190 protein-coding genes, 1 tRNA gene, 6 rRNA genes and 22 pseudogenes (2 of these 219 running past the window's edge) are annotated in these 230,686 nt (G+C 65.7%); 59 read left to right on the forward strand and 160 right to left on the reverse strand.

Annotated elements, in window-relative coordinates; all coding sequences use genetic code 11:
• A protein-coding gene (gene hisD / locus KY499_RS04875; protein ID WP_123256342.1) for a histidinol dehydrogenase crosses the window boundary here: on the reverse strand, positions 1 to 506 show its 5' portion. 883 nt of this gene lie to the left of the window's left edge; only the first 506 of its 1,389 coding nucleotides appear in the window; the start codon lies at positions 504 to 506; the stop codon falls past the left edge of the window.
• Positions 503 to 1,072 (reverse strand): hypothetical protein, encoded by a 570-nt coding sequence (locus KY499_RS04880; RefSeq protein WP_219886353.1) that lies wholly within the window; start codon positions 1,070 to 1,072, stop codon positions 503 to 505. The genes hisD and KY499_RS04880 overlap by 4 nt, the downstream gene beginning before the upstream one ends.
• Before the next feature lie 194 nt (positions 1,073 to 1,266).
• Here KY499_RS04880 and KY499_RS04885 point away from each other — a divergent pair, with 194 nt between their 5' ends.
• The gene (locus KY499_RS04885) at positions 1,267 to 1,725 is read left to right on the forward strand and encodes a flavin reductase family protein (RefSeq protein WP_183164583.1); all 459 of its coding nucleotides are present in this window, start codon (positions 1,267 to 1,269) and stop codon (positions 1,723 to 1,725) included.
• Between the two features lie 67 nt (positions 1,726 to 1,792).
• Here the strand turns inward: KY499_RS04885 and dnaE are convergent.
• The 23 genes and pseudogenes from dnaE to dinB all read right to left on the reverse strand — a co-directional run bounded on the left by dnaE (position 1,793) and on the right by dinB (position 29,711).
• Positions 1,793 to 5,352 (reverse strand): annotated as a pseudogene (dnaE, locus tag KY499_RS04890) (DNA polymerase III subunit alpha).
• Positions 5,353 to 5,394: 42 nt separating this feature from the next.
• On the reverse strand, positions 5,395 to 6,252 hold the full coding sequence (locus tag KY499_RS04895; protein WP_375141134.1) for an RluA family pseudouridine synthase: 858 nt from the start codon (positions 6,250 to 6,252) through the stop codon (positions 5,395 to 5,397).
• 154 nt (positions 6,253 to 6,406) lie between these two features.
• Positions 6,407 to 7,000, reverse strand: coding sequence for a signal peptidase II (gene lspA, locus KY499_RS04900; RefSeq protein WP_219886354.1), 594 nt, complete (start codon positions 6,998 to 7,000; stop codon positions 6,407 to 6,409).
• Between the two features lie 155 nt (positions 7,001 to 7,155).
• Positions 7,156 to 7,858, reverse strand: a pseudogene (locus KY499_RS04905) (DivIVA domain-containing protein).
• A gap of 156 nt (positions 7,859 to 8,014) precedes the next feature.
• Positions 8,015 to 8,302 carry a YggT family protein gene (locus KY499_RS04910; protein WP_123256336.1) on the reverse strand — a complete coding sequence of 96 codons (288 nt, stop codon included), beginning with the start codon at positions 8,300 to 8,302 and terminating at the stop codon, positions 8,015 to 8,017.
• A 134-nt stretch (positions 8,303 to 8,436) separates the two neighbouring features.
• Positions 8,437 to 8,967: a cell division protein SepF gene (locus KY499_RS04915; RefSeq protein ID WP_123256335.1), complete on the reverse strand. Its 531-nt coding sequence runs from the start codon at positions 8,965 to 8,967 to the stop codon at positions 8,437 to 8,439.
• A gap of 89 nt (positions 8,968 to 9,056) precedes the next feature.
• Positions 9,057 to 9,797, reverse strand: a complete 741-nt coding sequence (locus tag KY499_RS04920; RefSeq protein ID WP_219886355.1) for a YggS family pyridoxal phosphate-dependent enzyme — start codon at positions 9,795 to 9,797, stop codon at positions 9,057 to 9,059.
• Complete coding sequence (locus KY499_RS04925; RefSeq protein WP_219886921.1) at positions 9,794 to 10,603, reverse strand: polyphenol oxidase family protein; 810 nt, start codon at positions 10,601 to 10,603, stop codon at positions 9,794 to 9,796. The genes KY499_RS04920 and KY499_RS04925 overlap by 4 nt, the downstream gene beginning before the upstream one ends.
• An 89-nt stretch (positions 10,604 to 10,692) precedes the next feature.
• Complete coding sequence (gene ftsZ / locus KY499_RS04930) at positions 10,693 to 11,904, reverse strand: cell division protein FtsZ (RefSeq protein ID WP_123256334.1); 1,212 nt, start codon at positions 11,902 to 11,904, stop codon at positions 10,693 to 10,695.
• A 273-nt stretch (positions 11,905 to 12,177) separates the two neighbouring features.
• Positions 12,178 to 13,161, reverse strand: a complete 984-nt coding sequence (locus KY499_RS04935; protein ID WP_219886356.1) for a cell division protein FtsQ/DivIB — start codon at positions 13,159 to 13,161, stop codon at positions 12,178 to 12,180.
• Complete coding sequence (gene murC / locus KY499_RS04940) at positions 13,154 to 14,554, reverse strand: UDP-N-acetylmuramate--L-alanine ligase (protein WP_219886358.1); 1,401 nt, start codon at positions 14,552 to 14,554, stop codon at positions 13,154 to 13,156. The genes KY499_RS04935 and murC overlap by 8 nt, the downstream gene beginning before the upstream one ends.
• Positions 14,551 to 15,669 carry a glycosyltransferase gene (locus KY499_RS04945; protein ID WP_123256331.1) on the reverse strand — a complete coding sequence of 373 codons (1,119 nt, stop codon included), beginning with the start codon at positions 15,667 to 15,669 and terminating at the stop codon, positions 14,551 to 14,553. Before KY499_RS04945 ends, murC begins: the two co-directional genes overlap by 4 nt.
• 6 nt (positions 15,670 to 15,675) lie before the next feature.
• Complete coding sequence (gene ftsW, locus KY499_RS04950) at positions 15,676 to 17,199, reverse strand: putative lipid II flippase FtsW (protein ID WP_219886360.1); 1,524 nt, start codon at positions 17,197 to 17,199, stop codon at positions 15,676 to 15,678.
• A 2-nt stretch (positions 17,200 to 17,201) separates the two neighbouring features.
• Positions 17,202 to 18,803: a UDP-N-acetylmuramoyl-L-alanine--D-glutamate ligase gene (murD, locus tag KY499_RS04955; protein ID WP_123256329.1), complete on the reverse strand. Its 1,602-nt coding sequence runs from the start codon at positions 18,801 to 18,803 to the stop codon at positions 17,202 to 17,204.
• Positions 18,785 to 19,891 (reverse strand): phospho-N-acetylmuramoyl-pentapeptide-transferase, encoded by a 1,107-nt coding sequence (gene mraY / locus KY499_RS04960; protein WP_123256328.1) that lies wholly within the window; start codon positions 19,889 to 19,891, stop codon positions 18,785 to 18,787. Before mraY ends, murD begins: the two co-directional genes overlap by 19 nt.
• A complete protein-coding gene (murF, locus tag KY499_RS04965; protein WP_123256327.1) occupies positions 19,888 to 21,399 on the reverse strand; it encodes a UDP-N-acetylmuramoyl-tripeptide--D-alanyl-D-alanine ligase in 1,512 nt (503 codons plus the stop codon). Before murF ends, mraY begins: the two co-directional genes overlap by 4 nt.
• Before the next feature lie 6 nt (positions 21,400 to 21,405).
• Positions 21,406 to 23,058 carry a UDP-N-acetylmuramoyl-L-alanyl-D-glutamate--2,6-diaminopimelate ligase gene (locus KY499_RS04970; RefSeq protein WP_258190969.1) on the reverse strand — a complete coding sequence of 551 codons (1,653 nt, stop codon included), beginning with the start codon at positions 23,056 to 23,058 and terminating at the stop codon, positions 21,406 to 21,408.
• 122 nt (positions 23,059 to 23,180) lie between these two features.
• Positions 23,181 to 24,983: a penicillin-binding protein 2 gene (locus tag KY499_RS04975; protein ID WP_183164578.1), complete on the reverse strand. Its 1,803-nt coding sequence runs from the start codon at positions 24,981 to 24,983 to the stop codon at positions 23,181 to 23,183.
• Between the two features lie 42 nt (positions 24,984 to 25,025).
• Positions 25,026 to 25,694, reverse strand: a complete 669-nt coding sequence (locus KY499_RS04980) for a hypothetical protein (RefSeq protein ID WP_219886362.1) — start codon at positions 25,692 to 25,694, stop codon at positions 25,026 to 25,028.
• The gene (gene rsmH, locus KY499_RS04985) at positions 25,691 to 26,689 is read right to left on the reverse strand and encodes a 16S rRNA (cytosine(1402)-N(4))-methyltransferase RsmH (protein WP_219886364.1); all 999 of its coding nucleotides are present in this window, start codon (positions 26,687 to 26,689) and stop codon (positions 25,691 to 25,693) included. Before rsmH ends, KY499_RS04980 begins: the two co-directional genes overlap by 4 nt.
• Before the next feature lie 187 nt (positions 26,690 to 26,876).
• On the reverse strand, positions 26,877 to 27,305 hold the full coding sequence (mraZ, locus tag KY499_RS04990; RefSeq protein ID WP_123256323.1) for a division/cell wall cluster transcriptional repressor MraZ: 429 nt from the start codon (positions 27,303 to 27,305) through the stop codon (positions 26,877 to 26,879).
• A 457-nt stretch (positions 27,306 to 27,762) separates the two neighbouring features.
• Positions 27,763 to 28,137 carry a DUF3040 domain-containing protein gene (locus KY499_RS04995; protein WP_123256322.1) on the reverse strand — a complete coding sequence of 125 codons (375 nt, stop codon included), beginning with the start codon at positions 28,135 to 28,137 and terminating at the stop codon, positions 27,763 to 27,765.
• 311 nt (positions 28,138 to 28,448) lie between these two features.
• A complete protein-coding gene (dinB, locus tag KY499_RS05000; RefSeq protein ID WP_375141119.1) occupies positions 28,449 to 29,711 on the reverse strand; it encodes a DNA polymerase IV in 1,263 nt (420 codons plus the stop codon).
• A gap of 275 nt (positions 29,712 to 29,986) precedes the next feature.
• Between dinB and KY499_RS18530 the strand changes: the two genes are divergently transcribed.
• Together KY499_RS18530 and KY499_RS05010 are read left to right on the forward strand one after the other, a co-directional pair.
• Positions 29,987 to 30,310, forward strand: a complete 324-nt coding sequence (locus KY499_RS18530) for a hypothetical protein (protein ID WP_308813081.1) — start codon at positions 29,987 to 29,989, stop codon at positions 30,308 to 30,310.
• On the forward strand, positions 30,307 to 31,401 hold the full coding sequence (locus KY499_RS05010) for a polyprenyl synthetase family protein (protein ID WP_123256320.1): 1,095 nt from the start codon (positions 30,307 to 30,309) through the stop codon (positions 31,399 to 31,401). Before KY499_RS18530 ends, KY499_RS05010 begins: the two co-directional genes overlap by 4 nt.
• Before the next feature lie 93 nt (positions 31,402 to 31,494).
• Here KY499_RS05010 and KY499_RS05015 read toward each other — a convergent pair whose 3' ends face one another.
• Positions 31,495 to 31,848, reverse strand: a complete 354-nt coding sequence (locus KY499_RS05015; protein WP_219886366.1) for an Rv2175c family DNA-binding protein — start codon at positions 31,846 to 31,848, stop codon at positions 31,495 to 31,497.
• 331 nt (positions 31,849 to 32,179) lie between these two features.
• Here KY499_RS05015 and KY499_RS05020 point away from each other — a divergent pair.
• A pseudogene (locus KY499_RS05020) lies at positions 32,180 to 33,536 on the forward strand (LysM peptidoglycan-binding domain-containing protein).
• A gap of 112 nt (positions 33,537 to 33,648) precedes the next feature.
• Positions 33,649 to 35,805: a Stk1 family PASTA domain-containing Ser/Thr kinase gene (gene pknB, locus KY499_RS05025; RefSeq protein WP_219886367.1), complete on the forward strand. Its 2,157-nt coding sequence runs from the start codon at positions 33,649 to 33,651 to the stop codon at positions 35,803 to 35,805.
• 87 nt (positions 35,806 to 35,892) lie between these two features.
• Here pknB and KY499_RS05030 read toward each other — a convergent pair whose 3' ends face one another.
• Together KY499_RS05030 and KY499_RS05035 are read right to left on the reverse strand one after the other, a co-directional pair.
• Positions 35,893 to 37,281, reverse strand: a complete 1,389-nt coding sequence (locus tag KY499_RS05030; protein ID WP_123256316.1) for a class II 3-deoxy-7-phosphoheptulonate synthase — start codon at positions 37,279 to 37,281, stop codon at positions 35,893 to 35,895.
• 66 nt (positions 37,282 to 37,347) lie between these two features.
• A complete protein-coding gene (locus KY499_RS05035; protein ID WP_123256315.1) occupies positions 37,348 to 38,094 on the reverse strand; it encodes a 1-acyl-sn-glycerol-3-phosphate acyltransferase in 747 nt (248 codons plus the stop codon).
• 172 nt (positions 38,095 to 38,266) lie between these two features.
• Between KY499_RS05035 and KY499_RS05040 the strand changes: the two genes are divergently transcribed.
• A complete protein-coding gene (locus KY499_RS05040; protein WP_123256314.1) occupies positions 38,267 to 39,067 on the forward strand; it encodes a carboxylesterase in 801 nt (266 codons plus the stop codon).
• Positions 39,060 to 39,716 carry a hypothetical protein gene (locus tag KY499_RS05045; RefSeq protein ID WP_123256313.1) on the forward strand — a complete coding sequence of 219 codons (657 nt, stop codon included), beginning with the start codon at positions 39,060 to 39,062 and terminating at the stop codon, positions 39,714 to 39,716. The genes KY499_RS05040 and KY499_RS05045 overlap by 8 nt, the downstream gene beginning before the upstream one ends.
• A gap of 27 nt (positions 39,717 to 39,743) precedes the next feature.
• Here the strand turns inward: KY499_RS05045 and KY499_RS05050 are convergent, their stop codons facing one another.
• On the reverse strand, positions 39,744 to 40,835 hold the full coding sequence (locus KY499_RS05050) for an ROK family glucokinase (protein WP_123256312.1): 1,092 nt from the start codon (positions 40,833 to 40,835) through the stop codon (positions 39,744 to 39,746).
• 219 nt (positions 40,836 to 41,054) lie between these two features.
• On the opposite strand from KY499_RS05050, the pseudogene KY499_RS05055 reads away from it, so the two are divergent.
• Positions 41,055 to 42,867, forward strand: a pseudogene (locus KY499_RS05055) (AMP-dependent synthetase/ligase).
• Between the two features lie 84 nt (positions 42,868 to 42,951).
• Here the strand turns inward: KY499_RS05055 and KY499_RS05060 are convergent.
• The gene (locus tag KY499_RS05060; protein ID WP_123256310.1) at positions 42,952 to 46,347 is read right to left on the reverse strand and encodes a pyruvate carboxylase; all 3,396 of its coding nucleotides are present in this window, start codon (positions 46,345 to 46,347) and stop codon (positions 42,952 to 42,954) included.
• A 320-nt stretch (positions 46,348 to 46,667) separates the two neighbouring features.
• Here KY499_RS05060 and KY499_RS05065 point away from each other — a divergent pair, with 320 nt between their 5' ends.
• Positions 46,668 to 47,507 carry a ParA family protein gene (locus KY499_RS05065; RefSeq protein WP_219886368.1) on the forward strand — a complete coding sequence of 280 codons (840 nt, stop codon included), beginning with the start codon at positions 46,668 to 46,670 and terminating at the stop codon, positions 47,505 to 47,507.
• A gap of 187 nt (positions 47,508 to 47,694) precedes the next feature.
• Here the strand turns inward: KY499_RS05065 and KY499_RS05070 are convergent, their stop codons facing one another.
• The 15 genes and pseudogenes from KY499_RS05070 to KY499_RS05140 all read right to left on the reverse strand — a co-directional run bounded on the left by KY499_RS05070 (position 47,695) and on the right by KY499_RS05140 (position 60,766).
• Complete coding sequence (locus KY499_RS05070) at positions 47,695 to 48,291, reverse strand: MerR family transcriptional regulator (RefSeq protein ID WP_123256308.1); 597 nt, start codon at positions 48,289 to 48,291, stop codon at positions 47,695 to 47,697.
• 270 nt (positions 48,292 to 48,561) lie between these two features.
• Positions 48,562 to 49,065: a bifunctional nuclease family protein gene (locus KY499_RS05075; RefSeq protein WP_123256307.1), complete on the reverse strand. Its 504-nt coding sequence runs from the start codon at positions 49,063 to 49,065 to the stop codon at positions 48,562 to 48,564.
• Entirely contained in the window at positions 49,065 to 49,781 is a 717-nt protein-coding gene (locus KY499_RS05080; protein ID WP_123256306.1) for a MerR family transcriptional regulator, read from the reverse strand. The genes KY499_RS05075 and KY499_RS05080 overlap by 1 nt, the downstream gene beginning before the upstream one ends.
• A gap of 23 nt (positions 49,782 to 49,804) precedes the next feature.
• A complete protein-coding gene (locus KY499_RS05085) occupies positions 49,805 to 50,281 on the reverse strand; it encodes an FHA domain-containing protein (RefSeq protein WP_219886369.1) in 477 nt (158 codons plus the stop codon).
• A 156-nt stretch (positions 50,282 to 50,437) separates the two neighbouring features.
• Positions 50,438 to 50,824: a glycine cleavage system protein GcvH gene (gene gcvH / locus KY499_RS05090; protein ID WP_123256305.1), complete on the reverse strand. Its 387-nt coding sequence runs from the start codon at positions 50,822 to 50,824 to the stop codon at positions 50,438 to 50,440.
• A 148-nt stretch (positions 50,825 to 50,972) separates the two neighbouring features.
• Positions 50,973 to 51,046, reverse strand: a tRNA-Pro gene (locus KY499_RS05095).
• A 149-nt stretch (positions 51,047 to 51,195) separates the two neighbouring features.
• A pseudogene (gene der, locus KY499_RS05100) lies at positions 51,196 to 52,747 on the reverse strand (ribosome biogenesis GTPase Der).
• On the reverse strand, positions 52,744 to 53,424 hold the full coding sequence (locus KY499_RS05105; protein ID WP_123256303.1) for a 1-acyl-sn-glycerol-3-phosphate acyltransferase: 681 nt from the start codon (positions 53,422 to 53,424) through the stop codon (positions 52,744 to 52,746). The pseudogene der and the gene KY499_RS05105 overlap by 4 nt, the downstream one beginning before the upstream one ends.
• A 61-nt stretch (positions 53,425 to 53,485) precedes the next feature.
• Positions 53,486 to 54,215 (reverse strand): annotated as a pseudogene (gene cmk, locus KY499_RS05110) ((d)CMP kinase).
• A complete protein-coding gene (locus KY499_RS05115; protein ID WP_123256301.1) occupies positions 54,215 to 55,324 on the reverse strand; it encodes a prephenate dehydrogenase in 1,110 nt (369 codons plus the stop codon). The pseudogene cmk and the gene KY499_RS05115 overlap by 1 nt, the downstream one beginning before the upstream one ends.
• Positions 55,325 to 55,327: 3 nt before the next feature.
• Positions 55,328 to 56,567, reverse strand: a pseudogene (locus KY499_RS05120) (pseudouridine synthase).
• A gap of 109 nt (positions 56,568 to 56,676) precedes the next feature.
• The gene (locus tag KY499_RS05125) at positions 56,677 to 57,246 is read right to left on the reverse strand and encodes an SMC-Scp complex subunit ScpB (protein ID WP_308813099.1); all 570 of its coding nucleotides are present in this window, start codon (positions 57,244 to 57,246) and stop codon (positions 56,677 to 56,679) included.
• A gap of 113 nt (positions 57,247 to 57,359) precedes the next feature.
• Entirely contained in the window at positions 57,360 to 58,235 is an 876-nt protein-coding gene (locus tag KY499_RS05130) for a ScpA family protein (protein ID WP_219886370.1), read from the reverse strand.
• Between the two features lie 8 nt (positions 58,236 to 58,243).
• Positions 58,244 to 59,143 carry a ParA family protein gene (locus KY499_RS05135; protein ID WP_123256298.1) on the reverse strand — a complete coding sequence of 300 codons (900 nt, stop codon included), beginning with the start codon at positions 59,141 to 59,143 and terminating at the stop codon, positions 58,244 to 58,246.
• Positions 59,144 to 59,398: 255 nt separating this feature from the next.
• Entirely contained in the window at positions 59,399 to 60,766 is a 1,368-nt protein-coding gene (locus KY499_RS05140) for a cation:dicarboxylate symporter family transporter (RefSeq protein WP_123256297.1), read from the reverse strand.
• 136 nt (positions 60,767 to 60,902) lie between these two features.
• On the opposite strand from KY499_RS05140, the pseudogene KY499_RS18715 reads away from it, so the two are divergent.
• Positions 60,903 to 62,619 (forward strand): annotated as a pseudogene (locus KY499_RS18715) (ATP-binding protein).
• Positions 62,616 to 63,335 carry a response regulator gene (locus KY499_RS05150; RefSeq protein WP_123256295.1) on the forward strand — a complete coding sequence of 240 codons (720 nt, stop codon included), beginning with the start codon at positions 62,616 to 62,618 and terminating at the stop codon, positions 63,333 to 63,335. Before KY499_RS18715 ends, KY499_RS05150 begins: the two are co-directional and overlap by 4 nt.
• A gap of 123 nt (positions 63,336 to 63,458) precedes the next feature.
• Here KY499_RS05150 and KY499_RS05155 read toward each other — a convergent pair whose 3' ends face one another.
• Positions 63,459 to 65,357 (reverse strand): propionyl-CoA synthetase, encoded by a 1,899-nt coding sequence (locus KY499_RS05155; RefSeq protein WP_123256294.1) that lies wholly within the window; start codon positions 65,355 to 65,357, stop codon positions 63,459 to 63,461.
• A 168-nt stretch (positions 65,358 to 65,525) separates the two neighbouring features.
• Here KY499_RS05155 and KY499_RS05160 point away from each other — a divergent pair.
• The 5 genes and pseudogenes from KY499_RS05160 (at position 65,526) to KY499_RS05180 (ending at position 70,602) form a co-directional block, all read left to right on the forward strand.
• A pseudogene (locus tag KY499_RS05160) lies at positions 65,526 to 66,184 on the forward strand (GntR family transcriptional regulator).
• Positions 66,177 to 67,697, forward strand: a complete 1,521-nt coding sequence (locus KY499_RS05165; RefSeq protein ID WP_123256292.1) for an MmgE/PrpD family protein — start codon at positions 66,177 to 66,179, stop codon at positions 67,695 to 67,697. The pseudogene KY499_RS05160 and the gene KY499_RS05165 overlap by 8 nt, the downstream one beginning before the upstream one ends.
• Entirely contained in the window at positions 67,697 to 68,599 is a 903-nt protein-coding gene (prpB, locus tag KY499_RS05170) for a methylisocitrate lyase (protein ID WP_123256291.1), read from the forward strand. Before KY499_RS05165 ends, prpB begins: the two co-directional genes overlap by 1 nt.
• A gap of 64 nt (positions 68,600 to 68,663) precedes the next feature.
• Complete coding sequence (locus KY499_RS05175; RefSeq protein WP_183164576.1) at positions 68,664 to 69,239, forward strand: adenylate kinase; 576 nt, start codon at positions 68,664 to 68,666, stop codon at positions 69,237 to 69,239.
• Positions 69,240 to 69,462: 223 nt separating this feature from the next.
• The gene (locus tag KY499_RS05180; RefSeq protein ID WP_123256289.1) at positions 69,463 to 70,602 is read left to right on the forward strand and encodes a bifunctional 2-methylcitrate synthase/citrate synthase; all 1,140 of its coding nucleotides are present in this window, start codon (positions 69,463 to 69,465) and stop codon (positions 70,600 to 70,602) included.
• Positions 70,603 to 70,679: 77 nt separating this feature from the next.
• On the opposite strand, the gene KY499_RS05185 is transcribed toward KY499_RS05180, so the two are convergent.
• The 7 genes and pseudogenes from KY499_RS05185 to KY499_RS05215 all read right to left on the reverse strand — a co-directional run bounded on the left by KY499_RS05185 (position 70,680) and on the right by KY499_RS05215 (position 75,495).
• Entirely contained in the window at positions 70,680 to 71,195 is a 516-nt protein-coding gene (locus tag KY499_RS05185) for a hypothetical protein (protein ID WP_219886371.1), read from the reverse strand.
• Between the two features lie 25 nt (positions 71,196 to 71,220).
• Positions 71,221 to 71,676 (reverse strand): hypothetical protein, encoded by a 456-nt coding sequence (locus KY499_RS05190; protein ID WP_219886372.1) that lies wholly within the window; start codon positions 71,674 to 71,676, stop codon positions 71,221 to 71,223.
• Between the two features lies 1 nt (position 71,677).
• Entirely contained in the window at positions 71,678 to 72,202 is a 525-nt protein-coding gene (locus KY499_RS05195; protein WP_123256287.1) for an RNA polymerase sigma factor, read from the reverse strand.
• 309 nt (positions 72,203 to 72,511) lie between these two features.
• A complete protein-coding gene (locus KY499_RS05200) occupies positions 72,512 to 73,573 on the reverse strand; it encodes a maleylacetate reductase (RefSeq protein ID WP_219886373.1) in 1,062 nt (353 codons plus the stop codon).
• Between the two features lie 12 nt (positions 73,574 to 73,585).
• Positions 73,586 to 73,933: a GNAT family N-acetyltransferase gene (locus tag KY499_RS05205; RefSeq protein ID WP_219886375.1), complete on the reverse strand. Its 348-nt coding sequence runs from the start codon at positions 73,931 to 73,933 to the stop codon at positions 73,586 to 73,588.
• Positions 73,934 to 73,971: 38 nt separating this feature from the next.
• A pseudogene (locus KY499_RS05210) lies at positions 73,972 to 74,986 on the reverse strand (pirin family protein).
• Positions 74,983 to 75,495 carry a carboxymuconolactone decarboxylase family protein gene (locus tag KY499_RS05215; protein WP_219886376.1) on the reverse strand — a complete coding sequence of 171 codons (513 nt, stop codon included), beginning with the start codon at positions 75,493 to 75,495 and terminating at the stop codon, positions 74,983 to 74,985. The pseudogene KY499_RS05210 and the gene KY499_RS05215 overlap by 4 nt, the downstream one beginning before the upstream one ends.
• A 362-nt stretch (positions 75,496 to 75,857) precedes the next feature.
• Between KY499_RS05215 and KY499_RS05220 the strand changes: the two genes are divergently transcribed.
• Positions 75,858 to 76,604, forward strand: coding sequence for an alpha/beta hydrolase (locus KY499_RS05220; protein ID WP_219886378.1), 747 nt, complete (start codon positions 75,858 to 75,860; stop codon positions 76,602 to 76,604).
• A gap of 75 nt (positions 76,605 to 76,679) precedes the next feature.
• On the opposite strand, the gene KY499_RS05225 is transcribed toward KY499_RS05220, so the two are convergent.
• The 13 genes and pseudogenes from KY499_RS05225 to KY499_RS05285 all read right to left on the reverse strand — a co-directional run bounded on the left by KY499_RS05225 (position 76,680) and on the right by KY499_RS05285 (position 93,323).
• On the reverse strand, positions 76,680 to 77,162 hold the full coding sequence (locus KY499_RS05225; protein ID WP_123256282.1) for an 8-oxo-dGTP diphosphatase: 483 nt from the start codon (positions 77,160 to 77,162) through the stop codon (positions 76,680 to 76,682).
• 117 nt (positions 77,163 to 77,279) lie between these two features.
• Positions 77,280 to 78,386, reverse strand: a complete 1,107-nt coding sequence (gene xerD / locus KY499_RS05230) for a site-specific tyrosine recombinase XerD (RefSeq protein ID WP_123256281.1) — start codon at positions 78,384 to 78,386, stop codon at positions 77,280 to 77,282.
• On the reverse strand, positions 78,386 to 79,048 hold the full coding sequence (locus KY499_RS05235) for an NUDIX hydrolase (RefSeq protein WP_123256280.1): 663 nt from the start codon (positions 79,046 to 79,048) through the stop codon (positions 78,386 to 78,388). Before KY499_RS05235 ends, xerD begins: the two co-directional genes overlap by 1 nt.
• A 25-nt stretch (positions 79,049 to 79,073) precedes the next feature.
• Positions 79,074 to 80,846, reverse strand: a complete 1,773-nt coding sequence (locus KY499_RS05240) for a CTP synthase (protein ID WP_258190972.1) — start codon at positions 80,844 to 80,846, stop codon at positions 79,074 to 79,076.
• A gap of 69 nt (positions 80,847 to 80,915) precedes the next feature.
• Positions 80,916 to 82,657, reverse strand: a pseudogene (gene recN, locus KY499_RS05245) (DNA repair protein RecN).
• Between the two features lie 3 nt (positions 82,658 to 82,660).
• Positions 82,661 to 83,686 carry an NAD kinase gene (locus tag KY499_RS05250; protein WP_123256278.1) on the reverse strand — a complete coding sequence of 342 codons (1,026 nt, stop codon included), beginning with the start codon at positions 83,684 to 83,686 and terminating at the stop codon, positions 82,661 to 82,663.
• Between the two features lie 22 nt (positions 83,687 to 83,708).
• Positions 83,709 to 84,521 carry a TlyA family RNA methyltransferase gene (locus tag KY499_RS05255; protein ID WP_123256277.1) on the reverse strand — a complete coding sequence of 271 codons (813 nt, stop codon included), beginning with the start codon at positions 84,519 to 84,521 and terminating at the stop codon, positions 83,709 to 83,711.
• The gene (locus KY499_RS05260; protein WP_123256276.1) at positions 84,518 to 84,802 is read right to left on the reverse strand and encodes a hypothetical protein; all 285 of its coding nucleotides are present in this window, start codon (positions 84,800 to 84,802) and stop codon (positions 84,518 to 84,520) included. The genes KY499_RS05255 and KY499_RS05260 overlap by 4 nt, the downstream gene beginning before the upstream one ends.
• 9 nt (positions 84,803 to 84,811) lie before the next feature.
• Positions 84,812 to 85,801: an HAD-IIA family hydrolase gene (locus KY499_RS05265; protein WP_123256275.1), complete on the reverse strand. Its 990-nt coding sequence runs from the start codon at positions 85,799 to 85,801 to the stop codon at positions 84,812 to 84,814.
• 4 nt (positions 85,802 to 85,805) lie between these two features.
• Positions 85,806 to 87,323: a hypothetical protein gene (locus KY499_RS05270; protein ID WP_258190973.1), complete on the reverse strand. Its 1,518-nt coding sequence runs from the start codon at positions 87,321 to 87,323 to the stop codon at positions 85,806 to 85,808.
• A gap of 436 nt (positions 87,324 to 87,759) precedes the next feature.
• Positions 87,760 to 87,876 (reverse strand): 5S ribosomal RNA (rrf, locus tag KY499_RS05275).
• Between the two features lie 242 nt (positions 87,877 to 88,118).
• A 23S ribosomal RNA gene (locus tag KY499_RS05280) occupies positions 88,119 to 91,255 on the reverse strand.
• 541 nt (positions 91,256 to 91,796) lie between these two features.
• A 16S ribosomal RNA gene (locus tag KY499_RS05285) occupies positions 91,797 to 93,323 on the reverse strand.
• Together the 16S, 23S and 5S rRNA genes form the textbook arrangement of a ribosomal RNA operon.
• Positions 93,324 to 94,106: 783 nt before the next feature.
• Between KY499_RS05285 and KY499_RS05290 the strand changes: the two genes are divergently transcribed.
• The 5 genes from KY499_RS05290 (at position 94,107) to KY499_RS05310 (ending at position 97,905) form a co-directional block, all read left to right on the forward strand.
• Positions 94,107 to 94,775: a DNA alkylation repair protein gene (locus KY499_RS05290; RefSeq protein WP_219886380.1), complete on the forward strand. Its 669-nt coding sequence runs from the start codon at positions 94,107 to 94,109 to the stop codon at positions 94,773 to 94,775.
• A gap of 83 nt (positions 94,776 to 94,858) precedes the next feature.
• Positions 94,859 to 95,431, forward strand: a complete 573-nt coding sequence (locus KY499_RS05295; protein WP_123254013.1) for a GNAT family N-acetyltransferase — start codon at positions 94,859 to 94,861, stop codon at positions 95,429 to 95,431.
• A 163-nt stretch (positions 95,432 to 95,594) separates the two neighbouring features.
• On the forward strand, positions 95,595 to 95,990 hold the full coding sequence (locus KY499_RS05300) for a hypothetical protein (RefSeq protein WP_123254012.1): 396 nt from the start codon (positions 95,595 to 95,597) through the stop codon (positions 95,988 to 95,990).
• Between the two features lie 701 nt (positions 95,991 to 96,691).
• Positions 96,692 to 97,600, forward strand: a complete 909-nt coding sequence (locus KY499_RS05305; protein WP_219886381.1) for a hypothetical protein — start codon at positions 96,692 to 96,694, stop codon at positions 97,598 to 97,600.
• A 131-nt stretch (positions 97,601 to 97,731) separates the two neighbouring features.
• The gene (locus tag KY499_RS05310; RefSeq protein WP_219886382.1) at positions 97,732 to 97,905 is read left to right on the forward strand and encodes a hypothetical protein; all 174 of its coding nucleotides are present in this window, start codon (positions 97,732 to 97,734) and stop codon (positions 97,903 to 97,905) included.
• A 50-nt stretch (positions 97,906 to 97,955) separates the two neighbouring features.
• Here the strand turns inward: KY499_RS05310 and KY499_RS18065 are convergent, their stop codons facing one another.
• Positions 97,956 to 98,099, reverse strand: coding sequence for a hypothetical protein (locus KY499_RS18065; RefSeq protein WP_258190974.1), 144 nt, complete (start codon positions 98,097 to 98,099; stop codon positions 97,956 to 97,958).
• An 832-nt stretch (positions 98,100 to 98,931) separates the two neighbouring features.
• On the opposite strand from KY499_RS18065, the gene KY499_RS18070 reads away from it, so the two are divergent.
• The 4 genes and pseudogenes from KY499_RS18070 to KY499_RS05325 all read left to right on the forward strand — a co-directional run.
• Positions 98,932 to 99,054, forward strand: a complete 123-nt coding sequence (locus tag KY499_RS18070) for a hypothetical protein (RefSeq protein ID WP_258190975.1) — start codon at positions 98,932 to 98,934, stop codon at positions 99,052 to 99,054.
• A gap of 84 nt (positions 99,055 to 99,138) precedes the next feature.
• On the forward strand, positions 99,139 to 99,567 hold the full coding sequence (locus KY499_RS18075; RefSeq protein ID WP_258190976.1) for a transposase family protein: 429 nt from the start codon (positions 99,139 to 99,141) through the stop codon (positions 99,565 to 99,567).
• Entirely contained in the window at positions 99,537 to 100,427 is an 891-nt protein-coding gene (locus tag KY499_RS05320) for an ISL3 family transposase (protein WP_258190977.1), read from the forward strand. Before KY499_RS18075 ends, KY499_RS05320 begins: the two co-directional genes overlap by 31 nt.
• 67 nt (positions 100,428 to 100,494) lie before the next feature.
• Positions 100,495 to 100,683 (forward strand): annotated as a pseudogene (locus KY499_RS05325) (recombinase family protein); the annotation flags it as partial.
• Between the two features lie 125 nt (positions 100,684 to 100,808).
• Here the strand turns inward: KY499_RS05325 and rrf (KY499_RS05330) are convergent.
• From rrf (KY499_RS05330) to KY499_RS05360, 7 genes are all read right to left on the reverse strand, one after another.
• Positions 100,809 to 100,925: ribosomal RNA gene (gene rrf, locus KY499_RS05330) — 5S ribosomal RNA — on the reverse strand.
• Between the two features lie 242 nt (positions 100,926 to 101,167).
• Positions 101,168 to 104,306 (reverse strand): 23S ribosomal RNA (locus tag KY499_RS05335).
• A gap of 541 nt (positions 104,307 to 104,847) precedes the next feature.
• A 16S ribosomal RNA gene (locus tag KY499_RS05340) occupies positions 104,848 to 106,374 on the reverse strand.
• Between the two features lie 496 nt (positions 106,375 to 106,870).
• A complete protein-coding gene (gene tyrS / locus KY499_RS05345) occupies positions 106,871 to 108,184 on the reverse strand; it encodes a tyrosine--tRNA ligase (protein WP_219886383.1) in 1,314 nt (437 codons plus the stop codon).
• A gap of 65 nt (positions 108,185 to 108,249) precedes the next feature.
• Entirely contained in the window at positions 108,250 to 110,478 is a 2,229-nt protein-coding gene (locus tag KY499_RS05350; RefSeq protein WP_123255432.1) for an AAA family ATPase, read from the reverse strand.
• A gap of 137 nt (positions 110,479 to 110,615) precedes the next feature.
• Entirely contained in the window at positions 110,616 to 111,173 is a 558-nt protein-coding gene (locus KY499_RS05355) for an adenine phosphoribosyltransferase (RefSeq protein ID WP_123255431.1), read from the reverse strand.
• Positions 111,174 to 111,196: 23 nt separating this feature from the next.
• Positions 111,197 to 111,829 carry a DNA-3-methyladenine glycosylase gene (locus tag KY499_RS05360; protein WP_258191063.1) on the reverse strand — a complete coding sequence of 211 codons (633 nt, stop codon included), beginning with the start codon at positions 111,827 to 111,829 and terminating at the stop codon, positions 111,197 to 111,199.
• Positions 111,830 to 111,979: 150 nt separating this feature from the next.
• Here KY499_RS05360 and KY499_RS05365 point away from each other — a divergent pair, with 150 nt between their 5' ends.
• Both KY499_RS05365 and KY499_RS05370 read left to right on the forward strand, forming a co-directional pair.
• Positions 111,980 to 113,584, forward strand: coding sequence for a DNA-3-methyladenine glycosylase 2 family protein (locus KY499_RS05365; RefSeq protein ID WP_219886386.1), 1,605 nt, complete (start codon positions 111,980 to 111,982; stop codon positions 113,582 to 113,584).
• The gene (locus KY499_RS05370; protein WP_123255428.1) at positions 113,581 to 114,099 is read left to right on the forward strand and encodes a methylated-DNA--[protein]-cysteine S-methyltransferase; all 519 of its coding nucleotides are present in this window, start codon (positions 113,581 to 113,583) and stop codon (positions 114,097 to 114,099) included. Before KY499_RS05365 ends, KY499_RS05370 begins: the two co-directional genes overlap by 4 nt.
• A gap of 87 nt (positions 114,100 to 114,186) precedes the next feature.
• Here the strand turns inward: KY499_RS05370 and KY499_RS05375 are convergent, their stop codons facing one another.
• The 10 genes from KY499_RS05375 to argC form a co-directional block, all read right to left on the reverse strand.
• Positions 114,187 to 114,942 carry a maleylpyruvate isomerase family mycothiol-dependent enzyme gene (locus KY499_RS05375; RefSeq protein WP_219886388.1) on the reverse strand — a complete coding sequence of 252 codons (756 nt, stop codon included), beginning with the start codon at positions 114,940 to 114,942 and terminating at the stop codon, positions 114,187 to 114,189.
• A 23-nt stretch (positions 114,943 to 114,965) separates the two neighbouring features.
• Positions 114,966 to 115,496, reverse strand: a complete 531-nt coding sequence (locus KY499_RS05380; RefSeq protein ID WP_219886390.1) for a pyridoxal 5'-phosphate synthase — start codon at positions 115,494 to 115,496, stop codon at positions 114,966 to 114,968.
• 104 nt (positions 115,497 to 115,600) lie between these two features.
• Positions 115,601 to 117,025, reverse strand: a complete 1,425-nt coding sequence (argH, locus tag KY499_RS05385) for an argininosuccinate lyase (RefSeq protein ID WP_219886392.1) — start codon at positions 117,023 to 117,025, stop codon at positions 115,601 to 115,603.
• Positions 117,022 to 118,227, reverse strand: a complete 1,206-nt coding sequence (locus KY499_RS05390) for an argininosuccinate synthase (RefSeq protein WP_123255424.1) — start codon at positions 118,225 to 118,227, stop codon at positions 117,022 to 117,024. Before KY499_RS05390 ends, argH begins: the two co-directional genes overlap by 4 nt.
• A gap of 102 nt (positions 118,228 to 118,329) precedes the next feature.
• A complete protein-coding gene (locus tag KY499_RS05395; RefSeq protein ID WP_123255423.1) occupies positions 118,330 to 118,860 on the reverse strand; it encodes an arginine repressor in 531 nt (176 codons plus the stop codon).
• Positions 118,860 to 119,846, reverse strand: a complete 987-nt coding sequence (argF, locus tag KY499_RS05400; protein ID WP_123255422.1) for an ornithine carbamoyltransferase — start codon at positions 119,844 to 119,846, stop codon at positions 118,860 to 118,862. The genes KY499_RS05395 and argF overlap by 1 nt, the downstream gene beginning before the upstream one ends.
• Entirely contained in the window at positions 119,843 to 121,117 is a 1,275-nt protein-coding gene (locus KY499_RS05405) for an acetylornithine transaminase (protein ID WP_123255421.1), read from the reverse strand. Before KY499_RS05405 ends, argF begins: the two co-directional genes overlap by 4 nt.
• Complete coding sequence (argB, locus tag KY499_RS05410; RefSeq protein ID WP_219886393.1) at positions 121,114 to 122,070, reverse strand: acetylglutamate kinase; 957 nt, start codon at positions 122,068 to 122,070, stop codon at positions 121,114 to 121,116. Before argB ends, KY499_RS05405 begins: the two co-directional genes overlap by 4 nt.
• An 11-nt stretch (positions 122,071 to 122,081) precedes the next feature.
• The gene (argJ, locus tag KY499_RS05415; protein WP_219886394.1) at positions 122,082 to 123,248 is read right to left on the reverse strand and encodes a bifunctional glutamate N-acetyltransferase/amino-acid acetyltransferase ArgJ; all 1,167 of its coding nucleotides are present in this window, start codon (positions 123,246 to 123,248) and stop codon (positions 122,082 to 122,084) included.
• Positions 123,245 to 124,276: an N-acetyl-gamma-glutamyl-phosphate reductase gene (gene argC / locus KY499_RS05420; RefSeq protein ID WP_219886396.1), complete on the reverse strand. Its 1,032-nt coding sequence runs from the start codon at positions 124,274 to 124,276 to the stop codon at positions 123,245 to 123,247. The genes argJ and argC overlap by 4 nt, the downstream gene beginning before the upstream one ends.
• Positions 124,277 to 124,443: 167 nt before the next feature.
• Here argC and KY499_RS05425 point away from each other — a divergent pair, with 167 nt between their 5' ends.
• Positions 124,444 to 125,547, forward strand: a complete 1,104-nt coding sequence (locus tag KY499_RS05425; RefSeq protein ID WP_219886398.1) for an acyl-CoA desaturase — start codon at positions 124,444 to 124,446, stop codon at positions 125,545 to 125,547.
• A 190-nt stretch (positions 125,548 to 125,737) separates the two neighbouring features.
• Positions 125,738 to 126,703, forward strand: coding sequence for a quinone oxidoreductase (locus tag KY499_RS05430; protein WP_219886400.1), 966 nt, complete (start codon positions 125,738 to 125,740; stop codon positions 126,701 to 126,703).
• A gap of 16 nt (positions 126,704 to 126,719) precedes the next feature.
• On the opposite strand, the gene KY499_RS05435 is transcribed toward KY499_RS05430, so the two are convergent.
• Entirely contained in the window at positions 126,720 to 127,112 is a 393-nt protein-coding gene (locus KY499_RS05435) for a VOC family protein (protein WP_219886401.1), read from the reverse strand.
• Positions 127,113 to 127,178: 66 nt separating this feature from the next.
• Between KY499_RS05435 and KY499_RS18080 the strand changes: the two genes are divergently transcribed.
• Positions 127,179 to 127,313 carry a hypothetical protein gene (locus KY499_RS18080; RefSeq protein WP_258190978.1) on the forward strand — a complete coding sequence of 45 codons (135 nt, stop codon included), beginning with the start codon at positions 127,179 to 127,181 and terminating at the stop codon, positions 127,311 to 127,313.
• A gap of 6 nt (positions 127,314 to 127,319) precedes the next feature.
• Here the strand turns inward: KY499_RS18080 and pheT are convergent, their stop codons facing one another.
• The 3 genes from pheT to KY499_RS05450 form a co-directional block, all read right to left on the reverse strand.
• The gene (pheT, locus tag KY499_RS05440; protein WP_219886403.1) at positions 127,320 to 129,863 is read right to left on the reverse strand and encodes a phenylalanine--tRNA ligase subunit beta; all 2,544 of its coding nucleotides are present in this window, start codon (positions 129,861 to 129,863) and stop codon (positions 127,320 to 127,322) included.
• 2 nt (positions 129,864 to 129,865) lie between these two features.
• A complete protein-coding gene (gene pheS, locus KY499_RS05445) occupies positions 129,866 to 130,927 on the reverse strand; it encodes a phenylalanine--tRNA ligase subunit alpha (RefSeq protein WP_123255413.1) in 1,062 nt (353 codons plus the stop codon).
• A 283-nt stretch (positions 130,928 to 131,210) separates the two neighbouring features.
• Entirely contained in the window at positions 131,211 to 132,302 is a 1,092-nt protein-coding gene (locus tag KY499_RS05450; RefSeq protein ID WP_375141135.1) for a pyridoxal-phosphate-dependent aminotransferase family protein, read from the reverse strand.
• Between the two features lie 180 nt (positions 132,303 to 132,482).
• Between KY499_RS05450 and KY499_RS05455 the strand changes: the two genes are divergently transcribed.
• The 3 genes from KY499_RS05455 (at position 132,483) to KY499_RS05465 (ending at position 134,839) form a co-directional block, all read left to right on the forward strand.
• The gene (locus tag KY499_RS05455) at positions 132,483 to 132,950 is read left to right on the forward strand and encodes a DUF4157 domain-containing protein (RefSeq protein ID WP_219886406.1); all 468 of its coding nucleotides are present in this window, start codon (positions 132,483 to 132,485) and stop codon (positions 132,948 to 132,950) included.
• Position 132,951: 1 nt separating this feature from the next.
• A complete protein-coding gene (locus KY499_RS05460) occupies positions 132,952 to 133,587 on the forward strand; it encodes an SIMPL domain-containing protein (protein ID WP_219886408.1) in 636 nt (211 codons plus the stop codon).
• Between the two features lie 103 nt (positions 133,588 to 133,690).
• Complete coding sequence (locus KY499_RS05465) at positions 133,691 to 134,839, forward strand: Rv2578c family radical SAM protein (protein WP_219886409.1); 1,149 nt, start codon at positions 133,691 to 133,693, stop codon at positions 134,837 to 134,839.
• A gap of 105 nt (positions 134,840 to 134,944) precedes the next feature.
• On the opposite strand, the gene KY499_RS05470 is transcribed toward KY499_RS05465, so the two are convergent.
• From KY499_RS05470 to KY499_RS05490, 5 genes are all read right to left on the reverse strand, one after another.
• Entirely contained in the window at positions 134,945 to 136,318 is a 1,374-nt protein-coding gene (locus KY499_RS05470; RefSeq protein WP_219886411.1) for an NAD(P)(+) transhydrogenase (Re/Si-specific) subunit beta, read from the reverse strand.
• The gene (locus tag KY499_RS05475; RefSeq protein ID WP_219886412.1) at positions 136,315 to 136,638 is read right to left on the reverse strand and encodes an NAD(P) transhydrogenase subunit alpha; all 324 of its coding nucleotides are present in this window, start codon (positions 136,636 to 136,638) and stop codon (positions 136,315 to 136,317) included. The genes KY499_RS05470 and KY499_RS05475 overlap by 4 nt, the downstream gene beginning before the upstream one ends.
• Positions 136,638 to 137,795: a Re/Si-specific NAD(P)(+) transhydrogenase subunit alpha gene (locus KY499_RS05480; RefSeq protein WP_219886413.1), complete on the reverse strand. Its 1,158-nt coding sequence runs from the start codon at positions 137,793 to 137,795 to the stop codon at positions 136,638 to 136,640. Before KY499_RS05480 ends, KY499_RS05475 begins: the two co-directional genes overlap by 1 nt.
• A gap of 108 nt (positions 137,796 to 137,903) precedes the next feature.
• Complete coding sequence (locus KY499_RS05485; RefSeq protein ID WP_123255406.1) at positions 137,904 to 138,230, reverse strand: hypothetical protein; 327 nt, start codon at positions 138,228 to 138,230, stop codon at positions 137,904 to 137,906.
• Positions 138,231 to 138,408: 178 nt separating this feature from the next.
• On the reverse strand, positions 138,409 to 138,870 hold the full coding sequence (locus KY499_RS05490) for a (deoxy)nucleoside triphosphate pyrophosphohydrolase (protein ID WP_123255405.1): 462 nt from the start codon (positions 138,868 to 138,870) through the stop codon (positions 138,409 to 138,411).
• Between the two features lie 173 nt (positions 138,871 to 139,043).
• On the opposite strand from KY499_RS05490, the gene KY499_RS05495 reads away from it, so the two are divergent.
• The gene (locus KY499_RS05495) at positions 139,044 to 140,267 is read left to right on the forward strand and encodes an MFS transporter (protein ID WP_219886415.1); all 1,224 of its coding nucleotides are present in this window, start codon (positions 139,044 to 139,046) and stop codon (positions 140,265 to 140,267) included.
• A 64-nt stretch (positions 140,268 to 140,331) separates the two neighbouring features.
• Positions 140,332 to 141,060 (forward strand): Pr6Pr family membrane protein, encoded by a 729-nt coding sequence (locus KY499_RS05500; protein ID WP_219886416.1) that lies wholly within the window; start codon positions 140,332 to 140,334, stop codon positions 141,058 to 141,060.
• Positions 141,061 to 141,117: 57 nt separating this feature from the next.
• Here KY499_RS05500 and KY499_RS05505 read toward each other — a convergent pair whose 3' ends face one another.
• On the reverse strand, positions 141,118 to 142,047 hold the full coding sequence (locus KY499_RS05505) for a cation diffusion facilitator family transporter (protein WP_219886417.1): 930 nt from the start codon (positions 142,045 to 142,047) through the stop codon (positions 141,118 to 141,120).
• Positions 142,048 to 142,288: 241 nt separating this feature from the next.
• Here KY499_RS05505 and KY499_RS05510 point away from each other — a divergent pair, with 241 nt between their 5' ends.
• Entirely contained in the window at positions 142,289 to 142,555 is a 267-nt protein-coding gene (locus KY499_RS05510) for a GlsB/YeaQ/YmgE family stress response membrane protein (protein ID WP_123255401.1), read from the forward strand.
• Between the two features lie 120 nt (positions 142,556 to 142,675).
• Here KY499_RS05510 and KY499_RS05515 read toward each other — a convergent pair whose 3' ends face one another.
• The 4 genes from KY499_RS05515 to infC form a co-directional block, all read right to left on the reverse strand.
• Entirely contained in the window at positions 142,676 to 143,587 is a 912-nt protein-coding gene (locus KY499_RS05515) for an RNA methyltransferase (protein ID WP_219886419.1), read from the reverse strand.
• A gap of 62 nt (positions 143,588 to 143,649) precedes the next feature.
• Positions 143,650 to 144,036, reverse strand: coding sequence for a 50S ribosomal protein L20 (gene rplT / locus KY499_RS05520; RefSeq protein WP_123255399.1), 387 nt, complete (start codon positions 144,034 to 144,036; stop codon positions 143,650 to 143,652).
• Positions 144,037 to 144,153: 117 nt separating this feature from the next.
• Complete coding sequence (rpmI, locus tag KY499_RS05525; RefSeq protein ID WP_009358635.1) at positions 144,154 to 144,348, reverse strand: 50S ribosomal protein L35; 195 nt, start codon at positions 144,346 to 144,348, stop codon at positions 144,154 to 144,156.
• Between the two features lie 115 nt (positions 144,349 to 144,463).
• Complete coding sequence (gene infC / locus KY499_RS05530) at positions 144,464 to 145,519, reverse strand: translation initiation factor IF-3 (RefSeq protein ID WP_258190979.1); 1,056 nt, start codon at positions 145,517 to 145,519, stop codon at positions 144,464 to 144,466.
• Between the two features lie 403 nt (positions 145,520 to 145,922).
• On the opposite strand from infC, the gene KY499_RS05535 reads away from it, so the two are divergent.
• Positions 145,923 to 146,309: a DUF1844 domain-containing protein gene (locus KY499_RS05535; protein WP_123255434.1), complete on the forward strand. Its 387-nt coding sequence runs from the start codon at positions 145,923 to 145,925 to the stop codon at positions 146,307 to 146,309.
• Between the two features lie 107 nt (positions 146,310 to 146,416).
• On the opposite strand, the gene KY499_RS05540 is transcribed toward KY499_RS05535, so the two are convergent.
• From KY499_RS05540 to KY499_RS05575, 8 genes are all read right to left on the reverse strand, one after another.
• Entirely contained in the window at positions 146,417 to 147,724 is a 1,308-nt protein-coding gene (locus KY499_RS05540; RefSeq protein ID WP_219886420.1) for an MFS transporter, read from the reverse strand.
• A gap of 61 nt (positions 147,725 to 147,785) precedes the next feature.
• The gene (locus tag KY499_RS05545) at positions 147,786 to 148,688 is read right to left on the reverse strand and encodes an SseB family protein (RefSeq protein ID WP_258190980.1); all 903 of its coding nucleotides are present in this window, start codon (positions 148,686 to 148,688) and stop codon (positions 147,786 to 147,788) included.
• Positions 148,689 to 148,700: 12 nt separating this feature from the next.
• Positions 148,701 to 149,447 (reverse strand): bifunctional 1-(5-phosphoribosyl)-5-((5-phosphoribosylamino)methylideneamino)imidazole-4-carboxamide isomerase/phosphoribosylanthranilate isomerase PriA, encoded by a 747-nt coding sequence (gene priA / locus KY499_RS05550; protein WP_123256238.1) that lies wholly within the window; start codon positions 149,445 to 149,447, stop codon positions 148,701 to 148,703.
• Between the two features lie 73 nt (positions 149,448 to 149,520).
• Positions 149,521 to 149,679 (reverse strand): hypothetical protein, encoded by a 159-nt coding sequence (locus KY499_RS05555; protein WP_183164575.1) that lies wholly within the window; start codon positions 149,677 to 149,679, stop codon positions 149,521 to 149,523.
• Complete coding sequence (gene hisH, locus KY499_RS05560) at positions 149,680 to 150,486, reverse strand: imidazole glycerol phosphate synthase subunit HisH (RefSeq protein ID WP_123256237.1); 807 nt, start codon at positions 150,484 to 150,486, stop codon at positions 149,680 to 149,682.
• Positions 150,483 to 151,109: an imidazoleglycerol-phosphate dehydratase HisB gene (gene hisB, locus KY499_RS05565; protein ID WP_123256236.1), complete on the reverse strand. Its 627-nt coding sequence runs from the start codon at positions 151,107 to 151,109 to the stop codon at positions 150,483 to 150,485. The genes hisH and hisB overlap by 4 nt, the downstream gene beginning before the upstream one ends.
• A 75-nt stretch (positions 151,110 to 151,184) precedes the next feature.
• Entirely contained in the window at positions 151,185 to 152,303 is a 1,119-nt protein-coding gene (locus KY499_RS05570; RefSeq protein WP_219886422.1) for a histidinol-phosphate transaminase, read from the reverse strand.
• A gap of 67 nt (positions 152,304 to 152,370) precedes the next feature.
• A complete protein-coding gene (locus tag KY499_RS05575) occupies positions 152,371 to 152,841 on the reverse strand; it encodes a LysM peptidoglycan-binding domain-containing protein (protein WP_219886424.1) in 471 nt (156 codons plus the stop codon).
• Between the two features lie 336 nt (positions 152,842 to 153,177).
• Here KY499_RS05575 and lexA point away from each other — a divergent pair, with 336 nt between their 5' ends.
• Positions 153,178 to 153,927: a transcriptional repressor LexA gene (gene lexA / locus KY499_RS05580; protein WP_123254605.1), complete on the forward strand. Its 750-nt coding sequence runs from the start codon at positions 153,178 to 153,180 to the stop codon at positions 153,925 to 153,927.
• A 71-nt stretch (positions 153,928 to 153,998) separates the two neighbouring features.
• On the opposite strand, the pseudogene KY499_RS05585 reads toward lexA, so the two are convergent.
• A pseudogene (locus KY499_RS05585) lies at positions 153,999 to 156,039 on the reverse strand (ATP-dependent DNA helicase).
• A 145-nt stretch (positions 156,040 to 156,184) separates the two neighbouring features.
• Positions 156,185 to 157,753 carry a GTPase HflX gene (hflX, locus tag KY499_RS05590; RefSeq protein ID WP_219886426.1) on the reverse strand — a complete coding sequence of 523 codons (1,569 nt, stop codon included), beginning with the start codon at positions 157,751 to 157,753 and terminating at the stop codon, positions 156,185 to 156,187.
• 170 nt (positions 157,754 to 157,923) lie between these two features.
• On the opposite strand from hflX, the pseudogene KY499_RS05595 reads away from it, so the two are divergent.
• Positions 157,924 to 158,539 (forward strand): annotated as a pseudogene (locus KY499_RS05595) (class I SAM-dependent methyltransferase).
• On the opposite strand, the gene dapF reads toward KY499_RS05595, so the two are convergent.
• The 6 genes and pseudogenes from dapF to KY499_RS05625 all read right to left on the reverse strand — a co-directional run bounded on the left by dapF (position 158,520) and on the right by KY499_RS05625 (position 164,205).
• Positions 158,520 to 159,464, reverse strand: coding sequence for a diaminopimelate epimerase (dapF, locus tag KY499_RS05600; RefSeq protein ID WP_219886428.1), 945 nt, complete (start codon positions 159,462 to 159,464; stop codon positions 158,520 to 158,522). The pseudogene KY499_RS05595 and the gene dapF sit on opposite strands and share 20 nt — an antisense overlap.
• Positions 159,465 to 159,474: 10 nt before the next feature.
• A pseudogene (miaA, locus tag KY499_RS05605) lies at positions 159,475 to 160,381 on the reverse strand (tRNA (adenosine(37)-N6)-dimethylallyltransferase MiaA).
• A 61-nt stretch (positions 160,382 to 160,442) separates the two neighbouring features.
• Positions 160,443 to 161,993 (reverse strand): tRNA (N6-isopentenyl adenosine(37)-C2)-methylthiotransferase MiaB, encoded by a 1,551-nt coding sequence (gene miaB, locus KY499_RS05610; protein ID WP_219886430.1) that lies wholly within the window; start codon positions 161,991 to 161,993, stop codon positions 160,443 to 160,445.
• A gap of 47 nt (positions 161,994 to 162,040) precedes the next feature.
• A complete protein-coding gene (locus KY499_RS05615; RefSeq protein WP_258191065.1) occupies positions 162,041 to 162,508 on the reverse strand; it encodes a regulatory protein RecX in 468 nt (155 codons plus the stop codon).
• A 181-nt stretch (positions 162,509 to 162,689) separates the two neighbouring features.
• Complete coding sequence (gene recA / locus KY499_RS05620; protein WP_123254468.1) at positions 162,690 to 163,736, reverse strand: recombinase RecA; 1,047 nt, start codon at positions 163,734 to 163,736, stop codon at positions 162,690 to 162,692.
• Between the two features lie 250 nt (positions 163,737 to 163,986).
• Positions 163,987 to 164,205: a DUF3046 domain-containing protein gene (locus tag KY499_RS05625; RefSeq protein ID WP_123254469.1), complete on the reverse strand. Its 219-nt coding sequence runs from the start codon at positions 164,203 to 164,205 to the stop codon at positions 163,987 to 163,989.
• Positions 164,206 to 164,246: 41 nt separating this feature from the next.
• Here KY499_RS05625 and KY499_RS05630 point away from each other — a divergent pair, with 41 nt between their 5' ends.
• Positions 164,247 to 164,756, forward strand: coding sequence for a MarR family winged helix-turn-helix transcriptional regulator (locus KY499_RS05630; protein WP_258190981.1), 510 nt, complete (start codon positions 164,247 to 164,249; stop codon positions 164,754 to 164,756).
• 96 nt (positions 164,757 to 164,852) lie between these two features.
• On the opposite strand, the gene KY499_RS05635 is transcribed toward KY499_RS05630, so the two are convergent.
• The 6 genes and pseudogenes from KY499_RS05635 to dapA form a co-directional block, all read right to left on the reverse strand.
• Entirely contained in the window at positions 164,853 to 165,305 is a 453-nt protein-coding gene (locus KY499_RS05635) for a helix-turn-helix domain-containing protein (protein ID WP_123254471.1), read from the reverse strand.
• Positions 165,306 to 165,435: 130 nt separating this feature from the next.
• Positions 165,436 to 165,954, reverse strand: a complete 519-nt coding sequence (locus KY499_RS05640; protein WP_123254472.1) for a CinA family protein — start codon at positions 165,952 to 165,954, stop codon at positions 165,436 to 165,438.
• A complete protein-coding gene (gene pgsA / locus KY499_RS05645) occupies positions 165,951 to 166,592 on the reverse strand; it encodes a CDP-diacylglycerol--glycerol-3-phosphate 3-phosphatidyltransferase (protein ID WP_123254473.1) in 642 nt (213 codons plus the stop codon). Before pgsA ends, KY499_RS05640 begins: the two co-directional genes overlap by 4 nt.
• Positions 166,593 to 166,601: 9 nt before the next feature.
• Positions 166,602 to 169,509, reverse strand: a pseudogene (locus tag KY499_RS05650) (DNA translocase FtsK).
• 141 nt (positions 169,510 to 169,650) lie between these two features.
• Positions 169,651 to 171,342 carry a ribonuclease J gene (locus KY499_RS05655; RefSeq protein WP_123254474.1) on the reverse strand — a complete coding sequence of 564 codons (1,692 nt, stop codon included), beginning with the start codon at positions 171,340 to 171,342 and terminating at the stop codon, positions 169,651 to 169,653.
• A 60-nt stretch (positions 171,343 to 171,402) separates the two neighbouring features.
• Positions 171,403 to 172,311: a 4-hydroxy-tetrahydrodipicolinate synthase gene (gene dapA, locus KY499_RS05660; protein WP_219886432.1), complete on the reverse strand. Its 909-nt coding sequence runs from the start codon at positions 172,309 to 172,311 to the stop codon at positions 171,403 to 171,405.
• Between the two features lie 203 nt (positions 172,312 to 172,514).
• Here dapA and KY499_RS18720 point away from each other — a divergent pair, with 203 nt between their 5' ends.
• The 3 genes from KY499_RS18720 (at position 172,515) to KY499_RS05680 (ending at position 175,417) form a co-directional block, all read left to right on the forward strand.
• Positions 172,515 to 172,883 (forward strand): pentapeptide repeat-containing protein, encoded by a 369-nt coding sequence (locus KY499_RS18720; RefSeq protein WP_375141120.1) that lies wholly within the window; start codon positions 172,515 to 172,517, stop codon positions 172,881 to 172,883.
• A gap of 259 nt (positions 172,884 to 173,142) precedes the next feature.
• Entirely contained in the window at positions 173,143 to 174,033 is an 891-nt protein-coding gene (locus tag KY499_RS05675) for a DNA/RNA non-specific endonuclease (protein ID WP_123254476.1), read from the forward strand.
• Between the two features lie 115 nt (positions 174,034 to 174,148).
• Positions 174,149 to 175,417, forward strand: coding sequence for a heparan-alpha-glucosaminide N-acetyltransferase domain-containing protein (locus tag KY499_RS05680; protein WP_123254477.1), 1,269 nt, complete (start codon positions 174,149 to 174,151; stop codon positions 175,415 to 175,417).
• A 16-nt stretch (positions 175,418 to 175,433) separates the two neighbouring features.
• Here the strand turns inward: KY499_RS05680 and KY499_RS05685 are convergent, their stop codons facing one another.
• The 9 genes from KY499_RS05685 to KY499_RS05725 form a co-directional block, all read right to left on the reverse strand.
• The gene (locus KY499_RS05685) at positions 175,434 to 175,916 is read right to left on the reverse strand and encodes a hypothetical protein (RefSeq protein WP_123254478.1); all 483 of its coding nucleotides are present in this window, start codon (positions 175,914 to 175,916) and stop codon (positions 175,434 to 175,436) included.
• 5 nt (positions 175,917 to 175,921) lie between these two features.
• A complete protein-coding gene (gene dapB, locus KY499_RS05690) occupies positions 175,922 to 176,680 on the reverse strand; it encodes a 4-hydroxy-tetrahydrodipicolinate reductase (RefSeq protein ID WP_123254479.1) in 759 nt (252 codons plus the stop codon).
• Between the two features lie 81 nt (positions 176,681 to 176,761).
• The gene (locus KY499_RS05695) at positions 176,762 to 177,229 is read right to left on the reverse strand and encodes a molybdenum cofactor biosynthesis protein MoaE (protein ID WP_123254480.1); all 468 of its coding nucleotides are present in this window, start codon (positions 177,227 to 177,229) and stop codon (positions 176,762 to 176,764) included.
• On the reverse strand, positions 177,219 to 177,725 hold the full coding sequence (locus KY499_RS05700; RefSeq protein WP_123254481.1) for a molybdenum cofactor biosynthesis protein B: 507 nt from the start codon (positions 177,723 to 177,725) through the stop codon (positions 177,219 to 177,221). The genes KY499_RS05695 and KY499_RS05700 overlap by 11 nt, the downstream gene beginning before the upstream one ends.
• Positions 177,726 to 177,727: 2 nt before the next feature.
• The gene (gene moaC, locus KY499_RS05705) at positions 177,728 to 178,264 is read right to left on the reverse strand and encodes a cyclic pyranopterin monophosphate synthase MoaC (RefSeq protein WP_123254482.1); all 537 of its coding nucleotides are present in this window, start codon (positions 178,262 to 178,264) and stop codon (positions 177,728 to 177,730) included.
• Entirely contained in the window at positions 178,252 to 179,616 is a 1,365-nt protein-coding gene (gene glp, locus KY499_RS05710; RefSeq protein WP_219886437.1) for a gephyrin-like molybdotransferase Glp, read from the reverse strand. Before glp ends, moaC begins: the two co-directional genes overlap by 13 nt.
• A gap of 26 nt (positions 179,617 to 179,642) precedes the next feature.
• Positions 179,643 to 181,400, reverse strand: a complete 1,758-nt coding sequence (locus KY499_RS05715; protein WP_219886439.1) for a molybdopterin-dependent oxidoreductase — start codon at positions 181,398 to 181,400, stop codon at positions 179,643 to 179,645.
• Positions 181,397 to 182,671: a cell wall metabolism sensor histidine kinase WalK gene (locus tag KY499_RS05720; protein ID WP_219886441.1), complete on the reverse strand. Its 1,275-nt coding sequence runs from the start codon at positions 182,669 to 182,671 to the stop codon at positions 181,397 to 181,399. The genes KY499_RS05715 and KY499_RS05720 overlap by 4 nt, the downstream gene beginning before the upstream one ends.
• Positions 182,658 to 183,437 (reverse strand): response regulator transcription factor, encoded by a 780-nt coding sequence (locus tag KY499_RS05725; RefSeq protein ID WP_123254486.1) that lies wholly within the window; start codon positions 183,435 to 183,437, stop codon positions 182,658 to 182,660. Before KY499_RS05725 ends, KY499_RS05720 begins: the two co-directional genes overlap by 14 nt.
• 133 nt (positions 183,438 to 183,570) lie before the next feature.
• On the opposite strand from KY499_RS05725, the gene moaA reads away from it, so the two are divergent.
• Together moaA and KY499_RS05735 are read left to right on the forward strand one after the other, a co-directional pair.
• A complete protein-coding gene (gene moaA, locus KY499_RS05730) occupies positions 183,571 to 184,710 on the forward strand; it encodes a GTP 3',8-cyclase MoaA (protein ID WP_219886443.1) in 1,140 nt (379 codons plus the stop codon).
• A gap of 6 nt (positions 184,711 to 184,716) precedes the next feature.
• Positions 184,717 to 184,983 carry a MoaD/ThiS family protein gene (locus KY499_RS05735; RefSeq protein WP_123254487.1) on the forward strand — a complete coding sequence of 89 codons (267 nt, stop codon included), beginning with the start codon at positions 184,717 to 184,719 and terminating at the stop codon, positions 184,981 to 184,983.
• A 121-nt stretch (positions 184,984 to 185,104) separates the two neighbouring features.
• Here KY499_RS05735 and KY499_RS05740 read toward each other — a convergent pair whose 3' ends face one another.
• Entirely contained in the window at positions 185,105 to 185,647 is a 543-nt protein-coding gene (locus tag KY499_RS05740; RefSeq protein WP_258190983.1) for a DUF1579 domain-containing protein, read from the reverse strand.
• Between the two features lie 212 nt (positions 185,648 to 185,859).
• On the opposite strand from KY499_RS05740, the gene KY499_RS05745 reads away from it, so the two are divergent.
• Positions 185,860 to 187,050, forward strand: coding sequence for an MFS transporter (locus KY499_RS05745; RefSeq protein ID WP_258190984.1), 1,191 nt, complete (start codon positions 185,860 to 185,862; stop codon positions 187,048 to 187,050).
• Between the two features lie 40 nt (positions 187,051 to 187,090).
• Here KY499_RS05745 and KY499_RS05750 read toward each other — a convergent pair whose 3' ends face one another.
• The 6 genes from KY499_RS05750 to KY499_RS05775 form a co-directional block, all read right to left on the reverse strand.
• A complete protein-coding gene (locus KY499_RS05750; RefSeq protein WP_219886445.1) occupies positions 187,091 to 188,434 on the reverse strand; it encodes a pitrilysin family protein in 1,344 nt (447 codons plus the stop codon).
• 152 nt (positions 188,435 to 188,586) lie between these two features.
• Positions 188,587 to 190,836, reverse strand: coding sequence for a polyribonucleotide nucleotidyltransferase (locus tag KY499_RS05755; RefSeq protein ID WP_123254611.1), 2,250 nt, complete (start codon positions 190,834 to 190,836; stop codon positions 188,587 to 188,589).
• A gap of 246 nt (positions 190,837 to 191,082) precedes the next feature.
• On the reverse strand, positions 191,083 to 191,352 hold the full coding sequence (gene rpsO / locus KY499_RS05760) for a 30S ribosomal protein S15 (RefSeq protein ID WP_123254490.1): 270 nt from the start codon (positions 191,350 to 191,352) through the stop codon (positions 191,083 to 191,085).
• A gap of 252 nt (positions 191,353 to 191,604) precedes the next feature.
• Positions 191,605 to 192,849, reverse strand: a complete 1,245-nt coding sequence (locus KY499_RS05765; protein WP_258190985.1) for a kynureninase — start codon at positions 192,847 to 192,849, stop codon at positions 191,605 to 191,607.
• A 23-nt stretch (positions 192,850 to 192,872) separates the two neighbouring features.
• Complete coding sequence (kynA, locus tag KY499_RS05770) at positions 192,873 to 193,727, reverse strand: tryptophan 2,3-dioxygenase (protein WP_123254491.1); 855 nt, start codon at positions 193,725 to 193,727, stop codon at positions 192,873 to 192,875.
• Between the two features lie 111 nt (positions 193,728 to 193,838).
• The gene (locus KY499_RS05775; protein ID WP_123254492.1) at positions 193,839 to 194,837 is read right to left on the reverse strand and encodes a bifunctional riboflavin kinase/FAD synthetase; all 999 of its coding nucleotides are present in this window, start codon (positions 194,835 to 194,837) and stop codon (positions 193,839 to 193,841) included.
• A 181-nt stretch (positions 194,838 to 195,018) separates the two neighbouring features.
• On the opposite strand from KY499_RS05775, the gene KY499_RS05780 reads away from it, so the two are divergent.
• A complete protein-coding gene (locus tag KY499_RS05780) occupies positions 195,019 to 195,918 on the forward strand; it encodes a glycosyltransferase family 87 protein (RefSeq protein ID WP_123254493.1) in 900 nt (299 codons plus the stop codon).
• Positions 195,919 to 196,019: 101 nt separating this feature from the next.
• Here the strand turns inward: KY499_RS05780 and KY499_RS05785 are convergent, their stop codons facing one another.
• Complete coding sequence (locus KY499_RS05785) at positions 196,020 to 197,741, reverse strand: HNH endonuclease signature motif containing protein (RefSeq protein ID WP_258190986.1); 1,722 nt, start codon at positions 197,739 to 197,741, stop codon at positions 196,020 to 196,022.
• A 365-nt stretch (positions 197,742 to 198,106) separates the two neighbouring features.
• Between KY499_RS05785 and KY499_RS05790 the strand changes: the two are divergent.
• Positions 198,107 to 198,662: pseudogene (locus KY499_RS05790) on the forward strand (NUDIX domain-containing protein).
• Between the two features lie 113 nt (positions 198,663 to 198,775).
• Positions 198,776 to 199,243, forward strand: a complete 468-nt coding sequence (locus KY499_RS05795) for a VOC family protein (protein ID WP_219886450.1) — start codon at positions 198,776 to 198,778, stop codon at positions 199,241 to 199,243.
• Positions 199,244 to 199,282: 39 nt separating this feature from the next.
• Here KY499_RS05795 and KY499_RS05800 read toward each other — a convergent pair whose 3' ends face one another.
• The 3 genes and pseudogenes from KY499_RS05800 to truB all read right to left on the reverse strand — a co-directional run bounded on the left by KY499_RS05800 (position 199,283) and on the right by truB (position 201,092).
• A complete protein-coding gene (locus KY499_RS05800; RefSeq protein ID WP_219886452.1) occupies positions 199,283 to 199,771 on the reverse strand; it encodes a hypothetical protein in 489 nt (162 codons plus the stop codon).
• A 1-nt stretch (position 199,772) separates the two neighbouring features.
• Entirely contained in the window at positions 199,773 to 200,126 is a 354-nt protein-coding gene (locus KY499_RS05805; RefSeq protein WP_123254496.1) for a hypothetical protein, read from the reverse strand.
• A 2-nt stretch (positions 200,127 to 200,128) separates the two neighbouring features.
• Positions 200,129 to 201,092 (reverse strand): annotated as a pseudogene (gene truB / locus KY499_RS05810) (tRNA pseudouridine(55) synthase TruB).
• A gap of 127 nt (positions 201,093 to 201,219) precedes the next feature.
• Here truB and KY499_RS05815 point away from each other — a divergent pair.
• Both KY499_RS05815 and KY499_RS05820 read left to right on the forward strand, forming a co-directional pair.
• Positions 201,220 to 202,377, forward strand: coding sequence for a pyridoxal phosphate-dependent aminotransferase (locus KY499_RS05815; RefSeq protein WP_183164432.1), 1,158 nt, complete (start codon positions 201,220 to 201,222; stop codon positions 202,375 to 202,377).
• Between the two features lie 265 nt (positions 202,378 to 202,642).
• Positions 202,643 to 202,840 (forward strand): hypothetical protein, encoded by a 198-nt coding sequence (locus tag KY499_RS05820; protein ID WP_123254499.1) that lies wholly within the window; start codon positions 202,643 to 202,645, stop codon positions 202,838 to 202,840.
• A 315-nt stretch (positions 202,841 to 203,155) separates the two neighbouring features.
• Here the strand turns inward: KY499_RS05820 and rbfA are convergent, their stop codons facing one another.
• From rbfA to rimP, 5 genes are all read right to left on the reverse strand, one after another.
• A complete protein-coding gene (gene rbfA, locus KY499_RS05825; RefSeq protein WP_123254500.1) occupies positions 203,156 to 203,665 on the reverse strand; it encodes a 30S ribosome-binding factor RbfA in 510 nt (169 codons plus the stop codon).
• Positions 203,666 to 203,898: 233 nt separating this feature from the next.
• Positions 203,899 to 206,793 (reverse strand): translation initiation factor IF-2, encoded by a 2,895-nt coding sequence (infB, locus tag KY499_RS05830; RefSeq protein ID WP_123254501.1) that lies wholly within the window; start codon positions 206,791 to 206,793, stop codon positions 203,899 to 203,901.
• Between the two features lie 152 nt (positions 206,794 to 206,945).
• The gene (locus tag KY499_RS05835; protein ID WP_258190987.1) at positions 206,946 to 207,209 is read right to left on the reverse strand and encodes a YlxR family protein; all 264 of its coding nucleotides are present in this window, start codon (positions 207,207 to 207,209) and stop codon (positions 206,946 to 206,948) included.
• A gap of 297 nt (positions 207,210 to 207,506) precedes the next feature.
• Positions 207,507 to 208,487: a transcription termination factor NusA gene (gene nusA, locus KY499_RS05840; protein WP_123254503.1), complete on the reverse strand. Its 981-nt coding sequence runs from the start codon at positions 208,485 to 208,487 to the stop codon at positions 207,507 to 207,509.
• Entirely contained in the window at positions 208,487 to 209,104 is a 618-nt protein-coding gene (gene rimP / locus KY499_RS05845) for a ribosome maturation factor RimP (protein WP_219886456.1), read from the reverse strand. Before rimP ends, nusA begins: the two co-directional genes overlap by 1 nt.
• Before the next feature lie 87 nt (positions 209,105 to 209,191).
• Here rimP and KY499_RS05850 point away from each other — a divergent pair, with 87 nt between their 5' ends.
• The 3 genes from KY499_RS05850 (at position 209,192) to KY499_RS05860 (ending at position 212,309) form a co-directional block, all read left to right on the forward strand.
• Positions 209,192 to 210,334 carry a ferritin-like domain-containing protein gene (locus tag KY499_RS05850; protein ID WP_123254505.1) on the forward strand — a complete coding sequence of 381 codons (1,143 nt, stop codon included), beginning with the start codon at positions 209,192 to 209,194 and terminating at the stop codon, positions 210,332 to 210,334.
• A 128-nt stretch (positions 210,335 to 210,462) separates the two neighbouring features.
• Positions 210,463 to 211,191, forward strand: a complete 729-nt coding sequence (locus tag KY499_RS05855) for a VIT family protein (RefSeq protein WP_123254506.1) — start codon at positions 210,463 to 210,465, stop codon at positions 211,189 to 211,191.
• A 35-nt stretch (positions 211,192 to 211,226) separates the two neighbouring features.
• Complete coding sequence (locus KY499_RS05860) at positions 211,227 to 212,309, forward strand: aminoglycoside phosphotransferase family protein (protein WP_375141121.1); 1,083 nt, start codon at positions 211,227 to 211,229, stop codon at positions 212,307 to 212,309.
• A 10-nt stretch (positions 212,310 to 212,319) separates the two neighbouring features.
• On the opposite strand, the pseudogene KY499_RS05865 reads toward KY499_RS05860, so the two are convergent.
• From KY499_RS05865 to KY499_RS05915, 11 genes and pseudogenes are all read right to left on the reverse strand, one after another.
• Positions 212,320 to 213,033 (reverse strand): annotated as a pseudogene (locus KY499_RS05865) (pyridoxal phosphate-dependent decarboxylase family protein); the annotation flags it as partial.
• Positions 213,034 to 213,125: 92 nt separating this feature from the next.
• Positions 213,126 to 213,923: a TSUP family transporter gene (locus KY499_RS05870; protein WP_123254508.1), complete on the reverse strand. Its 798-nt coding sequence runs from the start codon at positions 213,921 to 213,923 to the stop codon at positions 213,126 to 213,128.
• A gap of 18 nt (positions 213,924 to 213,941) precedes the next feature.
• Positions 213,942 to 215,754: pseudogene (locus tag KY499_RS05875) on the reverse strand (proline--tRNA ligase).
• A 177-nt stretch (positions 215,755 to 215,931) separates the two neighbouring features.
• Positions 215,932 to 216,819, reverse strand: a complete 888-nt coding sequence (locus KY499_RS05880; protein WP_219886929.1) for a GNAT family N-acetyltransferase — start codon at positions 216,817 to 216,819, stop codon at positions 215,932 to 215,934.
• Positions 216,782 to 217,948: a flavodoxin-dependent (E)-4-hydroxy-3-methylbut-2-enyl-diphosphate synthase gene (gene ispG, locus KY499_RS05885; RefSeq protein ID WP_123254511.1), complete on the reverse strand. Its 1,167-nt coding sequence runs from the start codon at positions 217,946 to 217,948 to the stop codon at positions 216,782 to 216,784. The genes KY499_RS05880 and ispG overlap by 38 nt, the downstream gene beginning before the upstream one ends.
• Before the next feature lie 48 nt (positions 217,949 to 217,996).
• Entirely contained in the window at positions 217,997 to 218,290 is a 294-nt protein-coding gene (locus KY499_RS05890; protein ID WP_123254512.1) for a YciI family protein, read from the reverse strand.
• A gap of 110 nt (positions 218,291 to 218,400) precedes the next feature.
• A complete protein-coding gene (locus KY499_RS05895) occupies positions 218,401 to 218,883 on the reverse strand; it encodes a hypothetical protein (protein ID WP_219886459.1) in 483 nt (160 codons plus the stop codon).
• Positions 218,880 to 219,578, reverse strand: coding sequence for a MarR family transcriptional regulator (locus KY499_RS05900; protein WP_258190988.1), 699 nt, complete (start codon positions 219,576 to 219,578; stop codon positions 218,880 to 218,882). The genes KY499_RS05895 and KY499_RS05900 overlap by 4 nt, the downstream gene beginning before the upstream one ends.
• 88 nt (positions 219,579 to 219,666) lie before the next feature.
• Positions 219,667 to 220,998 (reverse strand): RIP metalloprotease, encoded by a 1,332-nt coding sequence (locus KY499_RS05905; protein WP_123254514.1) that lies wholly within the window; start codon positions 220,996 to 220,998, stop codon positions 219,667 to 219,669.
• Positions 220,999 to 221,047: 49 nt separating this feature from the next.
• Positions 221,048 to 222,232 carry a 1-deoxy-D-xylulose-5-phosphate reductoisomerase gene (gene dxr, locus KY499_RS05910; RefSeq protein ID WP_123254515.1) on the reverse strand — a complete coding sequence of 395 codons (1,185 nt, stop codon included), beginning with the start codon at positions 222,230 to 222,232 and terminating at the stop codon, positions 221,048 to 221,050.
• A gap of 68 nt (positions 222,233 to 222,300) precedes the next feature.
• A complete protein-coding gene (locus KY499_RS05915) occupies positions 222,301 to 223,047 on the reverse strand; it encodes a sulfite exporter TauE/SafE family protein (protein ID WP_258190989.1) in 747 nt (248 codons plus the stop codon).
• A gap of 129 nt (positions 223,048 to 223,176) precedes the next feature.
• On the opposite strand from KY499_RS05915, the gene KY499_RS05920 reads away from it, so the two are divergent.
• The gene (locus KY499_RS05920) at positions 223,177 to 224,631 is read left to right on the forward strand and encodes a lipase maturation factor family protein (RefSeq protein WP_375141122.1); all 1,455 of its coding nucleotides are present in this window, start codon (positions 223,177 to 223,179) and stop codon (positions 224,629 to 224,631) included.
• Positions 224,632 to 224,713: 82 nt separating this feature from the next.
• On the opposite strand, the gene KY499_RS05925 is transcribed toward KY499_RS05920, so the two are convergent.
• Genes KY499_RS05925 through KY499_RS05935 form a run of 3 tightly spaced genes read right to left on the reverse strand, consistent with a single transcriptional unit; the run spans position 224,714 to position 227,776 of the window.
• Positions 224,714 to 226,249: a tripartite tricarboxylate transporter permease gene (locus tag KY499_RS05925; protein WP_219886463.1), complete on the reverse strand. Its 1,536-nt coding sequence runs from the start codon at positions 226,247 to 226,249 to the stop codon at positions 224,714 to 224,716.
• Positions 226,242 to 226,763, reverse strand: coding sequence for a tripartite tricarboxylate transporter TctB family protein (locus KY499_RS05930; protein ID WP_123254518.1), 522 nt, complete (start codon positions 226,761 to 226,763; stop codon positions 226,242 to 226,244). The genes KY499_RS05925 and KY499_RS05930 overlap by 8 nt, the downstream gene beginning before the upstream one ends.
• Positions 226,764 to 226,765: 2 nt before the next feature.
• On the reverse strand, positions 226,766 to 227,776 hold the full coding sequence (locus tag KY499_RS05935) for a tripartite tricarboxylate transporter substrate binding protein (protein WP_183164433.1): 1,011 nt from the start codon (positions 227,774 to 227,776) through the stop codon (positions 226,766 to 226,768).
• Between the two features lie 269 nt (positions 227,777 to 228,045).
• Between KY499_RS05935 and KY499_RS18725 the strand changes: the two are divergent.
• From KY499_RS18725 to KY499_RS18735, 3 genes and pseudogenes are all read left to right on the forward strand, one after another.
• Positions 228,046 to 228,975 (forward strand): annotated as a pseudogene (locus KY499_RS18725) (PAS domain-containing protein); the annotation flags it as partial.
• A gap of 388 nt (positions 228,976 to 229,363) precedes the next feature.
• Positions 229,364 to 229,534 carry a hypothetical protein gene (locus KY499_RS18730; RefSeq protein WP_375141136.1) on the forward strand — a complete coding sequence of 57 codons (171 nt, stop codon included), beginning with the start codon at positions 229,364 to 229,366 and terminating at the stop codon, positions 229,532 to 229,534.
• A gap of 74 nt (positions 229,535 to 229,608) precedes the next feature.
• Positions 229,609 to 230,250 (forward strand): annotated as a pseudogene (locus tag KY499_RS18735) (response regulator); the annotation flags it as partial.
• 85 nt (positions 230,251 to 230,335) lie between these two features.
• On the opposite strand, the gene KY499_RS05950 reads toward KY499_RS18735, so the two are convergent.
• Positions 230,336 to 230,686 carry the end of a CoA ester lyase gene (locus KY499_RS05950; RefSeq protein WP_219886467.1) on the reverse strand. The gene runs 483 nt beyond the window's last position, so the window shows 351 of its 834 coding nt (coding positions 484–834); its start codon lies beyond the right edge, outside the window — the gene reads right to left on this strand; its stop codon occupies positions 230,336 to 230,338.

The following is a 230,686-nucleotide window of genomic DNA, read 5'->3' on the forward strand; positions in this document are numbered from 1 at the left end:
CCGGCCGCGAGGGCCGGGACGACGTTCATAACCACCGACGACGGATAAACGGCCAGGCCTCCCGGCACATAAAGTCCCACCCTGGCCACCGGCACCCAGTTCTGGCTGACGACGGCACCGTCCCCCATCTCGACGTCGACGTTTGCCGGCCGATGGCCGTCGGCGAACCGGCGTGCCCGGCGGATCGACTCTTCCAGGGCTGCACGCACGGCAGGGTCCAGATCCGCCAGTGCGGCATGCAGCGCTTCCGCCGGAACCCGGGGGTTCGTCTGCTCCACCCCGTCGAACGCCAGCGCCAGCTCGCTGAGGGCGGCGAACCCCCTCGACCTGACGGCCGAGATAATGTCCTGGACCTTGCCCTCGGCGTCTGCCATCGTGCCTGCCTGGGCCCGCGGAACGGCAGCCCTCAGTTCGGCGAGGGACAGATGCCGGCCGCGCACGTCCACCGTGCGGAAGTTGAGGGCGGCAGGAACCGGGGGCACTGTGCTGTCAGGTGTTAAGGTCACGCATTCATTTTACGTGCCCGGGCGGGGGTCCTGAAAATCGTTTCAAGGAAGATGGAGAGGGCAATCGCCGCCGGCCAGATTGCGATGATGGCATAGGACCGCAGGGAGAAGGCAACGCTGGCGTTGGTCTCGGCGTCGACGGACTCGCCCCACCGCTGCCCTGCAAGTACACCGGTGCCCCAGGCCAGCACAGCGCCCAGAGTTCCGGCAAGCACTACGAACACGATGGCCCAGGGTCCCGGCAGTTCATCTTTGGAACCGGATACCAACGCCCCGGAAATGGACCCCGCGAGCAGGAACAGCCCGGCCAGGACCAGGTCACGCGGCAGCCAGCCGGAAATGTTCGTCCCCGACGCCAGTTCCGGGTCGCCGGTCAGCAGGTTGAATCCGGAAGGCGCCAGCAGCCACCAGATCAGCCCGACGGGGACCCCTGCCGCCGCTATCACCGTTGCCCGCCGCCAGGGCGTGACAGCACGATGTGCGGCCTGGTGGGGTTCGCTCAGGTTCCCGGCGTACTCCCCGGCGTCGGACTGGTCGACCAGGATGGGAACTTCGGGCTGTTTCATGGAACAAACGGTAACAAGGATTCGGCCGGCCGGAGTCACCACGCGTCAAGTCCAGATGACAACCAGGGTTATGGATTGTGGTCCGGGCCCGCGGGCGCAATACGCTGGCAGGTGAACAATGACACGTATGTGCAGCAGGGAGCCGAATCGCAGTGACTACAAATCATGGGACCTTTGAAGGAACGTTCAAGGAAATGTTCCGCCGGCATGCCGCGGGGGTAGCGATCATCACTGCCAATCTCGATGGTGTTCCCTTCGGTTTCACCGCGACCTCGGTGGCCTCACTCTCCGCCAAGCCGCCCCGATTCACGTTCAACATGGCCCGGACGTCCAGCTCCTGGCCCGCGATCGCGAACACCAGCTATATCGGTGTGCACATGCTCGGCATGGACAACCACGAACTGGCGGACCGGTTCGCCCGGGCCGGAAACCGCTTCGACGGGGACCACTGGGAGCTCGGTCCGCACGAGGTACCCGTACTCAAGGGCACCTCCGGCTGGCTGATCGGCAAGATCCAGATGCGGCTTTCCTTTGAAAACAACGCGGTCGTCGTCGTGGAGGTCGTTGAGGGGCAGGTCGGCGAGGACGGCACCCCGCTGCTGTACCACGCAGGCGCCTACGGCCAGCCGGTGCCGCTCGACTACGAAATCTAGCCGGCCCGTTGCCGGGTCCGGGCGGGGCAGGTCAGCCGCCGGGTCCCGGCAACGTTCTGTCCTGGAATCAGGCGTCCAGGCAGGTCGGGCCGAGCAGCACCTTGAGGTCACCGAAAAGGGACGGGCTCGGGTTGACGCGCAAGTGCACGGGAAGTCCCATGACTTCCACCCGGGTGTCGCCCTGCAGGTGCAACCGGACCTCCGAATTGCCGCGGTGGGTACGCAACACGTCGCCCAGCTCGGTCACGACGGCCTCGGTGGCCTTGTGCGTTGCCATGGTGATCACGACGGGCCCGTTCTGGCTGTCGCTGAGGTCCGGCACGGAGAGTTCCATGCAGTTCAGCGTGACGGCTCCGTCGTCGCGGCGCTGCAGACGGCCCTTGACCACCACGATCAGGTCCTCGGCGAGGACCGAGGCGATGGGACCGTAAACCTGCCCGAAGAACATCACCTCCATGGAACCGGCGAGGTCCTCGATTTCGGCCCGGGCGTAGGCGTTGCCGCTGGCCTTGGCGATGCGTCGGCTCAGCGAGGTGATCATCCCGGCGATCGTCACGATCGCACCGTCCTGCGGCCCGTCCTCGGCGATGATCGAGGTGATCGTCCGGTCGGCGTGCTGGCTCAGCAGGCCCTCCAGCCCCTGCAGCGGGTGGTCCGAGACGTAGAGGCCGAGCATGTCCCGCTCGAACGAGAGCTTGTCCTTCTTCTCCCATTCGGGAAGATCCGGGATCTCGATGCTCAGGGAGGCTTCGGATTCTGACTCCTCGAAGCCGGCGAAGAGGTCAAACTGGCCGATGGCTTCGTTGCGCTTGAGGGTGATGACGGAATCGATCGCCTCCTCATGGATCATGGCCAGGGCACGGCGCTGGTGACCCAGCGAGTCAAAAGCACCGGCCTTGATGAGGGACTCGATGGTGCGCTTGTTGCACACGACAGCCGGGACCTTCATCAGGTAGTCCTTGAAGCTCGTGTAGGCACCCTCGCTTTCGCGGGCCGCGACCATTGCCTCGACGGCATTGACGCCGACGTTGCGGATGGCCCCCATGCCGAAGCGGATGTCGTTGCCCACCGGGGTGAAATTGAGCGCCGACTCGTTGACGTCCGGGGGCAGCACGGTGATGCCCATGCGCCGGCATTCGTTCAGGTAGATGGCTGATTTGTCCTTGTCGTCACCGACCGATGTGAGCAGCGCGGCCATGTACTCGGGCGCGTAGTGCGCCTTCAGGTACGCCGTCCAGTAGGAGATGACGCCGTAGGCGGCCGAGTGCGCCTTGTTAAAGGCGTAGTCCGAGAACGGCAGCAGGATGTCCCAGAGGGTCTTGACCGCTGCCATCGAGTAGCCGTTGTCCTGCATGCCCTGGGAGAAGCCGGCGAACTGTTTGTCCAGTTCGGACTTCTTCTTCTTGCCCATGGCCCGGCGCAGAATGTCTGCCTGGCCGAGCGAGTATCCGGCCAGCTTCTGGGCGACGGCCATCACCTGCTCCTGGTACACGATCAGGCCGAACGTTCCGCCAAGGATCTCCTTGAGCGGCTCTTCCAGTTCGGGGTGGATCGGGATGACGTCCTGGATCTTGTTCTTGCGCAGGGCGTAGTCGTTGTGGGCATTGGCGCCCATGGGGCCCCGGCCGGTACAGCGCCAGGACAGCCGATATGTCTTCGAAGTTGTCAGGCTTCATCAGCTTCAGGAGCGCACGCATCGGTCCGCCGTCGAGCTGGAACACGCCGAGGGTATCGCCCCGGGCAAGCAGCTCGTAGGAGGGGGCGTCGTCCAGGGCAAGGGATTCGAGATCGAGGTCGGTGCCGCGGTTCATCTTGATGTTTTCCAGGGCGTCGGAAATGATCGTGAGGTTCCGCAGCCCCAGGAAGTCCATCTTGATCAGGCCAAGGCCCTCACACGTCGGGTAGTCGAACTGGGTGATGACCTGGCCGTCCTGGAAACGGCGCATGATCGGAATGACGTCGATGATCGGGTCCGAGGACATGATGACGCCGGCCGCGTGAACGCCCCACTGGCGCTTGAGCCCTTCGATACCGAGGGCGGTTTCGAAAACCTTGGCGGCTTCGGGGTCCGTGCTGATGAGTTGACGGAAGTCCCCCGCCTCGCCGTAGCGCTTGGACTCGGGGTTCTGGATATCAGCGAGCGGAATGTCCTTCGCCATAACGGCCGGCGGCAGGGCCTTGGTCAGCTGCTCGCCCATACTGAACGGGTAGCCCAGTACCCGGGAGGAGTCCTTGAGCGCCTGCTTGGTCTTGATGGTGCCGTAGGTGACGATCATGGCCACGCGCTCGTCGCCGTACTTGCGGGTCACGTAGTCGATCACCTCCGAGCGGCGGCGGTCATCGAAGTCGACGTCAAAGTCGGGCATGGAGACGCGGTCCGGGTTGAGGAAGCGTTCGAAGATGAGGCCGTGCAAGAGCGGGTCAAGGTCGGTGATGCGCATGGCGTAGGCCACCATGGACCCGGCGCCTGAGCCGCGGCCGGGACCCACCCGGATGCCGTTGTTCTTGGCCCAGTTGATGAAGTCGGCCACGACCAGGAAGTAGCCGGGGAACCCCATCGAGGTGATGACGCCGAGCTCGTAGTCGGCCTGGGTGCGCACCTTGTCCGGTACGCCTCCCGGGTAGCGGTAGGCAAGGCCGGTGGCCACCTCTTTGACCAGCCAGGACGTTTCATCCTCACCGGGCGGGCAAGGGAACCGGGGCATGAAGTTGGCGCCGGTGTTGAACGAGACCTCGCAGCGCTCGGCGATCAGCAGCGTGTTGTCGCACGCCTCCGGGTGGTCGCGGAACAGTTCGCGCATTTCCTGCGGGGATTTAAGGTAATAGCCGCTGCCGGAGAAGGCGAAGCGGGAGCCGCCGTTGTCGTAGCTGGGCTCCAGGAGCGTGGACCCGGACTGAATGGCGAGCAGGGCTTCGTGGGCCTTGGCGTCGTGCTCGTGTGTGTAGTGGAGGTCGTTGGTGGCGACGAGCGGGAGGTTCAGGTCTTTGGCCAGGCGCAGGAGATCGCCCGTCACCCGCCGTTCAATGTCGAGCCCGTGGTCCATGAGTTCGCAGAAGTAGTTTTCGGCGCCGAAGATGTCGCGGAACTCGGCTGCGGCCCTCGAGGGCTTCGCGGTACTGTCCCAGCCGAAGTCTCGTCTGGACTTCACCGGACGGGCAGCCGGTGGTGGCGATCAAGCCTTCCGAGTAGGTGTTCAGCAACTGCCGGTCCAGCCGGGGCCATTTGCCGAAGACCGCATCCAGGGATGCGATGGACGAGGCCCGGAACAGGTTGCGCATCCCCACGTTGTTGTAGCTGAGCAGCGTCATGTGGGTGTACGAACCGCCGCCGGAGATGTCGTCCTTGCGCTGGCTTTCCTCACCCCACCGCACGCGCGTCTTGTCACCGCGCGCGGTCCCGGGAGTGACATAGGCTTCGACGCCGATGATCGGTTTGATGCCCTGGTCCGTGGCGCGTTTCCAGAAGTCGAAGGCACCGAACAGGTAGCCGTGGTCCGTTGTGGCGAGCGCGGGCATGCCGAGCCGCTCGGTTTCGTCGAACAACTCGCCGAGGCGGGCGGCGCCGTCCAGCATGGAGTATTCGGTGTGGTTGTGGAGATGCACGAACGAGTTGTTGCTGGAAGTCACCGAATCATTCTAGTGCCGGGCGGCGCCCGCCGGGCGCCGCCCTCAGGCGTTTCCGGATTCCAGCACGTCCAGCGCGTACTGAAGATCCTGCGGGTAGCCACTGGAGACGGTGACCCGCTCCCCCGTCCGGGGATGGTCAAAGGACAGTTCCCGGGCGTGCAGCCACTGCCGGGTCAGCCCCAGGTTGGCGGCAAGCCGGGGGTCCGCGCCGTACGTGAGGTCACCGGCGCAGGGATGGCGCAGGGCTGAGAAGTGCACCCGGATCTGGTGGGTGCGCCCCGTCTCAAGGTGGACCTCGACCAGCGAGGCCTTGCCAAAAGCTTCCAGGACTTCGTAGTGCGTGATGGAATCGCGGCCGTCCTCGATCACGGCGAAGCGCCAGTCGTGTCCGGGGTGGCGCCCGATCGGAGCATCGATGGTGCCGGCCAGCGGGTCCGGCAGGCCCTGGACTACGGCGTGGTAGACCTTGTCCACGGTCCGCTCCTTGAACGCCCGCTTGAGCGCGGTGTACGCCCTTTCGGTTTTGGCGACCACCATCACGCCCGACGTTCCGACGTCGAGCCGGTGCACGATCCCGGCCCGTTCGGGAGCTCCGGACGTGGAGATCCGGTAGCCGAGCCCTGCGAGGCCGCCCACGACGGTGGGACCCACCCAGCCCGGGGACGGGTGCGCTGCGACGCCGACCGGTTTGTCAATAACCACGAACTCGTCATCGTCCAGCAGAATCAACAGATCGTCCACGATTTCCTCCACGATTTCCAGGGGGTCCCGGCGTTCCGGGACGACGACGTCGAGGACGGCACCGGCAGGCAGCTTGAGGGATTTGCTGACAGGCCGGCCGTTACAGCTGACGTTGCCTTCGGCTATCAGCACCGCGACCTGGGCCCGGGAGCTCTCCATCAGTGTCGCCAGGCCGGCGTCCACCCGGCTGCCGGCGAGGTCTTCGGGCACAACGAACCTCAACGGCACGGGGGGTTCATCGATCAGGTCATCGGACAGGCCTGCTGCCGGATTCTGTTCCATCGGCTCGTCAGGCCGGCTACCGGACAGCTTGTCACGCATCGGGGAGCTCCTCGTCCTTCGTGTGGCGCGAACCGTCCAGGCCGATGCCTCGCAGGGTCAGCACAAAAATGACCGCCACCGAAGACACAACAGCGGAATCGGCGATATTAAAGATGGCGAAATTGGGCAGTTGGATGAAGTCGACCACGTGCCCCATGGCGAATGAGGGCGCGCGGAACAACCGGTCCGTAAGGTTTCCAAGGGCTCCGCCCAGCAGCAACCCGAGCGCCAGGGCCCACCAGAGGGAACCCAGCCGGCGCAGCTGCAGCAGGATCGCGACGGCTACGGCAGCCATGATGATCGTGAAGACCCAGGTGATGTTCTCGCCAATCGAAAACGCGGCCCCCGAATTACGGATGTAATACCAGTGCAGCAGCGGCGGCAGCACTGGAATCTGCTCTCCCTCCGTCATGTTGCTGGTAACCCACAGTTTGGTCAGCTGGTCAAACACGTAAGCGAACACAGCGAGACCGGCGAACACGGAGAGCAGCACGGCCCTGCGCGGCCGCGGCGGCTGGAGAGCCGGGGGCCCCTTCAGCGGAGCTGCCCGGGGCAGGCGGGGTGGCGCCGGCAGGCTGCGGGGCATCTGGTGATGGTGCGTCTGTCATAGTGCTTTCGATCGAATAAGTGCGGGACCGGGCAGGGGCGCGGGGCATGCCGGTCAGGAAACGGCGGTTAACGCCAAAAACCGGCGGCGGAGGAATCCTCAGCCACCGGCTTTCAGAATACTTGCTTAATGCCCTAGCTGGCTTCGCCGACTTCGGGAGCGGCAACAGAGCCGCGGGCATCGAGATCGCGCAACTGGCCTTCGATGTAGGCCTTCAGGCGTGAACGGTAGTCGCGTTCGAACCCGCGAAGCTGCTCGACCTTGCGCTCCAGGACCGAGCGCTGCTGCTCGAGGGCACCCAGGATCTTGCGGGACTTTTCCTGCGCATCGTTGACGAGGCTGCTGGCTTCGATCTGCGCTTCGGCGATGATTTTGTCACGCTGCTGCTCGCCGTCGGCGACGTGCTTGTCGTGCATCTGCTGCGCCATGGCCAGCAGGCCGGCGGCGGACTCCGAAGCGGGGGTGGCAGCAGCCTGAGCCGGCTTGGCAGCCGCGGCAGGGGCGGGGGGCCGGGGCGGCAGCGGCCGCCTTTTTCTTGGCAGCCTCAGCAGCCTCAGCGGCCTTTGCGTCGGCTTCGGCCTTGGCGATCTTTTCCTTCTCGGCCTTGGTGACCTCCGGAACCTTCTCCACGACGGGAGCAGGCGCAGCGGAGCTGGCAGGCGTGCCGGCGCCGGACTCGGCGAGCTTCTTGCGGAGCTCGTCGTTTTCCTGGTTCAGGCGCCGCAGTTCGACGACGATTTCGTCCAGGAAGTCATCAACTTCATCCTGGTCGTAGCCTTCGCGAAACTTGGTCGGCTGAAAGCGCTTGTTGACAACGTCTTCTGGCGTCAAAGCCATCTGGTCACCTCGTTGGTCTAGTTAGTCAGGAGGCCTTCCGGCCGTCAGAACTACGGTACCTAAATATGGTCTGGTTCCTCTAATTCAACACCGCAGTGTCGAACCGGAGTTGTATCGCTTCGCAGTGGGCGAACCCACTGTCTGTGAATTATCTGCCTACACAAGGCTCCTGGCGATTGCCATCGCAAAGCTCACTGCCACGAAAAGCAGGAGGAAGCCCACATCCAGTGAGATCCCGCCCAGCCGCAGCGGCGGGATCAGCCTCCGGAGCACCTTGAGCGGCGGATCCGTTACTGAATAGACGGTGTGCGCGGCAACGAGGGCAACACCGCTCGGCCGCCAGCTCCGCGCGAACATCTGGACCCACTCGAATACCAGACGAACGATCAATGCAATAAAAAAAAGCAGGAGTGCGATATAGACAAGTCCGAAAATAATTCCCATGAGTTAACTCATATCTCCATGTTCATTCCGGATACCCCAGTGTCCTGACAATGTATTGCTTCCATTTCAGCACGAATATCTCAGCATTGATGCCAGGCAGATGTCCCCGCCTGGCATCAAACCCAGAATCCGGACTAACTCTGGTTGAAGAAACTCGCTTGAGTTTCGCTGACTTTTTTGTCATCGCCAATGACCTCAATATACGACGGCGAGAGCAGGAAGACCTTGTTTGTCACCCGTTCGATGCTGCCGCGCAGACCGAAGACCAGTCCCGCGGAGAAGTCAACCAGACGTTTGGCATCGGCCTCGCCCATGTCGGTGACATTCATAATCACGGGAATGCCGTCCCGGAAGCTCTCACCGATGAGCTTGGCATCGTTGTACGAGCGTGGGTGGATCGTGGTGATCTGCCGCAGCCCGGTGGTCTCTTCGCGGCTCGAGGCCGCTCGCTTGATGGGTGTCACAGGGGCACGATATTCCTCTTCAGCGGCGTAGGGCTCTTCCCTGGGAACCTCACGGACCGGCGCCGGCGAACGGCGCTCCTCGCGGTCCTGCTCCATGGAATCGTCCTCGTCTTTGTGCGATGTCTGGTGTTCGGACTCGTACTGTTCGTCGCCATCGGCGAGCCCAAGATAGATCATTGTCTTGCGCAGACCGCCACTCATGGTCGACTCCTCATCGTCTCCGGAAGCGGGCCGATCGAATGGCTGAACAGCCTTTGGAATCCCCGCCGATATGTTCCAATACGTCGAACCTACCGCAACCCCGGACGCGGACCGAGAATATCCGAGCCAATCCGCAGGTGTGTCGCCCCGAAACGAATGGCGGATTCGAGGTCCTGGCTCATGCCTGCGGATATCCCCCCGGCACCCGGATGGACTGCGGTCAGGGCCGCGGAAATGCCGGCCAGTTTTTCAAAAGCGGCTTCCGGATCTGCCCCCCGCGGGGCGACGGCCATAACACCTGAGAGGCTGAGCCCCTCCGCACCGGCAAGCTGTTCGGCCAGGGCCGGGACGTCTGCCGCATGGATACCGCCGCGGTGCTCCCCGGCGTCGTCGTCAAGGCTGACCTGGATGAAGCAGGCCAGCGGTCCGCGGCCGGTCCGTTCGTGCTCCGCGGTGGCTGCTTTCGCCAGCGCGGCGGCGAGCTGCGGGCGGTCCACCGAGTGCAGGGCGTGGGCGTACCGCACCACGGATTTGGCCTTGTTGCCCTGCAGTTGGCCGACGAAGTGCCAGCGGAGGTTCAGGCCATCGAGTTCAGCGGCCTTGCCTGCCGCCTCCTGGTCCCGGTTTTCACCGACGTCGGTCACCCCGAGCGACGCCAGCCACCGGATATCCTGCACCGGGTGGAATTTGGTCACGACGATCAGCTCCGGCGGGCTGGCCTGCCGGCCTGCGGCCTCTGTGGCCGCCTCGATCCTTCGTCGGACCGCGGCAAGGTTATCGCGAAGCCGGGCCCCAACGGTCAGCCTCCGCGGCGTCCATTTTCTGCTCAATCATGGGTGAGCCCACGGCCGGCGTCGCCTGCGCCGGAACCGGCGGCATCTGTCCACACCAGTCCGGCGAAGCGTCCCGTGCGGTGATTTCGGCGGTAAGAGAACAGTGTTTCGTCTTCAAGAGTGCATCCGCCGGTGTATTCAACGGCGACGCCCTCGGCCTCCAACTGACTGCGGACTCCGGCCGGCAGGTCAAGCCCGGGGGTGCCGTGCGAAGTGGTGCACCAGGTGGCGGGTACGCTCGCGGAAACGTCGGCACGCAGCTCTTCGGGGACCTCGTAGCAGTTGCCGCAGACCGACGGGCCAATCCAGGCACTGACTTGCACCGCGCCAAGTGTCCGCAGACGCTCCACGGCAGCCCGCACAACGCCGTTCGCCACGCCTGGCCGCCCGGCATGCACAACGCCCAGGACATGGTCCCCGGCGCCGGGCTCCCCTGCTGCGCGTTGACCGACCAGCACGACCGGGACACAGTCGGCCACGAGGACGGCCAGCGGTTCACCCGCGGACACCAGGGCGTCTGCCACCGGAGCTAGAGGATCCGGGGTTCCCGAATCCTCGCCCGCGGGCTCGACGGCGGTGGTAGGCGCGCCGGCCTCGCGCGCCACGACCGCCACCAAATTTCCGTGGACTTGGTTCATGAACCGGAAGTGCCGGCTGCCGGTTCCGCACGCCTGTTCAACACTCCGGCGGCGCTGGCGGACCGCGGCGGGATCATCACCGACGTGGAGCGCGAGGTTTCCGGCGGCGGCGTCGGTGAAAGCCACCCAGACGCCGGGCCGCACTTGAGCACGCCATGAGAACACTGAGAACACCGCCGTCTTGCTAGCCATCCGCTAAGCCGCGGAAATGGCCATGGCACTGCCTCGCGGCAGTGCCATGGTTGTGATCGGATTTATTTGAGGAAGTCAGGAACGTCCAGGTCGTCCGAGTGGCGGCCGGAGAGGTCCGGCTCCACAACGGCGGGCAGGTCGACGTCAAATCCGGCGTCGGCGGGAACGGCGGACGGGCGCTGCTGGCCCCAGCCGCCGTAGCTCGACGCACCTACCGTGGCGTGGACCGGCTGTACCTGCGCCGACGCCGGAGCCTGGGCGGGCGCCGCCGTGGCCGGCCGCTGGGGCGCGGCGGGCAGGGACTGGTCCATGGAGGGCGAGGTGGCTTTGACATCGTCGAAGCCCGCGGCGATGACCGTGACGCGTGCTTCGTCGCCGAGGGCGTCGTCGATCACTGCACCGAAGATGATGTTGGCTTCGGGGTGGGCAACTTCCTGGACGAGCCGGGCCGCTTCGTTGATCTCGAAGAGGCCGAGGTCCGAGCCGCCCTGGATCGACAGCAGGACGCCGTGGGCGCCGTCAATGGATGCTTCCAGGAGCGGGGAAGCGATGGCGAGTTCGGCGGCCTTGACGGCGCGGTCTTCACCGCGGGCCGATCCGATGCCCATCAGCGCGGATCCTGCGCCCTGCATGACGGACTTGACGTCAGCGAAGTCAAGGTTGATCAGGCCCGGGGTGGTGATCAGATCGGTGATGCCCTGGACACCGGACAACAGGACCTGGTCAGCCGACCGGAACGCGTCAAGCACCGAGACGTTGCGGTCACTGATGGACAGCAGCCGGTCGTTGGGGATGACAATGAGGGTATCGACCTCGTCGCGCAGGGCATCGATGCCGGCTTCGGCGGAACCGGCGCGCCGGCGGCCTTCGAAGGTGAAGGGACGGGTGACAACGCCGATGGTCAGCGCACCGAGTGAACGGGCGATCCGGGCCACGACGGGCGCTCCGCCGGTTCCGGTGCCGCCGCCTTCTCCGGCGGTGACGAAGACCATGTCTGCGCCGCGGATGACCTCTTCGATTTCATCAGCGTGGTCCTCTGCAGCCTGGCGGCCGACATCAGGATTCGCACCGGCTCCCAGACCGCGCGTCAGTTCCCGTCCGACGTCGAGTTTGACGTCGGCGTCGCTCATCAGCAACGCCTGGGCATCGGTGTTGATGGCGATGAACTCGACGCCACGGAGCCCGACCTCGATCATTCGGTTGACTGCGTTCACGCCGCCGCCGCCGATGCCGACGACCTTGATGACGGCCAAGTAGTTCTGCGGAGCTGCCACGTTACGTGTCCCTTGTTCGTGTCCTATTGCGAAAAACTGATGGAGTCGGGCTTGAAACCCAAACTCTAACCTTCGACTTGAAGGTTAGAGTTATGTCAAGTAACTCATGTGCTTGACGGTATTTCGTCTGGCGGGGACATTCAATAACCGGAGCCGCGTGTCGCGGTAATACCGGAGAAATCCCCGCTTTCCCCGCCGAATCCTGCCCGGCCGGCGGCAGACGCTCGTTCCGCGGTGTCCGCCGGGGCGGACCGCGGTTCGGCTGATCCGATGCTACCGGGTCACGGGGCGCCGTGGCACACTGACATCGTAAACCTGGACCGGGTTCTTCGGATCAGCCGGCACCGTCAGGAGCGCTGCGAGGACCCGGGCTTTGAGTTCCTTCTCCCCCGCGTTACCCCACACGATTTTCTGTCCGTCAGCAAGTTTAAGCTCGACGGCGTCAACTGACGCGGCCGAGGCATCCGAGAGTTTCGCGAGCACATCCGCCGGCAGCGCCCCCAGCACCGCGGTGATGGCGCTGAAGAGCTCGCTGTCGATGGGAGCGCCTGCGGCTTCACCGCCACTGTCGATCACCGGCAACGCGACGGCGGCCGGGTCGGCGGTGGTACTGAGCTGTACGCCTTCGACGTCCACCAGCTGGTAATTCCCGCCCTGTTTGACCAGTGCTACCGGAGATCGTTCGGTAATGCGGACCTGCAGCGTCGAGGGCGGGCGAGCCTGCGTATCGACGTCCTTGATGGCCACGAGGGGCTTCAACAGGGCAGCAACATCGGCGTCACTGATTTGCGGCAAGGGTTTGCCCTGCAGCGGCGCAAGCGCGGTCTGGATCTGTTCCGCGCCCAACAGTTTGTTCCCCTCCACAGAGATGGTCCGCAGGGCGAGCCACGGCGAAAAGACGGCGGCGGCAACGATCGAGGCCGTCAGCACCGTGATGACGCCGACGACGGACAGGACGACGCGTCTGCGGCGTTTTGCCTTCGGTTCCGGAAACGACAGCACGTTGTCGCGGGCGATGTCCGGCGGAGTCTTCCCAACGCTGTCCCCGACACTCTTGCGGACGCTGTCCGGGAGGGGATCGTGCCGTGTGCCCGACCGGCTATTGCGGCCGGGCGTGCCCGGATCACGGCTGGCTCCAGGTTCCACCGGGTGGTCCGCCGCCGACTTGGACGCCGAGATCGTCGCGGGCTCGTCCCCGCCGGCGGGCGGGGCAGGCCTCTGGGCCGCCCTGTAGGTCGGGCGGCGCGTGCTAGCCACCGGACGTCTCCTTGGACAGGGCCTGGACAATCATGGGCCCGTACGCCGTGACGTCACCGGCGCCGGCGGTCAGTACGATATCCCCCGGCGCCGCGACGGCCAGGACTGCCTGGATGGCTTCGGCGTCGGGGCCGGTAAGCCTGCCGCCGCTGCCGAGGTGCTCGGCGATCAGCCCGCTGGTGACCCCGGGGATGGGGTCCTCGCGGGCCGGATAGATATCCAGAACCAGCGCCGTGTCGGCTGCATTCAGGGCCTCGGCGAATTCACGGGCGAATTCACGGGTCCGGGAGAACAGATGCGGCTGGAAAAGTACATGAACCCGGTGCCCGCCGGCGACCGCCCGGGCCGCGGACAGCGCGGCCCGGACTTCGGTGGGGTGATGGGCGTAGTCGTCGTACACCCGGACGCCACGACCGCTGCCTTTGAACTCGAAGCGGCGGGAGGCCCCGCCGAAGTCGGCCAGGGCAGCGGCCGCGGCGCCGGGCTGGACGCCGAGTTCGAGTGCGACTGCGAAGGCCGCGGCGGCGTTGAGCGCGTTGTGCCGGCCCGGGACCTGAAGGTCAACGGGGAACTTGCCTGCCGGCGTCGAAATCGAGACTTTCCCGGGTCCGTCGTCCTGGAGCCTGACCTGGACGTCGCCGGAGGTGCCGTAGAGGACCACCCGCGTGTTGCCGCGCGCCAGCGTCCGGTCGGCCAGTGCCCGGGCGCCCTCATCATCAGCGCACGCAATAAGTACGCCGTCGGCGGGCAGCAACTCCGTGAAGCGGTCAAAGGAGGCGTAGACCGCCTCGGCGGTGCCGTAGTAGTCAAGGTGGTCCGGTTCGACGTTCGTCACGACGGCAATCTGCGGGCGGTAGTTCAGGAAGGAGCCATCCGACTCATCCGCTTCGGCGACAAAGATCCCGGAAGTGCCGTTTGCCGCGTTGACGCCGAGCGCCGGGACGTTGGCGCCGATTGCGAAGGACGGGTCCAGCCCGGCACCCTGCAGCAATACGGTGACCATCGACGTCGTCGTGGACTTGCCGTGCGTCCCCGCGACCGTGACCGCCGTGTCATCCGCCATGGTCGCTGCCAGCCCCTCGGAGCGGTGCAGCACGGGCAGTCCGGCGGCCCGGGCGGCCGCCAGTTCCGGATTGTCAGTGCGGATTGCCGAGCCGGCCACGACCGTCTGGGCATCCCCCAGGTTTCCGGAGTCGTAGCCCACGGCAATCCTGGCGCCCGCAGCCGCCAGATCCGCCATGACCGGCAGGTCTTTGGCGTCCGAACCGCTCACAGGGACACCCCGCGCCACCATGATGCGGGCGACGGCGGACATGCCCACCCCGCCGATGCCAATGAAATGCACACGACCGAGGGATTCAAGGGTTCGGGTGCCGTTGTTGTTGGTGGTCATCGATTTACCGCTTCCTGCTGAGCCACGTCAAGGACCAGTTCGGCCATCCGCTGGTCCGCGTTCCTGATTCCGAGCCCCTCGGCGTTGGCAGCCATCCGGGCCAGCCGGTCCCTGTCCAGGAGCAGCGGAATGATGTTCTCCCGGACCCATTCAGGGGTGAAGCCGCCGTCGTCCACGATCAGTGCGCCTCCGGCCTCGACCAGCCCGGCGGCGTTGAGGGCCTGTTCGCCGTTGCCGATCGGGAGGGGGACGAAAACGGCCGGTACTCCGACGGCAGCTGCTTCGCACACCGTCGCTGCGCCGGCACGGGCGACCAGCAGGTCCGCGGCGGCATAGACGGACTCCATGCCGTCCACGTACTCAACCTGCCGGTAGCCCGGGGCGGCCAGCGGCTGGCCGCTGGGATCATGCACGGTCTTATCGCGGCCGGTGATGTGCAGGGTCTGGACGCCGGCGGCCGTGAGGGCATCAACGGTCGCTGCGAGGGTCTTGTTGATGCTCTGGGCCCCCGAGGAACCGCCCGTGACGATCAGGACAGGTCCCAGCGGGTCAAGTCCGAGGGCGGTCCGTGCCGCGGCCTGGGCCGCGCTGCGCTGCAGACCTGAAATTTCAGGACGCATCGGCATCCCGACGTGGCGTGCTCCGCGCAGCCGCGTCCCGGCGAACGCGACAGCCACGCTGGCACCCAGAAGGGCCCCGACGCGGTTAGCCAGCCCCGGCCGGGTGTTGGCCTCATGGACCACGATCGGGATCCTGCGGCGCCGGGCGGCGAGGTACATCGGTGTGCACACGTATCCTCCGACACCAACCAGCACGTTGGCCCCGGCACTGTCCAGGACCGCACCGGCCTGCCGTACGGCACCGGCCAGCCGGCCAGGGAGCCGCAGCAGATCCAGGGTCGGCCGGCGCGGAAACGGGACACGGCTGATGGTGGCGAGCTCCAGCCCGGCCGCCGGCACGAGCCGGGTCTCCATCCCGGCGGGGGTCCCCACGGCCAGCAGCCGGATTCCGGGACGGGCCAGACGGAGGGCGCCGGCGATGGCCAGCAACGGGCTGATGTGCCCGGCGGTTCCTCCGCCGGCAAGGACTACGGACAACGGCGACTCGGTATTCATAACGGGCTAGGTACGCTTTCGTGCGGAACTGGACGATGCAGGGCTCTTGGAGACACGGGCACCGGACGGGGAGCGGGCCGGGGCGGAGTTGCTCGCTCTGGCCGGCGTCGGCGCTGTCGTCGACTGTGTGGCTGCCGTCTTGCCGGAACGCGGCGTGGGCGGCCGCTGCTTTGTGGCAGCCGCCGGAACCGCTGCGCCTGCCTTCGGGCGCCCGCTGCGCGCCGCGAAGCGCCGTGGGAGCTTGATGCCGAAAAGGCGCCTGTGCTGCATGCCGGGCGCCATCTGTGCACGCGCCAGGGATAAGACGACGCCGATCGCGCACAGCGACATCAGCAGCGCAGAGCCGCCGTAGGAGATAAACGGCAGCGGGATGCCGACCACGGGCGCCAGCCCGGTGACAACAGCCATGTTGACCGTGGCCTGACCCAGCAGCCAGACCATGATTGTGCCGGCCAGTACCCGGTGGAACATGTCTTTCTGGGCGACAACCACGCGGTAGATCGCCGTGCCGAGGATAGCGAAGAGCACCAGGACGACGAAGGTGCCGACGAGCCCGAGTTCTTCGCCAATGATGGCGAAGATGAAGTCGTTGTGCGCCTCCGGGATCCAACTGTACTTCTGCCGGCTCTGGCCGAGTCCGACGCCGAACCAGCCGCCGGAAGCAAGGCCGTACAGGCCGTTGGTGGATTGGTAGTTCACATCCGAGCCGTCGGCACAGGTCTGTCCCGTCCACGACAGGATGCGGCAGACACGGTTGGGACTAGTGATCGCGAGGATGCCGGCGCAAATGGCCAGCCCCACGCCGGAAATCAGGAACACATACAGCCGGACCCCGGCGAAGAACAGCGCCGCAGCGGTGATGATCATCACGATCATCGCGGTGCCGAGGTCGTTACCGGCCAGGATAAGTCCGATGATCACGACGGCCCCCGGAGCAACCGGGATCAGTGCGTGCTTGGACTGGCCCAGAAGATTGGACTTGCGGTGCAGCACCGTGGCCATCCACAGTGCCAGGGCCAGTTTGGAGGCCTCGGACGGCTGAAAAGTGAACGGCCCGATGTCGATCCAGTTCTGGTTTCCGAGCGCGCTGCGCCCGACCAGGAGCACGAGCATCAACAGGATGACCGCCGCTCCGTAGGCCGGCCAGGCAAACCGTTTGAGCCACACTACGTTGACCCGGGTCAGCACCATCATGGCGACCAGCCCGATGCAGGCGAACATGCCCTGTTTCAGGGCGGCCGAGTAGGGCGACTCGCCGGCGGCGATGGCTTCCACGCTGGATGCCGACAGCACCATCATGATGCCGATCGCCGTCAGGGCCAGGGTGGAACCGAGGATCAGATAATAGGTCGAGCCGTTGCTGGACTTCCCTGTTCCCTCCAGCGCCGCCCAAAACGAGCGGTACGAGCGGCGCACAACTGCTGCCGGCCGGTTATCACGGGCTGCACCCGGCTTGCCCGCGGGATTGCCCCGGCCCGCTCCGGCGGTGCCGGACCTGGCCGTCGTCGTGCGTGTGGGCGTGCTGACCACTGTTACTCCTCGCTGGTCTGAGCCTGCCCTTCCTCGAGCCCGCGGACGGCTTCGATGAAGGCATCACCACGATGAGCGTAGGAAGAGAACTGGTCCATGGAAGCAGCCGCCGGGGCCAGCAGCACCGTGTCCCCGGAAACGGCCAGCTGCGCCGCCGCGGCGACGGCCTGGGCCATCACAGCCCCGCCGGAAACCGGCGATGGCGCTGCGTCGGCGTCGGCCGTTCCGGCAGTCTGCACCGTCCCAGTGTCGCCCGTTGCCGAACCGATTACCGGGACATCCGGTGCGTGTCGCTGCAGCGCTGCCCGAAGGCCACTGGAGTCCGCACCGATCAGGACAACGGCCTTGAGCCGGTCCGTGTGTTCCCGGACCAGTTCGTCGTAGTTCACTCCCTTGGACAGCCCGCCGGCGATCCAGACGACGTTGTGGAAGGCGGACAACGACGCGGCGGCGGCGTGTGGATTGGTCGCTTTGGAGTCGTTGACCCAGAGGACACCGTTGCGACGGGCGACGGGCTGGATGCGGTGGTCTCCAGGCAGGTAGTTCTGCAGGCCCAAACGAACGGCGGACGGCGGGACGCCGTACGCGCGGACCAGGCCTGCGGCGGCGAGGGCGTTGGCAACAGTGTGCCGTGGCGCGCCGGCCCCAAAGTCGGACATGGCTGCCAGTTCGGCGGCGCTGTCCTTGCGCTCGGGGATAAACGCGCGGTCCACGAGGAGGCCTTCGACGACGCCGAGCATGCTGACGGCAGGAGTCAGTGTGGTAAATCCGACGGCCCGGCAGCCCTCGACAACGTCGGCGTCCTCGACCATGCGTTCGGTTTCGATTTGCTCCGCGTTGAAGATGCAGGCCGTCCGGGTGTTGGCGTACACCTTGGCCTTGTCTGCCAGGTAGGAGGCATACGAGCCGTGCCAGTCCACATGGTCTTCGGCGACATTGAGGCACACGCTGGCGACGGGCGAGACGGAATGGCTCCAGTGCAGCTGGAAGCTCGAGAGCTCCACGGCCAGGACGTCGTAGTCAACCGGGTCGCGCAGGGCATCCAGGATCGGGGTCCCCACATTGCCGACGGCGATGGCTTTGAGCCCGGCGGCCTGCAGCATCGATTCGGTCATGCCCACTGTGGTGGTCTTGCCGTTGGTGCCTGTGATGGTGAGCCAGTCAGCCGTCTTCCGGCCTTTCCGTTCGCGCACCCGCCAGGCGAGTTCGACGTCGCCCCACACCGGGATATGCGCCCGGACGGCGGCAGCCAACAGCGACTGGTCCGGCCTCCAGCCCGGCGAAGTGACGATCAGGTCCGGCTTCTGTCCGTCGACCTTGGGGATCGTCTCCACAGCATTTCCGCCCAGCAGGACATCGGCCGCACCGACAATCCTTAGCGTGTCAGCCTGTGCCTGCGCCTTCGGGCTGGTGGCGGCGTCCACCACCACCACCCTCGCGCCGAGTTCGATGAGGGTGTCTGCGGCGGCGAAGCCGGAAACACCGATGCCGGTCACGACCACGCGCAGCCCGGCCCAGTCCGCGTCCCAGGTCTGCAGGTCGTGGAGCCGGGGAGAGGTTGTCAGCGGCTCGGGGATCGTTCCGGTCACAGGAGGACCACCCATTCTGCGTAGAAAATTCCAAGGCCCGCAGCGACGGACAGTCCGCCCAGGATCCAGAACCGCACAACAACGGTGACTTCGGCCCAGCCCTTGAGCTCGAAATGGTGCTGCAGCGGCGCCATCTTGAAGAACCGCTTGCCCTTTGTGATCTTGAAGTAGCCCACCTGGATGATGACGGACAGGGTGATGAGGACAAACAACCCGCCGATGAAGGCCAGCAGTAGTTCGGTCCGGGAGAGGATGGCGAACCCGGCGACGGCACCGCCGATGGCCAGTGAGCCGGTATCCCCCATAAAGATCTTGGCCGGTGAGGTGTTCCACCAGAGGAAGCCAACCAGCGCGGCGCTCAGGATCGCGGCCAGCAGGGCCAGGTCCAGGGGGTCGCGGACCACATAGCAGCCGCCGGTCTGGCGGGGCGAACCGCAGGCCTGGTTGTTCTGCCAGATGCCCATAACCGTGTAGGCGCCGAAGACCATCACCGATGCCCCGGCGGCTAGACCGTCGAGACCGTCGGTGAGGTTGACCCCGTTGGTGGCCGCGGTGACAATCAGGTTGGACCACAGGACGAAGAGGATGGCGCCGACCACGGTGCCGCCGAAGGCCAGGTCCAGCCACGGTATGTCGCGGACCAGGGATATTTGGGTTGACGCGGGGGTCACACCGTCGGCGTTGGGGAAATTCAGGGCCAGGACGGCGAAGATAATGCCGACGGCAGCCTGCAGGATGAGTTTGGCCTTGGCGTCGAGTCCGAGGCTGCGCTGCTTGGAAATCTTGATGAAGTCGTCAAGGAACCCGACCAGGCCCATGCCGACCATCAGGAAGAGCAACAGCATCGCCGACACTGTCGGTCCCGGAGACTTCGGGTTCATCAGCCACATGATCAGATGCGTGAGTCCGTAGCTGGCGAGGACCGCCAGAACCACAACGGTGCCGCCCATGGTGGGGGTGCCGCGCTTGGTGTGATGCGACGTCGGGCCGTCGTCCCGGATGAATTGCCCGTAGCTCTTCCGGACCAGGAGCCGGATGAACAGCGGGGTGCCCACAAAGGCGAAGAGCAGGGCCATGCCTGCGCCCATCAGCAGTGCAATCACAGCGGCGCACTCCCTTCAGTGGCGGTTTCGGCATTCGTTGGGGGGATGTGTGGGGGTAATGCTATCCGATCACCCAGATGTCGCAGCCCGATGCCATTGGAAGACTTAAAGAGGACCAGATCGCCCGGCCGGAGTTCGGCCTGGAGGAACCCATAGGCCTCCTCGGCAGTCTCGGCGAAGGCGCATTCGTCCCCCCACGATCCTTCCTGGACGGCGGAAACGTACAGCGAGCGTGCCTCCCGCCCGACAACGAGCAGGCGGGAGATGTTAAGCCGTACCACTTGGGTTCCGACGGCGGTGTGCTCGGCAATGGAGTCCGGGCCAAGTTCCAGCATGGCGCCCAGGACCGCCCACGTGCGGCGTCCGCGTCCGAGGTCGGCGAGGGTGCGCAGGGCTGCCCGCATGGATTCTGGGTTGGCGTTGTAGGCGTCGTTAATGACGGTGACCCCGTCGGCCCGCTCGGTGCGCTCCATTCGCCACCGGCTTGCGGCGGTCTGCGCGTTGAGCGAGTCGGCGATCTGTGCGCCGGGGATGCCGGCCGCGTGGGCCGCCGCTGCAGCAGCCAGGAGATTGCCGGTGTGGTGCACACCGATCAGCCCGCTCACGATGTGGCGGCCGGTGGTTTCTCCCGGCAGAATGAGGTCGAATTCGGGGTGTCCGGCGGCGGTCAGTTCGACATTCCCGGCTTGGACCCGGGCCGGTTGGACGCCGCTAACCGGCTGGGCGGTGTACCCGAGGATCTGTGCCGCAGTCCGGGGGGCCATGGCCGCGACCCTGGCGTCGTCGAGGTTCAACACGGCGGTGCCGCCGCTCTGGAGCGCCTCGACGAGTTCGCCCTTGGCAGCGGCGATATTGTCGATCCCGCCGAATTCGCCGGCGTGGGCTGAGCCGACGAAGAGGACCACGCCAATATCCGGACGGACCATATCTGCGAGGTAGCGGATATGGCCGATCCCGGTGGCGCCCATCTCAATCACGAGGTAGCGGGTGTCATAGCCGGCCTTGAACACGGTCAGTGGGACGCCGATTTCGCCATTGTAGGAGCCCTGCGGGGCAACCGTTGTGCCGTCGGTAGCGCCATCGGCGTCCGTCCGGGCAGAGAGAATGCCGGCCAGCAGGTCCTTTGTTGTGGTCTTTCCAGCCGAGCCGGTGATTCCGATGACGGTCAGTGCCGCACCGTCAGCGGCACGGCGGGCCCGGATCCGCCGGACGGATTCCGCCGCCAGCGCTCCCATGGCCAGGACCGAGTCCTTGACGATAACGGCGGGATAGTTCACTCCGGCGGTGCCGGCGACCTCGCGTTCCACGAGGGCCAGGACGGCGCCGCGGTCGAATGCGGCCGCGACGAAGTCGTGGCCGTCGGCCTTCTCCCCCGGTTTTGCCACGTAAAGGGAACCCGCCGTTGCCTCGCGGGAGTCGGTCACGACGGAACCAGGGGTGATCCCGGGTTCCGCTGCGAGCCTGCCATCGGTTATGTCGGCGATTTCCGCCGCTGTAAGTGCAATCATCTCGGTTTAGGACTCTATCCGCTGGTCTGTGAGAACGGTGAATCCGTGTGCTGTCAATGCGTTCCGGAGCTCGACCCTGTCATCCAAGGGAAGGTTGACACCCTTGACTTCCTGCCATACTTCGTGGCCGCGGCCGGCCACGAGGATGGTGTCCTGCGGGCCTGCCATTTCCACTGCTTTCCGGATGGCTGCCTCCCGCGGGAAGACTTCCAGGACAGTGCAGTCCAGGTCTTCCGCGTCGTTTGCCCCGCGGGCCCCCGCCAGCACATCCCTGCGGATGCCTGCCGCGTCCTCGTCATGCGGATCGTCATCACTGACGATCACGATGTCGGCCAGCCTCGCCGCAATGGCTCCCATGGCGGGACGCTTGCTTTGGTCGCGCTGGCCTGTGGCGCCGAAGACCGTGATCACCCTGGAGCCGGGCTCCGGGGACCGCACGGCCTCGAGCGCCCGGGCGAGGGCGTCCGGGTTGTGGGCGAAGTCGACCACGGCTGCAGGGGCGGTGGAGATGAGCTGCATCCGGCCGGGGACCGCAACGGTGAAGGGGTCGGCGCTGTCCAGGGCGGCCTGCACGGCGGCGGCATCGTGTCCGCCGGCGAGCACCATAACGGTGGCCAGTGCGGCGTTGGCGACGTTGAAGCCTCCGGGCAGCCCCGTGTGGACGCGAAGTTCGGTCCCGTCACGGTGCCGAAGCCTGAATTCGGTGCCGAGGCCCCGGGCTGCAGGATTGAGGACGCGCCAGTCCGCGCCGTCCGCACCCGCGACAGCGGCCGCAGCGGTCCCCGGTGCAACCGTAAGGGTCGTCACGGGGATTGTTGATGAGGCCGCAAGCTCGGCTCCCCAGTCGTCGTCGACCGTCACAACAGCGGCGCGGGCGCGCCCGGGAGTGAACAACTCGGCCTTGGTGTGGAAATACTCCTCCATCGTCCCGTGCAGGTCCAGATGGTCCTGGGTGAGGTTGGTGAAGCCCGCTACGTCGAACAGCACCCCGTCAACGCGGTGGAAAGACAAAGCATGCGAGGAAACTTCCATGGAGGCGGCGTCGAGCCCGCGTTCACGCATCAGCCCCAGCAGCGCGTGCACATCCGTGGATTCGGGGGTCGTGAGAAGGCTCGGGATCGGCGCCCCGCCGGCCAGAATCTCGATCGTACCAATCAGCCCGGTTCGCTGTCCGAGCGCTTCAAGCAGGGCGTTGATGAAATAGGTCGTCGTGGTCTTGCCGTTGGTTCCGGTGACCCCGAACAGCACCGGCGCGCCGGACTGGCTCCGGTAGATGAGCGCGGCCACCGTGCCCACCAGGCTGCGCGGTTCGTCGGCAATCAGTACCGGGACCGGCACGTCGGTGGAGAGCGCCAGCAGCCGTGCGCCGGCGTCGTCCGTCAACACGGCGACGGCACCCGCGTCAACGGCCTGGCCCACGAAGTCGGCACCGTGCCGGACGGCGCCCGGCAGTGCCACGTACAGGTCCCCCGGCAGGATCGCCCGGGAGTTGAGTGAAATCCCGGTGACCCGGGTTGAGCCTGCAGCGCCGGGAACGACGACGCCGATCGCCTCGCCGATGGTATCCAGCCGCACTGCGGCTACCGTTTCAGGCCGGAAGCCAGAGGCGGACTCTTGGCCGGACGTCGCGGACACGTCGGGGGCATTGAGGTCTGACAAAGGGACTCTCCATTGTGGGGCTAGCGGATCTCGCGCTGCGGGCGGGGGCATGCTTCGGCCCGCAGGGCACTGGGGTGTGGCGCTGGATCACAGCACCGACGGGCGGCGCTGCATTTCAAATGCTACCCGGCGAACTGCGGCAGCCTGGCGGGTTCGCCCGTGGACGGCTGGACGTTGAACATCCGGAGCGTCTGGCCCATCACCGAACGGAAAACCGGTCCGTTGGAGATTCCGTAGATGCTGCCCTTGGGCCGCTGCAGGACCACTTCAACAATAAACCGAGGATCGTCCATCGGTGCCATCCCGACCATCGAGGCCGTGAAACCGCAGAAGCCCGAGGTGCCATCGTCGCAGGGCGACTGGGACGTTCCGGTCTTCGCCCCAACCCGGTAGCCGTCAACCGCGGCTTCCTTGATCTGGCCTTCGGTCACGGCGCTCTCCAGGATGTCACGGACCTGCCGGGCGGTCTCCGGGGAAACGACCCGCCGCGGTTCCTTGGGCGCCACCTTTTCTTCGGTTCCGTCGGGGTCGATGTAACCATCGATCAGCCTCGGCTGCAGCATCACTCCGTCATTGGCGATGCTTTGGTAGGCACGGACGGTCTGGAGCGTTGACTGTGAGACACCCTGGCCGAAGAGCACGGTGTATTGCTGGCGGCCGTCCCACTCATCGGCAGGCGCAAGAATCCCGGCGGACTCGGCCGGCAGACCGATGTCGGGAGCCTCTCCGATCCCGAACTTGCGCAGCCAGTCGTGGCGTTGGTCCTTGCTGAGCCGCTGGCCCACCATGACGGTTCCGGTGTTCATCGACCAGCCCAGGATTCCGGCCAGGGTCCGTTCCTCAGTGCCGTGCTCGAAGGCATCGCTGAACGTCTGACCATCGACGGTGTAAGTCGTCGGGATGGTGAACGTGTCAAGCGGACTCGATTTGCCTTCTTCGATCACGGCGGCCGCGGTAATCATCTTTTGCACCGAGCCCGGCTCATACGATGCGGTGACCGCACGGACGCCACGGTCCTTGGCGGCCACATTGCCCGGGTCATTTGGATCCGGGGCGTTGGTGTCCGCCATGGCGACGATGTTTCCGGTCTTGATATCGAGCACCACGATCACGCCCCACTCAGCGCTGAGCTTTTCCTTTTGGGTTTGGATCGCCTGCTGTGCGAAGTACTGAAGATCCGAGTTCAGCGTGAGCCTGATGTCCTTGCCGTCCACAGCGGGCGTCAACTGGTCGACGCCGACGGGGATGCGGAGTCCGTCGGCACCAATTTCAAAGAGCCGCTTGCCCGGGGTCCCTTTGAGCACGTCATCCTGGGTCTGCTCCAGTCCGGCCTGCCCGGTGGTTCCGTCGTGCAGGAATCCGACGATCCCGCCGGCGACAGCACCGTTGGGGTAAACCCGTTTGCTGATGCCCTCGGAAACAATGCCGGGAACCCGCAGTTTGGAGACACGATCCTCGACGTCGGGCAGCAGGTCCTTGGCGACGATGTAGTAGCGCTGGGTTCCCGTCAGGGCATCCTCGAGGTCGGCCCGGTCCATGCCGAGCACGGCTGCCAGCTCAGAGATCCCCTGGTCGCGGGAGACCGTGACGAGGGTGTCCTTGCCGTCGACTTGCTCGATCCGCCGGAAGGACTCTGTTTTGGTGTTGACTGTCTGGTCCACCACGACGTTGTAGCGGATGACGCTACTGGCCAGGATCGTTCCGGTTGAGTCCACGATGCTGCCGCGCTCGGCGGGCAATTCGATTGGCGTGAGGCGGTTGTTGAGTGCTGCTTCGGCCATGCCGCCGGTGTCCAGGCCCTGGACGAGGAACAGTTTTCCGCCGACAACCAGCAGGAGGGTCAGCATGAGGGCCAGGCCTACCCGCAACCGTCGTGTCGCGTCGGGCGCTTTCGGCGTCCGTGCCCTGCCGGTTTTTTGCGCCACTGTGTTTCCTTGCTGCTTGCCTTGCTGGTGGTCAGTGGACGGTTACTGTCCGGGAGTCCTCTGCGCGGGGGCCGGGACCGAACCGCCGTGGAGGTCAGTGACTGGTGCCGGGGTCGCTGCCGCGGCTGCGGCTGCGGCAGCGGGGGCCGCGGCTGCGGCAGCTGGTGCGGGATCGGCCGGGATGCGGCTGGCGATCGGTTCCCGGACCGAGGGCGGGGGAACAACCGTGATTTGTCCGGCTACTGCCGGGGCCGCGATGACCGCTCCGGGAGCCTCGCCCTTGACTGCGGGTTTGGCCTTTCCGGTGACGCTCAGCGTCGCGAGATCGATCTGGCCCATACCGACGGCGGCAACCATGCCAAGTTCGGCGGCTTTGGCGGCCAGGTTCTGCGGGGCGTCGAAGTTCTGCACCTGTTGGGTGAGGTCCTGGTTCTGCTTCGTCAGGGCTGTCTGCTGGCCGCGCAACTGCACCAGCTGGTACTGGGCTGCGGAGACGGAGATGTTGAGCACGAGCACGACCATAAGTGCCACGGCGAGGAGCCCAAAGCAGAGCACGACGAAGGGTGCGCGCCGCTTGCGGGGAACGGAGCGGACCAGGGAGAGCGGTGTGCGGGGCCGCTTGGCCGGACCGGTGCCGGGGTTGATGCCGGGCAGAGCTCGGGCAGTGGCGCCCGTGGCAACGGGGTAACTGTTGACGGCGGCGATGCTCATGCGGCTCTCCTGGCCTTGATACGTTCGACGGCGCGGAGCCTGGCGGAGGCAGCGCGGGGGTTTTCGGCGATTTCCACCGGGGTTGGCACCTCGGTGCCCTTTGTCAGGGTCTTCAATTCGGCTTTATGCTCTTCCAACTCCACCGGGAAGCCCAGCGGTGCGGAAGATTTCGAACCGGCCTGGAAGAAGCCCTTGACGATTTTGTCTTCGAGCGAGTGGTAGGACATAACAACCACGCGGCCACCCAGGGCGACCGCCTCAATAGCCGCCGGTACGGCGCGCTCGAGCACGTCCAGTTCCTCGTTGACTTCAATCCGGAGTGCCTGGAAGGTGCGCTTGGCGGGGTGCCCGCCGGACTTGGCGGCGCCGGCCGGGACGACCGAGCGGATCTGTTCGACCAGTTCACCGGTGGTAGCGAAGGGCTTCCCGGCGCGCGCCGCGACGATCCTGTTCGCGATCCTGCCGGCGAACTTCTCCTCTCCCCATTTGCGGATGATCCGCACCAGGTCGTCTTCGCTGTAGTTATTAACGACGTCGGCCGCCGTCTGGCCGCGGCTGGTGTCCATTCGCATGTCCAGCGGCGCATCGAAGGAATATGCGAAGCCGCGTTCACGTTCGTCGAGCTGCAGCGAAGAGACGCCCAGATCCATGAGGACCCCATGAACCTGGGTGAAGCCCAGGTCTGCGAGAACCTCGGGGATTTCGTCGTACACCGCGTGGATGAGGTCCGTGCGCTCCGCAAATGGCTTCAGCCGCTCCCCCGCCAGGGCAAGCGCTTCCTCGTCCCTGTCGATGCCGATGAGGTGAAGGTCGGGAAAGCGCTGCAGCAGGGCTTCCGAGTGACCGCCCATGCCGAGCGTGGCGTCGATAACGACCGGCGTTTCTCCACGGCTTCTTGCGGCCTCGAAACCGGGTGCCAACAAATTGATGCACCGGTCCTTGAGAACCGGTACATGGCGTTCGGACGTTGGCTTTGCGTGGTGAGGGTCCGTCATGCCTTCGTCCTTTCGTGATGCGGTTTGTGAAGTCCGTACTGCCTAATCGGGCCGGTCCTTGATCCAGATCCCCATCCGCCCCAGTCTGGCGTCCGCCTGGCTCCGGGGAAGTGAGTCAGGAAAACAGCCGGCTGGGCGGCTGGAGATCTCAATCAAAGAACGTCGCAGGCGATGGTGGCCCGGGTTTCTAAAGAATCCCCGGGATGGCGTCGTCTGTTTCCGAAAAAGAATCTTCCTTTTCGGCCAGGTATTCATTCCAAGCCCGCGCGTCCCAAATCTCCGCGCGGGACCCTGCTCCGATAACGGCCAGTTCCCGGCCGAGGCCGGCATACTCCCGGAGCGCCGCCGGAATGGTCACGCGCCCCTGCTTGTCAGGTACCTCGTCCGAGGCTCCAGAGAGAAAGACGCGGATATAGTCACGCGCCTGCTTGGAGGAAATTGGAGCCTCCCGCATCTGCTCGTGAATACGGCCGAATTCCGCCTCACTGAAGACGTAGATGCAACGTTCCTGGCCCCTTGTGAGAACCAGTCCGCTGGCAAGCTCCTCACGGAACTTCGCGGGGAGGATAATTCGACCTTTCTCATCCAGACGCGGCGAATGTGTGCCGAGAAACACGGCCCACCACCTGTCTTGTTGAGAAAGCTCAACGTCCCCCTGCTGCCACTACCCTCTTACGTCCTCCACATTACTCCACATCCCTCCACAGTCAACGACACGCCCGGTGCATTTCTGTTGAATTCGCGTTTCTGCCCCCGCTGCACGCCTGTAATGGTGCGGATTGGCGCCGACGGGGCCCAGTGGAGGGAATTTGTATCTCCAACAGCCCTGTCTTCAGCGCTCTCATGCAAGCCGGACCCGTAAAAGCGCGCCGGTGACCATATCCCGCCTTTTGAGCCACAGAATGACTATTTTGTACGGCTTTTCCCAGGCCATTCCCGGGCCGGAGTGGTATTCGTTGGGATTAAACGACAAAAGACCCGCCGAAGCGGGCCTTTCGAAGAGTTTCCGGCATACCGGGTGGTGCGAAGTGGAGGTCTTTGACGGTGCGGAAAACCGGCCCGTTAAGGCCGGGTCAGGACTCTCCGCGATGGCGTTCGTCCCAGCGTTCCTCCAGATTGCTCATAAAGGAACTTCTTGTCTTCCGGGGCTTCCCGGCGGCGTCTCCGGACTTCCCGCCCCCTGCGACCCCGCTGCGCATGGTGGCGAAGTACACGCCGGCGCCCATCACGACGAACCCAAGAACCCCGACGAAGATGTTCTGGAGCCACACCCCGGTCAACAGGAGCAGGATACCCGCGAGAGTACCGAGGACTCCGATCACCAGATGACGGGTGGACCAGGATCGACCCTGGTCAGAACCCATCGAGCTGGCGAACTTGGGATCGTCCTCATGCAGCTGCTTCTCAAGTTGCTCCAGCAACTTCTGTTCGTGCTCCGAGAGCGGCATCACGACCTCCTTAAGTCGGCCGACGCCCGAACGTGACGTGGCCATTGTCCTAATCACCTAACGTCCGGGGTTCGCCGGTGGTTCCCATTCGCCATCTTTGGCCGAAATAAGTTCCACCGTCCCCGGACGCAGTATTTAGGCTGGCCAAGTCGTAGTCCGAACGTCCATCCTGTCGTTCTAAACCTACGTATTAATAAGGATAGTTTGTTGCGCCCTGTTCTGAAAGACACCGCCGCTTGCATCACAGGTGGGAATGCCTCCCTCAACCTGAAAAGCCTGTCCGGAACCGCCCCCGGACATGGCGGAGCAGTTCAGCCGGAGTTGCGTCCCGGGTCGAGCAGGCGGGCCGGCAACACGGACTTCGAGCCAAATTTCCGGCTGACCAAGTCCAGTGCCTGCTCGGCGGCGCGCCAGTTGTCGTCCCGTCGGTCCAGGCTGAGCTGCAGCGGGGCGTCTTCCGCTTCCTCCAGCTGTTCGGCCCGGATTCCCACGAGCCGTACCGTCATCGGCCGGTCGCCGACGGAGTCCAGGAGCTGGAGGGCGACGGCATACAGCAACTGTGCGCTGTCGATCGGGGTGCCCACGGTCCGGCTGCGTGTGATGGTGGAGAAATCCGCGAACCGGAGCTTGAGCGCGACGGTGCGGGCGTGCATGCCCGCAGTCCGCAGTCGCTCGGCCGTGCGGTGCGAGAGGCGCAGCAGTTCACGCCGGAGGAGTTCGTCATCGGCGGTGTCCACGGCAAAGGTCTCCTCGGCGCCGATGCTCTTTTCCAGCCGGACAGGGCTGACGGGCCTGGGGTCGACCCCCCATGCCAGCCGGTAGACGTGCTCGCCCGTCGCGCCGAGCAGCTTGCGGAGCGACGGCAGCGGCGAGGCTGCGACATCGGCCACGGTCCTGATTCCCACCCGGGCCAGCACCTCGACGGTCTTCGCACCGATCCCCCAAAGCGCGCTGACAGGAAGGCTGTGCAAGTAAGGGACGGTTTCGTCCGGGCCGATCAGCAGCAGTCCGTTGGGCTTGCAGCGGGTGGAGGCGATCTTGGCCACGAACTTCGAGGCCGCGATCCCAACGGAAGCTGTGATTCCCAGTTCGCGGTGAACACGTTCGCGGATCAGCTCACCAATCTCCCGCGGCGGTCCCAGCCGGCGGACAGCACCACCGACGTCCAGGAAGGCCTCGTCGACGCTGAGTGGTTCCACGAGGTCCGTGATGGAGTTGAAGATTGCCATGATCTGGCCGGACACCTCGTAATAGAGCTTGTGCCGTGGCTCGATGATGACGGCCGCGGGGCACATGCGGGCTGCCACCACCATCGGCATGGCCGACTTGACCCCCATCGCCCTGGCCTCATAGGACGCCGAGAGCACGACGGACCTGTCCGCGGGGTAGCCCACTATCACGGGCTTTCCGAGCAGCCCGGGACGGCTTCGCAGCTCAACGGATACAAAGAAGGCATCCATATCGACGTGCAGGATGCTGGTGCGTCGAAGCTCGCGTAACTCCGCTGCGCCGGGCCGCCAGTCCGGCTGCCCGTCAGCTTGTCCATCCTGCTGTTTTTCTCCGTCCGGCCGCACAGCAACAATCCTATGCCCCGGGACTGACTAAACTGGAGGCTGAATCCGGCATCAACACCAGGAGGAACGTCTCTGTGAAGGTTTTTGGAGAGCGGAAGCGCATTGCGGTGACCGCATCGGCGGCTGGCATTATACTGGCACTTTCCGCTTGCACACCCGCCAGCTCAGGGGCTGCGGGTGAAACGTCGGCCGCTGCACTGTCCACGGCACAGTCCACAACAACCGCCCCGCCAAGCCCTTCCGCCCAGCCGGGGACATCCGCCACGGTCGGCGCTGTGGTTTCCGGGTTCCCGGAGGCTTTGCTGCCGCTGATGCCGGGGGCCAAGGTCGTCTCGAGCAGCTTTGACAAAACCACCGTCCCGGCGACGGTGGCGCTCGTCGGCAGCATCGGTGCCCCCACACCCGAGGTCCTGGCGTTTTACACGCAGGCCCTGGAGGCGCAAGGCTTTAAGGCCGTACCCGGAGACAGCGTGGGCGCCGTTCCGTCCAAGGACTTCCTGCGCGGCGACAACGAGACGGTCAACATTTCCGTTCTGGAGTCTGCCGGCACGGCGACGTTTACGATTGGCGCGAACGTCGCTGCCGAGTCCGTCAAGTGAGCCTCGCCGAACAGTGGCGCGACGAGCAGACGGCGTATGTAGCCGCCGTCGCGGGCAAGCTGACCGACTTCCTCTCCAGCCGGCAGTCCGTGATGTCGACCATTTCCCAGGACATCGATCCGCTCATGGGATCAATTTCGAACCTCGTCACCGGCGGCAAGCGGCTCCGGGCACTCATGTGCTACTGGGGCTGGCGCGGCGCCGGCGGTGATGCCGGGGCCGGCGAAGTGGTCACCGCGGGCTCGGCCCTGGAACTTTTCCAGGCCGCGGCCCTGATCCACGACGACATTATTGATCGTTCCGACATGCGCCGGGGCGGCCCCAGTGTTCACCGCCGTTTTATCGAACTGCACGAGGCACAGGGCTGGGCGCTGGACAGCGAACGGTTCGGCCACGCAGCAGCAATCCTGACCGGTGATCTCTGCCTTTCCTTCAGCGAGGAGTCATTCACGGAAATCGGCGACCGGGCTGCCTCCGGGAGCCGGGCCCGGTTGATTTTCAACCTCATGCGCGCCGAGGTAATGGCCGGCCAGTATCTGGACATTCTCGAAGAGGTTGCCGGGCCGCGCCGCGACCGCGCGGGGGCCGTCAGCAGGGCACAGTCCATCATCCGCTTCAAATCGGCCAAATACTCCACCGAGCACCCCCTGGCCCTCGGCGGCGCCCTCGCCGGTGCATCGGATGAGCTGCTGCATGGCTATTCCGCCTTTGCCTTGCCGCTCGGCGAGGCCTTCCAGTTGCGGGACGACGTCCTAGGCGTCTTCGGCGATCCGGTCACGACCGGAAAGCCTGCCGGGGACGATCTGCGCGAGGGAAAGCGGACCGTGCTGGTGGCGTTTGCCCTGGATCAGGCGCTGCCGGAGGAGTCAGCCTTCATCGATGCCAAGCTGGGAAATCCCTACCTTAACGACGCGGACGTAGCTGAAATCCGGCGAATTATTATCGACTGCGGCGCGCTGCAGGCGACGGAACTCCTGATTCAGGAGTTCGGGCAGGCGGCCTTCGAGGCCCTCGACGCACTGCCGCTTGAGGAGCTGCCCAAGACGGCCCTACGCAGGCTGGCCGAGGCCACCGTCAGCCGGGCGTCCTAATCCCGAAAAATAATCAGGCCGGGCGCTGTTGCGCCCGGCCTGATTTTTTTGGCAGCCTTCGTCGCTGCATGGGCTTGACCCGCTGGACCGGTGCTACCAGGCCAGGGACTGTGCCCGGCGGCGGATCTCCGTCTTCCGGCCTTCGCGCAGGGCATCGATCGGGCGTCCACGGAGCGACTCGTCGGGAGTAAACAGCCAATCAATCAGTTCCTCATCCGAGTACCCTGCGTCCGCAAGGACGATGATGGTCCCCTTCAGGCTCTCCACGGCATGGCCGTCCTGGATGAACGCCGCCGGTACTGACCTGATACGACGCTCGCCAACGCGCAACGCCGACAAAGCGCGTTCGTCCAGGAGCGCATGCACCTTGGTTATTGACACGCCGAGAAGCTGTGCAACATCGGGCAGGGGCAGCCATTCGCCCACAAGGCTTTCTACATTACTCACGCATAAAGATTGCCACGTTATGCCGCCCGGCGCCTAGTCGGCGTAAGTACCGTAACCACGCGGCGGCCACGATTCAGGCTGTGCTGTGCAGCCGATGGCCGCGCCTGAATGAAGCGACGCGGTAGAACAGTTCTTGTACTAACTCGAAATTCGTGAGACATTCACCTAGACCAAACTGCAACAGCACTAACTTTTGTAACACTGGTCCCAATAGTCACACACGCCCGAATTTATATAGTCACACACGCCCGAATTTGCAGCGTTGCCGCTGAGAAGAGGATCTTTCATGACGTCACGTTCGCCTAAGCCCCGTACCAGGGCCAGCCTTCCGATGCTCGCGGCGACCACGGCGGCTCTTCCTGCTGTTGTTTTGTCATCCCTGGCGATGGCGCAGCCGGCGACAGCCGAATCACGCGCCCGGGCGGTCCCGGGATCGCTGGAGGCAGCGGTGCGGGCTCAGACCCAGACCGCGACGTCGTCCTCGCTGGCTACCGCCTTCGTCCCCGCCGGCTCCGTCTCCGCGTCGATTCCCGCCGCATTCCGTGCCGCACAGCAGCCGGTTCCCGCGGTTTACACCATCGCCCGCGGTGACACCATCAGCGCAGTCGCTGCCCGCTACGGCCTGGACACTTACGCCGTCCTGAAGCTGAACAGGCTGACGGCCAGCACCATCATCTTCCCGGGCCAGCAGATCAAGCTCTCCGACTCGGCCACGGCGCCGGCTGCCCCCGCTGCCCCGGCTCCCGCGGCTAAGCCCACCGCCACCGCCAAGGTTCACACAGTGAAACCGGGTGACACCCTGAGCGCTATCGCGGCACAGCACGGCGTTAAGCTCGCCGAGGTCTTCAGCTGGAACGGACTCGGGATGAGCTCCATCATCTACCCCGGCCAGAAGGTCAAGGTCGGCAGCGTCGCGGACGCACCCGCAGCGCCTGCTCCGGTGCAGCCGCCGGCGGCACAGGCCCCCCGCGAAGACTCCGGCAACCCCGGCAGCACCGGGTCCGGCAGGTAAGGGCTCGTACACCATCAAATCCGGCGACACCCTCTCCGGTATCGCGGCCAGGAATGGCGTTAAGCTCTCGGACGTCCTTGCGGCCAACCGCCTGACCATGAGCACCATCATCTACCCGGGTCAGAAGCTCGTCATTCCCGGCGGCACGATCACGCCGTCCTCCAGCACTCCCACCCCGGTGGAAAAGCCGCTCGTACCCAGCTCATTCCTTGGCTACAACTACCCGGCGGCGGTTGTCAGCTCGGCCAACCTCAACAAGGCGCTGCTCAATGCGGCGCCCGTGCCAAGCCGCGAGCAGATGAAGGCAATCGTTGCAGATACAGCCCGCCGGATGGGAGTCGACCCTTCACTGGCTTTGGCCTTTGCCTTCCAGGAATCCGGTTTCGACCAGCGCGCTGTCTCACCGGCAAACGCAATCGGCACGATGCAGGTCATCCCGTCCTCGGGTACCTGGGCCTCAGACCTCGTGGGCCGCCAGCTGAACCTGCTGGACCCGTACGACAACGTCACGGCGGGCGTTGCGATCATCCGCCAACTGGTGCGTACAAGCAAAAACCTCGACTATGCCATTGCCGGCTATTACCAGGGCCAGTATTCGGTCAACACCATCGGCATGTACGAGGACACCAAGAGCTACGTGGCAGCGATCAACGCGCACCGGGCGACCTTCAGCTAAGTTGAAGCTTCGGACGACGGCGGCGCCGCCCCGCTGACGGCGAAATTCACACTCCGGGCCCGGATCGCATGTCGATCCGGGCCCGATTTTCTGTAGCGACTACGATATTAGGGTGCAGGAATACGCTTCGGACCCCCTCGTTGACACGCTCGTAGATGGCCGCTACCGGATTCAGTCCAAGCTGGCCCGGGGTGGTATGTCGACCGTCTATCTCGCCACGGACATGCGTTTGGAACGCGACGTGGCGCTCAAGGTGCTGCACCCCCATCTGGCCGACGATCCGCAATTCCTTGACCGGCTCGGACGCGAAGCAAAGGCAGCGGCCAGGCTGTCCCACCCGCATGTCGTCGGGGTTCTTGATCAGGGCGAGGACGGCCGCGTTGCCTATCTCGTGATGGAGTACATCAAGGGCCATACGCTGCGGGACGTTATCGACGAACGGGGCGCCCTCTCGACCAGGCTGGCCCTGGCCCTGATCGACCCCGTTGTCGAGGGTCTGGGGGCCGCGCACAGCGCCGGCCTCATCCACCGGGACATCAAGCCGGAGAACGTCCTCATTGCCGATGACGGCCGTATCAAACTGGGCGACTTTGGTCTGGCCCGCGCCGTCTCGACGTCCACAAGCACTGGGTCCCTGATCGGTACCGTCGCCTACCTTTGTCCGGAACTCGTGGTGGGGAACCTGGCCGATGCCCGGAGCGACATCTACTCGGTCGGGATCATGCTCTACGAAATGATCACCGGCCAGCAGCCCTTTGACGGCGAGACCCCGATCCGGGTCGCCTACCAGCATGTAAATTCCACAGTTCCCGCGCCGTCGATCCTCGTTCCCGGGCTGGCCTCCGAGGTGGACGAACTCGTGCAGTGGTGTACCTCCAAAGACCCGGACCGGCGTCCCGTGGACGGAAGCGCCCTGCTGCACGAACTGCGCCACATCCGGACTAACCTCAGCGATGCCGAGCTTGACCTCCAGCCACCGGCCGCCGTCGGCTCCCTGCCTGGCCTGGCCTCCGCCCCCGGGCAGGGCGCTGGCCGCCAAGGCCCGGTTACTGCGTCCACGTCGCAGATCAGCCGTGCCCCGCGGCCGACCAATCCGCCACAGGCCCACACGGAGATGCTCGGCGCCCTGGCTCATCCCACTGAGGTGCTTCGTTCCGGCCGGAGCAATCCGACCACTGTGATGTCCACGGCGCAGCAGCGGCCAGCGTACGGCCAGCTCTCCGCTCCGGACGGGACACCCTTCGGCGCAGCCGGGGAAGACGGTACCGAGGGCCCCCCGGCGGACCTCAGCAAGCGGGCCCAGCGAAAGGTGGACCGCGACGCGGAGAAGGCACGCCAACGCGCCGCGGCCACCCCCACGCGGAGCCTGCGCGAAGGAAACCCACGCCGCCGCGGGCTGCTGTGGATTCTCCTGCTCGTGATTGCGGCGTTGTTGGCCGCAGGCGCCGGCTGGTTCTTCGGCCTCGGTCCTGGCTCCCCCGGGACCATTCCGCCACTGGCCAACCGGACTGTGGCAGAAGCCCAGGACATACTACGCACCGGCGGCTTCCAATCGACCACAAAGGACGTTTTTGACGACGACGTCTCACCCGGTCTTGTCGTTGGGTCCGATCCCGCGGCAGGCGAGGTCATCCGTAAATTCCAGCCCATCTCGCTCGCCGTATCCAAGGGGCCGCAGTTGTTCCCGCTTCCTGATCTGGGAGCCAAGCCGCTTGAGGACGCCAAGACTGAACTCAACGGTGCCGAAATGGCGCTGGGACCAATTGCCGAAACCTATGACGAAGCGGTTCCAGCGGGCACCGTCATGGCTCAGGATCCGGCCAGCGGCACTGAGGTCCGGCGCGGGACACCGGTGAGCCTCACCGTCTCGAAGGGCCCGCAGCCCATCCCCGTCCCGGACGTCCGGGGCCAGGAGCAGTCCGCCGCCGTCAAGGCCCTGGAAGCCGCGGGTCTGAAGCCTGTTGTTGCCGCTGAGACCGTCCATGACCGGAAAGTCCCCCAGGGTGCCGTCATCGCGCAAGACCCCGCCACCGGCAACCTGACCCGCGGCGGGGCCGTGACCCTGACCATCTCCAAGGGCCCAAAGCTAGTGGAGGTCCCCAGTTTCGTTGGCAAGCAGGCCAAAGAGGCGGAACGGGAGCTGCGAAAGCTTGGATTCGATGTCAAAGTGGAGAACATTGCGGGCGGCTTCTTCGGCACCGTCCGCTTCCAGGACCCTGTGGATAAGGCAGTCCCGGAGGGCTCGGTTGTGACCCTCGGAGTCGTTTAGGGCGGCACTGGCCCTCCACCGCAAACAGCTCCGCCCCGGCAGGTTCGGCCGGGGCGGAGCTGTTGTTTCCCGTTATTGCGGGTCTCGTTACTTGGCGAGGGCGCCCGCGACGAGGAACGCCATTTCGAGCGACTGCATGTGGTTCAGGCGCGGATCGCAGACCGATTCGTAGCGGTCCAGGAAAGCATCCTGATCAATGGGATCTGCGCCGCCCAGGCATTCGGCCACGTCGTCGCCGGTCATCTCGACATGCAGGCCCCCGGGCACCGTACCCAGGGCATGGTGCACCTCGAAAAAGCCGCGCACCTCATCAATGACGTCGTCGAAGTTACGGGTCTTGTAGCCGTTGGGCGACGTCACGGTGTTGCCGTGCATCGGGTCAGTGACCCACAGGACCTTCGCCCCGGAAGCAGTGACCCGCTCGACGATAGCGGGCAGCTTCTCCCGGATATTGCCGGCGCCCATCCGGGTGATAAAGGTCAGGCGGCCGGGTTCACGGTTCGGGTCCAGCTTGTCGATCAGGCGCAGGGCGTCATCGCCGCTGGTGGACGGCCCCAGCTTGACGCCAATGGGGTTGCGGACCCGGGAGAGGAAGTCAACGTGGGCGTTGTCCAGTTCGCGGGTGCGTTCGCCGATCCACAGGAAGTGCCCGGAGGTGTCGTAGGGCAGGCCGCTGCGCGAATCGATCCGGGTCAGGGCCCGCTCGTAGTCGAGCAGCAGGGCCTCGTGGCTGGCATAGAATTCGACCCGCTTGAGCGCTTCGAAGTCGGCTCCGCAGGAGGACATAAATTTGATGGCCCGGTCAATGTCCCGGGCCAGCGACTCGTAGCGCGCATGCGCGGGGTTCTCGGTGAAGCCCTTGTTCCACTGGTGCACGAGGCGCAGGTCCGCGAATCCACCCTGTGTAAAGGCACGGATCAGGTTCAGCGTGGAGGCCGACGTGTGGTATGCCTTCAGCATCCTGCTCGCGTCATGTGCACGCGATTCGGGCGTGAAATCGTAGCCGTTGACGATGTCGCCGCGGTACGCCGGCAAGGTGACGCCGTCGCGTGTTTCATCGTTGGATGACCGGGGCTTGGCGAACTGGCCTGCCATCCGGCCCATCTTAATGACCGGCATCGCCGCGCCGTACGTCAGCACCACGGCCATTTGCAGGATGGTCCGCACACGTGCGCTGATCTTGTCCGCCGTCGCGGCCTCAAACGTCTCAGCGCAGTCGCCGCCTTGGAGCAGAAAAGCCTTGCCTTCGGCGGCTGCTGCCAGCCGTTCACGCAGGACGTCCACTTCGCCGGCAAAGACGAGGGGCGGCAGGATGGAGAGTTCCTTAACGGACGCCTCAAAGACGGACTTGTTCGACCATGCAGGCTGCTGCGACGCCTGGAGCTCGCGCCAGCGGTCCAGTCCTGGATAGTGGGCGGCGCCGCTCTGGGCGGTACTGGTCAGCGGGGAAACTGGTTTCTCAGATAGCTCGGTCACTCTCTAAGGATAGTTGTCCCGGCCGGGATCAGTGTCGATGCCCCGTCATCGGCGGGCCGCCCGCCGTCACACGCTCCCCGGAGCCGCCGGTCCCTCATCAGGTCCAGACGCCGTCGGCCCCTGCCCCTCGGCTTTCCCGGCCAGCCGCAGCTTAACGACGGCGGCGTATTCGTCGACGTATTCCTGGCCTGAAAGCCGCATGAGTTCGTACATAATCTCGTCAGTAACCGACCGCTGGACGTCGCGGTCATCCGCCATGCCGTAGTAGCGGCTGAAGTCCATGGGCTCGCCAAAGATCATCCCGATGCGCCGGATGTTGGGCACCCGTTTGCCAATCGGCTGGACCTTGTCCGTCCCAATCATCGCCACCGGTATCACCGGAACACGGCCCTGCAGGGCGAGCCGGGCAACGCCGACCTTGCCCCGGTAGAGCCGGGCGTCGGGGCTGCGTGTCCCCTCGGGGTAGATACCGAGGAGCGAACCGCCTGCCAGCACGTGCCCTCCGGCATCCAGCGACAACGCGGAGGCGGCCCCACCGGACCGGTCCATGGGCAACTGGTTGGTGAGCCGGAAGAAGACCGCCGTCAGCCGGCCCTTAATACCCGTTCCGGTGAAGTATTCCGACTTTGCCAGGAACACAACGGGACGCGGCACCATCAGCGGCATAAAAATGGAATCCGAGAAGGACAAATGATTGGACGCCAGAATGGCTGCACCCTGCGCGGGTACGTTGTCCAGGCCCTTGACCCAAGGCCTAAAGAGCAACTTCAACACCGGCCCAAGAACGAAGGCCTTCATGAACCAATAAAACACGGTGTCCCTCTCCGGAAGGCGCTCTGCCGGCTGCTGTCAGGTCCGGCCGGGATTTCAATGACACCCTACTCTAGTGACTTTGCGCCCAGGGATGACACGATGAGCATATGACTGAAAGTATTTGGCCGGCCCGTGCCATACCAGGCGCGGACACGGCCCCCGCGGAGGCCCGATGAGCAGCCGTCCTGACCACTCCCCCTTCAGCAGCCCTTTTACGGGCTCCGGCCCGCGGACAGGCGTCGTGGTTTCGCACGGCTTTACTGGCAGCCCGCATGGTGTCCGGGAGTGGGCCCGGTCGCTGGCCGGGGCCGGCTACGCCGTCAGGATGCCATTGCTGCCCGGCCACGGCACGAGCTGGCAGGAACTGGCACGAACACGCTGGCAGGACTGGCACGATGCCATGGACGCCGCTTACCTTGATCTCTCGGCGGAGTGTGACTACGTCGTCGTTGCGGGCCTGTCCATGGGTGGGGCGCTGGCGTTGAGAATTGCGGCCACCCGGCCCGTCGCGGGTGTAGTTATCGTCAACCCCGGGCTGGTGATCGACGATCCACGCGCACCGCTGGCAGGCGTCCTCAAGTTCGTGCTCAAAAGCACCCCGGCGATCGCCAATGACATCCTCAAAACGGGGGTCGACGAAGGCGCCTACCCGCGGACACCGGTCGCCGCGGCCCATGAGGTGAACAAGATGTTTAAGGACACGCTGCAGCTGCTGCCCAGGATCACGGCGCCCGTCCGGGTCTACCGTTCCGCCGTCGACCATGTGGTCTCCGACTCAAGCCTGGCGGCGCTGCGCCGCGGGCTGACGCAGGCTCCACTGGAGGTGGTCCGGCTGGAAAACAGCTACCACGTCGCTACCATGGACAACGACGCCCCGGAGATCTTCCGCGGCACTGCCGAATTCACCCGCGCCGTGGTGTCGGGAAAGCAGGGCGCCGCCCACTCAAGCCCGAAGGACACGGCACATGACTAAACCGGACCCCAACTCTCCGGACTCCGGCGCCCACCAGGACGACGCGGTCTGGCTGGATCTCGTCGCCCGGCTGGAGGGAACTGATCTGCAGGACGGAATCGACCCAACCGCCGGTCCGGTCCGGCAGGATACGAAGTCCGGGATCGAGGGTGCCGGGATTGAGGGGGCCGGGTCCGAGGGAGCCGGGTCCGAGGGGGCCGGGTCCGAGGGGGCCGGCGGTTCCGACGACGCCGTCAGCGCGCCCCGGGCCTTCCGGGACTTCGACCCGTTGGGACTCACGGCTCCTGCGCCGGTTGAGCCGTCCGCGCGTGAGCGGTCCTCCCCCGCCGCCGGGCCGAATGACTCCGGTGGCATCGAGGGACTGGACTCGTCCATGGGCCCCCGCGATTACGTGGCCGACGATGACGACGACGGCGACTTCGTGCCGGAAGTTCCGCCAAGCCTTGCCGGCGCCGATCCGATGATGGTGCTGGCCTGGCTCGGGGCCGTGGGCGGTCCCCTTGCGCTCGTGCTGTCCGCCATGTTCTGGCGCGCTGCCCCCGTGGTGGCGATTCTGGGAATGGTTGCCGTGTTCGCGGCCTCGGTGGTCTTCCTGATCATGAAGCTGCCCGGCGAGAAGGATGAACACGACGACGGGGCCCGCGTTTAGGTCGCTCCCGCGACCTGTCGCAGCCCCTTAGGTGTGCATCCGGCTGCTGACACGCGACAGGTCGGCCGCTCCTATCAGGCCGGCGTGCGGCCCGAGTGCCGCGAGGGCGATGTCCGCGGCCGGCCGGAAACCTCGCCCGGTCAGGTTCCTGGCGAATGCCTTCCGTGCCGGTGCCGCCAGGAGTTCGCCCGCGTCGCAGAGTCCCCCGCCGATGACGAACTTGCCAGGATCCAGGGCGGCTGCAAGATTGGCCAGCCCCAGGCCGAGCCATTCGCCCACATCTTCTATCAGCTCCCGTGACGTGGGATCCCCCGCCTTGGCCAGTTCCGTGACAATCACGCCCGTGATGTCGCCGACTTTCCCGTCGACGGCCTTCAGCAGTTCCTGGGCCACAGGAGAATTGGCCGCCGCCAGTTCGCGCGCCTCACGGCCGAGTGCGTTGCCGGAGGCGTACTGCTCCCAGCAGCCCCGGTTGCCGCATTCGCAACGGTGCCCGCCCGGCATGATGATCTGGTGGCCGAACTCGCCGGCCACTCCGAACCGCCCGCGTTCGATCCTGCCGTCCATGACCATGGCGCCACCGATGCCGGTACCCAGCGTGATGCAGACCAGACGGTTCTGGCCCTGTCCGGCGCCAAAGCGCCATTCGGCCCATGCTGCGGCATCGGCGTCGTTGGTCAGCAGGACGGGGCGGCAGAGCAGGCGCTGCAGATTCTCACGCAGGGGTTCATTGCGCCAGGCCAGATGCGGGCTGAAGAGGACTGTCCCGCCGTCGAGGTCCATCCAGCCGGCCGCTCCAATCCCGACTGACCAGATCCGGTGACCCCGGCCGAGTTCCTCGACCAGCTCAACAATGACCTGTTCGACCGCGCGGGGGTCGTTACCCGGGGTGGAACGCTTTGCCTGGCTGAGGATGCGGCCGTCCGCGTCGACAACCCCGGCCGCGACCTTGGTGCCGCCAATGTCGATGCCAATGGCCAGACCCTTGCGGCCCAGCCTCAGGTGCGGCCGCAGGTCCTGGGAAGCCGGGGCTGCCGCGCCGGGAGAGCCAATTCGGCGCCGCCAGGCGACTGTCCTGCGGGACGGGCGGGGCTGCTCACCGGGTATAGGAGTCTGCATGATGGTCCATTCTATGCACCGGGCCGGGGGCGACCACAGCTGCTTCGCCGGGGTTGGCAGGTCTGCGCCGTGGACCGTCGCCCGTGGCGCCACTGGCGCCTGACCCGATCGGACCGCTAAGTTACTCTTCAGTAGGTGTTGCAGAACACACCCGGCCCGGGTCCGCATACTAGGCTAAGCGGTACCCATTGCGGGTCTATGGAGATCAAAGGAGCTATCGTGCGAGAAATCATTGTCCCGCCCCTGGTGAACGTCCCGCCGGAATCGAACATCACGGACCTCGTCCTGCGGCAGGCTGCCAAAGCCTCCAACCCGGCGCTCTTCTCACGGCTGGACGCCGCGGGCCAGTGGCAGGACATCCGCGCCACCGACTTTGTGGCGGACGCGTCCCTGCTGGCCAAGGGGCTGATGGCCAGTGGCGTCGCCGCCGGCGACCGGGTGGGCATAATGTCCCGCACCCGCTATGAATGGGCGCTCATCGACTTTGCGATCTGGTTCGCCGGCGGCGTGTCAGTACCTATCTACGAAACGTCGTCCCCATCACAGGTCGCCTGGAACCTCGGCGACTCCGGTGCCGTAGCCGCCTTTGGCGAGTACGCCCACCATGAGAACATCATCCGGCAGGCGGCGACCTCCGAGGGCCTGACCGCGCTGCAGAATGTCTGGCAGCTGGACGGAAGCGGCCTCGACGAGGTCCGTGCGGCCGGGGGCCGGCGTCAGCGATGACGATCTGGAGGCCAGGCGCAGGCAGGCATCCCTGACGGACATCGCCACCATCATTTACACTTCAGGCACCACGGGCCGGCCGAAGGGCTGCGAGTTGACCCACGGAAACTTCGTGGAACTCTCCGAGAACGCCCTCGCCACGTCCCTTGGCCAGGTTGTCAGCGAACACGCACGCACCATCATGTTCCTGCCCCTCGCCCATGTCTTTGCACGTTTCATTTCGGTGCTGGCCGTCGCCGCCGGGGTCACCGTCGCGCACACCCCGGACATCAAGAACCTCCTGCCGGACCTCCAAAGCTACCGGCCCACGTTCATCCTCGCCGTGCCGCGGGTGTTCGAAAAGGTCTACAACTCTGCGCTGACCAAGGCCGAGGACGGCGGCAAGGGCGCCATCTTCCACCGTGCCGCGGACACAGCGATCGCGTACTCGCGTGCCCGGCAGGCCGGGAAAGTCGGACTGGGACTCCAACTCAAGCACGCCGTGTTCGACAAACTCGTCTACGGAAAGCTCCGGGCGGCGATGGGCGGCGAGGTCGCGCACGCCGTCTCCGGCGGAGGACCACTCGGGGAGCGGCTCGGCCACTTCTTCCAGGGCATTGGCATGCAGATCCTCGAAGGATACGGCCTGACCGAAACCACCGCGCCGATCACCGTGAACACGCCGCAGTCGATCAAGATCGGCACGGTCGGCGCCCCGATTCCGGGAAACGCCGTCAGGATCGCCGACGACGGCGAGATCCTCACTAAGGGCGTATGCGTTATGCGCGGCTACTACAAGCGCGATGACCTCTCCGCCGACACCTTTGCCGACGGCTGGCTCCGGACCGGGGACATCGGCCAGCTCGATGACGAAGGCTTCTTGACCATCACCGGCCGGAAGAAGGAAATCATCGTCACGGCCAGCGGCAAGAACGTCGTTCCCGCCCTGCTGGAGGACCAGATCCGGGCCGATGCCCTGGTCTCGCAGGTCCTTGTGGTCGGCGACAACCGGCCGTTCATCGGCGCTCTTGTGACGCTCGACGAGGAAGCGCTCCCGGGCTGGCTCAGCCGCCACGGATTGCCGGCGGGAACAACCGTGGCGCAGGCGGTCGATAACGCCCAGGTCAAGGCCACGGTCCAGGAGCTCATCAACCGGGCCAACCAGTCGGTGTCCCAGGCCGAAGCCATCAAGTCCTTCCGGATTGTCCCCGCTGACTTCACGGAGGCCTCGGGCCACCTCACGCCGTCGATGAAGGTCAAGCGCGGCCAGGTACTGAAGGACTTCGAGACCGTCATCGAAGAAATGTACGGCGCCGCCCGCCCGTAGATACCAACAACGCGGGGTCAGATGCGGCCCATCCGATGGCTTCGGATGGGCGGTATCTGACCCCGCGTTTCTTATTGCCCGGCGCTACTCGATGACGAGCAGCAGGTCACCACCCTGGACCTGCTCGACGGCGCCGACGGCGAGGCGCGCCACCGTGCCGGCCACCGGCGTCGTGATCGAGGCCTCCATCTTCATGGCCTCAATCGTGGCGACCGTATCGCCGGCCTGGACCGCTTCGCCGGCCTTGACTGTCAGTGTTACCGCCCCGGCGAACGGTGCGGCGACCTGGCCGGGCTGGGCCGTGTCGGCCCGCTCTGCGGCCTTGACGTTACTGACCACGGAACGGTCACGAACCACAACAGGCCGGGATTGGCCGTTGAGTGTGCACATGACGGTGCGCATGCCCTTCTCATCCGGCTCCGAAATGGCTTCGAGGGAGGCAATCAGGCGGACGCCCTTCTCGAGCTCGATCTCGTGCTCGGCGCCGTGCTGCAGACCGAAAAGGTAGTCCCGCGAATCCAGCACGGACAGGTTGCCGTAGGTATCCACACTCTTCAGGTAGTCCTTGGTGGGTCCGGCAAAGAGCAGCCGGTTCAGGGTCTGCTGGCGGGTCTTCGAGTCCGCATTGAGCGCCGCGCTGTCTTCCGCACTGAGCTCGACGTCGCGGATCTTGATAGTGCGCCCCTGCAGCGCCTTCGTCCGGAACGGCTCGGGCCAGCCCCCGGGAGGGTCGCCCAGTTCGCCGGAGAGGAACCCAATGACGGAGTCCGGGACGTCGTACTTCTGCGGGTTTTCGTTGAAGTCTGCGGGGTCGGCGTTCAGGCCGACGAGGTGCAGTGCCAGGTCGCCGACCACTTTGGAGGACGGCGTGACCTTCACGAGCCGGCCGAGGATACGGTCTGCGGCGGTGTACATGTCCTCAATCGCCTCGAACCGTTCACCGAGGCCCAGAGCGATTGCCTGCTGACGCAGGTTGGACAGCTGGCCGCCGGGGATCTCGTGCTGGTAGACACGCCCGGTGGGGCCCGGCAGGCCGGACTCGAACGGCGCATAGACGCGGCGGACGGCTTCCCAGTAAGGTTCCAGGGCGCAGACGTTGGCCAGGCTCAGCCCGGTATCGCGGGGGGTGTGGGCCAGCGCTGCCACGAGGGCGGAGGCGGACGGCTGGCTCGTGGTCCCGGCCAGGGAGGCCGAGGCGACGTCCACGGCGTCCACACCGGCGTCCACGGCCGCCAGGAGGGTCGCCAGCTGGCCGCCTGCGGTGTCGTGCGTGTGCAGGTGTACCGGGAGGTCGAACTTCTCCCGCAGCGCTGTGACGAGCCGTGCAGCCGCTGCCGGGCGAAGCAGTCCGGCCATGTCCTTGATCGCCAGGATATGCGCCCCGGCGTCGACAATCTTCTGGGCCAGCTCGAGGTAGTACTCCAGCGTGTAGAGCTTCTCGTCCGGGTTCAGCATGTCGGCGGTGTAGCAGAGCGCCACCTCGGCCACTGCCGTACCGGTGTCACGGACGGCGCGGATGGCCGGGGCCATCTGGTTGACGTCGTTGAGCGCATCGAAGATGCGGAAGATGTCGATGCCGGTGGCAGCGGCCTCGTTGACAAAGGCCACCGTGACTTCTTCCGGGTAGGGCGTGTAGCCCACGGTGTTCCTGCCACGGAGCAGCATCTGCAGGCAGACGTTCGGCAGTGCCGTGCGCAGGGCAGCGAGACGGTCCCACGGGTCCTCGCCCAGGAAACGCAGGGCGACGTCGTAGGTGGCACCGCCCCAGGCCTCGACGGAGAGCAGCTCCGGGAGCAGGCTCGAGACGGCGGGCCCGGCCGCCACCAGATCACGGGTACGGACCCGGGTGGCGAGCAGTGACTGGTGGGCGTCACGGAACGTGGTGTCGGTGACGGCGACGGCGTTCTGCTGGCGCAGTGCCGCGGCAAAGCCTTCCGGGCCCAGTTCCTGGAGCCGCTGGCGTGAGCCGGGTTTGACGTCGAGGCCGTCCGTTGCCGGCAGCTTGGTCGCCGGGTCGGTGTGCACCGTGAGTTCGCCGTTGGGCTTGTTCACGGTGACGTCCGCGAGCCAGGTCAGCAGTTTGGTGCCACGGTCCGCGGAGACCCGGGCCTTGAGCAGCGCGGGTCGTTCATCGATAAACGAGGTCGCCACGTTTCCGGCCACAAAGTCCTGATCGTCCAGGACCGCCTGCAGGAAGGAAATATTGGTGGAGACGCCGCGGATGCGGAACTCGGCGAGGGCACGGCGGGCACGGGCGACCGCCGCCGGGTAGTTGCGGCCGCGACAGGTCAGCTTCACCAGCATCGAATCGAAGTGCGGGCTGATCTCGGCACCCGAGTAAACGGTGCCGCCGTCGAGCCGGACACCGGCACCGCCTGCGGACCGGTAACCGGTGATTTTTCCGACGTCGGGCCGGAAGCCGTTGGACGGGTCTTCGGTGGTGATGCGGCACTGCAGCGCCGCGCCCTTAAGCTGGACGGACTCCTGCGACAGGCCCAGATCGGCGAGAGTCTCGCCGGCGGCGATGCGCAGCTGGGCCTGGACGAGGTCGACGTCGGTGACTTCTTCCGTGACGGTGTGCTCCACCTGGATTCGCGGGTTCATTTCGATGAACACGTGCTGGCCGGCACGCTCCCCGACGGTGTCAACCAGGAATTCCACCGTCCCGGCGTTGACGTAGTTCAGTGCCTTCGCGAACTTTACGGCGTCACGGTACAGTGCCTGCCGGATACCCTCGTCCAGGTTTGGCGCCGGCGCGATTTCAATGACTTTCTGGTGGCGGCGCTGAATGGAGCAGTCGCGCTCGAACAGGTGAATTACATTGCCCTCGGCATCGGCCAGGATCTGGACTTCGATGTGCCGCGGGCGCAGGACAGCCTGCTCAAGGAACATGGTCGGATCGCCGAACGCGGCGTCGGCCTCACGCATGGCCGCCTGCAGCGCTTCTGGCAGGGCCTCGCGGGTGTCCACGCGGCGCATGCCGCGGCCACCGCCGCCGGCAACGGCCTTGGCGAAGATCGGGAAGCCGATGACGTCGGCGGCTGCGATGAGCTCATCGAGGTCCTTGGACGGCTGGCTCGAATTCAGGACGGGGACGCCGGCCTGGCGGGCAGCTTCCAGCGCCGCGACCTTGTTCCCAGCCAGTTCCAGGACCTCAGCCGGCGGACCTACAAAGGTGATGCCGGCGGCCTGGGCCGCACGGGCGAGGCGCGGATTTTCGGAGAGGAAGCCGTAGCCGGGGTAGATGGCGTCAGCGCCTGACTCCTTCGCGACCCGTACCACCTCGTCAACATCGAGGTACGCCCGAACCGGGTGGCCTTCTTCGCCGATCAGGTAGGCCTCGTCAGCCTTTTGCCGGTGGATCGAGTTGCGGTCTTCATTGGGAAAGACGGCGACGGTTTTGGCGCCCAGTTCGTAGCTGGCGCGGAAGGCCCGGATCGCGATTTCGCCGCGGTTAGCCACCAGAATCTTGGAAAACATGCTTCTCCTGCATCGGTGCGTGTGGATAGATAAGTGGTCACAGTGTCTAAGACCTGTGTGGCAAACACAAATATTTGTGTCAACCGTCACAAGGCTATCCGTCATGGTTGTATTAATTGGTGCGGGCAAGACCCGGCGCCGATGCCGTATGCCTGTCCCACTCGTGCGTTGTGCACCCACCGTAGTGGAATGGGACCGTTTTAGTCAGGGCATCAACATATGATGATGGGTGGGTGGCGCATAGACGCCCCCGGCTCCGAAGAACGCAGGAGCCGGCTAGACCCCGTCTCGGCAACCGGCGTTAGGTATTGGTTTTTCAAGTGCAAGTAGTCAGCATCAGCAGCCTCAAAGGCGGCGTCGGCAAGACATCCGTGACCACCGGACTGGCGTCCGCGGCCCTTGCTGCGGGCATCCCGACGCTCGTCGTCGATCTTGACCCGCATGCGGATGCGAGCACGGCGCTCGGCGTCGACCCGCACGAGCAACTGGACATTGGCCGGATGCTCAAGGCACCCCGGCGGGCGCGTCTGGGCGATAACGTCGTGCCCAGCGGATGGGTGGCGCGTGCCGCCGGCAACAGCCCGGCACCGGCTATCCTCGATGTCGCCGTCGGCTCGGCCTACAGCGGTATCTACGACCGCCCGGACCTGGGCCGCCGCGATCTTCGCCGGCTCTCTGCGGTCCTGGCCGGCAGCGAACAGCACTATGACCTGGTGCTCGTGGACTGCCCGCCCTCACTGAACGGACTGACCCGGATGGCGTGGTCCGCGAGTGACAAAGTGGCGCTGGTGGCCGAGCCCGGCCTGTTTTCCGTGGCGGGCACCGAGCGCACCATGCGGGCCATTCAGCTGTTTCGCGAGGAATTCGCCCCGAATCTTGCTCCGGCCGGCATCGTGGCCAACCGGGTGCGCAGCGGATCCGCTGAGCACACATTCCGGCTCTCCGAGATGCAGTCCATGTTCGGGGAGCTCCTGCTGACACCGCATATCCCCGAGCAGGCCAATTGGCAGCAGATCCAAGGCGCCGCCCACTCCGTCCACCACTGGCCGGGCGACTCTGCCAAAAACGCCGCATCCTTGTTTGATGCCCTGCTGGCGAACCTGCTGAAATCCAACAGCGGGATCCGCTCCGGCGCCCGCCGCGACCGCAGCCTGCGCTAGACCAGCCGCCGCGGTGCGGTCACGATACCCGCCGCGGAACGGGCCGCGCGGAGGTCGCGGAGCGGGCCAGAACATCAACCGGCCGGCCGCCGGGCCGGCGGTCGGCGAGGCGCGTCGGCTGGTACGCCACAGGCCGCCACCCCGTGGGGATGGCGGCCTGTGGCGTATTCAGCTGTGTGTTTCCGGGCTAGCCGGTCTTTCGGGTAGCCCGGCGCTTGCTGAGTTCGTCGTCGGGAAAGGGATGGTCCGAGGCGTGCTCGCTCGGGAGCGCCGCGAGGCTGCCTTCAACCTCCCGCCAGACCCGGCCGACGGCAATGCCGAAGACGCCCTGGCCGCCCTGGACCAAATCAATGACTTCATCTGCCGACGTGCACTCGTAGACGCTCGCCCCGTCGCTCATCAGCGTGATCTGGGCAAGGTCTTCGACGCCGCGCTCCCTCAAGTGTTCAACGGCGCTGCGGATCTGCTGCAGGGAAACCCCGGTGTCCAGAAGGCGCTTGACGACTTTGAGGACAAGGATGTCGCGGAAGCCGTACAGCCGCTGCGAGCCGGAACCTGCTGCTCCGCGGACTGCCGGTTCCACGAGTCCGGTGCGGGCCCAGTAGTCCAGTTGCCGGTAGGTGATCCCGGCAGCCTTGCAGGCGGTGGGGCCGCGGTAGCCCGCGTCCTCGTCCAGGACAGGAAGATCCTCGGTGAACAGCAGGCCCTGGGCACCGCTGGCCGGCACGGCAATACCAGCCGCAGTGGGCTGTTTGAGCTCGCCAGCTTCGCCTTTCGGACTCACGTGGACCCTCCTTGTCGTGAGTTCCCCTGAGTGATGCGGCGGCGGCCAGGCTACTGCTTTTGCGACAGCGTACTGGAAATCATCCGTGTAATTCAGCCGGGCTGCACATTCCAGTGTGGGGTGCCCGGCTGCCGCGTGCAATGGGAACTTGTACTTTCGACGTTAGGCCTGACGGCGCCCAAGGTCAAAGACGTTCGCCCTATATCTTAAGGCGTGTCGAAAGTTTCTTCCGCTGGCGGCATCGGTGCAGCCCCGCCCCACGCGGTGCCGTCAGCCCGCGAAGTCCTCGGGCTCGACGTCGTCCAGGAACTCCCGGAACCGCCGCAGCTCACCCTCTTCGTCCACTGCAGGCCCGGTGTGGGTGTCCTCGCCCTCATCGTGTTCGGTGATCCGGACGCCGGCTTCATCCATCACGGCGTCGGCACACCAGATCCTGCATTTGGCACGCAGGGCCAGTGCCAGGGCATCCGAGGCGCGGGAGCTGACCGTGGTGCCGTTTTCGAACTGCAGCTGGCCGTAGAAAATGTTGTCCTCCACGGCGGCAATGTTCACGCTGACGATGGAATGCCCCAGGGACTCGACGACGTCGATCAGCAGGTCGTGCGTCATCGGCCGGGGCGGTACCACCCCTTGTTGCGCCAGCGCGATGGCAGATGCTTCCGGAGTACCGATCCAGATCGGTACGTGGCGTTCCCCACGGATCTCTTTGAGCAGGACAAGTGGCTGGTTGGACGGCAACTCGATCCGTACGCCGACGATCTCCACTTCAATCATTAGCTGTCCATCCTTGCGATGCGGTCGTGGACCAGCGCCTGGTGCAGGGACAGGCACAGATCACTGATTTCCCGCGCCGTCTCGGCGGCACGGGCACGGGAAGCCGCGTCCTTCCGCGATGTCAGGGTGGCCACCGCGCGTTCCACGAGGCCGAATTCGCGCTCCGCGGCGGCCTGGAAAGGCCGCAGGTGCCGGGGTTCCAGACCATGGCCCTCGAGCTGCGCACATGCACAGGCGACCTGCAGGGCGTGTTCGTCGAAGGTTCCGTTGACATGGCTCACGAGGCCATAACTCAACAACGCCTCCAGCAGCGCAACGCTGGCGCCCGACTCCGCCCGGAGCTCTTCCGCGGTGAGCCTTCGGACGCGGTTGTGCAACTCGGTGGCGAGCTCATCGGAGACGGCCCGCGGGCTGACGGACACGCCTGCGGACAGGTTTTCCGGTCGCTCACCACGGTCGATCGCGTCGAGATAGTCCTTGATGACCTTCAGCGGCAGGTACTGGTCGCGTTGAAGGGCGAGGACAAAACGCAGCCGCTCGACGTCGCTGTCCGCATACTGCCGGTAACCGGCAGCCGTCCGGCGGGGGTTGATGAGTCCCTTTTCCTCAAGGAACCGGATTTTCGACGCCGTCATGCTGGGAAAGTCGTCGCTCAGCTGAGCCAAGACTTCCCCGATGTTGAGCACCTGGGGTCCGCGCCGTTCCGCTTGTGCCATGGCCACGGGCAGCTACCCCGAAATCAGACGCTGCCTGCTGCGCGGGCAGGGCTCAGGTAGAAGGTGAGGCGGAATTTGCCAATCTGGACTTCATTGCCGGATTTCAGTTCCACTCCGTCGACCCGGTCGTGATTGACGTACGTTCCGTTGAGGCTTCCGGTGTCCACCACTTCGAAGCTGCGCGCCGTGCGGCGGAATTCAACGTGACGGCGGGATACCGTGACATCGTCCAGGAAGATGTCCGCATCCGGGTGCCGGCCTGCCGAGGTGACGTCCGAGTCCAGCAGGAACCGGGCGCCGCTGTTGGGGCCGCTGTGGGCCACAAGCAGGGCCGAGCGAAACGGCAGGGCCTCCACCGCGACCCGCTCCTCGGGAGAGAGTTGCGGGGTAAACGTTGGTTCTTCGCGAACCGGGGTGAGGTTAATCGACGTGGTCTCCGAAGCTTTCACTCCACCCGTGCCGAATCCATCACCGGTGTCGCTGTGTTCGTTCCCAAACATTGAGTCCTCCTCATTCGTTGCAGGTGTCCCCCCTGCAAACAACGCATGCTGTCCGGAAAACCTGCCGTCCCCGGTCTTCGGCCCTTCGGAAGGACGCTGGATGGCGTTCACGACGAACACCAGATCCAGCACCCCGGCCCGAATGGCCTCGTGCCTTTAGCCTACCTGCTGTTCGTACTCCGACGAACTGAGCAGGGACTCGACCGCGTCGGCCTCGGCAAGCTTGATCTCGAACAGCCACCCTTCGCCGTACGGATCAGAATTAATCAGGGCCGAACCAGCGTCCAGCGCCTCGTTCCGGGCAACCACCTCGCCGGTCACCGGTGCGTAGATATCGCTGACGCTCTTGGTGGATTCGACCTCACCAACGACATCGTTGGCCTTGACACTGGTACCCGCTTCGGGCATCTGGGCATAAACGACATCCCCGAGCGCATCCTGGGCGAAATCGGTGATACCCACGCGCACAACCCCGTCTGCATTCGGGGCAGTCACCCATTCGTGTTCCGCGGTGTAGGACAGCTCTTCGGGAATGATGCTCATGACGGGCCTTTCCTCGGGTCAATCACTTAATGTCGACGGCGGTCAATTATTCTTTCCGCCGCTGAAAGTATAGGCCGATCGGCAGGCGCCCGGGGAACAGAAAACCCCGCCATTCCGATAATCCGGAATGGCGGGGTTTTCATTAAGGTCGGGCTGACAGGATTTGAACCTGCGACCCCCTGACCCCCAGTCAGGTGCGCTACCAAGCTGCGCTACAGCCCGCTGGTCCCGCCGTTCTCCGCTTCGAAGTCATCCTGGTATTTCTCCAGCATTTCCCTCCAAGCAGTCCGGCCGAACCACCTCCAAAAGCTTACACGATTCCGGAGGGTGCCGGTGACACTTGGCAGTGCCACCGGCCCGGTGTGTCCGAATTAACGTTTCTTGCCACGCTTTTCACGCACACGCATGTTGACCTCGATCGGCGTTCCCTCAAAACCAAAGGTTTCGCGGAGTCGGCGGGTGATGAAACGGCGGTAGCCCGGGTCGAGGAATCCGGTGGTGAACAGCACGAACTTCGGCGGCCGGCTGGAGGGCCTGGGTGCCGAACAGGATGCGGGGCTGCTTGCCGCCGCGGACCGGGTGCGGGTGGGCAGCCACGAGCTCGCCCAGGAAGGCATTGAGCCGTCCGGTGGGGATTCGCCGGTCCCAGCTTTCCAGGGCGATGTCCAGGGCCGGGACAAGCCGGTCCTTGTGCCAGCCGGTCTTGGCCGAGATATTAACCCGCGGCGCCCAGGCAACGTGCGCCAGGTCCTGTTCGATCTCCCGTTCCAGGTAGCTCCGGCGTTCGTCGTCGAGCAGGTCCCACTTATTGAATGCGAGAACCAGTGCACGGCCGGATTCGATGGCCAGCTGGAGGATTCGGACATCCTGCTCGCTGAGCACTTCGTCCACCGCGAGGAGCACGACGGCGACTTCCGCCTTCTCGAGGGCGCTCTGGGTACGCAGCGAGGCGTAGAAGTCCGCGCCCTGTGCCATGTGCTGGCGGCGGCGGATACCGGCGGTGTCCACGAAGCGCCAGGTGCGGCCGCCGAGTTCGATGAACTCATCCACCGGGTCACGGGTGGTGCCGGCGGTGTTGTCCACGACAACCCGCTCCGAACCGGCCAGCTTGTTCAACAGCGAGGACTTGCCCACGTTCGGACGCCCGATCAGGGCGATGCGGCGCGGACCGCCGGAGCGCTCCAGGCCTTCGATCGTGGAGAACTCGGGAAGCGTGTCCATAACGTGGTCCAGGAGGTCCGCGACGCCCCGGCCGTGCAGGGCCGAGACCGGGTACGGCTCGCCGAAGCCGAGGCCCCAGAGAGTTGCCGAATCTGCTTCCTGCGCGAAGTCGTCCACCTTGTTGGCCACCATGATGACCGGCTTTTTGGACTTGCGGAGCATCTTCATAACGCCCTCGTCGGTGGCCGTCGCGCCCACGGCGGAGTCGACAACGAACAGTACGGCGTCGGCGAGTTCGACAGCCATTTCTGCCTGCTCGGCGACGCGGGCGTGGATGCCGCGGGCGTCGTGCTCCCAGCCACCGGTATCAACAACCGTGAAGTTCCGGCCGTTCCAGGTGGCTGAGTACATCACCCTGTCGCGGGTGACGCCGGGGGTGTCTTCCACGACTGCCTCGCGGCGGCCGAGAATACGGTTCACCAGCGTGGACTTGCCGACGTTGGGCCGGCCGATGATGGCGAGAACCGGATCGAGCTTGACGGGACCGTCGAAGTCCTCATCGTCGTAGTCACCGCTCAGGAGTGCGGCGTCCTCCTCGTCCAGCTCGTAGTCGTCGAGGCCTGCCCGGAGAGAGGCCGCACGGAGCTCCGCCTCGTCATCGTCCAGGGCGGCAAGGTTCTCGGCCACCTGGTCCGTGCCGGTGGGCGTGTATTCGTCTTCGCCGGCGCCAAATTTGCCGGAGGTTTGAGTCGTATCGCTCATTGCACTTTCCTTAGGTGGTGATCTGCCGGCGTCCCGGCTACTGCGTTATGACGTTCGTGCGGGGAATCCGCGGCGGGCAGCGGTTGCCCGGTTCGTTCGATTGAATCCTGGACATGGCGCGCCAGCGCGGCACGGATTTCGGTTCCCGCCCTGTCCATTGAAACACGCCCGGTCTCGCCGGGTCTGCGGCTGATATTGAGGGCCGCACCAAAACTGACGTGGAACCGCCGGCGCAGCCGCGGCACCACGTCGACATGCTCGGTGCCGATCCTGGTGCCGAGGATGGAGACCGGAACAACAGTGGCTCCTGTGTGGAGCGCCAGCCAGGCGACGCCGTTGTTGATCGCGGCTGCCTCGCCGCTCCCCCGGGTTCCTTCGGGCAGGATCCCGACGCACCGGCCGGCGTCGAGCAGGCTCTTCGCGGTGGCCAGTGCCCGGCGGTCACCGCTGCGGTCGACCGGGAGCTGGCCGGATGCGCTGAGCACCCGCCCCAGGAACCCGGCGAACATCTCTTTCTTGACGAGAATGTGCATGGCCCGCGGTGCGGCGCCGAACATCACCGGCCCGTCCAGGAGGCTGATGTGGTTGCCGGCGAAGATGACCGGGCCGGCCGCCGGGACGTTGGCCCGCCCGGTCACCGAGGTCCGGTACAGGACATGGTCCAGCGTCCAGCCCACGGGGCGGCTCCACAAGGTGGTCCAGCGGGCCGGCAGGACTGGAACAGCGTCCGCGCGCCCCTCAGTCACGCGCGACAGCCCGGTGGTTGATGATGCTGTCGACGATCTCGAGCGCGGCGGAGACGGTTTCTTCGAAGTCCAGGTCGGAGGAGTCCAGAGTGACGACGCCATCGGCGGCCCTTGTGAAGTTCACCACCGTGGAGTCCTTGGCATCGCGTTGCGTGACCTGGGCGGCGAGCTGCTCGGCCGTCTGGCTGCCGCCGAGCTGAATGCCGCGGCGGCGCAGCCGGGGCCTCCTCGCTGGCTGTCAGCAGCATCCGCACTTCTGCCTGCGGCACCACGACGGTGGTGATGTCCCGGCCTTCCACCACCATGCGGCGGTGGTGCTGGTCGATGAGTTCACGCTGCCGGCGGATCAGCTCAGTCCTCGCGCCGAGGGTCGTGGCGACGGAGCTGACTGCGGCCGAGATCGACGGCTTGCGGATTGCCTGGGTGACGTCGACTCCGCCAACGCGGACGAATTCCTCCAGCGGGCTGGTGCTGACCTCCAGCGGAAAGCTCTCCGACGCGGCTTCAACGGCCGACGCGTCCGAGAGGTCAATACCCGATTCCAGGCAGTACCAGGTCAGGGCCCGGTACATGGCTCCCGTGTCGAGGTAGGCCAACCGCAGCCGGCGTGCCACCTCCTTGCTGACGCTGGATTTACCTGACCCTGAGGGTCCGTCAATCGCGACGACAAGGGGCCGTCCGGGGCGGACAACGTCCACAGATTCGATCAGTTCCTGGGTCATTACTGGAGTACCCGCCATCCACGGTCGTTGAGGGCTTCTATGAGGAGGTCGTGCTTGTTGGGCAGGACGGAAAGTTCCACCATGCCGACGTTTTGTCCGGAGGAATGATCCAGCCGGAGGTCCTCCAGGTTGACGCCAATTTCGCCGATCTCCGTCAGGAGCCGTGCGATCTGTCCCGGCGTGTCATCCACCAGGACCGTCAGCCAGGAGTATGCCTGCGGCGGTCCGCCGTGCTTGCCCGGAATCCGGGACTGACCGGCGTTTCCTTCGCTGATCAGCTGGGCGAGATCAAGCCGTGCGCCGGGCGCCGTCGGATTCTCGAGGGTGCCGATCAACCGGTTGAGGTCTTCCCGGACCCCTTGCAGGATCCCGACCACCTTTGCCGCGTTCCCGCCGAGGATCTGGACCCAGAGCGTCGGATCGCTCGCAGCAATCCGGGTGACGTCGCGCAGGCCGTTTCCCGCCAGCGAGAGTGCGTGCGGCGGAGTGCCCTGCAGTCGGCTGGCCAGAAGGGAAGACATAACCTGGGGCAGGTGCGAGACGAGGGCCACGGCTTCGTCGTGTTCGTCGGCACCGAATTCGGAGACGACGGCACCAAGGTCCGTGGCCAGCGCGCGTGCAGTCCGCAGGGAGCCGGCCAGCGTTTCTTCGGCGGGGCAAAGGACCCAGGGCATGGATGTGAACAGCTCGCCGCGCGCAGCGACCGGACCGGATTTTTCGCGACCGGCCATCGGGTGCGTCCCGACGTAGCGGCCAAGGTCAGCGCCGCGGTCGCGAAGTTCGGCAAGGATGCCTGCTTTCACGCTGGCGATATCGATGACGACGGCGTCCGGGTAGTCGGCGAGTGCTTTCGCCACCACATCAGCGGTGACGTCCGGCGGTGCGGCGACGACAACGAGTTCCGGCTGCTCCCCCTCGAGGCGCGCCAACGGCAGGCCCGCGCCGATATCAACGGCGACGGCCTGGTTGGTGGGCGACGGGTCGGAGAGGTACACGGCCACTCCGCGGCCCCGTAACCCCAGCCCGATGCTGGTGCCGAGGAGCCCTGTTCCCACGACCAACACCGGACCGTTCAGGTGGCCCCGGCCCTGGGTGCGAAAGGCGGACACGGGTTACAGCCCCACAGATGCCAGCAGGTGGCCGACTTCCTGCTTGCCGAGGTTGCGGATGCTGCCCTGGCGCTGATCGCCGAGGCCGATAGGGCCGACCTTGACGCGGACGAGCCTCAGCACGGGGAAGCCCACGGCGTCGAAGAGCCGCCGGACGATCCGGTTCTTACCCGAGTGAAGGATGACCTCGATGAGCACGTGGCCCGGGGTCGAGTCGACCAGCTTGAAGGAGTCCACGGAGGCGATGCCGTCCTCCAGTTCGACGCCGGCCTTGAGCTCGGCACCGATGCCCTGCGGGAACGGCCCACGGACCTGGACCAGGTAAGTCTTGGGAACCTCATAGGACGGGTGCGTCAGCCGGTTGGCGAGTTCGCCGTCGTTGGTCAGCAGCAGCATGCCTTCGGTGGCGACATCAAGCCGGCCCACATGGAAGAGCCGTTCGCCGCGGTTGGTGCTGCGCACGAAGTCGCTGATGCACGGGCGGCCGTCCGGGTCCTCCATGGTGGAGACAACGCCCTTGGGCTTGTTGAACACCATGTAGACCATGTTCTCGTCCAGCTGGATGCGGAGACCGTCGACGTGGATGACCGCTGCCTTGGGGTCGATCCGCACGCCGAGCTCGGTGACGACCTGCCCGTCTACCTCAACGCGGCCTTCGGCGATCATTTCCTCGCAGACGCGCCGCGAGGCGACGCCGGCCGAAGCCATGACCTTCTGAAGCCGGATGCCGTCGGAGTCGTGCAGATCTGATTGCGGCACATCGCGGCGCGGCCCGCGGTTCCGGGACGGCTTGCGGACCGGACCGAGGTTCTGGCCGAAACGTTCGCTGCCGAAAGCGCGGGGGGCCGGCGGCCTTGGCGGCACCGGTGCGCGGCTTGGGCTTAAGCGCCCCGGGCGTACCGGGCTCCTTGCCGAATCCGGGCTTCCGGGCGCCGGGTTTGCGGGCGCCTGCCTTGGCTGCGCCGGTTTTGCCGGCGGGGGCGCCGGACTTCCAGCCGCCGGCGGCCGGACGGGCTGCGGGCGTACCGTCAGCTGCCAGGTCCGGATCGATGAATGCCTCTTCGCGGGGCTTGGGATGCTTAAAAGGGCGGTCGCCCTTGGTGAAGTCGCTGGAGAAGGGGCGCTGGCCCGCTCCCCCGGTGCGGTTGCCGCCGCGCGGCGCGCCGCCCTGCGCGGAATTTCGTCCGGCGCTGTTGCGTCCCGAACTGTTACGTGGTGAACCCTGGCGTCCCGCCTGTGTCATGACCCGTCCTTCGTAGTGGTGGCCGGCGTGGCATGTCTCCCGACATCACCGCCAGCCGGGCGTAATGGATCCGCCCTGGTGGATACTCGTGCGCAGACAGTTGACCTGCCTACATTCTTCCTGCGTCGTAGAACTCATCGATCCCTTCCAGCCCCGGAAGATGGGGTGAAAGTTGCGGCAACTCAGCCACCGAGCCGATTCCCATGCGCTCCAGGAAATACGACGTCGTGCGGTACAGGATGGCCCCGGATTCGGGATCATGTCCCGAATCCTCGATCAGCCCCCGCTGGGTCAGCGTCCGCACAACAGAGTCAACGTTAACTCCTCGAATTGCAGACACCCTTGCCCGTGACACGGGCTGGCGGTAAGCGATAACGGCGAGCGTTTCGAGCGCCGCCTGCGTCAGCCTGGCTGTCTGTCCTTCCAGCACGAATCCGCCGACGATATCGGCAAATTCCGCACGGGAGTAGATCCGCCAGCCTCCGGCGATCTTCCGCAATTCAAAACCCCGGGGGGCGGCACTGCTGCCGGTCGTGCTGGCAGCGTCCGCATCCGGGGCATTAACAGTATAGCCGTTATACTCCCGCTGCAGATCCGCCAGCAGGGACTCGACGACGTCGACCGTCAGGTTCAGGCCGGCTGCGAGGGCCACGGCCGTGGCGGGCTCGTCGATTACCATCAGCACGGCCTCGAGGGCCGCGCGTCCGCCGCCCGGGAGTGCCGTGACATCCGGACCGGTCGCCGGGGCCGCTCCGGGACGCTGCGCGCCACGCTCCGGTCCACCCACGTCGTTCACGTCTGCTCCTTCGGTTGGTCCGTCGGGCCATAGTCTTCGCTGAGGTTTTCGCTGCTCCAACCATCCGCATCGGCCATCCAGCGGACGGTCAAATCGCCAAGGGGCAGCAACTGCTCAAAGCCCACGGCGCGGTCCCGGAACATCTCCAGCAGGGCAAGGAACCGGGCCACCACCACGAGCGCCGATTCGGCGTCGGCGGTCAGTGCCCGGAAACTTAGCGGTGTCCCCTGCCGCAGCCGGAGACCGAGCAGTTCGGCCTGCTCCCTGACGCTGACCGGGCTGCCGCCATGGAGGTGGACCAGTGCCACCTCCATGGGGGCTGACTCCTTGGGCTTCAGGGCCGTTTCGGCCAGGGCCGCGAACTGTTGTGGGGTGTGCCGCCACAGCAGTTCGGGCAGCAGTGCGGCGAAATGTCCTTCCAAGGCAACCTGGCGGGGGTAGCGTCCGGATTCCAGGTCCAGGGTGGATCCGATCATCCCGGCAACTTGTTTGAAGGCCCGGTACTGGAGCAGCCGGGCGAACAGCAGATCCCGGGCCTCCAGCCGGGCAATGTCCTCGTCGTCCTCGACTTCGCCGGCCGGCAGGAGCCGGGCGGCTTTGAGGTCCAGCAGCGTGGCGGCGATGACCAGGAATTCGCTGGCCTCATCGAGCGCCCACTCCGCGCCCAGTTGCTGCAGGCGCCTGATGTACTTGATGAATTCATCGGTGACCGTGGCAAGGGAAACTTCGGTGATGTCCAACTGATGTTTGGAAATCAGGGCCAGCAGAAGATCGAACGGGCCCGTGAAATTGGCGAGCCGCACCTCGAATCCGGGCTTCTTGGCCTCCGCCGGCCCGGCGGACTCAACCGCTGGAATGTCTGCTCCTGTCACGGGCCTGCCTAGGGTGCGCCGCCGCGTGAAATGAGCTCCTTGGCAAGGCTGCGGTACGCATCGGCCCCGGCGTGGTTGCCGGCGTACGCGGTGATGGGCTCGGCCGCCACTGTGGCGTCAGCAAATTTGATGGACCGCTTGATGACAGTTTCAAAGACCGTGTCACCGAAAGCCTCCACGAGGCGGGCAATCACCTCGCGGCCATGCAGGGTGCGGGCGTCGTACATTGTGGCTAGCACGCCGTCGACCTGCAGCCTGGGGTTCAGGCGGTCCTGGACCTTGTCGATGGTTTCCACGAGCAGGGCCACCGCGCGCAGCGCAAAGAACTCGCAGATCAGCGGGATGATGACACCGTGGGCGGCGGTCAGGGCGTTCACGGTCAGGAGGCCGAGCGAAGGCTGGCAGTCGATCAGGACAACGTCATAATCGTCCTCGACCTTTTTCAGGGCCCGGTCCAGGACCTGTTCGCGGGCGACCTCGTTCACGAGCTGCACCTCAGCGGCGGAAAGGTCGATGTTGGCGGGCAGCAGGTCAACGCCCTCGACGCCGGTCTTCTGGATGGCGTCGCGGATGTCGACCTTGCGGTCCATCAGCACGTTGTAAACCGTGAGGTCAAGCTCGTGGGGGTTTGTGCCCAGGCCCGCCGAAAGGGCGCCCTGCGGATCGAAGTCGACAACGAGGACGCGGCGGCCGTATTCGGCCAGTGCGGCTGCAAGGTTGATGGTCGAGGTGGTCTTCCCGACTCCGCCCTTCTGGTTGACCATCGCGATGACCCGCGCGGGACCGTGCGCGGACAGCGGCGCGGGCTCGGGGAAGTCGCGTTGGGGACGTCCGGTGGGACCCATGACCGAATCTTCCAGATCGAGTCCGGTGCCTTCCAGAGTTGCTGAACCCTGTTCGCTACTCACGTATCTATCCACACTTTCGATGACGATGATGTCCTGCTGCTGGAGTGCCAGCGCCGATCCTGTTCCTCACCAAGGTTACAGCGCCCGGCACCGTATTGCGCGAACCTTGGTAACAGCCCGGCGTCAAGCCTTGACCTTCCAGTAGAAGTCCAAGGATGGCGTACCCGGAGAACACTGATGCCCGGAAGCGTCGCTCCCGGGCATCAGTGTTACAGCAGGTGGACCCGTCCGTGCGGAAAGCTCCACGCTCCGGCGTCAGGCGTTGACCGGTACCGGCTGCTTCGGTGCCACGACGGCCGGGACTTCGGTGTGGTCATCCGTGGGAGCTGCGTGACCCGCGATCATGGTCTGCTCGTTGAACGGTTCGGCGCCCGAGAGGACCCGTTCGAGCTGGCGGCCGTCGATCTCCTTGACCCAGGTTCCGATCAGGACCGTGGCAACGGCGTTGCCGGTGAAGTTCGTCAGCGCCCGCGCCTCGGACATGAACCGGTCGATGCCCACGATCATGCCGACGCCGCCCATCAGTTGCGGTGCATGTGCCTGGAGACCTGCGGCCAGGGTGGCCAGGCCGGCACCGGTGACGCCGGCAGCGCCCTTCGAGGCAATGATCATAAAGATCAGCAGGGAAATCTGGGCGCCGAGGTCCAGCGGAGTGCCCATGGCGTTGGCCACGAACAGCGACGCCATGGTCAGGTAGATGGCCGTGCCGTCGAGGTTGAAGGAGTAGCCGGTGGGGACGGTGACGCCGACGACCGGTTTGGAGATGCCGAGGTGCTCCATCTTGGCGATGAGCCGAGGCAGGGCGGCTTCGGACGAGGACGTGGAGAAGATCAGCAGGTATTCGCGGCCGAGGTACTTCATCAGCCGGAAGATGTTGACGCCGGTGACAACCTTAAGGAGACCGCCCAGGATCACCACAATGAACATGGCACAGGTGATGTAGAAGGCAATCATCAGGGTGGCCATGCTGACGATGGCCTGGACGCCGGTGGCGCCGACTACGGCGGCGATTGCGCCGAAGGCACCGACGGGCGCCACCCACATGATCATGATGAGGATCCGGAACACGAGGACCTGTGCATGGCTGATGGCCTTGAGGATCGGGGCGCCCTGAGGGCCCATTTTCTGGAGGGCGAAGCCGACCAGGATCGCCGCGAAGAGAGTCGGCAGCACGGGGATATCGGACGGGATGATGCCCAGCAGGAAGTCGACTGTGCTGTCCGTGGCAGCCTTCTTGGTCGGGTCATAGGGGGCGAGCTTGAGCCCCTCGCCCGGGTGGATCAGGTTCCCGACGACGAGACCGATGGCCAGCGCGAAGGTGGACATGATGACGAAGTAGCCCATTGCAAGACCGCCGACCTTGCCGACTGTGGCCGCCTTGGCGATCGAGCCGATGCCCAGCACAATCGTGCAGAAGATGATCGGCGCGATCATCATTTTGATGAGTTTGATGAAGCCTTCGCCCAACGGCTTCAGGGACTTGCCGGCCTCCGGGAACATTAGCCCGACCAAGGCGCCGAGGACAACGGCCACGATAACAGCGATATAGAGATAATGGGACTTGTCGAGTCCCTTGCGGCGCTTGGTGCCCTGCGCAGCCGACCCTCCTCGTTGAGAGGCCATGGTTTTCTCCTTGTGGATAGTCTGTAAGACGGGGTTCCGGTTCTGAGCCGACCGCGTCGGTCCGGTGTGATATCCATCATTGATGACACGGTGACGTGCATCACCGTTCTGTTCATATTGGTCGCAGGAGGCGCTCATGATTCACCCCTGGAGCATCGCGCGCCGGCTTTTCGTCGCACACCTGCTCTTCGTGCTGGCGCTCACCGCGCTGCTCGGCACCGCCACGTTCGTCGATGCCCGCGATCAGGCTTACGACGAGGCAGGCCAGCGGATGGCGGCTATCGCGTCCGCCGTGGCCGACAATCCCCTCGTCCTGGACGCCGCGTCCGCACCGGATCCGTCAGCCCTGCTGCAGTCATATGCCCTGAAGGTCATGGCCGACGCCGACGCGGACTTCGTCACCATCATGGCCACGGACCGGACGCGCTGGACGCATCCACGCGACGAGGAACTCGGCAGGCCCTACATAGGTTCCATCGACGAGGCACTCCAAGGCGAAAACTACACCGAGGTCACCGCGGGGACTCTCGGCCCCTCGGTCCGCACGATTGTCCCGGTGAAGGCCGACGATGGAACTGTGCGCGCCCTCGTCGCTGCAGGCGTCACGATCAATACAGTCGATGTCGCGGTCCTCGGAAGGCTGCCGGCCCTGCTCGGGATCGGGCTGGCATTGCTGGCAGGTGGTTCGGCTGCCTCGTGGCTGCTGGGCCGCTACCTGGGCCGGGTGACCCGCGGCTGGGGGCCCGAACAGCTTGCCCAGCTGTTCGCCTATTACGAATCGGTCCTTCATTCCGTCCGGGAGGGCGTGATCCTGATCGATCCCAAAGGCGCGGTGGTGATGTACAACAATCAGGCCGCCGACCTCCTGGGCCCTGGTCCGGCACAATGACGCCGGCGGATGGACGCCGGGCGGCTCCACCCCGGCAGCAGGGACCCTCAACGTCCAGCCGGCACCATCGCTGGCAGAACTTCCGCTCGATGCGAGCTTGAAGGAACTCTTTGAATCCGGTCGGACCGCGCACGACGAACTCCATCTGACGGACTCCCGGATCCTCGTGGTGAACCAGGGACCGGCACTGGGACCGGAACCCGGGCCCGGCGGGCGGCGGCCGGCGGTATTCGGCACCGTGGCGACGCTTCGCGACCGCACGGAAATTGAGTCCCTGGGCAGCGAACTCGCAACCATGCGCACACTGTCCGAAGCCCTTCGGGCACAGACCCACGAGCACGCCAACCGGCTCCACACGATCGTGTCGCTGATGGAGCTCGGTCGCGGCGCGGAGGCACTGGATTTCGCCACCCGCGATCTCGACCTCAGCCAGCGGCTGACGGACGACGTCGTAGGTTCCATCGAAGAACCGGTCCTGAGCGCGTTGATCATGGGCAAGACCGCCCAGGCCAATGAACTCGGTGTCGAACTGACCCTCAACGCGGCCGGTTCCGCCGCCCCCAGCGGGCTGGCTGTTCAGGATCTCGTCGCCATCGTGGGCAATCTCCTGGATAACGCCATCGACGCCGCGGCGGCGGCCCCCGCGCCCAAGCTCGTTGAACTGACGGTCCATGCCTCCGGCGGGGAGCTGGAAATCATGGTGGAGGACAGCGGCCCCGGGATCGACCCGGCTGCGGTGGAGGAGCTCTTCCGCTACGGCTTCAGCACCAAGGCCGCCGGTCCTGCGGGCCGTGGACTCGGGTTGGCCTTGGTCCGGCAGGCCGTGCACCGGCTCGGCGGAACCATGAGTATCACCAGCCCGTCCGGTGCCCTGTTCAGGGTCAGGCTTCCGCTGGCGCCGCCGGGCCGGACGGACCGGGCGGCCGGGGCAGGGCAGCCGGCGACGGCGGAGCTTCAGCCATGAGCGGCATCCGCGTCCTGGTCGTCGAAGACGAACCCATTGCTGCGGCCGCGCACGCCGCCTATATCGGCCGGTTGGATGGCTTCACGCTGGCCGGGTCCGCGCCGGACGGTCAGTCGGCCCTGCGGCTGATGACGGAATTCGCGGCGGCCGGCGAGCCTGTGGAGCTCGTACTCCTGGACATGAATCTCCCTGACCTTCACGGACTGGATATCGCCCGCCGGATGCGCGCCGCCGGCTTCCTCGCGGATATTATCGCCATCACCGCCGTCCGAGACCTGGCGATCGTCCGCGGTGCGGTGGCAACCGGCGTCGTCCAGTACCTGATCAAGCCGTTCACCTTCGCCACCTTCGAGGACAAGCTTTCCAAATACCGGCTCTTCCGGGACCAGCTGGCCTCGTCAGCGACAGCGGCCGCGGGCGCCGTGACGTCGCAAAGCGACGTGGACCAGGCGTTCGCGAGCCTGCGGACTCCGTCGGAACTGCCACTGCCCAAGGGGCTCTCCGCCGGCACCCTTGAGTCCGTGCAAAGTTTCCTCGCCAGCCGGACCGGTGCCGTTTCGGCCAGCGAGGTCATGGACGCGCTCGGCATGTCCCGGGTGACGGCCCGGCGCTACCTCGAATACCTCGCCGACGCCGGCATCGTGTCCCGGACAGCCCGTTACGGAGCGCCCGGCCGGCCGGAGAACGAATACCGGCTGAGCCGGCCCGCGTCGTAGGGGCGGACCGGGCCGTCCGTTTCGACGGGTTCGTGCGCACTCGACGCGCGCCGACGTCGTCCGGGCGCGGAACCGTCGAAACGGCGGGGACCGCGGAGGCAAGGGCGGCGGTTACTCCCCCGGTTACTCCCCCGCCGCGGGCCGCAACACCCCGATGAGCTGATCGATCACGCCGGCGTCTTCAATCGTGGACGGCACCACGTACTCGTCTCCGTCAGCGATCTGGCGCATGGTCTTGCGCAGGATTTTTCCCGAACGCGTCTTTGGCAGCGCCTCCACCACGGTGACGTGCTTGAAGTCCGCGACTGCCCCGATGTCCCGCCGGACCATCGCGATGAGCTCCCTACCCAGGTCCTCGCCGGTCACGTCGACCCCCGACTTGAGGACCACGTAGCCGCTGGGCCGCTGGCCTTTCAGCGGGTCCGCGAGGCCGATCACCGCGCATTCCGCGACGGCAGGGTGCTGGCCGAGCACTTGTTCCATCGCACCGGTCGATAGCCGGTGCCCTGCGACGTTGATGATGTCATCCGTCCGTCCCATCACGAACAGGTAGCCGTCCTCGTCCCGGTAGCCCGAGTCCCCGGTGGCGTAGTAGCCATCGAATGCTGCCAGGTAGGAAGAGACGTAGCGTTCGTCGTTGCCCCAGAGCGTCGTCAGGGTACCCGGCGGCAAGGGCAGGCCGAGGACGATGTTGCCTTCTGTGCCGGCGTCGACGTCCCCGCCCATGCCGTCGACGACACTCAACCTGTACCCCGGCATCGGCACGCTGGGCGATCCGGCCTTGATCGGCAGCTGGTCGAGTCCGCGGGGGTTGGCGCAGATCGCCCAGCCGGTCTCGGTCTGCCACCAGTGGTCCACTACCGGGACGCCCAGGATCCGGGAGGCCCAGTGGAACGTGTCGGTATCCAGCCGCTCGCCTGCGGCGAACAGGGTCCGCAGGCTGGAGGTGTCGTAGTCCTGGAGCAGCGCCGCTTCCGGGTCCGCTTTCCTGATGGCGCGCAGGGCGGTGGGCGCGGTGAACAGCACGTTGACCCGGTGATCCCGGATCACGCGCCAGAAGGCCCCGGCGTCGGGAGTGCCCACGGGCTTGCCTTCGTAGAGGACGGTCGTGGCGCCGGCAAGGAGCGGCCCGTACACGATGTAGGAATGCCCCACCACCCAGCCGACGTCGGACGCCGTCCACATAACGTCTCCGGGACCGATGTCGTAGATGTTGTCCATGGTCCAGTTCAGGGCCACGGCATAGCCGCCGTTGTCCCGAACCACGCCTTTCGGGGCCCCGGTGGTGCCTGAGGTGTAGAGGATGTAGAGCGGATCCGTCGCCTGCACGTCGACCGGTGCTGCGGGCGTGGCGGCGGCCATTTCCGTCTCCCAGTCGAGCCAGCCGGCATGGTCGGCGGCTTGCGCGGCAAATCCCTCCCGGGCCTTGACGAGCACGGGCGTCTCCGGTGTTCCTGCGAGCGCGAGGGCTTCCGCTACGGCAGGGAGGTATTCGATCCTGCGGGACGGCTCGATTCCGCCCGAAGCCGTGACCACTGCGGCAGGTGCAGCGTCCCGGATCCGGGCGGCGAGTTCCTTGGGCGCAAAGCCGCCGAAGACCACCGAATGCACGGCGCCGAGCCGGGCTGTGGCCAGCATCGCGATGGCGGCCTCCGGGATCATCGGCATGTAGATGACCACGCGGTCGCCCTTGCCGACGCCGTGGCTGCGCAGGACGCCTGCGAACCGCGCGACGAGGGCGGTGAGTTCGGCGTAGCTGAAGCGCTGTTGGGTTCCCAGCATGGCGGAGTCGTAGATCAGCGCGTCCTGCCCGCCGCGTCCTGCCGCGACGTGGCGGTCCAGGGCGTTATAGGAGGTGTTCATGGCCCCGTCCGGGAACCAGCCGTATAGCGGGGCGCGGCTGGCGTCAAGTGCCAGACGCGGTGGGGTGGACCATGAGATTTTGTCTGCGGCGTCGAGCCAGAAGCCGTCAGGCTCATTCAGGCTGCGTTCGTAGCTGTTCTGGTAGTTCCTGGCGACCATACCCTGGATCCTGTCCACGACGTTGTGATGGGCTCATGGTAGCTCCGGGAGATGGCCAACACAAGAGTTCCTGTATACAGAGAGCCGGATTTGTGCCGAATATTGGCGACTTGCTTCCAAAAATGCCCATGAATGTATACACTGAGGGCAATTGGCGAAGGAGGCAGGATGCGCGCCAGCGACAAGGCCTATGCGGCCCTGCGTGAAGACATCATCGAGTGGCGGCTGGCACCCGGTACGGTGCTGGCCGAAGTCGAGCAGTCCGAACGGTTGGGGATCTCGCGGACGCCGCTGCGGGAGGCGCTCAGCCGGCTGACCGCGGAGGGACTGACCACAACGGCGGGTGGCCGCGGCGTCGTCGTCACCGACATCTCCCTTGACGACATCGATGAGCTGTTCGAGCTGCGCGAAACCCTTGAAGGGAAGGCCGCTGCCCTGGCCGCCGAGCGCGGCGATCCTGCGACCTTCGAACAGCTCCGTCGCGAGCTGCTCCAGGCCCCGGAACTGATCGGCGGCAAGGAACCGGCCCTGCAGGACTATTACGGTCTGGTCGGGCGGCTGGATTCGGCGATCGATTCCGCGATCACCAATGCGTACCTCGTCCAGGCCATGCGCAGCCTGCGCGTCCACCTCGTACGCGTCCGCCGCCTGGCCGCCGACGACGCCGCACGGCTCACCGCCGCTGCGGCCGAGCACGCAGCGATCGCCGAGGCAATCGCTGCCGGCAATCCCCGGCTGGCTGAGGCCGCCACCACGCTTCACCTGCACCGCAGTCTTTCCCACGTCAAAGCCACGCAAACGCCTCACTGAAGGAGCACCATGGTTAAGGAACACCACGTCCGCGTTTACAAGAGCGAGGAAAATCTGCCCCGCGAGGACCAGCTGGCCTACAAGATCGCCAGGGTCGCCGCTGATCCGGTGGACGTCACCGCTGACGTCACCGACATGGTCATCAACCGGATCATCGACAATGCCTCCGTGGCGATCGCCTCGCTGAACCGCGCCCCGATCGTCGCGGCCCGGGCCCAGGCCCTCACCCACGGCCCCACCACCGGAGGCAAGGGCTCGATGGTGTTCGGCATCGGCGAGCGCGTCTCCCCGGAATGGGCAGCCTGGGCCAACGGCGTCGCCGTCCGCGAACTGGACTACCACGACACCTTCCTGGCCGCGGACTACTCCCACCCGGGAGACAACATCCCGCCGCTCCTCGCCGTAGCCCAGCACGTTGGCGCGACCGGCCACGACCTCATCCGCGGCATCGCCACCGGCTATGAAATCCAGGTCAACCTCGTCAAGGCCATCTGCCTGCACAAGCACAAGATTGACCACGTCGCCCACCTGGGCCCCGCCGCCGCCGCCGGCATCGGGACGCTGCTGGGCCTCGACGTCGAGACCATCTTCCAGTCCGTCGGCCAGGCGCTGCACACCACCACCGCGACCCGGCAGTCCCGCAAGGGTGAGATTTCGACCTGGAAGGCGCACGCCCCGGCGTTCGCCGGCAAGATGGCTGTGGAAGCCGCGGACCGCGCCATGCGCGGCCAGACCTCGCCCGTGCCGATCTACGAGGGCGAGGACGGCGTCATCGCCTGGATGCTGGACGGCCCGGACGCCTCCTACCAGGTGCCGCTGCCCGAAGCCGGCGAAGCCAAGCGCGCCATCCTCGACACCTATACGAAGGAACACTCCGCCGAATACCAGGCTCAGGCATGGATCGACCTGGCCCGTAAGCTCCACGGTGAACACCCTGAGGCCACGGACCCGGCCAACGTGGCTTCCGTGCTGATCAAGACCAGCCACCACACCCACTACGTGATCGGCTCCGGCGCCAACGACCCGCAAAAGTACGATCCCACGGCCAGCCGCGAGACCCTTGACCACTCGATCCCGTACATCTTCACGGTCGCCCTGCAGGACGGTTCCTGGCACCACGTCGATTCCTACTCCCCCGGGCGGGCCGGGCGGGCCGACACTGTCGCGTTGTGGCACAAGGTCACGACGGTCGAGGACCCGGAATGGACGCGACGCTACCACTCCCTCGACATTTCGGAGAAGGCCTTTGGCGGCTCGGTGGAGATCACCCTGACGGACGGCACCGTCATTACCGATTCGATCGCCGTAGCGGACGCGCACCCCCTTGGCGCCCGGCCGTTCGCCCGCGACCAATACGTGCAGAAGTTCCGCACCCTCGCCGCCGGGCTGGTCGCCGACGACGAAATCGAGCGCTTCCTGGCCGCCGCCGCACGGTTGCCCGAACTCGCCGCCGGCGAACTGGACCAGCTCAACATCCAGGCCGCCGACGGCGTGATCGACTTCGCGGCCGCACCGAAGGGCCTGTTCTGATGCTGTACTCCCATACCACCCCCGAGCAGAAACGGCTCCGGTTCCGCGAGATCCTCGCCTCCGGCACCATCGCCCAGTTCCCGGGCGCGTTCAATCCGCTTTCGGCACGGCTGATCGAGGAAAAAGGCTTCGCCGGCGTCTATATTTCCGGCGCCGTCCTGGCCAATGACCTGGGCTTGCCAGACATCGGGCTGACCACCCTGACCGAGGTGGCCACCCGCGCCGGGCAAATCGCGCGGATGACGGAACTGCCCTGCATCGTGGACGCCGACACCGGCTTCGGCGAGCCGATGAACGTCGCCCGGAGCGTGCAGGAACTCGAGAACGCAGGCCTGGCCGGCTGCCACATCGAGGACCAGTTCAATCCGAAGCGGTGCGGCCATCTGGACGGTAAGAACGTGGTGGACGTGGACACGGCCACCAAACGCATCCGTGCGGCCGCCGACGCACGCCGGGACCCGAACTTCCTGATCATGGCCCGGACCGACATCCGCGCCACGGACGGGCTCCAGGCCGCGCAGGACCGCGCCCGGGCACTCGTGGACGCCGGCGCAGACGCGATCTTCCCCGAGGCCATGAAGGACCTCAGCGAATTCCAGGCGATCCGCGACGCCGTCGACGTGCCGATCCTGGCCAACATGACCGAATTCGGCCAGAGCGCCCTGTTCACGGTGGATGAGCTGGCGGGCGCCGGTGTCAACATGGTGATCTATCCCGTCACGCTGCTCCGCAGTGCCATGGGGGCCGCAGAGCGGGTCCTCGAAGCCATCCAGGCCGACGGCACCCAGGAGGCTCAGGTTTCCAGCATGCTGACCCGCGCGAGGTTGTACGACCTCGTCGATTACGAGGCGTACAACCGCTTTGACACAGGGGTCTTCAATTTCCGCATTCCCGGCCAGTAGCTCCCGCAGGCGTCCGGCCCCAGGCCGGCACACCACCGACGAAAGGTATCTTACGATGACGAGAATGATAATTATTGGACCTCCCGGTTCCGGCAAGGGCACCCAGGCGGAACACATTTCGGAACGCCTGGGAATCGTGGCGATCTCCACCGGCGACATCTTCCGTACCAACGTCAAGGGCGGGACCCCCCTGGGGGCGGAAGCCGAAAAGTACATGGACGCCGGAAATTTCGTGCCGGACCGCATAACCAACAAGATGGTCCGTGACCGTCTGGGCGAGGACGATGTCGGGAACGGTTTCCTGCTGGACGGCTACCCGCGCAACACGGCGCAGGTCGACTACCTCGATGAGCTCCTCGCCGCGGACGAGCAGACACTGGACGTTGTCCTGCAACTCACGGGCGACAACGAGGAACTCGTGAGCCGGCTGCTCGGCCGTGCGAAGGAGACCGGCCGCAGCGACGACACGGAGGACGTCATCCGGCACCGCCTTGACCTGTACTACGACCAGACGGAGGCGGTCGTCGCGAAGTACGCCGGCCGCGGCATCCTTGCCCGGGTTGACGGGATCGGCGCCATGGACGAGGTCACGGACCGCGCCATGGAAGCGATCACGTCGGCGCAGACGGCCACGACCTAGCAATTGCCACCTGCGCGCGGCTTTTGCATGGCCCGGTACGGGCGACGGCGACCGGCCTACGGACGCGATCCCGCGGCTTCGGGTCCGTGGTGCCGGGGGGCTGCTGAGCGTACTGTGGAACCGATACAGGCCCGCAGCTCGCTCCGGGTTCCCGGTCAGTGGACCCCACAGATTTCCGGCTCCTGCCGGCACAACAGGCGACAAGGAACGAAGGAGTTTCAGCATGGCTGATGAAGGCATCAAGAAGGGTCTTGCCGGCGTCGTGGTGGATTACACCGCGGTCTCCAAGGTCAACTCGGACACCAACTCACTGCTCTACCGCGGCTACCCCGTCCAGGAGCTGGCCGCTGGCTGCAGCTTCGAGGAGGTCGCCTACCTGCTCTGGAACGGCGAACTGCCGACGCCCGGGCAGCTGGACGAATTTACCGCCAGGGAACGGGCCGGACGCGCCCTCGACCCGGTGGTCAAACAAGTCATCGACACCATCCCCACCACCGCCCACCCGATGGACGTCTGCCGCACCGCAGCCTCCGTCATGGGCGCCCGGCACCCGCTGACCGAAGACTCCTCCCGCGAGGCCAACCTGGCCAAAGCCATCGACCTGTTCGCCGCGATGCCCGCCGTGGTCGCCTACGACCAGCGCCGCCGCCACGGACAGGACCTCATCGAACCCCGCAACGACCTGGGCTACTCCGCGAACTTCCTGTGGATGGCCTTCGGCGAGGAACAGGTCCCCGAAGTCGTCGACGCCTTCAACGTCTCAATGATCCTCTACGCCGAACACTCCTTCAACGCCTCCACCTTCACCGCCCGCGTCATCACCTCCACCCTCTCGGACCTGCACTCCGCCGTTACCGGTGCGATCGGCGCACTCAAGGGCCCCCTGCACGGCGGCGCCAACGAAGCCGTCATGCACACCTTCGACGAAATCGGCATCCGCTCCGAAGAATCGCTCGAAGAAGCTGCCACCCGTGCCAAGGCCTGGATGGTAGACGCCCTCGCCCAGAAGAAGAAGGTCATGGGCTTCGGGCACCGCGTCTACAAACACGGCGACTCCCGGGTGCCCACCATGAAAGCGGCCCTGGACAAAATGATCGCCCACTACGGCAGGCCCGAACTGCTCGGACTCTACAACGGACTCGAGTCAGCGATGGAGGAGGCCAAGGCGATCAAACCCAACCTCGACTACCCCGCCGGCCCCACCTATCACCTCATGGGCTTCGACACGGCCACGTTCACCCCGCTGTTCGTCGCCAGCCGCATCACCGGCTGGACCGCGCACATCATGGAACAGCAGGAGTCGAACTCCCTGATCCGGCCCCTGAGTGAATACAACGGCGCCGACGAACGGCACCTGCCGTAACTTCCTGCCGCCAGGAGACATAGCGGCGGGCCGGCCACCCTTCGAGGTGACCGGCCCGCCGTCATGTGCGGCTGGCGCTATTTCATTGGCCACAGCTCCAGCGAGATGAGCATCCTCTTCAGGTCCAGGTAGTCCTGCGTCGTCATGTAGGCCTTCGCCTCGGCGACGGAATCGAATGCCAGCGGGGCGTTGGATCCATCGGCTTCGAGGTAATTCACGTCGCCGAAATAGGCGAACGGCACGCCAGTCGGGGCAATGATGCCATTGGTGTAGGTGCAGATGAGCGGCTCCTTCACGGAACGGTCCTCGGACAACGCAACGCTGCCGAAGACGCTGTCGCCTTCGATGATTGTGTACGTGAAGCGGGACGGCCCCCAGGGCAAACCCTTGTACTCCGAAAACTCCTTCACCTTGTTGGGCTTTTGCGGAATGTCAAGGTCCACGGAGTCGAGAATTGCAAATGGCTTCGGGTCAGCACAAGTACCCATGGCCGCGTCATATACGAGGTCAAGCTTCGCGATCAGCGCGTTGGCAGAGTTGTGCACATCAAGGGAAATGAACGGCGGCTGGTCCGAGCCGGGACCGCTGCGCACAACCGTTTGAACCGACCATCCCTCTTTAATGTCGAACGATGCCTGACCGGTGGCATCCGTATAGGACAGCCATGCCGCCGGAGCGGGCGTGGGCCCGTCGGGAACCGCCAGCGCGGCGGAGGATGCCGCTGATGGCATCGGTGTTGGTGTTGCTGTCCCTGTGGCCGGTGCCGGTGCCGTCGCCGTTACGGTGGGCTCCGCCGTTCCGGCAGGTGCGGGTGCAGAGGTCAAGGATCCCAGGTTCGTAGCCACGAGCACTCCCACCGTCACGGCCGCGGCGGCGATGCCAGCCAGGGCCTGCGCGTCGGGCACGCCTGCGGCGGCGGACTTCTTCCAGTGTGGCCACGTTGGGCGGCCGACTGTCGCTGAACGCCACCGGTTCGGTGAGCATCCGGCGCAGGGCCGATTCGCCGTCCGGCTCCTCGGATGTGTCCCGGTTCAGCGGATCCGCACCGGACATCATGTTCTTGATCGGGTCCATCTCATGCGCCCATTCTTTGCGTGGCTGATTCTGACGTGATCGATGCGGTCCCCGCGGGCAGGTGCTTCTGGAACGCCGCGCGGGCCCGGTGCAGGCGCACCTTCGCGGCGGCTTCGCTGCACTGCAAAACGCGCGCAATCTCCCGCGGTCCCAGTTCATCCCAGTAAGCCAGCTGCAGGATGTCCCGGTCCTTTTCCCTCAGCCGTGACAGCGCATCGTGGACGGCAACGCTGCCGGACTCACCGCCGAAGCGCAGCACCGCCACGGACCGCAGCTTGTCCTGCAGGGCCAGCTGCCGGTCGCGGGTCCGGTAAGCGTTTCCCACCAGGTTCCGGGCAACGGTTAACAGCCACGCCGTGTCCACAGACGTCGCGTCGTCCCACTTTTGCCAGACCACCCTGAATACGTCGGCGGCCAGTTCCTCGGCCATCTCCGGCGATTCCACCCGCCGGCGTACGAACCGGAATACCTGTGGATAGTTGTCTTTGTGAATGGCGATAAACGCCAATTCGCGCTCGGAAAGCACGTTTCCCCCTATAAGCAGTGTCCTGAGCAGCAGGCTAACTGTATTGTTTCCGGCCGGGCCGCAATGGTTACATCCCCGGTGAAAGTCTGTCGATCGACGCCATGGTTTCATGGCCGGCAGTGAGGACAACGACGACGACGTGCGTTTCGCCGGTCAGTGAAGCAGGCAACCAGTATGCCGCGTTCACCCACATGCGCCCCAGCGGAGGGGCCCGAACAGGGAACCACTACGGGCTTGAGAACCAGAGTCCGGGGAGCTTGTGACACTCAAACGCGCTGGCGGACGGGCGGGCCGGCTCAGCGGAGGTGCTCACCCCGGTGAGGTTCCGGCGTGGGCTGCAGTAAGCAGGACGGTGAGGTTTTCCTCGGTCACGGGGCGGGGGTTGGAGGCGGGAATGGCGGGAAGGATGAGCTGGACGGCTTCGTTGATGTTTTCCTTGGCCAGCCCGAGGTCTTTGAGTGCTGTGGGTGCGCCCAGTGTGTGCCGGAGCGTGTTCAGGCCTTCCAGGGCGTTCTCCGTACTGAAGGCGGCCGCGATTCTGTGGGCCGCGCCGGTGGCGGCGGGCGCGTTGAAGGCCAGGACGTGCGGGAGCACGACGGCGTGGGTTTGAGCGTGGGGCATGTTCCATCGGCCGCCCAGGACGTGGCAGATCTTGTGGTGCATGCCGGATCCCGCGGAGGCGAAGGCGACCGCGGAGAGGTACGCCCCATACAGGACCCGTTCCCTGCCGGGCAGGTCGTTCGGGTTGCTGCTGATGACTGGAAGGCCGTTGTTGAGGGCGCGGATGCCTTCCGCGGCAAGCGCCTGATTGATGGGGTCGGTCCGGGGCGCCCACATGGAGTCGATGCAGTGGGCCAGGGCGTTCAGGCCTGAGGCGACGCTCAAGTCCTTCGGCAGGGACAGCGTGAGTGCTGCATCGTAGATAACGGTTACGGGAAGCACACGGTCATCGACTCCGGTGGTTTTACGCGATGATTCGGTGAGTCCCCAGACGTTCGTCGCCTCCGAGCCTGCGTAGGTGATCGGCACTGCGATGATGGGCAAGCCGGTGGTCAGAGCGATGGCTTTGGCAAGACCGGTAGTGGAGCCGCCGCCGACGCTGACCAGCAGGTCGATGTCGTTGCGGATCGCCGTGTTCCGGGCGATCTCCGCTTTCTCGATGGGTACGTGCGGGGCGACGTCGTCATGGATCAGGGCGGCGTCGATGCCGGCGGTGATCCGCTCCGCTTCAGGCCGTTCCCTGACGGAGGCGATCACCATGACCTTCCTCGCGCCAAGACGTTCGATCTCTCCGGCAAGGTGTTCGGCCGCGTTGCCGGTGCCGAACAGCACGCGCTGGCCTAGGGTGGTGTGTTCAAAAGTCAGTCCCACGCCCACTTCACCTTACGGCTTGTAGACATGGTCGACGGCGGCGAGGTGCGCGGGCCGGATGGGTGAGGCGTGCTGCTGGTACTCCGGGTGACGGCGTATCCAGCTTTTGATGTACGGGCAGACGGGGATGATGGTCAGCCCTGCGGCGACGGTGTTATCCAGTGCGTGCTTGGCCAGCACCGAGGCAAGGCCCTTGCCGGCGTAGGCGTCGTTTACTTCGGTGTGGTAGAAAATCCGTTCCCTGTCAGCCGGGCCGCTGGCTGGCACGTACTCGGTCTTCCCGATCGCGGTGCCGCCGTCGAGGAGCTCGTAGCAGTGGCTCTCGGGTGCGTGCCTGACGGTGATGGTTTGTGGTTCCACAGGGGCTCCTTGTGATTGTTGCAGCCGCTGTTCGGTTCTTAGCCGCGGGGGCGCAGCTGGGCGTTGGGTAGGACGGGGGCGGGCAGTGGCTCCGGGGTTCCTTCCGGGAACGGGCCGAAGCGGGGGTTCGGGGCGCCGTCGGGGTAGGTCCCACCGGCGGGCGGTGCGGCCGGTTCCGCGCCGATTTCTGCCTGCCACGCTGCCCGGTAGGCGACGACTTCCTCGTGGGTGCGTCCGATGAAGTTCCACCACATGACGATCTGTTCCCGCAGCGGCTCGCCGCCCAGGATGAGTACCCGTACGGGGGTCTCTTGTGCTTCCAGGACCAGGCGGGATTGCCCGGTGGGCAGGTAGGCGAGGTGGTCCACCGGCAGGGGCGCGCCGTTCAGAACCAGGTCCCCGGCGTCGAGCAGGATGCCGTGTTCGAAGGACGGGTCCAGGTCCAGTTCCAGGATCCCGCCGGAGCTGATGGTGGCCTCGGCGGCGACCAGGGGCGGGGTGTAGGTGTCCACCGGTGAGGTGGATCCGGCCAGGGAGCCGATGAAGACTTTCAGTTCGGCGGCTCCCTGGCGGACGGGCTCAGGGGCGTAGTGCTCAAACGTGGGGGCCATGTGGCGGGTGGATTCGGGCAGCGCGAACCATAGCTGCGCTCCGTGCAGGACGGTGGTGTCGGCGGTGGAGAGTTCCTGGTGGGAGATTCCGCGGCCGGCGACCATGAGGTTGACTTCCCCTGGCTGGACGGTCGCGGTGTAGCCGGCGGAGTCCCGGTGCTCGATCCTGCCGGTGAACAACCAGCTGACGGTGGCCAGGCCGGTGTGCGGGTGCCGTGCGACCTTCATGCCGCCGGAGGAGGAGACCAGGTCCGGGCCATAATGGTCCAGGAAGCACCAGGAGCCGATGAGGCTGCGCTTTTTCTGCGGCAGGGTCCGGCGTACGGGCATGGCGCGGGGGCCCGCCCAGGGGAACTTCGCGCGGGGGCAGGATTTCCACACCTGCGGGCGGGCCGTCCTGCCCGCAGAGTATCTCCTGGGGGGCGGTTTCGAGGTTGCTCATGCCGGGCTCCCGACGGCTTCCTGGCCAGCGCCCCGGTCTCCGGCCTCCGCGGCACGGGGGCGGACAGGGTGGCCGCTGAGGATGGAGATCCGGTTGAAGGCATTCATCGTGACCGCCGCCCACTGCAGGGCCGAATATTGGCCGTCGGTCAGGACTGCGCGCGCTGCCGACATCTCGGTCTGGAGGCGCCCGTGGCCGGGTAGTTCGGTGGCTGCTTCGCCGACCGTGAGGGCGGCGCGCTCGATGGGGGTGAACACTGTGGTTTCCCGCCAGGCAGGGAGCACGGCGATCTGCTGTTCGCTGGCGCCGGCCTCACGGGCGAGGCGGACGTGCAGGTCCAGGCAGAAGGCGCAGCCGTTCAGCTGCGAGATCCGCACATTGACCAGTTCAAGAACCAATCGCGGCACACCGGCCTGCTGGGCGGCGTCGGCGACCTTGAATGCGAGTCCGTTCAAGGCTCTCCAGCTTGCCGGGTCGGACTTATCGAGAAAGAAATTACTGCCTGACATGACGCTCCTTGCAAATCAACCGGCCGGTATCGACCGCCGGCCACTTCCAACATCACCATATTTGCCCACCCAGTCTGTCCTAACCAGAACGACTTTGGACCCGGTTCCCGATGAAATCCTGCCCGGCCGGGTGCACCAAGGTACTTCACCTCCATCTATTTCCGCGAACCCGGCGGCGTACTCTACGAAATCGCCACCGACACGCCCGGCTTCGACATCGACGAGCCGCTCCTGGAACTCGGCCGCTCCCTGAAGCTGCCGCCGTGGCTCGAGCCCTCGCGCGAAGCCATCGAACATTCCGTGGCCCGCATCCAGCTGCCGGCCGAAAACAACCCGGCGATGGCCGGACGATAGGACCGCAGATGACCACCATTACCACCACCGTCACAGGCTGGCCGCACGTTTACACCCCCGGCGAGGCCGACGCACCGGTATTGCTGATGTTGCACGGCACTGGCGGCAACGAGCACGAGATCGCTTCCCTCGCCGCGGAACTCCACCCGGGCGCGGGGGTCCTCGCGCCCCGTGGGCAGGTGCAGGAACATGGAATGCTCCGCTGGTTCCGCCGCCACGGCGAAGGGGTATTTGACGTCGACGACGTCATCGCCCGCGCCGCTGACCTGGCCGGCTTCTTGACAGCAGCCCGGGAACACTACAGCCTGGCCGGGCGCCCCGTCGTGGCGGTAGGTTTCTCCAACGGCGCCAACATCGCCCTGGCCACAGCCATGCTCCAGCCCAAGGCCGTGGGCCAGGTGGTCGCGTTCTCCGGGATGTACCCCCTCGGCGACAGGGAGGACGCCGCTGACCTGGTCGGCAGCAGGTTCCTGATCCTGAACGGCGAGACCGACCCCATGGCCCCACTCACCAGCGTCAACACACTCATCACCGCTCTACGGCAACACACTCATCACCGCTCTACGGCAACACGGTGCCAACGCAGAACAAATCCTGCGCCCGGGGGGACACGGCATCGCCCAGACCGATTTGGCCGCGGCAAAAGAATGGCTGGCATGATCGACGCAACCACCCGGTTATCGGTCACATCGATACCAAGTTGGACGTCCCTGAATTTCACGGCGTCCTTGAATTTCACGGCGACCCAGGACTGACCAGGTGGGGCCGGAGGGGATTATCCGTGCCGGAACAAGCCCTGTTATACGAGTGTTTGTCCAGAACCCGTCGATTCAAGTCTCTGAATATTCCGCTGAGGCCACGGTCTCGTTGTCCTCGTTCAACGTTATGACCGCTTCCACGGTGCCCTCTGCCAAGGCCAGCGGCAACCAGTGTCCGGCGTCCTGCCACATGCGCTCCAGCGGCAAGGACGAGATATGGAACCACTCGGGGATAATTTCGTCGCTTTCGGCGGGTTCGCCGGTCCAACGGCGCGCGGTGAAAAGGCTCGTGGACATGTTCCACTCCGGCCGGGCGGGAAAGACGAATTGGATCTGCCCGGCGATCCTAAGGTCATGCTCGCGGACCACGATTCCGGCTTCCTCGTACACTTCGCGGCAGGCGGCCTCGGCCTGGGACTCCCCCGGTTCCACGTGTCCGCCGAGCCCCACGATTTTGCCGACGCCGAACCCGGTCTTCTTGGTACCGAGCAGGACCTGCGTTCCGACGGCACCGTCGCGCAGCAGGAAGCACAGGGTGACAGCGGTCCACTTCATGAATCCACCCTAGCGTCCGGCCCGTTTATCTGGCGGTGCCCGCCGCGGCCGACGTCGTAGAGGTTGCGTTAGCCGAGGGCCCGAGGGTGCGCCGCGGCCGACGTCGTAGAGGTTGCGTTAGCCGAGGGCCCGAGGGTGCGCCGCGGCGTAAATTTCGCGCAGGGTGTCGGCTGTCACGAGGGTGTAAACCTGGGTGGTGGTAACGGAGGCATGGCCCAACAGTTCCTGGACGACACGGACGTCCGCACCGCCTTGCAGCAGGTGCGTGGCGAACGAATGCCGCAGCGTGTGCGGCGAGACATCCTTGGTGATGTCGGCCTTGTCCGCGGCGGTTTTCAGGATGGTCCAGGCGCTTTGCCTGCTGATCCGGCCGCCGCGTGCGTTCAGGAAGAGTGCCGGCGTCCCTTTGCCCTTGGCGGCCAGCATCGGCCGGCCGCGGACGAGGTACGCGTCCAGCGCTCGCGCCCCAAACGATCCCAGCGGAACCAGCCGTTCCTTGGAGCCCTTGCCGAAAAGCCGGACGATGGCCGGGCCTGTGTCCGTGGCGTCCTGGGCATCCGTGCCGGCCCGGGTCCGTCCGGCGTCCTGAAGTGCCACGTCGTCGACGTCCAGGCCCATGGCCTCGCTGATCCGTGCCCCGGTGGAATACAGGAACTCCAGGAGCGCGCGGTCCCGCAGTCCGGTGGCGGTGTCCGTGCTGACGGCTTCGAGGATCCTTGTGACCTCATCGACGCTGATGGCTTTAGGCAGCCGTTTGCCGGGCATGGGCGGGTGGACGTCGCTGGCCGGGTCGGTCGGCGTGACGCCTTCGAGCGCCCAGAATTTGTGCAGCCCGCGCACCGCCACCACCGTCCGTGCCAATGAGCGGACGCCGAGGACGGAGCCGCCGTCGGACCCGTCAGCGAGGGCCCGGACAAAAGCGGTTACGTCATGGCGGGTGATCTCCTCGGGACGCTCCCGCCCGGACGATGAAACATGCCGGGCATAGCGTGCCAGGTCACGCCGGTAGGCGGAAAGGGTGTTGAGCGCAAGGCCGCGCTCCACTCCCATGTGCTGGAGGTAGTCGGTCACGCCACGGTCGATCGCCGTCTGGGGCCGGACCGGAGCCGCCGGCGCAGTAGAGTTCGCTGGCGCGGAAGACGGCGCCGGAGAGGGCGCTACGGCGTGCGTAGCCCCGGCGGGCGTGGCCGGGGCGGAGGGCGGCGCCGCCACGACGTCAGTCATCAGCGCTGGCTGGGGTGGGCAGGCCACGGCGCGTCAGCCGGACGCAACGCCTGGAAGTTATCGGTACGGGCCGCCGCGGCGGCAAGGATTCCGACGACGGCGGACGGGTTATGCAGCCGTCCGTCGAGCACTGCCGCGACCGCCTCATCAAGCGGTGTCCAGTGCAGTTCGATTTCGGCTTCCTCATCGGTGCGGACGTGGAGCTCGTGTCCGGGAACGTCGCTCAGGCCGCGGGCCAGATAGATACGGATGGCCTCACTGGAGGAACCGGGGGAATTGAAGAAGTCCGCGAGGACGTTCCAGCGGCTGGCGATGAGGTCGGCTTCCTCGGCCAGCTCCCGGGCCGCTCCCGCTACGAAGTCTTCGCCTTCGACGTCGAGCAGCCCCGCCGGGATCTCCCAGAGATCCATGCCAACGGGGTGCCGGTACTGCCGTAGAAGCAGGACGTCGCCGTCGTCGTTCATCGGGAGGATAGCGACCGCGCCGGGGTGATCGATGTAGTCCCGGACCAGCGGTTCGCCATCGTCGCTGAGCTTGAAGCTGTCGCTGACAACGTCCCAGATCCGCCCCTCGTAAACCTTATGCGAGGACAAAAGACGGCGCGGGCTCGGCTCGTCCGAAACCTGCCGTGCAGCATTGGGGGTCTCAGACATACCGGGCATCGCGCCGTCCTTTGTTTCGTCAGTCTTACTTGGAAGCTGCTGCCGGGGCCGGTTTAGCCTCCGCAACGGAAACGGACGTGTCCGTCTGCTCCATTCCTGCACCCTGCTGGTGTGCCAGGGCCGCCTTGACCAGGCCCGCGAAGAGCGGGTGGGGGCGGGTCGGGCGTGAGCTCAGCTCGGGGTGGGCCTGGGTCGCCACGTAGTACGGGTGGACTTCCCGGGGAAGTTCCACGTATTCCACGAGCTTGCCGTCCGGTGAGGTACCGGAGAAGGACAGTCCCTTCGCGGCGATCTGATCGCGGTACTTGTTGTTGACCTCGTAGCGGTGCCGGTGGCGTTCGCTGACCGTCGTGGTGCCGTACGTTTCCGCGACAACGGAACCCTTGTCCAGCTTGGCTTCGTATAGGCCCAGGCGCATGGTGCCGCCCAGGTCGCCCTTGCCGTCAACGATGTCGAGCTGCTCTTCCATCGTGGCGATGACCGGGTACTTGGAATTCGGCTCGAATTCGGACGAGGACGCACCTTCGAGGCCAACAACGTTGCGGGCGTACTCGATCACCATGCACTGCAGGCCCAGGCACAGTCCGAGGACCGGAAGCTTGGTTTCGCGGGCGAACTTCAGGGCGCCCAGCTTGCCTTCGAGGCCGCGGATACCGAAGCCGCCGGGTACACAGATGGCGTCGACGCCGTCGAGGGCCTGCATGGCCCCTTCACTGGTATCGCACTCGTCCGAGGGGACCCAGCGAATCTTGACCTTGGTGTTGTTGGCGAAGCCGCCTGCACGCAGGGCCTCGGTCACGGACAGGTAGGCGTCCGGAAGATCGATGTATTTGCCGACGAGGGCAACCTCAACCTCATGCTTGGGGTTGTGAACCGCGTCGAGAAGCTTGTCCCAGCTGGTCCAATCGACGTCCTTGAACGGCAGGTCCAGGGCGCGGACGATGTACGAGTCCAGACCCTGGGCGTGCAGAGTCTTGGGGATGTCGTAGATGCTGGGGGCATCGGCTGCGTTGACGACGGCGTCGATGTCGACGTCACACATGCGGCCGATCTTCTCGCGCATTGCATCGGGGACTTCGCGGTCCGAACGGATCACGATGGCTTCGGGCTGGATGCCGATCGAGCGCAGCGCCACCACGGAGTGCTGGGTTGGCTTGGTCTTGAGTTCCTGCGACGGTCCAATGTACGGAACGAGCGACACGTGCAGGAAGAATACATTGCCGCGGCCAATATCCTGGCGGACCTGGCGGGCGGATTCAAGGAACGGCTGCGATTCGATGTCGCCGACCGTGCCGCCAATTTCGGTGATGATGACGTCCGGGGCGTTCTTGCCTTCGGCGGGCAGCCGCATGCGCCGCTTGATTTCATCGGTGATATGCGGGATGACCTGGACGGTGTCGCCGAGGTACTCGCCGCGCCGTTCCTTGGCGATGACGGTCGAGTAGACCTGGCCGGTCGTGACGTTGGCTGAGCCTTCGAGATTTTCATCGAGGAAACGCTCATAGTGGCCGATGTCGAGGTCAGTCTCGGCGCCGTCGTCGGTGACGAAGACTTCGCCGTGCTGGAAAGGATTCATCGTGCCCGGATCCACATTCAGATAGGGATCGAGCTTCTGCATAGTTACAGACAAACCGCGTGCCCGCAGCAGGTGACCGAGGCTTGAAGCCGTCAGTCCTTTGCCGAGCGAGGACGCCACACCACCGGTGACGAAGATGTGTTTGGTCGTCTTGGACGAGCCCGGAAACCGGGAATTTACACGGGAATTTGATCGCTGCACCACGGAGTTCGAGCCTATCATCAATTCAGCCTTCCACGGGTTGTTCGGCTGCTGCCGGTTGTGTTTGTGCCCACGTCACGCGGCCCGCGATCAGCGGCGCTGCGGGAGGAGCCTGGCGTCATCGAGGAGTTCCTGGGCGTGGGCCCGGGCGGATTCGGAGTCCTCCTGGCCGGCCAGCATGCGGGCCAGTTCGCGGACACGCTCGGCCTCGTCAAGCAACTGAACGTCGCTGGAGGTGAACCCCGTTGCTGTGGCCCCGTCGCTGCCGCGCACGGAGGTTTTGGTGACCCGGATGTGCTGATCGGCGAACGCGGCCACCTGTGGCAGGTGGGTGACCACGAGCACCTGCACATGCTGGGCGAGCATGGCCAGCCTGCGCCCGATCTCCACGGCGGCACGGCCGCCGACGCCCGCGTCCACCTCATCAAAGACAAACGTCGGGACCGGGTCCACGGCTGCCAGCACAACCTCGATCGCCAGCATCACCCGCGAGAGCTCACCGCCGGAGGCGCCCTTGCCGAGCGGGCGGGCGGGGGCACCGGAGTGCGGCTGGAGCAGGAAGCTGATGTCATCGGCGCCGAAGGGCCCCAACTGCCCGCTCGGATCGACGTTGATGACCAGGGTGGCGTCCGCCATCGCCAGCGCCTTCAGTTCGGCGCTGACCCGGGCCGAGAGGTCCCTGGCGGCCTTTTTGCGGGCCTTGCTGATGGCCGTGGACTGTTTCCCCAGTGCGGCCTCGGCGCGGGCCACCTCGGCGTCGAGTGCCTCGATCCGGGTGGAATCGTCCTGGAGTTCGTCATAGCGCGCCCGGGGCCCTGCCCGGCCCAGACCAGCACCTCATCGATGCTCGGCGCGTATTTGCGGACCAAGCCGGCCAGTGCGGCCCGGCGGTCCTCGATCTCCGCGAGCCGTTCCGGGCCCTCCGTGTCCAGCGCAGCCTGGTAGCTGGCGAGCTCGGTGGCGATGTCGTTCAGCAGGAAGCCCACCTCGGCCAGGCGGGCCGCCGCGGATCCGAGTTCCTCGTCGTGCTCGGCGACATGTTCGAGGGTGCGCTTGGCGGCGTCGACCAATGCGGTGGCGTCACTGCCCTCACCAAAGTCCTCGGCGATAAGCGCCTGGTGAGCGGTGCTCGCAGCGATTCGCAGTTCCTCGACATTCGCGAGCTTCACGGCCTCGGCCTTGAGCGACTCATCCTCTGCGGGCTGGGGGTCCAGGGCGTCAATCTCGGCCAGTGCGGCCTCCAGAGACTCCGCCTCGCGCAGCCGCTCCCGCGCAGCGCTGCGGAGCGCATCCAGTGCTGCCTTGCTGGCGTTCCAATGGCCATACAGTTCCTGGTAGGCGGACATAATCCCGGCGAAGCCCTCACCCGCGAACTTATCCAGCGCTCCCCGCTGTGCGACCGGGCTCTTGAGCCGGATCTGATCGGACTGCCCGTGCACCACGACCAGGCTTTCGCCGATTTCAGCGAGCACTCCCACGGGCGCGGCACGTCCGCCGAGGTAAGCCCGGCTCCGGCCGTCGGCGCCCACGCTGCGGGCGAGCAGCAGTTCCGCGCCTCCGTCGAATTCTTCGACGTCGGCGCCGGCCTCGCGCGCCCTGAGGACGGCGGCGTGGCCGGCGTCGAGTTTCACCACGGCCTCAGCGGAAGCACTCTTGGCTCCGTTGCGCACGGCACCAGCATCCGATCGAGCGCCGAGAAGCAGCCCGACGGCGGTGACGACCATTGTCTTGCCGGCACCTGTTTCACCCGTCACCACGCTCAGCCCCGGGCCCAGCGGCAGGGTGGCGTCGGTGATGACTCCAAGGTCGCGGATTCTCAGTTCTTCAAGCATGGTTCACTTCGCAGTTGAGGGATCGATGGGGGCGCCGGATCCTGCATGCCGCGGGGCAGCGGGCGACGGCATCGCGCCCGGGGTATGGACGACGGGGATCGGCCCGGTGTGCACGGTGCCGGTCTGCGGAACGGGGCCGCGCCAGCCCTGGATCGGCAGTTCGAACTTCCGGACCAGACGTGCGGAAAACGGCGTTTGATGGGTCCTGGCCAGCCGCACCGGGGTGGCGGACTTGGTCACTTCGATCCGGGCCCCGGGTGGCAGGTCGACGGAACGCCGTCCGTCACACCACAGCACACCCCTGGCGTCGGTTCGGTTGAGGATCTCCACCGCGAGCCGGGACCGCGGCGAGACCACCAGCGGCTTGGCGAAGAGGGCGTGGGCGCTGATGGGGACGATCAGCAGGGCCTCGACTTCAGGCCACACCACGGGGCCGCCGGCGGAGAAAGCGTACGCGGTGGAGCCAGTGGGGGTCGCCAGGACGACGCCGTCGCAGCCAAACGAGGTCAGCGGACGTTCGTCGACCTCGGTGACGACCTCGAGCATCCGTTCCCGGTTGCCTTTTTCGATGGCAGCCTCGTTCAGGGCCCAGGTGTGCCAGATCTTTTGGCCCCGGACCCAGACCTGGACGTCGATGGTCATCCGTTCTTCCACCGTATAGTCACGGCGGGCGATCCAGTCGACAGTCTGTTCCAGGTCGGCACGTTCGCTCTCGGCCAGGAACCCTACGTGGCCAAGATTGACGCCCAATAGCGGCACATCGACGTCCCGGACCAGTTCCGCGGCCCGCAGGATCGTGCCGTCGCCGCCGAGCACCATGACGAGTTCGACGTCGGACAGCTTGACGTGGTCGTGAAGGACCTCCACCGGGTGGTCCAGCTGGCCGAAAAAGCTAACCATGTCCGCCAACTCGGATTTCTGCATCACCGGAATCAGGCCGGAGACCTGTAGCAGGGCACATGCCTCCCAAGCAGCCTTGAGAGATTCCTCGCGGCCTGTGTGGGCAAGGATCAGGACGCGCCTGCTCATCGGGTTCCGCCTTCTGGTGGTTCTAGTGCTGTGGCCAGATTGTTCCGAGTAACGCAGCAACCGCCGCGTCCCGCTCCTCGATCTTAGGCAGATCCGTGCGAATCCCGCGCCTTATCCACAGAAAGTACTCGACGTTTCCGTCCTGGCCGGGCAAAGGGCTCACGGCCAGTCCCTTCAAATCAAGGCCTGCGTCCATTGCGGCGGCCGCCACTTTGCCGACGGCCATGCGCCGCTCCCGTTCGGAGCTGACAACGCCGGTGCGCCCCAGCCGGTCCTTACCGATTTCAAACTGCGGCTTGACCATCAGGACCAGGTCACCGCCGCGTTCTGTGCAAACCGCGAGGGACGCCGCCACGAGCGTGAGGGAGATGAAGGACAGGTCCGCCACCGTCAGTTCGACCGGCCCGCCAATCTCGGCCGGCGTCATGTAGCGGACGTTGAGCCCCTCATGGACGGCGACCCGAGCGTCATTGCGGATTTCAGGGACGAGCTGGTCGTGACCGACGTCGACCGCCACCACATGGTTTGCTCCGCGCCGAAGAAGGACGTCGGTGAATCCGCCGGTGGAGGCACCGGCGTCGAGGCACCGCTTGCCCTGGACCTCGACGCCGGGAAAGGCGTCCAGCGCACCGGCCAGTTTGTGGCCTGCGCGGCTGACGTAAATGTCTTCTGCGGAGGCCTGGACATCCAGCACGGTACCGTCCGGAACCTGGAGTGAGGCCTTCGCCAGCACCTCGCCATCGGAGCTGACCTTGCCCTCGGCAATCAGCCGGGCGGCGTGGGTGCGGGACCTGGCCATCCCGCGGCTGACAAGAACCTGGTCAAGCCTGCTCATTGCGCGGAGTCCTTCGGTTCAGGGCTGTGAGCCGTGGCGTCCTGGCTGAGGGCGTCCCGGAGGTCATCGTGAAGCCGGGTGTAAATATCGAGGTGCCCGGACACGGCCGTTTCCGGGATCTCCGCGAGCCGCGCCAGGATTGAGCTGACGGCCAGGTCGTGGGCACCCGCGTCGAGGTCAGCAGGCGACTGCCCGGGTGAAGACTCTGGGCCCGGTTCGGACGGGAGCTCCGGCCAGTCGACCCGGGCCGGGGCGTCCGGGCCCTGGTGTGTATCCAGCATTGACACGAGCTAGTGGTCAAGCCATTCGACGGCTGGCGCCAGGGCGCTGGCCGTGTCAGGGTTGGCCGCCCACCAGGCTGCACAGGCAGCCCGCCAGGAATCCAGGTCACCGGGATCACCGCTGATGCGGACAGTCTTTCCGTCCACGGTCGCCGCGGACGCGCCGCAGCGGAACCGGCCGTCGTCGTTCTCCACGGAAGGATAAGGACGGTACAACTCCGTCAGGTCCCGGATCAGGAAGTCCGGGCGCTCGAGAGTCCGCGCGGCAAGGATGGATTCCGTCGTGTCGACGCCGGTGAGCACGGCTACCGTGGCAAACCCTGCGTTGTTTCCGCCGAGGATGTCGGTGTCGAGCCGGTCGCCGACGACGAGTGGCCGGTCCGCGGCCAGCCGTTTCGCGGCTGTGTGGAACAGGGGCGCCTCGGGTTTGCCGGCGACGAGCGGCGTTTTTCCGGTAGCGGCGGCCACCGCCGCCACGAGCGCTCCATTTCCGGGCGCGAAACCCCGGGGCTGCGGAATGGTCATGTCTGTATTGGTGGCCACCCACTGCGCACCGCCGGCGATGACAAATGACGCTTCGGCCAGGTCCTTCCAGCCAATTTCTGGATTGAAGCCCTGGACGACGGCGACGGGATCATCCTCGGCGCTACGGACCGGGACCAGCCCGACGAGATCGACTTCCTCCGCCAGCGCGCTGCTGCCGGTGATGAGCACCCGGGCTCCCGCCGGGAACATGGAGGCCAGCAACGCCGCAGCCGCCTGCGAGGAGCTGACCACCTGGTGGTCGTCCGCCGGGGCGCCCAGTTCGCGCAGGTGCTGTGCGACCTGGGCCGGCGTGCGGGACGCGTTGTTGGTGACGTAGCCGAGACCGACGCCAATCCCGGCAAGCCGGCGCAGCGACTCAACCGCACCCGGTATAGCATGCGGGCCTGCATACACGACGCCGTCAAGGTCGGCGAGCAGTGCATCGAACCGTGAGATCAGGTCTGTTTCGGCCATTTGATTAGTCCCCCATACGTTCTGTGTGGTCCTCGGGCTGAGGCTCCGCTTCGTTAATCTCGTCCAACCCGTCTGCAGGCTCCGAATCGGCACTGTCGAGTGCGTCCTCTTCCACGGAATCCTGATCAGACTCTGCGTCGTCGGACTCAAAGTGGCCGGCTTCGTCGTCGTCGGAGCTTTCATCCTCGGGGTTCGTTCCGGACTCGGCCGCGACCTCGGGCAGGCCGGCCACGGCGGCAGCGCCTGCGGCCCTCGGGGTCCGCGCTTCGGCGGCAGCTGCAGCTTCGGCCGATTGCTGGGCGACAAGGCGGCGCTGCTGCTCTTCGGCGCGGGCTTCTTCTTCCTCATCCCAGCCGAGGTCGATGATGTCAGGTTCCTCGTCAGTTCCGAGGCCGAGTGCGTTGTCGGCGACGCCGGCCTGGTGCTGCCATTTGCCAGCTTCCGCGGTGCGGCCGGCCGCGGTCAGTGCATCCGCGTAGGCGCGGAAGAGGCGCGGGCTGTAAGAAAATGCACGGTTGATGTCCAACTGCGCGATCTCCAGCTCGGAGACTGCGGCATCGAGCTGGCCGAGATCCGTGCGGGCGCCGGCTGCGACGATGGCGAGCTCGACCTTGCCCGGGGCGTCCAGGTCCTTCGCTTCTTCGGACCTGACCATCTCCAGGGCGCGGTCAGGACGGCCGAGGCCACGTTCGCAGTCCGCCATGACGGGCAGGTGCATGTTGGATCCGCTGATGCGGCGGTAGGTGCGGAACTCGCGCAGGGCTTCGCCGTAGTGACCGGCGGCGTAGGCAGTCAGGCCCACAGCCTCGCGGACGGCGGACAGCCGGCCGCCGCGGCGGCTTGCTGCCAGAGCGTGTTGGAAGGCCAGTTCGGGCTCTTCGTCGAGGAGACGGCCTGCCATGACGAGGTGGCGGGCTACCCACTCAGCACTGGCGGCTTCAAGGGTCTTGATCTGGTGTTGGGTGGCGCGGTCAAGTTCCTTGCCCGTGACGTCCTCGTCGATTTGCGGTGAGCGCTCACGGTCGGGCCGGTTGGCGCTGCGCAGGTCCCGGGCGTTGGGGACGCGGGCCGGGCGGTCTTCCGCACGGTCGCGGCCGAACTGGCGGGGACCGGAGTCGCCCCGGTCGAAGCTGCGGGCGGGACGGTCATCACGGTTGCCGAACGGCTTGCGGTTGTCGCCGCCGCTGAAGGGCTTACGGTCGCGATCGCCACCGCCAAAGCTACGGCGCTCTCCGCCGTCACGGGCCGGACGATCACCAAACGGCTTACGATCCCGGTCCCCGCCACCACTGAACGGCTTACGCTCACCATCACGGGCCGGACGATCACCATAGGACTTACGGTCCCGATCCCCGTGGGGCGGGCGGGACCCTTCCGAGCCCCGGTCCTCCCTGGCACGGAAGCCACGAGGATCGCCACCCGAATTGTTGGCCCCACGGAACCCGCCGCCGCCGGAGTTCCGTCCGCCGCCGAAGTTCCCGCGGTCTTTGCCGCCGCGGTTGTCGTCCTTGTGCTCAGCCATAGCTGGATTCCTCCTGTATTGAGCTGACCACTGGCGCAATCGCAGCCGCTCTGTTCCGTGTTTCGTTTCTTACGCAACCCGAAATCAAGCGCTTCGAAGTCCGTACATCTCCATCAATTCTAAGCGAGGGGCCAGCCGCCTGCTAACAGCGCGGACCGGACGGAGCCTCGCGGTGGCAAGACTCACACAACGTGGTTCCAGTCTTCCGGACCCAATGGTCGTCATGCCGATGTTTCCGGCGGTTCCCGCTCGTGGGCGCACAGTTGCGAGCTTGCCCTGCACACTACGACTCCCTGCCGGCCGTGGACGGCCGGTCCGTAAGTTCAAGGGTCGAATATCGGCTATCCGTGCGGTCAACCCCGTTGCGTCTGCGTGGTGGTTAAATGAGGGAGAGCCTCCAACCTGGTGGTTGGAGGCTCTCGACCTGTTAATGGTTGTCCGGCGGCGTCCTACTCTCCCACACCCTCCCGGGTGCAGTACCATCGGCGCTGTGGGTCTTAGCTTCCGGGTTCGGGATGGGACCGGGCGTTTCCCCCACGCTGTGACCGCCGTAACCTTATGTCCCGCATCCTGGCATGGCCGGGGTGGGGAAAGTTGTGGTTACAACCTGTCCACGTCCGCCCCCGTTGTGTGTGGGGGTGGTGTGGTGTTGTTATTTTGTTGTTGGTTCACCAGGCAACGAAACCCGTGGCGGGTTTGTTGGTTGGGAACCACATAGTGGACGCAAGCGTATCTTGTTTCTTTACTCTTCCCGTGGTGTGAACGTCTTTTGAATCCGTTCACGGGGAGGAGTGTGTGGTGTAAGTTATCGGCCTATTAGTACCGGTCAGCTTCACGAGTCGTTAGTCCTCGCTTCCACATCCGGCCTATCAACCCAGTGGTCTGGCTGGGGGGCCTCTCACACACAAGGTGTATGGAAATCTCATCTCGAAGCGAGCTTCCCGCTTAGATGCTTTCAGCGGTTATCCCATCCGAACGTAGCTAATCAGCGGTGCACTTGGCAGTACAACTGACACACCAGAGGTTCGTCCGTCCCGGTCCTCTCGTACTAAGGACAGCCCTTCTCAAATTTCCTGCGCGCGCAGCGGATAGGGACCGAACTGTCTCACGACGTTCTAAACCCAGCTCGCGTACCGCTTTAATGGGCGAACAGCCCAACCCTTGGGACCTACTCCAGCCCCAGGATGCGACGAGCCGACATCGAGGTGCCAAACCATGCCGTCGATATGGACTCTTGGGCAAGATCAGCCTGTTATCCCCGAGGTACCTTTTATCCGTTGAGCGACGGCCATTCCACAATGTACCGCCGGATCACTAGTCCCGACTTTCGTCCCTGCTTGAGATGTCTCTCTCACAGTCAAGCTCCCTTGTGCACTTACACTCGACACCTGATTGCCAACCAGGCTGAGGGAACCTTTGGGCGCCTCCGTTACTTTTTAGGAGGCAACCGCCCCAGTTAAACTACCCATCAGGCACTGTCCCTGACCCGGATTACGGGCCGAAGTTAGATGTCCAAAGTGACCAGAGTGGTATTTCAACGATGACTCCACCCGAACTGGCGTCCGGGTTTCAACGTCTCCCACCTATCCTACACAAGCCACTCCGAACACCAATACCAAACTATAGTAAAGGTCTCGGGGTCTTTCCGTCCTGCTGCGCGTAACGAGCATCTTTACTCGTACTGCAATTTCGCCGAGTTTATGGTTGAGACAGCGGGGAAGTCGTTACTCCATTCGTGCAGGTCGGAACTTACCCGACAAGGAATTTCGCTACCTTAGGATGGTTATAGTTACCACCGCCGTTTACTGGGGCTTAAATTCTCAGCTTCGCCTTGCGGCTAACCGGTCCTCTTAACCTTCCAGCACCGGGCAGGAGTCAGTCCGTATACATCGTCTTGCGACTTCGCACGGACCTGTGTTTTTAGTAAACAGTCGCTTCCCCCTGGTCTCTGCGGCCCCTGCACGCTCCGGACAGCTAGTGTCCATCACGATGGGGGCCCCCCTTCTCCCGAAGTTACGGGGGCATTTTGCCGAGTTCCTTAACCATAATTCTCTCGATCGCCTTAGTATTCTCTACCTGATCACCTGTGTCGGTTTGGGGTACGGGCGGCTAAAACCTCGCGTCGATGCTTTTCTTGGCAGCATAGGATCACCGAATCCCCCCTTACGGGAGTCCCATCAGATCTCAGGCATCATGAACGGCGGATTTGCCTACCGTTCGCCCTACATCCTTAGACCGGGACAACCATCGCCCGGCTCGGCTACCTTCCTGCGTCACACCTGTTAATACGCTTGCCTCCCAGGATCAGGTCCCGCGCTCCACCAAAACCCTCACACCACAAGGGCGATCGGGCAGGTTTCGGGCGGTTAGTATCCCCTGTTCAGCATGGGCGGTTTTTCGCCGGTACGGGAATATCAACCCGTTGTCCATCGACTACGCCTGTCGGCCTCGCCTTAGGTCCCGACTTACCCAGGGCAGATTAGCTTGACCCTGGAACCCTTGATCATTCGGCGGACGGGTTTCTCACCCGTCTTTCGCTACTCATGCCTGCATTCTCACTCGTGTAGGCTCCACCGCTGGTTTACACCGCGACTTCACTGCCCACACGACGCTCCCCTACCACTCCAGACGCCTGAACCAACCCCACAAGGGAGCGGCTTGGCTATTATCTGAAATCCACAACTTCGGCGGTGTACTTGAGCCCCGCTACATTGTCGGCGCGGAATCACTTGACCAGTGAGCTATTACGCACTCTTTTAAGGATGGCTGCTTCTAAGCCAACCTCCTGGTTGTCTTCGCAACTCCACATCCTTTCCCACTTAGCACACGCTTAGGGGCCTTAGTTGGTGGTCTGGGCTGTTTCCCTCTCGACTATGAAGCTTATCCCCCACAGTCTCACTGCTGCGCTCTCACTTACCGGCATTCGGAGTTTGGCTGACGTCAGTAACCTTGTAGGGCCCATTAGCCATCCAGTAGCTCTACCTCCGGTAAGAAACACGCAACGCTGCACCTAAATGCATTTCGGGGAGAACCAGCTATCACGAAGTTTGATTGGCCTTTCACCCCTACCCACAGCTCATCCCCTCCATTTTCAACTGAAGTGGGTTCGGTCCTCCACGACGTCTTACCGTCGCTTCAACCTGGCCATGGGTAGATCACTTCGCTTCGGGTCTAGATCACGCCACTGCAACGCCCTATTCAGACTCGCTTTCGCTACGGCTTCCCCACACGGGTTAACCTCGCGACGTAACACTAACTCGCAGGCTCATTCTTCAAAAGGCACGCCGTCACAGTAACTAAGACTGCTCCGACGGATTGTAAGCACACGGTTTCAGGTACTGTTTCACTCCCCTCCCGGGGTACTTTTCACCTTTCCCTCACGGTACTGGTCCGCTATCGGTCATTAGGGAGTATTTAGGCTTATCAGGTGGTCCTGACAGATTCACACGGGATTTCTCGGGCCCCGTGCTACTTGGGATACTCTCCAGGCGGTGCACAACATTTCGGTTACGGGGCTCACACCCTCTACGGCCGGCCTTTCAAGACCGTTCACCTATGTCCACACTCTCACCTTCCCAGCCCGGCAGAGCTGGAACGGAAAGTCCCACAACCCCGACCATGCAACGCCCGCCGGCTATCACACATGGAACGGTTTAGCCTGATCCGCGTTCGCTCGCCACTACTGACGGAATCACTATTGTTTTCTCTTCCTGCGGGTACTGAGATGTTTCACTTCCCCGCGTTCCCTCCACGCACCCTATGTGTTCAGATGCGGGTCACCAGATCACTCGCGCGTCTGGCGGGGTTTCCCCATTCGGACACCCTGGGATCACAGTCCGGTTATCGACTCCCCCAGGCTTATCGCAGATTCCTACGTCCTTCTTCGGCTCCTAATGCCAAGGCATCCACCGTGTGCTCTTAAAAACTTGACCACAAAAGATCAATAAAACGCTATTTTCGAGAGAACCACGAAAACCACCCCAAACACCCCGAAAGGCGCCCAGGACAGATCCAGGTTCATATTCTTGGAAATTGCTTCTTATAAAAGATGCTCGCGTCCACTATGTAGTTCTCAAACAACAACCCCGTACCACACACCCCACACACACAAACGTGCATCATCGGTGCAGCCAGGAAACCAGAAACACAAAACCCGGACCCCGCAGCCGGCCCGCCCCTCCCCCGAAGGAAAAGAACACACCCGCCACAACATCCGGTCCTGTTGTCTCAGGACCCAACAGTGTGCCAAACACGAAACCACCCATCCATGAGCCGCACCGTTCCAGGCCGGACCCTCCCCAAAGGAAGAGACCCGCCGTACTGGGTGCCGCAGACAAACACGCGGCCGCTACTTGTTGATATTCCACCCGTGAGCACCCGCCGCAGAACTAGCGTCTGCGCAACGGGCATATACTCCTGACAACCCCGCCACACCCACATACATGAGGCACGGTGATTGTAGGTGCTCCTTAGAAAGGAGGTGATCCAGCCGCACCTTCCGGTACGGCTACCTTGTTACGACTTAGTCCCAATCGCCAGTCCCACCTTCGACAGCTCCCTCCCACAAGGGGTTAGGCCACCGGCTTCGGGTGTTACCAACTTTCGTGACTTGACGGGCGGTGTGTACAAGGCCCGGGAACGTATTCACCGCAGCGTTGCTGATCTGCGATTACTAGCGACTCCGACTTCATGGGGTCGAGTTGCAGACCCCAATCCGAACTGAGACCGGCTTTTTGGGATTAGCTCCACCTCACAGTATCGCAACCCTTTGTACCGGCCATTGTAGCATGCGTGAAGCCCAAGACATAAGGGGCATGATGATTTGACGTCGTCCCCACCTTCCTCCGAGTTGACCCCGGCAGTCTCCCATGAGTCCCCGCCATTACGCGCTGGCAACATGGAACGAGGGTTGCGCTCGTTGCGGGACTTAACCCAACATCTCACGACACGAGCTGACGACAACCATGCACCACCTGTGAACCGGCCCCAAAGGGGAAGGACTGTTTCCAGCCCGGTCCGGTCCATGTCAAGCCTTGGTAAGGTTCTTCGCGTTGCATCGAATTAATCCGCATGCTCCGCCGCTTGTGCGGGCCCCCGTCAATTCCTTTGAGTTTTAGCCTTGCGGCCGTACTCCCCAGGCGGGGCACTTAATGCGTTAGCTACGGCGCGGAAAACGTGGAATGTCCCCCACACCTAGTGCCCAACGTTTACGGCATGGACTACCAGGGTATCTAATCCTGTTCGCTCCCCATGCTTTCGCTCCTCAGCGTCAGTTAATGCCCAGAGACCTGCCTTCGCCATCGGTGTTCCTCCTGATATCTGCGCATTTCACCGCTACACCAGGAATTCCAGTCTCCCCTACATCACTCTAGTCTGCCCGTACCCACCGCAGATCCGGAGTTGAGCCCCGGACTTTCACGGCAGACGCGACAAACCGCCTACGAGCTCTTTACGCCCAATAATTCCGGATAACGCTTGCGCCCTACGTATTACCGCGGCTGCTGGCACGTAGTTAGCCGGCGCTTCTTCTGCAGGTACCGTCACTTTCGCTTCTTCCCTACTGAAAGAGGTTTACAACCCGAAGGCCGTCATCCCTCACGCGGCGTCGCTGCATCAGGCTTGCGCCCATTGTGCAATATTCCCCACTGCTGCCTCCCGTAGGAGTCTGGGCCGTGTCTCAGTCCCAGTGTGGCCGGTCACCCTCTCAGGCCGGCTACCCGTCGTCGCCTTGGTGAGCCATTACCTCACCAACAAGCTGATAGGCCGCGAGTCCATCCAAAACCACAATAAAGCTTTCCACCCCCCACCATGCGATGAGGAGTCATATCCGGTATTAGACCCAGTTTCCCAGGCTTATCCCAGAGTTAAGGGCAGGTTACTCACGTGTTACTCACCCGTTCGCCACTAATCCCCCCAGCAAGCTGGAGATCATCGTTCGACTTGCATGTGTTAAGCACGCCGCCAGCGTTCATCCTGAGCCAGGATCAAACTCTCCGTTGAAGTAAAACAAAAACAGACACAACCACACGCCCCCGGGAAAACGGGAACGCCGGCTGCACAAAATTTGAAACCAGCCAAAAACACCAGACCACACCACGGGGTGGCGGATCCAGCACATTCAACCAATTCAATACAATAAATTGGTATCAACAAACTTGGCACACTATTGAGTTCTCAAACAACAGACACACCCGGCACCACCACAACCTCAACCGTGGATCGCTCCGGAGCAACCTGACAAACTTACCCGAACCCGGCACACTAAGCAAACCGGCATCACACCAATCCACCACCACACCAGGAGGATCCCCACCCGGACACCGGCACGCCACAAAGCGCACCATATTCCAGGCCATTCATCAAAAAAAGGGGGGTGGCCAACCGTCCGTGACCAGCTTTCCAGCAGGCCCCCGACCCGGCGACTCGAACAACTCTACCCACCCACACCCCCCAACGCAAATCGGCGTCTCCCCCACAGGCAAACCGTGCCATACCGGGCTAAAACGCCCCTCAGACCAGTGTCACTGAGTCTCACCGCCGCCGTCGGACTCTGTGGCGTCTCTCTCACCGCTGGTCCGGATCCGCCGGCCGACCATGAGTGGCTAACGGTCGACCAACGGCGCCAAAGTCCACTTATCGTTCAGCTGGGTGTATCTGAACCACCGGCCGGAGGTCTCTTCGGGAGCGGGCTCGGATGAGATTGACTTTCTCTCCCTAGACGCCGCCTGCGACCGTAGAGTGAATCGCACAATCGAGGAGTGATGGGAAGCAGGGGTGTCTGTGATGACGGTTGACGCGGTGATGGCCGAGCTGGCCGAACTTGAGGAGCCGAAGATCCGGGAGGCGAACGAGAAGCGCGGTGATGACCACGGCGTGAACCTGTCCAAGCTGCGCGCGGTCGCGAAGCGGCTGAAGACCCAGCAGGACCTGGCTTTAGAGTTGTGGGCCACCGGCGACACCGCAGCGCGGCTGCTCGCGCTATTGACCTGCCGGCCCCGGGACTTCGAACGCGACGAGCTGGACGCGATGCTGCGGCAGGCCCGCGCCCCCAAAGTGCATGACTGGCTGGTGAACTACGTGGTTAAGAAGAGCCCGCACGCCGAACACCTGCGCGTGGACTGGACCGTTGACCCGGACCAGGTGGTTGCCAGCGCAGGCTGGGCACTGACCACCGAACGGGTCGCGAAGAAACCCGAGGGACTCGACCTGTCAGGGCTGTTGGACACAATTGAGGCGGAGATGAAGGACGCTCCGGACCGTCTGCAGTGGGCGATGAACCACACCTTGGCCCAGATCGGGATCGAGCATGCAGAGCACCGCGCCCGTGCCATCGACATCGGCGAACGGCTGGCGGTACTCAAGGATTACCCGACCCCACCAAACTGCACGTCCCCGTTCGCTCCGCTCTGGATTAACGCGATGGTTCACCGCAAGAACGACCGCAAGGATTAATGGCACGGTGGCCTGGCCTGCTCGGCGGCTCCGACGCCCGCAACGCTATTGCCTGGGCCGTGCACCGGTGGCAGTGTGACGATATGGCAATCGAAGTCCGTCCTGCAACGTCTTTTGAAAACGTGAGGGTATTGGTTGGACCGAAGCGGGCTGATGCGAATGCGTGCTGGTGTCTGAGTTACCGCATCCCGTCCAAGCAGAACCTCGCGCTGCACGGTCCCGAGCGCGGTGCGCTTGTGAAGGACCTGGTCGGTCAGGATCCTCCGCCGGGAGTGCTCGCGTACGACGGCGATGAGGTGGTTGGGTGGGCTGGCGTGCATCCGCGCGCCGACACCAGCTTCGCTCAAAGCCGCAAGATTCCGCATGTGGACGACGTCGATGTGTGGTCGGTTTGGTGCATCAAGGTCCGGCCTGGGCATCGGGGCAAAGGGATCTCTCATCATCTGCTGGCCGGTGCCGTGCAGTTCGCCTTCGATCACGGGGCACCGGCGATCGAAGGCTACCCGGTTGATAACCACGGCGAGAAGGTCGACGTCACCATGGCCTACGTGGGTACCCGCGCGCTGTTCGAACGGGGAGGGTTCACCCAAGCCGCCGTGACGGACTCGGTGATCAACGGATTCCCGCGGCTACTCATGCGGCGCGAGCTGCGCTGATTCCCAACCGCGAAAAACCGCCAAACGAAGTTAACAGTCACAACTGCTGCGGGCGGCTTCCGGGCCGGCCCGGCTACTTATTTTGTAAGGAAGCCGTCCAAGGTTTGAACTTGAGTGAAAGTGGTCCCCCTGCGCTTGGGCAGCACAAGCATAAAATCAGACCATGCCAGAGCCCGCAGAATTTCTTGGCCCCGTCCTGGAGCTGATGAGCTGGGTGGCCTTCGTCCCCGGCATTCCGCTACTCATCGTCGGCTGGGCCATCACCAAACGCCGATGCCCGTGGACCACCGCCACAGCCGAGGTTTACGAAGCCGGGGGGTTCAAAGGGTTCCGCTGGTCAGATGACGCGAACACACCACACCTTTCCCTGCACACCGCCGAACAAACCCGCGGATTGGAAACCGGCGATGAAATCCTCCTCTACTACGACATCTGCCATCCTGCCCGGTGGAGCATCCGCAAACCCCGGAACGACAACCCCGTCCTGGCCGTCGGCTGGATCCTAACCGCCGTCGGCATCCTGTGCACCCTGGCTGGCTTCGTCCTCATGATGTTTTGACGCCAGACCGGAAGGACACGACACTTCACCGCATTGCGCGCCGTCCCGGAGGAGAAAACCCGGGAGCCGGCAAGCGCTGTCCTGCCCTGTTCCATCCGGGCCGACGGTCACTGCGCACAGCGGCGCGCCGTGCCGCTGTGCCATCTCTGCAGCCACGGCAAGAAGGTTGGCGCCTCCGGGCCGGCCTCTACGGCCGCGATGTCCTGGCCAAAAAATCTGCCTCTGCCGGCAGCCGGAACAGAGTCCGCGGCCGGTCGGTATTGACTCCACAGATCGCACTCGCGTAGGCGCGGATGGGACCCAAGGCGGGAACTCGCCCATGTTTGAGAACCTCGTGGGCGCTGTGAAGGTTGAACGGGTTGGTCCCGGACGGCCCCGCCCCCGCCCGGACCGGGGCTGCCGCCGGCAAAGCCCGCTCCTCCAAGGGAATCCGGAGCAGCCTGCGCGGGCGTGGCATTGAATGCGTCATGCCCGAAAAGGACCACCAGAAGACGAACCGGAAACCCAGGTGATCCTCCGGCGGACGGCCCGTCACCTACAACAAGTACGCGTGCAAGCGACACGCTCGAGAGAACTCTGCAGCCAACCTCAGCCGCGGTGCCGGGCGTGCCAGGTCACGGCGAAGTGCGGCGCGCCGGCTATGGCCAGGGCCAGCCGCCGGGAGCACAATGGTTTTCATCGTTCCCTGGTGGTGATTCATAATGGCTGTGGCAGTCGTGGTTGGGTGCACCGTTCTCTTGCTGGGCGGGGTCTCCGTGGTAGTTCTGTGGGGAAGCCAACGCATCCGGGAGCCGCTTGACGAGACCTCATTGGATGTTCAACTTGAAATCGTCCACACCCGGGCTGAACGCACGGAGGCCCGCACAGAAGCTAAGCTGCGGGCGTTCCGCCGGTACTTCTGGTGGGCTGACGTTGTATCGTTTTCAGCACTGGTTTCCGCAGTGCTGGCCGCATGGCCGGGAGGGCGACTTGCCATGCGTGTTTTGGCGCTCACGTCGCCGGATGCGGCCCAGGGCCGGCTCACTGAAGCCGATTTCATCGTCGGCTTCCCAACAATTGAGGGGTCTTTGGCTCTGCTGCTATTCGCAGGACTTCCGGCTGGTTACTGCGCCGCTTTGTTGTATGTTGTTCTGCGCCGCTGGCTGCCGCCTGGGCGCTGGGCCGGGCCGTTGCTCGGCGTTCTCATCCTTGTGTGGCTGGGTGCGCTGGTGGATCCCTTGCGTGCGGACAACATCGATTTCGATATCGTGGAACCCGGTTGGCTGGCGGTCGCATTGTTTGGCGGGCTTGCGGTCCTGCATGGTGCAGTGGTTGCTGCAGCGGCAGGCTGGTGGAGCGAGCGGGTGCCACTGTGGGGCGGTAAGTCGTTCAAGAACTACCTCCCGCTGTTTCTTGGTTGCGTCGCCTTTCCCCCGGCCGGTCTTGCCGTCGGCATCGGCGCCATCCTGCTCCTCATTTGGATGAGCGTCATTCCGGTCTCCCGTCTGCGTTCGAACCGCCAAAGCCGCGTGCCGGCATGGGTTGGGGCAGGAGCGGTTGTTCTGGCGTCGGCCGCAGCACTTCCTGTATTTGTCGGCGCTGTGATCTCCATAACCTCGCGCGCCGGCTGAACGCCTGTTGTCCAGTGGATGCTGTGTTCGAGGGGTCCAGCGGCCCGGGGTCGCTGGTCCACGGACGCAGCCCTCTTCCGGCCGTGGAGAATGGACGAAACCTGAGGTGCCTGATCCGTATTGTGGCGAGGATGATGAGCACAAGTGGTGGCGCCGTCCTGGTGGAAGCCAACAGAACACCCTTCCACGTTGACCCGGCCGGCCACGGAACGCAAGTGCTGATTCTCCCCGGCACTGGAGGCGAAGCCCGGCAATACTTTAAACCGGCCCAGCTGCCGGCCCGCGCCCGCGCAGTCATCGCCTAGGACCACCGAAACAACGCGGGCCTGGCCATGGCGCGCGTGCGCCGGAAATATCACGTGCCGAAAGGCCTGTACTTAATCTGCCCGGCTTTCGCCATGGCCTCCATCGATTCCTCGACGGTCAAAAGCACTGTCGTTTCGAACGAGCTCAGTGCACCGCCTCCACTGATTGCCAGTGCGACCCCGGCCATGGACACGTTGTCCGGAGCTTCCCATAAGTTATAGCCGTCGTGGGCGCCAAAGGCGTACCAAAGCCATGAAGCTTCCCGCCGACCGATTAGATGTACGCCTGGGCGGGCTTTCCGCGGTCCTCGGGGTCGCTGAGCAGCCTTGCCCAGGTCTCCCGTGGTAGCTTAACTCGGACAGATTGAGCGGCATCATCTGTTCCTTTCGTTCGCTGTCGGAAGTGCTGATTCACCGAGACCTGCAGTCTGCTGCCAGGTCAGCAGTGCATCCCGGCTAATTTAAGCAGCTGAAATTTTGGCAGCGGTGCGCTGCTCTACGAATGTCCCTTAGCCCAGGAACGGGATCGATTCTGAGCTGAGTACAGCGCGAGCCGGTGTCGTGCAGACGACTTCGGATAATCCGTGCAAGCTACTTCGAGAACTGACATGCCCTATTTTCACGGAATCGTGACAGGTCGTCCTCGGCCTGAATATGTCAGCCTGGCGCGAGACTGCGACTGCCATCGCCGCCGGCCTGGGCAAGGAGCCGGTGGAATGGCTCGACGAAGCCGAAGCCGTCGAGCACCCCTAGCGCCCTCGGCGGTAGGGTCATCAGGCGTGGCCGCTACGACCGGGCGCGGAACAACCTCCAAAAATCCGCCGGCTACGACGTCGCCTGGGCGCTTGCGTGAGGACGGGGTCAGCAGCCCTCGATTCTGGCGGGATCGCCGGGGCTTATGACCCCATGCCGAAAAAACCCGTGATTCCGCGGAAGGCAACCGCTCGCGTGCGCGCAGTTACTCCGGGGAGTCTGGAAGTGCCCGGAGCAATCGAGCGGTTCTGAGCGGTCAACGCGGCGATTGCCATGCCCGAGGACCAAGTCGTTGACCTCGTCGAGGGGCTGCCGACCTGGGATCTGCCGGATGACTTCGCAATCACGGCCTCGCCGGAGTGGTTTTCGGGCTCTTCGTGGTTCGTGGGGAATTGATTCCGTGTCGTAGCTAAAGAAGGGGCCCGTGGCCCTGCTGGGATGAGTGTGTCTAAGCATTCAACCGGAACAGGACCACGAGCCTTGACTGAGCCTATCGTTGTGGCGTCCGACGCTGCCACCAGCATCTTCAACCTGCCCGACTACCGAGTCATCTCCGCGACCGTTCTGGACGACGGCAGGCGCCGGGTCATTGTCGAAACGGATCAGCCACCGGGCTGCCCCAGCTGCGGTGTCGTGGCGACGCGGCGGAAGGAACGACGCTTCCAGCGGATCCGGGACATCCCCGTAGCCGGCGCCGTCCAGGTCCTCTGGTCCAAGTACCGCTGGCACTGCGAGGAGCCGGCCTGTCCGCGGCTGTCGTTCTTCGAATCCACCGCCCAGGTCCCGCGCCGTGCCCGGTCCACGGCCCGGCTCCGGGACCAGGTTGTTGATGCGGTCATCAATTCCGGCCGGGCCGTGGACCGGGCACGGCGTTCGCGGTGTCCTGGTGGTTGGTCCGCGCCGCATTGACCGAGGCTTGCTTGCTCACGCTGCCCGAGGTGGATGAGCTCAGTCCGCGGATGCTGGGTATCGACGAGCACAGGTTCCGGTCCGTGCGGTTCTTCCGTGACTCTGAGTCCAGTTCGTGGATCCGGCACGAGCCGTGGATGACGACGATCGTTGATCTGGACACAGGGCAGGTCCTGGGCGTGGTCGATGGCAGGGACCACAAGGGCGTCGGCGACTGGCTCTTCGCCCGCCCGCTGGAGTGGCGTCTGGGGGTCCAGGTCGTCGCGATCGACCCCTCTGCCGCGTTCCGCAAAGCGTTGAGGATGTGGCTCCCGCGCACCGCTGTCGCGGTTGACCATTTCCATCTGGTCTCCCTCGGCAACCAGGCCATGACAGAGGCCCGGCAGAACCTGTCCCAGCAGGTCAAGGGACGCCGCGGCCGCGGCGTGGACAAGGCCTGGGCCCACCGGATGCTGCTCCTGCGGGCTGGCGACGCGCTCTCCAAGACGGCGGCCCACCGGCTGGCTGAGGTCTTCGCCGCCGACGACCCGACCGGCAAGCTCCAAGCCGTGTGGAAGGTCAAGGAGCAGCTCAGGGCGCTGTTGCGCACCGACTCCCTGGCCGACGCCGCGGCCGCAAAAGAGGAACTCAACATGCGGGTTCAGGAGGCCGGACGGCCCGAAACAGACAAGCTTTACCGCACCGTCTGCCGGTGGTGGAACGAGATCGAGGTCCTCATCGTCACCGGCGCCACCACGGGCAAGGTCGAGGCCAACAACACCAGCATCAAGCACATCAAACGCACCGCACGCGGCTACCGAAACGCCGGAAACTACAAATCGGTTATTCTCATGAGAAGTGCCGTCAGGACGGCGGCATGACACTCATCCGGGAATCCATTTCCCCAAGAACCTTGAAGAGCCCGAAATCCTCTGCATAAATTGCTGTCTGCACCGTCATTTACGCCACGCATCGGAGCCGCCATGGACGAAGCCGATCGGCTACGCACGGGTTTCGACGCGGCAGCAATCCGCCGAGCGGCAACATGCGGACCTTCTGGCCGCCGGCCTCCGACGCGACGACTTCTACGTTGATCACGGCGTGTCTGGGGCCCGAGCCTGGGAGGTTTCGAGGCCGCCGGAGATGGTGGTCAGGGTTGAATATCGGCTATCCGTGCGGTCAACCCCGTTGCGTCTGCGTGGTGGTTAAATGAGGGAGAGCCTCCAACCTGGTGGTTGGAGGCTCTCGACCTGTTAATGGTTGTCCGGCGGCGTCCTACTCTCCCACACCCTCCCGGGTGCAGTACCATCGGCGCTGTGGGTCTTAGCTTCCGGGTTCGGGATGGGACCGGGCGTTTCCCCCACGCTGTGACCGCCGTAACCTTATGTCCCGCATCCTGGCATGGCCGGGGTGGGGAAAGTTGTGGTTACAACCTGTCCACGTCCGCCCCCGTTGTGTGTGGGGGTGGTGTGGTGTTGTTATTTTGTTGTTGGTTCACCAGGCAACGAAACCCGTGGCGGGTTTGTTGGTTGGGAACCACATAGTGGACGCAAGCGTATCTTGTTTCTTTACTCTTCCCGTGGTGTGAACGTCTTTTGAATCCGTTCACGGGGAGGAGTGTGTGGTGTAAGTTATCGGCCTATTAGTACCGGTCAGCTTCACGAGTCGTTAGTCCTCGCTTCCACATCCGGCCTATCAACCCAGTGGTCTGGCTGGGGGGCCTCTCACACACAAGGTGTATGGAAATCTCATCTCGAAGCGAGCTTCCCGCTTAGATGCTTTCAGCGGTTATCCCATCCGAACGTAGCTAATCAGCGGTGCACTTGGCAGTACAACTGACACACCAGAGGTTCGTCCGTCCCGGTCCTCTCGTACTAAGGACAGCCCTTCTCAAATTTCCTGCGCGCGCAGCGGATAGGGACCGAACTGTCTCACGACGTTCTAAACCCAGCTCGCGTACCGCTTTAATGGGCGAACAGCCCAACCCTTGGGACCTACTCCAGCCCCAGGATGCGACGAGCCGACATCGAGGTGCCAAACCATGCCGTCGATATGGACTCTTGGGCAAGATCAGCCTGTTATCCCCGAGGTACCTTTTATCCGTTGAGCGACGGCCATTCCACAATGTACCGCCGGATCACTAGTCCCGACTTTCGTCCCTGCTTGAGATGTCTCTCTCACAGTCAAGCTCCCTTGTGCACTTACACTCGACACCTGATTGCCAACCAGGCTGAGGGAACCTTTGGGCGCCTCCGTTACTTTTTAGGAGGCAACCGCCCCAGTTAAACTACCCATCAGGCACTGTCCCTGACCCGGATTACGGGCCGAAGTTAGATGTCCAAAGTGACCAGAGTGGTATTTCAACGATGACTCCACCCGAACTGGCGTCCGGGTTTCAACGTCTCCCACCTATCCTACACAAGCCACTCCGAACACCAATACCAAACTATAGTAAAGGTCTCGGGGTCTTTCCGTCCTGCTGCGCGTAACGAGCATCTTTACTCGTACTGCAATTTCGCCGAGTTTATGGTTGAGACAGCGGGGAAGTCGTTACTCCATTCGTGCAGGTCGGAACTTACCCGACAAGGAATTTCGCTACCTTAGGATGGTTATAGTTACCACCGCCGTTTACTGGGGCTTAAATTCTCAGCTTCGCCTTGCGGCTAACCGGTCCTCTTAACCTTCCAGCACCGGGCAGGAGTCAGTCCGTATACATCGTCTTGCGACTTCGCACGGACCTGTGTTTTTAGTAAACAGTCGCTTCCCCCTGGTCTCTGCGGCCCCTGCACGCTCCGGACAGCTAGTGTCCATCACGATGGGGGGCCCCCCCTTCTCCCGAAGTTACGGGGGCATTTTGCCGAGTTCCTTAACCATAATTCTCTCGATCGCCTTAGTATTCTCTACCTGATCACCTGTGTCGGTTTGGGGTACGGGCGGCTAAAACCTCGCGTCGATGCTTTTCTTGGCAGCATAGGATCACCGAATCCCCCCTTACGGGAGTCCCATCAGATCTCAGGCATCATGAACGGCGGATTTGCCTACCGTTCGCCCTACATCCTTAGACCGGGACAACCATCGCCCGGCTCGGCTACCTTCCTGCGTCACACCTGTTAATACGCTTGCCTCCCAGGATCAGGTCCCGCGCTCCACCAAAACCCTCACACCACAAGGGCGATCGGGCAGGTTTCGGGCGGTTAGTATCCCCTGTTCAGCATGGGCGGTTTTTCGCCGGTACGGGAATATCAACCCGTTGTCCATCGACTACGCCTGTCGGCCTCGCCTTAGGTCCCGACTTACCCAGGGCAGATTAGCTTGACCCTGGAACCCTTGATCATTCGGCGGACGGGTTTCTCACCCGTCTTTCGCTACTCATGCCTGCATTCTCACTCGTGTAGGCTCCACCGCTGGTTTACACCGCGACTTCACTGCCCACACGACGCTCCCCTACCACTCCAGACGCCTGAACCAACCCCACAAGGGAGCGGCTTGGCTATTATCTGAAATCCACAACTTCGGCGGTGTACTTGAGCCCCGCTACATTGTCGGCGCGGAATCACTTGACCAGTGAGCTATTACGCACTCTTTTAAGGATGGCTGCTTCTAAGCCAACCTCCTGGTTGTCTTCGCAACTCCACATCCTTTCCCACTTAGCACACGCTTAGGGGCCTTAGTTGGTGGTCTGGGCTGTTTCCCTCTCGACTATGAAGCTTATCCCCCACAGTCTCACTGCTGCGCTCTCACTTACCGGCATTCGGAGTTTGGCTGACGTCAGTAACCTTGTAGGGCCCATTAGCCATCCAGTAGCTCTACCTCCGGTAAGAAACACGCAACGCTGCACCTAAATGCATTTCGGGGAGAACCAGCTATCACGAAGTTTGATTGGCCTTTCACCCCTACCCACAGCTCATCCCCTCCATTTTCAACTGAAGTGGGTTCGGTCCTCCACGACGTCTTACCGTCGCTTCAACCTGGCCATGGGTAGATCACTTCGCTTCGGGTCTAGATCACGCCACTGCAACGCCCTATTCAGACTCGCTTTCGCTACGGCTTCCCCACACGGGTTAACCTCGCGACGTAACACTAACTCGCAGGCTCATTCTTCAAAAGGCACGCCGTCACAGTAACTAAGACTGCTCCGACGGATTGTAAGCACACGGTTTCAGGTACTGTTTCACTCCCCTCCCGGGGTACTTTTCACCTTTCCCTCACGGTACTGGTCCGCTATCGGTCATTAGGGAGTATTTAGGCTTATCAGGTGGTCCTGACAGATTCACACGGGATTTCTCGGGCCCCGTGCTACTTGGGATACTCTCCAGGCGGTGCACAACATTTCGGTTACGGGGCTCACACCCTCTACGGCCGGCCTTTCAAGACCGTTCACCTATGTCCACACTCTCACCTTCCCAGCCCGGCAGAGCTGGAACGGAAAGTCCCACAACCCCGACCATGCAACGCCCGCCGGCTATCACACATGGAACGGTTTAGCCTGATCCGCGTTCGCTCGCCACTACTGACGGAATCACTATTGTTTTCTCTTCCTGCGGGTACTGAGATGTTTCACTTCCCCGCGTTCCCTCCACGCACCCTATGTGTTCAGATGCGGGTCACCAGATCACTCGCGCGTCTGGCGGGGTTTCCCCATTCGGACACCCTGGGATCACAGTCCGGTTATCGACTCCCCCAGGCTTATCGCAGATTCCTACGTCCTTCTTCGGCTCCTAATGCCAAGGCATCCACCGTGTGCTCTTAAAAACTTGACCACAAAAGATCAATAAAACGCTATTTTCGAGAGAACCACGAAAACCACCCCAAACACCCCGAAAGGCGCCCGGGACAGATCCAGGTTCATATTCTTGGAAATTGCTTCTTATAAAAGATGCTCGCGTCCACTATGTAGTTCTCAAACAACAACCCCGTACCACACACCCCACACACACAAACGTGCATCATCGGTGCAGCCAGGAAACCAGAAACAGAAGTCCCGGACCCCGCAGCCGGCCCGCCCCTCCCCCGAAGGAAAAGAACACACCCGCCACAACATCCGGTCCTGTTGTCTCAGGACCCAACAGTGTGCCAAACACGAAACCACCCATCCATGAGCCGCACCGTTCCAGGCCGGACCCTCCCCAAAGGAAGAGACCCGCCGTACTGGGTGCCGCAGACAAACACGCGGCCGCTACTTGTTGATATTCCACCCGTGAGCACCCGCCGCAGAACTAGCGTCTGCGCAACGGGCATATACTCCTGACAACCCCGCCACACCCACATACATGAGGCACGGTGATTGTAGGTGCTCCTTAGAAAGGAGGTGATCCAGCCGCACCTTCCGGTACGGCTACCTTGTTACGACTTAGTCCCAATCGCCAGTCCCACCTTCGACAGCTCCCTCCCACAAGGGGTTAGGCCACCGGCTTCGGGTGTTACCAACTTTCGTGACTTGACGGGCGGTGTGTACAAGGCCCGGGAACGTATTCACCGCAGCGTTGCTGATCTGCGATTACTAGCGACTCCGACTTCATGGGGTCGAGTTGCAGACCCCAATCCGAACTGAGACCGGCTTTTTGGGATTAGCTCCACCTCACAGTATCGCAACCCTTTGTACCGGCCATTGTAGCATGCGTGAAGCCCAAGACATAAGGGGCATGATGATTTGACGTCGTCCCCACCTTCCTCCGAGTTGACCCCGGCAGTCTCCCATGAGTCCCCGCCATTACGCGCTGGCAACATGGAACGAGGGTTGCGCTCGTTGCGGGACTTAACCCAACATCTCACGACACGAGCTGACGACAACCATGCACCACCTGTGAACCGGCCCCAAAGGGGAAGGACTGTTTCCAGCCCGGTCCGGTCCATGTCAAGCCTTGGTAAGGTTCTTCGCGTTGCATCGAATTAATCCGCATGCTCCGCCGCTTGTGCGGGCCCCCGTCAATTCCTTTGAGTTTTAGCCTTGCGGCCGTACTCCCCAGGCGGGGCACTTAATGCGTTAGCTACGGCGCGGAAAACGTGGAATGTCCCCCACACCTAGTGCCCAACGTTTACGGCATGGACTACCAGGGTATCTAATCCTGTTCGCTCCCCATGCTTTCGCTCCTCAGCGTCAGTTAATGCCCAGAGACCTGCCTTCGCCATCGGTGTTCCTCCTGATATCTGCGCATTTCACCGCTACACCAGGAATTCCAGTCTCCCCTACATCACTCTAGTCTGCCCGTACCCACCGCAGATCCGGAGTTGAGCCCCGGACTTTCACGGCAGACGCGACAAACCGCCTACGAGCTCTTTACGCCCAATAATTCCGGATAACGCTTGCGCCCTACGTATTACCGCGGCTGCTGGCACGTAGTTAGCCGGCGCTTCTTCTGCAGGTACCGTCACTTTCGCTTCTTCCCTACTGAAAGAGGTTTACAACCCGAAGGCCGTCATCCCTCACGCGGCGTCGCTGCATCAGGCTTGCGCCCATTGTGCAATATTCCCCACTGCTGCCTCCCGTAGGAGTCTGGGCCGTGTCTCAGTCCCAGTGTGGCCGGTCACCCTCTCAGGCCGGCTACCCGTCGTCGCCTTGGTGAGCCATTACCTCACCAACAAGCTGATAGGCCGCGAGTCCATCCAAAACCACAATAAAGCTTTCCACCCCCCACCATGCGATGAGGAGTCATATCCGGTATTAGACCCAGTTTCCCAGGCTTATCCCAGAGTTAAGGGCAGGTTACTCACGTGTTACTCACCCGTTCGCCACTAATCCCCCCAGCAAGCTGGAGATCATCGTTCGACTTGCATGTGTTAAGCACGCCGCCAGCGTTCATCCTGAGCCAGGATCAAACTCTCCGTTGAAGTAAAACAAAAACAGACACAACCACACGCCCCCGGGAAAACGGGAACGCCGGCTGCACAAAATTTGAAACCAGCCAAAAACACCAGACCACACCACGGGGTGGCGGATCCAGCACATTCAACCAATTCAATACAATAAATTGGTATCAACAAACTTGGCACACTATTGAGTTCTCAAACAACAGACACATTCGAATACTTGCGAAACAATTCATTTTGTTTCGTTTTCTTCGCTGCGATGTTTCGATCTTATTTCATTCATTTCCACTTTGCAAATCCAAGATATTCATCCGGAATTCACTCGGCGGGGCAAATTTATCCAGCAAAATAGTAAGGCTAATTATTATTTAAGCGCCGAGCGCTAAAACTTTTGCCTTATGTTTTGTTGGGGTTAGTCACCACTCAGTGGTGGCGACTCAGAAAAGACTACACGCTCCTCCCCTGCCGCGCAAACGGCATGGGAAGGAGCGTGCGGGCGACGTCCGGAACGGCCTGGTCAGGAAGCCGAAACCTCCACGGTGGCCAGGTTCTTTTTGCCGCGGCGGAGCAGCAGGTACCGTCCGTGCAGGAGCTGTCCGGACTCAATGACAGCATCGGGATCGGAGACTTTGACGTTGTTGACGTAGGCTCCGCCTTCACCCACAGTCCGGCGGGCAGCGGACTTGCTCTCGGACAGGCCGGAGGCAACAAGGAGGTCAATGATTCCGAGCCCGCTGGCATCGACGGTGGCGGACGGCAGTTCGGACGTGGCCGCCTTCAGCGTGGACTCGTCCAGTTCGGTGAGGTCGCCGTTACCGAATAAGGCGGCCGACGCCGCGATGACCTTTTCCGTTGCATCCACACCGTGGACAAGCGAGGTCACATCATAGGCCAGCTTGCGCTGGCCCTCCCGCGCAAACGGCCGTTCAGCCACGGAGAGCTCCAGCGCCTCGATCTCGGCCCTGCCCAGGAACGTGAAGACCTTCAGCCGGGCGGCGACGTCGGCGTCGGCAGTGTTGAGCCAGAACTGGTAGAACGCGTACGGGCTGCACATCTCCGGGTCCAGCCAGATGGCGTTGCCTTCGCTCTTGCCGAACTTGGTTCCGTCGGAGTTGGTGATGAGCGGCGTGCCCAGGGCGTGGACGTGCTTGCCCTCAACCTTGCGGATGAGCTCCGTGCCGCTCGTCAGGTTGCCCCACTGGTCCGAGCCGCCGGTCTGCAGAGCGCAGCCGTAGTCGCGGAAGAGCTGGAGGTAGTCCATGCCCTGCAGGATCTGGTAACTGAACTCCGTGTAGCTGATTCCCTCGTCAGAGCCGAGCCGTGAGGCCACGGCGTCCTTGCGCAGCATGGTGCCGACGCGGTAGTGCTTACCGATCTCACGCAGGAAGTCGATGGCGCTGAGCGGTGCGGTCCAGTCCAGGTTGTTAACCATCCGGGCGGCATTCGCGCCGTCGAAGCTGAGGAACCGGCGGACCTGCGCCTGCAGGTAGCCCACCCACTCGGTGACGGTGTCCTTGGTGTTGAGCGTGCGCTCCGCAGTCGGGCGGGGATCACCGATCAGTCCGGTCGAACCACCAACCAGTCCGAGCGGGTTGTGGCCGGCGAGCTGGATCCTGCGCATCAACAGCAACTGCACGAGGTTGCCCAGGTGCAGGCTCGGCGCCGTCGGATCGAAACCGCAGTAATACGTGATCGGATCGCCGGCGAGCAGCTTTTCCAGCTCCGCCTCATCCGTGGAGACGTGAACAAGTCCACGCCATTTCAACTCCTGCCAGACGTTGGCGAAGCTGGGGTCATTCTGTTGGATATCAAGATCAATTAGCTGGGACACGGAATCTAAGTTAGCAGGATCGGCTCGCCGGCAGCGCCCGTGACGCTGCCGGCGGACGTTCCGGTTCAGTCCTCGATGCCGGCCGGCACCCCGGCGGCAGCGATGAGCCGCAGCCGCTGGGTGGGCCTGGTCATGGCAACATACAGGTCCCCGACCCGGCCGTGCTCATGGTTGAGCATCGCCGTCGGCTCCAGGACCACAACGCCGTCGAACTCCAGACCCTTGGCTTCCCGCGGGCTGATCACCACGATGTCCTGGGCGTAGCTGCCGGCGCCGGTGCCGACGCGGCGGCCGTAGACCTCGCGCAACGCCTTGCCGGCCGCAGGCAGCAACGGGCCGTCGGCAATGACGGCAAGCAGTCCGCCTTCAATGGCGGCGAGCTCTTCGGGCAGCACTTCGACGAGCCGGCTCACGATCTGATCCGCGTCGACCCGGTCGATGACCGGGTCCCATCGGCCTTCGCGAACAGCCTTGGGCGCCGAGACAACCAGGCCGGCGGCAGTGGCCATCCGGGCCGCAGCTTCAGCGATCTGGGACGGCGTGCGGTAGTTGACCGTTAGCTCCTCAAGCTGCCAGCGGTCACCAAACATCGGAGCAAGGGCACTCTGCCAGGAGTTGGCGCCGGCAACTGAGCTGGTCTGGGCGATGTCGCCCACGATCGTAAAGGATTTCAGCGGGCAGCGGCGGACCAGCAGCCGCCACTGCATCGGCGAGAGCTCCTGTGCCTCGTCCACCACGATGTGGCCGAAGGCCCAGCTGCGGTCGGTGGTGGCGCGTTCAGCGGCGGTGAGACGGGTCTCGCGCTCTTGGTTCTGGTCCATCAGTTCCTCGGCCGTGATGAGGACATCAACGCCCGCAGTCTCCATATTGACCAGGGTCTGTTTGGCATTGGCCAGGTCGCGGGCGCGATCGGATTCCTGTTGTGCCAGCCCCCGTCCGGCTGCGGCGTCCAGTTCGCCGAGGAGTTCGGCTGCTTCGTCCAGCAGCGGAACATCGGACTCGGTCCAGGGTGCGCCGGCGGGCCGGAGCAGAAGTGCACGCTCTGCCGGGGTCAGGTTCGGTGTGCAGGCCTCCAGGATCGCTGGCTTGCTCAACAGTTCGTCGATGAGCTTTTCGGGAGTCATCGGCATCCAGCACAGGTTCAGTGCAATCCGGACATCGCGGGCAGACCGGACGTCCTCTGCGAGATACGAGCGGTCCGCGTTGTTGCCGATGTTTCCAGCTTCGACCAGTTCGGTCATCTGTTCGGTCAGTTCGCGCAGCAGCATCTTGACAAAGGAGACGCGCGCCTCGTTGTGCGGTTTGCCGGTCGCGCGGGCCCTGTCCCGCGCACGGCGGACCTGCCGGGGTGTCAGGACGAGCTTGCGTCCGTCGACCTCGAGGATGCGGTCGGCCGGCGGGGTGCGCTGCCGGTTGGCGACGGCGTTGGCCACGACGTCGGCCATGTCCAGGCGCCCCTTGACGGCCGCGACGTCGGATTCCGGCTCGGCGACTGTGGTAATCCCGGGCATCAACCGGCCCACGCTGGCCATAACAACGCCTGTTTCGCCCAGCGAGGGCAGAACACGTTCGATGTAGTTCATAAACGACGACGAGGGACCGACGAGCAACACGCCGGCGGTCTTGAGCCGTTCCCGGTGCGTGTAGAGCAGGTAGGCGGCCCGGTGCAGGGCAACGGCGGTCTTGCCGGTGCCCGGTCCGCCCTGGACGACGAGCGCCCCGGAGATCGACGAGCGGATGATCCGGTCCTGCTCGGACTGGATGGTGCCGACGATATCGGACATCCGGCCGGTCCGCTTGGAATTAAGCGCGGCCAGCAGCGCGCCTTCACCCTGCAGGGAGTCATTGTCCGCGAGCATGCCGGCGTCGAGGACGTCGTCTTCGATCGCTTTGACGGTCCGTCCCTGCAGAATCAGGTGGCGGCGGCGCCGGACGCCCTGCCGGTCGAAGGCGGTGGCCTGGTAGAAGTGGCCGGCTTCCGGTGCCCGCCAGTCCACCATGAGGCGTTGGAGGTCCTCGGTGGTCAGGCCGATGCGGCCGATGTACTGCTCCTCGCCTGAGTCCAGGTCGAGACGGCCGAACACGAGGCGGTCGTCGACAGCGTCGAGCTGGGCGAGGCGGTCCTCGTAGAGTGCAGCGAAGGCGTCACGTTCTGAGACATTCTGCATGGTGCCCACGGCGCCGGCACGTCGCACCTGCGCCAACTGGGCGCGCTTCTCTGCCCGCAACTCATCGAGCCGGGCGTACAACCCCGCAACATAGTCGCGTTCATGGGCCAAATCAGCGTCGTGCATCGAGCGTTCCCCTATCGAAAAAGACGGACCAACCATTCTACAACCATTTCGGTTGACCCGTCTGAAACACCTCATCGCGGCATTTGTCGGGAAATTCTACCGATATGGCCGGGATCGTCCAGCCCGCCCGTGATCAGCTACAGGTGCAGCAGCGAGTGGATCTGTTGTCCGGGCAGTGCCCCGCGGCCGTTCAGGGCATCGATTTCCAGGACAACGCCCACCCCGGCGACGTGGACGCCGCAGCGTTCGAACAGCCTGACGGTGGCGCCGAGTGTGCCGCCGGTGGCGAGCACATCGTCGAGGATCAGGACCCGGCTCCCGGGTGCGAGGTCCGTGGTGTGAAGTTCCAGGGTGGCGGTTCCGTATTCCAGTGTGTAATCCTCAGCGACCACCTCGCGCGGGAGCTTGCCGGCCTTCCTGACGGTAATGACGCCGGTTCCGGCGGCATAGGCCGCGGCGGACGCGAGCAGGAAGCCGCGGGCTTCGACGCCGGCGACGGCGTCGAAGTGGCCTTTGAACGGTTCAATCAGGGCATCGACGACGGCCTTCAGCGCGGCGGCGTCGGCAAAGACGGGAGTCAAGTCCTTGAAGCTGACCCCCGGTTTGGGATAGTCCGGGATAGTGGCGCAGAGGCTGCTGATCCGCTCTCCCACCGGCGCTGCTGGTCTGGTCGGGTCCGACTCGTTGTGATTCACCCATCCACCCTACTTGGTGGCGGCTATGGCCGACGGTTTTTCGCAGCCCGGTAACGGGACACCGTCGGATCGCCGGTGAGCCAGAACCGCCACGGAAACTCGTCGGTACCGCCGGCCCCGGCGACCCCCACCCGGGGACCGGAGCTGATGCGGGCCCCGGCGCTTCCCTCCGCGGCCGGCGGCAGTACCAGCCGGAAGGGCGCGCTGAGGGCGTCCCGGCCGCTGTCCGCCGTGGTCAGGCCCAGCGCGGTTGCCAGTCGCGCTGGTCCGCTCGCGAGGTCCTGCTCCGATTTCGACGTCGGCCGCCGGGCCCGTGCCAGGTCCTGCCCCGCCAGTACCTCGCCGGCCCGCAGCAGCAGCGCAGACGCGACTCCCTCGGGCCCGCAGACGATGTTGGCGCAGAAGTGCATTCCGTAGGTGAAGTAGACGTAGAGGTGTCCGGCGGGTCCGAACATGGGCGCGTTCCTGGCCGTCGGGCCGCGGAACGTGTGTGATCCGGGGTCAGGATGCAGGGAGTTACGTGGCCCGAGGTAGGCCTCAACTTCGGTGATGCGCACCGACACAGCGCCTTCGCGTCCCTCGTGCGTCAGGACGGCCCCCAGGAACAGGGGCGCAAGGTGCCGGGCATCCGTGGACAGCACCTCACGCAGGTCCATGCTGCCCGTTCGGCTCCCGCCACGGTCCGGCGGCGGTAACGGAAGAGGCAGGGAGCTCATGATCAGACTCTACAAGTCCGCCACAGCAGGCTGCACGGCCGTGTCCGATTCCCGCTAGCAGGCAGTCCCGGGACCTGACAGGATGGGATCATGGACTTTTGGCAACGCTACCGGGCAATTGATGCCCGGGACACCCGTTTCGACGGGCAGTTCTACACTGCCGTCCGGACAACGGGAATTTACTGCCGGCCGTCGTGTCCGGCCCGGACGCCGAAAGCGGGCAATGTCACGTTCTACGAAACCTCCGCCGCAGCCCACGATGCCGGGTACCGCGCCTGCAAACGCTGCCTGCCCGAAGCAGTGCCGGGAACGCCTGCCTGGAACCTCCGGTCCGACATTGCGGGACGGGCCATGCGCCTGATAGGCGACGGCGTGATCAACCGCGACGGTGTAGAAGGACTGGCGTCGCGGCTCGGCTATTCGTCCCGGCAGCTCAACCGGATCCTCACGCACGAATTGGGTGCCGGTCCGCTCTCCCTCGCGCGGGCCAGCCGCGCCCAAACGGCCCGCACCCTGCTGGTGTCAACCGAAATGCCGATAGCCGACGTGGCTTTTGCCGCCGGTTTCAGCAGCGTGCGCCAGTTCAACGGCACGATCGGCGATGTGTTCGCCATGACGCCTTCGGCCCTTCGCGCCACGGCGCGGCACCGCCGGGCGCCGGCTGCCTCCACGGCGCTGACACTGAACCTCCCCTACCGCGAGCCGTTCGATCCGGGGGTGTTCGACTTCCTCGCCGTCCGGGCCATCCCGGGAATCGAGGAAGGATCGTCGCGGTCCTATGCCCGGACGCTGCGGCTCGCCCACGGCGATGCCCGGTTCCGGGTTGACTACGACGCCGACGCGGACGGGCGGCCGCTTGTCCTGACCATCGGCGCCGTCGACCTGCGCGACCTCGCCTCCCTGCTCAGCCGGGTCAGGCGATTGCTGGACCTCGACGCCGATCCGGTCGCCATAGACGGGTCCCTTGCCACAGATCCGCGGCTCGCGGCGCGCGTTGCACGCACGCCCGGCATGCGGATGCCCGGGGCAGTCGATCCGCAGGAGCTCCTCATCAGGGCCATGATTGGGCAGCAAATTACCGTGGCAGCCGCCCGCACGGCGCTCACGCAACTTTCGGCGTGCGGCAGCGACTGCCTGGTGCCTGCCGACGGGCTGCATCGGCTGTTTCCCAGCGCCGGGCAGATTGCCGGAGCCGGCTTCGGACTGCTCCGCGGCCCGCAGCGCCGGATCGACTCCATCCGCGGCGCCGCAACGGCCATGGCGGCCGGCGAACTTGATTTCGGCTACGGCGATGACCTCCCTGGATTAGCCGCGAAGCTCCAGCCCCTGGCCGGCATTGGGCCGTGGACGGTCGGTTACGTCGCGATGCGGGTCATCGGCGCCCCGGATGTTTTTCTCGCCAACGACGCGGCCGTCCGCAACGGCATCCGCGCCCTGCACACGTCCGTCCCCGGACCGGCTGCCAACGAGCCGGCAACCCTTCAACAGGGGACCCAACAGCTGCAACCCGGCGGGCATCGCGACGGGCCGCTGTCGCCCGATTTCCGCGAGGTCAGCCCCTGGCGGTCCTACGCCACCATGCACCTCTGGGCCGCCGCAGCCGCCGCGCACGCCGCAGACCGGAAACGGCCCGCGGCGGCCGCCCCGGCGCCGCCCCTCACTCCACCGTCAAATCGAACGAAAGCGATCCTGTGAAAGCCCAGCTGCTGACCCTGTCCACCCCGGACGGTCCCTTCACCATCATTGCCTGCGAAGGCGCCGTGCTGGCTTCAGGCTGGACCGCCATCCCCGGCGAGCTGACCGGCCAGATTCATACCGATCTGCTGCCCGACGGCTACGAGGACGTCGCAGGCCTCGGCGCCATCTCCGCGGCTGTTGACGCGTTCTACGCGGGCGACCCAAATCCCGCCATGGACGTCGCGGTGCAGCAGAAGTCCGGCCCGTTCCGCAGTCATGCCTGGGAGATGCTGCGGACCGTGGCACCGGGACGGCCGGTGACATACACGGAGTACGCACAGTTGTCCGGCAACCCCAAAGCCGTCCGGGCTGCGGCCAGCGCCTGCGCTTTCAACGCCGCTGCCCTGTTTGTGCCCTGCCACCGGGTCATCCGGACCGATGGCAGCCTGGGCGGCTTCCGCTGGGGCCTGGCCATCAAGGAACGCCTCCTGGACCGCGAACACCAGCAGGCGTTGACCCTGGCCGGCCGCTGAGGCCAGCGCAGGCAGCGACCCGGGCCGGCGGCGTCGACACCGCCTGCGGCACCCATGCAAGCGCAGGCACCGACCAGGCCGGACGGTTCAGCGGGCGGGGGCCACCGCGGCCGGCCACGGCTCCAAATGAGGAAGGTCGACGCCGTCGGCTGCGGCGGTGGCACGCAGGCTGCCGAGCGTGGGGGTCCTGCCGGCAAGCCAGGCCGCGATGTCCGTCAACATGCCGCCGACCGCGGTGGATTGTGCACCGCTGCCAATGGTCACCGGCGGCAGGGCGAGCGGCTGCAGGATGAACCGCTGGCCCTCCGGCACCCGGGCGGACAGGAAGTCGAAGAGGTGTTCGCAGAAAGGCCGGTTCCAGGTTTCGGGGCCGCGGCCCATGCCAAGGTCGCTGGCGTGAATGACGAGTTCGCGCCAGATGGCCAGGCCTCCGTCGAACGCGACTCCCCCGCGGAAGCTGATGGGCTGCTGCCAGCCGGCCGGACCCGACCGGCCGGTCCCCTTGAGGGAATCAAAAGCACCCAGGACCCGAGCCAGAGCGGCCGAGACGTCCGCGCGGTGTTCCGCGGCGCTGTGGCCAGCGGCCATCTCGATGGCCTGGCTGCGGCCCTCGTAGCCGCCGTCGTAGAGCTCAATCGTCTCGCCGCGGGCTGCATACTCCAGCTGCCGGGCCATGGCGTTGGAGATGCCGGCGATGTGGGCGAGAACGTGGCCCCGGCTCCAGCCTGGCAGTTCCGATGGGGCTTTGATGTCCGGGTCAGCGAGAGTGGCGGTCATTCCGGCCACGATGTCGGCGGCGCGGTGCAGTTCTTCGAGGAGTTTTTCGGGTGTCATGACGGTCATGCCGCCTATCCTAGCCACGGAAGCTAGCGGAGGTTCTCAGGAACGACGCGGTGGCGGATGTGGCGGCGGTCGTGGCTGGCCTGCCAGAATTCGATTTCGCGGGGCCGCACCGCGTAGAGCTGCCAGTCGGGGTTGTCGCTGCCGTCCGCGCCGGGCCGGCTGTGCCAGTCGGCGGCCGAGGCCTCGGCGGACAGTTCCACCACGTCGCCGGTGACGCGCACCTGCCGGCCCTGCGGTGGCCAGTAGAAGTTCAGTGCCGCGTGCGGGTTGGCCTGCAGCTCCAGGCCCTTGCGTGAGGTGCGCGAGGTCGCGAAGTGCCAGCCGTCGTCGTCGATATCTTTGAGGATCAGCATCCGGGACGAGGGCCAGCCTTCGTCGTCAACGGTGGCCAGGCTGAACGCGTTCGGGGCCGCGACCCCGGCTTCGAGTGCCGCGTCGAGCCATTGCCGGAACAGTTCGGCCGGATCTGCGGGGGCGGCCGCCGGGTCGAACTCCGGCAGGTGCTCAGGGAAATCGGGCAGGGCGCGCAGCCGCTCACGGAAGGATTCGCTCATCTGCCCACCTTAAACGCCGCGAGGCGACACTTCGAGGCAATGATCAGGGAATATGTCCTGGGAACATTGCAACGAAGTGTCACCCCGCGTGTGGGCGGACGGAACTACACCGCGTAGGCCCGGACGCCGGCCAGCTCGGATTCGAGCGCCAGCAGCTGGCGTTCGACGGCGGCCGGCGCGGTGCCGCCCTGGGAGTTGCGGCTGTTCAGCGACCCTTCGGTGCTGAGGACCGTGCGGACCTCCGGCGTCAGGTGCGCCGAGATTGCGGCGTATTCCTCATCCGTGAGATCCCAGAGCTCAACGCCGCGGCTTTCGGCCTGCTTGACCGCGGCACCGGAGAGCTCGTGCGCCTCGCGGAACGGAACGCCCTGCCGGACGAGCCATTCGGCGATGTCGGTGGCCAAAGCGAAGCCTTGCGGCGCCAGCGATTCCATCCGTTCGGTGTTGAACTTCAGGGTGGCGATCATGCCCGAGACGGCCGGAAGCAACAGCTCCAGCGTGTCGGCGGCGTCGAACACCGGTTCCTTGTCTTCCTGCAGGTCGCGGTTGTACGCGAGCGGCAGACCCTTGAGCGTGGCCAACAGCCCGGTCAGGTTGCCGATCAGGCGCCCTGCCTTGCCGCGGGCCAGTTCGGCAACATCGGGGTTCTTCTTCTGCGGCATGATCGAGGACCCGGTCGAGTAGGAGTCATGCAGCGTAACGAAGGAGAACTCCTTGGTCGCCCAGAGAATGACCTCCTCTGAGACGCGCGAGAGGTCCACGCCGATCATGGCCGTGACCCAGGCAAACTCGGCGAAGACATCGCGGGAGGCAGTGCCGTCAATCGAGTTGTGCGTCGCGGAGAAGAAGCCGAGGTCCGCGGCGACGGCCTCCGGATCCAGGCCCAGCGAGGAACCGGCGAGGGCGCCGGATCCGTAGGGCGAGACGCCGGCGCGCTTGTCCCAGTCCTGCAGCCGCTGCACATCGCGCAACAGCGCCCAGGCGTGGGCGAGGAGGTGGTGGCTGAGCAGGACAGGCTGGGCGTGCTGCAGGTGGGTCCGCCCGGGCATGGCCGCACCGGGGTGGGTTTTGGCCTGTTCCACCAGGGCATCGATCGTTGCCAGGACGCCGCGGGCGATGATTCGGGCGTGGTCCCGCAGGAACATCCGGCCCAGGGTGGCGACCTGGTCGTTGCGCGACCGGCCGGCCCGGAGCTTGCCGCCGAGCTGCGTTCCGGCGCGCTCGATCAGTCCGCGTTCCAGCGAGCCGTGGACGTCCTCATCGGATTCCGAGGGCAGGTACGCGCCGGAGGCCACGTCCTCGTCGAGCCGGGTCAGGGCGGCGAGCATGCCTTCGAGCTCGACGTCGTCCAGCAGTCCGGCCTTGTGCAGCACCCGGGCGTGCGCCTTGGAGCCGGCGATGTCGTAGCGGGCCAGCCGCCAGTCAAAGTGCGTGGACTTGCTCAGCGCCGCCAGGGCATCCGCGGGGCCGCCGGCGAACCGGCCGCCCCACAGCGTGCCCTCGTTCGTCCCCGAGCGCTCCTGGGTCACTGTCCTGCGACCCGGATATCGCGGCCGGAGGCCACCTTGGCGGACATGCCCCACAGCTCGATGAAGCCCCTGGCCATGGACTGGTCGAAGGTGTCGCCGGTGTCGTAGGTGGCGAGGTCGAAGTCGTAGAGCGAGGTCTCCGAGCGGCGTCCGTTAACGATCGCCTGGCCGCCGTGCAGGACCATCCGGATGTCGCCGGTGACGTAGCGCTGGGTCTCTTCGATGAAGGCGTCGAGGGAACGCTTGAGCGGGGAGAACCACTGGCCGTCGTAGACCAGCTCGGACCAGCGCTGGCCGACGGTGGCCTTGAAGCGGGCCTGCTCGCGTTCGAGCGTGATGTCTTCGAGGTGCTTGTGGGCCGTGATCAGCGCCATGGCGCCGGGGGCCTCGTAAATTTCCCGGGACTTGATGCCGACGAGGCGGTCCTCGACGACGTCGATCCGGCCGACGCCCTGGGCGCCGGCGCGGCGGTTGAGTTCCTTGATCGCCTGCAGCGGGGTGACCCGGACGCCGTCGATCGCGACCGGCACACCGGCTTCGAAGGAGATAGTGACCTCATCGGGCGCCGGGGGGAATTCAGGGGTGGCGGTGTAGTCGTAAATGTCCTTGGTGGGGGCGTTCCAGATGTCCTCGAGGTAGCCGGTTTCGACGGCGCGGCCCCAGACGTTCTGGTCGATCGAGTAGGGGTTCTTCTTCGTGGTTTCGATCGGCAGTCCCTTTTCCTCGGCGAAGGCAATGGCCTTGTCACGGGTCAGTGCCAGGTCGCGGACCGGTGCGATGCACTTCAGGTCCGGCCCGAGGGTCTGGATGCCGACCTCGAAGCGGACCTGGTCGTTGCCCTTGCCGGTGCAGCCGTGCGCGACTGTGGTGGCGCCGAATTCGCGGGCGGCCTTGACCAGGTGCTTGACGATCACCGGGCGGGAGATCGCGGACACCAGCGGGTAGTGGCCCTGGTAGAGGGCGTTGGCCTTCAGCGTCGGCACGCAGTATTCGTTGGCGAACTCGTCGCTTGCGTCGGCCACGTAGGCCTCAACGGCACCGCAGCCGAGGGCGCGCTGGCGGATGGTCTCCAGCGATTCGCCACCCTGTCCGACGTCAACAGCCACGGCGATGACCTCGGCACCGGTGGCTTCACCGATCCAGCCGATGGCTACGGAAGTATCGAGGCCACCGGAGTAGGCCAGAACAATACGCTCAGTCACGTCACATGCTCCTTCAGTTGTTTCTTGGGTTCTTCGTTCATTCGATCGGCCGCCAACGAATGTGACAGCCGGGTCTGGCAGGGTGTCAGCTCTGCCATCAGCTTATTGGCCGGTTTCCTCGGCGAACTGCAGGAAGCGTGCGGCGAGGTCCGCGCCGCCCAAGGGGTCCCGGGTCACCAGCAGGACGGTATCGTCGCCGGCGATGGTGCCCAGGATGGACGGCATCACGGAATGGTCGATCGCAAGGGCCAGGAAGTTCGCTGCCCCGGGGGGCGTACGCAGCACCACCAGGTTGGCCGAAGCCTCGGCCGTGACGAGCAGTTCCCCGCACAGCCGCGCAAGCCGTGCATCGAGGATTTCCTGGGTGACGCCGCTCCTGGCCGCACGTTCCCCGCCCTCCCCCGGGACGGCGTACACGAGCACGCCGTCCTTGCCGCGGACCCGGACCGCGCCGAGTTCCACCAGGTCCCGGGACAGCGTGGCCTGGGTGACCTGGACGCCGTCGTCGGCGAGCAGCGCCGCGAGTTCTGCCTGGGAGCGGACAGACTCGCCCGTCAGGATTGCGGCGATCCGCGCCTGCCGGGCCGTCTTGGTGGCCGGGCTCGCGCCCTGGGCCGCCGGCTGGACGGACATTATCCGAGCCCGTCCACCGGTACCAGCCCATCAACAACGGCCAGCCCCGACATGTGCATCAGCCAGGCCATCAATGCTTTCTGGGCGTGCAGGCGGTTTTCCGCCTCATCCCAGACCACGGACTGAGGGCCGTCGATGACGGCGGCGGCGATTTCGTAGCCACGGTAGGCCGGGAGGCAGTGCAGGACGACGGCGTCCGGCGCCGCGAGCTGCATTGCCGCTTCGTCGACGGAATAGCTCCGGAACAGCTGAAGCCGGGCTTCCTTTTCGTCTTCCTGGCCCATCGACACCCAGGTGTCGGTGGCGACGACGTCGGCACCCGTGAGTGCCGCTGCGGCGTCGACCGTAACGAGCACCGAGCCACCGGTCTCGGCGGCGCGCTCCTCGGCCGCAGCGATGATCTCCGGCGAGGGAAGGTATCCCTCCGGACCGCCGATGCGTACGTGCATGCCCGCGGTGACGCCTGCCAGCAGGTACGAGTTGGCCATGTTGTTCGCCGCGTCGCCGAGGTAGGTCAGGGTCAGGCCCTGCAGCCGGCCCTTGTGCTCCCTGATCGTGAGCAGGTCGGCAAGCAGCTGGCACGGGTGGTAGTCATCGCACAGGGCGTTGATCACCGGGACGCGCGAGTTCCCGGCCATTTCGACCAGGCCGGCGTGCGCACCCGTCCGCCACACAATGGTGGAAACCATGCGCTCAAGGACCTTGGCGGTGTCCTGGACCGACTCCTTGTGCCCGATCTGCGCTTCGCCCGGGTTGATGATGAGGGCGTTCCCGCCCATGTCCGCGACGCCCGCGGCGAAGGAGACCCGGGTCCGGGTGGAGGTTTTGTCGAAGATGATGGCGACCGTTTTGCGGCCGTTTCCGTCCGCTGCGAAGGGCTGCACGCTGTAGGGTGCGGCCTTCATGCGAACGGCGAGGTCCAGGACTTCGGCCTGCTCTGCCGCAGTCAGGTCCGTGTCCTTGAGGAAGTGGCGGGTGGCTGTCACTGGGCGTCCTTTGCGGTCTGGAGCAACGCGGGCAGCGCTGCGAGGAACTGGTCGGCCTGTTCCGTACTGAGGATCAGGGGCGGCGCCAGGCGGATGGTGCGCGGGCCGGGGCTGTTAACGATGAAACCGGCATCAAGGCCCGCCTGCACCACGGCAGGCGCGACGTCCGCATCGAGGTCGAAGCCGATCAGCAGGCCTTCGCCACGGACCTCGGTGACGCCGTGGATGCCGGCGAGTCCGGCGCGCAGGTGCTCCCCCACCGCCCGGACGCGGGCCAGGACGTGCTGGTTTTCCAGGACGTGCAAGGTCGCGAGGGCCGCCGCGGTTGCGACCGGGTTGCCGCCGAATGTGGTGCCGTGCTGGCCCGCGGTCAGCAGCCCCGAGGCCACCGGCCCGAAGGTCACCAGAGCTCCTATCGGGAATCCGCCGCCGAGGCCCTTGGCGAGGGTGATGGCGTCGGGGACGATCCCTGTGTCCCCGCTGGCGAGCCATTTGCCGGTGCGGCCGATGCCGGTCTGGACCTCATCCAGGATCAGCAGGGCGCCGGCGGCGGTCGTGGCCTCGCGGGCGGCCTGAAGGTAGCCGGCCGGCAGCGGCCGGACGCCGGCCTCGCCCTGGATCGGCTCCAGGAAGACGGCCGCGGTTGTGTCGTCCACGGCCGCGCGGAGCGCCTCGATGTCGCCGAAGGGGATGTGCACGACGCCGGCGGGCAGCGGCGCGAACGGGGCACGGTAGGCCTCTTTCGCGGTGAGCGCGAGGGCGCCCATCGTCCGGCCGTGGAAGGCGCCTTCGAGGGCGATGATCTTGGTCCGCGGTGTCGCCGCCGAACCTGCGTTCCGGCGCGCCAGCTTGAAGGCGGCCTCAATGGCCTCGGCGCCGGAGTTGGCGAAGAAGACCCGGGAACCGGCCGGGGCGTGGCTTATTTCGAGCAGCTTCTCGGCCAGGGCGATCTGGGTGGGGCTGGTGAAGAAGTTGGACACGTGCCCGAGGGTGGCGAGCTGGCTCGAGATCACTGACGTGACAAACGGGTGGGCGTGGCCGAGGGCGTTAACGGCGATCCCGCCGAGCAGGTCCAGGTATTCCTTGCCGTCGGCGTCCCAGACGAGGCAGCCGGAGCCGCGGACCAGGACGCGCTGAGGGGCGCCGAAAACGCCCAGCACCGAGGACGAGTAACGGGCCAGCCAGTCCGCCCCGGTGATGTGGCCCCGGGTGTCGGTCAGTTCCTGAACCGGTGATTTGTCCGTGACTGTGTTCTCTGAGCTGTGTTTCATGCGTTAACTTCCTCGTCCGGAACAACCTGCGTGCCGATGCCCGCCGTCGTAAAAGTTTCCAGCAGCATCGAGTGCGGCAGCCGGCCGTCTACAATATGCGCGCGCTCCACCCCGCCGTCGACGGCTTTGAGGCAGGCTTCCATTTTGGGGATCATCCCTGATTCCAGGCCCGGCAGGAGCTCCCGCAGCTCGGACGCGGTCAGCGAGGAGATGAGCGAGGAGCGGTCCGGCCAGTTGGCGTACAGGCCCTCAACGTCAGTGAGGATAACCAGTTTCGAGGCGCCGAGGGCTTCGGCGAGGGCCGCGGCGGCGGTGTCGGCGTTGACGTTCAGGACCTGGCCCGTGGTCTGGAGGCTGCCACCGGCTGCGGACCGGCCGTCGTCGGCGACTTCCGGCGCCACGGTCGAGATGACCGGGATCCGGCCGGCTGAGATGATGTCTAGGATGCCCTCGGGGTTCACCCCGGTAACTTCGCCGACCAGGCCAAGGTCCACTGCTTCGCCATCGATCACCGTGCCGGTGCGGACCGCCTGCAGCAGGCCGCCGTCCTCGCCGGACATACCAACGGCGTAGGGCCCGTGCGAGTTGATCAGGCCGACGAGTTCGCGGCCCACCTGGCCGGTCAGGACCATACGCACGATCTCCATGGCTTCGGGGGTAGTGACCCGCAGGCCGCCCTTGAATTCGGAGTCGATGCCGAGCCGGCTGAGCATGGCGTTGATCTGCGGGCCGCCGCCGTGCACCACCACGGGGTGGATTCCGACGTGGTGCAGGAAGACGACATCCTCCGCGAAGGCGCGGCGCAGCTCGTCGTTGACCATGGCGTTACCGCCGTACTTGATCACCATGGTGGTCCCGGCGAAGCGCTGGATCCAGGGCAACGCCTCGATCAGCGTGCCGGCTTTGGCCTGGGCATCGGACATGGACGTGGTCTCGCGGGTTTGGGTGTTCAAGGTCTTCGTCCCTAGCTGGAGTAGGCGCTGTTTTCTTGCACGTAGTCGTGTGTCAGGTCGTTGGTCCAGATCGTGGCCTCGGCGTTGCCCGCCTGCAGGTCGATCTCGACGAGCACTTCGCGCGGTTCCAGGTCCACCAGGCTTCGGTCATCGCCGATGCTGCCGTTCCGGCAGATCTGGATGCCGTTCATGGTGACATTGAGCGCATCCGCTTCGAAAGCCGCGTCTGTAGTTCCAACGGCGGACAGCACGCGGCCCCAGTTCGGGTCCTTGCCGAAGATGGCCGCCTTGAAGAGGTTGGAGCGGGCGACGGCACGGCTGACGATCTCCGCGTCCCTCTCGCTGGCAGCATTAAAGGTCCGAATGGCGATGTCGTGGCTGGCGCCCTCGGCGTCGCCGATCAGCTGGCGGGCGAGGTCGGCACAGACCTGGGTCAGGCCGGCGCCGAACTCCCCGGCGGACGGCACCACTCCGGAGGCTCCGGAGGCCAGCAGCACCACGGTGTCGTTGGTGGACATGCAGCCGTCGGAGTCGGCGCGGTCAAACGTGACGCGGGTGGCGTCGCGCAATACGACGTCGAGCATTTCCGGCCGGACATCCGCGTCCGTCGTGATGACCACGAGCATCGTGGCAAGCCCGGGGGCGAGCATGCCGGCCCCCTTGGCCATGCCGCCGATGATGAACGGATTGCCTTCGGCGTCCGCGCCGGTGAACAGGGACTGTTTGGAGACCGAGTCGGTGGTCATGATCGCGACGGCGGCCGCGGCGCCGCCGTCGTCGCTGAGCCCTGCTGCGGCGGCGCCGATGCCGGCCACAATCTTGTCCATCGGCAACTGCTCGCCGATCAGGCCAGTGGAGCAGACGAAAATGTCGGTGGCGGAGACGCCGAGTGCCGCGGCGGTTTTTTCGGCGGTGGTGTGGGTGTTCTGGAAACCCTGCGGGCCGGTGCAGGCGTTGGCACCGCCGGAGTTGAGGATCACGGCGTCCACGAGGCCGTCCTTGACCACTTCGCGGGACCAGTGCACCGGCGCTGCGGCCACGCGGTTCGAGGTGAAGACGGCCGCAGCGGCCCTGGCCGGCCCGTCGTTCACGACGAGGGCCAGGTCCGGCTTGCCGGAGGCCTTGAGGCCTGCCGTGACGCCGGCGGCACGGAATCCTTTGGGTGCTGTAATGCTCACGGTGCTACTCCCTGGACGTTGAGGCCGGCAGTCTCCGCCAGGCCGAGGGCAATATTCATGGACTGGATGGCCCCGCCGGCGGTCCCTTTCGCAAGGTTGTCGATGGCGCAGCAGACAATGACGCGGCCGGCGTGCTGGTCGAGGGCCAGTTGCATCACGGCGTGGTTGGAGCCCTGCACGGACTTGGTCGCAGGCCACTGTCCCTCGGGCAGGAGGTGGACAAAAGGCTCCTCCTCGTATGCTTCGCTCCAGGCGCGGCGCAGTTCCGCGGCGGTGACGCCCGGCCGGACCTTTGCCGTCGCCGTGGTGAGGATGCCGCGGCTCATCGGGGCCAGCGTGGGGGTGAAGGACACGGTGACCGGTCCGTTCAGGGCCTTGGAGAGCCCCTGTTCGATTTCCGGGATGTGCCGGTGTCCGCCGCCCACCCCGTACGGGCTCATGGAGCCCATGACTTCGGCCCCGATCAGGTTGACCTTGGCGGCCTTACCGGCCCCGGACATGCCTGAAGCGGAGACGATGACGACGTCGTCTCCTTCGAGCAGGTGGTTACTGAAGCCGGGGGTGAGGGCGAGCAGGGCCGACGTCGGGTAGCAGCCCGGTACGGCGATCCTGGTGGCGCCGCGCAGCGCATCGCGCTGTCCGGGTAGTTCCGGCAGCCCGTACGGCCAGGTCCCGGCGTGGGCCGAACCGTAGAACTTTTCCCACGCGGCCGGATCCTCCAGCCGGTGGTCGGCGCCGGCGTCGATCACAACGGTCCCGGCGGGCAGTTGCGCCGCGATCTCCGCGGACGCGCCGTGCGGCAGGGCCAGGAACACGACGTCGTGCCCGGTGAGGTTCTCCACCGTGGTGTCTTCGAGGATGCGGTCGGCCAGAGCATGGAGATGCGGCTGCAATTCCCCTAGTCTGGAACCGGCGTTGCTGTGCGCCGTAATAGCACCGATGGTGACGTCCGGATGTCCGGCGAGGAACCGCAGGATCTCGCCGCCGGCATAACCGCTCGCGCCGGAGACGGCAACAGAAATAGTCATGGCAACGACTATACAGCAAGAGTATGCATAGGTGCCGATATTTATGCATACTTTTGCGTGTGTCCGTGTTTAGATCGGCGCGTATGCTTGACGAAGGGCGATCAACACCGTGCAGCTGCGAATGTCAGGTGCAATGTTGCCCTTTACAGTTACGGGGCACGCGCTTAATGACCACCTCCTTCGCGGCCTCAGCCGCTACGACCGTGCGCCCGCCATCGCGGGTCCGTCAACCCAACACCGTCGTCCTGAGCTACTCGGAGCTCCTCAAAAGCGTCAAGGCTGCCGGGCTCCTCGAACGCCGGGTCGGATTTTACGTCACGGTATTTTCGGTTCTGGTTCTCCTGATGACCGCCACCTGGTTCGGTTTCGCACTGATCGGCGACAGCTGGTTCCAGCTCCTGATCGCCGCCGCCCTAGGCATCCTGTGCACCCAGCTCAGCTTCCTGGCCCACGAGGCCGGCCACCGGCAGATCTTTGCCTCCCGGCGCGCCAACGATTGGGCTGCCCGGCTACTGGCCACGTCGGTCGCCGGCATCAGCTACTCCTGGTGGGAGCAGAAGCACGGCGCGCACCACAACCACCCGAACGTCATCTCCAAGGACCCGGACATTGCCACCGGTGCCATCGCCTTCCACCCCGAAGCCGCGGCGACCCGGCAGGGACGATTCTCTTTCCTGACCCGCAAGCAGGGCTGGCTCTTCTTCCCGTTGCTGTTCCTTGTTGGCCTGGGCCTGCAGATCGACTCGATCAAGTTCATCGTCCGCAGCGCCAAAGTCACACACCGCTGGGTTGAAATCCCAATCCTCGCGGCCCGGCTCAGTGTCCTCCCGGTGTTGGCCTTCACGTTCCTTCCGCTGGGCATGGCGTTCGCTTTCATCGGCGTCCAGCTCGGCGTCTTTGGCTTTTATATGGGCGCCTCGTTCGCGCCGAACCATAAAGGCATGCCCGTGCTGCCGGCGGACAGCCGGGTGGATTTCTTCAGCCGCCAGGTGCTGACGTCCCGCAATATCTCCGGCGGCCGCTTTATGGACATCCTTCTCGGCGGCCTCAACCGCCAGGCCGAGCACCATCTCTTCCCCGACATGGCCCGCCCGCAGCTCGACAAGGCAGCCGTGATCGTTCGCGAGTTCTGCGCCAAGCACCAGGTTCCCTATACGGAGACCACGCTGCTGCAGTCCTACGGCATCATCGTCCGCTACCTCAACGATGTCGGGCTGGCCGCCGGGCGCCACTTCGAATGCCCCATGGCCACGGTCACCCGCCGCTACTGAACGGCGCTCCGCTGCCCGGGACCCGGTCCTCCCGCCCAGGTCAGCAGCTGCCCGTCCCGACACGGCTCTCCGCTCGCGGCCGTTACGTCGTCGTGGCCGGCGCCGGTATCCCTAGGATGGGTGCAGGATCAGGGCCCGGACGTCCGGCTCTGGCATTCAGCAAGGAATATTCTGCCAGGCAAGGAGAGACATGATGCATGCAATAGTCGCCCGCGAGGCCGGGGGCCCCGGGGTCCTCAATCTGGCCGAGATGGAGCGCCCGGTTCCGGGTCCCGGCCAGCTGCTGGTCAAAGTTGCCGCGGCGGGCGTGAACTTCATCGACACGTACAAGCGCAGCGGCGTCTACAAAGTCCAGTACCCGTTCACGCCCGGCTCCGAAGCCGCCGGAACCGTGATGGAACTGGGGCAAGGCGTCACCGGTTTCTCCCCCGGCGACCGCGTGGCCACCGCCGAGGGCATCAACTGCTACGCCGGCTATGCCCTCGTCGATGGGGATAAAGCGCTGCCCGTCCCGCACGGCCTCGATGACTTCACCGCCGCAGCCCTGCCGCTGCAGGGCGTCACGGCGCACTACCTGATCAACTCCACCTTCAAGGTCGAGCCGGACCACACTGTGCTGCTGCACGCCGGCGCGGGCGGCGTGGGACTCCTGATGATCCAGCTGCTCAAGGCCAGGGGCGCGCACGTCATCACTACCGTCTCGACTGATGAGAAGGAACAGTTGGCCCGCGACGCCGGCGCCGACCACGTGCTGCGCTACGACGGCTTTGCTGACAAGGTCCGGGACCTCACCAGCGGGACGGGCGTCGACGTGGTCTATGACGGCGTCGGCAAGGACACCTTCGACGGCTCACTCGCTTCCCTGCGCGTCCGGGGCATGCTCGTGCTGTTCGGCGGTGCCTCCGGCCCGGTTCCGCCGTTCGACCCGCAGCGCCTCAATGCCGGCGGCTCACTGTTCCTGACCCGTCCGTCAATGGGCCACTACCTGCGCGATGGGCAGGAACGCCGCTGGCGCTCCGACGAGATCTTCGCCGCTGCCGCCGACGGCAGCCTCACGGTCCGCATCGGGGCACGGTACCCGCTCGCCGAAGCGGCCCAGGCCCACGACGACCTTGAACAGCGCCGCACCACCGGCAAGGTCCTCCTGGTCCCATGACCCGGCTGCGCCGGGCCTACTTGGGCAGGAAGAACTCCAGCGCAATGCCGTCCGGGTCCTTGAAGCTCAGCGCGTGTCCGTAGGACGCCTCCACAATCCCGCTGTGCGCCACTCCGATCCCGTCGAGGTGCGCGGCCCACTCGGCCAGTTCCGTACCGCTGGCCACCGCGAATCCAACGTGGTCCAGCCCGGGGTTCTGTTCATTGAAGCGTGTGTCACCGGGCGCCTCCCGGTGCTCGGTGAGGCCCAGAGACATCCCACCGCCGAGATCGAACTTGTGGCGGACGAACGGCCCATCGTTCATGGTCCCGGTGGGTCGCGCGTCCCACAGCCGGGAGTAGAAGGCGACGCTGGCTTCAGCGTTGCTGACGGTGAGGGCGAGATGGTCTATCGCGGGCAAAGCGGGCATGACTGCTCCAGTGTGAGGGCGCCGGGCGCTGCCGGGCTGTGGGGTTCTTTGGTTATGCCCCACTGTATGCGGGCGGATTCCTGCTCCGCGGTCACAATCGGCGCCGGACGCCATACTCTGCTGCGCGACGTCGGGTCCCGGGACGCAGAAATCCCCGCAGCGCTGACGCTGCGGGGATTTCTGCTCATCTCAGGCGGCTGAGCGCGGTCAGCGCTGGACTGCCCCGAACCGCTCGTGGGCAACCGCCACGGCGCTCTCCCGGGCCGCGGATGCCTCGTCGGCCGTCAGCGTGCGGTCATCGGCACGGAAACGCAGGCTGAATGCCAGCGACTTTTTGCCGTCCTCGATGCCTTTGCCTTCGTAGACGTCGAACAGGGCGACATCCTCGAGCAGTTCACCGGCCCCCTCCCGCAGCGCCGACAGGACTTCGTCCGAGGGAATCTCCCGGGGCACCACGAGGGCGACGTCCTGGCTGGCCACCGGGAAGGTGGAGATGTGCCGGGCGACGATCACATCGGCCGCGGCCTCGAAGAGGGCATCCGCGTTCAGTTCGAACGCAACCGAGCGGGCAGGCATGTCCTGTGCCGCGAGCAGCTTCGGATGCAGTTCACCGGCGTAGCCCACCACCTCGCCGGAGCGCAGCGTCAGCTGCGCGGCCCGGCCCGGGTGGAACGCCTGGTGCTGGCCCTGGTTGACGAGGATTTCGACGCCAAGGACGTCACCGGCGAGCCGGGCGAAGTCCAGTGCGTCAGCCCAGTCCCAGGCCCTCGGCGCATGCGCCGGGGCGGCCGGTGAATCATGGCCGGTCAGGACCGCAGCGAGGTGCAGCGGCTGGTTCGGAACGCCGTCGTACAGTCCGTCCAGCACCTCTGCATCAGGCTTGACGCCGAGCGGCGGAATGGTGGCCGTCCCGAGCGTTTCGCCCGGGAGGAAGACGAGTCCGGCTTCGAACAGGGCCAGGTCGCGGAAGCCTCGCGAGTGGTTGCGCTTGGCCACCTCGATCAGGCCCGGCAGGACGGAGGTCCGCAGGAAGCCGTGTTCCTCGCTGATCGGGTTGGCAAGCTTGAGGGCTTTCCGTTCGGCGCCTTCGGTGGCCACCCCGAAGATGTCGTTGGCGGCCTTGGTAGCGAACGGGTAGGCCAGGACCTCGGTCAGGCCGGCATCCGCCATTGCCTGGATCAGGCGGCGGCGCTGCTGCTGGATGCGGCTCAGGCCGCGGCCCGGGGGCGCCACCGGCAGGGTCGCGGGGATCTTGTCGTAGCCGACCAGCCGGGCGATTTCCTCGGAGAGGTCTTCCTTGGTTTCCAGGTCGTGGCGCCAGCTCGGGGCCGTGACTAGATAACCGGCGTCGTTCTTTTCGACGTCGGCGCCCAGGTCCTCGAGCGAGGTGACGATCTGCTCCTCGGTGAAGTCGATCCCGATCCGTTCCGCGGCGAACCCGGCCGGAAGGTCGATGGTCACGGCCGCCGGTGCGGTCCCGACGTCGGTCCCCTCGGCAGCGGCGGTACCGCCGGCCAGCTCGACTAGCAGGTCGACGGCGCGCTGCGCGGCAATCCCGGCAACGTGCCAGTCCACTCCCCTCTCGAAGCGCTTGGAGGCCTCGGACGGCAGCTTGTGGCGGCGTCGGGAGCGGGCAATCGAGACTTCCTCGAAGTGCGCGGCCTCGATCAGGACCGTCGACGTCGCATCGCTGACTTCGGTGGAGGCGCCGCCCATCACACCGGCGACGCCGATCGGGCCGGACGCGTCCGTGATCAGGAGGTCTTCGGCGTCGAGCGCGCGGTCTTTGCCGTCCAGGGTGCGCAGCTTCTCGCCGGCAACGGCACGCCGGACGACGATGTCGCCGGAGAGCTTGTCCTGGTCGTAGAAGTGCAGCGGCTGCCCGAGCTCCAGCATGACGTAGTTGGAGATGTCCACGGGCAGCGAGATCGACCGGATGCCGGCGAGCCGCAGGCGGGAGGACATCCACGGCGGGGTGGGCCGGGCGGCATCCACGCCATGCACGGTGCGGGCCACGAACCGGTCGCATCCGGGCTTGCCGTAGATCGGTGCGTCGTCGTTGATTTTGACGCCGTAACCGCCGGAGAGCGCGGCGGGCGCCTGGACCTTGGAGGCCGGATCGGTGAACGTCGTGCCGGTCGCGTGGGCATATTCACGGGCGACGCCGCGGATCGAGAAGCAGTAGCTGCGGTCCGGGGTCACGTTAATTTCCGCGGCCTGGTCGTAGAGACCGAGCAGTTCCATGGCATCGGTGCCGAGTTCCGGGTCGAGGCCGATCCGGGAGAGCACGAGGATGCCGTCGTGGTCCTCGCCGATGCCCAGTTCACGGACGGAGGCGATCATGCCGGCGGACAGGTGACCGTAAGTCTTGCGCGCGGAAATGCGGAAGTCGCCGGGCAGCACGGCACCGGGAAGGGTGACTACCACTTTGTCGCCTTCAACGAAGTTGTGGGCGCCGCAAATGATGCCCTGCACACCGGAGGGGTCGATACCGTCGCCGGTGAGGCTCTGGGTCTGGCTTTCGGGGACAACCCGGACCTGGCACCAGTTGATGGTCTTGCCGTTGGATTGGGGTTCCTTCACGATGCTCAGCACCTGGCCGACCACGATCGGGCCTTGAATGGAGTCCGTGGGGCGGTGGACTTCTTCTTCTTCGAGGCCGACCTTAACCAGTTCGGCCATGACGTCTTCGGCCGATGCTCCGGCCGGTACCTGAGCTGATTCACGCAGCCAGGAAAGGGGGATACGCATTCTTAGATCTCCATCCCGAAGTGCTCGCTGAAACGTACATCGCCTTCGATCATGTCCCGCATGTCGCCGACTTCGTTGCGGAACATCAGCGTGCGCTCGATGCCCATGCCGAAGGCAAAACCTGAATAGACGTCCGGATCGATGCCGGCGGCGCGGAGAACGTTGGGGTTGATCATGCCGCAGCCACCCCACTCGATCCAGCGCGGGCCGCCCTTCGCGCCCGGGTGCCAGATATCCAGCTCGGCGGACGGCTCGGTGAACGGGAAGTAGTTCGGGCGCAGGCGGATCTGGGCGTCGTCGCCGAACATCTGCCGGGCGAAGTGCTCCAGGGTGCCGCGGAGGTCGGCCATGGACAGGTGCTTGTCGATGGCCAGGCCCTCGAACTGGTGGAACACCGGGGTGTGCGTGGCGTCGAGCTCGTCGGTGCGGAACACCTTGCCGGGGCACAACACGTAGATGGGCAGTTCACGCTCCAGCATGGAGCGGACCTGCACCGGGGAGGTGTGGGTGCGCATCAGCAGGTGCGCTTCGGGCGGCTCCACAAAGAACGTGTCCTGCATGTCGCGGGCGGGGTGGTCCGGCTTGAAGTTCAGTGCGTCGAAGTTGAACCACTCGGACTCGACCTCGGGCCCTTCGGCGATTTCCCAGCCCATGCCGACGAAGATGTCCGCGACCCGGTCCTGCAGGGTGGACAGCGGGTGGCGCGCGCCGGCTTTGCGGCGGCGGGGACCTGCTGTGACATCCACGGTCTCTTCGAGGAGGATCCGGGCGTCGTTCTCGGCTTCAAGCTCGGCGGTGCGGTCGGCGAGCGCCTTGTTGACGCGTCCGCGGGAGGAGCCCATGAGTTTTCCGGCGGCGGCCTTCTGGTCCTTCGGCAACCCGCCGATCTCACGGTTGGCGAGGCTCAGCGCGGACTTTTCGCCGGTATGCGCAAGACGCACAGCCTTGAGTTCTTCGAGCGTGGCAGCGTCGGCAATGGCGACGACGGCCTGGTCTACGGCGGCGGTGATGGCGGCTTCATCCAGAGGATTCGGGATGGCAGCGCCCGGCAAAGTGTCAGTCATCTACTGTTCTTAGCTCCGAGTCGGGTCACGCCAACAGCACCGGCACAGCACGGGGCATGCGATCGGGCAGTTGACATAGGGCTGGGCCCGCCGAAATCCCTCCGGCGGACGCTCCCATCCAGTCTAGTAGAAGGCGTACCCCTGCCCGAACGTGACGGCTGCCTGTTTCAGGCGCCCAGTAGGCGGCGTTCGTGGGCAAGGACAATCAGTTGACTGAGCACACCAGGCATCCCCGCTGGTTGCGCGATGGGTGCGGGAGCGTGCAAAAGATGGGGAACCGCATTCAGGCCTTCGCTATGGCCTCTTCAAGCGCCCCGAGCACCAGGGTTACGGTTGACTTGTCCGCATTTGGGCCCATCGTGCCGATCCGCCAGAGTGTTGACGCGAACTTTCCCACCCCGGCCCCGATCTCAATACTGAAGTTTTCCAAAAGGTAACGGCGGACGGCAGCCGAATCAACGCCGTCGGGCACGTTGACAGTGGTGAGGCTCGGCAACCGGTGCCCTTCCGCGGCGAAGAGCGTCAGCCCCAGCTCCTGCAGCCCGGCCTGCAGTGCCGCACCGGTAGCCCGGTGGCGCGCCCAAACGGTCTCGAGACCCTCGTTCAGGATCCGGTCCAGGCCGGCCTCGAGCCCCGCAATCATGGTGACCGGAGCGGTGTGGTGATATGTCCTGCCGCTGCCGCTCGCCGCCCCTGCGTATCCGCCGAGCAGGCCGATGTCCAGGTACCACGAGCGTGGATCTTTGACCCGCCGCTCGAACGCACGATCGGAAACGGTGAACGGGGACAGCCCGGGCGGCACACCCAGGCACTTTTGTGTTCCGGCATAGCCGACGTCGATCCCCCAGTCGTCGGCGAGCAGCTCCAGCCCGCCGATGGACGTCACGGCGTCGACAATGAACAGGGCGTCGCCCTTCATCCGCCCCAACGGGGCAACATCGGACAGCACGCCCGTGGAGGTCTCGGCGTGCACCGCCGCGATCACCTTCGGGTGCGGGTGGGCTTCCAGGACACGTTCGACGTCGACCGGCTGGCCCCACGGGTGATCCACCCTCACCACCTCTGCACCGCAGCGGCGGGCCACTTCACACATGCGATCACCGAAGAGCCCGTTGACCGCGATCACGGCAACGTCACCCTCCTCCACCGTGTTCACGAACGCCGCCTCCATTCCCCCGGACCCGGTGGCGCTCAGCGGCAGGGTCCTTGCGTTGGCTGTCCCCCACACCTTCCGGAGGCCTTCGCAGGTGTTGTCCAGCCGCTCGAGGAACACCGGATCCAGGTGCCCGATCACAGGGTGCGCCAACGCCGCGGTCACTTCCGGATAGCAGTTGCCCGGCCCGGGGCCGAAGAGGTGACGGGACGTCAGGTTCATGGCCATGCATCTCCTTCAACGCGTTGAGGTCATTCTCCCCTGCGGCGTGCCCGCAAGCCATCGGTTCGCCGGACAAAGAGTCCGAGTCCGGCCCGGGCGCTGCCGGCGCCCGCGGGCCCCAAACGGGGCCGAGGCGGAGCGTGCCGATGCCGCTTCAGGCTCACCCGCTAGCATGGCCTCATGACGCCCGGGGAACAACTGCGGCAGATCGCCAACGCCGTGAATGGATCAACCCTGCTGGGGTTGCTGCTGGCCGGTGCCGCCCGTACCTCTGTGAGCGCCGGGCCGGCCGGGCTGCTGGTCGCGTGCGACTACCGGTGGCGGCTCCCCGTGGCCCGGGCGTTTACCGTGGGCAATGTGGTGCTGTTCCGTGCCGGCCGGGCAGAGGCCCTGGCTGATCGGGTGCTGCTGGGCCACGAAGCCCGGCACTGCACGCAATATGCCTGGTGCCTCGGCGTACCCTTCCTGCCGTTGTTTTTCGTGGCCGCCGCCTGGTCACTGTGGCGGACCGGCAACCCGGGGACCGGCAACGTCTTTGAACGGCACGCCGGCCTGCGGGCGGGCGGATACCCGGAGCCGGGCATACGACCCAGTGATCCGGATCCCCGCCCCGAGGACCCGTTTGCCCCCGACCACTACGAGGTGTGACATGACTGAGAACCCCCGGACCATCTCCGTCAGCGGCTCCGGCAGCGCCGAAGCCGCGCCGGATCTGCTGACCCTCACTTTTGGCGTCGAGTCCCGGCGCGACAATGTGGCGGCCGCGTACGGCGACGCCGGTAAGGCCGCCACGGCTGTCACCGCCGCGCTCCGGGACCGCGGCGTCGCGGACCGGGACATCACCACTTCCGGCCTCAATGTCCGCGCCGAAGTCACCTGGCAGGAGGGGCAGGGCCAGACCGTCTCCGGCTATCTCGCCTCCAGCACCCTCTGCGTCCGGATCCGTGCGCTGGCGGCGTCCTCGGACATCATTGCGGCGGCCGTTGCAGCCGGCGGCGACGACGTCCGGCTCCAGGGGCTGGTACTGGGTTTCGCAGACTCTTCCTCCGTCGAGGCCCGCGCCCGCGAGGCTGCCTGGAACGACGCCCTCAACACGGCACAGCATTACGCCGCCCTGGCCGGGACCAGCCTGGGAAAAGTCATCTCCGTGACCCAGCAGTCCGGTGTCCAGCCGCCCGTCCCGATGGCGGCCATGCAGCGGGCCGCCGCCACGGAGTCGCTCAGCGTCGAGGCCGGGCAGTCCAGCATGAGCGCCGCGATTGGCGTGGTCTGGGAACTCGCCTGATCCGCCGAGTAATATGCTGCGGGTGGCAGTCGGGCGCCCATCGTTCCCGCCCGCAGCGTGCGACGGCCTTGACTTATCATCGAACATATCTTCGAATAGAGGCATGAGATGGGACGCACAGGCACTGACCGAATCCGGCGGTGCTGCCGGGGACAATGAATCGCCGGCAGTCCCGTCCGCAGCCGCCTTAATCCCGCTGGCCGGACTGGTGCGGTCCGTTACGACGCCCGAGTTTGCCGGGATCACCTTCCATGAGGTCACCGCCAAATCGGTGCTCAACAAGGTGGTCGCCGGTTCACACATGCCGTTTGAATGGACCATCAACCCCTACCGCGGCTGCAGCCACGCCTGCGTGTACTGCTTCGCCCGCAAGAGCCACACATATCTGGACTTCGACGCCGGGCTGGATTTTGACAGCCAGGTGGTCGTCAAAATCAACGCCGCCGAGGTCCTGGCCAGGGAACTGGCGAAGCCGTCCTGGACGCGGCAGCACGTGGCCCTCGGCACCAACACCGACCCCTATCAGCGGGCCGAGGGCCGGTACGGGCTCATGCCCGGCATCATTAGAGCCCTGGCTGATTCCGGCACTCCCCTGTCCATCCTGACCAAGGGCACCCTGCTGGCCCGGGATATCCCGTTACTAAAAAGTGCCGCCGCCCAGGTTCCCGTCGGTGTGGGCATTTCGCTGGCCATGACCAACGAGGAACTCTCCGAAGCCGTGGAACCGGGTACCCCCGGCCCGCGGGCTCGCCTGAAACTGGTCACCCGGCTGCGCGAAGCCGGCCTCCCGTGTGGGGTCATGGCCATGCCCATCCTGCCGTGGCTCTCAGACAGCGACGACGCCCTCGACTCACTCTTCGGTTCCCTTGCAGCGGCCGGCGCTACCGGGGTCACCGCGGGCGCGCTGTATCTGAAGCCCGGCACCCGCGAGTGGTTTATGCAATGGATTGCCCGGCACCATCCGCAGTTGGTTGGCAAGTACCGGTGCCTCTACGGCAGCGGCTCCTACGCGTCAAAGGAATACCGAACCTGGCTCGCCGGACGCGTCCGTTACTTTAAGTCCAAGCACGGTTTTGCGGACACGTCAGGTTTCAGCCACCGGGACCCCAATGACTGCCTCACCGACGATCCGAGGAAGGAGGAAGCACAATATCCGGCCGGCAGCATCCCGGCGCCAGGCGGCGGTCGCAGCGGCGGCACCACGATATCAGGCGGCAGTGCCGCCGCAGCTGACCAGCCGGTGCTCTTCTGACCAGACCGGTGGGACCGGGTTCTGACCGAACCGGTGAGACCGAGGGGACCGCTTTGACCGGGCATTCCCCCGCCGTGCGCTGGCTGCCAGTTGTGGCGTGCCGGATCACAGTGCTTTGACGGCGCCCAGCACCTTCGAGAGTGAGTCTTTGGCATCACCGAAGAGGAGTGTGGTTTTCGGGTCATGCAGGAGCTCGTTCTCGATTCCGGCGAACCCCGGGCGCATCGAACGCTTCAGGAACACCACTTGTTGGGCCTGCACCACGTCCAGGATCGGCATCCCGTAAATCGGGGACCCCGGCGAAGTCTTGGCCGCCGGGTTAACGACATCGTTGGCGCCAACCACCAGCACGATGTCTGTGTTCGCAAATTCCGGGTTGACTTCGGCAAGTTCCCGAAGCGCCTCGTACGGCACGCTGGCCTCCGCCAGCAGCACGTTCATGTGGCCCGGCATCCGACCGGCCACCGGATGGATCGCGAACACCACGTCAATCCCCCGGGCCCCCAGGACCGTCGCCAGCTCAGCCACCGTGTGCTGGCCCTGTGCCACGGCCAGGCCATACCCGGGAACAATAACGACACGTTGCGCGTAGCCGAGCTGAACGGCGATGTCCTCCGGCGAGGCGGACCGTACCGGCCGCTCGCTCAGGGTGGTGGATCCCGCCGTCGAGCCGCCACGGAATGCTTCGAACATAATGCCCGCAACCCCGCGGCCCATAGCCGAGGCCATGACCTTCGTCAGGATGGTTCCGCTCGCACCCACCAGCGTGCCGGCGACGAGCAGCAATACGTTGCCGAGCACCACCCCGGAGGCTGCAACGGCGAGGCCGGTAAAGGCATTGAGCAAGGAAATGACGATGGGCACGTCGGCCCCGCCCACCGGGAGGACCAGCAGCAACCCGGCCGCGAGCCCCATCACGAGCAGGGCGAGCGCCCAGCCGACGGAGCCGGTCAGGATAATCACTGCGCAGGATGTGACGGCGCCGAGCACCACGGCAGCCATGGCCAAGGGCATGCCCGGAAACAGCAGCGGCCGGGTGCTGATCAGCTCCTGCAGTTTCGCGACAGTTACTGCGGAACCGGCGAAGGACACGGCGCCGACCAGCATGGTGAACACCACGGCCAGCCGGACCCACGGGTCCGCGTTGTGGCTGAGTTCCAGAATGGCCACGAGCGAGGCCGCCCCGCCGCCGACGCCGTTGAAGAGCGCGACCAATTGCGGCATCTGGGTCATTTGCACGCGCCGGGCCACCGGAACGGCCGCGGCACAACCGGCGACGATGGCTGCCACGATCAGCACCACGTTCTCCAGCCGGACGGACAGGAACACCGTCAGAACGGCGACGGCAGCGCCCGCGGCGCCGATCGCATTGCCGCGGCGGGCCGTCTTCGGCGAGCTGAGTCCCTTGAGAGCAAGGATGAAGCAGACGGCTGCGGCGAGGTAGAGCAGGCCGGTTAATTCGGGGGCGAGGAGGTTCATGGCTGCTCCCCCTTGGCCGCGTCCCCGGCGGGCGGTCTCGCCGGTTTCCGTCCGCCGAACATCTCCAGCATCCGGTCGGTGACCACAAACCCGCCCACCAGGTTTGCCGTGGCCAGGACCACCGCCAGCAGTGCGATGGCCAGTAACCATGGATCGCCGGCTTGCCCGGCCACGATGATGGCCCCGACCAGAATGATGCCGTGGATGGCATTGGCGCCGGACATCAGGGGCGTGTGCAGCTTGCTCGTGACTTTCGAGACGACCTCAAAACCGACGAAAACGGCCAGGACCACCACGGTCAGCAGCGTGCTGGGCTCCATCAGGCTTCTCCCTCCATGACCTCGGCGGCCAGCGCTGCCGCCGTCGCGGGGTGCCGCACGGTCCCGTCGCAGGTCAGGCAGGCTCCGGAAATCACTTCGTCATCGAAGTCCGGTGTGGCGCGGCCGTCAGCGGTCATCAGGGCAAGCAGGTTGCTGACGTTCCGGGCGTACAGGCGGGACGCGTCGGAGGGCATCGCGGACGCCGCATCCTTCATCCCCACGAGTGTGACGAACCCGCCCACGACCGGCAGTTGGACGTCCTGGCCGGCAATGATCCCTTCGACGTTGCCGCCTGATTCGGCAGCAAGGTCGACGACGACGGATCCGGCCCGCATTCCAGCCACCATGTCTGTGGTGACCAGCAGCGGTGCGGCCCGGCCCGGGATGGCCGCGGTGGTGATCAGGACGTCCGTTGCGGCGACATGGGGGGCAAGCAGCCCGCGCTGGCGCTGGGCCCTGTCCTCGCCGAGTTCCCGGGCGTACCCGCCCGGTCCTTCCGCGGCGGCGTCGAGGTCCAGGTTGATGAAGGTACCTCCCATCGAAGCGACCTCATCCGCGGAGGCCGCACGGATGTCGTTGGCGGAGACCCGCGCGCCCAGCCGCTTCGCAGTGCCGATCGCCTGCAGCCCGGCCACGCCCGCTCCTAGGACCAGTACCCGGGCCGGCGGAATTGTCCCTGCGGCGGTCATGTACAGCGGGAAGAACCGCGGATAGCGCACAGCGGCTTCCAGCACCGCGCGGTAGCCGGAGACCAGGGACTGAGAACTGAGCGCGTCCATGGACTGCGCGCGGGAGATGCGCGGAATAAGCTCCATAGCGAAGGAGGTGACTCCGGCTTCGGCCAGGGCGCGGACCGTTGGCAGTTCGGAACCGGGAGACGCGAAGCCAATAGTGATGGTGCCTGGCCGGAGCGAGGCGGCGGCGTCTGGAGTGAACGGGCGGACGTGCAGGAGGACATCAACGGATTCGAGTACGAGCTCCGCAGTGATCGCGGCGCCGGCTTCCTTGAAGGCCTCGTCCGGGTATCCTGCCTGGGCCCCGGCACCCCGTTCCACGAAGATCTCCAGGCCGAGGGCGGCCAGCTCGTGCACCGTTTCCGGCGTGGCTGCAACCCGGCGTTCGCCGTCACACTGTTCCCGTCCGACACCGACCCGCACTGGCCACTCCTCTCGACTGGCTTCAGAGTAGACACACGCCGCCGGATTTGGCGAGGGCCAGCCCTGCCAGGGAAAGCGTCGGGACCGGCCGCCGCGACAGGCCCGGGCTCAGCCCGGAGACATGTTGACGGTTTCGAGAATCTCGATGTCGCCGATTTGCAGGTGCGGGTGGTCGGCGAAGAGAGCCGCGGCGGCATCGGCGTCCGCGGCCTCAACGAACGAATAGCCGGTCACTTTGGCGCCGGGGGCCTGAACTCCAGCAGAGCCGACGTGGCGGGCGTTGTGTACGGGTGCACCGAAGTCCAGCAGCGCGGAGCCCGTTTTTTCTCCCCAGGCCATCCATTCCTGCATTTCGGTCGCGCCGCCGTCGGATGACTGCTGCATTTGCTCTTCGAGACTGGCGTCGGATGTGTACAGGACAAGGAATTTGCTCATGACTGATCCTTTCGATGTGCCGGGCCGCCTGGCGCACAGCTCCTTGCGGAGCCGCCAGCGCGGGCCTTAGCGGCGGGTCCGGCCCGGTGCTGCGACGCTACGCCGATCGGGCACACGGGCGCAAGGGCACCTCTGACACCGCGAGTGTCAACCAATCAGCGCGCCGGCACCGCGAGTGTCACCGAATCAGGGCGCCGGTTCCTCCGTGTTCACGCGCCGGCACGGCTGCCAGCAGTGCCTCGACGATGGGAAGGTCCGCCGGGATCCACGGCAGGTCCAGCACTTCATGCCGGTTCCCGAGATCGACCCAGCGCAACTCGTCGTGGTCTTGCAGCGGGCAAGGCTCACCGCCGACGAGTTCAGCAAACCAGACGCGCATCGCCGCACGCTCATTCAGTGGCCAGCCGTCCGCCGACTCGCTTTCCAGCTCGGCCCCCAGCCTCACCCGGACGCCGAGTTCCTCCAGAAGTTCGCGGTGCAGTGCCTGCTCGGCCGACTCTCCCACTTCGATTTTTCCGCCCGGGAATTCCCACATCCCGGCAAATTGCGGCGGGGCCGTCCGCCGGGCCGCCAGGAGGCGGGAAGGCGTGGCCAGCGAGTCCAGTACGGCGCCGCCTACGACGCGAATCAGTTCAGTCACGTCCCCAGTTTAGGGCCGTCATGCCGGCCGCGGTCTGGTAGTGGAGAATGGGTAGTAGCCGCCGCCCTGACTATCAGCGGAATACCAAGCGCGCTCCCTGAGTTCTATAAATCGTACTTATCATGCCTAAGCCTCCCGGGACCTGCCGGGAAAACCCCGGAAAAGCAGATTTAATGACAACCACCACGCATGCCCTGGCGACCTCCCGGTCCGGGACCCGCCATCTCGCCCTCGCCATACTTGCCCTCGCCATGGGCGGATTCGGCATCGGCACCGTGGAGTTCACCATGATGGGACTGCTCAAGGAGGTCGAGCAGGGTCTCAATATTGGTACCCCCGAGGCCGGTCACCTGATTTCGGCATACGCCCTCGGCGTCGTTATCGGCGCACCGGTCCTCGCCGCCGTGGGCGCCCGGCTCCCGCGCAAGTACCTGGCCCTGGGTCTTATGCTCTTTTTCAGCATCGCGAACTTTGCCTCCTTCATGGCCCCGGACTACGGCACCATGCTGGTCTCAAGGTTCGCCGCCGGGCTGCCGCACGGTGCATTCTTCGGTGTCGCCGCTGTCATCGCCGCCTCCCTCGTGGCTCCGACGAAACGTGGCTGGGCCATCTCAATGGTTATGGCCGGCCTGACCGTATCCAACGTCGTCGGTGTCCCCTTTGCCACGTGGCTGGGACAGAACTACGGCTGGCGGCTGCTGTTCCTGCTGGTCGGCGTCATCGGCGTGGTCACGCTCGCTATGCTCTGGAAGTTTGTTCCGTTCCAGAAACCGCATGCCGATGCCAGCTTCCGGCGTGAGCTGGGGGCCCTCAAACGCCTGCAGGTTTGGCTCGCCATCCTGATCGGGATCGTGGGCTTCGGCGGTTTCTTCGCCACGTACACCTACATTGCGTACACCATGACCGACGTCGCCGGGATTCCCGCAGTCTGGCTGCCGCTGGTGGTCGCGCTCTACGGCGTGGGCATGGTGGTCGGAAACATCGTTGGCGGCCGGATCGCCGACAAATCCGTGATGGGCACGATTTACTGGATTCTCCCCGGCATCGCCGTGGCCCTAGTGGTTTACGCCGTTGCCGTGCACTGGCCGTGGTCCGCCTATGTCATGGTGTTTGTGGTCGGCGCCGCGGGCGCCATGCTTGTTCCGGCGCTGCAGACCCGGCTGCTGGACGCGTCGCCGGACGCGCCGTCGCTGGCCTCCTCACTGAACCATGCCGCCCTGAACGTCGCCAACGCGCTCGGCGCCTTCCTTGGCGGCCTCGTGATTGCGTGGGGCTGGGGCTACGTGGCCCCTGCCCTCGTGGGCGCCGTCCTGGCACTGTTGGGGCTCGGCGTCGCCCTGATCAGCGGGGCCGTGGAACGCAAGCGGCCGCTGGCAGCCCAGGGCCCGGCAGCCTAGGGCCCCGGGCGGCGTGCTTGGCTGCCGGGCTGGGCACAGTCCGCGCCTCTGCCAGACTGGGCACATGAGCGACGTATCGACGCTGTTCCCTTCGATTGGGCGCAACCCCGACCGCAACAAGTCCCTGCACCCGGACCGCACCTGGATCCGGGTCCTCCGGTTCGGGGTCGGGGCCTTCGTGCTCGCAGCCCTGATCCAGAAGACGTTCGACGCGACGCTTCCCGGCAGCGACGTGGACATCGGCCAGCTGTATTCGCAATTCACGGTCCAGTCGAACCTCGCCCTGGGGCTCGTGCTCGTTACCTCCGCCCTCTTGCGGCGGAGGCAACTCCCGCAGTGGTGGGATCACCTGTTCGGTGCGGTCGTCGTCTATCTGGTGATGACGGGTACCATCTACGCAGTCCTGGTGGCGCCGCCGGGCGAACCGTGGTGGAGCTGGGACCTGTACTGGCCCCAGCTCGCACACCACCGACTGGCGCCGGTCTTCGTCGCGCTGGATTGGCTCCTCGTGACGAGGACGGTGCGCGGCACCTGGCGGCGGCCCCTGGCGTGGCTTGGCTATCCTGCCGCATTCCTGGTCTTCTCATGGGTGCGCGGCGCGCTGGACGGCTGGTACGTCTATGACTTCCTGGACCCCACGCTCGCCGGCGGCTGGCCGGCCGCACTGACGACGACGGCGCAGGTGCTCGCCGCGTCCCTCGTCATGGCACTGCTGGTGCACCTTACCGGCAACGGGCGCGCCGCTCTGGCAGCGGGGCGCCCGCAGGGTGAGCACCGGAGCACGCCGGACTAAAGAAACGAGCGAACGGAACGGGCGGACCGGCACCGGACCATGGATCAGTGCCGCGGATCAGGGGGTGCTGGTGTTATTGACCCGCTGAACATCCGGTTCGAGGTAAATCACGCGGGCGATCGGCACGGCGTCGCGGATCCGCTTCTCGGCGTCGTCGATCCCCCGGGCGATATCCTGGCCCGAGTCAGACTTGTCGATGCTGATCTTTGCTGCCACGAGCAGTTCCTCGGGCCCCAAGTGCAGGGTCTTGAGGTGGATGATGGAGCAACCGCCGTCTTCGAGAGCCGCACGAATTTTGGCGACGTCGTCCTTATTGGCTGACTCACCCAGCAGCAGCGACTTGGTCTCAACCGCGAGTACTGCGGCAATCGCAACCAGCAGCAGGCCGATCATGGCGGTACCCAGGGCATCCCAGATCCCGTCACCGGTGATCAATGTGAGGCTCACGCCGAAGAGTGCGAAGACGAGTCCTACGAGCGCCCCGAAGTCCTCGAGCAGGATGACCGGCAGTTCCGGCTGTTTAGCGGTGCGGATAAATTTGACCCAGCCCTGCTTCCCGCGAACGTGGTTGGATTCGATGATGGCCGTCCGCAAGGAGAAGCCCTCAGCGATGATGGCGCCGACGAGGACGGCGATTGGAACCCACCAGAAGCCACCCTCAATGGGGTGCGGGTCTTGGAGCTTGCCCCAGGCCTCATAGAGGGCGAACAGGCCGCCGACACTGAACAGGACAATCGAGACGATAAAGGCGTAGATATAGCGTTCACGTCCGTAGCCGAAGGGATGTTCCGGACTGGCCGCCTTTTTGGCACGCTTGCCGCCGACCAGCAGCAGGATCTGGTTACTTGAGTCCGCAACCGAGTGGATGGCTTCGGCCAACATCGAGGAGGACAGCGTCAGGGCATAGGCCACGAACTTCAGGACAGCGATGGTCAGGTTGGCGGTCAACGCCGCAACAATCGCCTTGGTACCGCCATTAGCAGCCACGGGTGCTTCTCCTTGCGGGTTCTTTTTCTGGGTTCGTTAGACAGGCCACGGTTACGAACGTTCCGACAGCGGCCGCAAGGAATACCGTACCTGCTACTTGCTCCCCGCCGCACCGCAGTTACCCCGCAGCGATGTCCGTAACGATTCGGACAGCACGACTGACAGGGAAACCTGCGCGTGTTAGCTTGAACGCATCTGCGGGATACACCATCTGGATGCAGACTCATATGTAGGAGGAGACATGGGCTTTCTTGGCTGGATCATTCTCGGACTCATAGTAGGTGCAATCGTTAAGGCCATCATGCCCGGCAAAGTCGGCGGCGGCTGGGTAACCAGTCTTGTCCTCGGCGTTGTCGGCGCCATCGTCGGCGGCTGGATCGGCGACCTGCTGTTCGGCGGCGGCAAGATGGAATTCTGGAACCTCGGTTCTTGGGTCCTCGCCATCGTTGGCGGCCTGGTTGTCGCCGGCGCCTATGGCGCCATCAAGGGACGCAACAAGACGACGTGATGACCCCGGCCGCTGCACACCGGCGAGTGGCCGGACGGCAGTAACGGAACGACGGCGGGGCCCACCAAAAGGTGGGCCCCGCCGTCGTTCCTGTGTAGCCTTGACCGCCGCGTTTGCCCGCTAGCCCTGAATTACCGGGGACGTCTGCTGCGCCCTGGCGCTGGCGTACAGGCAAACCGTGGCAGCGGTGCCCAGGTTGAGGCTCTCCGCCTGACCGTACACCGGCACTGCCACCCGGTGGTCCGCCACCGCAAGCTCGTCCTCGGAGAGCCCCTGGGCTTCGTTGCCGAACAGCCAGGCCGTGGAGCTTTCCAGCGCATAATCCGAGGCATCAACGGATCCGGAGAGCCTGCGCCCGGCGCTTTGGTCCTGCAGCGCGTCCAGCTTCAACTCGCCATAGCCGTCGGCGGCAAGAATTCCGATTCCGCGTTCCTTGCAGCGGGCTGCAATTACCGCAACGTCGACGCCGAGAACGATCGGCAGGTGGAAGAGCGATCCCGCCGTCGATCGGACTGACTTGGGATTGTAGATGTCCACGCTGGAACCGGTGAGGATGACGGCGTCGGCGCCGGCGGCGTCAGCCGCACGCAGTACCGTCCCGGCGTTGCCGGGGTCGCGGACCTGGCACAGTACGGCGACCAGCCGGGGACCGGCGTCGAGGATCTCGTCGAGGCCAACGTCCAGGAAGCCGCAGACGGCCACGATGCCCTGCGGAGTGACAGTGTCCCCGATGGCGGCCAGCACTTCATCTGTCGCGAGGAAGGCATTAGTGCCTTCGGCCAGCTTCTCCAGCTCGGGGTGGCGGTCCAGGCAGGCTTCGCTGGCGTAAACCTCGTAGACGACACCGGGCTCCCCCGCTGCAACTCGCCTTTGGTGCAGGATCAGGGCTTCCCGTACGGCCTGAGGACCTTCAGCGAGGAACTCCCGCCGCTTTAAACGGGCCGGGCGCCCGGCAAGTTGTGCCACCTTCCTGACCCGATCTGCTCGAGGGTTGGAAAGTAGAATATCTTGCGGGCGCCCGGTTTCGTTCATATAAGAACCTTAGTTGCTCTAGCGGCAGGTTCGTGAACTACCCAGTCGGGTGACTGCTCAGCCTAGGCCTTGGCGGCCGGAGCGGAAGTATCAGCCGGCAGGGAATCCTTGGCGATCTGGACCAGCGCGGCGAAAGCGTTGGCGTCAGAGACAGCCAGCTCAGCCAGCATACGGCGGTCAACCTCGACCTCAGCGGCCTTGAGGCCCTGGATCAGACGGTTGTAGGTGAGGCCGTTTGCGCGGGAGGCAGCGTTGATACGCTGGATCCACAGGCGGCGGAAGTCACCCTTCTTCTTCTTGCGGTCACCGTAGCTGTACACGAATGAGTGCAGCAGCTGCTCTTTGGCCTTGCGGTACAGACGTGAACGCTGTCCACGGTAGCCCTTTGCGCGTTCAAGGATAACCCGGCGCTTCTTGTGGGCGTTGACCGCCCTCTTCACACGTGCCACGTGCGTACTCCTTCAAAAATCTGATCCCAAGCGTCTACTGCCGGAAGTCCGGCTGGCCTGAGAAGCCTTGTGGTAGATGACCGGTGCCAGGTGGCAACCAGTCAGAAAACTTGGAACTTAGATGCCGAGCATCTTCCGGATAACTTTGGCGTCGCCCTTGAAGACGATCTTGTCACCGGCGAGGCGGCGGGTCAGCCTGGAGGACTTGTGCTCCAGGTAGTGACGGCGGTTGGCCTGCTGGCGGCGCAGCTTGCCGCTGCCGGTCAGCTTGAAGCGCTTCTTAGCACCGCTGTGGGTCTTCATCTTCGGCATGGGGACCGATCTCCTTACGTATCCGCAGACAGGGTCTGCAGTCTTTCGTGCAGCCGCCCCTGCGGGCGGCATGCTGGTTTCTTGCTGCCGGACATTGCTGTCCGGCAGCCGTGAACTAGTTGGACTTCTTGCTGGCCGGCTTCGGAGCGGCCGGCCGTGCTGCAGGCTTCGGTGCCGCGGGACGCGGGATGGGCTTCGGCGCGGCGACCGGCTTCGGCGCTGCCACCGGAGCGGCCTGCTTCGGTTCGGGCGCTGCCACTGGAGCGGCCTGCTTCGGTTCGGGCGCCTTGACCGGTACGGTCTTGGCAGCCGCGGGAGCCTTGGCAACCGCGGGAGCCTTGGCAACCGGCGGCTTCACTGCTGCCTTCGGGGCAACCTGCTTCGGAGCTTCCTGAACGGGAGCTGCTTCGGCGACTGTTTCCTCGACCTTGGTCTCCGCGACCGGGGTCTGAGCGGTTTCAGCCGCTTCGACGCTGGTCTCTTCGACGGCGGGAGCCTCGGCAACTGCGGCCTCGGCTTCCGGAGCCTCGGCAACGGGAGCCTCTGTCCGGGTGACGAAACCTTCCGGAAGGAGGTCCGAGAGCGACTGCGTCAGCGGGGCACTGCCACTGGAAACGTCGACCCTGCCCGACGCCTTGGCTTCATTCTCCGCCTTGGCGTCGGCACGCTGCGTGGCGCGGCGCGCTTCGGCCTTAGCTTCGGCCTTGTTCTTCAGGGGACCCACCACCATGACCATGTTGCGGCCATCGATCCGCGGGCTGGACTCCACGATGCCAACTTCGGCGACGTCGTCGGCGAAGCGCTGCAGCAGGCGGATGCCCATCTCCGGACGTTGCTGCTCACGGCCACGGAACTGGATCATGGCCTTGACCTTGTCTCCGGCGCCGAGGAAGCGGAGCGCGTGGCCGCGCTTGGTCTCGTAGTCGTGAGTGTCAATCTTCAGGCGGAAGCGGATTTCCTTCAGGACCGTGTTTGTCTGGTTCTTCCGGGCTTCGCGTGCCTTGACTGCGGCTTCGTACTTGTACTTGCCAAAGTCCATCAGCTTGCACACCGGAGGCTTGGCCTGCGGCGCAACTTCAACGAGATCAAGATCGGACTCGGCAGCCAAACGCAGGGCATCCTCAATGCGGACGATTCCTACCTGTTCGCCGGCAGGACCGACCAGCCGCACCTCGGGGACGCGGATACGCTCATTGATTCTTGGCTCGCTAATGTTAAGGCTCCTGTGTTCGTGAGGGATTCTCCACCGGCAAAAAGAGAAGGCCCCCAATTGCCGGAGCAATCGAAGGCCTCGAAGATCGGTAATGCCTGCCTCAGGGAGGCGGCATGCATTACTGCGGCTGATGCCCCAGGAAATGCCCGACCAGATACCCGGCAACCTTATTCGTCCCGGAGGATGATTCGCGGCTGACGCGGGTGGGAGAGAACTCCGCTTGCAAACTGATGTCCCAATCCTACAGAAGAAATCCTGCCCGGCGCACGTGCCAACAAGCGCTGTGCACTTGGACGCCGGCACCGGAGGGTTTCCGCAGTAAAATAACGACATTCAGTCGGTCTGTGACAAGCTTACCAGCATGAGCACTCCAGACAGCAACTCCCACGTTTTTGAGTCCGCAGCCGTCCCGGCTGACGTCTCACAGCAGATCCGCGACATCTCCGAGGTCCCCGCGATCGAGGTCATTACCACCGCCGCCGTGCACCTGATGAGCGCCGCCGCCGTGAAGCTTGGCCTTGCAGCCGAGGACAACGCAGAGGAACTCAAAGACCTGGATGAAGCGCGCAAGCTCATCACCTCCCTGGCCGGACTGGTCACCGCAGCGGCGCCGGAGATCGGCTCCCAGCACGCCGGACCGTTGCGCGACGGCCTGCGCTCCCTCCAGCTGGCTTTCCGCGAGGAATCCATCATTCCCGACGCGCCGGGCAAGGGCCCTGGCGAGAAATACACCGGTCCGGTCAACTAGGCACCGACTGACGCAATCCAACGACGCCGGCGGGCGGACCGAAAGGGTCCGCCCGCCGGCGTCGGCGTAAACCCGGGCGTTTAACCCGGGCGCTTAAGTTGCGGCCACTAACCAGCGGCGGCGGCGATGCGCCTCCTGCGCAGCCGCTGCAGCACCAGCGCGACGAGGCACAGGACGACGCCGGCGACGCCCACGGCCACGAACCCCGTAGATGGCCCAACGCCGTCGATGAACACTCCGGCCAGTGGCGCGCCCAGTGCGACACCGGCGGTCAGGGCCGAGCCGTACCAGCCCATCGCTTCGCCGCGGCGGCTCTCGTCAACGAGTTCCGCCACCTTTTCCGAGGCGGAGGACAGGACGGGCGCGCACAGCAGCCCGGGCAGGAGCGAGAGCAGGCTCAACGTCCACGTGTCTGTAGCAAACGCCATCGGAATCGTCAGCGCAGCCATGCCCATCAGCAGCAGGATGGGCGAGACCGTCCGGTGCATGGCGCCGTAGACGATGCCGCCCAGCACCGAAGCCGCACACCAGAAGAAGAATACGATGCCGATTTCGGCCTGGTCTCCCCCGGTCTCGAGGGCTGCGACGATTCCCACGTCCGTGCCGCTGAGGACCATGCCGGCGCCGGCAGCTGCCGCGAACACCGCGGCCACGCCGGCCGTGAACCAACTGAAGTTGTGAATGACCTTGTGCCGGAGTCCCAGGCGGCGCCCGGTCGATGCCGCGAGCGGGACGAGTTCTGCGGCGGCTTCCTGCACCTGCGCCGGAGCCGAGGCGACCACAGAGACTTCCGCACTGTCCTGCTGGTCCGTCTCGAACCGGGCATCGGGCGCCGCGCTGCGGGTCGGCGGATTGAACCACATGAGGAAAAGCCCGGACAGCGAGACGGAGATGCCGACCAGCGTCAGGCCGAGCACGGAATGACCGGAGGTCGCGACGACGGCGCCGGCGGCGGGACCGACCATAAAGACCAGTTCGGTGGAAATCGCATCGAGGGCAAAGGCTGTGCGGCGCTGTTCTCCGGAAGCCATAACACCCAGGGACTGCCGGACCACACTGAAAATGGGAAGGCTCAGCAGTCCGCCGATGAAAACGAGCGGCAGCAGCAGCTCGTAGGACATGTGCGGCACGATCGACCAGATGACGGCTTCCGCAATGACGGAGGGGATCAGCGCTTTACGCAGCCCCACCGTGTCCACACGCCGGCCCCGCCATGGTGCACCGACGGCAATACCGATGGTCATGACTGCCGCCGCCGCTCCGGCGGCGGCGTAACCCTGACCGAGGACCAGGACAATGTGCAGAGTCAGCATGACCCCGGCTGCGGCGTGCGGAATGCGCGCGACCATGCCAATCAACAGGAGCCGGCGGATCGGCCGCACTGCCAGCAGCTCCCGGTACAGCGTGAAGTTCACAGGCTACGTCCTTCGGGTAATGCCTCCGGCAGGACCGGGGATTGCCCGCAACCGCTGTCGGCTATGGTTCTGCGCGTTGCAGTTTGACTTCGATTGAGTCAATCCGCTCAGCAAATAATTCGTTCCGGGCCCAGATGTCGTTGAGTCCTGCCATGACCACCTGCACACCGGCGGCGTCGAGGCCGTCTTCCAGGTACAGCAGTACCCGTAGTTCGGGGCCGGACCCGCCCCCGGAGAGCCGCAGTCCGCCGGCCGCGGTCGAGGTAACTCCACCGCCTGGATGAATTTCAACACGCCGGACCTCCGGAAAGCCAGTCACGGATTCCCCGAGCGCGCCCGCCAGTTCCGGATCATCATACGACGGCACCCACGGGTGCTGCCTGGCCAGGGCCCAGACTGCCGGCCTGCGCACCACAAAGGTGATGTCCGAGCCCGGATCCAGCACCAGCAACTCCGCGCTTTCGGCGACGGCGGACAGTGCGGCGCGGGCCGCGTAGACAGCAACGGGCCGGGCCTCGGGATGCCAGGCCTGAAGCGCAGCCGTGGAGGTGAACACCGGCATGGCCGTCCGGCCGTCAGGCGCCTTGAGAGTCACGAGGGCCATGTCGGCTTGTTTGTCCGAGTGCAGCCCGGCGGCGCCTTCGGCTTCTTCGGCGAGCTGGGCGATGATCGGCACAAACACCCGCGCGTTCGACAACGAGGCCACCACGGCGGCTTCGTTGCCGGTCCCCGCCGCCAGGGCGGCCAGGGCCGCAAGATAGCCGACGTCGGCGCTGCCGTCGTCGTCCTCGAAGTTGTGGATGGCGGCATCCTCGCCGGCGAGGCTACGCCCGGCCCACGGCTGGCCGGCCGAGTCACGGGCGCCCCCCGCACCGGCCAGTGCCGCGGCAATATGTCCGGGCAAATGGCGGCTGGCGCCGTCCATGCCTGCGACCTCGGTGCTGCCAGCGGGCTGCTGCTCCATGGCTGTCGCTTCCTAGCGGCGGCCGGCGACGTCGAGGGCCTCGGGCAGCGTGAAGTTGCCGTTGTAGAGGGCCTTACCCACGATGGCACCTTCGACCCCGAGCGGCACGAGGGAGCGCAGGACCTTGAGGTCTTCGAGGCTGGAGATACCACCGGAGGCCACAACGGGCTTGCCGGTCTTCTCGACCATCTGCCGCAACAGCTCCACGTTGGGTCCTTGCAGCGTGCCGTCCTTGGTCACGTCGGTGACGACGTAACGCGCGCAGCCGGCGTCCTCGAGCCGTCCCAGCACTTCCCAGAGATCTCCGCCTTCTTTGGTCCAGCCGCGGCCTGCGAGCGTGGTGCCGCGGACGTCAAGGCCGACGGCGATCCGGTCACCGAAGCGGTCGATCACCCGGCTGGTCCACTCGGGGTTCTCCAGCGCCGCCGTGCCCAGATTAACGCGGGCGACACCGAGGTCCAGGGCCTTTTCGAGCGACTCATCATCGCGCAGGCCGCCGGAGAGTTCCACCTTGATATCCAACCGGCCCACCACTTCGCGCAGCAGCTCGGCGTTGGAACCGCGGCCGAAGGCCGCGTCGAGGTCGACCAGGTGGACCCACTCCGCTCCCTGTTCCTGCCAGTTGAGCGCCGCTTCCAGCGGCGTGCCGTAGCTCGTCTCACTGCCTGCTTCGCCCTGCACAAGGCGGACGGCCTGGCCGTTCACAACGTCGACGGCGGGCAGCAGCTCCAGCACGGGGAGCGGGGTTGCAATGGTCATCAGGAGGTTCCTCAGCTTCGGTAGTGCGACGAGTGATCGGGGGGTGTGGCGGATCTCTGGGCCGCAGGCGGCGTCAGGAGGTGGGCAGTGTGAGCAGGTACGCGGCCAGCAGCGACATGCCTGCCAGGACATAGAAGAGTATCTGAATCCAGAGCGGGCTCTTCTGTTGCCGGAAGGACAGAGCCCCGCCGATCAAAAGGCCGGCGAGGCCCATCAGCACTATGGACCACATCTAGGCGGGCTGTTCCGGGTTTGCAGCTGCCTCGGTGCCCGATTCGGCAGCCGTGGCGCCGGATTCGGCGGCCGTGTTCCCGGCGGGAGCCGCCGTGCGGGGCCGCAGGCTCTCCACCCAGTTGCGCAGCAGGCGCGCGCCGGCGTCGCCGGACTTTTCCGGATGGAACTGTGTGGCGCACAGCGGGCCGTTTTCCACGGCCGCGATGAACGGTGCTCCGTGCTCGGACCACGTGACCAGCGGTGCCGCCATGCGCGGCTGGATGACGTCAAAGTCCCATTGCTGCACCCCGTACGAGTGGACAAAGTAGAAGCGCTCGTTCTCCACGCCTGCGAACAGCGTGGAGCCTTCCGGTGCCGCCACCGTGTTCCAGCCCATGTGCGGCACGACGTCGGCCGGCAGCAACTCGACCTTGCCGGGCCACTCCCCCATGCCTTCCGCTTCGGTGCCGTGTTCGACGCCTGCCTCGAAGAGGACCTGGAGGCCCACGCAGATTCCCAGTACGGGCCGTCCGCCGGCGACGCGGCGTCCGATCATACGGACAGCGTCAACTGCCTTGAGTTCCCGCATCACGGTTTCGAAGGCACCGACGCCGGGAACCAGCAGACCGTCGGCGTTAAGGACGTCCTCGGGCCTGGAGCTAAGGATGACCTCGGCGCCTGCGCGTTCGAGTGCCCTGACGGCCGAGCGGACGTTACCGGAGCCGTAGTCGAGCACCGTAACGGTGGGCTTGCCCCCCGGGGACGCAGATTTCGAACCGGCCGCGGGGTCGATGATGGCACCGTCGCGGAGGATCGGGCCCGTCACAGGGCACCCTTGGTGGACGGGATTCCCTCGACGCGCGGATCCGGCTCGACAGCGGCGCGCAGCGCACGGGCGAAGGCCTTGAACTGGGCTTCCACGATGTGGTGCGGGTCCCGCCCGGCGGTGACGTTCATGTGCAGGCAGATTCCGGCGTGCAGGGTGATGGCTTCGAAGACGTGCCGGGTCAGGGAACCCGTGAAGTGGCCGCCGATCAAGTGGTATTCCTGGCCAGCAGGTTCTCCCGCGTGGACCAGGTAGGGACGTCCGGAGACGTCCACAACGGCGTGCGCGAGAGCCTCGTCCAGGGGAACGGTGGCCTCGCCGAAGCGGCGGATGCCGGCCTTGTTTCCGAGGGCGGTCTTCAGGACCTCGCCGAACGTGATGGCGACGTCCTCCACGGTGTGGTGGACGTCGATGTGGGTGTCGCCGGTGGCCTTGACGGTCATATCGATCAGTGAGTGCTTGCAGAGCGCGGTCAGCATGTGGTCGTAGAACGGAACCGAGGTGCTGATGTCCGAGATCCCCGTACCGTCAAGGTTGATCTCGACCAGGACGGAGGACTCGCTCGTGGAGCGTTCCATGCGTGCGGTCCGGGCCGCGACAGCGGTTGTTCCGGTGATACTCATGTCAATGTGTCCTTTGGCTTTGGCTGAAGGCGTGGTGCCGGGCAGTCGTACGGGGCCTCTTGCTCCGGGTTAAGTCTAGGCGGGCAGAGTGGCCTGGCTGGTCAGGATGTGTTCGAGCGCCGCAAGGAAGGCTGTGGTTTCCGTCTCAGTGCCGGCGGTCACCCGCAGGTGGCCTGGGATGCCGACGTCGCGGATCAGCACGCCGGCCTCCAGCAGTCCCTGCCAGACCTGATGGGGATTCTCGAGACCGCCGAAGAAGACGTAATTCGAGTCGGACGCTGCGGGTTTCAGGCCCATCCGCTGTAGCTCGGCGACAATCCGGTCCCGCTGGCGCTTGATGTCCTCGACGTCGGCCATCAAGGCCTCGCGGTGGCGCAGGGCGGCCAGGGCGGTCGCCTGCGTGACAGCGGAGAGGTGGTAGGGCAGCCGGACCAGGCGAAGGGCGTCAGTGACTTCGGGTGCGGCCGCCATGTAGCCCAGCCGTGCGCCGGCGAGAGCAAACGCCTTGCTCATCGTCCGCGACACGATCAGCCGCTCACGGCCGGGCAGGAGCGTCAGTGCGCTGGGCGTACCGTCGTGGGAAAATTCGTGGTAAGCCTCGTCAACGATCACGATGGTCTGGCTTGCCTCACCGGCTGCATACACCGCCTCGACCACATCGAGGCCAAGCCCTGTTCCGGTGGGATTGTTCGGGGAGCAGAGGAACACAACGCTCGGCTGCAGCTCACGGACCTGGCGTGCCGCCGAGTCGGCGCTAAGGCCGAAGTCATCTGCCCGTGCGCCGGCAATGTACGCCGTGTCCGTACCGGCGGCCAGCAACGGGTACATGGAGTACGTCGGAGGGAAGCCGAGCGCAGTCCGGCCCGGGCCACCGAAGGCCTGGAGGATCTGCTGGAGGACCTCGTTGGAGCCATTGGCGGCCCAGACGTTGTTGGCGTCCAGTCCGTGACCAAGATATTCGGCCAGCCCCTCGCGCAGTTCGGTGAACTCCCGGTCCGGATACCGGTTCAACCCCGTGGCCGCGGCGGAGACGGCTTCCGTGATGGCGGCACGGACGTCGGCCGGAACACCGTGCGTGTTTTCGTTCACGTTGAGCAGGATGGGGACGTCCAGCTGGGGCGCCCCATACGGGCGCAGACCACGCAGATTAGTCCGGAGGGGCAGTCGGTTGAGTCGCTCTAGCTGGTCAGTCACTGCACCAGTTTAAGTGACACCGCGACGGCCCTGAAACTGTGACGCCGCGGCGCCGGTGTTCCCGTCTCTAGCTGGTCGGCACGAAGAGCTGCTGGCCCGGCATAACCCTTGCGGCTTCCAGGTTGTTGAGCTGGACAATATCGGCAATCACGTCGCGGGGGTCCCGTTCCGGCGACACCGCACCGGCGATGGCCCACAGCGATTCACCCGCCTGGACGGTCACGGTAACGGTGGGGGTCACGGAGAGTTCGGACACCGATTCCGCAGCCTTGGCCGGGGCGTTGAAGAAGCCACCGAGGGAGAGGAGAAGCGCTGCCAGCAGGACCAGCGGCATGCCGAACACTACGAAACGCCCACGCCTGGTCAGCCGCAGCGGGGCCAGCCTGTCAGAGGGCGCGTCCGGCACCAGCCACAGGTGGCCCCCGGCCGAGTTATGGCGGCCCGCGACCACGCGGCCCGACTTGCCGCCGTCGCCGTGACCACTGCGGCCGCTGTAACTGTGGTCCTGCGTGTCTTGAAAAGCGCTTGTAACTGACATGAACTGAGTCCTCCTGAACAAAACTGTGCCGCCCGGCGTACTCCGCTTACCTGCCGCCACTCGGCCTGATTTCGAACATAAAGTCGAATTCGAGGCCATGGTTGCGCCTCTGATATTCGAACACATCTTCGAACTTTGCTGATTCATTTCTAGCACTTACTAACGAACGTTGTCGAGACTCGCTAGAACAAATGTTTGAAAATGCTGTGTGGCTGGCCTAGGTTTGAGGGACAGAACAACCACTTCTGCAGTTGATCAGCAGGGTCTGACATTTCAGGCCGGACGTTCCCGGCAACTGCGACGACAGCCGGGTGGAATGGAAAGGCGTTGGCGAACATGGCAGCACAAGCCACCGGCGGCAGGGCCACCCCACGGAGCCCCAAGCCCGCCCGGGCACCCAAGAGCCTGACCGTCCGGCAGAAGAAGATCCTGGAGACCATCCAGCGCTCTGTCACGGACAACGGTTACCCGCCGTCCATGCGCGAGATCGGCGACACCGTCGGGCTCGCCAGCCTCTCCAGCGTCACCCACCAGCTTTCGCAGCTGGAAAAGCTCGGCTACCTGCGCCGCGATCCCAAGCGCCCCCGGGCGATGGAAGTTCTGATGCCGCTGACGCTGGATGAGGGAAAGGCGGCAATTCCCGGGGTGGAAAAATCGGGCGGTCTGCGCGCCGTCGGCGGAATGTCCGTCTCGGAACTGGCCAGCGCCACGGACACGGCCATGGTTCCCTTCGTGGGGCGGATCGCCGCCGGTGGACCTATCCTGGCCGAGCAGGTGGTCGAGGATGTGATGCCGCTCCCCCGCCAATTGGTAGGCCACGGCGAATTGTTTATGCTCCGGGTCGCCGGGGATTCCATGATTGACGCCGCGATCTGCGACGGTGACTGGGTTGTGGTCCGCCGGCAGAAGGATGCCCTGAACGGAGACATCGTGGCTGCGCTGCTCGACGACGAGGCAACGGTCAAGACGTTCCGCCAGCGCGACGGTCACACCTGGCTGCTCCCGCAAAACACCCAGTACGAGCCGATCCTCGGCGATCACGCAGTCCTGATGGGCAAAGTCGTCTCGGTCCTGCGCTCTCTCTAACCCGGGCGCCCGTAGGGACACAAACAGGGACGCAGCCCGGCCGGGCGACACCTGCCCCGCGCGCCACCGGCCTAAGCCTTGGCCGGCTCCTTGGCGAGGCGCTCAAGCGCTGCCCGGGCCACCGACGGGTCGGTCGTCGGCCAGAACGGCGGCAGGGCCGCGCGGAGGAACCCGCCGTAGCGTTCCGTCGACAGCCGCGAATCCAGAACCGCCACCACTCCCCTGTCGGACGTGGATCGGATCAACCGGCCCGCCCCCTGGGCGAGGCGGATGGCCGCATGGGTCGCCGAGACCGCCATAAAGCCGTTGCCGCCGGCCTGTGCCACCGCCCGGGACCGTGCCGTCATCAGCGGGTCATCGGGCCGTGGGAATGGTATCCGGTCGACCACCACGAGTCGGCACGAAAGGCCTGGAACGTCGACCCCCTGCCACAGCGACATTGTCCCGAACAGGCAGGTGTCCGGTTCGTCGGCAAACTGCCGCACCAGCGCCGTCATGGACGAATCCCCCTGGCACAAAATGCTGTGATCCAGCCGCGGCCGCAGGGCCTCGGCGGCTTCCTCGGCCGCCCGGCGGGACGAGAAGAGGCACAGCGCCCCGCCACCGGAGGCGCGGATCAGCTTCTCGAGCTCATCCAGTGCCTCCGGGGACGTCCCGCGGCCGGGCTTGGGCAGGTGCCGGGCGACGTAAAGGATGCCTTGTTTCGGATAATCGAACGGCGACCCGACATCGACGCCGGTCCAGCTCGGGGCCCCACTGCCGACCAGGGCCCAGGCCGCCTGCTGCCGGTTCGAACGCGGCACCGATCGCCAGGGTGGCCGAGGTCAGGATAACGGTGTGGCCCGCGAACAGGCCCTCCCGCAGCCGCCCGGCGACGCTGAGCGGAGCCACGTTGATCAGCGCTGGGGAGTGTTCGTCCGGCTGGGTGTAACCCTGTTGCGGATCAAAGGTGCTGTTCCGGGAGAACCAGACCACCTCGCGGTTCTCCCGGGCGGCCAGCAGCCGTTCGCAAAGTTCAAGGATGACCATCAGCCGCGAGCGTGCCAGCTGCCGGCCGCCGTCGGCCGTAGTACCACTTTCCGCCTTGGAATCCGACAATGCCGCCCTGCAGGCATCACGCAACTGGTCCACACAGTCCAGCTGCTCGCCGTTGAGCCCATTGGGCATCAGGCCGCTGGGAACGTCGGCAACGGCCAGCTCGAGGTTGGCGGCGGCGTTGTTCAGCGCGTCCACGGTGATCCCGGTATGCTTCCGGGCGCCGGAGGCGGCAGCGTGGACCATGGCCACCGACAGCTGGCCCGAGACGGCGCCGGTGACACGGTCCTGCAGTTCGTGGGCCTCGTCGACCACCACAACGTCGTATTCGGGCAACACCGCGAGTCCCTCGAAGGCGCTGACGGCGAGCATGGCGTGATTGGTCACTACGACGTCGGCGTCGGCGGCGTTTTGCCGGGCCAGTTCACTGAAGCATTCGGCTGCGAGCGGGCACTTCTGCGCCCCGAGGCATTCCATCGACGTGACCGAAACCTGGCGCCAGGCCCGGTCCGTCACCCCGGGCATCAATTCGTCGCGGTCACCCATGGCAGTGTCTTCGGCCCATTCGCGAAGCCGGACAACTTCCTTGCCCAGCTGGGAGGCAGCGCCGCCCATGGCCGCCGCAAAATGCGGCACACTGGTGTCCTCGCCGAGCGAAAACAACTGCCCTTCGGACGGTTCCTCGGACGGGAACCCGCCCTCGAGCTTGTGCCGGCAGACATAGTTGGACCGGCCCTTCACGAGGGCCACCTTGACCGGGCGTTCGAGCGCAGGAGTGATGGACTTCAGCAGCCGCGGCAGGTCGCGGCCGACAATCTGGGTCTGCAGCGCCAGAGTGGCGGTCGAGACGAGCGTTGGCTTGTTGCTGACCAGCGAGTGCGCGATCAGCGGAATGAGGTACGCCAACGATTTACCAGTACCGGTTCCCGCCTGGACGAGCAGATGGTCACCGGTCTCGATGGCACGCGCCACCTGCCGGACCATCTCGTGCTGGCCGCTGCGGCTTTGGCCGCCCATGCCGGCCACGGCCCGGTCGAGCAGTTCGATGACGCGTTGTTCGCTGGCCGTTCCGGAAATGCCGGCCGGTTCCGGCGCTGCCTCACCGTCAACTGCCTCCCCGTCGGCGGGTTCGCCGGCCGCGGGTTCGCCCACAGCCGGCTCGTCCGCCGCAGGTACACCTGCCAGCCCGGCCACAGGTTCACCTGCCGCCGAAGGACCCGTTTCAGTCATTAGTGACGAACGACGCGAGTTCGGCTGCGAGGCCTTCACGCACCAAAACAACGGCACGGGTGCCGGTCTCCTCATGCTCGAGGCTGACGATCTCGGCGTCGGTCTCGTGGAGTTTACTGATCAAGTCTCCGCGTTCGTAGGGGATGAGCAGTTCGAGCTTTACCCCGGGCCGCGGGATGCCGTCGCTGATGGCCTGGAGCAGTGCCGGGATACCTTCGCCCGTGCGTGCCGAGACCACAACGTGGCGCGGTTCGCGCTGCTTGAGTCGTTCCAGCACGAAGGGATCGGCGGCGTCGGCCTTGTTCAACACGATGATTTCGGGGACCTTGCGTGCGTCCACTTCGCTGAACACGGCGCGGACCGCGGCAATCTGCCCCTCAGGATCGGGGTGCGAAGCGTCCACGACGTGCAAAATCAGGTCTGAGTCTGCGACCTCCTCCAGGGTGGAGCGGAAGGCCTCCACGAGCTGGGTGGGCAGGGAGCGGACAAAACCGACCGTGTCGGCCAGCGTGTAGCCCAGGCCGTCCGCGGTCTCGGCTTTCCGGACCGTCGGGTCCAGGGTGGCGAACAGTGCGTTCTCCACCAGGACGCCGGCGTCGGTCAGACGGTTCAGGAGCGAGGACTTGCCGGCGTTGGTGTACCCGGCAATCGCCACGGACGGTACGGCGTTGCGGCGTCGGTTAGCCCGCTTCGTCTCACGGGCAGGCTTCATGGCGGCGATCTCGCGGCGCAGCTTGGTCATCCGCGTACGGATCCGGCGGCGGTCCAGTTCGATCTTCGTTTCACCGGGACCGCGCGAACCCATACCGGCGCCGGCACCGCCCACCTGGCCACCGGCCTGGCGGGACATCGACTCGCCCCAGCCGCGCAGTCGCGGGAGCAGGTACTCGAGCTGTGCCAGTTCCACCTGGGCCTTGCCCTCACGGCTCTTGGCGTGCTGGGCGAAGATGTCCAGGATCAGGGCTGTCCGGTCAATGACTTTGACCTTGACGATGTCTTCCAGGCTGCGGCGCTGGGACGGTGCGAGTTCGGCGTCGACGATGACGGTGTCCGCGCCCGTGGACATCACGATGGCCTTGAGTTCCTGTGCCTTGCCGGATCCGAGGTAGGTGCCGGGATCGGGTTTGGAACGGCGCTGGACAAGGCCGTCGAGAACTTCGGAGCCGGCCGTTTCGGCGAGGGCCGCGAGTTCACGCAGCGAGTTTTCGGCGTCGGCAAGGGTGCCTTCGCTCCACAGCCCGGCCAGGACAACGCGCTCCAGGCGCAACTGGCGGTACTCGACTTCGGTGACGTCTTCGAGTTCGGTGGACAGGCCCGCGGTACGCCGCAGGGCGTGACGTTCGGCAAGATCCTGCTGGTCGCCGTCGTAGTCGCTGCGTTCCCCGTCAGTCCGGGAAATGGCCTGGGCCTTGCCGAACACCGCTTTTGGTTCGTCCGCGCCGGGGGCTGCGTTCCGGACGGGGGTGTCCTTGGACAGGATCCGGTCGATCACTGCCTGGATTTCCGCAGGACCCATGTCCTGGTCGGCTGAGTCGGGTCCGGTGTTGGGCTGACTGGTCATGGTCTCCTTATAAGATTCGGCTCTTCCAGAATAGTGCCGATTGCACTCGTGCGCTGCGGTATTCGCGCTGGGCGGACTACCCCGGGACATTAGGTGCGCCCGGTGGGCCGCTGATTCTTCCGGACGGCCGGTTTCGCATCCGGACGGGCGGGCCACTAATCTGGCCAGTTATGGAGTCTGCACACTATTTCAGCGCCCAGCCCGCCGGGGCCGTTCACCCGCAAGCCACTGACCGCGGAGCTTGCCGGTGAAACCCGCCTGCTGCAGACATCCTCAGCGATCTTCAGCCCGGACGGGATCGACAAAGGCACAGCGGTCCTGCTGGCCGAGGTCCCCGCGCCCGCGCCGCAGGGAAACCTGCTGGACATTGGTTGCGGCTGGGGCCCAATAGCCTTAACCCTCGCCCTGCGCGCGCCGCAAGCCCGGGTCTACGCCGTGGACGTCAACGAGCGCTGCGTCACCCTGACCAACGAGAACGCCGCGCTGTTGGGTCTGGACAACGTCTCGGCGTGCACGCCGGACGCCGTCGACCCGGACGTGAAGTTCGACACCATCTGGTCCAACCCTCCGATCCGGATCGGCAAGGATGAGCTCCATGCGCTGCTGCGCCGGTGGCTGCCGCGGCTGGCGCCGGGCGGTTCGGCCTGGTTGGTGGTGCAGAAGAACCTCGGCGCGGATTCACTGCAGCGCTGGCTGGCCGGGGAACTGGACAGCACTTTCACGGTAACCCGGGAAAGTACGTCAAAGTCCTTCCGGATCCTGCTGGTCAGGAAAGCGTCCCGCTAGCGACGATCACAGCCGGGCCGCTGAGTTCAACGTGCTCGTGGCCACCGGCGCCCGGGAAGAATTTCACCCCAACGACGCCACCGGGCACGTGGACATTCCAGGCGTCCGGGGCACCCTCGCCGGCCCAATGGCGGATTGCGACGGCGGCAGCGCAGGCACCGGTGCCGCAGGACTGGGTTTCGCCCACGCCACGCTCGTGCACTCGCATGGTGATGGACCCGATCCCGTCGTGGACCAGGGGTTCGGATGGTACGACGAACTCCACGTTGGTGCCGTGCGGGGGCGTCGGATCAACGTGGGGAGGGGTAAACAGCGCAGTAGCCTCAAGTTCGGCGAGTTCGGCCAGCGCTACGACGGTGTGCGGATTGCCCATGCTGACCGAGAGCGCAGGCCTTGCCACCTCAAGGCCTGCGGCGCTGACAAGCGAATCCATCGCACGGGCCGTGGCCTCGCCGGGGAAGATGAACTCCCAGGGGCCCATGTCGACGGCGTAGCCGGCCGCCGTGCGGACGATCGTTTTAGCTCCGCCGCGCGTTCCGATCGTGAGCGATCCCCCGGCCGGCAAATCAACGAGTCCTTCGGCGATCAGGAAGTGCACAAATACCCGGACCCCATTGCCGCACATCTCAGACAGGGACCCATCACCGTTGCGGTAGTCCATAAACCATTTGGCCCCGGGATGGTCCATCAGCAGCTCCTGGCCTTCGGGCAGGAGCATGGACGGGACGGCGCGGATCAGGCCGTCCCCGCCGATGCCGCGATGCCGGTCGCACAAGGCCGCTACCTGCTCCGCGGTGACCGTCAGTGCACCGTTCGGGTCCGCGATCAGCACGAAGTCGTTGCCTGTCCCGTGGCCCTTGGAGAAGCTAAGTCCGCTCAGTCCGGCGGAGTTACGGTCAGCGGCCGCGGCCAGGTTTTCTTCCATGCACCCAAGATTACCGTTTCGGCGGCACACTCCGGCATAACGCGGCGGACCTGGCTACCAGTTCCGGATCTTCCCAATCGATCCAGGTGACGCGGGGATCTGCACGGAACCAGGTGAGTTGGCGCCGGGCGAATTGACGGGTGGCGACGATGGTTGCCTCGGCGGCCTGATCGACGTCGCTGTCCCCGTCGATGACGCCCAGGAACTGGGCGTAGCCGAGCGCGCGGGGTGCCGTCCGTCCGCTCCGGAGCCCGGCAGCGTCGAGCCGGCGGACTTCCGCCAGCAGGCCGTTGTCCACCATGGCGTGGACGCGTCGGGCCAGTCGGGGCCCGGAGGACGTCGCGGTCCACCTGCAGTCCGATCTGGATGGCCGGCGCGATGTACTCGCGGGTGGGCATAAAGGAGCTGAAGGGCCGGCCCGTCAATTCAAAAACTTCCAGGGCGCGGATGAGCCGGCGGGCGTCGGAGAGCCTGCCGGCGGAGACGGCGTCGACGCTCTCCAGCCGCTGCCGCAGCACAATGGGTCCGGCCGTTTCCATGTCCGCTTCGAGCCGGCGGCGGATCTCCGGATCCGTGCCGGGGAACTCCAGGATATCGAGGGCGGCGCGCACGTAGAGCCCGGAGCCGCCGGCGAGAATCGCTCGTCTACCGCGTCCGTGGATGTCGGCGATGAGAGCCCGGGCCTGTCGCTGGAAGTCCGAAACACTGGCTTCCTCGGTCACATCGAGGATGTCCAGCAGGTGGTGCGGAACTCCCCTGCGCTCGGCGAGGGAGATCTTGGCGGTGCCGATGTCCATGCCGCGATAAAACTGCATTGCATCAGCGTTGATGACCTCACCGTCAAGCTCCAGCGCGAGCGATACCGCGAGATCAGATTTGCCGGAGCCGGTCGGTCCGACGACGGCGATCACCGGCAGGGCCGTCCCGTCCGCCGGCGCGTTGTGCGGTCTGTGTTGTCCGGCAGGTTCGCCCACTGGACTAGCGGCCGCGCAGCGGGAGCGCTGGCATGCCGAGGGAAACACCGGCTTTGCCCGTTCCGGACGCCGGCGCGGGGGCCCCGCACGAATCGGCCAGGGACCGATCCCACGCGTCGCCGGCCCGGGAGCGCCGGATGCTGTACTCCGCTGCCGACGCCGGGTCCGAGACCAGGTGGAAGGCCGCGGCGGCGGTGATGGTGACGGTCACGAGGTCACCGGGGCGCGGTGTTTCGGCGCCGTCGGGGACAGAGAAGTGCACGAGCCGCTGGTCTTGGGTGCGGCCGGAGAGACGGTGGGTTTCCTCCGCCTTGCGTCCGGAGTGCGCGGTGACCATAACCTCGACCTGCCGGCCCAGCTGGCGGGCATTCTCTTCCGCCGCTATCCGGTCCTGCAGGGCGGTGAGCCGTTCGAAGCGTTCCTGGACGACGGCCTTCGGCAGCTGCCCGGGGAGCTCGGCTGCGGGCGTGCCCGGCCGCTTGGAGTACTGGAACGTGAAAGCGGTGGCGAACCGGGACTTCTCCACCACATCCAGGGTGGCCTGGAAGTCTTCCTCGGTTTCGCCGGGAAAGCCGACGATGATGTCAGTGGAGATCGCCGCGTGCGGGATCCGCTCCCGGACTTTGTCCAGAATGCCCAGGAACTTCGTGGAGCGATAGGAGCGTTTCATGTCCTTGAGAACCTTGTCCGAGCCGGACTGGAGGGGCATGTGCAGCTGCGGCATCACGTTGTGGGTTTCGGCCATGGCATCGATCACGTCGTCCGTGAAGGCCGCCGGGTGCGGGCTCGTGAAACGCACGCGTTCCAGGCCCTCGATCCCGCCGCAGGCCCGCAACAGCTTGGAGAAGGCCTGCCGGTCGCCGAACTCGACCCCGTAGGAGTTCACGTTCTGTCCCAACAGCGTCACTTCGATGGCGCCGTCGTCGACGAGGGCCTGGATTTCAGCAAGGATGTCTCCGGGCCGGCGGTCCTTTTCCTTCCCGCGCAGAGCGGGCACGATGCAGAAAGTGCAGGTGTTATTGCATCCGACCGAGATTGATACCCAGCCGGAGTAGACCGAGTCACGCTTGGTCGGCAGCGTCGACGGGAACACATCCAGGGATTCGAGGATCTCCAGCTGGGCCTCGTCGTTGTGGCGCGCCCGGTCCAGGAGCGCTGGCAGGGCACCGACATTGTGGGTACCGAAGACGGCATCCACCCAGGGCGCCTTCTTCAGGATCGTTTCCCGGTCCTTTTGGGCGAGGCAACCGCCGACGGCGATCTGCATCCCCGGGTTCGCGGCCTTGACCGGCGCCAGGATGCCGAGGTTGCCGTAGAGCTTGTTGTCAGCGTTTTCCCGCACGGCGCAGGTATTAAACACCACAACATCCGCCAGCTCACCGGCGGAGGGCACGTAGCCGGCGGCCTCAAGCATCCCGGCCATGCGTTCGGAATCATGCACGTTCATCTGGCAGCCGAAGGTACGCACCTGATAGGTGCGCGGCTGCGGAGTGTCGGCGGCCGGGTCAGTAGCGGCGGAAGTGGCTTCGGCTGGGGAGGGGATGGTCAAACTCACCTGTTAAGGGTACCGGGTCCAGCCGGTACCCGTCCCGGTCCGCAGCTTCAGTCGCCGGTATCAGCGACAGCGGCCTCGAGGACCTCGCTGACAATCCGGAACGCCTGTGAGGGCTGGTATCCCTTGCGGGCCAGCATTGACGCGAGCCTGCGCGTGATTTTGTCCCGTTCGGCCCGGTCCTCGCCGCCTGTGAAGCCCCGGAGCTTGCGCCGGACAAGTTCCCGGGCAGCGTTCTCCTCGTCCTCGTCACTGACTTGTTCCAGGGCCACCGCTGCCGTGTCCGGGGAGATTCCTTTGTCGGCCAGTTCACGCCGCAGGGCGCCCCTGGCCAGTTTTCGGGTCTGGGACCTGCTGCGCACCCACATGTCGGCGAACTCGGCATCGTCGATCAGGCGCACTTCTTCGAAGCGGTCCAGCACGGCCTCGGCCACGTCCTCCGGGACGTTGCGCTCGGCAAGCTTGCGGGAGAGCTGGAGTCGGCTTTTCGGAGACGTCGTCAGTTGCCGCAGGACGATTGCCCGGGCGACAGCTGCAGGATCGGCGTCCCGGTCTTCCCCCGGCGGTCCCTGCTGTGAGGGACGTGGCCGCCGTCCAGGGCCCGCGGCGCTGTCGTCCGGCCCGTCGGCGGCATCGCCTGGCGTGCCGTCCACACCGGGCTTCCGCGGACGGAAGCCCTGCCCCCTGCGTGCCCTGCCGCTAGCCGTCAACGGCCTTCAGCTTCGGTGATGCTTCAGTCTCCGCCGGCTTCACGCCGACGCCGAGCTTCTCCTTGATCAGCCGTTCCAGTTCGGAAGCCAGCTCGGGGTTGTCCCGGAGGAAGCGGCGGGAGTTCTCCATGCCCTGACCCAGCTGGTCGCCGTCGTAGGTAAACCAGGAGCCGGACTTCTTGATGAAGCCGTGCTCGACGCCCATGTCAATGATGCCGCCCTCGCGGGAGATGCCCTGGCCATAGATGATGTCGAATTCCGCGATCTTGAACGGCGGCGCCATCTTGTTCTTGACGATCTTGGCCTTGGTCCGGTTGCCGACGGAGTCCGCGCCCTCCTTGAGGGTCTGGATCCGGCGGACATCGATGCGGATCGAGGCGTAGAACTTCAGCGCTTTACCACCGGTGGTGGTTTCCGGCGAGCCAAAGAAGACACCGATCTTCTCGCGCAGCTGGTTGATGAAGATGGCGGTGGTTTTGGTCTGGCTCAGGCGCCCGGTGATCTTACGCAGGGCCTGGCTCATCAGGCGGGCCTGCAGGCCAACGTGGCTGTCGCCCATGTCACCCTCGATTTCGGCGCGGGGAACGAGCGCGGCGACGGAGTCGATGACGATCACGTCGAGGGATCCGGAGCCGATCAGCATGTCCATGATTTCCAGGGCCTGCTCGCCGGTATCCGGCTGGGATACCAGGAGGGCGTCTGTGTCCACGCCGAGCTTGGCGGCGTACTCGGGGTCCAGGGCGTGCTCGGCGTCGATGAAAGCGGCAATCCCGCCCAGGCGCTGGGCGTTGGCCACCGCGTGCAGGGCCACCGTGGTTTTACCTGAGGATTCGGGGCCGTAAATTTCAACGACGCGGCCGCGCGGCAGGCCGCCAATTCCAAGTGCCACGTCCAGCGCAATGGAGCCGGTGGGGATGACCTCGATGGGTGCACGGACCTCGTCGCCCAGGCGCATGACTGAGCCCTTGCCGAACTGCTTATCAATCTGGGCAAGCGCTGCGTCGAGCGCCTTTTGACGATCCGGGGCTGCGGCCATGGTTCACACCTCTAATGTTGTCTCGCTGTGGAGCGGCCGTTGCGGCCGTTTATCTGTCATTACTGACGCTAGTAGCACCCACCGACAATGTTGTCGGCCAAAGTCGCGTATGTGGAAAGTGCCCTGAAAAAAGCATAGTCCCATCCGAACAGATATTCGAACAATGGGCGGCGTGTCAGGTGCCGTGGTGCATCCGGCTACCCTCGGGGCATTTTCCTCGGCGGCCTCTCAGTGCGGTTTCGCGGCGGCCTCAGCGCGGTTTAACGTCCCGGCCCAGCCGGCGTTCGGTCGGGACGTCCTGGACGTCACAGACGGCCAGCCAGACCTGCCGCGGGGGCACTCCGGCGCCCAGGGCCTGCTCCGCGGTGCGCCCGCCGGCTCCTGACAATACCAGTGAGCGGCTGAGCACACGGGAGTATCCGGCTCCGAATTCGTCGTCCATAAGCCGCCAAAAGTCACTGATTCGCACCAATAAATCCTCTCACGGGCGGGGACCCTAGAATGGTTGCCATGAGCAACCCCACCGAGGATACCGGAACCTTTGACAGTGCCGCGGATCCCACAGACGTTGCACTGTCCGCCGTCGAACACCAAATGAGCCTGCTGTGGCGGCGTGCCCGGTCGATTTCATACCAACTGTCCCGCCAGGTGCATCCGGACATGGAACCGGCCGCATACGGCCTGCTCACGGTGATCCGCCGGCAGGGACCTATCCGTCTGACCGACCTGGCTTCCTCCATCGGCGTCGGCAAGCCCTCAGTGAGCCGGCAGATCGCCTTCCTTGAAAGCATCGGCCTGGTCTCGAAGGAAGCGGACCCGCTGGATGGCCGGGCACAATCGATCCGCCTGACGTCCGAGGGCGAGGACCGGATGCACGAAGTGCAGGACGCCCGCCGGGAAGTCTTCCGCCAACGGCTCGGCTCATGGCCCGTGGAGGAGCTGCAGACCCTGGTGGAGTACATCGGCAAGCTGAATGCCACCTACGAGGGCGACGGCTTCCCGCCTGACGAACCCCGGTAGCACGGCTGCCGGCGCACGCAGGTAAGGCCCGCGGCATAAAGCCGGGGCCTTTCCTCACACCACTGTTCTTGGGGGCCGATGACCCGCCGGGAAGCGTTAGCGCGCCCCGGAGAGCAGTCCCTTGGCCAGTTCGACTGTCAGGTCTGCGTTGAGTTCACGGTCCATATCCCGGCCATAGCGCTGGGAAAATTCCTGCGGAACGGTGTCCGGGACCGCCACGCCCTCGGCGACGGCGACGCGTTCGCTCACTTCGCGCAGCATGCTCGAGAGCGGAACATCGAGGGCCGAGCAGATCGAGGAGAGCAACTCCGAAGAGGCCTCCTTCTGGCCGCGCTCCACTTCGCTCAGGTAACCCAGTGATACGCGGGCGCTGTGCGAGACTTCGCGGAGGGTACGGCCTTGGCGTTGGCGGACATCACGCAGGACATCGCCGATTTCATGACGAAGTACAACCATCTTGCGCTCCTTATGTTCGCTCTTTGCCTGATCGGCGAGGCCCACATCCTTCCAGCGGACAACGCCGTTTACGGATACGGGCTGCTTTACCATCTGTATCGCCTTGCTCCCTCGTACATTGCGTCCGCCGCGGGGCGAACTACTGATTCAATCATCCTAGGCGCCACCTTCGTTTGGAGGCGACACAATGTAACAACTATCGGGAATCAACTTTTGTTCCCGCTTACTTTACGTCCCGGTAGCTTTCCACCGCTAGGGCCTCGAGCAACCGTTCCAGCGCTGCCGCGCAGGCCTGACCGCGGATTTCGGGGCGGTTCCCAGCGAAGGAATAGGCGAAGGCAGCCGCCCCTGCAACCGTGGCGACGCCCACGAACACGGTCCCGACAGGTTTGCCGCCGTGCGGTTCGGGGCCGGCGACCCCGGTGGTGGACACTCCGATGTCGGCGCCGCAGACCCGGCGGGCGCCGGCCGCCATGGCGGCCGCTACCTCTCCGTCAACGGATCCAACTGCGTCCAGCAAGTCCGGTGAAACACCCAGCACCCCGGCCTTGACCGAATTCTGGTAGCAAACGATGCCGCCCTGGAGCATGCCCGAAGCGCCGGGGGTGTCCGCCAGCACGGCCGCCAGCATTCCCGCTGTGAGGGATTCTGCGGTGGCCACGGTCAGTGCGCGGTCGATCGCGCCGGCGACGGCCTCCCCGGCCAGACGGTGCAGATTACTCGCGTGGTGCGGTTCGGTCATGGGGTTCCCTCCTGTGGCTGCTGTTTCCGGGCCCGGATGCCGCTGGCCCGCAGCTTGAGTGCTTCGACGACGTACTCTCCGCCGGTCCACAGCGTGATAGCCAGCGCGAGCATCATCACGGAGAAGGCCACTACACCGAACCAGGGGGCCAAGGACGCGAGCGGAATGACGTAGAGGAAGATGGCGGCCGTCTGAATGACGGTCTTGAGCTTGCCGCCGCGGGAGGCCGGCATCACACCGTAGCGGATGACGAAGAAGCGCAGCGCCGTGACGCCCCACTCGCGGAGCAGGATCAGGATGGTCACCCACCACGGGAGTTCCTGGAGCAGTGAGAGCATCACGAGTGCCGAACCGATCAGCAATTTGTCCGCGATCGGATCCGCTATTTTGCCGAAGTCCGTGACCAGGCCACGGCTGCGGGCGATGTCGCCGTCGAGCTTGTCCGTGTAAATGGCCACGGCGAAGATTGCCGCGGCCACCCAGCGCCACAGCCCGTTGCCGCTGACCAGCCCCGGCGCGTCAGCCAGAAGCGACCAGACAAAAAACGGCACCAGCGCTATCCGCAGCATCGTCAGGATATTGGGCAGGTTCCAGATCCGCTGGGAGGATCCGGCGCTGTTGGCTTGGGCGCTAGTCACAGTCCTAGGCTACCGTCCGGTGAGTGACCAGGCGTCTTCGGAGCCGCCCTCGTCGTCGGAGTTGCCGTCGGCGCCGTCGAAGTACTCCACGTTCTGGCTGCGCTTGTCCAGGTCCGCCGCGACGAGATCCTCCGCGTACCCGCCCTGGGCGATATTCGAGTTGGCGTTCTCGCTCAAAGCGGCCGTCTGCGAATCGACGACGGCCGGGGCGTCCTGCCCCTTCATGGCAGCCAGGACTGCGGCGAGGTCATCCGGTTTGACCAGCACGTCGCGTGCTTTGGATCCTTCGGAAGGACCGACGACTCCCCGGGACTCCAGCAGGTCCATAAGGCGGCCGGCCTTCGCGAAGCCGACGCGCAGTTTGCGCTGCAGCATCGAGGTGGAGCCGAACTGGGTGGTCACTACGAGCTCGGTGGCCTGCAGCAGGACGTCGAGGTCGTCCCCAATGTCGTCGTCGATCTGCTTCTTTTGCGCCTCGGGGGCGACGTCGTCACGGTAGACCGCCTTGAGCTGGCCCTTGACGTGCTCGACCACCCTGTGGATTTCCGACTCGGTCACCCAGGCGCCCTGGACACGCATGGCCTTGGAGGCGCCCATCGGCAGGAAGAGGGCATCGCCTTGACCGATCAGTTTTTCCGCTCCCGGCTGGTCCAGGACCACGCGGGAGTCCGTGACGGACGACGTCGCGAACGCCATCCGGGACGGCACGTTGGCCTTGATCAGGCCGGTGACCACGTCAACGGAGGGCCGCTGGGTAGCGAGGACCAGGTGGATGCCGGCGGCGCGGGCCAACTGGGTGATGCGGACGATGGAGTCTTCGACGTCGCGCGGGGCAACCATCATGAGGTCGGCGAGTTCGTCGACGATCACAAGCAGGTACGGGTACGGCCGGATCACGCGCTTGGAGTCAACCGGCGGGTGGACTTTGCCGGCACGGACGGCCTTGTTGAAGTCGTCGATATGCTTGAAACCGTAGTTGGCGAGGTCGTCGTAGCGGGCGTCCATTTCCCGGACCACCCATTGCAGTGCTTCGGCGGCCTTCTTGGGGTTGGTGATGATGGGAGTGATGAGGTGCGGGACACCTTCGTAGGCCGTGAGTTCCACGCGCTTGGGGTCGACCATCACCATGCGGACCTCGTCGGGAGTGGCCCGCATCAGGATCGAGGTGATCATCGAGTTCACAAACGAGGACTTACCGGCACCGGTGGCTCCTGCGACCAGGAGGTGGGGCATTTTGGCGAGGTTGGCGACGACGTAGCCGCCTTCGACGTCTTTGCCGACACCCATGACCATGGGGTGGTCGGTGCGCCGGGCATTCTGGCTCCGCAGCACATCTCCCAGGGACACCGTTTCGCGGTCCGTGTTGGGAATCTCGATGCCGATCGCGGATTTCCCGGGGATCGGGCTCAGGATCCGCACGTCCGAGCTCGCGACGGCGTAGGAGATGTTCTTGGACAAGGCGGTGACCCGTTCCACCTTGGTTCCCGGGGAGAGCTCGATCTCGTAGCGGGTCACGGTGGGGCCGCGGCTGAAGCCGGTGACCTGGGCTTCGACGTTGAACTGGTTGAGGGTCTCGGTGAGCGAGGCGACAATGGCGTCGTTGGCCTCCGTGCGCTCCTTCGGGATAGACCCTGGGGTCAGCACGTCCGAGGACGGCAGGGTGTAGGTGACGTCGCCGGCCAGCGAGAGCTGCTCGGTTCGTTGCGGGATAGGCGTCGGCAGCGGGGGCCGGGGCGACCGGCTTCGAGGGCACCTGGGCGGCCGCGGCCACAGCGGGGTTGAGCGACCCCGCTGCGACCATGCCGGGGGTGACGAGCGGGATGGCCTCGGTGGCGTTATCGAGGTCCTGGCCGGGGTTGCCGCCGCCGGCCGGTCCGAGTCCTTGGGCAGCTTTGATCTTCTCGACGGCGATCTCGGCCTGGGTGGGCCGGCGGACACCGGGTGCAACCGATTTTGCGCCCTTTGCGGGCGGCCCGTCCTCGTCGTCGTCGTCGATAACAGCATGCTCGAAGGCCTCGTCGCCGACGTAGCCTTCGAGGCCGGCGTCGGCCTCGTCGTCCCTGCCGAACAGCCTCCGGCGCTTTTTCTTCGGCGCCGGAGCATCGTTTTCGTAGAGGTAGCTGCGGTCGTGGCGGTCGTCGTCGTCCTGGTCCTGCAGGTCGACGCCCATGAGGTGCTCGTAAGCACCCCGCAACCGGCCGGGAATCGCACCAAAGGGCGTCGCGGTGACGATCAGCAGGGCGGTGAAGGCAAGCAGGCTGTAAAAGACCAGCGGGACGGCCGGGTGGATTAACGCCAGCGGTGTGGCCGCAAGGTAGCCGAGCATTCCGCCAGCGCGCCGGAGCCCGTCGAAGCCGTCGACGACGTCGGGCTGGCCGCCGATGATGTGCGCCAGGCCGGAACCGGAGAGGGCCATCACAAGGAAACCTATACCAATCCGGTTGTTGCCACGCCCGTCCAGCGGCTGGCGGAACAGCCGGAACGCGCACACAAAGAGCATCAGCGGCAGCAGCAGTGACACCCAGCCGAACGTTCCGTTGACGACCGCGAAGACGCCATCGGGGAACCAGCCGGTGAGTCCCCACCAGGCGAACGTGGCGATGAAGACGCCGAGTGCGAGGTTGAAGAGGGCGGCGCCGTCGCGGCGGTCCTCGGGTGCAACGTCGCTGACGTCGTGGCCGATTCGGCGGATGCCGGCACCGACCACGTGGCCAAGACCCAGCCAGACGCCGGACAGCGCACGCACCGGCCAGGGCTTTTTCGTTTCCACGGCAGGCAGTTGCCGGTTTCTGGCGGTGCCTGCGGTCCCCCTTGGCCGGCTGGATTTGGATGCAACGGGGCCGGAGCTCCGACTTGCAGAACTGCCTGGTTTGCCGCTTGAGTTGCCTCTAGGCGCGGGGGAGGTACGTGTCGCCATACCCGCCACGGTACCGGACGTCAGGCCGAAAGACCCGGATTTCCGGGCTTCCCGGTTCCATGTTGCAGGCAGCAGAAAGGCCTCCCCCACCTGCCGCCGCCGGATGGCGGGGCTGGCCGGGGAGGCCTTCTTTCATGGTGCCTAGGCTTCCAGGACCACCGGGATGATCATGGGCTTGCGGCGGAGCTTGCGGTTGACCCAGGTGCCGACTACGCGGCGGACAACCTGCTGCAGCTGGTGCGTCGTGTGGTCCGTGCGGTTAAGGACGGCTTCCTCAAGCGCGGCATTGATCTTCGGGATGATCTCGTCGAAGACGGAATCATCCTCGGCCACGCCGCGGGCATGGATTTCGGGCCCGGAGACGACCTTGCCGGTGGCGCGGTGGATGACCGTGATGATGGAGATGAAGCCCTCATCGCCGAGGGTCTGGCGGTCCTTGAGGTCGGCGTCGGTGATTTCCCCCACGCTGGAGCCGTCCACGTAGACGAACCCGACCTCGACCTGGCCCACAATGTCTGCCTGGTGGTCGTGAAGGTCGACGACGGTGCCGTTGTCCGCGAGCAGGATGCTCTCCTCGGGAACACCGGACTCGAGGGCGATCTTGCCATTGGCGATCAGGTGCCGGGTCTCGCCGTGCACCGGCATCGCGTTGAGGGGCTCGAGGATGTTGTAGCAGTAGAGCAGCTCGCCGGCGGCGGCGTGGCCCGAGACGTGGACCTTGGCGTTGCCCTTGTGGATGACGTCCGCGCCGAGCTTGAGCAGGCCGTTGATAATGCGGAAGACGGCATTCTCATTGCCGGGAATCAGGCTGGAGGCAAGGATGACGGTATCGCCTTCGCCGACGACGACGCGGTGGTCCCCGTTGGCCATCCGGGACAGGGCCGCCATTGGCTCACCCTGCGAACCGGTGGACATCAGCACCACGCGGTTGTCCGGCAGGTTGTCGATGTTCTTGATGTCAACAACGGTGCCCGGTGGCACGTCCAGGTAACCAAGCTTTGAGGCGATGTCCATGTTGCGGACCATGGAGCGGCCGACGAAGGCGACCTTGCGGTTGTGCTTGACCGCAGCGTCGAGGACCTGCTGGACCCGGTGCACGTGGGAGGAGAACGAGGCGACGATGATGCGCTTGGAGGCCTGCCCGAAGAGGCGGTCCAGGGTGGGGCCGATTTCTTTTTCGGCCGTGGTGAAGCCCGGTACATCGGCGTTCGTGGAATCGGCGAGGAACAGGTCCACACCCTCTTCGCCCAGTTTGGCGAAGTGGCGGAGATCAGTGATCCGGCCGTCCAGCGGCAATTGGTCCATCTTGAAGTCGCCGGTGTGCAGCACGGTGCCACCGGCGGTGCGGATGAAGACCGCCAGGGCGTCGGGGATGGAGTGGTTGACCGCGACGAACTCGCATTCGAAGGGGCCGAGCTTCTCAACTTCGCCTTCGACGACGACGTGGGTCCGCGGCTTAATCCGGTGTTCCTGCAGCTTCGCTTCGATCAGGGCAAGCGTCAGCCGCGAACCGATGATCGGGATGTCCTGTCGCAGCCGCAGCAGGTACGGCACGGCACCGATGTGGTCCTCGTGGCCGTGCGTCAGGATGACGGCGACGATATCGTCCATCCGGTTCTTGATGTAGGAGAAGTCGGGCAGGATCAGGTCGACGCCCGGCTGGGTTTCCTCCGGGAAGAGGACGCCGCAGTCAACGATCAGGAGCTTGCCGTCGATCTCGAAGACGGTCATGTTGCGGCCGATCTCCCCCAGGCCACCGAGCGGCACGATCCGCAGGGTGTCCTTGGCGAGCTTCGGCGGCGTGACAAGGCCGGGAAGGGCAGTTTGGGTCATAGTGCGCTACTTTCCAGGTGGGTACCTGACGGCTCTGAGCTGATCGGGAAATTCACCCGATCAGGACGGCAGCAGTCCGGCTTCCGCCAAATCCTCGCGGATGATTTTGATCTCGGCCTCGCCCGGCTCCACGAGGGGCAAACGGACAACCGAGTTGGGCAGGATTCCCTGCCACTTAAGAACCTGCTTGGCAGCTACAGCACCCTGAATATGGGACATCACTGCACGGACCACGGGGTCCAGTTCGAAATGTATGGCGCGGGCGGTGGCAAAATCGCCTGCAAGAGCGGCATCAATCATGGCGCGGAACTGACGCGTCGCCACGTGTGCTGAGACGCTGACCAGGCCGACGGCGCCGGCGGACATCCACGGCAGCGTCAGTCCGTCGTCGCCTGAGTAAACATCCAGGTCGGTGTTGGCCAGGACCTTTGTGACGGCCCCAAAATCAGCCTTCGCATCCTTGAGCGCCACGATCCGCGGATGATCGGCCAACCGGATCATGGTTTCGGGAAGGATGGGGACCCCGGCCCGGCCGGGAATGTCGTAAACCATCACCGGGAGGTCGGCGGCGTCGGCCACGGCCTCAATGTGGGCCTGGATCCCGGCCTGGCTGGGCTTGTTGTAGTACGGGGTCACGATCAGCTGGCCGTGGGCGCCGGCTTTGACAGCACGCTTGGCCATCTCGATCGAGTGTGAGGTGTGGTTGGTACCGGTGCCTGCGATGACCTTGGCCCGGTCCCCGACAGCCTCGACGATAACGCGGAAGAGTTTTTCTTTTTCGTCGTCTTCCAGCGTGGAGGTTTCCCCGGTGGTGCCGGAAATAACGAGGGCGTCATTGCCGTCGTCGACGAGTTTGCTGGCCAGCTCTGCGGACTGCTTGTAGTCCACCTCACCGTCGGTTGTGAAAGGCGTAACCATGGCGGTTACGAGGTTCCCGAACGTGCACGAACGAATGTCAGAGTCAGCCATATGAAAAACGTTACCTTGTCCGTGGCATGTTATGACAACGGCGGTGATGTGATGAAGGTCAAATCCTGTATTCCCGGGGGCTTTTCGCGTTAATTTCAGGGCGGACAGGCAGCTTCGCCCTGACCCGGCGAGCAGTAGCGGCCGACGGCTTCCTCGCGCAGGGCTTCGGCCCACGCTGCGAGCCGCTGGACGGCGCGCACATAATGAAAAAGTTCGGTTGGCGTCAGCGCGTCGAGATCCGTGCCGGCAAGCCGGCGGGCAAGCTCTGCCCCCGGCGGTTGCTCGGCGAGCGCGACGCCCTCCGTGTGCCACTGGAAGTCCTCCGCAGACTCCCCCGCCACGAGTTTCCGAAAGAGGAAGTCAACGACGCCAGGGCTCATGGCTTTGAGCACCCCGGACCCGGCCACGGGAGGGCCACCCGCCGGAAGCGCCTGCCCGCGGACCCGCGCCCTGCCGCCGGCGCCGTGTTGACCGGCGCCGTGTTGACCGGCGCCGTGTTGACCGGCGCCGCCTTGTCCGGCACCTCTGGCGGGGGGCACCTGCATGGACGGCTCCTGAAAGGACGGCTCTGATGCGTTGTTCATGCGCCCATGTTATTAGAACATATATTCGAATACAAGAGTTCTGCGGGCGAAGGCATGGCCCCCTCGGCCAGCCCGGTGCTGCTCGTCCGCCCCGATCGCCACGTTGCTGGCGCCGGGGCAACCCCGGAGGCCGTGACCCGGAGGTGCCGGCAGTCGGACTGGTGTGACCCGGAGGTACAGGCCGCCGGACCGGTGTACCCCGGAACCATAACCTGACGGGGAGGTAGGGTGGCGGTCTGAGATCGAAATGACTGTGGGTATCGACCCGGACGAGGAGCGTTCCATGGCTGATGAGGCTGCATCCCGGTCCGGGGTTCCAGGCGCGATGGCAGGATATGCCCCCGACTTCCTCTCTGCCCGGATCGCGCCGCCCGAACTGGGCACCGGGATAGAGCACGATGCCTTCCTGTGGGACGGGACGGAAGCCATCCCGTACACCCATTTCTCGCTGTCATTGAGCAAGTCGCGCAGGTTCGCCCGGTGGGTCGCCTGGAACATCGACGGCGCCAGTATCCAGCGGCTGAGCCGCACCGGCCTGGACTTCAGGACAGACCCCAGGATTCCCGCGTCAGCCCAGGTCGGCAACGAACTCTATGCCGGGAACCGCCTGGACCGGGGACACCTGGCACGCCGCGCGGACCTGCTCTGGGGTGATCCCCACGAGGCCGGCCAAGCCAACCGGGACTCCTTTTACTACACGAACATCGCCCCTCAGATGGACGACTTCAACCAGAGCAGCCAGGACGGAGTCTGGGGCAGATTGGAGAACGCGCTCTTTGACGGCGTCGACGTCGATGACCTGCGGGTCAGCGTCTTTGCCGGACCGGTCTTCCACGACGATGACCGCCTCTACCGCGGCGTGCCGCTGCCGCGCGAGTTCTGGAAGCTGTTGGCGTTCGAGGACAACGGGACACTCAAGACCCACGCGTTCCTGCTCACCCAGCACCTCGACCAGCTCAAGGCCGTGCTGCATCTGGACGAGTTCAGGGTCTACGAGATCACCGTGGCCGAACTCGAAGACCGCACCTGCCTCCGTTTCCCCGCACAACTGCATGCTGGCGACACAACGACGCCGCTGGAATCGCTGGCCTTCGACAAGAGGGAACCGCTGGCCACCACCGCGGACATCCGCTGGTAGCGGCGCCCCGCAACCGGAGGCGGGAAAGGGTGCCCGCACTGCAACGGCGTCACCCTGGCGTCGACCGGAGTGTCCGCCGGCCGGGGCGCCAAGGTTCATATGAGACGATCAGAGCATGACCGCGCGCGGAATGTCCCCCGATTCCCGGGCCCGCGGCAGAACAGCCATCAAGTCCCGCAGCGGCACCGTCGGTTCGGCGCCGGGCGCCCGGCTCTCCGGCGTCGACGCCGCCCGCGGGCTCGCGCTGCTGGGGATGATGGCCACGCATGTCCTGCCGCTCTACGGCACCGATGCCCAGCTCACTCCGACCTGGGTCGGGCTCGTCTTTTCCGGCCGCGCCTCGGCGCTCTTCGCTGTCCTGGCCGGCGTCGGGCTGGCTCTGTCCACCGGCAAGCAGCAGCCGCTCGACGGCGCGAGCCTCTGGGCTGCCCGCCGCGGCGTCGCCTTCCGGGCCCTGGTGGTGGCCGCGATTGGCCTGTCGCTGGGCGGGCTGGAAGTCAACATCGCTATCATCCTTGTCCACTACGCCGTGATGTTCCTGTGCATCCTGCCGTTCCTGGGACTTGGCCCCAAACGGCTGCTGGTGTTCGCGGCCGCCTGGGTCGTGGCCGCGCCAGCGCTGGCCTTCATGCTGCGGCCCTGGCTGCTGTCCCCCACGCCTCCTCTGCAGCTGGGCCACAACCCCGGCTGGGAGGACCTGACGACTCCGGCGCAACTGCTCGGGGACCTCTTTCTGACCGGCTACTACCCCGTCTTCCAATGGATGACGTATCTTCTGATCGGCCTGGCAATCGGCCGGCTCGCGCTGGCGAAGGCGTCTGTGCCGGTCCTGCTGGTGGCGGCCGGAACCGTAGTGGCAGTCCTCTCCAAATGGCTGGGTGTGGTGATGATGGAAGATTGGGGCGGCCGGGAAGCCCTCCAGGCACAGCTGTCCGATCCGGCCTACCCGCTGGAAAGCGTTCTCCAGGTCAACCTGACGGGCGTCCAGCAGACCGGGTCCGGGTGGTGGCTGGCGGTCAGCTCCCCGCATTCCGGCGCCACCTTGGACCTGCTGCACACGTCCGGGGTCGCGGCTGCCGTCCTGGGAATCTGTCTGCTGCTCGGCAGGCTCGGCGACTGGGTGGAACTGGACCTGCTGCTCCCGCTGCGGGGCGCCGGAGCGCTGACCCTCAGCCTCTACACCGCGCATTTATGCCTGATGGCCGCGTTGAACAGCCAGCCGCTGCCGGCGGGCTGGACAGTTGAACTTGTGTACTGGATGCAGGTTGCCGCCGCACTGCTGATCGGCGGCATCTTTGCCCGGCAGGCGTGGCGCGGGCCGCTGGAGTGGGCGGCGCACTCCGCCAACCAACTCGGCCGGTATCAGCCTGCGCGCTTCAGTTAAGCGGCTCTACCCGGTGTCAGGCCGCCGGGGCCCCGGCACGGAACAGCTTCACGGCGTCGCGCATCGAGGCACGGGCGCGTTTGCGGTCGCCGGCGGCGTCGTAGGCGCAGCTGAGCCGGAACCAGGACCGCCAGTCCTCCGGTGCGGCGTCCGCTTCGTCGCGGTACTTCTCGAATTCACGGTCTGCGGCTTCCCGGATGATCCGCCCGGCCGGTGTACGCGGCAGGGTATCCTCCGGCAGGCCGCCCTCGGCTTCGAGGATCTTCGCCAGACGTTCGGTGCGGGCACCAAACAGCAGTTCCCGGACCAACGCCCAGGCACCGATCGCAGGCAGCAGCAGGTACGCCACTCCAATCGCCTTCGCGGTCAGGTTGGCGTCGGTCATCAGCAGGACCGCACGCTGGAAGGAGACCACGAGGTAAAAGACGAGCAGCAGCGTGACCGCGCCGACCCAGATTTTTGTGCGGTGGGATTTCAGGGTGCCCAGCAAGGTAGCCATGAACGCTAAAGACCCAGGTCCAGGTAATCGTCAAGGCCCAGCGTGAGCCCCGGCTTCATGCCGACGGTCCGCACGCCCAGCAGCACGCCGGGCATAAAGGAGGCACGGTCGAAGGAGTCGTGGCGGAAGGTCAGCTGCTCCCCCGGCCCGCCCAGCAGGACTTCCTGGTGGGCCACCAGGCCGCGGAGGCGGACGCTGTGGACCCGGACGCCGTCGACGTCGCAGCCGCGGGCACCGGCCATTTCACTGGTCGTCGCGTCCGGGCCGGCCGGAACTCCGGCGGCGGCCCGTTCGGCGGAGATCAGCTGCGCGGTGCGCACAGCTGTTCCCGACGGCGCATCAACCTTGTCCGGGTGGTGCAGTTCGATGATTTCGACCGATTCAAAATACTTCGAGGCCTTGGCCGCGAAGGCGGAGGCCAGCACTGAGCCGAGCGCGAAGTTGGGCGCGATCAGGACCCCGGTGCCGGGCTGAGCGGCCAACAGTTCCTCGAGCCGTCCGAGCCGTTCCTGGTCCCAGCCGGTGGTGCCGACGACGGCATGCATGCCGTGTTCGACGGCGAAGCGGACGTTGGCTTCCGTGCTCTCGGGGACCGTCAGGTCCACCACGATCCGGGCACCGGCCTCGACGAGGCTGTCAAGGGAATCGTTCCGGCCCAGGGCCGCGACGAGCTTTAAATCCGCGGCGGCTTCAACAGCCTTCACCGCCTCGGCGCCCATGCGCCCGTTCGCGCCGAGCACGGCGACTGCGAGTTGTTCGGTCATAGCAACAACCCTACCGCCGGGGCCGCGTCCGGCCGGAACCGGCGGCGGAGGGCGACGCGGCACGCGGAGGGTCAACAGGAACTATCCGCCCGCCCCGACCCACTCGACGGTGCCGTCGGCGAAGAACTGTTCCTTCCAGATCGGGACGCGGGCTTTGATCCGGTCCACGAGTTCCGAGCAGACCTCGAAGGCCTGTCCGCGGTGTGCGGCGGAGACTGCGCACACGAGCGCCGGGTCGCCGATCTCCAGCATCCCGATCCGGTGCGCGGCCCAGATCCGCACGGGCTGGGCGTCAGCGGTGCCGTGCCCTGGCGTGTGCTCGGCCACCAGGGCCGCGACGACGTCGGCCATCACCTGGTGCGCGCTCGGGTGTGCGCTGTAGCTGAGCCGCATGACGTGCTTGCCGCCGTCGTGGTTCCGGACCACGCCGCTGAAGCTGACGACGGCCCCGGCCGTTTCCGACTCGACCGCGGCTATGGCCTGGTCCACGGAGATCGGCTCGGCGCTGAGTACCGCCTGCACGACGTCGAATCCTGTGTCAGTGCCCATGGCCGCCTTCAAGTTGTTCGCAGAGATGTCCAAGGATGGGATCGAGCACGCCCAGGCCGTCCATGACGCCTTTCGGGGAACCGGGGAGATTGATGACGAAGGTCTTGCCGGCCGCGCCCGCGTGGCCGCGGCTGAGCATGGCCGTGGGGGTCTTGTCCGTGCCGGCACGGCGGATGCCCTCCATGATTCCCGGGATCTCCCGGTCCAGCAGGGGCAGGGTCTGTTCCGGGGTGGCGTCGGTCGGGCTCAGGCCTGTGCCGCCGCTGGTGATAATCACGGCCGGCTGCTGGCTCAGGAGGGCCCGGAGGGCGGCACCGACGGAATCGCCGTCCGGGACCACGAGGGCCGGGTACGGCTCGAAGCCGTGTTCGGTGAGCCAATCGACGATGACTGGGCCGGTCAGGTCCTCATAGACGCCGGAGGCGGCCCTGGTGGAGGCAATCACCACGCCGGCCTTCCGGCCCGTGACGTCTTCGTGGGTGTGTGGTTCGGGCATGCTCACAGTGTCCAGTCCCCGCTCTTGCCGCCGCTTTTGGCCAGCACTTTGATATCGGTCAGGACGGCGTGTTTGTCCGCCGCCTTAATCATGTCGTACACGCTCAGTGCCGCGACGGTTGCCGCCGTCAGGGCCTCCATCTCGACGCCGGTGATGCCTCGGGTCTTGACCGTGGCGAGGACCGTGACGGTGGTGGTGTCGAGCTCGAAGTCGACGGTGACCTTGGCGATGGGCAGCGGGTGGCACAGCGGGATGAGTTCGGGGGTCTTTTTGGCCGCCATGATTCCGGCGATGCGGGCGACGGCGAGGGCGTCGCCCTTGGGCAGGTCGCCGGCTCCGAGCAGGGCCAGGACTTCGGCGGTGCTCTGGACGGTGGCGGTGGCCGTGGCCTGCCGCGTTGTCTCGGCCTTGTTGGATACGTCCACCATGTGTGCCGTGCCGTCGTGGCGCAGGTGCGTCAGGATGGCCTGGGGTGGTGCTGCTGGTGCCGGTGTGGCGGACTCTGTCGCGGGGGTCTCTGCTGCGTTCACAGTATCCATACTTCCACTTCCGCGCCGTCGGTGAGCGCCGAGGTTCCGTCCGGCACGTGGACGAGCGCGTTGGAGTGTGCCAGCGCATGCACCAGGTGGGAGCCGGTTCCGCCCTCGAGCCGTACCGTCCCGTCCGCCGAAAGCGCGCCGCGCCGGACCTGATGCTTGTGTTCCGGGGACGTCAGCGCCCCGGCGAGGCGTGCCCGGACAACTGGACGCGGTGCCGGTGAACCGAACAGCTCCGAGAGCACCGGGCGCAGGAACATCTCAAAAGACACGAGGCAGCTGACCGGGTTCCCGGGGAATCCGAGGACGGGCACCCCGTCGAACGTGCCGATCCCCTGCGGCCCGCCGGGCTGCATCGCCACAGATGTGAAGGTGACGTCGTGTCCGGCCATGGCTTGGCGGACCACCTCGTAGGCACCTTTACTGACCCCGCCGGTGGTGACGATCAGGTCCACGGCCGGGGCATGCAGCCGGAGCAGTGTGGCGAGTTGTTCGGGCCGGTCAGCGGATATCCCGGTCCGGGTGACCTGCAGTCCGGCCTGCCGCATGGAGGACTCAAGCAGGGTGCCGTTGGAGTCGTAGATCTTCCCGACCTCCAGCGGACGGCCCGGTTCCACGACCTCGTCGCCCGTGGTGACGAGCAGGACCCGCAGCCGCGGGTACACGGGAACCTCCGTCATGCCCAGTGCTGCGAGCAGTCCAAGCTGTCCCGGGCCCAGGAACGTCCCTGCGTCGAGGGCCGGCTCCCCGGCCCGGATGTCGCTGCCGGCGTCGCGGACGTAGGTCCCCGCGGCGGTTGCCGGCAGGCGGACCGTGGCCGGCGCTCCGGGGTCCGGGAAGGAATCGGGGAAGGCCAGTTCGATCGGGACGACGGCGTCGGCGCCGGGCGGCATCATGGCGCCGGTCATGATCGGCGCCGCCGTGCCGGGGGCAAGGGCCGCGGGGGCAGCACCTGCGGGCACAGGTGCGACGACGGTCAGTTCGGTACCGGCGGGCTCGGTGCCGGCGGAGACGTCGACGCTGCGGATGGCGAAGCCGTCCATCTGGGAATTGGCGAAGGGCGGCAGGTCCAGCGGTGCCAGGATGCCGGTCGCGAGCCCGCGGCCCTGCGCCGCAAGAAGCGGGACCCGTTCCACCCGTTCCGCGGTCCGCAGCGGGGCGAGGAGGGCACGGACTGCGGCGCGGTGTGCGGCGACCGTGACAGGAGCCGGCCGGGAGCCGTGACCCGCTGCGCCGGCGGATGCTGCATGCGCGTCCCCATGCGCGTCGTCGTGCGTTGCGGGGGCCGCGTGGGCGGCGTCCGCAACGGCGTCGTTCCCGTTCACCCGGGCGTTCGTACTGGCGGTGCGGTGCATACGGTGCTGACCTTTGGCTCGTCGCGTTATGACTTCACGTCCACTCTAATCGTGTGGTAGCCGGTGGCCCCGTCGGGAGCAACCGGTGCGTGGCCTTCCACCTGCACAACGCCATTGAGGTCCGTGGCACGCACTTGGACCTCGTGCTGTCCGGGCCCCAGGTCCGCCCCCAGCTTCCACTGGTACCAGGTGTCCTTCGAGATCCCCGGGGCCAGTTCGACGGACCGCCAGGGGCCGCCGTCGATCCTCAGGTCCACTGCGCCGACGCCCGTTGGCTGCGCCCAGGCGGTCCCGCCGAAGACCACTGTTCCGGCGCCCGGGCGTGCCCCGTTGCGGGGTACATCGATCCGGGAGGAAATCTTGATGGGCCCGCGCTCACTCCAGCCGCGGGGAGTCCAATAGCCCTTGTCGTCAGCGAAGCGCGTCACCTTCAGTTCCGTCACCCATTTTGTCGCCGACACATAGCCATACAGTCCGGGCACGATCAGCCGGGCCGGAAAACCGTGTTCCAGCGGCAGCGGCTCGCCGTTCATCCCGACTGCCAGCATCGCGTCGCGGGAATCAGTGAGGGCCTCCAGCGGGGTTCCCGCGGTCCAGCCGTCTGTGCTGCGGGAGAGGACCATGTCCGCTCCGGGCTTCGGACCGGCCATGGCCAGCAATTCCCGGACCGGCCAGCCGAGCCACCGGGCGTTGCCGATCAGGTCCCCGCCGACTTGGTTGGAAACGCAGGCGATGGTCACGTGCCTTTCGGTCATTGGTTTGGCGAGGAGTGCCGCAAAATCCAATTCGATCTCGCGGTCGACGAGCCCAGTGACCTTCAACGTCCATTTGTCCGGATCAATGAGCGGAACCCGCAGTGCGGTGTCGATCCGATAGAAGTCCGCGTTGGGCGTGACGAGCGGCTCCAGCCCGTCGAGTGCGATCGAGGCACCGGCCGGAATTGCAGGCGCGGGCGACTTCGCCGCTGGCAGGACGAGTTTGCTGCGGCCCTCCGTGACGGCTGCCGCGCTCCCCCGGAGCGTGCCGGCGAGGACTCCGCCGAGGGCCCCGGCGACGGCGGTGCCGCCCAGCGCCTGGACAAAGCGGCGCCGGGCAGGAGGGGCTGCGGCAGGAGGGAGTGCGGCAGCGGGCCGGGCGGGTGGCATGGGCTGCCCGTTCCCGGCGTATCCGTGTTCTGCGGGCTCGTGTCCTGCGGGCTCGTGTCCTGCGGGCAGATCAGGGCGGTTGGGGCCTGCCCATTCGCCCTGGTCTGCCACCGGGGCGCGGGCGTCCGGCGCCCGCGCCGCGTCCGTCTCTTGCGCCCAGTTCTCTGGCGCCCAGTCCTGAAGCCGCCGGAGCAGCCAGCGCAGCAGCAGCATGGCGGCCAACGCCACCGCCACGGGGACGGCGGGGGCATAGGCCGTCGCCGCGGCCCGGCCAAGGACGGCAGCCACACCGGCGAGTCCGAAGACCGCAATGAGCGCGACGCCGGCGAATCGGCGGCGGGCTTCAACGACGCCGGCCAGGGCCGCCAGCCCGGCAATCACCAACGCCATGCCAGCGAGGAGCGCCACCTTGTCCCCAGTGCCGAACAAGGACACGGCCCAGTCCTTCACCCCCGGCGGCACGGCGTCGATGACGGCTCCGCCGACGGCGGTCATGGGCGACACCGAGGGACTGATCAGGGTCGCGGCGATCTCTCCGAGCACCACGGCCGTCCCGACGGCGGTAATTCCGGCCGCAGCGGCCCAGCCTTCCCGCGTCCGCGCTGTGACACCGGGACCCGTTGTTGCAGACGTCGTCATTGGTCGTCCGTTCCGGCGGCGGCAGTTGTGGCCGGAAGACGGCCCCGGTCCATGCCCGGGCGGGCGGCAGCGTGCGCAGCCGGGTCCGCGGCGGGGTGCACCGGGGCAGCGTCCATGGCTGGCAGCAGCAAAGAGAAACGGCACCCGCCGTCGACATTTTCCACGTCTACCGTTCCGTCATGGGCGCTGACGATGCCGGCGGTGACACTCAACCCGATGCCCGCGCCGGCGTAGCCGCTGGTACGGGGCCGCGCGTCGGTGCCCGGACGTGATCCGCTGCCCCGTTGCCCGTCCGGGTTTTTGCGCCACCCCGTCTCAAAAAGGTGGCCAAGGTCCGCCTCCGGGATTCCGCCGCAGCCGTCCGTCACGGAGACCACAGCACGGTCCGCGTCCCGGCCGACCTCCACCAGCACGGTGGAACCGGGTTTGCTGTACAGGATGGCGTTGAGCACGATGTTGCGGATGGCCCGTCCCATCGACGGGCCGTCGGCGAGGGCTACGCTTTCCCGGCGTCCGCCGCCGTCGAGCGTGATTCTGTGACGCTGTGCGAGGGCCGCGAGGTCGGCGATGGCATCGCTGGCCAGGTCGTACAGGTCCAGGGGTTCGGCGGTGAGCCGCAGGGTCCCGGCCTGGATCTTGGAAAGCTCCAGCAGGTCATTGACCATCACGGCCATCTGGTCCGTCTGCGAGATGATCTTGCGGTAGTAGCCAGGGACGTCGGCTGCCATCCCGTCCTCGAGCGCCTCGGCCATGGCACGCATGCTGGCCAGCGGCGTGCGCAAGTCGTGCGAGATCCAGCTGACAAGTTCGCGCCGGGCGTTTTCGACGTCGGCTTCACGTTGCCGGGATTCCTCGAGTTTGTGGCCGCTGAGCTCCAGCTCTGCCGCCAGCGCGGCGAGTTCGGGACTCATGCCCGGGGTGTGGACTCCAGGGCTTTCGCCCCGTCCGAGACTCCTCGCGGCGTCGGCCAATGACTTGGCGTTGCGTGAGACCCTGGCCCCGAGCACGAGGGCGATCGTTACCGCGACAATGGAAGCAACGGCCAGGACGTACCACATGACCTCCAGGTCCCGGGCGGAAATGAACATGGCGTTGAAGGCGCTCACCATGCCGGCCGTCAGGACCGCCACGGTAGCGAGCACCACAACGCAGATCTGAAGGGCGAATGAGGCCCGGCGCAGCGGCCGGAGCACCAGGAGCGAGGCGGCCCCGATGAGGACCCCCCAGCCGAGGGCCCAGCCGATAATCACAAGAAGCTCAGAGGCCTGCATCGGTCGCCCCGCCTTCGTCCGGTCCCGGCATGGGGGCCTGCGCTCCGGGGTGCTCCTCCACGTCCAGCCGGTAGCCCACTCCCCATACGGTCCGCAGCACTGCGGGTTTTGTGGGGTCGGCTTCGATTTTTTCGCGCAGCCGCCGGACATGGACGGTGACCGTGGAGAGGTCTCCGAAGTCCCAGCCCCAGACGGCCTTGATGAGTTCCTCACGGCTGAAGACCTGGTTCGGACGGCGCAGCAGGAAGGCCAGCAGATCAAATTCGCGGGCCGTCAGGGACAGTTCCCGCCCGTTGTGGATGACGGTCCGGGCGGCGGGGTTCAGGTCGAAACCGCCGACCTCGACGGAGGGCTCGGGGCTGAATTCGGTAATGCTGCGCCGCAGCACGGAGCGGACTCTCAGCACCAGTTCGCGCGGGGAAAACGGTTTCGTCACGTAATCGTCAGCGCCGGCTTCCAGGCCCAGGATCCGGTCGTCCTCGGTCCCCAGTGCGGTGAGCAGGATGACCGGCACTCCGTGCGCGGCGCGGAGCCGGCGGCAGACCTCCACGCCGTCGAGCCCGGGCAGCATCCGGTCCAGGAGCACGAGGTCCGGTTGCCGTTCGGCGGCCAGATGCAGGGCTGTGAACCCGTCGGCGGCGAGCTCCACCTGGAAGCCCGCCTGTACGAGATAGTCGCGGACGACGTCGGCAATAGTCTGTTCATCCTCCACCAGGAGGATGCGCCGGTTTTCCGTCGGATCCGGGGCAGGCTGGGACTTGTTCACACCTCCAGCATAGATTCGGGGAGGGCCGGCAGGACTGCTTTCGGGCGCCTGGCCGGCAAGCTTCCGCAATCCGTAAGATCCCCCGGAGTCAGACGGGCGCGATGCCGGCTCCCGGGTGGCGTAGCCTGACAATATGACTGTTGAACTCGGCATGCCCCAGCCCCGCGACGGAAGCGGCCCCGGATTGGGCACCTCCGCGGCGGCGCCGGTGTCCGGACGCCCGGCAGGTATGCCGGCCGGACTCGTGGACCGCTACGGCCGCCGCGCCACGGATATGAGGCTCTCGCTCACCGACAAGTGCAACCTGCGCTGCACCTACTGCATGCCGGCCGAAGGCCTGGAATGGCTCGCCAAGCAGGCTGTGATGTCCGCGGAGGAAATCGTGCGGATTGTGCGGATCGGCGTCGAGGCGCTGGGCGTACGCGAGCTGCGGCTGACCGGCGGGGAGCCACTGGTCCGAGCCGATCTGCTGAGCATTATCGCCGCGCTCCGCCAGGCCCATCCCGAGCTTCCAATTTCCATGACCACCAATGCGGTGGGACTGGACAAAAAAGCCGCCGGGCTCAAGGCGGCAGGCCTGACCCGGATCAATGTCTCGCTTGATTCGTTGCATGAGGAGACGTTCACCAAGCTGACCCGGCGGCCGTTCCTGGACAAAGTCCTCGCGGGCGTGGATGCCGCCTGGGCTGCCGGGCTGGGACCGGTGAAGCTCAACGCCGTCCTGATGCGCGGCATCAACGACGCAGAGTCCCCCGCCCTGCTGGCCTGGGCCCTGGACCGCGGCTACGAACTGCGCTTCATCGAACAGATGCCGCTCGACGCCGATCACGGCTGGACCCGCCGTGACATGATCACCGCCGCAGAGATCCGGGAGTTGCTCTCCGTCGACTATGTGCTCAGCAACGATCCCCGTTCCCGCGACGGCGCCCCGGCCGAACGCTTCGAAGTCCGGCACCGGGTGCCCGGAACAAACGAGGCCATCGGAGACGTGCTGGGAACCGTGGGCATCATCGCCTCGGTAACCGAGCCGTTCTGTGCCGATTGCCGCCGCACGCGCGTTACGGCCGAGGGCAAAATCATGAGCTGCCTCTTCTCACGCGAGGAAGTGGACCTGCTGGGGCTGTTGCGCGAAGGCGCCAGCGACGATCAGCTCGCCGAACGCTGGCAGGACGCCATGTGGATCAAGCCCAAGGCGCATGGAATGGACCACGTCGGCCTGGATGCCCCGGACTTCATCCAGCCTGACCGCAGCATGAGCGCCATCGGAGGCTGATTCCCAGTGCACGTACGTTACTTCGCTGCCGCGCGCGCTGCCGCCGGCGCGGATGAGGAAAATTTCGAGCTGGCCGACGGCGCCACCGTCGCCACGGTGCTCGAAGCGATCGTCGCCGTCGAACGTCCGGAGCCGCCGAACGGGACGCCGCCTTTGGCGCGCATCCTGTCCCGGTCCAGCTTTTTGCTTAATGAGGTTGCCGTCCGGGACACCGCAACGCCCGTGCAGCCCCGCGACGTAATCGACGTGCTCCCGCCCTTCGCCGGCGGCTAGGGCGTGTCTCCCGAATAGTTGAGCGTTGACTGGAAACTCGCGGGCTGGTCTCGTGCCACATGCTTCGACAAGCCCGCCATCAGCAGCCGCTCCGGGGTCCCTCTACGCGGTGCTGGTCCCGCTACGCGGTGCTGGTCCCTCTGGGCGAGCCAGGGGACAGGCCCTCGCCAGCGTCCGGGCCGGCCGCTGCGCCGGCGCCGGCTGGCCGGCGCCGGTAGACGGACGTCATCACGGGAGTAAAAGTGCCGGCGCTGCCGAGCCGCACTGCCGCGGTATGGGTCAGCAGGCCATCGGCGATCCGGTAGGTGTGCCGGGCGGTGCCGTGGCCGCTGTGCCGTTCCACGGTCAGAGTCCCATCCCGCCAGCCGGCGCGCGCGGGCGGTTCCGGCGGCAGGCCCAAGCTGTTCACGCGGTACCAGAGGGTGTCCGGATGGTCAGGGTCCACGGTGAAGACTCCGTGCCCCTCGGTGTGGGTCCCATCAGCGTTGCTGTGGTGGTAGCTCAAGGTAACCGCCAGCCCGGCACCGGTCCGGCTGAACGTCACGCCGGCTGCCGCCGACCGGGCCGGCCCCCAGGGCGTCGACTGCCACTGTGTGGTGCCCGCCCACTGCCCCAGGAACTGCTTCAGCGCCTCATACGCGCCGACTGGCAGTGGCCGGTCCATGATTCCTCCCGAGTGACCCCGCGACCGTTGGCAGCGGCGCCTTTCGAATAACTTAACCCTGGTCATAATGGTGAAACAAGGGCCGGGCCCATCACCGGGTTGCCGGACCCCACCCCGGCTGGCATGCTGGGCCCAATCGGTGAACCCGCCGGCAGCACCATGCGGCCCAGTACGATCCCGGTGAAACGACAGACTTCAGATAGGTGAACTTGGTGGCCACTACCCTTATGCCGGAGCGCGGTCTGCGTGTTGGAACAGGACTGCTGGGTATCCTGCTGATCGCCGTGAACCTTCGGGTCGGGTTTGTCACCGTGGGCCCCCTGTTGGAGGGCATCAGCGACGAGCTCGGCCTGTCTGCAGGACAGGCCGGGCTCCTGGCGGGTTTGCCCCTGCTCGCCTTCGCGCTCCTGTCCCCGATAGCACCGGTGCTGGCCCGCGTCGCGGGCCTGGACCGCGCGTCGTGGCTGTCGGTGCTGCTCCTCGCCGTAGGGATTGTGCTCCGGTCCGTAGAATTGCCGGGAATGATTTGGGCCGGAACGATTCTGTTGGGGGCCGGCATAGCCTTCCTGAACGTGCTGGTGCCGTCGATCGTCAAGCGGCAATTCCCCGGCAGGGTGGGCCAGGTGACGGGGTTCTACACCTCAGCGCAGGGAGCCGTCGCAGCTCTCGGTGCCGCCATCGTGGTCCCGGTGGCTCAGGCAACGCCCTCGGGGTGGCGGCTGGCACTGGGCATGTGGGTCGGCCTGGCTCTGCTGGCCCTGGCAGTCCTCGGTCCCTGGCTGCTCAGGAGTGAACCCAAGGCTGCTGTCAGCGACAGCGCTGCGCCGGCGCTGCGCTCCCCCTGGACCTCGCTCCTCGGCTGGCAGGTGACGCTTTTTATGGGCTTCCAGTCGATCACGTATTACGTCATCATTGCGTGGCTGCCCACGATCGAGCGGAGTCATGGCGTGTCCGAAGCAGACGCCGGATTCCATATGGCGCTCTTTTTCCTGGTTGGAGTGTGTGCCAGCCTCGGCACGGGCGCAGCGATGTCGCGGCTGGCCGACCAGCGCGCGGTCGGGCTGGCCGCGAGCCTGCTGGCACTGGCATCCTATTTGGGACTCATGCTGGCTCCCGGCCTGATGCTGCTCTGGGTCATTACCGCGGCCATTGCCTGCGGGGCTTTAATTGTGGTTGCCCTGTCGCTCTTCAGCCTGCGAACCACCAACCATGCCCAGGCGGCAGGACTCTCAGGGATGGCGCAGTCCGTCGGCTACGCTATTGCCGGTGCAGGGCCGCTGGCGTTCGGGCTGCTCTACGAAGCGACCGGAGCGTTCGAACTGCCTCTGCTCCTCACGGCGTGCTGCATGGCTGTGCTGTGCGTGCTCGCCGTTCTTGTGGGCCGACCACGCACCATCGGATGACCTCGGGCCGAACCGCGGCCCGTGCGGGCGCCAGGACTCCTCAGAGCCCGAAGGTTTCGGTCTCCTCGAACGGACCGACGACGGTGATGGTCCGCGGCGCGGCCGCGAGTTCACGCGCCAGCTCCTGGACTTCGCCGGCGGTCACTGCCTTGATCAGCCGCAGGGTCTCGTCAATGTCCTGATATTCGCCGGAGACCAGCTCCGCGCGGCCCAGCCTGGACATCCGCGATCCCGTATCCTCCAGCGCCAGGACGATGCCGCCGCAGAGCTGTCCGACGGCCTTGCGGAGTTCGTCCTCGGCGATGCCGCCTTCGGCCAGCTTGTCCAGTTCGGCACCGAGGAGGCCAATGACCTGCTGGACTTTCGACGGCGTGCAGCCGGCGTACATGCCGAAGTAGCCGGCGTCGGCGTAGGCCGACGCGAACGAGTAAGTCGAGTAGACGAGACCGCGCTTTTCCCGGACTTCCTGGAACAACCGGGACGACATTCCGCCGCCCAGGACAGCGTTGAGCACGCTCATCACGAAGCGGCGTCCGTCGGTGGCGACGAGAGAGGGGCAGCCCATAATGATGTTGGCCTGCTCCACCGGCCGTTTGACCACATGCAGTCCCGCGGTTCCTGCGATGACCGCCCGGTCGGTCCCGCGGCGCGGGGTCGGCGCGGCGGTGGGCTCAAGCTTCCAGCCGGCAGCGTTGAGGGCGTCCACCACGAGCCCGCAGACGACGTCGTGGTCCAGTCCCCCGGCGGCCGTGATAACGAGCTCGTCCGGGCGGTAGTAACGCTGGTAGTGGTCCCAGACTGAATCCCGCTCGACGGCGCGGATGGCATCGGGCGTGCCGCCGATGGGCCGGGCGAGGGGATGCGTGCCGAGGACAGCGGCGACAAAATGCTCGTGTGCGACGTCGGTGGGGTCGTCGCTGTCCATCGCGATTTCTTCGAGGATGACGTCGCGTTCCTGATCCATCTCCTGCGGATCCAGGACGGCGCCGGTGATCATGTCGGCAATCACGTCGATTGCCATCGGCAGGTCGGTGTCCAGCACGCGGGCGAAGTAGCAGGTGCTTTCCTTCGCCGTCGCCGCGTTGGACTCTCCGCCGACCTCGTCGAAGGCCGAGGCGATCTCCAGGGCACTGCGGCGCCGGGTGCCCTTGAACAGCAGGTGCTCCAGGAAGTGGGTCGAACCGTGCTGGCCGGCGGCCTCGTCGCGCGAACCCACTCCGACCCAGAAACCGATGGTTGCCGACCGCTGCCCGGGCATCGCCTCAGTCAGCACGCGGACACCGCCGGGCAGTACCGAGCGGCGAACTTCGGACCCGCCGTCGGCGCCGTGGATCAGGGTGTCAGCGTGCAGGTTCTGCTCAAGCGGCAGGGGGACGACAGTCATCAAAGCCTTTCCGGAAAATCATGTCAAATCTGCCTGCAATCGTATCAGCGGCTTGACCCGGGCGTGACGGGTGCTTAACGGCGGCGGGGCCGGTGGAATGATCCACCGGCCCCGCCGCTTGGTGCTGGAAGTGCTAACTACGCAGCGTAGTCCTAGGCTTCCGCGGGTGCAGAGGCGTGAACGGCTTCGGCTTCGCCGGCGCCTTCTTCCTCGGCCACCACGGGAGACAGCGAGAGCTTTCCGCGGTCGTCGATCTTGGTGATTTCGACCTGGATCTTCTGTCCGACAGAGACGACGTCATCGACGTTGTCCACGCGCTTGCCGCCGGCGATCTTGCGCAGCTCGGAGATGTGCAGGAGGCCGTCCTTGCCCGGAGTCAGGGACACGAAGGCGCCGAAGGTCGTGGTCTTGACAACCGTGCCCAGGTAGCGCTCGCCGATTTCCGGAATCTGCGGGTTGGCGATGGCGTTGATCGCGGACCGTGCTGCGTCGGCAGACGGGCCGTTCGTGGCGCCAATGTAGACCGTGCCGTCGTCCTCGATCGAGATGTCGGCGCCGGTGTCTTCCTGGATCTGGTTGATCATCTTGCCCTTCGGGCCGATGACCTCGCCGATCTTGTCTACGGGGATCTTGACTGCGATGACGCGCGGCGCGAACTCGGAGAGCTCGTCCGGGGTGTCGATCGCGGAGTTCAGGACATCCAGGATGTGCAGGCGGGCTTCGCGGGCCTGCTTCAGGGCTGCTGCCAGGACGGAAGCCGGGATCCCGTCGAGCTTCGTGTCCAGCTGGATGGCCGTGACGAACTCGGCGGTGCCGGCAACCTTGAAGTCCATGTCGCCGAAGGCATCTTCGGCGCCGAGGATGTCGGTCAGGGCGGCGTAGCGGGTCTGGCCGTCAACCTGGTCGGAGACCAGACCCATGGCGATACCGGCGACGGCGGCCTTCAGCGGCACACCTGCGTTGAGCAGGGACAGCGTGGAGGCGCAGACGGAACCCATCGACGTCGAACCGTTGGAGCTGAGGGCTTCAGACACCTGGCGGATGGCGTAGGGGAATTCCTCGCGGGACGGCAGCACCGGCATGATGGCGCGCTCCGCCAGGGCACCGTGGCCGATTTCGCGGCGCTTCGGCGAACCGACGCGGCCGGTCTCACCGGTGGAGTACGGCGGGAAGTTGTAGTTGTGCATGTAGCGCTTGCGCGTCACGGGAGACAGCGAGTCGATCTGCTGTTCCATCTTGAGCATGTTCAAAGTGGTGACACCCATGATCTGAGTTTCGCCGCGTTCGAAGATGGCCGAGCCGTGGACGCGCGGCAGAACCTCAACCTCGGCGGTGAGCTGACGGATGTCCGTCAGGCCGCGGCCGTCGATGCGGATCTGGTCCGTGAGGATGCGCTGGCGCACAACATGCTTGGTGACCGAGCGGAAGGCTGCGGAGAGTTCCTTCTCGCGGCCTTCGAACTGGCCGGCCAGGGAAGAAGTGACCTCATCCTTGAGCGCGTCGGAGGCGGTGTCGCGCTCCTGCTTGTCGGCGATCTGGAAGACAGCGGTCAGCTTGTCAGCGGCAGCGGCCTCAACCGCGGCGTAGACGTCGTCCTGGTAGTCCAGGAAGACCGGGAACTCGACGGTCGGCTTGGCGGCGCGGGCAGCCAGGTCGGCCTGTGCTTCGCAGAGGGCCTTGATGAACGGCTTGGCAGCCTCGAGGCCTTCGGAGACAACCTCTTCGGTCGGGGCGGTGGCGCCCTGTTCCTTGATGAGGTTCCAGGAGTTGTCGGTCGCTTCGGCTTCCACCATCATGATGGCAACGTCGTCGCCTGCAACGCGGCCGGCAACGACCATGTTGAAGACGGCGTTCTCAAGCTGCGAGTGCTTCGGGAAGGCAACCCACTGCGAGCCATGCTCGTCGGCGATCAGGGCAACGCGGACGCCGCCGATCGGGCCGGAGAAGGGCAGGCCGGAGAGCTGGGTGGACATTGAGGAGGCGTTGATCGCGACCACGTCGTAGAGCTCGTCCGGGTTGATGGAGAGCACGGTGACGACGATCTGGACCTCGTTGCGCAGGCCCTTGACGAAGGCGGGGCGCAGCGGGCGGTCCATCAGGCGGCAGGCCAGGATGGCCTCGGTGGACGGACGGCCTTCGCGGCGGAAGAACGAGCCCGGGATGCGGCCCGCTGCGTACATGCGCTCTTCGACGTCGACCGTCAGCGGGAAGAAGTCGAAGCCTTCACGCGGGTGCTTGCCGGCCGTGGTGGCGGACAGCAGGGCGGTCTCTTCGTCGATGTAGACCATCGCTGCGCCGGCTGCCTGCTTGGCAAGACGGCCGGTTTCGAAGCGGATTACACGCTTGCCGAAGCGGCCATTGTCAATAACTGCTTCTGAGAACTGGATTTCGGGACCCTCCAAGAGAGTCACCTCCGTTTCATGGTTCACGGAGTCCAGCCGCATCAACCCAGTCCAGCATCTGTCTACTGGTCTGCACTGCACCCGGTCATCGATCGAGACCCACGGGCCGGGCTTCAGTCGTTGAAGCCGATCCCGGAGATCACTACCGAGGACCGCGAATGCGTGATGCGGTTGATCCTCCTGTTGAGTTGTGGGGTGAAGCAGGCGGCGCCCTTCCTTCACGGAAGGGGCCGCCCTAAGCGCTGACTAGCGGCGCAGGCCGAGGCGCTCGATGAGCGCACGGTAGCGGTTGATGTCAGTGTTCTTCAGGTAGGTGAGCATACGCTTGCGACGACCAACCATGGCCAGCAGACCGCGCTGGGTGTGGTAATCGTGCTTGTGCTCCTTCATGTGCTCAGTCAGATCCTTGATCCGCTGAGTCAGGACTGCAACCTGGACCTCCGGCGAACCGGTGTCGCCCTCAGATGTTGCGAAATCCTGAATGATGGACTGCTTTACAGCGGCGTCAAGTGCCACAATAACTCCTAGAGATGTGCCGTGAGGCCCGAGTCAGTAACGCACTGCCGGGGGTGCCGCGCCGGAATTCCGTCCTTGCGGACGAGGCTTCCTGAACACAACAGGAACCAGCCGCCACGGACTGCAGCCGGATCCACGGTTCAGTTTACCGGCATGTCCGCAATCTTGTCGAAACACGCCGCCGGGCCGGTGGCGTCCGGGCGGTGGCGTCCGGCCGGCGCGGATGCTGTGGGCCGCGGCAGGGCGTTACGGTCAGCGAACGGCAACCAACCGCTCCCGGATGGCGTCGACGCCCCGGTAGAGCTCGGCGAATGACGTGCTCAGCGGCGAGAGCCCGATCCTGATGCCGTGCGGCGCACGGAAATCGGGAATGACATCGGTCTCCCACAGAGCCGCAGTCATGTCGCGGAATGCCGGGTGATCCACGGTGATGTGGCTGCCCCGCAGGTCCGGGTCCCGCGGCGTCGAGAGTTCCGCGCCCGCAGGTGCGAGCCACGCGTCGTGGAGTTCGACGGCGAACGCGGTGAGCCGGCGCGATTTTTCCCGAACCGCAGCCATGCCGGCCTCCTCGAGCAGGTCCAGCGTGCCGCGCATGGCGAGCATGCCGAAGATCGGCGGCGTGCCGCTGAGGAAGCCGCGGATGCCGGCGGCAGCCTCATAGCCGGGTCCCATCTCAAACGGATCCTTCCGGCCGATCCAGCCCCAGACCGGCTGCTGCAGGCCGGACAGGTGCCGGGTATTGACATACGCGAACGCCGGTGAGCCCGGTCCCCCGTTGAGGTACTTGTAGGTGCAGCCGGCGGCGAAGTCGGCGTCGGCGGCGTCCAGCGCCACCTCCACGGATCCGACGGAGTGGGACAGGTCCCATACGACCAGAGCGCCGGCGTCGTGCACGGCTGCGGTGATCCCGGCCATGTCGGCGATAAATGCCGAACGGTAGGCGATATGGCTAAGGACGACGACGGCGGTGGCCGGTCCGGTGACGGCGCGGACCTGGTCAACGGTCACCCCAGTTGACGGATCCGCGTCGATCCAGCGCACCGTCATCCCCTCCTCACCGGCGATACCCTCGACGAGGTAGCGGTCGGTGGGGAAATTTTCGGTGTCCAGCACAATCTCGGTGCGGGCCGGGTCTGTCACAGCGGCCACGGCGGCCCGGATCAGTTTGTACAGCACCACGGTGGTGGAATCGGCGATGATGGTCTGCCCGGGACCGGCGCCGAGCACGGCTCGCCCCAGCTGGTCGCCGAGGTCCTGCGGAAGCTGCAGCCATTCCTCGTCCCAGCCGCGGATCAGGCGGCCTCCCCACTTGTCCTGGATGAAGCTGCTGATATCGGCGGCGGTTCGCCGGAGCGGGCGGCCGAGGGAGTTGCCGTCCAGGTAGACCAGGGGCGTTTCGGTGCCAAGAAAGTGGTCCCGGTAGGTGGCCAGCGGATCTGCGGCATCGAGTTCCTGCGCTCGCTGCCAGAGAAGATCGACCGTTGTTTTGTTATCCATGCGCGTCCCGCTTTCCATGCCGCTCACTGGCCGATCTCCGTCCGGACGGCGAAGAGCTCGGGGAAAAACGTCAGTTCCAGGGCCTTCTGCAGGAAGGCGGCACCGCTGGAGCCGCCGGTGCCGGACTTCATGCCGATGGTGCGCTGGACCGTGCGCAAGTGCCTGAAACGCCACAGCTGGAAGTTGTCCTCGAGGTCCACGAGTTCCTCGCAGGCTTCGTAGGCGCCCCAGTTGTCCGCCGCGTTTTCGTAGATGTACTTGAACACTGGGACCAGGTCGGCGCTGAACTCATGCGCCTGGGTGACGTCCCGCTCCAGCAGTGCGGCGGGCACATCGAAGCCCTGCCGCTTGAGGTAGCCGAGGAACTCGTCGTAGATGCTCGGGGCTTCGAGGATCTCTTGCAGCATTGCGTGGGCCTCGGGGTCGGATTCGAACACCGGCAGCATCTTGGCGTTCTTGTTGCCCAGCAGGAATTCGACCGCACGGTACTGGCTGGACTGGAATCCGGACGAGTTGCCCAGGAAGGACCGGAACTGTGAATACTCCGTGGGCGTCAGGGTAGCCAGGACCGACCATTGCTCGGTCAGTGTCTTTTGGATGTGTTTGACCCGGGCAATCGCCTTCAGTGCGGAGCCGAGGTCATCGATCCGAAGCCAGGCGGCGGCGCTGCGGAGCTCATGAAGGACCAGCTTCAGCCATAGTTCAGTCGTCTGGTGCTGAATGATAAAAAGCAGCTCGTCGTGGTGCACAGGAGCGCTGACGGGCTGCTGCGCACTGAGCAGGGTGGGCAGTTGCAGGTAGGACGCGTAGCTCATCCTGGCGCTGAAATCGCGGACAATGTCCCGGTCCAGCTCCCGCGTATTCTTTTCAATGCTCACAGTTATTGCCTTCCTTGCCAGTGGCTGTGAATCCAGCCGCGGGTCAGCACCGGAGGACACCTGGCCGGCCGGTGGTTCCGGGGGGCTGATCGGCGCGCGGTTCCGGGGAGATCAGCGGGCGGACAAAATGTCATGCGCCTGGATGACGTCAAGCCGCATCTGGTCAATCAGCGCTTCAGGGCCACGGTACGCCACCATGCCACGAAGGCGCGCTACGAATTCCACCACGACCGTCTGGTCGTAGAGATCGAAGGCTTCCACGGGCTCGTCCGGCCGGTCAATGACGTGTGCCTCCACTTGCCGGCTGACGCCCGCAAAGGTCGGATTGGATCCGACGGAAATGGCGGCGGGCCAGCGCGTACCGGCCTCATCGACGAGCCAGCCGGCGTAGATGCCGTCCGCCGGAATGTAGCCGCTGGCGGTGGTCGCGAGGTTGGCGGTGGGGAACCCGAGGTCGCGGCCCCGCGCGGCGCCATGCACGACGTCGCCGCGCATCCGGTGCGGGCGGCCCAGAATGGCTGCGGCGGTCTCGACGTCGCCCTTCTGCAAGGCTTCGCGCACCCAGGTGGATGAGCAGCGGCGGCCGGCGGCGCCGTCGTCGTCCGGCACATCGTCGTGCAGTGGGTAGCCTTCCGAACCGAACTCGCTGATGACAAGGACCTCGAACCCGAGCTTCCTTCCCAGCTCCTGCATCGTCTGCAGGTCTCCGGCGTTGCCCCGGCCGAAGCGGGCATCATGGCCAATCACCACATGGCTGGCCTTGAGGCTGCCGACCAGGATGCCGGACACGAACTCCTCCGCTGAGAGGCCGGCAAGTTCCAGCGAGTACTTCATCACGAGCACGGCGTCGAGGCCCAGTTCGCCCAGCGCCACAAGTTTGTCGTCGAGCCCCATGATCAGCTCGGGGGCCGATTCGGGACGGTGGACCTGGGCGGGATGCGGGTCGAACGTGATGGCGACGGCGCGGGCGTTGTTCCTTCGCGCCGTGCGGACGAGTTGCGAAAGCACCTGTTGGTGGCCGCGGTGCACGCCATCGAAGTTCCCGAACGTGACCACGGAGGGACCGAAGTCCGACGGGACTTCGGACGGATCGTTCCAGATGTGGACCATCTACCTCGCCTTTTGCTGCCTGCCATGAACCCTTCCGGAGGGCGGTGGCCGGCTCCGGAACTCTCTAAGATTACCCGGTATCGGCCAGTGCCCCGACTGGCGGCCCGGTGTCCGAAAGAAACGGCCTGCCGGGGACTTCCGGTGAGAAGCTTCAGAACTCCGCTGTGGCAGGATCGGGGGCATGACGAAGTACGCCGACCCATTCGCCGACATGACCTGGTTTGCCAGCAAGTATCCCTCGGCGGCAAAGCTCGCGTTATTCCTGTTCTGGGGCCTCGCGTTGTTCACTGCAGGGCGTACCGTCGGCGCTGTCCTGGAGAACGACATCTTCGGGCAGGATACCCACGCCTATTGGCTCGCAGCCCAGAGCGAACTCACCTACGAGCGGGCACCTGGCCAGCGGGACGCGTACCTTTATTCCCCCATCTTCCTCACGGTGATCCGGCCCTTCGCATTGCTGCCGTGGCCGCTGTTCCAGACCTTCTGGATCTGCCTGGAGGCGGCGGTCCTCCTGTGGCTATTGAGGCCGCTGAAGTTCAGGTGGGCGGCCCCGTATTTCCTGATCTCCCTGCCTGAGCTCGCGGTCGGAAACATCTACCTTCTTCTGGCCGGAGCCGCCGTCCTCGGCATGCAGAAGCCGGTCGCGTGGTCCTTCCCGATCCTGACGAAGGTCACCGTCGGGATCGGGTTGGCCTGGTTCGCCGTGCGCGGCGAGTGGCGTCGATTGCTGCAAGGTCTGGGCGGGCTCGCCCTCATTGTTGGAGTTTCCTATGCCTTCGAGCCCGCGGCCTGGAATGCCTGGTTTCGCTTCCTGTTGGAGCATCGCGAGGGGACGCCGGACAGCCAAATCAGCTTCTACGTCCGTTGCGCGATCGCAGTCGTACTTGTGGTGGTGGGTGCGCGGAAGCAGTGGCCGTCCCTGATCGCCCCCGCCATGCTCCTCGCGTCGCCAGTGCTGGTGGGGCCGATTCCCTACATGATGCTCGCCGCCGTCCCGCGGCTGGCCCGGCTAAGTCCCTGCACGGTCATGGTTCCCGGCGAAAGCGCCGCGGACCCGCAGTCAGCCGTGCAACAGAAGTAGCTGGCCCGCCGTCAGCCGTGCAGCAGGAGAGCTGGCCCGCCGAACGTCGGTTCGGCCCGTAGGTGTCCATCCGCCGCAAAGCCGGTTGTGCAGAGAAATAGTCAATCGAGCCTGAAGTAGTTGTTTCGCCGTGGCGCCAGCCGGGGATCCACATGGGGTGGTGGAAGGAACCACGGCACCCCGGTGCGAATCTCGATCGACCATTGCTCCTTGTGCACGAGGTGATGATGGTGCGAACACAACAGGGCAGCGTTGTCTGTTCCGGTGGTCCCGCCGTGGGACCAGTAGGTGATGTGATGAGCCTCGCACCAAGGAGCCGGGATGGTGCACTGTGGGAACGCGCACCCCCGGTCCCGTGCCGTGATTGCCTTCCGGATGTGCGGTGGGAAAATCCGCGAGGCCCGGCCGACGTCCAGAATCCTGCCGCTTCCGCCGAGCAGGACAGGGATTATGTCCGCGTCGCAGGCGATCTTTCGCACCGTTGAGGCTGTGACGGGCCCGGTAAACATCAGGCTTCCGGAACCAGGGCCACGATCACCGACCCTGTTTCCCGGCCCGCCGAGCCGTTCGAGGAGGTCGCGGTAGTCGATGGTGACCATGACCTGAGGGCGCAATCCCCCGGCCGACGGCAGTTTCCCGGACGCCAACGCAGCTTTGCAGGCACCGATCAGTCCGTCGAGAAGTCTTTGCGGACGGGAGCGCTGGTCCAGATGATGGGCCTCCGCGGTGGCCTCCGGGCTATCCGGGTTTGCCGGGTGCTCCGAGGCATCTGCGGCCCCTGCGGCCCGTGCGGCCCGTGCGGCCCGTGCGACAGCCGTGACGGCGTCCTGATTCGCCCTGCAGGCATGGGGATCGTTATGTCCCGCGGCGAAAGAGCCGGTGTCCCCGCCGGCCGCGGAAATCCGTGGATTGGTGGCGATGTTCATGACCGAGAGCAGATATTCGAACTGCTCCGTGGTGGCGTAAATCTCCAGGTGCTGCAGGCCGCGCCGTGGCCGCCGGACAAAGGCGCCCTGCAGTCGCCGGAGCTCTGCTTGGCTGGGTTCCGCGCCGTCCTGGTCAAGCGCCTCGGTCCAGCGGCGGGCAATCCGGGAGAGGAAGTCGTGATCATTCTCCAGGGCAGTCAGGGTCAGGGCGTGCTCCATCCGCGCGGCGGATTCCGGCGGGCATACTCCGCGGACACGATCCAGCGCCAGCGTGATGATGCTGGCTGCATGCGAGGCGACGGTGCCGTCGGCGACTGCCGCAGCCAGTTCCTCTTTCGCTGCCGGTAATGGTCGGCCGCCGATGCCCGTCCGTGGCAGCAAGTCCGCGGCCAGGGACAATCGGCGGCGGGCCTCCGCTGCACTGATCCGCAGCCTGGCCCGAAGGAACTCCATAGTGTTTCGGAATCCGTCGTCCAAGCATCCCGACTCGGACACCGCGACGATGGGATTCCCGGGCGGCAGTTCAGGGACCGCGCAGGCCGCCTGCGCCAGCGCCGTTGCCGTCGCCGTAGCCGTCGCCGTAGCCCTTGCCGTTGCCGTCGCCGTAGCCGTCGCCGTAGCCCTTGCCGTTGCCGTTGCCGTTGCCGGCACAAACGCCGGCTTCCCCGTCCCCGTCGCCGTTTCCTCAGTGTTCCACCCGGTCAACCAGCCGTCTGATGCGCCTCCGCTGGCGGCTCCCCCGGCGTCGGCTCCGAATCCAACGGCGGACGCCTGCAGGCCGGTGCTGTTTGCCCGCTTTCGGCTTCGGTCAACCGCCGCGGCCGCCACGAGCTGTAAATACCCGACCGCGCGAGAAAGCTCCTCCACCCGGCCAGCGAAGTCTGAGGCTTCGGCCACGCCGCATGGCTCCGTGTCGGCAACGGCCGTGGCAGCTGACTCGCGCAAGAGGGTCAGTGCGCGCTCAAGCGTTCGCTCCGGGTCGCCGGACCGAACGGACGCCAGCCTGCAAATCGTTGGGATCACCTTTGGACCGGGCCTTCCTGGCCCGTCTGGGACAAACGCTGCGCTGGCTTCCATAATTAAACTCTGCCAGAGGGGTATGACACTTTTCGGACGCGGGTTTTTCGACGTGGCAAGCTGTATAGATGGACAAGACTTTTGCCCCGAAATCCAGCAACGCCGCCGGCACACCCGCCGGCAGCGCCGGCCCATCCGGCAGCGCTGATACCCCGGACAGCCAAGGCCCGGAAACCCCCGTGATTATGCCTGCATCGGCCGGGGATCCGCGCAGGCCCCCGCGGTCCCCGCGATCCGGGCGATGCGTGGGTTGACGGCCCACGCGGCAGATTCTGGGGCCGCTTCGGCTCGGCCGGACTGCTCGTCCGCGATCCTGCCAAGGGCGTCCTGCTGCAGCACCGGGTTGAATGGAGCGACCACGGAGGAACCTGGGGGCTCCCCGGCGGTGCCTTGCATCAGGGTGAAGATGCCATCCACGGCGCCCTGCGGGAAGCCCGCGAAGAAGCCGGAGTGCCGCCCGAAAGTATCAGGGTACTCTTCACGTCGGTCTTCGACGTCGGCTACTGGAGCTACACGACGGTCACCGCTGACGTTTGCCAGCCATTCGAACCGGTGATCATGGATCCGGAAAGCCTGGAGCTCCGGTGGGTCCCCGTCGACACCGTTGGCAGGATGGAATTGCATCCAGGCTTCGCGGCCGCCTGGCCGGCCCTGCGCAGCAGGCTTCAGCCTGCACGCACCAGCACGGGCAGGACCCCGGATGCCGGCGCGGCAACCAGCACGGACACCGGCGAAGGCTGATCAGCCAGGCAGCCAACCAGCCAGGGAGCCAGGGAGCCAGGGAGCCAGGGAGCCAGGGAGCCATCATGCCCGCAAGCGTTTCGCGATGCCGCGCGAAGTCGTAAGGTACGGACATGGCTAACGAGAATCGGACACCGCCGCCTGTCCGGCAATTGCGCCTCGTGGTTGAGGCTGAGGACTACGACGCCGCCGTGACGTTTTACCGCGACGTTCTCGGATTGGTCGAGCGGGAGGTGGTCCATGGCGAAGGCGACGCGCGCATCACGATCCTCGAAGCAGGCCGGGCGACCTTGGAGCTCTCAAACCCGGCACAGGTCAACTACATCGACGGGCTCGAGGCCGATGGTCAGCCGAGCGCGAAGATCCGGGTCGCCTTCGAGGTGGAAGACTCCGACGGTGCCACGCGGCATCTCGTCGAAGCCGGCGGAACACTGATTGCGGGTCCACGCGAAACGCCGTGGCGGTCGTTGAACTCCAGGCTCAACGGGCCGGCCGGGTTGCAAATCACGCTCTTCCAGGAGTTGGAACCGACGGAAAGCGATCCGGGGGCCGGTACGGATGAGCGCCGGGCCACGGACTGAACCGCGACGGCGGATGGCCGCCACTCCCGGCGTCGTTCGTTAGGCCTGAAAAGTCACCGGACGCCGCCGGTACAGCCAGATGAGTCCCAGGATCGGCAGCAGCAGTGGAATGAAGCCGTAGCCGCGTCCGAACAAGGACCAAACGGTCTCATGCGGGAAGTTGACGGCGTCAAAGAGACTCAGCGCTCCGACCACCAGCACGCCGATCAGCTCAACCAGCACGGCAGCCACCGAGACTTTGAACCACGTGCGCCCCGGCTTCGCGAGGGAGACAGTAGCCACAATGTAGACGACGGCTGCGAAGGCGGACAGCAGGTAGGCCAGCGGTGCGTCGGAGAACTTGGTGAGGATCTGGTACCCGGCCCGCGCCGTCGCCGAAATCGCGAACACAGCGTAGACGGCAATCAACAGCCGCCCGGGGCCGGTGTTCCGGGTGCTTGCCGACGCCGGGGCGGCTTCGGGAGCCCGGCTGGCCGGACGGCCGGCATCCTGCGACGTCTTAGCCTTCACGATTTTTTCCTCTTCCATGTCAGTACCAGATCTGGTTCATGCGGGCGGCCATCACCAGCGCGGTGACTCCAACTGCCGCCAGAACGAAGTTGCTCCACCGGGTCCGTTCCAGGATGGACCAGTACACCGCGGCCACCGGCAGCATCAGGGCAGTCACCAGATAGCCCCAGAATTCCCAGGCCTCCCCCGCGATCGGTTCACCGCCGATCACCCGGACAATCGAGCCGACGAGATACACCAGCAGGGAGAGTTCGACGGCGGCAACCGAGAGGATGGTGAGATCGTTCGGGGCCTTCTTCAGGACACCGGCGGTGGCGCAGATGATGGTCGACAGCAGCCCGACCACCAAGATGATGTAGAAATAGGCGTCCAAGGCTAGTCGGCCTGGCCTGGGGCGGGCGGCGCTTCCGGTGCGGCCGCGGCGGCGCGCTTCTCATTGTCCGGTGCGAAAACCAGGACCGGTTTGGCGTAGTTTCCGGTATCCGCCAGCAGCGCAACGAGGGTGCCGTCGGGTCCGAAGGCGGCCGTGGGGCTATCCGCGGTGGCGGCTGCGCTTGTGCCCGCCGTGGCCCCGGCGGCTATCCGCCGGCCGAAGGATATCTCGGTGGTCTCCTCGGCGGTGAGTTCACGGTTTGGCATCAGGGCGCGGGCGGCCCTGGACATTTCCAGCACCTTTAGTTCATCGGCCAACTGCTCCAGGGTGCGGGCCCTGGTCGAGGCTGTAGGGGCCCACCTGGGTCCGCCGCAGGGCGGTCAAGTGGCCTCCGACGCCGAGAGCGTTGCCGAGGTCACGGGCCAGGGCCCGGATGTAGGTGCCGGACGAGCACTCGACGGTGACGTCGACGTCGAGGACCTCACCGTCGCGGGCGGGGCGCAGTTCATGAATCTCGAAACGATGGATCGTGACCGGCCGGGCAGCCAGCTTGACCTCTTCGCCCGAGCGGACGCGGGCGTAGGCACGTTCGCCATTGACCTTGATCGCGCTGACGCTGCTGGGAACTTGCTCGATCTCCCCAGTCAGGGCCGTAACACCGGCCCGGACATCGTCTTCGGTGATGCGGGCGGCACTGTGGGTAGCGGTCACCTCGCCCTCGGCGTCGTCGGTCACGGTGGACTCGCCAAGGCGGATGGTGGCGGTGTACGTCTTGGAGGTCCCCACAATGTAGGTCAGGAGCCTGGTGGCCTTATTGATGCCGACCACCAGCACGCCGGTGGCCATTGGGTCGAGGGTCCCGGCATGGCCGACCTTTCGGGTACCGGCGAGCCGCCGCATCCGTCCAACCACGTCGTGGCTGGTCCAGCCTTGCGGTTTGTCCACTATTACCAGTCCAGAAAGCACGCTTCCCAGTATATCCGCGCAAAAGCCGCGGCCCGCGACCGTCGCTGGCGCCCCGGCCGAAAACGATACCGAATACCGTGCCAGGTGCCGTGCCGGATGGGGTGCCGGGGCCGTTAGGATGGCTGACATGCCTGAGCTTGCCGCCCATGTCCGAGATGTCCCGGTCAACCAGATCCGCGAAATCACCGAAGCCGCGTGGACCACGCCCGGCGCGATCGTGCTCAGCATCGGAGAACCGGGCTTCCCGGTCCCGCGCCACATCCTCGACGCCGGGATGGCCTGCCTTGAGCGCGACGAGACCAACTACACGCCCAACGCGGGGATCCCTGCCCTGCGTGAGGCTTTTGCGGCCAGGTTCCGCGAGCACAACGCCACGCCGGTCGGCGCGGACCGGGTTTACGTCGTCGACGGCGCCCAACAGGGCCTGCACTTCGCAATGAGCCTGCTGCTCTCCCCCGGCGAAGAAATCCTCATCCCCAACCCGGGATACCCCACCTTCGTGATGACCAGCAGTCTGCTTCATGCCGTGCCGGTCAGGTATCCGCTCTATCCTGAGCACGATTTCCAGCCCCGGATCGAGGACATCGAGGAGCTGATCACACCGCGGACCAAAGTACTGGTTCTCAACTCTCCATCCAATCCGCTCGGAGCTGTGCTGGGCGAGGAGCTCACCCGCAGCCTGGTCGAGCTGGCCACGCGACACGATCTGTGGATCATTTCGGATGAGTGCTACGAGGCGTTCACCTACGACGTTCCGCATGTCAGCCCGGCCCGATTCGACAGCGACATCCCGGGCGAAGCCCGCGTCTTCACATCACTGACCCTGTCCAAGACCTACGGGCTGACCGGACTCCGTATCGGCGCGCTGATCTGCCCGCCCGGACTGGAACAAAAGATGAACAACGTGATGGAGTCGATCGTCTCCTGCGTCGCTTCCCCGTCGCAGTACGCGGCGCTCGCGGCCCTGACCGGTCCCCAGGACTACGTCCGTCATGCCCACGCCCACTACCGGGCAAACCGGGACGCGGCCTCGGCGGTTCTGCTGTCCCGGGGAATCCCCTACCTCACCGCTCAAGGGGCCTTCTACCTTTGGGCCGATGTGTCCCATGCCAGCGGCGGGGATGTCCGTTCGTGGGTCCGGCGTTTCCTCGCCGACGCCGGGGTCTCCTTCGCCCCTGGCACGGCATTCGGCTCGATTGGTGAAGGCTGGATCCGGATTGCGCTGTGCGGCAGCCAGGCGGCGCTCGTGGAGGGACTCGGCCGGCTCCCCGTCCGACCCGCCTGACCCGCCCCTCTACCGGCGGCAGAAGGTGGTCCCCCGGCCCCTGGCGCGTCGCAACCGCACGTCGCAACCGCACGTCGCAACCGCACGTCATCACCGCAGGCCGCTACCGCAGGTCCCTACCGCTGGAATGCCCCGACCGTTAACCTAAGCCAAGGCCGTTCACGGCCGGCAGCTCACAACGATTTCCCGGCGACGGGATTGTTGGAAATACCGCCCCGTCTGGTTATCCCACACACGGACGCGACGTTTCCCGAGGGAGGTTCACATGTGGTGGGAAGACTTGCTGTGGGGTATGTGGAACGGCGTGACGGCGTGGATCGTGTTCATCGTCCATGTCTTCGGACAGTGGACTGAGTACCCGTTCTACAACACAGCACGACTAGGCAATTGGTATGACTTCGGATTTCTGATCGGCATGGGCTCGCCCTTCCTCGGAGCTCTCGGAGCCCGACGCCGCCGCTAGTAAAGTTCCGTCCACGTGTCCCGCGAGGAATCCAGCGGCAGGATCCTACGCGCCGCCCCACGTTCCCGCAGGAGTCATCGACTTCTGCGCCGACCGGGAATATGGTGCGCTCGGGAGCGCGCCCAACGGACGCGTAGTGACGATCACGCTTGGGGCTGGATCTGACCCCCTCGGTGACGACCACGGCGATGACAAGGACGACGATTAGGACCCGCTGCCCGCCGGAAGCAGCGCCCCCGAAAAAGCAGCAGGCCGGACCCTTAGCGGGTCCGGCCTGCTGGCATCATCCGGCGGAAAGACGTGCCGGCTGCCGTGCTACTTGTTGCTGTCCTCGTCGAGGTTGCGGTCCTCGATGAGATCAAGGTCCTCTTCGTCGAAGTCATCCTCGTCAAGCTCGACGTCGTCAGAGGCGTCGCTCTTGTAGGGATCGGCGTCGCCGGCGTGCTTGGCGCTCGCTGCCAGGGCGGCAACTTCCGCGTCGCGCTTCTTTGCAGCCCTGAGGAGATCTTCGAGGTTGGAAGCGTTGACCGGGATCTGGTCAGCGACGAACTCGAGCGTCGGCGTCAGCCGCACCGTGATGTTGCGGCCGACTTCCTGCCGGAGCACACCCTTGGCTTTCTCAAGTCCCTTGGCCGCCTCGGCCTGGACCAGCTCGTCACCGAAGACGGTGTAGTAGATCGTGGCGTGCTGCAGGTCGTTGGTGACGCGGGCGTCGGTAACGGTGATGCCCTCGAGCCGTGGATCCTTAACCCTCCGGCCCAACGCTTCAGCAACAACTACCTTAATCCGCTGCGCCAACTTGGCAGCCCGTGCGGGATCAGCCATATCAACTCCTAAGTTCTTGGGTTACGACGGCGCCGTGGCGGCGTCCATGCTTGCTTGGAGCTGCTGCCACGCACCTATGGTGAGTCTATGACGATGCCGGAGAGTTTTGGGGGCGCCCGGGAGTGGCATCGGGCCTACCGGAGCTGGGCGGCACAAGATCCATGATCTTGTGCCGCCCAGCGTAGGGGCGGGGCGCCCCCAAAACTCGGAGGCGCCCCGCAGGAACAGACTTCTTAGACGCGCGGCTTTTCGCGCATCTCGAAGGTTTCAATGATGTCGCCTTCGGTGATGTCGTTGAACGAACCAAGACCGATACCACACTCGAAGTCCGTGCGGACCTCGGTGGCGTCGTCCTTGAACCGCTTGAGCGTCTCAACGGTGAGGTTGTCACCGATGATCTTGCCGTCGCGGCTGATACGGGCCTTCGCGTTGCGCCGCATAACACCCGAGCGGACGATCGAGCCTGCGATGTTGCCGAACTTGGAGGAACGGAACACTTCGCGGACTTCGGCGGTGCCGAGCTGAACCTCTTCGTACTCCGGCTTGAGCATGCCCTTGAGGGCCGCCTCAATGTCATCGATGGCTGCGTAGATGACGGAGTAGAAGCGCATGTCCACGCCTTCGCGGTCTGCCAGTTCGGCAACCCGCTCGGCGGGCTTGACGTTGAAGCCGATGATGACGGCGCTGTCGACCGTTGCCAGGTTGACGTCGTTCTGCGTGATCGCACCGACACCGCGGTGGATAACGCGGAGCTGGACGCCTTCGCCGACGTCGATCTTGAGAAGAGCGTCCTCGAGGGCTTCCACGGCACCGGACACGTCACCCTTGAGGATGAGGTTGAGGGTGTCGATCTTGCCGTCGGCGACGGCCTGGTCGAAGTCTTCCAGGCTGATGCGCTTGCGGCGCTTGGCGAGGGCCGCGTTGCGGTCGGCAGCTTCACGCTTCTCGGCGATCTGGCGGGCAGTGCGCTCGTCAGCGGTCACGAAGAAGGTGTCACCGGCGCGCGGGACGTTGGACAGACCCAGCACCTGCACGGGGCGGGACGGGCCGGCCTCGCTCAGGGCGCTGCCGTCGTCGTCGAACATTGCACGGACACGGCCGTGGGCCGTACCGGCGACGATCGTATCGCCGACGCGCAGCGTACCGGACTGAACCAGGACAGTGGCAACGGAACCGCGGCCCTTGTCCAGGTTGGCTTCGATCGCGATACCGCGGGCGTCCTTGTCAGGGTTGGCACGCATATCCAGGGCCGCGTCTGCGGTGAGCAGGACGGCTTCAAGGAGCTCGTCGATGTTGAGGTTCTGACGGGCAGAGACCTCCACGAACATGGTGTCGCCGCCGTATTCTTCCGGAACCAGGCCGTATTCGGTCAGCTGGCCACGGACCTTGTCCGGGTTGGCGCCTTCCTTATCGATCTTGTTCACGGCCACGACGATCGGCACGTTGGCCGCCTGGGCGTGGTTGAGGGCTTCCACGGTCTGCGGCATGACGCCATCGTCCGCTGCGACAACCAGGATCGCGATGTCGGTGACCTTCGCACCACGGGCACGCATGGCGGTGAACGCCTCGTGGCCCGGAGTATCGATGAACGTGATCTTGCGATCGATGTCCTCGTGCATGTGCGTGACCTGGTAAGCACCGATGTGCTGGGTGATGCCGCCGTGCTCGCCCGCCATAACGTCGGACTTGCGGATGGCATCGAGCAACCGGGTCTTACCGTGGTCGACGTGGCCCATGACGGTGACGACCGGAGGACGTGCCTCGAGCTCGTCGTCGCCTTCTGCCTCAAGTTCTGCCTCGAAGTCGATGTCGAAGGTGGACAGCAGCTCGCGCTCCTCGTCCTCCGGCGAGACGACCTGGAGCTTGTAGCCAAGCTCCTCACCCAGCAGGGCGAACGTCTCTTCATCCAGCGACTGCGTGGCCGTAGCCATTTCGCCGAGGTGGAAGAGCACGGTCACCAGTGCGGCGGGGTTCGCCTCGATCTTGTCAGCGAAGTCCGTGATGGACGAGCCACGACGGAGCCGGACAACAGTGTTGCCGTCGCCACGGGGCACGCTCACGCCGCCCAGCGACGGAGCACTCATCTGCTCGAGTTCCTGACGCTTGGCACGCTTCGACTTGCGCTGCTTGCCGCGGCCAGCGCCGCCCTTACCGAAGGCTCCCTGGGTGCCGCCACGACCGCGGCCACCCTTACCGAAGCCACCGCCGGCCGGAGCGCCGCCACCGGCACCGGGAGCACCGGTACCCGGAGCTCCACCCGGACGGCCCGGACCACGGCCACCGCCGCCGGGACGGCCTGCACCGGCGCCAGCCGGAGCGGGACGTTCGGTGCGGTTCGGCATCATGCCGGGAGTCGGACGGTTTCCGCCGGCTCCTGCCGGACGCGGGGCGCCCGGACGGGGTCCACCGGTTCCTGCCGCACCAGCGGGACGCGGCGCACCGGGACGGGGGCCGCCTGCGCCTGCAGCGGGACGCGGCCCACCGGGACGATCCCCGTCAGTACGGCTGCCACCGGGCCGGGGCATGCCCTGTGAGGGTGCGAACGGGTTGTTACCCGGACGTGAGGGGCGCTCGTTGTCGCCGCCGCGGCCGCGAGGCATGCCCTGCGACGTGGCGAACGGGTTGTTGCCCGGACGAGGTCCGCCGGGACGGGGTGCCGAGCCGGCCGGGCGCGCCTGGGCGGCCGGAGCCGCCGGAGCTTCTGCCTTGGGTGCCGGACGCGCGCCGGGCTTGATGCCCGACGACGGGGCCGACGGCGACTGGGCTGCGGGCTTTTCTGCTGCCGGGGCAGCGGCCGGAGCCTTTTCTGCGGAGGCCGCGGGAGCGGCGGGTGCCGCTGCCGGTGCCTCAAACTTTGCTTCCGGAGCCTTGGGTGCTGCCGGGCCCGGCGCGGGCGCCGGTCGGGTTGCTGCCGGGGCTTCGGTTGCCTTGGGGGCGGGTGCGGGCGCTTCGGCCTTCGGCGCGGCGGGCGCGTCGGGGAAGGCGTTGCGGAGTTTCCGCACCACGGGTGCCTCGATGGTTGACGAGGCGGAGCGAACGAATTCGCCCAATTCCTGCAGTTTGGTTACTGCATCTTTGGAAGTAATACCGAGCTCTTTAGCAAGCTCATGTACGCGGACCTTGGCCACATTTCTCCTGTCTCGGTCCGCACCGAGCCAGGCACGAACCGTCTACTTCTTACTGCGGGCCTCCGCCGCGAATGCAGCTGCGAGGCCCATTGCAGAGCGCAACAAAGATGTCATCGTTGCGCACTCATCGCTGGGAACTCATCGGGTTTCCATCAGTTTTCTGACCCGCTTTCAGGTTGGACGGTTGTTGCCGCGGCCACCAGGGTGTCCACGGCTGTAGTGCCGCGGGCAATCCGGCGTTCCACGTCGGCTGTTTCGGCTGCGCCTTTGAGGGCGCGGCCGAAGGCTCGACGTTTGATCGCCAGTGCCAGGCACTTCTCGCTGGGGTGCAGCCATGCTCCCCGGCCAGTCATCCGGCGTCGTTCATCAACAACGACGGCGGACGAGCCACTGCCGTCGTTGACAAGCCGGAGCAATTCAGACCGCGATCCCTTTTGCCGGCATCCGATGCAGGTGCGCTGGGGCTGATTCCCGAGGTGTTGCACGTGTGCCACTTACGAGTATCTTCCTGCCAGTTCATATCTGCCGGCCGTGGCCTCCGGACGGTGCAGGCGGGGCGTCACAATCAACACTTCCACCCGGCACATCTCCGGACGCGCCAAGGACACGCGGATACCGGCCGTGAGGCGCGGTCTTTTCCATTCTAGCCCCCCGCTGGCCGGACTCCCGAACCCGATCAGTGTTCGGCGGCGGAAAACCGGCCGGTGTGGGGTCTAGTTGTCGCGGCTGACCGCAGCGTCGGAGACGATGTCGATCCGCCAACCGGTGAGCTTGGCGGCCAGCCGCGCGTTCTGGCCCTCTTTGCCGATGGCGAGGGAGAGCTGGTAGTCGGGAACCACCACACGGGCGGAGCGCGTCGCTTCGTCCGTGATGGTGACCGAATTCACGCGCGACGGCGAGAGCGCACTGGCGATAAACGTGGCCGGATCGTCGCTGTAGTCGACGATGTCAATCTTTTCGTCGTTCAACTCGGTCATCACGGCGCGGACTCGGGATCCCATTTCCCCGATGCAGGCGCCCTTGGCATTGATGCCGGGGGTGTGGGCCCTGACCGCGATTTTGGTACGGTGCCCGGCTTCCCTGGCCAGCGCCACAATTTCCACGGAACGGTCTGCGATCTCCGGAACTTCCATTTCGAAGAGCTTCCGGACCAGGCCGGGGTGCGAACGGGACAGCGTGATCGAAGGACCCTTGGTGCCGCGGTGCACGTCGATCACGAAGGCGCGGAGCCGGTTCCCATGGATGTACTTCTCCCCCGGCACCTGCTCGGGCGGCGGCAGCAGAGCCTCCACGGCGCCCAGATTGACCTGGATCATGTGGGGGTTGTTGCCTTGCTGGATGGTCCCGGCGACCAGTTCGCCTTCGCGGCCCTTGAATTGCCCCAGCACATGGTCATCCTCGGCATCGCGCAGGCGCTGCAGGATGATCTGCCGGGCGGTGCTGGCCGCGATGCGGCCAAAGCCCGCCGGAGTGTCTTCGAATTCGCCGATCGGGGCGCCGTCGTCGTCGATCTCCGTGGCCCAGATGGTCACGTGGCCGCTCTTGCGGTCGAGTTCGGCGCGGGCCTTCTCGAAGGCTCCCGGTGTCTTGTGGTACGCCACCAGCAGAGCCTGCTCGATGGTGGGGACCAGGAGATCCAGCGGGATTTCACGCTCACGCTCCAGAAGTCTCAGCGCGCTCATGTCAATATCCATCAGGCCTCCTCAGAAGGTCCATTGTGTTCGTTTTCCAGACCGGCCTCATCGAGGCGGCTGAACTCTATCTCGACTTTTCCGCTGCGGATCCTGTCGAAAGGAATCTTGACGGGCTCACCCTGTTTGGGCTTCATACCCTTCTTGACGGCGATTTCCGGAACCAGGGTGACGCCCCCGTCATCCACAGACTGGACCCGGCCGGTGACGTTGTCGCCCTGCATAACGTTGACTTTGACCATGCGTCCGCGGGCGCGGTGCCAGTGACGTTCATCGGTGAGGGGGCGTCCGACGCCGGGCGAGGAGACCTCCAGTTCATACGGGCGGGCATCGGTGCTGGGATCGTTGTCCAGGAGGTCCGAGAGGGTCTTGGAGATCTCGGCAATCACGTCGAGGCCTACGCCGCCGGTCTCGTCCTGCGGCAGGTCCACAACGACGTGGACGACGCGGTTGGCGCCGGCGATGTGGATGGAAACGTCTTCCAGATAAAGCCGGTTCGCCTGAACTTCGGGTTCCAGGAGGGCGTGCAGACGCTCGGCCTCCAGGTTGCGTGCAGGTGCGGCCTCAGCCTTGCCCGTCCCGGTCCGGTCTGTTGAAGTCGTGGCTTCTGTGCTGGTCATGATGCCGGCCGCCTCCCATTAGATGATGTTGTGTCTACTAGACTAGCGATTTTCCGGGCGACATGGTGCACGGAGTGGCTGGCCGGCATGACAACATGGTCTGTTGTGAAAGACGACACCCGGGAAAAGCGATGGCACGGCCTTTTTCCCCGGAGGCTTTCCCTGATTGCCCTCCTGGCCTGCCTCGCACTGGTGGTGTTCGGCCTCGGGGTGGCAGTGGCGCCCCGGCAGGCTGTGGAAGCCCCGGAACCGCCTTTTTCCGAGCAGGCGCGGGCTGCCGCACTCGCCAATACGCTCCGGTTGCGGGACGCCGGCGGCCGGCTCGGCCGGGCGGCCGCGGGCACCGAGGAGCCGGCGGCGGATACCCTTCCCGATGCCCAGCAGTCCGCCGTCGATGAGACTGTGAGATTGCTGACAACCCAGGCCCGGGCGCTCCTGGCACCGGGTGGCGGCGCTGCGCGGACGCCACTGTCGGGGACCTCCACGCCCATCCCACCCACCAACGCCGAAGACGCGACCGGTTCCGCCGCCGGGCTGGCAGCAGCCCTCGCAGAGAGCGGCGGGCAGCGCCTGGCCGACGCAGCGGCGTCGGACGGCGGGATCGCACGGCTGCTGGCCGCCGTCGGAACAGCCCAGCTTCTCCAGTCGGCATCACTGGCTGCGGCCGACGGCGCGGCAGCACCGCCGCAGGCCGTCCCCCACGCCCCGCAACCATCCGAAACGTGCCCACCCGGGTCCCCCACGCCGTCGTCCACGGCCGCACCGGAAGCCGACGAGGGCACTGGAAACCCCTCCCTGCAGGCTGGTCTGGCGGCAACCGTGCGCACCGAGGCGGCAACCGTCTACGCCTACCAGGTGGCTCTGACCCGGCTGGAGGGCGACGCGGCACGATCAGCCTCCGGATACCTAGCCCAACACGAAGCACTCCTGCGCACCTCGGAGTCCCTGAGCAGGGCTCTTTGTTCCCCCGTCCCGCCGAGGGAAGCCGGGTACACCCTGGCGCCCGGGTTCCTCGACGCACCCGCACCAGGCCTGGGCGTCCTGGAAACAACCATGCTCCCGGGGTACGGCGACGTGATTGCGCTCAGTACCGGCGAGACCCGGCAGTGGGCCATCGCGGCCCTTCTGGAGACCGCGCGCCGGGCCGTTTCCTGGGGCGCGGACGCTGGTGCGCTCCCCGGAGTGGCGGCGGATCCCGCCACCTTCCCGTCGTTGCCGGCGCAGCCGTGACCAGGCCCGGGCTGCGCAGCACTGACCGGGCCTGCCCGGCCGGCAGGATGAGGTGAACGTAGCCTCGGCTTACGTTGCTTAGCCTTGCACTACTGGCCCCGGCTGACTGCCGGTGCTTTGCTGTAATCATGGAATTCTCACCTGTCCCCACCCTGCACGGAAACGAGCCCCACAAGAACGACCTCGCCCAGCGCCTGAATTGGCTCCGGGCAGGCGTGCTCGGAGCCAACGACGGGATAGTCTCCGTCGCCGCCATTGTGGTCGGCGTCGCCGGTGTCACCACGGATTCGGGTCCGATCCTGGTGGCCGGCACCGCAGGGCTGGTTGGCGGTGCCATCTCGATGGCGCTGGGCGAATACGTGTCCGTCAGCAGCCAGAAGGACAGCCAGCACGCGCTGATCGAGAAAGAGCGCTGGGAGTTGCAGGAGCAGCCGGAAGAGGAACTGGCGGAGCTGGCCGCCATCTACCGGTCCAAGGGACTAAGTACGGCGACGGCCTGGACGGTGGCCAAGGAACTCACGGCCCATGATGCGCTGGCCGCCCATCTCTCGGCAGAGCTCCACATCGACGAGACGGACATCGTCAGTCCGTGGCACGCGGCGTATGCGTCGGCTGCGGCGTTTCTGCTCGGCGCCATCCTGCCAATGCTTGCCATCCTGCTCCCGCCGGAAGACATCAGGGTTCCTCTGACCTTTGCCGCGGTCCTTCTGGCCCTCGCAATCACGGGCGCCCTGGGTGCCTGGATCGGCGGCGGTTCGCGGCTGAAGGCTGCCCTACGGGTGGTGCTGGGCGGCGCGCTGGCCCTGGCGGCCACGTTCCTCATCGGCAACCTGCTGGGCGCGAGCGGCCTCGTCTAGGACCGCCGCCCGGGCAGGGAACTACGATGAGTCCCGTGAGCCAGACTGCAGACGTTCCCATCCCTCCCGATCTCTCCCGGCGCTACGGGCACAGCACCGGCGGCCGCGCCTGGCTGGCGTCACTGCCCGGGCTGATCGCACAGCGGCTCGAATGCTGGGAGCTCGACGTCGATCTGGAGCCCGGCGCCCTTCCCTGGAACGGCCACGGCGGGATCGTCATCCCCGTCCGGCGGCGGCCCGACGGCGTTGCTGCGGCCCTGAAAATCGCCTTTCCACACGATGAGGCCACCCGGGAACGCCACGCGCTGACTCTCTGGGACGGGCGCGGCGCCGTCCGACTACTGGCCGCCGACGCCGAATCCTGCGCCCTGCTCCTGGAACGGCTCGATGCCAGCCGCTCCCTCCTGGATATCCCGGTTGAGGCGGCTGTGCCGGTCTGGGGAGACCTGGTGCGGCAGCTCAGCCTGGCCCCGGACGCGCGGTCCGAGTGGCGGGACATCGACCACGTCGCCGCCAGGGCCGAGCAATGGAGCGATGAGTTGCCGCAGATGTGGGAGCAGCTGGAACGTCCCTTCCCGCGCTGGCTCCTGGAAGCCGCCCTTGAGGTCTGCCAGACCCGTGGTGCGGTGGGCCGGCGCTCCGGCGTGGACGTCCTGGTGCATACTGACCTGCACTACTTGAACATCCTGGCCCGGCCCGCCGTGCCGGGGACACAGGGACAGGCGCCGCAGCGGCACGGTCCGGCCTCCCCGGAGAACTACGCGGCGATCGATCCGCAGCCCATGATCGGCGAGGCCGAATTCGCCGTCACCCCGGTGCTGCGGAACAGGATCCGGGAACTGCCCTGGCGGGATTCCGGACGGGCGTTGCTCGCGCGGTGCCGGGATTTCAGCGAAGCCGCGGGTCTGGACGCCGAGACGGCCCGGCAGTGGAGCCTGGCCCGCGAGGTGGAGGATGCGCTGCAGTATGCCCTGCAGCGGCGGGACGGGGACGTGCTCCGGTCCCTGTGGGTGGCGAGCACACTCGCCGGCCGGACACTTCCCGGGCTGCCCGGACCGCAGGAACTGCCGGCGCCCGGCGAAGCGGCCGCACCGTCCTCCGGTAGGCACTTCAGCTAATTCCGGACTGCCGGGCCCGGCGCGAGAGCTCCGGGCCCTTCTCGGACGGGTCTCCCCCGCCATCGGCGGCCTGGATGAGGTAGCTGGTGTGCACACCCATGGCCGACCGCAGCGCGCGGGTGTCCCTGACCACCACGACGCCGCAGTCATAGGGGACGTTGAGGCTCTTGTGTGCGTCGGTGCCCCACGAATCCGCCCCGCCGACCCCGGCGGTGAGCGCCGCGAGTTCCGGGACGGCGGCGGCCCAGAGCCCGAAGGCGCCGTCAACGTGCACCCAGGCCCCGTGTGCCTTGGCAACCGCGATCGCTTCGGGAAAGGGGTCGAACGCCCCGGAATGGAGATTTCCGGCCTGCAGGCAGACGAGTACCGGTCCCGGCCCGTCCGCGGCCAGATCCAGGGCGCGGTTCAGCTCGGCGGGGATGATCCGGCCCTGACTGTCCGCTGGAACGATTGTGGGGCGGCCCAGGCCCAGGTAGCGCAGCCCCAGGTCGATTGTGTCGTGCCGTTCGCGGCCGACGAAGCAGCGGATCCGCGGGGCACCGGAGAGCCCCTCGCCGTCAAGGTCCCAGCCGGCGTCGGTCAGCAGGCGCCAGCGGGCGGCAGCGAGGGCGGTGAAGTTGGCCATCGTGGCGCCCGTCGCCGGTGTGGCGTAGCGCAGGCCGGAGTTCTGGTCCCAGGCGCTGACCAGCCAATCCGCCGCGAGGGCGGCGGGCACGGTGCCGCCGGTAGGATTCCTCATCGGCTGACATAGCTGCATGCTACGCCGCAGGCGGCTCCGCAGGGACCCCGCGGCCGCATCAGGTCCCGGGGCAGGCACTACGCGGCGAAGCTGTCCTGCCAGACGTCCGACCCAAGTTTAATGATCAGCGCTGCCACCACAATCAGGAGCACAACCCGGATGAACCGGCTGCCCTGCCTGACCGCGGTCCTGGCTCCCAGATACCCGCCGGCCATGTTCGCCGCGCCTAGGATCAGCCCGAGCCCCCAGAGCACGGCGCCGTGCGGGACGAAGAACAGCAGCGCCCCGGCATTGGTGGCCATGTTCACGATCTTGGCCTTGGCGCTGGCCTCGAGGAAGGCGTAGCCCATCGCGGAGACGAGGGCGATGATCAGGAATGAGCCGGTTCCCGGGCCGATCAGTCCGTCGTAGAAACCGATCACGCCGCCGATGAGGCAGGCCACGACGTAGTGGCGGTGGCCTGCGTGCAGCAGTTTGGTCAGCTCACCGAGAGTGGGCCGGAGGGCCGTAAAGAGCGCGACGGCGATCAGCGCGGCGATGATGATCGGTTTGAACACGCTCGCGGGCAGGTTCGCGGCCAGCACGGCCCCGCCGAAGCTGCCGGCAAGCGCAATCACCGCCATAGGTATGGCGGTACGCAAATCGGGCCGGACGCGGCTGTAGTAGGTGACGGCACTCGTGGTGGTGCCGAAAATTGACCCCAACTTGTTGGTGGCCAGGGCCTGCACCGGGCTGATGCCGGGCACGAGCAGCATGGCGGGGAGCTGGATAAGCCCCCCGCCGCCAACGACGGCATCCACCCAGCCGGCGGCGAAGCCGGCGAGGACTATCAGGATGAGGGTACTGAGCTCGATCGACTCGAGTCCTGAGAGCACGTTGCCCGCTCCGCCGGGTCAGCTGTTGCGGACGGCGCTGACTACGTAGTCAACGGCCTTGTCCACGGCCACGTTCTCCGCATTACCGCTGCGGCGGTCCTTGATCTCCACAACACCGTCGACGAGCCCGCGGCCGACGGCGAGGATGGTCGGGACACCCACGAGCTCGGCGTCGCCGAACTTCACGCCAGGGGAAACCTTGGGCCGGTCGTCATAGATGACGTCCAGGCCGGAGGCTTCCAGTTCGAGCGCCAGCTTTTCGGCCGCTGCGAAAATTTCCTCGCCACGGCCAACCGCAACAACGTGGACATCAGCCGGAGCCACCGCCCGCGGCCAGACCAGGCCCTTTTCGTCATGGTTGGACTCGGCCAGGGCTGCGACGGCGCGGGTGACTCCAACACCGTAGGACCCCATGGTCACTACGACCTGCTTGCCGTTCTGGTCCAGGACCTTGAGGTCGAGTGCGGCCGCGTACTTGCGGCCCAGCTGGAAGATGTGGCCCATTTCGATGCCGCGTGCCGTTTCCAGCGGCCCTGAGCCGTCCGGTGCCTCATCGCCAGCGCGGACCTCGGTGCATTCGATGGTGCCGTCCCAGCCGAAGTCGCGGCCCGCGATGAGTCCAAAGACATGCTTGCCTGCCTCATTGGCGCCGGTTACCCAGGCGGAGCCGCTGACAACGCGCGGGTCCACGAGGTAGAGCAGTTTTGTGGCGCCTTCGGAGCCCAGCAGCGGCGCGTCCGTGGTCAGCCCGGGTCCGAGGTAGCCCTTGACGATGAGGGGATGCTTCTTGAGGTCCTCATCACTGGCGGCCTCAAGCGTGATTTCGCCTCCGATCGGCAGGAAGGAACCGATATTCGCTTCGACGCGCTTCAGGTCGACGCCGCGGTCGCCCGGCAGGCCGATAACAACAAGCTGGCGTTCACCGGTCGGCAGTGTAACGGCGAGGACAACGTTTTTGAGCGTGTCAGCGGCCGTCCAGGCGCCGCCGTCGGCCTCTGTCCGCGGGCACAGGGTGTTCGAGGCGTCGACGAGAGTGTCGATCGTGGGGGTGTTCGGAGTGTCCAGCACTTCGGCGGCGGCGGCGTTGCTGAAGTCGATGTCCGCCGGGACGACGGTGGTGACGGCCTCGACGTTGGCCGCGTAGCCGCCGGCCGAGCGAACGAAGGTGTCCTCGCCGATGTCGGTGGGGTGCAGGAATTCCTCGCTCTTGGACCCGCCCATGGCGCCGGCCGTGGCGGCAACCGGGACGACCTCGAGGCCGAGGCGCTCGAAGATCTTCAGGTACGCGCCGCGGTGCGCCATGTAGCTCGCGTCCAGGGCCGGCGTCGTCAACGTCGAAGGAGTAGGAATCCTTCATGATGAATTCCCGGCCGCGCAGCAGTCCTGCCCGGGGACGGGCCTCGTCGCGGTACTTGTTCTGGATCTGGTAGATGCTCAGCGGAAGGTCCTTGTACGAGGAGTACAGGTCCTTGACCAGCAGGGTGAACATTTCCTCGTGGGTGGGCGCCAGCAGGTAGTCGTTGCCCTTGCGGTCCTTGAGCCGGAAGATGCCTTCGCCATACTCCGTCCAGCGGTTGGTGACTTCGTAGGGTTCCTTGGGCAGCAGCGCCGGGAAGTGGACTTCCTGCGCGCCGATCGCAGACATTTCCTCGCGGATGACCTCTTCGACCTTGCGCAGCACGCTCAGTCCGAGCGGCAGCCAGGTGTAGATACCCGGCGCGGCCCGCCGGATGTAGCCGGCCCGGACCAGGAGCCGGTGGCTTGCCACCTCGGCGTCGGCGGGGTCTTCGCGCAGAGTGCGCAGGAACAGCTTGGAGAGTCGAAGGACCACAGGTGGGATATCCGTTCTGGGAAGTGCGGGGCAAGGAACCGGGCGAGCCGGCGAAAAGCGTCTGGTTACTAATCTACCGCCAAGAACCCGCGGGTCTGCCGCCAGGTGGCTCCGGGCGGCCCGGGGCTGCTGTCAGGAATGGCTCCCGACGGGGTGGCAGCTGCGATCCAGCAGCGCCTAGAAGAGCACCGTCGCGAAGGTGCCCACCTGACGGAAACCCACGCGCTCGTAGGTGGCACGGGCTTTGGTATTGAACCCGTTCACATACAAACTCGTGACCGGGGCAACGGTCTGGGCCAGGACAACAACCGCGGCCATATAGCCGGCGCTGAGCCCCTGACCGCGTAATGCCGGGTTCATCCAGACGCCCTGGACCTGGGTCACCTCGGGAGTGACGGCACCGAGTTCTGCCTTGAAGACCACCTCATCGTCCGGGCCGAGGTGCACGAGCGAGTGGCCCTGCCGGATCAGCCCCTTGACCCGGCGACTGTAATACTCCCGGCCGCCCAGGAAGGGCGAATAGCCGACCTCCTCCTCGAACATCGCCGCGCATGCCGGCAGGATCCGGTCGAAGTCCGCGAGCCGGCCGAACCCCAGGGCCGGCTCCGGCGGGACAGCCGGCGGCCCGGCGATCGTCATGAGCGGCTGATGGTCGCGGACATCGTGCGCCCGCTGCCCGAGCTTCTCCAGCGCCGCGTACATGGCGAGCACTGTTTCGGCCGGGCCAAAGATGGAGGCAAAGCGGCGTCCGGATTGTTGGGCCGCCACAGCCACCTCGCCCGCCAACTCGGGGTCGAGCTGGACCGGCACCAGGTTGGCGCCGGCCCAACAGGCGCCGATGAGGGTGCCGCCGTCGAACACACCGAAGATCGTGGCGCCGCCGCCGGTCGGGGATGCCGTTCCGGCGGTCGCCAGGTGGGACAGGATAAAAACGTTGGCGACAGCGTCCTGCTGTGCCAGGACCAGCAAATCCGCGGTGTCGGCGCCGCCCAGTACACGGACGACGACGCCCGGAGCGGCACCGTCCCTACGAGACGCTAACCACGGGGCTACCCTTGACAGCATCTTTGCCATCGGCCTCCCCCATCTCTTCGGCGATACGCATGGCCTCTTCGATCAGTGTCTCAACGATCTGATCCTCAGGAACGGTTTTAATGACCTCTCCGCGGACGAAGATCTGGCCCTTGCCGTTCCCGGAGGCAACACCGAGGTCCGCTTCACGGGCCTCGCCCGGTCCATTGACGACGCAGCCCATCACGGCCACGCGGAGCGGGATTTCCATGCCTTCGAGCCCGGCGGTGACCTGCTCGGCCAGTGTGTAGACGTCCACCTGGGCGCGGCCGCAGGACGGGCAGGAGACAATCTCCAGCTTGCGCGGCCGCAGGTTCAGAGACTGCAGAATCTGGTTCCCGACCTTGATTTCCTCCACCGGCGGGGCGGAGAGCGAAACCCTGATGGTGTCGCCGATGCCGCGCGAGAGCAGCGCACCGAAGGCGGTCGCGGACTTGATGGTGCCCTGGAACGCCGGTCCGGCCTCCGTGACCCCCAGGTGCAGCGGCCAGTCGCCTTGTTCGGCCAGCATTTCGTAGGCGGCGACCATGATGACCGGATCGTTGTGCTTGACCGAAATCTTGAAGTCATGGAAGCCGTGTTCCTCGAAGAGCGAGGCCTCCCAGACGGCGGACTCCACGAGGGCTTCCGGGGTGGCCTTGCCGTACTTCTTCAGGATTCCAGGCTCCAACGACCCAGCGTTGACGCCAATCCGGATCGACGTGCCATGGTCTTTGGCGGCGCGCGCGATTTCCTTCACCTGATCATCGAACTTGCGGATGTTGCCGGGGTTGACCCGCACCGCAGCACACCCCGCCTCGATGGCGGCGAAGACATACTTGGGCTGGAAGTGAATGTCGGCGATCACCGGGATCTGCGACTTCTTCGCGATGATCGACAGCACCTCCGCGTCCTCGGCGGTGGGGCAGGCGACGCGCACGATGTCACAGCCGGTTGCCGTCAATTCGGCGATCTGCTGCAGGGTGGCGTTGATGTCCGTGGTGGGCGTTGTCGTCATGGACTGAACGCTGATCGGAGAGTCGGAGCCGACGCCGACGGGACCCACTTTGATCTGCCGGGTCTTCCGGCGCGGGGCAAGGACGGGTGGCGGTGCTGACGGCATTCCCAGGCTGACCGAGGTCACATGGACTCCTTAGGTATCAAAAGATCGCGGGTCTGTAAGCGTGACGGGCTAGGCGGCGTGCCCGGCCAGCAGACCGGTCAGGGGTGCCCATACGGTGGAACGGGTGCCGGCGATGGCACCGGCGGCCGCGAAAGGGTCCTGCTTGAGGAGTCCGTTCAGGGCCGCCTCATCGGCTGCCCTGAGAATAAGGAGGGCACCTGTGCCGTCCCCATAGGGTCCGCTCGCGAGCAGGACGCCGTCATCGGCCAGTCCGGACGTCCATTCGCGGTGCGCAGGCCGGCTGGCATCGCGGACTTCGGCAGATTCGGCATCGTAAACATACTCCACAGCAAAAACAGTCATAGGAATACAGTATCCCCCCGCTCCGCGGGTTCCCATCCGGCCTCTCCGGCTGCCGCCGGCGGACCCGCACCGGGGTGCGTCCGACACCGGGCGCGGGATGCGGGTCTGTTTCAGCCAAGCAGGAAGATCCTGGCCAGCACCGCAATGCCCGCGGCCCACAGCATGGAGGTCAGTGTTCCAATGATGAACCGCTCGGCCGCTACCGGAGTGGCCTTGAGTTCGGCGAAGCGGCCCAATCCTTTGATCGCAACAACGTAGGCGATGGCAACGGGTTCTCCCGCGAGGATCGCGAGAGCGACCGCTACCCGTTCGAGGATGCCGATGATGGCGCCGCCACGCAGGATTCGTGCGTTGGCCGCGGCATCTGCCGGCGGCGGCGTTGAATCCCGGGGCAGCCCTGCCGGTTGCCGTGCGGCCGTTTCATCATCGATCCTGACGTCGGCCGCAGGGTCCTCGATGGAGCCGGTCACAACGCCGGCGGCGGCATCCGCCCGGTCATCAATGGTCCGGGCGAGCCGGAAGACCAGGGCCGTGACGGGCCACCCGGCGACCCCGGCCGTGAGCAGGGCCACGGCGATCCAGAGCGCGTTCACGGGTTTCCTGCCGTCGTGCGGTCCGGGACCTGCCGTGGCGTGTCCCTTGCGGCGTTTTCAATCCCGGCGCTCAGGCCGTGCGCGAGGGAAAGCAGCATTTCCGCGGCCGGCCTCGCCGCACATTCTTCCTGCCAGCCCGAGCGAAGCAGCGCACGGCTCACGGACTGCTCAGTGATCCCGAGGATTCCCGCCGCGATTTTTTGTGTGCCGTGCGTGCCGGCGTGCCCGTCCTGCGCCGAACGCAGGGCATCCACCACCTTCCACTGTGCCGCCGTCCGGTCCTGGACCAGCCGGCCGATGAGCCGGAGGACTGCCTCGGCGTTCGCGCAGGCCTCGGCGCCGCCGTCGCGCGGGCTTTCGCAGGCCACCACGAGCGGGACGTGGGCGGCCGCAGCCTTGGCGCGGTCCACCGCAGCTCTGGCTGCCACGAAGGCCGCCCCGGAGCCCTCCCGTGGACTCACCGGCAGCGGCCGGTGCACCTCACCCACTCCGATCCCGACGTACCAGCGGCCGCTGCGCAGCGCATGCAGGGCGATCGCCACCACGTCCCCGGGGTGCTCAAGAACGCCCTGGACTTCGTCGCCGACCGAGCGCTCGAAGCGGGCAGCCGTCAGTGGACGCAGGGCCGACAGGAATCCCGGGACACGATCCACGTCCGTGGTACTCCCGCGCTGGTCGATGGTCATCACGTACATGGCCCCAGCCTAAACGGCGCTGCGCAGATTAATCAATCACTATGAGCTGATTCTGTAAAATCAGTCGAAAGGAGCTGCTTTACGACAATCAGCCGAACAGGTTTACGGGCTTGACGATGTCGGCGTAAATCAGCAGCGCACCCATTCCCATCAGCAGCACCGCCACGACATAGGTCACCGGCAGCATCTTTGCCAGGTCGAAGGCGCCGGGGTCCGGGCGGCCGAACAGTTTGGCCAGCTGGCGGCGGGCGCCTTCGTACAGCGCGCCCGCCACATGGCCGCCGTCGAGCGGCAGCAACGGCACCAGGTTGAAAACCGCAAGCGCAAAATTGAGTCCGGCAAGCAACCCGATCAGGGCCCCGAACCTGGACATCAGCGGGACCTCCTCCATCGCGGCGACCTCGCCGGCCACCCGGCCCACTCCGACCACGCTGATGGGCCCGTTGGGGTCCCGGGGCTCGTCACTGAACGCAGCCTCCGCCACGCCGGCCACCCGGGCCGGCAGGTTCAGGATCACACCGGAGATCAGCCGGATGTTTTCGCCCGACATCGGGAGTACTTCCGAGGCCGGTTGCTGCACGAGCTTGGTCTGGGCCCCGATGCCAAGGAATCCGACATCCTGGTACAGCAGCTTGCCGTCGGCGTCCTCTGCCTGCCGGCCGTCGTCGCCAACCACCGGACGGGCGGAGAGGACCGGGGTGACCGTGGTCGCGACGGACGCGCCGTCGCGCTGGACGGTCAGGCTGACCTGTTTGCCCGCCGACGCGCGGATCCAGCCGGTGAGTTCGTCCCAGCTGGTGACGGCTTTGCCGTCAAAGTTGGTGATGACGTCATTGGGCCGGAGACCGGCGGCTGCTGCGGGGGTGGGGATACAGTCGGCGGAGTCCGGATCGATGGTCTGCCCGGCCTCGACCTGGCACTTCGAGACGTTCGCGACGGTGGTGGTCTGTGCCGCCACTCCGAACCCCATCAGCAGGACTGCCGTGAGAACAACACCAATCAGCAGGTTCACCGCCGGTCCGCCGAGCATAATGATCATTTTCTTCCAGACCGGAAGGCGGTAGAAAACCCGGCGCTCGTCCTCGGGGCCAACTTCCTCATGGGCGAAGGAACGGGCGTCGGTGGCAAGCGACTGGAACATACCGGTGCTCGAGGTGCGGACCGTGCCGTCGTCCTTATTTGGCGGGTACATACCAATCATGGATACAAAGCCACCCAGCGGGATGGCCTTGACGCCGTATTCGGTTTCTCCCCGGCGCTTGGACCAGAGGGTCGGTCCGAACCCGATCATGTATTTGGTGACCCGGACCTTGAACAGCTTGGCCGGCAGCAGGTGCCCCACCTCGTGCAGGGCGATGGACACGGCAATACCGATCGCCACGAAGACGACACCGAGGATGAAGAGGAGGACGGGGCTCATGGACGTGATCTGCTGCTTCCTGGGACTTCTCGGCTACTGGGGACTGCGACTAAATGCTTCTTATGGCCAAACGTTCGTGGGTCCGCGCGCGTGCCCACCGTTCAGCTTCCAGCACGGACTCCAGCGTCAGCCCGGAGGACCCTGCATGCTCGCTGAGTACTGCTTCGATCGTATCGACGATGTCGGTGAAGCGTATCCGGCCCGCATGGAAGGCCGTAACGGCCTCCTCGTTGGCGGCGTTGAACACGGCCGGGTAGGTACTCCCCCGGTGGGCCGCGTCTTTTGCCAGTCCAACGGCGGGGAACGCCACGGTATCGAGCGGCTCAAACGTCCAGCTCGCAGCCTTGGTCCAGTCACAGGAACTGGCTGCCCCCGGCACGCGCGCGGGCCAGCCCAGGCCCAGGGCGATTGGCAGGCGCATGTCCGGCGGGGAGGCCTGCGCAATGGTGGACCCGTCGATGAACTGGACCATGGAGTGGACCACGGACTGGGGATGGACCACGACGTCGATCTTTTCCAGCGGGATGTCGAAGAGCAGATGGGCCTCGATCAGTTCCAGGCCCTTGTTGACGAGGCTGGCGGAGTTGGTGGTGACCATCAGGCCCATGTCCCAGGTGGGGTGCGCAAGGGCGTCCTGCGGCGTGACGTGGTGGAGTTCGTTTCGGGTTTTGCCGCGGAAGGGCCCGCCGGACGCTGTCAGGACCAGCCGGTCCACCTCGGCCGCTGTCCCCGAACGCAGGCACTGGGCGATCGCCGAGTGTTCCGAGTCCACGGGCACGATCTGGCCCTCCCGGGCTGCGGCCTTCACAAGGGCGCCGCCCACAATCAGCGATTCCTTGTTCGCGAGCGCCAAGGTCGCACCCGATTTGAGCGCGGCGAGGGTTGGCGCCAACCCGATGGAGCCGGTGATGCCGTTCAGGACCACGTCGGCGTCGATCTCCGCAATCCTGGTGGCGGCATCCGGGCCGGTGATGATGTCCGGCCGGTAGCCAATCAACCCGGCGGCGAGCGCGGCGTCGGAAATGAGGGACTGCAGCGTGGCCGCGTCGCCGGTCGCGATCCCGATGGCGTGGGCACGGGTATGCACGGCCTGGCGGGCGAGGAGCCCGGGGTTGCCGCCGCCGGCACTGAGCGCTACGACCTCGAAAAGGTCAGGGGCGCCGTCGACGACGTCAATCGCCTGTGTGCCGATGGAACCGGTGGACCCGAGGATAACGATCTTGCGCGGCTGCATTGCTTAAGTATCCCGCACCGGATCTTCCCGCGAGGACTCGCGCTCCCGCGGCCGCACCTCACCGACGGCTACCCGTATGCCAGTTCCCAGGCACCCTTGATCACCGTCGTGACCGCGCCCACGTAGGCAATGCCAATGACGATGCCGCGGACGACCACCGGGCGGATCCGGCCTGAGAGCAGGTCCCCCGCCGCGATGCCCACGACCATGGCCCCGAGGATACCCAGCAACTGCCAGCCGGCCAGGGCGGGAAGGTGGCCGCCGGAGAAGAAGTACTTGCTGAGCAGCGATGACAGCCCGGTGGTGATGAAGTAGGGCTGCAGGGTGGCGCCGAAGCCCTTCTGGTCCCAGCGGGTGGCGATGGCATAGGCGGTCATTGCCGGCCCGCCAACGCCGGCGGCGGCGTTCATGAGGCCGCTGGAAAACCCGAGCGTCACCATGGGCACCGGGCCGGTGGCGTGCCATGACCTGCGGTTCAGATGCTGTGATGCCGCCAGGGCGATGAACAGCAGCACGCCGATGCAGACTTCCAGGGCGGCCGCGGGAACGTGGCTGGCCAGCCAGGCGCCGGGCACCACCCCCAGGAGGGCCGAGGCCGCCAGTCCGGCGTAGCGCCTCCACTCGACATACCGCCACACCCTGGACAGGATCAGCAATGACGACGTCGCGCCGCAGAGATTGACGATCATCACGCCGTCAAACGGACCCAGCAGTACCACGAGGAACGGAGCGACCAGCAGGCCGAAGCCGAGGCCGGCAAGACGCTGGGCCAGTGCCCCAGCCACTACGGCGAAGAGCACCAAAGCAAACATCATTCGATCCTAGTACCGTGAGCTTCAGCCGCTCTGTCCCGCCGGCGGGCAGCCCCGGCAGCCAGCCCCGCAGCCAGTCGCGCAGCCAGTCCCGGCGGGTCGTCCCGGGTCGGCGGCAGGCGTAACGTGGGGATGGTGGAGTGGGCTGCGTGGTTGGACGCACCGGAGTATGAATTTGCCCGGCAGGTCCTGCAGCGCGGCATCGCGGCGCTCTACTTCGTGGCGTTCCTGTCCTCGCTCAACCAATTCCCGGCCCTGCTCGGCGAGCGCGGGCTCCTGCCGGTGCCGGACTTCCTGGCCGGCGTCAGCCGCCTGGGCCGGCCCACCCTGTTCCGCTGGCACTACTCGGACCGGCTCTTCCGCGGCGTCTGCTGGACGGGCCTGGCGGTTTCCGGCACGCTGATCGCGGGGCTGCCGCAGGCCGGGCCGCCGTGGCTGCCGTTGCTCGCTTTCCTGGCGCTGTGGTGGCTGTACATGTCAATCGTTAATGTCGGCCAGACGTTCTATGGTTTCGGCTGGGAGATGCTGCTGCTCGAAGCGGGCTTCATCGCAGCCTTCCTGGGCTCTGACCAGACTCCCCCGCCGCGGACAATCCTCATCATGCTGGCGTGGCTCGTGTTCCGGCTGGAGTTCGGCGCCGGCATGATCAAGATCCGCGGCGGCCGGGAGTGGCGGGACCTGACGGCCCTCTACTACCATCACGAGACCCAGCCGATGCCGGGCCCGCTGAGCCGGCAGGCGCACCTGCTGCCCCGTCGGGTCCATCGGATGGAGGTTCTCGGCAACCACTTCGCCCAGTTGGTAGTGCCGTTTTTCCTTTTTGCCCCGCAGCCTCTGGCCAGCGCCGCGGCGGGCATCATCATTTTCACCCAGCTCTGGCTGGTGGCGACCGGAAACTTTGCGTGGTTGAACTGGATGGCGGTGGTGCTTGCATTCGCGGCGATCAGCGACCCCGTGGCGCACGCTCTTGTGCCGGCCATTCCCGCGGATTGGGGGCCCGCCGGTGCTGCCTCGACGCCGCTGTGGTGGCTCGTGGTGATCCTGGCCGTGACGGTCTTGCTCGTTGCGCTCAGCTACCGGCCGGTCGAAAACCTTTTCTCCCGCCACCAGCTGATGAACGCCAGCTTCAACCGCTGGCAGCTGGGCAACACCTATGGGGCCTTTGGTACGGTCACGAAGCGGCGGATCGAAATCGTGGTGGAAGGAACCTTCGCCGAAGATCCCGACGACGACGCCGGCTGGCGGGAGTATGGCTTCCGTGGAAAGCCCGGCGATGTCCGCCGTCTTCCGCGTCAGTGGGCGCCGTACCATCTGCGCCTCGACTGGCTGATGTGGTTCCTGCCGCTGCGCACCGTGCACGAGGAATGGTTTTACGCCTTCCTCGCCAGGCTGCTGACGGCGGACCGGCCCACGCTGCGGCTGTTGCGCCTGGACCCGTTTGACGGCGGATGCCCCCGCTGGGTGCGGGCGCGCGCCTGCCTGTACCGCTTCGCCACCCGGGCGGAATTCCGCGAGACCGGGCAGCGCTGGATTCGGACCCCGCTGTACATGGCGATCCCGCCGGTGTCGCTACCGCCAGAGGACTGAACTCTTCGACGGCAGCCGAACAGCCCGCGGCAGCGCTGTGCGCGCACCACGGGCCATTCGGCTGATCCTCGGCAGGTGGTTCCTAAGCGGAGATTTCCTCCTTCGCCGGCTCAACCGCCTCCAGCGCGGCCTGCCGGCGGCGCAGCCACCACGATCCTGCGAAGATCAGGGCCATGGAGGCGTAGACCACGATCGTGAAGGGCGAGGAGACCAGTGCCACGGGATCGTTCTGGGAGAGCTGCAGCGAGCGACGCAGCTGCACTTCAAACATCGGGCCCAGAATCATCGCCACCACCATCGGCGCCACCGGGTAGCCGTAGCGGCGCATGAAGTAGCCCAGGATCCCGACTACCAGCAGGATGCCGACGTCGACGGTGGAGAAGTTCACCGAGAAGGCCCCCAGCGCGGCGAAGACCAGGATGCCGCCGTACAGGTACGGCCTTGGGATCTGCAGGATCTTCACCCAGAGACCCACCAGCGGCAGGTTCAGCACCAGCAGCATCAGATTCCCCACATACAGGGAGGCGATCAGGGTCCAGACCAGGGCGCTCTGGTTCTCGAACAGCAGCGGGCCGGGCTGGATCTGATAGCGCTGGAACGCGGTGAGCATCATCGCCGCCGTCGCCGTCGTCGGGATGCCGAGGGTCAGCAGCGGCACCAGCACGCCGGCGGCAGCGGCGTTGTTTGCCGCTTCCGGACCCGCCACGCCTTCGATGGCGCCCTTGCCAAATTGGGCCTTGTTCTCGCCCTTGGCCAGCCTGCGTTCGGCCGCGTAGGACAGGAACGTGGACACGTCCGCGCCGCCGGCCGGAACCGTGCCGATCGGGAAGCCGATAAAGGTCCCGCGCAGCCACGGCTTCCAGGACCGCTTCCAGTCCTCCCTGGACAGCCAGGCGTTCTTGCCCTTGCTCACCGGGATCAGTTCGACCGGGCCGTGCCGGAGCTTTGATGCGACGTACAGGGCCTCACCGAGGGCAAAGAGTCCCACGGCGACGAGTACCATGTCGATGCCGTCCACCAGATTGGGGTTGTCGAACGTGAAGCGCTGCTGTGCAGTGCTGTCATCAATGCCGACCATGCCGATGAAGAGTCCAAGGGCCAGCGAGGCCAGGCCGCGCAGGACCGAGGCGCCCAGCAGCGCGCCCACGGTCAGGAAGGCCACCACCATCAGCGCCACGTAGTCCACCGGGCCCAGGCCCACGGCAAGGTCGGCGACGATGGGAGCCAGGAAGGTCAGCAGCACGGTCGCGATCGTGCCGGCGATGAACGAGCCGATCGCCGCCGTCGCCAGAGCCGCCGCTCCCCTGCCGGCCTTGGCCATCTTGTTGCCTTCGAGCGCCGTGACGATCGAGGCCGATTCGCCCGGTGTGTTGAGCAGAATGGACGTGGTGGAGCCGCCGTACATCCCGCCGTAGTAGATGCCGGCGAAAACAATCAGCGCCGCGGCCGGGTCCAGCGAGTAGGTGATGGGCATCAGCAGGGCCACGGTCATGGCGGGGCCGATGCCCGGCAGGACGCCGACTGCGGTGCCGACGAAGACGCCGCCGAGGGCGTAGAGCAGGTAGACGGGCTGCAACGCCGTCGCGAATCCTTCAAGAAGCAACATGAAGCTATCCACGGAAGAACGGCACCCCCTCAAGCAGCGGTCCCGGCGGGAGCGAGACGCCCAGCAGCCCGCCGAAGACGTACTGCAGCACCAGGGCCAGGATCACGGAGATACCGATCGCTTTCCAGAGCGGCCTGGCCTCCAGGGACCACGCGGCACCGGTAAACAGCACGGCGGCGGCCACCGGCCAGCCGGCGGATTCAATCAGGAAGATGTGCAGGATCACGAATCCGACGAGCTTGGCGAGGGCCACCCAGTCGGTCTTGGCGGACGCGTCGAGGTCTTCGCCCTCTTCGGCCTGCCCCACCTTGCCGCGGAGGACCTGTGCGACGATCCCGGTGCCGAGGAGCACCAGCAAGCCGCAGACGATGTACGGGAAGGCCCGCGGGCCGATTCCGGTTTCTGACGGCGGGATCGGGATCGATCCCGCCGTCAGGAGTCCCGCCACGCCCACGCTGACGAACACGAGGGCAAACAGGATCTCTCCCGTGGGCCGCGGGACGGACGTTGTGACATGGCTGGACATAGTTACTTGACCAGGCCGATCTCGGACAGCGTGGTCTTGACGTTGGCGATGTCCGCGGTCAGGAAGGACTTGAAGTCGTCTCCGGCAAGGAAGGCGTCGTCCCAGTTATTGGTGGCAAGCGTGGTCTTCCAGTCTGAGGAGTCGTGCAGTTTGCTGACGAGGTCGGTCAGTTTGGCACGCTGGGCGTCGTCGATGGAGCCCGGCGCCACGACGCCGCGCCAGTTGGTCAGAACGACGTCGATCCCCTGGTCCGTGAGCGGTTTGATGCCCGGCAGCGCGGGTGCTTCGGTTTTGCCGGAGACGGCAAGCGCGCGGACCTTGCCGGCCTTGACCTGCTCGGCGTATTCGCCGACGCCGGAGATTCCGGCCTGGACTTTATTGCCAAGCAGCGCGGCAATGGATTCGCCGCCGCCGGAGTAGCCGATGTAGTTCAGCTTGTCCGCTTCGACGCCTTGGGATTTGAGGATCTGGCCGGCCAGGATGTGGTCGGCGCCGCCGGCCGAGCCGCCGGTGATGGCGACGCCCTTGCCGTTGGCCTTGATGTCCGCGACGAGGTCCTGGACGCTCTGGTACGGCGACGACTCCGGAACCACCAGGACGAGTGGTTCTTCGGTCAGGCGTGCAATCGGAGTGGTGTCCTCCAGACGGCTCTTGGCCCCGTTGGTCTCCACGGCTCCGACCATGACGTAGCCCATCACCATCAGTGTATTGGCGTCCTTTTCGGTGGCCAGCTTGGCGAGCCCGTTCGTGCCGCCGGCGCCGCCGATGTTGGTGACCTGGGCTGAGCCGACGAGGTTGTTGGTCTGCAGGCCCTGCTGCATGGCGCGGCCGGTCTGGTCCCAGCCGCCGCCCGGGTTCGCGGGGACGATGATGCTCAGCTTTTTGACCGCTTCGGCGTCGGCTGACTGAACGGCAGCGGCGCCGGTTGAGCCGCCAGCGCAGGCGGACAGAGCAAGGACGATACCGGCGGCCCCGGAGGCGAGGGCGGCGCGGCGGGTGAAGTTCGAAGTCATAGTTACTCCTCGTTGGGATGTGATGCACGTCATCGTTGATCACTCCCACGACATTAGGAGCGGGCCGCGGCGGCGAACAGTATTCGGACGTAGCGGTGGTAGTGGTCATATTGGTCACGGCCGCAACCCGGATTCCGGCTGTCCGCCCGTCCCCGGGGTGGGAAACTTGTGAGATGGTTCACAGGATTCCCCTCCGCTTCCAGCTGGTCGCGTTGCAGCTCGGCATTGTCCTGGCGGTCCTTACGGCGGTCGGGGCGGTCACGATCAGGATGCAGGAGCAGCAGCTGCGCGATGCCTACAAGGGACGCCTGATCGGCGTTGCCGAAAGCGTGGCCCGGCTGCCGTCGGTTGTCAGCGCCTTCGACACCGATTCCCCGGCCCTGACCATTCAACCCATCGCCGAAGTGATCCGGCAGGCCTCGTCCGTCACCTACGTCGTCGTGACGGACCGGAACGGTGTCCGGCATTCACATCCGAATCCGGCCGAAATCGGCCGGCGCGTTTCCACCGATCCCTCGGTTCCGCTCTCCGGGGATATATATGTCGGAACACAGACCGGGACGCTGGGAGAGTCCTGGCGGGTCAAGGTCCCGATTCACGACGCCGCGGGGCGCACGGTGATTGGCACGGCCTCCGTGGGCGTGCTGGAGAGCACCCTGGCCGAGGATCTGTATGAGGACCTGCCCCAGCTCTTTGGCTGGCTTCTCGGCGCGGCCCTTCTGGGCTCCCTCGGGGCGATGTACATCTCCAAGCTCGTCTGGCGACGGATCTACAAGCTGGAACCCGAAGACATCGCGGCACTCCTCGAAACCCGCGACGCCATGCTGCACGGCCTGGGCGAAGGTCTCGTGGCGGTCGACGCCGACGGGAAGGTTGCGCTCGTGAACGACGAGGCACGCCGCCTGCTTGGGATCGGCGGAGACGTCTCGGGTTCACCGGCGATGCAGTGCCTGGAGCCCGGCATCCACCGGCTGCTGGCCGCCGGTTCCGCCACGGAGGAACTCGTCCTGTCCGGGGAACGGATCCTGCTGGGCAAGGTCAATGCGGCCACGGTGGACGGCCGTGAGGTTGGCAAGGTCCTGATCCTGCGGGACCGCACCGAACTGCACACCATGTTGCGCGACCTCGACGGCGCCCTTGACGTGACCCAGACGCTGCGGGCGCAAGCGCATGAGTTCGCGAACAAACTGCATGTGATCTCCGGGCTGCTGGAACTGGGCGAACAAGCCAAAGCCATCGACTACCTGGGGCGGAGTCACAGCGACGCCGCCGTAGTGAACGGGTCCCCCGCCGCCGGCATCACGGATCCCGATGTGCAGGCGCTGCTGATCGCCAAGTCCACCGTCTGTGCCGAGCGGGGCATTGAGATCCTCGTGAGCCCGGAGTCGGTCTGCACGCCGGACGGGACCGGAGACATCATCACGGTCCTGGGCAACCTGATCGACAATGCGGTGGACGCCACGGGCTATGACAGCACCATCGCCATCCGACTGGCTGAGTTCGCGGACGGGGAACGGACAGTCACAGTCGAAGACGACGGGCCCCGGTGTGCCGGAGCGGGAGCGGACGGCCGTGTTCGACGTTGGGATGACCAGCAAGGAGACCGGGGGGATCAACTCCCGCGGCTTCGGGCTGGCGCTCGTGCAGCGGGTTGCCGGACGGCGGGGCGGCCGGGCGGATGTCACGACCTCGGCCCTGGGCGGCGCGTGCTTTACCGTGGTACTCGGTCCACACGAGGCGGAACTCCAGAAACAATGAATCCCATACGCACCCTCATCGTCGATGATGACATTGCCGTAGCCGGAATCCATCATGGCTTCCTGCTGGCCCGGGGCGGCTTCGAGGTCGTTGGCATGGCCCACACGGGCCAGCACGGTCTGGACCTGGCGGCCGACCTGCGGCCGGACCTGGTTCTCCTGGACATCCATCTTCCTGATATGACAGGCCTGGACGTGTTGTACCGGCTGAGGAACCGCCGGCACCCGGTGGACGTTCTGGTCATCACCGCGTCGCGGGAGCTGGACACGGTGCGCGGGGCGATGGCGGGAGGTGTGCTGCACTATCTGGTCAAGCCCTTTACCTCCCGGGCCTTGAACGACCGGCTCGACGAGTACCTGCTCCTGCGCCGGGATCTCGCCGCCGGACTGTCGGCGGGCCCGCTGGAGCAGGAGCACATCGACCGCCTCGTTGCCCCCTCCCGCCGGGCTCTCCTCGCCGGAGGAGCGGAGGAACCCCGTGCGGCGGCCGCGCGACTGCCCAAGGGCCTCTCCCGCCCCACCCTCGATGCCGTCATCGACGCGCTGCGGTCCGGCAGTGCGGATGTCTCCGCGGCGGGGATGGCGCTGCAGGTCGGTTTGTCCCGGGTCAGTGCCCGGCGTTATCTGGAGTATCTGGTCGTGCAGGGCTCCGTCCGGCTCACGCCACGGTACGGCACGGCAGGGCGGCCGGAGAACCGGTACGTGTGGAAGCACTGATCCGGGACCCGTAGCGTTCCTTTGCCACAGGGGGCCGGAATAGGAGCAGCGTTCCGGCCGATTGTGGCAAACCGCCGTGCGTGCCTTAGTGCCCGGCCCTTCGCAGGATGGACTCGGCGTGCTTGAGGATGGGCCCGTCGATCATCTTGCCCTGGAACTGGAAGACTCCGGTGCCTGCGGAGGCGGCGGCGTCGAGCAGCTCGGTTGCCGCGGCGATGTCGGTTTCGGAGGGTGCATAGGCTCCGCGGACTACGGCAACCTGGTCCGGGTGGATGCAGGCCTTGGCGCCGAACCCGGACGCGACAGCGTCGTGGGCCTCCCGCGCCAGGCCATCCAGGTCCGGAATGTTGACGTAAACGGAGTCGATGGCTTCCTTGCCGAAGGCGCGCGCGGCCAGCAGCACGGTGGAGCGTGCGTGCAGGGCGACGGCCCGGTA

The organism is Arthrobacter sp. PAMC25284 (assembly GCF_019443425.1).
Classification (GTDB): Bacteria; Actinomycetota; Actinomycetes; order Actinomycetales; family Micrococcaceae; genus Arthrobacter; species Arthrobacter oryzae_A.

Excerpts from the sequence above, each read along its gene's own strand:
- KY499_RS04880 (WP_219886353.1), bottom strand. The coding sequence starts at position 1,072 with ATGAAACAGCCCGAAGTTCCCATCCTGGTCGACCAGTCCGACGCCGGG.
- KY499_RS04885 (WP_183164583.1), top strand. The coding sequence starts at position 1,267 with ATGTTCCGCCGGCATGCCGCGGGGGTAGCGATCATCACTGCCAATCTC.
- KY499_RS04895 (WP_375141134.1), bottom strand. The coding sequence starts at position 6,252 with ATGGAGAGCTCCCGGGCCCAGGTCGCGGTGCTGATAGCCGAAGGCAAC.
- lspA (WP_219886354.1), bottom strand. The coding sequence starts at position 7,000 with ATGCCCCGCAGCCTGCCGGCGCCACCCCGCCTGCCCCGGGCAGCTCCG.
- KY499_RS04910 (WP_123256336.1), bottom strand. The coding sequence starts at position 8,302 with ATGGGAATTATTTTCGGACTTGTCTATATCGCACTCCTGCTTTTTTTT.
- KY499_RS04915 (WP_123256335.1), bottom strand. The coding sequence starts at position 8,967 with ATGAGTGGCGGTCTGCGCAAGACAATGATCTATCTTGGGCTCGCCGAT.
- murC (WP_219886358.1), bottom strand. The coding sequence starts at position 14,554 with ATGACCACCAACAACAACGGCACCCGAACCCTTGAATCCCTCGGTCGT.
- KY499_RS04945 (WP_123256331.1), bottom strand. The coding sequence starts at position 15,669 with ATGAATACCGAGTCGCCGTTGTCCGTAGTCCTTGCCGGCGGAGGAACC.
- murD (WP_123256329.1), bottom strand. The coding sequence starts at position 18,803 with ATGGGTGGTCCTCCTGTGACCGGAACGATCCCCGAGCCGCTGACAACC.
- murF (WP_123256327.1), bottom strand. The coding sequence starts at position 21,399 with ATGATTGCACTTACAGCGGCGGAAATCGCCGACATAACCGATGGCAGG.
- KY499_RS04980 (WP_219886362.1), bottom strand. The coding sequence starts at position 25,694 with ATGAGCATCGCCGCCGTCAACAGTTACCCCGTTGCCACGGGCGCCACT.
- rsmH (WP_219886364.1), bottom strand. The coding sequence starts at position 26,689 with ATGACGGACCCTCACCACGCAAAGCCAACGTCCGAACGCCATGTACCG.
- KY499_RS04995 (WP_123256322.1), bottom strand. The coding sequence starts at position 28,137 with ATGCCGCTCTCGGAGCACGAACAGAAGTTGCTGGAGCAACTTGAGAAG.
- KY499_RS05040 (WP_123256314.1), top strand. The coding sequence starts at position 38,267 with ATGAGCAGCCGTCCTGACCACTCCCCCTTCAGCAGCCCTTTTACGGGC.
- KY499_RS05045 (WP_123256313.1), top strand. The coding sequence starts at position 39,060 with ATGACTAAACCGGACCCCAACTCTCCGGACTCCGGCGCCCACCAGGAC.
- KY499_RS05050 (WP_123256312.1), bottom strand. The coding sequence starts at position 40,835 with ATGCAGACTCCTATACCCGGTGAGCAGCCCCGCCCGTCCCGCAGGACA.
- KY499_RS05060 (WP_123256310.1), bottom strand. The coding sequence starts at position 46,347 with ATGTTTTCCAAGATTCTGGTGGCTAACCGCGGCGAAATCGCGATCCGG.
- KY499_RS05075 (WP_123256307.1), bottom strand. The coding sequence starts at position 49,065 with ATGATTGAAGTGGAGATCGTCGGCGTACGGATCGAGTTGCCGTCCAAC.
- KY499_RS05080 (WP_123256306.1), bottom strand. The coding sequence starts at position 49,781 with ATGGCACAAGCGGAACGGCGCGGACCCCAGGTGCTCAACATCGGGGAA.
- KY499_RS05085 (WP_219886369.1), bottom strand. The coding sequence starts at position 50,281 with ATGTTTGGGAACGAACACAGCGACACCGGTGATGGATTCGGCACGGGT.
- gcvH (WP_123256305.1), bottom strand. The coding sequence starts at position 50,824 with ATGAGCATCATTCCCGAAGAGCTGTCCTACACCGCGGAACACGAATGG.
- KY499_RS05125 (WP_308813099.1), bottom strand. The coding sequence starts at position 57,246 with ATGGTAATCGACGAGCCCGCCACGGCCGTGGCCCTCGCAGCCGGCCTG.
- KY499_RS05140 (WP_123256297.1), bottom strand. The coding sequence starts at position 60,766 with ATGGCCTCTCAACGAGGAGGGTCGGCTGCGCAGGGCACCAAGCGCCGC.
- KY499_RS05150 (WP_123256295.1), top strand. The coding sequence starts at position 62,616 with ATGAGCGGCATCCGCGTCCTGGTCGTCGAAGACGAACCCATTGCTGCG.
- KY499_RS05155 (WP_123256294.1), bottom strand. The coding sequence starts at position 65,357 with ATGGTCGCCAGGAACTACCAGAACAGCTACGAACGCAGCCTGAATGAG.
- KY499_RS05165 (WP_123256292.1), top strand. The coding sequence starts at position 66,177 with ATGGTTAAGGAACACCACGTCCGCGTTTACAAGAGCGAGGAAAATCTG.
- prpB (WP_123256291.1), top strand. The coding sequence starts at position 67,697 with ATGCTGTACTCCCATACCACCCCCGAGCAGAAACGGCTCCGGTTCCGC.
- KY499_RS05175 (WP_183164576.1), top strand. The coding sequence starts at position 68,664 with ATGATAATTATTGGACCTCCCGGTTCCGGCAAGGGCACCCAGGCGGAA.
- KY499_RS05180 (WP_123256289.1), top strand. The coding sequence starts at position 69,463 with ATGGCTGATGAAGGCATCAAGAAGGGTCTTGCCGGCGTCGTGGTGGAT.
- KY499_RS05190 (WP_219886372.1), bottom strand. The coding sequence starts at position 71,676 with ATGGACCCGATCAAGAACATGATGTCCGGTGCGGATCCGCTGAACCGG.
- KY499_RS05215 (WP_219886376.1), bottom strand. The coding sequence starts at position 75,495 with ATGTCAGGCAGTAATTTCTTTCTCGATAAGTCCGACCCGGCAAGCTGG.
- KY499_RS05220 (WP_219886378.1), top strand. The coding sequence starts at position 75,858 with ATGACCACCATTACCACCACCGTCACAGGCTGGCCGCACGTTTACACC.
- KY499_RS05225 (WP_123256282.1), bottom strand. The coding sequence starts at position 77,162 with ATGAAGTGGACCGCTGTCACCCTGTGCTTCCTGCTGCGCGACGGTGCC.
- xerD (WP_123256281.1), bottom strand. The coding sequence starts at position 78,386 with ATGACTGACGTCGTGGCGGCGCCGCCCTCCGCCCCGGCCACGCCCGCC.
- KY499_RS05235 (WP_123256280.1), bottom strand. The coding sequence starts at position 79,048 with ATGCCCGGTATGTCTGAGACCCCCAATGCTGCACGGCAGGTTTCGGAC.
- KY499_RS05240 (WP_258190972.1), bottom strand. The coding sequence starts at position 80,846 with ATGATAGGCTCGAACTCCGTGGTGCAGCGATCAAATTCCCGTGTAAAT.
- KY499_RS05250 (WP_123256278.1), bottom strand. The coding sequence starts at position 83,686 with ATGAGCAGGCGCGTCCTGATCCTTGCCCACACAGGCCGCGAGGAATCT.
- KY499_RS05255 (WP_123256277.1), bottom strand. The coding sequence starts at position 84,521 with ATGAGCAGGCTTGACCAGGTTCTTGTCAGCCGCGGGATGGCCAGGTCC.
- KY499_RS05260 (WP_123256276.1), bottom strand. The coding sequence starts at position 84,802 with ATGCTGGATACACACCAGGGCCCGGACGCCCCGGCCCGGGTCGACTGG.
- KY499_RS05265 (WP_123256275.1), bottom strand. The coding sequence starts at position 85,801 with ATGGCCGAAACAGACCTGATCTCACGGTTCGATGCACTGCTCGCCGAC.
- KY499_RS05270 (WP_258190973.1), bottom strand. The coding sequence starts at position 87,323 with ATGGCTGAGCACAAGGACGACAACCGCGGCGGCAAAGACCGCGGGAAC.
- KY499_RS05290 (WP_219886380.1), top strand. The coding sequence starts at position 94,107 with ATGACGGTTGACGCGGTGATGGCCGAGCTGGCCGAACTTGAGGAGCCG.
- KY499_RS05295 (WP_123254013.1), top strand. The coding sequence starts at position 94,859 with ATGGCAATCGAAGTCCGTCCTGCAACGTCTTTTGAAAACGTGAGGGTA.
- KY499_RS05300 (WP_123254012.1), top strand. The coding sequence starts at position 95,595 with ATGCCAGAGCCCGCAGAATTTCTTGGCCCCGTCCTGGAGCTGATGAGC.
- KY499_RS05305 (WP_219886381.1), top strand. The coding sequence starts at position 96,692 with ATGGCTGTGGCAGTCGTGGTTGGGTGCACCGTTCTCTTGCTGGGCGGG.
- KY499_RS05310 (WP_219886382.1), top strand. The coding sequence starts at position 97,732 with ATGATGAGCACAAGTGGTGGCGCCGTCCTGGTGGAAGCCAACAGAACA.
- KY499_RS18070 (WP_258190975.1), top strand. The coding sequence starts at position 98,932 with ATGCCCGAGGACCAAGTCGTTGACCTCGTCGAGGGGCTGCCGACCTGG.
- KY499_RS05350 (WP_123255432.1), bottom strand. The coding sequence starts at position 110,478 with ATGCACGACGCTGATTTGGCCCATGAACGCGACTATGTTGCGGGGTTG.
- KY499_RS05360 (WP_258191063.1), bottom strand. The coding sequence starts at position 111,829 with ATGGACCTGCGTGAGGTGCTGTCCACGGATGCCCGGCACCTTGCGCCC.
- KY499_RS05365 (WP_219886386.1), top strand. The coding sequence starts at position 111,980 with ATGGACTTTTGGCAACGCTACCGGGCAATTGATGCCCGGGACACCCGT.
- KY499_RS05375 (WP_219886388.1), bottom strand. The coding sequence starts at position 114,942 with ATGACCGTCATGACACCCGAAAAACTCCTCGAAGAACTGCACCGCGCC.
- KY499_RS05380 (WP_219886390.1), bottom strand. The coding sequence starts at position 115,496 with ATGAGCGAATCCTTCCGTGAGCGGCTGCGCGCCCTGCCCGATTTCCCT.
- KY499_RS05395 (WP_123255423.1), bottom strand. The coding sequence starts at position 118,860 with ATGTCCGTCCAGCCGGCGGCCCAGGGCGCGAGCCCGGCCACCAAGACG.
- KY499_RS05405 (WP_123255421.1), bottom strand. The coding sequence starts at position 121,117 with ATGAAACACAGCTCAGAGAACACAGTCACGGACAAATCACCGGTTCAG.
- argC (WP_219886396.1), bottom strand. The coding sequence starts at position 124,276 with ATGACTATTTCTGTTGCCGTCTCCGGCGCGAGCGGTTATGCCGGCGGC.
- KY499_RS05425 (WP_219886398.1), top strand. The coding sequence starts at position 124,444 with ATGACCACCTCCTTCGCGGCCTCAGCCGCTACGACCGTGCGCCCGCCA.
- KY499_RS05430 (WP_219886400.1), top strand. The coding sequence starts at position 125,738 with ATGATGCATGCAATAGTCGCCCGCGAGGCCGGGGGCCCCGGGGTCCTC.
- KY499_RS05435 (WP_219886401.1), bottom strand. The coding sequence starts at position 127,112 with ATGCCCGCTTTGCCCGCGATAGACCATCTCGCCCTCACCGTCAGCAAC.
- KY499_RS18080 (WP_258190978.1), top strand. The coding sequence starts at position 127,179 with ATGCGGGCGGATTCCTGCTCCGCGGTCACAATCGGCGCCGGACGCCAT.
- pheT (WP_219886403.1), bottom strand. The coding sequence starts at position 129,863 with ATGCGTATCCCCCTTTCCTGGCTGCGTGAATCAGCTCAGGTACCGGCC.
- pheS (WP_123255413.1), bottom strand. The coding sequence starts at position 130,927 with ATGACTGACACTTTGCCGGGCGCTGCCATCCCGAATCCTCTGGATGAA.
- KY499_RS05450 (WP_375141135.1), bottom strand. The coding sequence starts at position 132,302 with ATGAACCTGACGTCCCGTCACCTCTTCGGCCCCGGGCCGGGCAACTGC.
- KY499_RS05455 (WP_219886406.1), top strand. The coding sequence starts at position 132,483 with ATGACGCCCGGGGAACAACTGCGGCAGATCGCCAACGCCGTGAATGGA.
- KY499_RS05460 (WP_219886408.1), top strand. The coding sequence starts at position 132,952 with ATGACTGAGAACCCCCGGACCATCTCCGTCAGCGGCTCCGGCAGCGCC.
- KY499_RS05465 (WP_219886409.1), top strand. The coding sequence starts at position 133,691 with ATGAGATGGGACGCACAGGCACTGACCGAATCCGGCGGTGCTGCCGGG.
- KY499_RS05470 (WP_219886411.1), bottom strand. The coding sequence starts at position 136,318 with ATGAACCTCCTCGCCCCCGAATTAACCGGCCTGCTCTACCTCGCCGCA.
- KY499_RS05475 (WP_219886412.1), bottom strand. The coding sequence starts at position 136,638 with ATGGAGCCCAGCACGCTGCTGACCGTGGTGGTCCTGGCCGTTTTCGTC.
- KY499_RS05485 (WP_123255406.1), bottom strand. The coding sequence starts at position 138,230 with ATGAGCAAATTCCTTGTCCTGTACACATCCGACGCCAGTCTCGAAGAG.
- KY499_RS05495 (WP_219886415.1), top strand. The coding sequence starts at position 139,044 with ATGACAACCACCACGCATGCCCTGGCGACCTCCCGGTCCGGGACCCGC.
- KY499_RS05500 (WP_219886416.1), top strand. The coding sequence starts at position 140,332 with ATGAGCGACGTATCGACGCTGTTCCCTTCGATTGGGCGCAACCCCGAC.
- KY499_RS05510 (WP_123255401.1), top strand. The coding sequence starts at position 142,289 with ATGGGCTTTCTTGGCTGGATCATTCTCGGACTCATAGTAGGTGCAATC.
- KY499_RS05515 (WP_219886419.1), bottom strand. The coding sequence starts at position 143,587 with ATGAACGAAACCGGGCGCCCGCAAGATATTCTACTTTCCAACCCTCGA.
- rpmI (WP_009358635.1), bottom strand. The coding sequence starts at position 144,348 with ATGCCGAAGATGAAGACCCACAGCGGTGCTAAGAAGCGCTTCAAGCTG.
- KY499_RS05535 (WP_123255434.1), top strand. The coding sequence starts at position 145,923 with ATGAGCACTCCAGACAGCAACTCCCACGTTTTTGAGTCCGCAGCCGTC.
- KY499_RS05545 (WP_258190980.1), bottom strand. The coding sequence starts at position 148,688 with ATGGAGCAGCAGCCCGCTGGCAGCACCGAGGTCGCAGGCATGGACGGC.
- priA (WP_123256238.1), bottom strand. The coding sequence starts at position 149,447 with ATGACCATTGCAACCCCGCTCCCCGTGCTGGAGCTGCTGCCCGCCGTC.
- KY499_RS05555 (WP_183164575.1), bottom strand. The coding sequence starts at position 149,679 with ATGTGGTCCATAGTGCTGATGGGCCTCGCCGGCCTTTTGATCGGCGGG.
- hisB (WP_123256236.1), bottom strand. The coding sequence starts at position 151,109 with ATGAGTATCACCGGAACAACCGCTGTCGCGGCCCGGACCGCACGCATG.
- KY499_RS05575 (WP_219886424.1), bottom strand. The coding sequence starts at position 152,841 with ATGTCAGTTACAAGCGCTTTTCAAGACACGCAGGACCACAGTTACAGC.
- lexA (WP_123254605.1), top strand. The coding sequence starts at position 153,178 with ATGGCAGCACAAGCCACCGGCGGCAGGGCCACCCCACGGAGCCCCAAG.
- hflX (WP_219886426.1), bottom strand. The coding sequence starts at position 157,753 with ATGACCAGTCAGCCCAACACCGGACCCGACTCAGCCGACCAGGACATG.
- dapF (WP_219886428.1), bottom strand. The coding sequence starts at position 159,464 with ATGGAAGAAAACCTGGCCGCGGCCGCTGACCGTAACTCCGCCGGACTG.
- recA (WP_123254468.1), bottom strand. The coding sequence starts at position 163,736 with ATGGCCGCAGCCCCGGATCGTCAAAAGGCGCTCGACGCAGCGCTTGCC.
- KY499_RS05630 (WP_258190981.1), top strand. The coding sequence starts at position 164,247 with ATGAGCAACCCCACCGAGGATACCGGAACCTTTGACAGTGCCGCGGAT.
- KY499_RS05635 (WP_123254471.1), bottom strand. The coding sequence starts at position 165,305 with ATGGTAAAGCAGCCCGTATCCGTAAACGGCGTTGTCCGCTGGAAGGAT.
- KY499_RS05640 (WP_123254472.1), bottom strand. The coding sequence starts at position 165,954 with ATGACCGAACCGCACCACGCGAGTAATCTGCACCGTCTGGCCGGGGAG.
- KY499_RS05655 (WP_123254474.1), bottom strand. The coding sequence starts at position 171,342 with ATGACCCAAACTGCCCTTCCCGGCCTTGTCACGCCGCCGAAGCTCGCC.
- dapA (WP_219886432.1), bottom strand. The coding sequence starts at position 172,311 with ATGGCTGACTCTGACATTCGTTCGTGCACGTTCGGGAACCTCGTAACC.
- KY499_RS18720 (WP_375141120.1), top strand. The coding sequence starts at position 172,515 with ATGAAAAAGTTCGGTTGGCGTCAGCGCGTCGAGATCCGTGCCGGCAAG.
- KY499_RS05675 (WP_123254476.1), top strand. The coding sequence starts at position 173,143 with ATGACTGTGGGTATCGACCCGGACGAGGAGCGTTCCATGGCTGATGAG.
- KY499_RS05680 (WP_123254477.1), top strand. The coding sequence starts at position 174,149 with ATGACCGCGCGCGGAATGTCCCCCGATTCCCGGGCCCGCGGCAGAACA.
- KY499_RS05685 (WP_123254478.1), bottom strand. The coding sequence starts at position 175,916 with ATGGCTACCTTGCTGGGCACCCTGAAATCCCACCGCACAAAAATCTGG.
- dapB (WP_123254479.1), bottom strand. The coding sequence starts at position 176,680 with ATGACCGAACAACTCGCAGTCGCCGTGCTCGGCGCGAACGGGCGCATG.
- KY499_RS05695 (WP_123254480.1), bottom strand. The coding sequence starts at position 177,229 with ATGGGCACTGACACAGGATTCGACGTCGTGCAGGCGGTACTCAGCGCC.
- KY499_RS05700 (WP_123254481.1), bottom strand. The coding sequence starts at position 177,725 with ATGCCCGAACCACACACCCACGAAGACGTCACGGGCCGGAAGGCCGGC.
- moaC (WP_123254482.1), bottom strand. The coding sequence starts at position 178,264 with ATGGATACTGTGAACGCAGCAGAGACCCCCGCGACAGAGTCCGCCACA.
- glp (WP_219886437.1), bottom strand. The coding sequence starts at position 179,616 with ATGCACCGCACCGCCAGTACGAACGCCCGGGTGAACGGGAACGACGCC.
- KY499_RS05715 (WP_219886439.1), bottom strand. The coding sequence starts at position 181,400 with ATGACGACGTCTGCAACAACGGGTCCCGGTGTCACAGCGCGGACGCGG.
- KY499_RS05720 (WP_219886441.1), bottom strand. The coding sequence starts at position 182,671 with ATGCAGGCCTCTGAGCTTCTTGTGATTATCGGCTGGGCCCTCGGCTGG.
- moaA (WP_219886443.1), top strand. The coding sequence starts at position 183,571 with ATGACTGTTGAACTCGGCATGCCCCAGCCCCGCGACGGAAGCGGCCCC.
- KY499_RS05740 (WP_258190983.1), bottom strand. The coding sequence starts at position 185,647 with ATGGACCGGCCACTGCCAGTCGGCGCGTATGAGGCGCTGAAGCAGTTC.
- KY499_RS05750 (WP_219886445.1), bottom strand. The coding sequence starts at position 188,434 with ATGACTGTCGTCCCCCTGCCGCTTGAGCAGAACCTGCACGCTGACACC.
- KY499_RS05765 (WP_258190985.1), bottom strand. The coding sequence starts at position 192,849 with ATGGATAACAAAACAACGGTCGATCTTCTCTGGCAGCGAGCGCAGGAA.
- KY499_RS05775 (WP_123254492.1), bottom strand. The coding sequence starts at position 194,837 with ATGGTCCACATCTGGAACGATCCGTCCGAAGTCCCGTCGGACTTCGGT.
- KY499_RS05780 (WP_123254493.1), top strand. The coding sequence starts at position 195,019 with ATGACGAAGTACGCCGACCCATTCGCCGACATGACCTGGTTTGCCAGC.
- KY499_RS05795 (WP_219886450.1), top strand. The coding sequence starts at position 198,776 with ATGGCTAACGAGAATCGGACACCGCCGCCTGTCCGGCAATTGCGCCTC.
- KY499_RS05800 (WP_219886452.1), bottom strand. The coding sequence starts at position 199,771 with ATGGAAGAGGAAAAAATCGTGAAGGCTAAGACGTCGCAGGATGCCGGC.
- KY499_RS05815 (WP_183164432.1), top strand. The coding sequence starts at position 201,220 with ATGCCTGAGCTTGCCGCCCATGTCCGAGATGTCCCGGTCAACCAGATC.
- KY499_RS05820 (WP_123254499.1), top strand. The coding sequence starts at position 202,643 with ATGTGGTGGGAAGACTTGCTGTGGGGTATGTGGAACGGCGTGACGGCG.
- rbfA (WP_123254500.1), bottom strand. The coding sequence starts at position 203,665 with ATGGCTGATCCCGCACGGGCTGCCAAGTTGGCGCAGCGGATTAAGGTA.
- nusA (WP_123254503.1), bottom strand. The coding sequence starts at position 208,487 with ATGGATATTGACATGAGCGCGCTGAGACTTCTGGAGCGTGAGCGTGAA.
- rimP (WP_219886456.1), bottom strand. The coding sequence starts at position 209,104 with ATGACCAGCACAGAAGCCACGACTTCAACAGACCGGACCGGGACGGGC.
- KY499_RS05850 (WP_123254505.1), top strand. The coding sequence starts at position 209,192 with ATGACAACATGGTCTGTTGTGAAAGACGACACCCGGGAAAAGCGATGG.
- KY499_RS05855 (WP_123254506.1), top strand. The coding sequence starts at position 210,463 with ATGGAATTCTCACCTGTCCCCACCCTGCACGGAAACGAGCCCCACAAG.
- KY499_RS05880 (WP_219886929.1), bottom strand. The coding sequence starts at position 216,819 with ATGCTGTCAAGGGTAGCCCCGTGGTTAGCGTCTCGTAGGGACGGTGCC.
- KY499_RS05890 (WP_123254512.1), bottom strand. The coding sequence starts at position 218,290 with ATGACTGTTTTTGCTGTGGAGTATGTTTACGATGCCGAATCTGCCGAA.
- KY499_RS05900 (WP_258190988.1), bottom strand. The coding sequence starts at position 219,578 with ATGTACGTGATGACCATCGACCAGCGCGGGAGTACCACGGACGTGGAT.
- KY499_RS05905 (WP_123254514.1), bottom strand. The coding sequence starts at position 220,998 with ATGAGCCCCGTCCTCCTCTTCATCCTCGGTGTCGTCTTCGTGGCGATC.
- dxr (WP_123254515.1), bottom strand. The coding sequence starts at position 222,232 with ATGCAGCCGCGCAAGATCGTTATCCTCGGGTCCACCGGTTCCATCGGC.
- KY499_RS05915 (WP_258190989.1), bottom strand. The coding sequence starts at position 223,047 with ATGATGTTTGCTTTGGTGCTCTTCGCCGTAGTGGCTGGGGCACTGGCC.
- KY499_RS05920 (WP_375141122.1), top strand. The coding sequence starts at position 223,177 with ATGGTGGAGTGGGCTGCGTGGTTGGACGCACCGGAGTATGAATTTGCC.
- KY499_RS05930 (WP_123254518.1), bottom strand. The coding sequence starts at position 226,763 with ATGTCCAGCCATGTCACAACGTCCGTCCCGCGGCCCACGGGAGAGATC.
- KY499_RS05935 (WP_183164433.1), bottom strand. The coding sequence starts at position 227,776 with ATGACTTCGAACTTCACCCGCCGCGCCGCCCTCGCCTCCGGGGCCGCC.
- KY499_RS18730 (WP_375141136.1), top strand. The coding sequence starts at position 229,364 with ATGACCAGCAAGGAGACCGGGGGGATCAACTCCCGCGGCTTCGGGCTG.